Source organism: Leisingera aquaemixtae, from assembly GCF_019801145.1.
Taxonomy (GTDB): Bacteria; Pseudomonadota; Alphaproteobacteria; order Rhodobacterales; family Rhodobacteraceae; genus Leisingera; species Leisingera aquaemixtae_A.
Genome location: NZ_JAHVJQ010000004.1, coordinates 1 through 224,677, shown reverse-complemented (window position 1 = coordinate 224,677; position 224,677 = coordinate 1). Strand labels below are relative to the sequence as shown.

The 224,677-nt window shown below is 64.0% G+C and carries 212 protein-coding genes, 2 tRNA genes and 1 riboswitch (1 of these 215 cut by a window edge); of the genes, 92 read left to right on the top strand and 122 right to left on the bottom strand.

Going from position 1 to position 224,677, the window contains the following annotated elements; translation table 11 throughout:
- Both KUW17_RS11400 and KUW17_RS11395 read right to left on the bottom strand, forming a co-directional pair.
- On the bottom strand, positions 1-36 hold the beginning of the coding sequence (locus tag KUW17_RS11400) for an NIPSNAP family protein (protein ID WP_222479106.1). It extends 285 nt beyond the left edge of the window; only the first 36 of its 321 coding nucleotides appear in the window; its start codon is at positions 34-36; the stop codon falls past the left edge of the window.
- Between the two features lie 76 nt (positions 37-112).
- Entirely contained in the window at positions 113-553 is a 441-nt protein-coding gene (locus KUW17_RS11395) for a DUF4399 domain-containing protein (RefSeq protein WP_222479104.1), read from the bottom strand.
- A 196-nt stretch (positions 554-749) separates the two neighbouring features.
- Here KUW17_RS11395 and KUW17_RS11390 point away from each other — a divergent pair, with 196 nt between their 5' ends.
- Together KUW17_RS11390 and KUW17_RS11385 are read left to right on the top strand one after the other, a co-directional pair.
- A complete protein-coding gene (locus KUW17_RS11390; RefSeq protein ID WP_261397164.1) occupies positions 750-1,661 on the top strand; it encodes an AEC family transporter in 912 nt (303 codons plus the stop codon).
- 163 nt (positions 1,662-1,824) lie between these two features.
- Positions 1,825-2,736, top strand: coding sequence for a LysR family transcriptional regulator (locus tag KUW17_RS11385; RefSeq protein WP_222479101.1), 912 nt, complete (start codon positions 1,825-1,827; stop codon positions 2,734-2,736).
- A gap of 284 nt (positions 2,737-3,020) precedes the next feature.
- On the opposite strand, the gene KUW17_RS11380 is transcribed toward KUW17_RS11385, so the two are convergent.
- Positions 3,021-3,812, bottom strand: a complete 792-nt coding sequence (locus KUW17_RS11380) for a class II aldolase/adducin family protein (protein WP_222479099.1) — start codon at positions 3,810-3,812, stop codon at positions 3,021-3,023.
- A gap of 95 nt (positions 3,813-3,907) precedes the next feature.
- Between KUW17_RS11380 and KUW17_RS11375 the strand changes: the two genes are divergently transcribed.
- Positions 3,908-4,831 carry a GlxA family transcriptional regulator gene (locus KUW17_RS11375; RefSeq protein WP_222479097.1) on the top strand — a complete coding sequence of 308 codons (924 nt, stop codon included), beginning with the start codon at positions 3,908-3,910 and terminating at the stop codon, positions 4,829-4,831.
- A 29-nt stretch (positions 4,832-4,860) separates the two neighbouring features.
- Here the strand turns inward: KUW17_RS11375 and KUW17_RS11370 are convergent, their stop codons facing one another.
- The 4 genes from KUW17_RS11370 to KUW17_RS11355 are packed head-to-tail and all read right to left on the bottom strand — an operon-like array spanning position 4,861 to position 7,791.
- Entirely contained in the window at positions 4,861-5,778 is a 918-nt protein-coding gene (locus KUW17_RS11370) for an OmpA family protein (protein WP_315899395.1), read from the bottom strand.
- Positions 5,769-6,341, bottom strand: coding sequence for a peroxidase-related enzyme (locus KUW17_RS11365; protein ID WP_222479095.1), 573 nt, complete (start codon positions 6,339-6,341; stop codon positions 5,769-5,771). The genes KUW17_RS11370 and KUW17_RS11365 overlap by 10 nt, the downstream gene beginning before the upstream one ends.
- Positions 6,342-6,346: 5 nt before the next feature.
- A complete protein-coding gene (locus KUW17_RS11360; RefSeq protein ID WP_222479093.1) occupies positions 6,347-7,072 on the bottom strand; it encodes a GNAT family N-acetyltransferase in 726 nt (241 codons plus the stop codon).
- The gene (locus KUW17_RS11355; RefSeq protein WP_222479091.1) at positions 7,069-7,791 is read right to left on the bottom strand and encodes a competence/damage-inducible protein A; all 723 of its coding nucleotides are present in this window, start codon (positions 7,789-7,791) and stop codon (positions 7,069-7,071) included. Before KUW17_RS11355 ends, KUW17_RS11360 begins: the two co-directional genes overlap by 4 nt.
- Before the next feature lie 48 nt (positions 7,792-7,839).
- Here KUW17_RS11355 and sfsA point away from each other — a divergent pair, with 48 nt between their 5' ends.
- Positions 7,840-8,541, top strand: a complete 702-nt coding sequence (gene sfsA / locus KUW17_RS11350; protein ID WP_222479089.1) for a DNA/RNA nuclease SfsA — start codon at positions 7,840-7,842, stop codon at positions 8,539-8,541.
- Positions 8,542-8,562: 21 nt separating this feature from the next.
- Here the strand turns inward: sfsA and KUW17_RS11345 are convergent, their stop codons facing one another.
- Positions 8,563-9,462 (bottom strand): mechanosensitive ion channel family protein, encoded by a 900-nt coding sequence (locus KUW17_RS11345; RefSeq protein ID WP_222479087.1) that lies wholly within the window; start codon positions 9,460-9,462, stop codon positions 8,563-8,565.
- Between the two features lie 155 nt (positions 9,463-9,617).
- Here KUW17_RS11345 and map point away from each other — a divergent pair, with 155 nt between their 5' ends.
- Positions 9,618-10,427 carry a type I methionyl aminopeptidase gene (gene map, locus KUW17_RS11340; protein ID WP_222479085.1) on the top strand — a complete coding sequence of 270 codons (810 nt, stop codon included), beginning with the start codon at positions 9,618-9,620 and terminating at the stop codon, positions 10,425-10,427.
- Between the two features lie 80 nt (positions 10,428-10,507).
- Here the strand turns inward: map and KUW17_RS11335 are convergent, their stop codons facing one another.
- The 4 genes from KUW17_RS11335 to KUW17_RS11320 form a co-directional block, all read right to left on the bottom strand.
- On the bottom strand, positions 10,508-10,690 hold the full coding sequence (locus KUW17_RS11335) for a hypothetical protein (RefSeq protein ID WP_222479083.1): 183 nt from the start codon (positions 10,688-10,690) through the stop codon (positions 10,508-10,510).
- Between the two features lie 24 nt (positions 10,691-10,714).
- Complete coding sequence (locus tag KUW17_RS11330) at positions 10,715-11,377, bottom strand: HAD family hydrolase (RefSeq protein ID WP_222479081.1); 663 nt, start codon at positions 11,375-11,377, stop codon at positions 10,715-10,717.
- 122 nt (positions 11,378-11,499) lie between these two features.
- Positions 11,500-12,060 (bottom strand): 16S rRNA (guanine(966)-N(2))-methyltransferase RsmD, encoded by a 561-nt coding sequence (gene rsmD, locus KUW17_RS11325; RefSeq protein WP_222479079.1) that lies wholly within the window; start codon positions 12,058-12,060, stop codon positions 11,500-11,502.
- Positions 12,057-13,268 carry an NAD(P)/FAD-dependent oxidoreductase gene (locus KUW17_RS11320; protein ID WP_222479075.1) on the bottom strand — a complete coding sequence of 404 codons (1,212 nt, stop codon included), beginning with the start codon at positions 13,266-13,268 and terminating at the stop codon, positions 12,057-12,059. Before KUW17_RS11320 ends, rsmD begins: the two co-directional genes overlap by 4 nt.
- 95 nt (positions 13,269-13,363) lie before the next feature.
- On the opposite strand from KUW17_RS11320, the gene KUW17_RS11315 reads away from it, so the two are divergent.
- The gene (locus KUW17_RS11315) at positions 13,364-13,852 is read left to right on the top strand and encodes a peroxiredoxin (protein WP_222479074.1); all 489 of its coding nucleotides are present in this window, start codon (positions 13,364-13,366) and stop codon (positions 13,850-13,852) included.
- 148 nt (positions 13,853-14,000) lie between these two features.
- Here the strand turns inward: KUW17_RS11315 and KUW17_RS11310 are convergent, their stop codons facing one another.
- The 6 genes from KUW17_RS11310 to KUW17_RS11285 all read right to left on the bottom strand — a co-directional run bounded on the left by KUW17_RS11310 (position 14,001) and on the right by KUW17_RS11285 (position 19,952).
- On the bottom strand, positions 14,001-14,309 hold the full coding sequence (locus KUW17_RS11310; protein WP_222479072.1) for a 4a-hydroxytetrahydrobiopterin dehydratase: 309 nt from the start codon (positions 14,307-14,309) through the stop codon (positions 14,001-14,003).
- The gene (locus KUW17_RS11305; RefSeq protein WP_222479070.1) at positions 14,306-15,493 is read right to left on the bottom strand and encodes a GNAT family N-acetyltransferase; all 1,188 of its coding nucleotides are present in this window, start codon (positions 15,491-15,493) and stop codon (positions 14,306-14,308) included. The genes KUW17_RS11310 and KUW17_RS11305 overlap by 4 nt, the downstream gene beginning before the upstream one ends.
- Positions 15,494-15,541: 48 nt before the next feature.
- Positions 15,542-16,315, bottom strand: coding sequence for a glycerophosphodiester phosphodiesterase family protein (locus KUW17_RS11300; RefSeq protein ID WP_222479068.1), 774 nt, complete (start codon positions 16,313-16,315; stop codon positions 15,542-15,544).
- Positions 16,312-16,770: a RidA family protein gene (locus KUW17_RS11295; RefSeq protein ID WP_222479067.1), complete on the bottom strand. Its 459-nt coding sequence runs from the start codon at positions 16,768-16,770 to the stop codon at positions 16,312-16,314. The genes KUW17_RS11300 and KUW17_RS11295 overlap by 4 nt, the downstream gene beginning before the upstream one ends.
- Before the next feature lie 147 nt (positions 16,771-16,917).
- Complete coding sequence (locus KUW17_RS11290) at positions 16,918-18,222, bottom strand: HlyD family type I secretion periplasmic adaptor subunit (protein WP_222479065.1); 1,305 nt, start codon at positions 18,220-18,222, stop codon at positions 16,918-16,920.
- Positions 18,219-19,952 carry a type I secretion system permease/ATPase gene (locus KUW17_RS11285; RefSeq protein ID WP_222479063.1) on the bottom strand — a complete coding sequence of 578 codons (1,734 nt, stop codon included), beginning with the start codon at positions 19,950-19,952 and terminating at the stop codon, positions 18,219-18,221. The genes KUW17_RS11290 and KUW17_RS11285 overlap by 4 nt, the downstream gene beginning before the upstream one ends.
- A 162-nt stretch (positions 19,953-20,114) precedes the next feature.
- On the opposite strand from KUW17_RS11285, the gene KUW17_RS11280 reads away from it, so the two are divergent.
- Together KUW17_RS11280 and KUW17_RS11275 are read left to right on the top strand one after the other, a co-directional pair.
- Positions 20,115-20,876, top strand: coding sequence for a VacJ family lipoprotein (locus KUW17_RS11280; protein ID WP_222479061.1), 762 nt, complete (start codon positions 20,115-20,117; stop codon positions 20,874-20,876).
- A 2-nt stretch (positions 20,877-20,878) separates the two neighbouring features.
- Positions 20,879-21,475: a phospholipid-binding protein MlaC gene (locus KUW17_RS11275; protein WP_222479060.1), complete on the top strand. Its 597-nt coding sequence runs from the start codon at positions 20,879-20,881 to the stop codon at positions 21,473-21,475.
- 189 nt (positions 21,476-21,664) lie between these two features.
- Here KUW17_RS11275 and KUW17_RS11270 read toward each other — a convergent pair whose 3' ends face one another.
- Positions 21,665-23,881 carry a transglycosylase domain-containing protein gene (locus KUW17_RS11270; protein WP_222479059.1) on the bottom strand — a complete coding sequence of 739 codons (2,217 nt, stop codon included), beginning with the start codon at positions 23,879-23,881 and terminating at the stop codon, positions 21,665-21,667.
- Positions 23,882-24,150: 269 nt separating this feature from the next.
- On the opposite strand from KUW17_RS11270, the gene KUW17_RS11265 reads away from it, so the two are divergent.
- Positions 24,151-24,489: a P-II family nitrogen regulator gene (locus KUW17_RS11265; RefSeq protein ID WP_027257453.1), complete on the top strand. Its 339-nt coding sequence runs from the start codon at positions 24,151-24,153 to the stop codon at positions 24,487-24,489.
- 26 nt (positions 24,490-24,515) lie between these two features.
- On the top strand, positions 24,516-25,850 hold the full coding sequence (locus KUW17_RS11260; protein ID WP_222479058.1) for an ammonium transporter: 1,335 nt from the start codon (positions 24,516-24,518) through the stop codon (positions 25,848-25,850).
- Positions 25,851-25,993: 143 nt separating this feature from the next.
- Here KUW17_RS11260 and KUW17_RS11255 read toward each other — a convergent pair whose 3' ends face one another.
- The 3 genes from KUW17_RS11255 to sseA all read right to left on the bottom strand — a co-directional run bounded on the left by KUW17_RS11255 (position 25,994) and on the right by sseA (position 28,555).
- Positions 25,994-26,251, bottom strand: a complete 258-nt coding sequence (locus KUW17_RS11255; RefSeq protein WP_019297310.1) for a hypothetical protein — start codon at positions 26,249-26,251, stop codon at positions 25,994-25,996.
- A 265-nt stretch (positions 26,252-26,516) separates the two neighbouring features.
- A complete protein-coding gene (locus KUW17_RS11250; protein WP_222479057.1) occupies positions 26,517-27,701 on the bottom strand; it encodes an aromatic amino acid transaminase in 1,185 nt (394 codons plus the stop codon).
- Entirely contained in the window at positions 27,701-28,555 is an 855-nt protein-coding gene (gene sseA, locus KUW17_RS11245; protein ID WP_222479056.1) for a 3-mercaptopyruvate sulfurtransferase, read from the bottom strand. The genes KUW17_RS11250 and sseA overlap by 1 nt, the downstream gene beginning before the upstream one ends.
- Before the next feature lie 104 nt (positions 28,556-28,659).
- Between sseA and KUW17_RS11240 the strand changes: the two genes are divergently transcribed.
- Positions 28,660-29,949 carry a leucine-rich repeat domain-containing protein gene (locus KUW17_RS11240; protein ID WP_261397163.1) on the top strand — a complete coding sequence of 430 codons (1,290 nt, stop codon included), beginning with the start codon at positions 28,660-28,662 and terminating at the stop codon, positions 29,947-29,949.
- A gap of 2 nt (positions 29,950-29,951) precedes the next feature.
- Here KUW17_RS11240 and smpB read toward each other — a convergent pair whose 3' ends face one another.
- The 3 genes from smpB to KUW17_RS11225 all read right to left on the bottom strand — a co-directional run bounded on the left by smpB (position 29,952) and on the right by KUW17_RS11225 (position 31,973).
- Positions 29,952-30,434: an SsrA-binding protein SmpB gene (gene smpB, locus KUW17_RS11235; RefSeq protein WP_222479055.1), complete on the bottom strand. Its 483-nt coding sequence runs from the start codon at positions 30,432-30,434 to the stop codon at positions 29,952-29,954.
- Positions 30,435-30,479: 45 nt separating this feature from the next.
- On the bottom strand, positions 30,480-31,334 hold the full coding sequence (locus tag KUW17_RS11230) for a DMT family transporter (RefSeq protein WP_222479054.1): 855 nt from the start codon (positions 31,332-31,334) through the stop codon (positions 30,480-30,482).
- Between the two features lie 78 nt (positions 31,335-31,412).
- Entirely contained in the window at positions 31,413-31,973 is a 561-nt protein-coding gene (locus tag KUW17_RS11225; protein ID WP_222479053.1) for a helix-turn-helix domain-containing protein, read from the bottom strand.
- 104 nt (positions 31,974-32,077) lie between these two features.
- Here KUW17_RS11225 and KUW17_RS11220 point away from each other — a divergent pair, with 104 nt between their 5' ends.
- Positions 32,078-33,256: a benzoate/H(+) symporter BenE family transporter gene (locus tag KUW17_RS11220; RefSeq protein WP_222479052.1), complete on the top strand. Its 1,179-nt coding sequence runs from the start codon at positions 32,078-32,080 to the stop codon at positions 33,254-33,256.
- 133 nt (positions 33,257-33,389) lie between these two features.
- Complete coding sequence (gene ilvD, locus KUW17_RS11215; RefSeq protein ID WP_222479051.1) at positions 33,390-35,234, top strand: dihydroxy-acid dehydratase; 1,845 nt, start codon at positions 33,390-33,392, stop codon at positions 35,232-35,234.
- 437 nt (positions 35,235-35,671) lie between these two features.
- Here the strand turns inward: ilvD and KUW17_RS11210 are convergent, their stop codons facing one another.
- On the bottom strand, positions 35,672-36,490 hold the full coding sequence (locus tag KUW17_RS11210) for a sulfotransferase family protein (RefSeq protein WP_222479050.1): 819 nt from the start codon (positions 36,488-36,490) through the stop codon (positions 35,672-35,674).
- Positions 36,491-36,633: 143 nt separating this feature from the next.
- Between KUW17_RS11210 and KUW17_RS11205 the strand changes: the two genes are divergently transcribed.
- On the top strand, positions 36,634-38,211 hold the full coding sequence (locus KUW17_RS11205; protein ID WP_222479049.1) for a DUF5928 domain-containing protein: 1,578 nt from the start codon (positions 36,634-36,636) through the stop codon (positions 38,209-38,211).
- Between the two features lie 42 nt (positions 38,212-38,253).
- On the opposite strand, the gene rpiB is transcribed toward KUW17_RS11205, so the two are convergent.
- The 3 genes from rpiB to KUW17_RS11190 form a co-directional block, all read right to left on the bottom strand.
- Positions 38,254-38,703, bottom strand: coding sequence for a ribose 5-phosphate isomerase B (gene rpiB / locus KUW17_RS11200; protein WP_222479048.1), 450 nt, complete (start codon positions 38,701-38,703; stop codon positions 38,254-38,256).
- A 141-nt stretch (positions 38,704-38,844) separates the two neighbouring features.
- Positions 38,845-39,930 (bottom strand): hybrid-cluster NAD(P)-dependent oxidoreductase, encoded by a 1,086-nt coding sequence (locus tag KUW17_RS11195; RefSeq protein ID WP_222479047.1) that lies wholly within the window; start codon positions 39,928-39,930, stop codon positions 38,845-38,847.
- A 4-nt stretch (positions 39,931-39,934) separates the two neighbouring features.
- A complete protein-coding gene (locus tag KUW17_RS11190; protein ID WP_222479046.1) occupies positions 39,935-41,170 on the bottom strand; it encodes an aromatic ring-hydroxylating oxygenase subunit alpha in 1,236 nt (411 codons plus the stop codon).
- Positions 41,171-41,276: 106 nt separating this feature from the next.
- A riboswitch (cobalamin riboswitch) is annotated at positions 41,277-41,477 on the bottom strand.
- A 271-nt stretch (positions 41,478-41,748) separates the two neighbouring features.
- Here KUW17_RS11190 and KUW17_RS11185 point away from each other — a divergent pair.
- Together KUW17_RS11185 and KUW17_RS11180 are read left to right on the top strand one after the other, a co-directional pair.
- Complete coding sequence (locus tag KUW17_RS11185; RefSeq protein WP_222479045.1) at positions 41,749-42,285, top strand: dihydrofolate reductase family protein; 537 nt, start codon at positions 41,749-41,751, stop codon at positions 42,283-42,285.
- A gap of 15 nt (positions 42,286-42,300) precedes the next feature.
- Positions 42,301-42,840, top strand: coding sequence for a TetR/AcrR family transcriptional regulator (locus KUW17_RS11180; protein WP_222479044.1), 540 nt, complete (start codon positions 42,301-42,303; stop codon positions 42,838-42,840).
- Between the two features lie 71 nt (positions 42,841-42,911).
- On the opposite strand, the gene KUW17_RS11175 is transcribed toward KUW17_RS11180, so the two are convergent.
- From KUW17_RS11175 to pssA, 9 genes are all read right to left on the bottom strand, one after another.
- A complete protein-coding gene (locus KUW17_RS11175) occupies positions 42,912-43,556 on the bottom strand; it encodes a DUF1523 family protein (protein ID WP_222479042.1) in 645 nt (214 codons plus the stop codon).
- Positions 43,557-43,567: 11 nt separating this feature from the next.
- The gene (locus KUW17_RS11170; RefSeq protein WP_222479040.1) at positions 43,568-43,834 is read right to left on the bottom strand and encodes a hypothetical protein; all 267 of its coding nucleotides are present in this window, start codon (positions 43,832-43,834) and stop codon (positions 43,568-43,570) included.
- 188 nt (positions 43,835-44,022) lie between these two features.
- Positions 44,023-45,384: a DUF6638 family protein gene (locus tag KUW17_RS11165; RefSeq protein ID WP_222479038.1), complete on the bottom strand. Its 1,362-nt coding sequence runs from the start codon at positions 45,382-45,384 to the stop codon at positions 44,023-44,025.
- On the bottom strand, positions 45,381-46,001 hold the full coding sequence (locus KUW17_RS11160) for a hypothetical protein (protein ID WP_222479036.1): 621 nt from the start codon (positions 45,999-46,001) through the stop codon (positions 45,381-45,383). The genes KUW17_RS11165 and KUW17_RS11160 overlap by 4 nt, the downstream gene beginning before the upstream one ends.
- Positions 45,998-47,935, bottom strand: coding sequence for an ATP-binding protein (locus KUW17_RS11155; RefSeq protein WP_222479034.1), 1,938 nt, complete (start codon positions 47,933-47,935; stop codon positions 45,998-46,000). The genes KUW17_RS11160 and KUW17_RS11155 overlap by 4 nt, the downstream gene beginning before the upstream one ends.
- A gap of 139 nt (positions 47,936-48,074) precedes the next feature.
- Positions 48,075-49,196, bottom strand: coding sequence for a hypothetical protein (locus KUW17_RS11150; RefSeq protein WP_222479032.1), 1,122 nt, complete (start codon positions 49,194-49,196; stop codon positions 48,075-48,077).
- Between the two features lie 383 nt (positions 49,197-49,579).
- Positions 49,580-50,662, bottom strand: coding sequence for a hypothetical protein (locus KUW17_RS11145; protein ID WP_222479030.1), 1,083 nt, complete (start codon positions 50,660-50,662; stop codon positions 49,580-49,582).
- Between the two features lie 172 nt (positions 50,663-50,834).
- Positions 50,835-51,458: a class I SAM-dependent methyltransferase gene (locus KUW17_RS11140; protein WP_222479028.1), complete on the bottom strand. Its 624-nt coding sequence runs from the start codon at positions 51,456-51,458 to the stop codon at positions 50,835-50,837.
- Positions 51,459-51,483: 25 nt separating this feature from the next.
- The gene (pssA, locus tag KUW17_RS11135; RefSeq protein ID WP_222479026.1) at positions 51,484-52,230 is read right to left on the bottom strand and encodes a CDP-diacylglycerol--serine O-phosphatidyltransferase; all 747 of its coding nucleotides are present in this window, start codon (positions 52,228-52,230) and stop codon (positions 51,484-51,486) included.
- A 314-nt stretch (positions 52,231-52,544) separates the two neighbouring features.
- Between pssA and KUW17_RS11130 the strand changes: the two genes are divergently transcribed.
- On the top strand, positions 52,545-53,777 hold the full coding sequence (locus KUW17_RS11130; protein ID WP_222479024.1) for a 50S ribosomal protein L11 methyltransferase: 1,233 nt from the start codon (positions 52,545-52,547) through the stop codon (positions 53,775-53,777).
- A 90-nt stretch (positions 53,778-53,867) separates the two neighbouring features.
- Here the strand turns inward: KUW17_RS11130 and KUW17_RS11125 are convergent, their stop codons facing one another.
- Together KUW17_RS11125 and KUW17_RS11120 are read right to left on the bottom strand one after the other, a co-directional pair.
- Positions 53,868-55,076 carry an aminopeptidase P family protein gene (locus KUW17_RS11125; RefSeq protein WP_222479022.1) on the bottom strand — a complete coding sequence of 403 codons (1,209 nt, stop codon included), beginning with the start codon at positions 55,074-55,076 and terminating at the stop codon, positions 53,868-53,870.
- A 212-nt stretch (positions 55,077-55,288) separates the two neighbouring features.
- A complete protein-coding gene (locus KUW17_RS11120; protein WP_222479020.1) occupies positions 55,289-56,074 on the bottom strand; it encodes an alpha/beta hydrolase in 786 nt (261 codons plus the stop codon).
- 183 nt (positions 56,075-56,257) lie between these two features.
- On the opposite strand from KUW17_RS11120, the gene KUW17_RS11115 reads away from it, so the two are divergent.
- Entirely contained in the window at positions 56,258-57,730 is a 1,473-nt protein-coding gene (locus KUW17_RS11115; RefSeq protein ID WP_222479018.1) for an NAD-dependent succinate-semialdehyde dehydrogenase, read from the top strand.
- A gap of 7 nt (positions 57,731-57,737) precedes the next feature.
- Here KUW17_RS11115 and KUW17_RS11110 read toward each other — a convergent pair whose 3' ends face one another.
- The 7 genes from KUW17_RS11110 to KUW17_RS11080 form a co-directional block, all read right to left on the bottom strand.
- A complete protein-coding gene (locus tag KUW17_RS11110) occupies positions 57,738-58,136 on the bottom strand; it encodes a globin domain-containing protein (RefSeq protein WP_222479016.1) in 399 nt (132 codons plus the stop codon).
- Positions 58,137-58,342: 206 nt separating this feature from the next.
- Entirely contained in the window at positions 58,343-58,807 is a 465-nt protein-coding gene (locus KUW17_RS11105; RefSeq protein ID WP_222479014.1) for an Hsp20 family protein, read from the bottom strand.
- A gap of 133 nt (positions 58,808-58,940) precedes the next feature.
- Entirely contained in the window at positions 58,941-59,756 is an 816-nt protein-coding gene (locus tag KUW17_RS11100) for a trypsin-like serine peptidase (RefSeq protein ID WP_222479012.1), read from the bottom strand.
- Positions 59,753-60,544 carry a trypsin-like serine peptidase gene (locus KUW17_RS11095; protein ID WP_222479731.1) on the bottom strand — a complete coding sequence of 264 codons (792 nt, stop codon included), beginning with the start codon at positions 60,542-60,544 and terminating at the stop codon, positions 59,753-59,755. Before KUW17_RS11095 ends, KUW17_RS11100 begins: the two co-directional genes overlap by 4 nt.
- 118 nt (positions 60,545-60,662) lie before the next feature.
- Entirely contained in the window at positions 60,663-61,985 is a 1,323-nt protein-coding gene (glcF, locus tag KUW17_RS11090; protein WP_222479010.1) for a glycolate oxidase subunit GlcF, read from the bottom strand.
- A 3-nt stretch (positions 61,986-61,988) separates the two neighbouring features.
- Positions 61,989-63,086 (bottom strand): FAD-binding protein, encoded by a 1,098-nt coding sequence (locus KUW17_RS11085; protein WP_222479729.1) that lies wholly within the window; start codon positions 63,084-63,086, stop codon positions 61,989-61,991.
- Between the two features lie 55 nt (positions 63,087-63,141).
- On the bottom strand, positions 63,142-64,590 hold the full coding sequence (locus KUW17_RS11080) for an FAD-linked oxidase C-terminal domain-containing protein (RefSeq protein WP_222479008.1): 1,449 nt from the start codon (positions 64,588-64,590) through the stop codon (positions 63,142-63,144).
- 80 nt (positions 64,591-64,670) lie between these two features.
- On the opposite strand from KUW17_RS11080, the gene KUW17_RS11075 reads away from it, so the two are divergent.
- The gene (locus KUW17_RS11075) at positions 64,671-65,393 is read left to right on the top strand and encodes a DUF599 domain-containing protein (protein WP_222479006.1); all 723 of its coding nucleotides are present in this window, start codon (positions 64,671-64,673) and stop codon (positions 65,391-65,393) included.
- Positions 65,394-65,428: 35 nt separating this feature from the next.
- The gene (locus KUW17_RS11070) at positions 65,429-65,785 is read left to right on the top strand and encodes a hypothetical protein (protein ID WP_222479003.1); all 357 of its coding nucleotides are present in this window, start codon (positions 65,429-65,431) and stop codon (positions 65,783-65,785) included.
- A 52-nt stretch (positions 65,786-65,837) separates the two neighbouring features.
- Here KUW17_RS11070 and rlmH read toward each other — a convergent pair whose 3' ends face one another.
- The 3 genes from rlmH to KUW17_RS11055 form a co-directional block, all read right to left on the bottom strand.
- Positions 65,838-66,308 (bottom strand): 23S rRNA (pseudouridine(1915)-N(3))-methyltransferase RlmH, encoded by a 471-nt coding sequence (gene rlmH / locus KUW17_RS11065; protein ID WP_222479001.1) that lies wholly within the window; start codon positions 66,306-66,308, stop codon positions 65,838-65,840.
- A 60-nt stretch (positions 66,309-66,368) separates the two neighbouring features.
- Positions 66,369-66,740 carry a ribosome silencing factor gene (gene rsfS, locus KUW17_RS11060; RefSeq protein ID WP_222478999.1) on the bottom strand — a complete coding sequence of 124 codons (372 nt, stop codon included), beginning with the start codon at positions 66,738-66,740 and terminating at the stop codon, positions 66,369-66,371.
- Positions 66,741-66,907: 167 nt separating this feature from the next.
- A complete protein-coding gene (locus KUW17_RS11055; protein ID WP_222478997.1) occupies positions 66,908-68,284 on the bottom strand; it encodes a mechanosensitive ion channel family protein in 1,377 nt (458 codons plus the stop codon).
- A 116-nt stretch (positions 68,285-68,400) separates the two neighbouring features.
- Here KUW17_RS11055 and KUW17_RS11050 point away from each other — a divergent pair, with 116 nt between their 5' ends.
- From KUW17_RS11050 to KUW17_RS11010, 9 genes are all read left to right on the top strand, one after another.
- On the top strand, positions 68,401-68,895 hold the full coding sequence (locus KUW17_RS11050; protein WP_222478995.1) for a DUF3592 domain-containing protein: 495 nt from the start codon (positions 68,401-68,403) through the stop codon (positions 68,893-68,895).
- Positions 68,896-69,003: 108 nt separating this feature from the next.
- A complete protein-coding gene (locus KUW17_RS11045) occupies positions 69,004-69,102 on the top strand; it encodes an isopropylmalate isomerase (RefSeq protein ID WP_226429013.1) in 99 nt (32 codons plus the stop codon).
- A 53-nt stretch (positions 69,103-69,155) separates the two neighbouring features.
- Positions 69,156-70,559, top strand: coding sequence for a 3-isopropylmalate dehydratase large subunit (gene leuC / locus KUW17_RS11040; RefSeq protein ID WP_222478993.1), 1,404 nt, complete (start codon positions 69,156-69,158; stop codon positions 70,557-70,559).
- A gap of 16 nt (positions 70,560-70,575) precedes the next feature.
- Positions 70,576-71,400, top strand: a complete 825-nt coding sequence (locus tag KUW17_RS11035; RefSeq protein ID WP_222478991.1) for a hypothetical protein — start codon at positions 70,576-70,578, stop codon at positions 71,398-71,400.
- Between the two features lie 2 nt (positions 71,401-71,402).
- A complete protein-coding gene (leuD, locus tag KUW17_RS11030) occupies positions 71,403-72,008 on the top strand; it encodes a 3-isopropylmalate dehydratase small subunit (protein ID WP_222478989.1) in 606 nt (201 codons plus the stop codon).
- A 377-nt stretch (positions 72,009-72,385) separates the two neighbouring features.
- Positions 72,386-73,222, top strand: coding sequence for a hypothetical protein (locus KUW17_RS11025; protein ID WP_222478987.1), 837 nt, complete (start codon positions 72,386-72,388; stop codon positions 73,220-73,222).
- Positions 73,219-74,262, top strand: a complete 1,044-nt coding sequence (locus KUW17_RS11020; protein ID WP_222478984.1) for an endonuclease/exonuclease/phosphatase family protein — start codon at positions 73,219-73,221, stop codon at positions 74,260-74,262. The genes KUW17_RS11025 and KUW17_RS11020 overlap by 4 nt, the downstream gene beginning before the upstream one ends.
- A gap of 125 nt (positions 74,263-74,387) precedes the next feature.
- Positions 74,388-75,491: a 3-isopropylmalate dehydrogenase gene (leuB, locus tag KUW17_RS11015; RefSeq protein WP_222478982.1), complete on the top strand. Its 1,104-nt coding sequence runs from the start codon at positions 74,388-74,390 to the stop codon at positions 75,489-75,491.
- A 174-nt stretch (positions 75,492-75,665) separates the two neighbouring features.
- Positions 75,666-75,742 (top strand) — tRNA-Pro (locus tag KUW17_RS11010).
- Positions 75,743-75,835: 93 nt separating this feature from the next.
- Here KUW17_RS11010 and KUW17_RS11005 read toward each other — a convergent pair.
- From KUW17_RS11005 to KUW17_RS10975, 7 genes are all read right to left on the bottom strand, one after another.
- Entirely contained in the window at positions 75,836-77,035 is a 1,200-nt protein-coding gene (locus tag KUW17_RS11005; RefSeq protein WP_222478980.1) for a PAS domain-containing hybrid sensor histidine kinase/response regulator, read from the bottom strand.
- 124 nt (positions 77,036-77,159) lie between these two features.
- Positions 77,160-78,080 (bottom strand): LysR family transcriptional regulator, encoded by a 921-nt coding sequence (locus KUW17_RS11000; RefSeq protein ID WP_222478978.1) that lies wholly within the window; start codon positions 78,078-78,080, stop codon positions 77,160-77,162.
- A 14-nt stretch (positions 78,081-78,094) separates the two neighbouring features.
- Positions 78,095-79,138, bottom strand: coding sequence for an ABC transporter ATP-binding protein (locus KUW17_RS10995; protein ID WP_222478976.1), 1,044 nt, complete (start codon positions 79,136-79,138; stop codon positions 78,095-78,097).
- Positions 79,135-80,130, bottom strand: coding sequence for an ABC transporter ATP-binding protein (locus KUW17_RS10990; protein ID WP_222478974.1), 996 nt, complete (start codon positions 80,128-80,130; stop codon positions 79,135-79,137). The genes KUW17_RS10995 and KUW17_RS10990 overlap by 4 nt, the downstream gene beginning before the upstream one ends.
- Before the next feature lie 4 nt (positions 80,131-80,134).
- Positions 80,135-81,085, bottom strand: coding sequence for an ABC transporter permease (locus KUW17_RS10985; RefSeq protein WP_222478972.1), 951 nt, complete (start codon positions 81,083-81,085; stop codon positions 80,135-80,137).
- Positions 81,082-82,062 (bottom strand): ABC transporter permease, encoded by a 981-nt coding sequence (locus KUW17_RS10980; RefSeq protein WP_222478968.1) that lies wholly within the window; start codon positions 82,060-82,062, stop codon positions 81,082-81,084. Before KUW17_RS10980 ends, KUW17_RS10985 begins: the two co-directional genes overlap by 4 nt.
- A 145-nt stretch (positions 82,063-82,207) precedes the next feature.
- On the bottom strand, positions 82,208-83,767 hold the full coding sequence (locus KUW17_RS10975) for an ABC transporter substrate-binding protein (protein WP_222478965.1): 1,560 nt from the start codon (positions 83,765-83,767) through the stop codon (positions 82,208-82,210).
- A 632-nt stretch (positions 83,768-84,399) separates the two neighbouring features.
- Here KUW17_RS10975 and KUW17_RS10970 point away from each other — a divergent pair.
- The 3 genes from KUW17_RS10970 (at position 84,400) to KUW17_RS10960 (ending at position 90,108) form a co-directional block, all read left to right on the top strand.
- Entirely contained in the window at positions 84,400-86,712 is a 2,313-nt protein-coding gene (locus KUW17_RS10970) for an alginate lyase family protein (protein ID WP_261397162.1), read from the top strand.
- A gap of 22 nt (positions 86,713-86,734) precedes the next feature.
- A complete protein-coding gene (locus KUW17_RS10965) occupies positions 86,735-87,922 on the top strand; it encodes a hypothetical protein (RefSeq protein WP_222478963.1) in 1,188 nt (395 codons plus the stop codon).
- A 386-nt stretch (positions 87,923-88,308) separates the two neighbouring features.
- A complete protein-coding gene (locus tag KUW17_RS10960; RefSeq protein WP_222478961.1) occupies positions 88,309-90,108 on the top strand; it encodes an ABC transporter ATP-binding protein in 1,800 nt (599 codons plus the stop codon).
- 524 nt (positions 90,109-90,632) lie between these two features.
- Here the strand turns inward: KUW17_RS10960 and KUW17_RS10955 are convergent.
- A tRNA-Ser gene (locus KUW17_RS10955) sits at positions 90,633-90,722 on the bottom strand.
- 358 nt (positions 90,723-91,080) lie between these two features.
- On the opposite strand from KUW17_RS10955, the gene KUW17_RS10950 reads away from it, so the two are divergent.
- Positions 91,081-91,638 carry a PAS domain-containing protein gene (locus KUW17_RS10950; protein WP_222478959.1) on the top strand — a complete coding sequence of 186 codons (558 nt, stop codon included), beginning with the start codon at positions 91,081-91,083 and terminating at the stop codon, positions 91,636-91,638.
- Between the two features lie 253 nt (positions 91,639-91,891).
- Positions 91,892-92,752: a DMT family transporter gene (locus KUW17_RS10945; RefSeq protein WP_261397161.1), complete on the top strand. Its 861-nt coding sequence runs from the start codon at positions 91,892-91,894 to the stop codon at positions 92,750-92,752.
- Between the two features lie 23 nt (positions 92,753-92,775).
- Here KUW17_RS10945 and KUW17_RS10940 read toward each other — a convergent pair whose 3' ends face one another.
- The 7 genes from KUW17_RS10940 to KUW17_RS10910 all read right to left on the bottom strand — a co-directional run bounded on the left by KUW17_RS10940 (position 92,776) and on the right by KUW17_RS10910 (position 99,313).
- On the bottom strand, positions 92,776-93,696 hold the full coding sequence (locus KUW17_RS10940; RefSeq protein WP_222478955.1) for a nucleoside hydrolase: 921 nt from the start codon (positions 93,694-93,696) through the stop codon (positions 92,776-92,778).
- Between the two features lie 16 nt (positions 93,697-93,712).
- Positions 93,713-94,396, bottom strand: a complete 684-nt coding sequence (pth, locus tag KUW17_RS10935; RefSeq protein WP_222478953.1) for an aminoacyl-tRNA hydrolase — start codon at positions 94,394-94,396, stop codon at positions 93,713-93,715.
- A gap of 78 nt (positions 94,397-94,474) precedes the next feature.
- Positions 94,475-95,716, bottom strand: coding sequence for an NAD(P)/FAD-dependent oxidoreductase (locus KUW17_RS10930; protein ID WP_222478951.1), 1,242 nt, complete (start codon positions 95,714-95,716; stop codon positions 94,475-94,477).
- Between the two features lie 138 nt (positions 95,717-95,854).
- Positions 95,855-96,490 carry a 50S ribosomal protein L25/general stress protein Ctc gene (locus tag KUW17_RS10925; protein WP_222478949.1) on the bottom strand — a complete coding sequence of 212 codons (636 nt, stop codon included), beginning with the start codon at positions 96,488-96,490 and terminating at the stop codon, positions 95,855-95,857.
- Between the two features lie 135 nt (positions 96,491-96,625).
- On the bottom strand, positions 96,626-97,792 hold the full coding sequence (locus tag KUW17_RS10920; RefSeq protein ID WP_222479725.1) for an alpha-hydroxy acid oxidase: 1,167 nt from the start codon (positions 97,790-97,792) through the stop codon (positions 96,626-96,628).
- 139 nt (positions 97,793-97,931) lie between these two features.
- A complete protein-coding gene (trpA, locus tag KUW17_RS10915) occupies positions 97,932-98,723 on the bottom strand; it encodes a tryptophan synthase subunit alpha (RefSeq protein WP_222478947.1) in 792 nt (263 codons plus the stop codon).
- Positions 98,724-98,815: 92 nt separating this feature from the next.
- A complete protein-coding gene (locus tag KUW17_RS10910) occupies positions 98,816-99,313 on the bottom strand; it encodes an acyloxyacyl hydrolase (RefSeq protein WP_222478945.1) in 498 nt (165 codons plus the stop codon).
- Between the two features lie 222 nt (positions 99,314-99,535).
- On the opposite strand from KUW17_RS10910, the gene ychF reads away from it, so the two are divergent.
- The 3 genes from ychF to KUW17_RS10895 all read left to right on the top strand — a co-directional run bounded on the left by ychF (position 99,536) and on the right by KUW17_RS10895 (position 101,570).
- Positions 99,536-100,633, top strand: coding sequence for a redox-regulated ATPase YchF (gene ychF / locus KUW17_RS10905; protein WP_222478943.1), 1,098 nt, complete (start codon positions 99,536-99,538; stop codon positions 100,631-100,633).
- 185 nt (positions 100,634-100,818) lie between these two features.
- Positions 100,819-101,196: a DUF2237 family protein gene (locus KUW17_RS10900; protein ID WP_222478941.1), complete on the top strand. Its 378-nt coding sequence runs from the start codon at positions 100,819-100,821 to the stop codon at positions 101,194-101,196.
- A gap of 29 nt (positions 101,197-101,225) precedes the next feature.
- Positions 101,226-101,570: a lysozyme inhibitor LprI family protein gene (locus tag KUW17_RS10895; protein WP_222478939.1), complete on the top strand. Its 345-nt coding sequence runs from the start codon at positions 101,226-101,228 to the stop codon at positions 101,568-101,570.
- Between the two features lie 69 nt (positions 101,571-101,639).
- Here the strand turns inward: KUW17_RS10895 and trpB are convergent, their stop codons facing one another.
- The 4 genes from trpB to ihfB all read right to left on the bottom strand — a co-directional run bounded on the left by trpB (position 101,640) and on the right by ihfB (position 104,738).
- Positions 101,640-102,899, bottom strand: coding sequence for a tryptophan synthase subunit beta (trpB, locus tag KUW17_RS10890; RefSeq protein WP_222478937.1), 1,260 nt, complete (start codon positions 102,897-102,899; stop codon positions 101,640-101,642).
- A gap of 504 nt (positions 102,900-103,403) precedes the next feature.
- A complete protein-coding gene (locus tag KUW17_RS10885) occupies positions 103,404-104,057 on the bottom strand; it encodes a phosphoribosylanthranilate isomerase (RefSeq protein ID WP_222478935.1) in 654 nt (217 codons plus the stop codon).
- 7 nt (positions 104,058-104,064) lie between these two features.
- The gene (locus KUW17_RS10880; RefSeq protein ID WP_222478934.1) at positions 104,065-104,415 is read right to left on the bottom strand and encodes a lipopolysaccharide assembly protein LapA domain-containing protein; all 351 of its coding nucleotides are present in this window, start codon (positions 104,413-104,415) and stop codon (positions 104,065-104,067) included.
- Positions 104,415-104,738, bottom strand: a complete 324-nt coding sequence (ihfB, locus tag KUW17_RS10875) for an integration host factor subunit beta (protein WP_226430217.1) — start codon at positions 104,736-104,738, stop codon at positions 104,415-104,417. Before ihfB ends, KUW17_RS10880 begins: the two co-directional genes overlap by 1 nt.
- Before the next feature lie 494 nt (positions 104,739-105,232).
- Here ihfB and KUW17_RS10870 point away from each other — a divergent pair, with 494 nt between their 5' ends.
- The 3 genes from KUW17_RS10870 to KUW17_RS10860 all read left to right on the top strand — a co-directional run bounded on the left by KUW17_RS10870 (position 105,233) and on the right by KUW17_RS10860 (position 108,250).
- On the top strand, positions 105,233-106,594 hold the full coding sequence (locus KUW17_RS10870; RefSeq protein ID WP_261397159.1) for an ammonium transporter: 1,362 nt from the start codon (positions 105,233-105,235) through the stop codon (positions 106,592-106,594).
- 150 nt (positions 106,595-106,744) lie between these two features.
- The gene (locus tag KUW17_RS10865) at positions 106,745-106,966 is read left to right on the top strand and encodes a hypothetical protein (RefSeq protein ID WP_315899394.1); all 222 of its coding nucleotides are present in this window, start codon (positions 106,745-106,747) and stop codon (positions 106,964-106,966) included.
- Positions 106,967-107,401: 435 nt separating this feature from the next.
- A complete protein-coding gene (locus tag KUW17_RS10860; protein ID WP_222478928.1) occupies positions 107,402-108,250 on the top strand; it encodes a hypothetical protein in 849 nt (282 codons plus the stop codon).
- A gap of 143 nt (positions 108,251-108,393) precedes the next feature.
- On the opposite strand, the gene rpsA is transcribed toward KUW17_RS10860, so the two are convergent.
- The 3 genes from rpsA to KUW17_RS10845 all read right to left on the bottom strand — a co-directional run bounded on the left by rpsA (position 108,394) and on the right by KUW17_RS10845 (position 111,704).
- A complete protein-coding gene (gene rpsA / locus KUW17_RS10855) occupies positions 108,394-110,073 on the bottom strand; it encodes a 30S ribosomal protein S1 (RefSeq protein ID WP_065269590.1) in 1,680 nt (559 codons plus the stop codon).
- A 271-nt stretch (positions 110,074-110,344) separates the two neighbouring features.
- A complete protein-coding gene (locus KUW17_RS10850; RefSeq protein ID WP_222478926.1) occupies positions 110,345-110,857 on the bottom strand; it encodes a hypothetical protein in 513 nt (170 codons plus the stop codon).
- A 205-nt stretch (positions 110,858-111,062) separates the two neighbouring features.
- Complete coding sequence (locus KUW17_RS10845) at positions 111,063-111,704, bottom strand: NAD(P)H-dependent oxidoreductase (protein WP_222478924.1); 642 nt, start codon at positions 111,702-111,704, stop codon at positions 111,063-111,065.
- 124 nt (positions 111,705-111,828) lie between these two features.
- Between KUW17_RS10845 and KUW17_RS10840 the strand changes: the two genes are divergently transcribed.
- Positions 111,829-112,206, top strand: a complete 378-nt coding sequence (locus KUW17_RS10840; RefSeq protein ID WP_222478922.1) for a winged helix-turn-helix transcriptional regulator — start codon at positions 111,829-111,831, stop codon at positions 112,204-112,206.
- Between the two features lie 52 nt (positions 112,207-112,258).
- Here KUW17_RS10840 and KUW17_RS10835 read toward each other — a convergent pair whose 3' ends face one another.
- The gene (locus KUW17_RS10835) at positions 112,259-112,528 is read right to left on the bottom strand and encodes a DUF6525 family protein (RefSeq protein ID WP_222478920.1); all 270 of its coding nucleotides are present in this window, start codon (positions 112,526-112,528) and stop codon (positions 112,259-112,261) included.
- Positions 112,529-112,771: 243 nt separating this feature from the next.
- Between KUW17_RS10835 and KUW17_RS23515 the strand changes: the two genes are divergently transcribed.
- Genes KUW17_RS23515 through KUW17_RS10825 form a run of 3 tightly spaced genes read left to right on the top strand, consistent with a single transcriptional unit; the run spans position 112,772 to position 114,683 of the window.
- Positions 112,772-113,356 (top strand): sulfatase-like hydrolase/transferase, encoded by a 585-nt coding sequence (locus KUW17_RS23515; RefSeq protein WP_409996776.1) that lies wholly within the window; start codon positions 112,772-112,774, stop codon positions 113,354-113,356.
- Complete coding sequence (locus KUW17_RS10830; protein WP_409996778.1) at positions 113,254-114,237, top strand: sulfatase-like hydrolase/transferase; 984 nt, start codon at positions 113,254-113,256, stop codon at positions 114,235-114,237. Before KUW17_RS23515 ends, KUW17_RS10830 begins: the two co-directional genes overlap by 103 nt.
- A 53-nt stretch (positions 114,238-114,290) precedes the next feature.
- Entirely contained in the window at positions 114,291-114,683 is a 393-nt protein-coding gene (locus tag KUW17_RS10825) for a hypothetical protein (RefSeq protein ID WP_222478917.1), read from the top strand.
- Positions 114,684-114,722: 39 nt separating this feature from the next.
- On the opposite strand, the gene KUW17_RS10820 is transcribed toward KUW17_RS10825, so the two are convergent.
- Complete coding sequence (locus KUW17_RS10820) at positions 114,723-117,920, bottom strand: 2Fe-2S iron-sulfur cluster-binding protein (protein ID WP_222478915.1); 3,198 nt, start codon at positions 117,918-117,920, stop codon at positions 114,723-114,725.
- A 16-nt stretch (positions 117,921-117,936) separates the two neighbouring features.
- A complete protein-coding gene (locus KUW17_RS10815) occupies positions 117,937-118,389 on the bottom strand; it encodes a MarR family winged helix-turn-helix transcriptional regulator (protein ID WP_222478912.1) in 453 nt (150 codons plus the stop codon).
- Positions 118,390-118,563: 174 nt separating this feature from the next.
- Here KUW17_RS10815 and KUW17_RS10810 point away from each other — a divergent pair, with 174 nt between their 5' ends.
- Positions 118,564-120,852: an arginine/lysine/ornithine decarboxylase gene (locus tag KUW17_RS10810; RefSeq protein ID WP_222478910.1), complete on the top strand. Its 2,289-nt coding sequence runs from the start codon at positions 118,564-118,566 to the stop codon at positions 120,850-120,852.
- Positions 120,853-120,925: 73 nt separating this feature from the next.
- On the opposite strand, the gene KUW17_RS10805 is transcribed toward KUW17_RS10810, so the two are convergent.
- Positions 120,926-123,310: a transketolase gene (locus tag KUW17_RS10805; protein WP_222478908.1), complete on the bottom strand. Its 2,385-nt coding sequence runs from the start codon at positions 123,308-123,310 to the stop codon at positions 120,926-120,928.
- Positions 123,311-123,320: 10 nt separating this feature from the next.
- Positions 123,321-124,523, bottom strand: coding sequence for a methionine gamma-lyase (locus tag KUW17_RS10800; protein WP_222478906.1), 1,203 nt, complete (start codon positions 124,521-124,523; stop codon positions 123,321-123,323).
- A 115-nt stretch (positions 124,524-124,638) separates the two neighbouring features.
- Here KUW17_RS10800 and KUW17_RS10795 point away from each other — a divergent pair, with 115 nt between their 5' ends.
- Positions 124,639-125,097, top strand: a complete 459-nt coding sequence (locus KUW17_RS10795) for an Lrp/AsnC family transcriptional regulator (protein WP_222478904.1) — start codon at positions 124,639-124,641, stop codon at positions 125,095-125,097.
- 21 nt (positions 125,098-125,118) lie between these two features.
- Here KUW17_RS10795 and KUW17_RS10790 read toward each other — a convergent pair whose 3' ends face one another.
- The 12 genes from KUW17_RS10790 to KUW17_RS10735 form a co-directional block, all read right to left on the bottom strand.
- Positions 125,119-125,601, bottom strand: a complete 483-nt coding sequence (locus KUW17_RS10790) for a prepilin peptidase (protein ID WP_222478902.1) — start codon at positions 125,599-125,601, stop codon at positions 125,119-125,121.
- Positions 125,598-126,170: a helix-turn-helix transcriptional regulator gene (locus KUW17_RS10785; RefSeq protein WP_222478900.1), complete on the bottom strand. Its 573-nt coding sequence runs from the start codon at positions 126,168-126,170 to the stop codon at positions 125,598-125,600. Before KUW17_RS10785 ends, KUW17_RS10790 begins: the two co-directional genes overlap by 4 nt.
- Before the next feature lie 518 nt (positions 126,171-126,688).
- The gene (locus KUW17_RS10780) at positions 126,689-127,690 is read right to left on the bottom strand and encodes a type II secretion system F family protein (protein ID WP_222478898.1); all 1,002 of its coding nucleotides are present in this window, start codon (positions 127,688-127,690) and stop codon (positions 126,689-126,691) included.
- Positions 127,691-127,705: 15 nt separating this feature from the next.
- Positions 127,706-128,698, bottom strand: a complete 993-nt coding sequence (locus KUW17_RS10775; protein ID WP_222478896.1) for a type II secretion system F family protein — start codon at positions 128,696-128,698, stop codon at positions 127,706-127,708.
- Positions 128,698-130,092, bottom strand: a complete 1,395-nt coding sequence (locus KUW17_RS10770) for a CpaF family protein (protein ID WP_226430143.1) — start codon at positions 130,090-130,092, stop codon at positions 128,698-128,700. The genes KUW17_RS10775 and KUW17_RS10770 overlap by 1 nt, the downstream gene beginning before the upstream one ends.
- Position 130,093: 1 nt before the next feature.
- A complete protein-coding gene (locus KUW17_RS10765) occupies positions 130,094-131,323 on the bottom strand; it encodes a CpaE family protein (RefSeq protein ID WP_222478892.1) in 1,230 nt (409 codons plus the stop codon).
- A 23-nt stretch (positions 131,324-131,346) separates the two neighbouring features.
- A complete protein-coding gene (locus KUW17_RS10760) occupies positions 131,347-131,991 on the bottom strand; it encodes a TadE/TadG family type IV pilus assembly protein (protein ID WP_222478890.1) in 645 nt (214 codons plus the stop codon).
- Entirely contained in the window at positions 131,988-132,491 is a 504-nt protein-coding gene (locus KUW17_RS10755) for a TadE/TadG family type IV pilus assembly protein (protein WP_222478888.1), read from the bottom strand. Before KUW17_RS10755 ends, KUW17_RS10760 begins: the two co-directional genes overlap by 4 nt.
- A 5-nt stretch (positions 132,492-132,496) precedes the next feature.
- Positions 132,497-133,954, bottom strand: a complete 1,458-nt coding sequence (locus KUW17_RS10750) for a TadE/TadG family type IV pilus assembly protein (protein WP_222478886.1) — start codon at positions 133,952-133,954, stop codon at positions 132,497-132,499.
- A gap of 30 nt (positions 133,955-133,984) precedes the next feature.
- Entirely contained in the window at positions 133,985-134,797 is an 813-nt protein-coding gene (gene cpaB, locus KUW17_RS10745) for a Flp pilus assembly protein CpaB (protein ID WP_261397157.1), read from the bottom strand.
- Between the two features lie 191 nt (positions 134,798-134,988).
- Positions 134,989-135,168: a Flp family type IVb pilin gene (locus KUW17_RS10740; protein WP_222478884.1), complete on the bottom strand. Its 180-nt coding sequence runs from the start codon at positions 135,166-135,168 to the stop codon at positions 134,989-134,991.
- A gap of 245 nt (positions 135,169-135,413) precedes the next feature.
- On the bottom strand, positions 135,414-136,109 hold the full coding sequence (locus tag KUW17_RS10735; RefSeq protein ID WP_222478882.1) for a GntR family transcriptional regulator: 696 nt from the start codon (positions 136,107-136,109) through the stop codon (positions 135,414-135,416).
- A gap of 134 nt (positions 136,110-136,243) precedes the next feature.
- On the opposite strand from KUW17_RS10735, the gene KUW17_RS10730 reads away from it, so the two are divergent.
- Both KUW17_RS10730 and KUW17_RS10725 read left to right on the top strand, forming a co-directional pair.
- Positions 136,244-136,942 carry an aspartate/glutamate racemase family protein gene (locus KUW17_RS10730; RefSeq protein WP_222478880.1) on the top strand — a complete coding sequence of 233 codons (699 nt, stop codon included), beginning with the start codon at positions 136,244-136,246 and terminating at the stop codon, positions 136,940-136,942.
- 22 nt (positions 136,943-136,964) lie between these two features.
- The gene (locus tag KUW17_RS10725) at positions 136,965-138,332 is read left to right on the top strand and encodes an NCS1 family transporter (protein ID WP_261397156.1); all 1,368 of its coding nucleotides are present in this window, start codon (positions 136,965-136,967) and stop codon (positions 138,330-138,332) included.
- Positions 138,333-138,404: 72 nt separating this feature from the next.
- Here the strand turns inward: KUW17_RS10725 and KUW17_RS10720 are convergent, their stop codons facing one another.
- From KUW17_RS10720 to KUW17_RS10705, 4 genes are all read right to left on the bottom strand, one after another.
- Positions 138,405-139,751, bottom strand: coding sequence for an aspartate aminotransferase family protein (locus KUW17_RS10720; RefSeq protein ID WP_222478878.1), 1,347 nt, complete (start codon positions 139,749-139,751; stop codon positions 138,405-138,407).
- A 78-nt stretch (positions 139,752-139,829) separates the two neighbouring features.
- Positions 139,830-141,278, bottom strand: a complete 1,449-nt coding sequence (gene phnY, locus KUW17_RS10715; protein ID WP_222478876.1) for a phosphonoacetaldehyde dehydrogenase — start codon at positions 141,276-141,278, stop codon at positions 139,830-139,832.
- 17 nt (positions 141,279-141,295) lie between these two features.
- On the bottom strand, positions 141,296-142,540 hold the full coding sequence (gene phnA, locus KUW17_RS10710; RefSeq protein WP_222478874.1) for a phosphonoacetate hydrolase: 1,245 nt from the start codon (positions 142,538-142,540) through the stop codon (positions 141,296-141,298).
- Between the two features lie 20 nt (positions 142,541-142,560).
- A complete protein-coding gene (locus KUW17_RS10705) occupies positions 142,561-143,748 on the bottom strand; it encodes a 2-aminoethylphosphonate--pyruvate transaminase (protein WP_222478872.1) in 1,188 nt (395 codons plus the stop codon).
- Positions 143,749-143,864: 116 nt separating this feature from the next.
- On the opposite strand from KUW17_RS10705, the gene KUW17_RS10700 reads away from it, so the two are divergent.
- The 8 genes from KUW17_RS10700 (at position 143,865) to KUW17_RS10665 (ending at position 151,771) form a co-directional block, all read left to right on the top strand.
- Positions 143,865-144,770, top strand: a complete 906-nt coding sequence (locus KUW17_RS10700; protein WP_222478870.1) for a LysR substrate-binding domain-containing protein — start codon at positions 143,865-143,867, stop codon at positions 144,768-144,770.
- A 193-nt stretch (positions 144,771-144,963) separates the two neighbouring features.
- The gene (locus KUW17_RS10695) at positions 144,964-147,678 is read left to right on the top strand and encodes an EAL domain-containing protein (protein WP_222478868.1); all 2,715 of its coding nucleotides are present in this window, start codon (positions 144,964-144,966) and stop codon (positions 147,676-147,678) included.
- A gap of 146 nt (positions 147,679-147,824) precedes the next feature.
- Positions 147,825-148,718 (top strand): protoglobin domain-containing protein, encoded by an 894-nt coding sequence (locus tag KUW17_RS10690; RefSeq protein WP_222478866.1) that lies wholly within the window; start codon positions 147,825-147,827, stop codon positions 148,716-148,718.
- Position 148,719: 1 nt separating this feature from the next.
- Positions 148,720-149,076, top strand: a complete 357-nt coding sequence (locus KUW17_RS10685) for an STAS domain-containing protein (RefSeq protein WP_222478864.1) — start codon at positions 148,720-148,722, stop codon at positions 149,074-149,076.
- A gap of 74 nt (positions 149,077-149,150) precedes the next feature.
- Positions 149,151-149,489: an anti-sigma regulatory factor gene (locus tag KUW17_RS10680; protein ID WP_261397155.1), complete on the top strand. Its 339-nt coding sequence runs from the start codon at positions 149,151-149,153 to the stop codon at positions 149,487-149,489.
- On the top strand, positions 149,480-150,127 hold the full coding sequence (locus KUW17_RS10675) for a SpoIIE family protein phosphatase (RefSeq protein ID WP_222478860.1): 648 nt from the start codon (positions 149,480-149,482) through the stop codon (positions 150,125-150,127). Before KUW17_RS10680 ends, KUW17_RS10675 begins: the two co-directional genes overlap by 10 nt.
- Positions 150,124-151,368, top strand: a complete 1,245-nt coding sequence (locus KUW17_RS10670) for a sensor histidine kinase (RefSeq protein ID WP_222478858.1) — start codon at positions 150,124-150,126, stop codon at positions 151,366-151,368. Before KUW17_RS10675 ends, KUW17_RS10670 begins: the two co-directional genes overlap by 4 nt.
- Position 151,369: 1 nt before the next feature.
- Entirely contained in the window at positions 151,370-151,771 is a 402-nt protein-coding gene (locus tag KUW17_RS10665) for a response regulator (RefSeq protein ID WP_222478856.1), read from the top strand.
- A gap of 133 nt (positions 151,772-151,904) precedes the next feature.
- Here KUW17_RS10665 and KUW17_RS10660 read toward each other — a convergent pair whose 3' ends face one another.
- From KUW17_RS10660 to KUW17_RS10650, 3 genes are all read right to left on the bottom strand, one after another.
- Complete coding sequence (locus tag KUW17_RS10660) at positions 151,905-152,870, bottom strand: methylenetetrahydrofolate reductase (RefSeq protein WP_222478854.1); 966 nt, start codon at positions 152,868-152,870, stop codon at positions 151,905-151,907.
- Positions 152,867-153,439 (bottom strand): methylenetetrahydrofolate reductase C-terminal domain-containing protein, encoded by a 573-nt coding sequence (locus KUW17_RS10655; protein ID WP_222478852.1) that lies wholly within the window; start codon positions 153,437-153,439, stop codon positions 152,867-152,869. The genes KUW17_RS10660 and KUW17_RS10655 overlap by 4 nt, the downstream gene beginning before the upstream one ends.
- Positions 153,440-153,902: 463 nt before the next feature.
- Entirely contained in the window at positions 153,903-156,200 is a 2,298-nt protein-coding gene (locus KUW17_RS10650) for an adenosylcobalamin-dependent ribonucleoside-diphosphate reductase (RefSeq protein ID WP_222478850.1), read from the bottom strand.
- A 194-nt stretch (positions 156,201-156,394) separates the two neighbouring features.
- Between KUW17_RS10650 and KUW17_RS10645 the strand changes: the two genes are divergently transcribed.
- A complete protein-coding gene (locus KUW17_RS10645; protein WP_222478848.1) occupies positions 156,395-156,826 on the top strand; it encodes a DUF1489 family protein in 432 nt (143 codons plus the stop codon).
- Between the two features lie 228 nt (positions 156,827-157,054).
- Here KUW17_RS10645 and hisG read toward each other — a convergent pair whose 3' ends face one another.
- From hisG to hisS, 3 genes are read right to left on the bottom strand one after another with little or no spacing between them, the layout of a single operon-like run.
- A complete protein-coding gene (gene hisG / locus KUW17_RS10640; RefSeq protein WP_222478846.1) occupies positions 157,055-157,753 on the bottom strand; it encodes an ATP phosphoribosyltransferase in 699 nt (232 codons plus the stop codon).
- Positions 157,753-158,838: an ATP phosphoribosyltransferase regulatory subunit gene (locus KUW17_RS10635; protein ID WP_222478844.1), complete on the bottom strand. Its 1,086-nt coding sequence runs from the start codon at positions 158,836-158,838 to the stop codon at positions 157,753-157,755. Before KUW17_RS10635 ends, hisG begins: the two co-directional genes overlap by 1 nt.
- 2 nt (positions 158,839-158,840) lie before the next feature.
- Positions 158,841-160,328 (bottom strand): histidine--tRNA ligase, encoded by a 1,488-nt coding sequence (gene hisS / locus KUW17_RS10630; RefSeq protein WP_222478842.1) that lies wholly within the window; start codon positions 160,326-160,328, stop codon positions 158,841-158,843.
- A 197-nt stretch (positions 160,329-160,525) separates the two neighbouring features.
- Here hisS and KUW17_RS10625 point away from each other — a divergent pair, with 197 nt between their 5' ends.
- On the top strand, positions 160,526-160,720 hold the full coding sequence (locus KUW17_RS10625; protein WP_222478840.1) for a SlyX family protein: 195 nt from the start codon (positions 160,526-160,528) through the stop codon (positions 160,718-160,720).
- 215 nt (positions 160,721-160,935) lie between these two features.
- On the opposite strand, the gene dnaE is transcribed toward KUW17_RS10625, so the two are convergent.
- A complete protein-coding gene (dnaE, locus tag KUW17_RS10620) occupies positions 160,936-164,448 on the bottom strand; it encodes a DNA polymerase III subunit alpha (RefSeq protein ID WP_222478838.1) in 3,513 nt (1,170 codons plus the stop codon).
- A gap of 361 nt (positions 164,449-164,809) precedes the next feature.
- On the opposite strand from dnaE, the gene KUW17_RS10615 reads away from it, so the two are divergent.
- The 8 genes from KUW17_RS10615 (at position 164,810) to KUW17_RS10580 (ending at position 174,694) form a co-directional block, all read left to right on the top strand.
- On the top strand, positions 164,810-166,171 hold the full coding sequence (locus tag KUW17_RS10615; RefSeq protein ID WP_222478836.1) for a xanthine dehydrogenase small subunit: 1,362 nt from the start codon (positions 164,810-164,812) through the stop codon (positions 166,169-166,171).
- Positions 166,168-168,462: a xanthine dehydrogenase molybdopterin binding subunit gene (gene xdhB / locus KUW17_RS10610; protein ID WP_222478834.1), complete on the top strand. Its 2,295-nt coding sequence runs from the start codon at positions 166,168-166,170 to the stop codon at positions 168,460-168,462. Before KUW17_RS10615 ends, xdhB begins: the two co-directional genes overlap by 4 nt.
- Complete coding sequence (xdhC, locus tag KUW17_RS10605; RefSeq protein WP_222478832.1) at positions 168,452-169,387, top strand: xanthine dehydrogenase accessory protein XdhC; 936 nt, start codon at positions 168,452-168,454, stop codon at positions 169,385-169,387. Before xdhB ends, xdhC begins: the two co-directional genes overlap by 11 nt.
- Positions 169,384-170,901: an ABC transporter ATP-binding protein gene (locus KUW17_RS10600; RefSeq protein ID WP_222478830.1), complete on the top strand. Its 1,518-nt coding sequence runs from the start codon at positions 169,384-169,386 to the stop codon at positions 170,899-170,901. The genes xdhC and KUW17_RS10600 overlap by 4 nt, the downstream gene beginning before the upstream one ends.
- A 99-nt stretch (positions 170,902-171,000) precedes the next feature.
- Positions 171,001-172,083 carry an ABC transporter permease gene (locus KUW17_RS10595; RefSeq protein ID WP_222478828.1) on the top strand — a complete coding sequence of 361 codons (1,083 nt, stop codon included), beginning with the start codon at positions 171,001-171,003 and terminating at the stop codon, positions 172,081-172,083.
- Between the two features lies 1 nt (position 172,084).
- Positions 172,085-173,005, top strand: coding sequence for an ABC transporter permease (locus tag KUW17_RS10590; RefSeq protein WP_222478826.1), 921 nt, complete (start codon positions 172,085-172,087; stop codon positions 173,003-173,005).
- A gap of 60 nt (positions 173,006-173,065) precedes the next feature.
- On the top strand, positions 173,066-174,139 hold the full coding sequence (locus KUW17_RS10585; RefSeq protein WP_222478824.1) for a BMP family ABC transporter substrate-binding protein: 1,074 nt from the start codon (positions 173,066-173,068) through the stop codon (positions 174,137-174,139).
- 192 nt (positions 174,140-174,331) lie between these two features.
- On the top strand, positions 174,332-174,694 hold the full coding sequence (locus tag KUW17_RS10580) for a VOC family protein (protein WP_409996775.1): 363 nt from the start codon (positions 174,332-174,334) through the stop codon (positions 174,692-174,694).
- Between the two features lie 189 nt (positions 174,695-174,883).
- Here the strand turns inward: KUW17_RS10580 and KUW17_RS10575 are convergent, their stop codons facing one another.
- The 3 genes from KUW17_RS10575 to KUW17_RS10565 form a co-directional block, all read right to left on the bottom strand.
- Positions 174,884-175,468 (bottom strand): hypothetical protein, encoded by a 585-nt coding sequence (locus KUW17_RS10575; protein WP_222478820.1) that lies wholly within the window; start codon positions 175,466-175,468, stop codon positions 174,884-174,886.
- Positions 175,469-175,560: 92 nt separating this feature from the next.
- Complete coding sequence (locus KUW17_RS10570) at positions 175,561-176,799, bottom strand: HlyD family secretion protein (protein WP_222478818.1); 1,239 nt, start codon at positions 176,797-176,799, stop codon at positions 175,561-175,563.
- Positions 176,800-176,802: 3 nt separating this feature from the next.
- Positions 176,803-177,162 (bottom strand): hypothetical protein, encoded by a 360-nt coding sequence (locus tag KUW17_RS10565; RefSeq protein WP_222478816.1) that lies wholly within the window; start codon positions 177,160-177,162, stop codon positions 176,803-176,805.
- Positions 177,163-177,298: 136 nt separating this feature from the next.
- Here KUW17_RS10565 and KUW17_RS10560 point away from each other — a divergent pair, with 136 nt between their 5' ends.
- The 5 genes from KUW17_RS10560 (at position 177,299) to KUW17_RS10540 (ending at position 180,863) form a co-directional block, all read left to right on the top strand.
- On the top strand, positions 177,299-178,261 hold the full coding sequence (locus KUW17_RS10560; protein ID WP_222478814.1) for an aldo/keto reductase: 963 nt from the start codon (positions 177,299-177,301) through the stop codon (positions 178,259-178,261).
- A 4-nt stretch (positions 178,262-178,265) separates the two neighbouring features.
- Positions 178,266-179,336 carry an NAD(P)/FAD-dependent oxidoreductase gene (locus KUW17_RS10555; RefSeq protein ID WP_222478812.1) on the top strand — a complete coding sequence of 357 codons (1,071 nt, stop codon included), beginning with the start codon at positions 178,266-178,268 and terminating at the stop codon, positions 179,334-179,336.
- Positions 179,336-179,992, top strand: coding sequence for a DUF938 domain-containing protein (locus KUW17_RS10550; RefSeq protein WP_222478810.1), 657 nt, complete (start codon positions 179,336-179,338; stop codon positions 179,990-179,992). Before KUW17_RS10555 ends, KUW17_RS10550 begins: the two co-directional genes overlap by 1 nt.
- A 73-nt stretch (positions 179,993-180,065) precedes the next feature.
- Positions 180,066-180,401 (top strand): carboxymuconolactone decarboxylase family protein, encoded by a 336-nt coding sequence (locus tag KUW17_RS10545; RefSeq protein WP_222478808.1) that lies wholly within the window; start codon positions 180,066-180,068, stop codon positions 180,399-180,401.
- A gap of 207 nt (positions 180,402-180,608) precedes the next feature.
- A complete protein-coding gene (locus KUW17_RS10540) occupies positions 180,609-180,863 on the top strand; it encodes a hypothetical protein (protein WP_222478806.1) in 255 nt (84 codons plus the stop codon).
- Between the two features lie 28 nt (positions 180,864-180,891).
- Here KUW17_RS10540 and KUW17_RS10535 read toward each other — a convergent pair whose 3' ends face one another.
- Complete coding sequence (locus tag KUW17_RS10535) at positions 180,892-181,740, bottom strand: LysR family transcriptional regulator (RefSeq protein WP_261397153.1); 849 nt, start codon at positions 181,738-181,740, stop codon at positions 180,892-180,894.
- A gap of 99 nt (positions 181,741-181,839) precedes the next feature.
- On the opposite strand from KUW17_RS10535, the gene KUW17_RS10530 reads away from it, so the two are divergent.
- Complete coding sequence (locus KUW17_RS10530) at positions 181,840-182,442, top strand: HD domain-containing protein (RefSeq protein ID WP_222478804.1); 603 nt, start codon at positions 181,840-181,842, stop codon at positions 182,440-182,442.
- A gap of 80 nt (positions 182,443-182,522) precedes the next feature.
- Here the strand turns inward: KUW17_RS10530 and KUW17_RS10525 are convergent, their stop codons facing one another.
- Positions 182,523-183,416, bottom strand: a complete 894-nt coding sequence (locus tag KUW17_RS10525) for a LytTR family DNA-binding domain-containing protein (protein ID WP_222478802.1) — start codon at positions 183,414-183,416, stop codon at positions 182,523-182,525.
- 181 nt (positions 183,417-183,597) lie between these two features.
- Between KUW17_RS10525 and KUW17_RS10520 the strand changes: the two genes are divergently transcribed.
- On the top strand, positions 183,598-183,786 hold the full coding sequence (locus KUW17_RS10520; RefSeq protein ID WP_222478800.1) for a hypothetical protein: 189 nt from the start codon (positions 183,598-183,600) through the stop codon (positions 183,784-183,786).
- Positions 183,787-184,090: 304 nt separating this feature from the next.
- Here the strand turns inward: KUW17_RS10520 and KUW17_RS10515 are convergent, their stop codons facing one another.
- A complete protein-coding gene (locus KUW17_RS10515) occupies positions 184,091-185,008 on the bottom strand; it encodes a LysR family transcriptional regulator (RefSeq protein ID WP_222478798.1) in 918 nt (305 codons plus the stop codon).
- A 112-nt stretch (positions 185,009-185,120) separates the two neighbouring features.
- On the opposite strand from KUW17_RS10515, the gene KUW17_RS10510 reads away from it, so the two are divergent.
- Positions 185,121-185,744 (top strand): FMN-dependent NADH-azoreductase, encoded by a 624-nt coding sequence (locus tag KUW17_RS10510; protein ID WP_222478797.1) that lies wholly within the window; start codon positions 185,121-185,123, stop codon positions 185,742-185,744.
- A gap of 163 nt (positions 185,745-185,907) precedes the next feature.
- Here the strand turns inward: KUW17_RS10510 and KUW17_RS10505 are convergent, their stop codons facing one another.
- Positions 185,908-186,510 carry a class I SAM-dependent DNA methyltransferase gene (locus KUW17_RS10505; protein ID WP_222478795.1) on the bottom strand — a complete coding sequence of 201 codons (603 nt, stop codon included), beginning with the start codon at positions 186,508-186,510 and terminating at the stop codon, positions 185,908-185,910.
- Positions 186,511-186,624: 114 nt separating this feature from the next.
- A complete protein-coding gene (locus tag KUW17_RS10500) occupies positions 186,625-187,140 on the bottom strand; it encodes a GNAT family N-acetyltransferase (protein WP_222478793.1) in 516 nt (171 codons plus the stop codon).
- Positions 187,141-187,356: 216 nt separating this feature from the next.
- Between KUW17_RS10500 and KUW17_RS10495 the strand changes: the two genes are divergently transcribed.
- Together KUW17_RS10495 and KUW17_RS10490 are read left to right on the top strand one after the other, a co-directional pair.
- Positions 187,357-187,773, top strand: coding sequence for a VOC family protein (locus KUW17_RS10495; protein ID WP_222478791.1), 417 nt, complete (start codon positions 187,357-187,359; stop codon positions 187,771-187,773).
- Positions 187,774-187,917: 144 nt separating this feature from the next.
- The gene (locus tag KUW17_RS10490) at positions 187,918-188,487 is read left to right on the top strand and encodes a carboxymuconolactone decarboxylase family protein (protein ID WP_222478789.1); all 570 of its coding nucleotides are present in this window, start codon (positions 187,918-187,920) and stop codon (positions 188,485-188,487) included.
- A gap of 135 nt (positions 188,488-188,622) precedes the next feature.
- On the opposite strand, the gene KUW17_RS10485 is transcribed toward KUW17_RS10490, so the two are convergent.
- The 7 genes from KUW17_RS10485 to KUW17_RS10455 all read right to left on the bottom strand — a co-directional run bounded on the left by KUW17_RS10485 (position 188,623) and on the right by KUW17_RS10455 (position 198,892).
- A complete protein-coding gene (locus tag KUW17_RS10485; RefSeq protein WP_222478787.1) occupies positions 188,623-191,130 on the bottom strand; it encodes an FAD-dependent oxidoreductase in 2,508 nt (835 codons plus the stop codon).
- 257 nt (positions 191,131-191,387) lie between these two features.
- Complete coding sequence (locus tag KUW17_RS10480; protein ID WP_222478785.1) at positions 191,388-191,642, bottom strand: hypothetical protein; 255 nt, start codon at positions 191,640-191,642, stop codon at positions 191,388-191,390.
- A gap of 133 nt (positions 191,643-191,775) precedes the next feature.
- On the bottom strand, positions 191,776-193,056 hold the full coding sequence (locus KUW17_RS10475) for a hypothetical protein (RefSeq protein WP_222478783.1): 1,281 nt from the start codon (positions 193,054-193,056) through the stop codon (positions 191,776-191,778).
- 506 nt (positions 193,057-193,562) lie between these two features.
- Complete coding sequence (locus KUW17_RS10470; protein ID WP_222478781.1) at positions 193,563-194,966, bottom strand: FAD-binding oxidoreductase; 1,404 nt, start codon at positions 194,964-194,966, stop codon at positions 193,563-193,565.
- Between the two features lie 121 nt (positions 194,967-195,087).
- Entirely contained in the window at positions 195,088-196,866 is a 1,779-nt protein-coding gene (gene ggt, locus KUW17_RS10465) for a gamma-glutamyltransferase (protein WP_222478779.1), read from the bottom strand.
- 82 nt (positions 196,867-196,948) lie between these two features.
- Positions 196,949-197,857: a hypothetical protein gene (locus KUW17_RS10460; protein ID WP_222478777.1), complete on the bottom strand. Its 909-nt coding sequence runs from the start codon at positions 197,855-197,857 to the stop codon at positions 196,949-196,951.
- 48 nt (positions 197,858-197,905) lie between these two features.
- Positions 197,906-198,892: a 2-hydroxyacid dehydrogenase gene (locus tag KUW17_RS10455; RefSeq protein WP_222478775.1), complete on the bottom strand. Its 987-nt coding sequence runs from the start codon at positions 198,890-198,892 to the stop codon at positions 197,906-197,908.
- A gap of 217 nt (positions 198,893-199,109) precedes the next feature.
- Here KUW17_RS10455 and KUW17_RS10450 point away from each other — a divergent pair, with 217 nt between their 5' ends.
- Together KUW17_RS10450 and KUW17_RS10445 are read left to right on the top strand one after the other, a co-directional pair.
- On the top strand, positions 199,110-199,607 hold the full coding sequence (locus KUW17_RS10450; protein WP_222479715.1) for an SH3 domain-containing protein: 498 nt from the start codon (positions 199,110-199,112) through the stop codon (positions 199,605-199,607).
- A gap of 321 nt (positions 199,608-199,928) precedes the next feature.
- Positions 199,929-202,142 carry an NADP-dependent isocitrate dehydrogenase gene (locus tag KUW17_RS10445; RefSeq protein WP_222478773.1) on the top strand — a complete coding sequence of 738 codons (2,214 nt, stop codon included), beginning with the start codon at positions 199,929-199,931 and terminating at the stop codon, positions 202,140-202,142.
- Positions 202,143-202,225: 83 nt separating this feature from the next.
- Here the strand turns inward: KUW17_RS10445 and KUW17_RS10440 are convergent, their stop codons facing one another.
- On the bottom strand, positions 202,226-204,118 hold the full coding sequence (locus tag KUW17_RS10440) for a methyl-accepting chemotaxis protein (RefSeq protein WP_222478771.1): 1,893 nt from the start codon (positions 204,116-204,118) through the stop codon (positions 202,226-202,228).
- Positions 204,119-204,511: 393 nt separating this feature from the next.
- Here KUW17_RS10440 and KUW17_RS10435 point away from each other — a divergent pair, with 393 nt between their 5' ends.
- The 14 genes from KUW17_RS10435 (at position 204,512) to KUW17_RS10370 (ending at position 218,344) form a co-directional block, all read left to right on the top strand.
- Positions 204,512-205,312: a transporter substrate-binding domain-containing protein gene (locus tag KUW17_RS10435; RefSeq protein WP_222478769.1), complete on the top strand. Its 801-nt coding sequence runs from the start codon at positions 204,512-204,514 to the stop codon at positions 205,310-205,312.
- Between the two features lie 73 nt (positions 205,313-205,385).
- Positions 205,386-206,048, top strand: a complete 663-nt coding sequence (locus KUW17_RS10430) for an amino acid ABC transporter permease (protein ID WP_222478767.1) — start codon at positions 205,386-205,388, stop codon at positions 206,046-206,048.
- 11 nt (positions 206,049-206,059) lie between these two features.
- Positions 206,060-206,722, top strand: a complete 663-nt coding sequence (locus tag KUW17_RS10425) for an amino acid ABC transporter permease (RefSeq protein ID WP_222478765.1) — start codon at positions 206,060-206,062, stop codon at positions 206,720-206,722.
- Entirely contained in the window at positions 206,719-207,441 is a 723-nt protein-coding gene (locus tag KUW17_RS10420; RefSeq protein WP_222478763.1) for an amino acid ABC transporter ATP-binding protein, read from the top strand. The genes KUW17_RS10425 and KUW17_RS10420 overlap by 4 nt, the downstream gene beginning before the upstream one ends.
- 65 nt (positions 207,442-207,506) lie before the next feature.
- Complete coding sequence (locus KUW17_RS10415; protein WP_222478761.1) at positions 207,507-208,466, top strand: dihydrodipicolinate synthase family protein; 960 nt, start codon at positions 207,507-207,509, stop codon at positions 208,464-208,466.
- On the top strand, positions 208,457-209,407 hold the full coding sequence (locus tag KUW17_RS10410) for a proline racemase family protein (protein ID WP_222478759.1): 951 nt from the start codon (positions 208,457-208,459) through the stop codon (positions 209,405-209,407). The genes KUW17_RS10415 and KUW17_RS10410 overlap by 10 nt, the downstream gene beginning before the upstream one ends.
- A 65-nt stretch (positions 209,408-209,472) precedes the next feature.
- On the top strand, positions 209,473-210,534 hold the full coding sequence (gene dctP / locus KUW17_RS10405; protein WP_222478757.1) for a TRAP transporter substrate-binding protein DctP: 1,062 nt from the start codon (positions 209,473-209,475) through the stop codon (positions 210,532-210,534).
- 53 nt (positions 210,535-210,587) lie between these two features.
- Positions 210,588-211,124: a TRAP transporter small permease subunit gene (locus tag KUW17_RS10400; protein WP_222478755.1), complete on the top strand. Its 537-nt coding sequence runs from the start codon at positions 210,588-210,590 to the stop codon at positions 211,122-211,124.
- A 3-nt stretch (positions 211,125-211,127) separates the two neighbouring features.
- On the top strand, positions 211,128-212,438 hold the full coding sequence (locus tag KUW17_RS10395) for a TRAP transporter large permease subunit (RefSeq protein ID WP_222478752.1): 1,311 nt from the start codon (positions 211,128-211,130) through the stop codon (positions 212,436-212,438).
- 11 nt (positions 212,439-212,449) lie between these two features.
- On the top strand, positions 212,450-213,700 hold the full coding sequence (locus KUW17_RS10390; protein ID WP_222478750.1) for an NAD(P)/FAD-dependent oxidoreductase: 1,251 nt from the start codon (positions 212,450-212,452) through the stop codon (positions 213,698-213,700).
- A gap of 24 nt (positions 213,701-213,724) precedes the next feature.
- The gene (locus tag KUW17_RS10385; RefSeq protein WP_222478748.1) at positions 213,725-214,828 is read left to right on the top strand and encodes a cis-3-hydroxy-L-proline dehydratase; all 1,104 of its coding nucleotides are present in this window, start codon (positions 213,725-213,727) and stop codon (positions 214,826-214,828) included.
- Between the two features lie 12 nt (positions 214,829-214,840).
- The gene (locus KUW17_RS10380; RefSeq protein WP_222478746.1) at positions 214,841-215,866 is read left to right on the top strand and encodes a trans-3-hydroxy-L-proline dehydratase; all 1,026 of its coding nucleotides are present in this window, start codon (positions 214,841-214,843) and stop codon (positions 215,864-215,866) included.
- A 139-nt stretch (positions 215,867-216,005) separates the two neighbouring features.
- Positions 216,006-216,686 (top strand): GntR family transcriptional regulator, encoded by a 681-nt coding sequence (locus tag KUW17_RS10375; protein WP_222478744.1) that lies wholly within the window; start codon positions 216,006-216,008, stop codon positions 216,684-216,686.
- A gap of 137 nt (positions 216,687-216,823) precedes the next feature.
- On the top strand, positions 216,824-218,344 hold the full coding sequence (locus tag KUW17_RS10370) for an aldehyde dehydrogenase (NADP(+)) (protein ID WP_222478742.1): 1,521 nt from the start codon (positions 216,824-216,826) through the stop codon (positions 218,342-218,344).
- A 94-nt stretch (positions 218,345-218,438) separates the two neighbouring features.
- On the opposite strand, the gene KUW17_RS10365 is transcribed toward KUW17_RS10370, so the two are convergent.
- From KUW17_RS10365 to KUW17_RS10340, 6 genes are all read right to left on the bottom strand, one after another.
- Positions 218,439-218,732: a DUF1330 domain-containing protein gene (locus KUW17_RS10365; RefSeq protein ID WP_222478740.1), complete on the bottom strand. Its 294-nt coding sequence runs from the start codon at positions 218,730-218,732 to the stop codon at positions 218,439-218,441.
- A gap of 67 nt (positions 218,733-218,799) precedes the next feature.
- Positions 218,800-220,290 carry an NCS1 family nucleobase:cation symporter-1 gene (locus KUW17_RS10360; protein WP_222478738.1) on the bottom strand — a complete coding sequence of 497 codons (1,491 nt, stop codon included), beginning with the start codon at positions 220,288-220,290 and terminating at the stop codon, positions 218,800-218,802.
- 90 nt (positions 220,291-220,380) lie between these two features.
- Entirely contained in the window at positions 220,381-221,841 is a 1,461-nt protein-coding gene (gene hydA / locus KUW17_RS10355; RefSeq protein WP_222478736.1) for a dihydropyrimidinase, read from the bottom strand.
- Positions 221,842-221,846: 5 nt separating this feature from the next.
- Positions 221,847-223,097 (bottom strand): Zn-dependent hydrolase, encoded by a 1,251-nt coding sequence (locus KUW17_RS10350; protein WP_222478734.1) that lies wholly within the window; start codon positions 223,095-223,097, stop codon positions 221,847-221,849.
- A gap of 65 nt (positions 223,098-223,162) precedes the next feature.
- On the bottom strand, positions 223,163-224,482 hold the full coding sequence (locus KUW17_RS10345) for an aspartate aminotransferase family protein (protein ID WP_222478731.1): 1,320 nt from the start codon (positions 224,480-224,482) through the stop codon (positions 223,163-223,165).
- Between the two features lie 33 nt (positions 224,483-224,515).
- Positions 224,516-224,677, bottom strand: a 162-nt coding sequence (locus tag KUW17_RS10340) for an NAD(P)(+) transhydrogenase (Re/Si-specific) subunit beta (RefSeq protein ID WP_222479713.1), incomplete at its 5' end; no start/stop codon positions are given.

The window sequence follows — 224,677 nt, the reverse complement described above, 5'->3', positions numbered from 1 at the left end:
GGGATCTATGTGATAGCGGATGATGCAGGTCAGCATGACAGGTCCTTTGTCTGTTCAGGACGTTCTGCCTAACCCGCCTCAGCTGCCGGATGCTTCGCTGCACACCGAAGCGTCACTCCACGTTGATGGTAATGACCTCGGACACCACGGGCGAGTCATGCGGCACGTGGCTGGCATCGCCAAGCACCAGTTGCAAGGTGTGGCGGCCTGGCGACAGCTCCAGTGTGGTCTCCGTCTGCCCGCCGCCGAAATGCACATGATGCTCATCCGCCGGCAGCCCGTTCAGTAGCTCATCCGCGCCGTCTTCGCCTTCTCCGATCGCCGGGCGGTCGATCAGAAGATGGTGATGGCCCGAGTGCTCTTTTTCCGTCCCGGCAGGCGCAACCTCCATGCCGGACAGACCAAACACCACCGTCACCGGCGAGGAAACCGTGTCTCCGTCCTTGAGGTTGACGAAAAAGACCTTCGCATCCGGATGCGACGGCGTGCGCTCTTGCGCCCCAAGCGGCGCGGCAAAGCTCAATACCGCGGCAGCAGCCAGCAGAAATTTCATGTCCAGTCCTCCGGCAATTCTCTCAACCAACAGGTTAGATCTAGCAGCGGGCCTGGCAACGGCAAATCCGGCATAGTGAGCAGTTGCACAAAAAGGCAGCACCGGCAGCCGACCGCGGCAATACCTTGTCCGTCCCGCTTGCCTGGCCCGCCCGGCGGAGGCAGTGTCTCCAGCGATATACAGGCAGGAGCCAGCCATGGTATTTGCAGTCATTCTGATGGGGCTGACCCCCAGCTTCCTGATGGTCGGGCTCGGCGGCATGGTACGCAAGCGTCTGGCTCCGCAAGCCTGGCAAGGCCTCGACAAGCTGAATTTCGAAGTGCTGTTTCCCGCGCTGCTGTTCTTTGCCGCCAGCGGCCGCCCCATTGCCGTCTCCGATCTGGGCCGTATCGGCCCCGCGGTCTGGAGCATTCTGGCCCTGGCGTTTGGCCTCGGCTGGCTGGCGCGCCGGTTCGGGCCCGAGAAGATTCTCGACTTCGCCGGCGCCTGGCAGACCGCCTGGCGCTTCAATACCGCCATTGCTTTTGTTGCGCTGCCTTCGGTCGGTGTAGAACTGACCGGTCAGATGGCAGTTGCAATCGGCATGGCGGTGCCGGTGGCCAATGTGATGGCGGTCACGGCACTGTCACGCGGCGGCAGCCTTTCGCTGCGCGAAACGGCCATCAAAATCGCGCTCAATCCATTCCTGCTGGCCTCCATCGCCGGCGTCGCAGTGGGGCTTTCGGGCTACAGGATCCCCGCCCCGGTTCTGGCCCCGGCCGAAATGCTGGCCCATGCGGCGATCCCCATTGCGCTGCTGTCGATCGGCGCCACCATGAACTGGCGGGCGCTGGCCCGGCTCGACCTGTTCAACGGTTATCTCTGCCTGGTCCGGCTGGTGCTGGTGCCGGCCATCGTGCTGGCGGCCTGCCTGCTGCTGGGAACCGAGCCCGGCTTTGCCGCGGTGCTGGTTCTGTTCGCTGCACTGCCCACCGCATCCGCGGCGCATGTGCTGGCCTCGGCCTTTGGCGCGGACCGAACGCTTGCTGCCACACTTATTGCGCAATCCACCCTGCTCAGCGCGGTAACACTGCCCCTGTGGATCCTGACCATCAAGCTTGCGCTTTAAGGTTTCGTTAGGACCTCTTAGGCCCGCCACCCCCTTCCAGACGCCGCCGTTTCCACAGCGCAAACGATCCCGGCGAAACCTCGCAATTATCCCACCTCCGCCCCGATCTTGCCCGATTTGCCCGTCAGCTTCAGGGCAACAGGATATGCGAGGACGGGTGCACATGGACCGACTGATGGAAATGGAGGCCTTTGCCAATGTGGTGGACCAGGGCGGTTTCACCGATGCGGCGCGGAAGATGGGAATATCGAAGTCGGCCGTCTCCAAACATGTCTCCAGCCTTGAAGCCCGCCTCGGCGCAAGGCTGCTGAACCGCACCACCCGCCGGGTGTCCCCGACCGAGATCGGCCTGGCCTATTACGACCGCGCCCGCCGGGTGCTGAATGACGCAGGTGAAGCGGATGCGCTGGTCACCTCGATGCAATCGGCGCCTTCGGGCCTGTTGCGGATTTCGGTTGCCACCGACTTCGGCGTCAACCATCTGTCGCCGGTGCTGTCGGACTTCCTGCGCGACTTCCCGGACATCACCGTCAACATGGTGCTGAACAACCGCTATGTGGAGCTGATCTCCGAAGGCTTCGACATGGCGGTCCGCATCGGCGAGCTGGAGGACAGCAGCTTGCGCGCCCGCAAGCTGACCGAGACCACCAAGCGTATGATCGCCTCTCCGGAATATCTGGAGAAATTCGGCCGCCCGCAGAAAATCGACGAGCTTAACACCCACAAACTGCTGCACTACTCCAGCCAGTCCAGCGGCAACGTCTGGAAGATCACCGCGCCCTCGGGTGAAAAGCGTCAGGTGCGCACCTCCGGCTGGCTGTCCGTCAATGACGGGCAATCGCTGCTGAACGCCGCGATTTCCGGCCTCGGCATCGCCTACCTGCCCAGCTACCTCTACTCCGCAGCGATGGAGGAGGGGCTGGTCGAGGACGTGATGCCCAGCCTGCCGGTGGAAACCCAAGGCATTTATGCCGTCTACCCGCCCGGCAAGTTCACCCAGCCCAAGGTGCGGGCCTTTATCGATTTCCTGGTTGCGGCCTTTGCCGACCGCGACCCGTCCGAATGGAAAACCTGAACCGGTTCAACGGAAAACCGGAACAAGACTTCCCTCGAAGACCTGCCCCCGCGCCACTCGCGGGGGCTTTTTTTGCAGAGGTTGCAGCAGAGAAACGCACGGGCGGACCGCAAGGCTCCCGCCCGTCCCGGGCCAATCGCAGATTGACCCGCTTCCGTTGGGCCAGGCGCCGCTTCGTGGCGCGCGCCGTGCGCCAGCACGGGGCCGGGCCCAAGGCTTGCTGCGGCATCTGCGATGCTGCGGCCAAGGCGCGGGGGCACCCTGCCGCTGAAATGGCGGCTTGGTCAGCTTTTGTAGTGCGGCGCCTCTGCATCCAGTCGGCGGCGGATGGCATGCCACTCCAGCTCGCCCTCGTAGCCGTACCAGTCGCTGACGGCCATGTCGCGCAGATGGCGCTTCTGCTCCGCCTCGGGAATGGTGCGGATCTCCACCCCCGGGCAGGCCGCGGCCTTCTGCACCTCCAGCTGCACCGCACAGGCCTGATCCAGGTAGAAGGAGCGGAAGAACGCCTCGCCCGCGGTCGCCCCGAACACAAAGGCACCGTGCCAGGCTTCCACCACCGCCTTCCTGCCGCGGCCGGCGTCCAGCAATCCGTTCAGAAAATCTTCGGTGCATTCGAACTCGTAATCCGTATACCCCAGCACATCGCCGCCGCCGATCATCAGATAGGCCTGGCTGTAGGGGCCCACCCCGCCGGTCTGGGCCGACACCCCCATGATTGCCTTGGTGTGGATATGCATGATGCAGTTCTTCTCCGGCTCCGCCTCGAAAAACAGCTTGCCGATTTCGGTGGCCGAGGGGTTCGGCTCGCCGTTTTCCGGATTGTGGTTCACCCGGTCGAAACCGACTTTGATCAGGTTGGAGGCGGTCACCTCCTCATGCATCCAGCCATAGTGATGGGTGATCAGCGCGTCCTCGCCCGGCACCCGGATCGCGTGCCACTGGTTGGTCTGATCGGTCAGCCGGTATTTCACCAGCGCATTGTAAATCGCAGCCAGCTCGCAGCGGGCCTCCCATTCGGCGTCCGAACAATTGGCCGGGCGGCCCTGCAGCGGGGTCGGGGTCATGACGGTCATTGGCGTTTCCTTTCCTGTGACTGGAGGAACCCTAGCTGCCGTGTGCCCGCATTATTTGCATGGAAACGCCCGTAACTTGTACGTAACGTCCTGTCATGCCGAAGGTGAGCTTCATCCTGTTTCCTGAGTTCCAGATGCTGGCCTATGTGCTGGCCTCCGAAACCCTGCGCATCGCCAACAAAAATGCCGGCCGTCCGCTGTACACATGGGAGACGCTCAGCGTCACCCAGGCGCCGGTGCCTGCCTCCAGTGGACGGCTGGCCGCGCCGGACCGCAGCGGCTGGGAGCTCGGTGAACCGCCCGGCCTGGTGCTGCTTTGCGCCGGCTACGATCCGTTGCGCCACCTGCCGCAGGGGCTGCGCGCCTATCTGGCACGTGCCGGGCGCGCAGGCGCGACGCTGGGCGGCATCGACACCGGCACCGTGGTGCTGGCCCAGCTTGGCTATCTGGACGGGCATGAAGCGGTGCTGCACCACGAAGCCGAGGCGGGATTCCGCGAGCGCTGGCCCGATATTGCGGTGAGCGACCGGATTTACTGTTTCGGCCGCGGCAGGCTGACGGCCGTAGGCGGCACCGCCACCGGCGACGCTATGCTCGCCTGGGTCGCGGCCACCGGCCCGGACGGGCTGGCGGCGGCCACCTCCGAAGACATGGCGCATGGCTCGATCCGGCCTCCGGAAGTGCGCCAGCGGCTGCAGCCATCAGCTGATCCGGTGCTGGGCCGGATGCAGCAGCTGATGCTGGACAACCTGCCGGAGCCCCTGGCGCTCACAGACATTGCCGGGCGGCTCGGCCTCAGCCTCAAAGCGCTGCGCCTGCGCTGTAAACGCGGATTGGGCATGACACCGCAGGCGGCCTATCTTCAGATGCGCCTGCAGCGGGCGCGCGAGCTGCTTCAAAGCACCGCCATGCCGGTCACCGAGGTGGCCCTGGCAACGGGATTTGCCTCGCTGCCGGGGTTTTCCCGCCAGTTCAAGGCCATGTACCAGCGCAGCCCGCGCGACATGCGCCGCCGCTGACGGCACACCGGGCCAAGTTTTGTCTGCCGTCAGTTTCCGAGCAGCACAGCCTCCACCCGCCGGTTGGCCTCGCGGCCCTCGGGGATCTGGTTGCTGGCAATCGGCGCCAGATAGCCGGCCCCGGCCACGTCGATACGGGCCTCCTCGGCACCATAGGCCCCGGCCAGCCGCTCCTTCACCGATTGCGCCCGGCGTTCAGAGATCGCGACGTTCTGCTCCTGGGAACCAACCGTGTCTGTGTGGCCGACCAGCAGCAGCCTGTATTGCGGGTTTGCCGCCAGGAATGCGGCCAGCGCGCGCAGGCTGGCGTAGCTGCCGTCCTGAAGCCGCGTGGAGCCGCTGTCAAACACCAGATCAGTCAGCACCGCATGGCCGCGCACCTCCAGCACCTTGGCCAGTTCCACCGGCCGCTCCGGGTCTGTTGGCTGCTGCACTGCAGGTTTCACTACCGCCGGCGCGGCCTCCGGCGGCTGCACGCTGATCACCTGCACATAGGCCGCGCCGCCCGCCCGCGACACCAGCACAGAGACCGCCGCCTCGCCCTTGGCAGCCGACAGGAAGTGATAGCGGGAGATATCCACCATCATGTCTGGCGCCGGCACCACTTCGATCCCGAAGCGAAAGCCGAAACCGCCGCAATCCCGCGCCGCGCAGTCCAGCAGCACCTCATAACCCTGCCCTGTCAGCTGCTCCCGCAAGGGCGCCAGGATCTGCAGCACGGTGCCGGCCTTTTCGACCCGCCAGGTGCGGCGCGAGATCTGCCCCTCGAACCGCTGCGAGGGCACCTTGTCGGCCGTTTCCGGGCCAACGGGCAACTGGTAGACGCCCAGCGCCGTTGCCCGTTCGGAAACCGCTGCCGCAGTTGGCGGAAGGGTGAGCTCTGCCGCGGCCGCCACCCCCGGCAGCAGGGCAGCGGCTGCACATGCAATGAAGCGTCTTAGCGGCACTGGCTGTGATATTCCGGATTGGGCACCATCGCGGTTGCGCTGGCCACCCGGTTCGACATGTTGAAGAAGCCCGCGACATTGGCGATGTCCCAGATGTCCCGGTCGCTAAAGCCCGCATCCCGCAGGATCTGGCGATCCGCCTCCTCGATCTCCGCGCTGGCGGTGGTCATCTTGGCGGAGAAGTCCAGCATCGCCCGCTGACGCGCGTCCAGCGGCGCCACCCGGTAGTTCATCACCAGCATCTCGCCCAGCTGCGGGTCGCCCGACAGCTGCCGCACGGCCGCGCCATGCGCCACCAGGCAATAGAAGCAGCGGTTGATCGCAGAGACCACCACCGCAATCATCTCCCGCTCCAACTTGCTCAGGCCGCTGTCCGCCAGCATCAGATCGTTGTACATGGCGGTGAATGCGTTGAGCTTGGCGATGTCAAAGGCATTGGCCTTCAGCACATTCGGCACAAAGCCCAGTTTCTCGACGCAGATATCGAAATACTTCTGCGTCTCCGGCGGCAGCGGGTCCACCATCGGCAGGTCGAGGGCTGTGGGCTGGGTCTGGTCACTCATCGCATTCAATCGCCTTGTTGCAAAATCCGGTAGTGGTACTGTCCGACACAGTCCATGCCGAGGGAAGCATAAAGCCCGTTGGCGCCCTCGTTACGTTTCGTGCAAAGAACTGCCAATTCACTGGCGCCGTTCTCCAGCGCCCAGAATGCCGCCTGGCGCATCATCCAGGCGCCCATGCCGGCCCGGCGCTGATGCGGCAGGATCTCCAGCGCATGCACCATCGCCACTCCGTCATGCACCGCCACGAAACCAGCACCAGCCGGTTTGTCCCTGTGGCGGGCCAGCAGCCCCGTCTTGGGCCCCTGCACCCGGCTCATCACCGCCAGCCGCTCCGGCCCGATGCCGCCCTGTTCCCAGATCTCGCGCTGGATCGCCAGCGGCTCCCAGACGCAAAAGGCGGTGACACGCGGCACCGGAACATCCGTCAGCCGCGCTGCCGGGCAGGTCCAAAGGTTGACCGGATCCTTCACGGCATAACCGCGCGCTTCCAGTTGCGCGTCCAGCTCTGCCTCGCCGTCGCGGATCATGAACAGGCAGTCCTGGCCCATGGCGCGCATCGCGTCCTCAGCCGCTGCAATCTCCGCCTCCGTGACGGCGCCACTCACTGTCGCCGCCGACACCCGGCTGCCGCCGCCCTGCCCTTCGCGCAGGGTGACAGGCCCAAGTTCGCGCAGCGATGCCGGCGGCCAGGTCGCCTCGGTCACGGCATAGTAACGGGGATCGGTGGTCACTGCTCCAGCTCCTTTGCCAGTTCGGTCATCGCCGCATCGATGCGCGCGCCATCGGTGCCGCGGATCACGATATTGGCGCCGAACGCGCCGTCTTTCTGAAACGGGTAGCAGCCCACCGACAGATCGGCATAAGCCTCTGCCAGAGCGCGCAACGGGGCCGCGATTTCACCTTCGCCTCGTTGGACCCGCAGGGTCTGCGACAGCATCGGGCGGCCGCCGGTCAGGGTCGGCATCACGCTCGCCACCATGGCTTGAAAGATCATCGGCACCCCAGCCATCACATGCACATTGCCGATGGTAAACCCGGGCGCCGCCGAGACCGGGTTGTCGATCAGCGCGGCCCCGTCCGGAATACGCGCCATCCGCAGCCGCGCCTCGTTCATTTCCAAACCTTGGGTGTCATAGTGCGCCTGCAGGATGGCCCGGGCGTCGTCCCGCACCCCCAGATGCGCCTCAAACGCCTTGGCGATGCAATCGGCGGTGATATCGTCATGCGTCGGCCCGATGCCGCCGCTGGTGAACACATGGTCATAAGCGCCTGACAGCGCCCGCACCGCGGCAATGATCGCCGCTTCGTCGTCGCTCACCACCCGCACTTCCTTCAGGTCGATGCCGTGTTTGGTCAGCTCCCCCGCCAGATAGTGCATATTGGCATCCCGGGTGCGGCCCGACAGGATCTCGTCTCCGATCACAAGCATGGCAGCTGTCGGATTGGCCATGTTCTTCCTCCCTTGATACCTCGTCTCCGCAGGTATAGGCCCGTTGCCATGCGCTTTGAAACCCCTCTGATCCCCGCCGTGCTAATCCGCCGCTACAAACGTTTTCTCGCCGATTGCCGGTTGCAAGACGGTCAAGAGATCACCGCCCATTGCGCCAACCCCGGCAGCATGATGGGACTGGCAGAACCGGGCATGACGGTCTGGCTGGAGCCCAACGACGATCCGAAGAAGAAGCTGAAATACGGCTGGCGGCTGGTGGAACATGCGGATGGCCACTTCACCGGCGTCGACACTTCAGTTCCGAACCGCGCCCTGCGGGCCGCGCTGGAAACTGGCGAAATTGCGGAGCTCGCCACCTACAAGACTGTGCGGGCCGAGGTGAAATACGGCGCAAACAGCCGCATCGATTTCCTGCTGCAGCAGGACGGCCTGCCGGACTGCTATGTCGAGGTGAAAAGCGTGACCCTGTCGCGCCAGCCGGGCCTGGCCGAGTTTCCCGACAGCGTTACCGCCCGAGGCACCAAGCATTTAGGGGAGCTGGCAAACATGGTGGCGCAGGGCCACCGCGCAATCATGCTCTACCTTGTGCAGCGCAGCGACTGCCGCCGCTTCCAGCTTGCCGCGGATATAGACCCGGCCTATGCCGATGCCTTTGCCAGCGCGCAGGCAGCCGGGGTGGAACGGCTGGTGCTCGGAACGCGGATCACACCGCAAGGTGTCGAGGTTGCCGGGCCGCTCGCGGCAGGCTAACAACCCCTGCCACGCATCGGATCAGGCCGCCTGATCCACCTGACCCTTAGCGTCCCCCTCCTCGCGCTTCGGCTCGGCCCGGATCAGTGTGCGGGTTGGGAACGGAATTTCGACCCCGGCGGCATCCAGCGCTTCCTTCACCTTGCGCTTCATGTCGGCCTGGTACTGGAAGTATTCCGCGGCATCGACCCAGACCCGCACCAGGAAATCAACCGAACTGCTGTTCAGCTCATTCACCTGAAGGAACGGCTCCGGATCGCTGTGCGACCGGCTGTCGCCCATGATCGTGTCACGGATCACCTTTTCGGCAGTGGCAAGGTTGGCGCCGTAGCCGACGCCGAATGTCCACTCGGCCCGGCGTGTGTCGAAGGAGGAGTAATTGGTGATCGTGTTGCCCCAGACCTCGGAGTTGGGAATGATCACCTTGAGGTTCGACAGGCTGGCAATCACCGTGTTGTTCAAGGTGATTTCATGCACCGTGCCCATCTCATCGTTCACTTCGATGAAATCACCCAGCTTGAACGGGCGGAACAGGATGATCATCACACCTGCCGCAACATTGGACAGCGCCCCCTGCATGGCAAGGCCGATGGCCAGGCCCGCCGCACCGATGGCCGCCACGATAGACGTGGTCTTCACGCCAAAGGTGTTCAGCACAAACAGCGCCGCAAAGGCCAGAATGACATAACGCGCCAGGTTGCCGAGGAAGTGGAACAGCGTGACGTCCAGCTTGGCATGCGTATCACCCAAGCGCACGATGCGGCGCTTGACCCAGCCTGCCACGATGAATCCGGCCAGCAGGATGACAACGGCTGCAACAACGCTTCCCAGGGCCTGCGCCAGGAACTCAAGCGTGACAAGATCCGCCAGGGATTTGCCATCGTAGATTTCGGTCCGCATCAGGTCGCTAACGCTGTCCATGCCGCTGTGTCCCTCCGTGTTGCCGCAATAGTTCTTCAGCCAGCCCAACGCGGAACGGCAGCAAAAGTTCCCGGATGCGGCGCCAGCTGCCTCTGGCCCTTTTGGCCCGGACCCCTTACATAGCTACGCAAAGATACGCGATGGAGCACCGCCTGATGAGATCGAAAGACGGCCGCACAACCAAGGACGGCATCCGCATTCATGAAGCCGGCGACTATGCCGGTATGCACAAGGCGGGGGCGCTTGCCGCGCGCATTCTGGATGATATCGCTGCCCATGTGTTCCCCGGCCAGACCACCGGTGAAATCGACCGCATCATCACCCAAATGGTCGAGGACGCGGGCGCAAAGTCCGCCACCATCGGCTACAAGGGCTATCAGCACGCCAGCTGCATCTCGGTGAACCACGTGGTTTGCCACGGCATCCCCGGCGACAAGAAGCTGAAGGACGGCGACATCCTGAACATCGACGTGACCGTGATCGTCGATGGCTGGTTTGGCGACACTTCGCGCATGTTCGTCGCAGGCAAGCTCAGCCGCAAAGCGGAGCGGCTGATCCAGGTCACCCATGATTCGCTGATGATGGGCATCGAGGCGGTGAAACCCGGCAACACCTTCGGCGATATCGGCCATGCGATCCAGACCTATGCCGAAAGCCAGCGGATGAGCGTGGTCCGCGACTTCTGCGGCCACGGCCTGGGCCAGGTGTTCCACGCGCCGCCGAACGTGCTGCACTACGGCCGCCCCGGCACCGGCCCGGTGCTGGAAGAAGGCATGTTCTTCACCATCGAGCCGATGATCAACCTGGGCCGGCCGGAAACCAAGATCCTGGCGGACGAGTGGACCGCCGTCACCCGCGACAAGTCGCTGTCGGCGCAGTTCGAGCATTCGATCGGGGTAACTTCCGGCGGGGCTGACATTTTCACCCTGTCGCCGGCCGGGAAATTCCACCCGACCTACGGGTAAGCCAAAACGGCTGAAGCGGGGGCGCCCCCCGCACCCCCAGGCCATTTCCGGCAAGAGAAAAGGCAGCCGCGGCCCTTCGTTCAGCCGGTCTCGTCTTTTGCCTCCTGCAAACGCCACAGCGCCAGCAGCAGGGTATCATCTCCAAACGGCGTCACAGCATCCTGAATGAACAGCGGCGCCCGCGCCGGTTTCGGCTTGGGCTTCGTCCGGGCTTCGGCCTTGTTCACGGGCGGCAGGAACGGCGGGTGCAATGTCTGTTCCATCTCCGGAACAGTACCACAACAGCCTCAGATCGACAAAAGCGCGGGCACCTCTGCCATGTCGCTGAACACCTCTGCGCCCAAGGCCGCTAGCTTTCTGCCGCCGCCCTGCGGCACGAAGGCGAGGCAGCGCATGCCCGCGCGCACAGCTGCGGTCACCCCGCTGCCGCTGTCCTCGATCACCAGGCAATCGCGGGCCTGCACCCCGAAATGGCTGGCCGCCGCTAGAAACAGCCCCGGTTCCGGCTTGGAAACGCCCAGCGAATGGGCCGAGAACATCGCATTGGGGTGGAACCGCTCCCACAACCCGTTCTGGCCCAGGGTGATCCGCATCTTGTCCACGCTGCCGTTGGAGGCAACGCACACCGGAATGCCCTGCGCGTCCAGCCGCGCCAGCAACTCGGAAACACCGGGCGTCAGCGGCACGCCCTGCCTCAGCCGGGCAAAGGTTTCGGCGTAGATTTCGTCAATCCAATTATCCGGCAGATTTGCCCCCAGGCCACGGGCCTTCTGCATCACCCCGGCCATGGTGCCGCCGACGAAATGCTGCATCGACTGCTCGGCTGTCAGCGGCAGCCCGTGGCGGGTCAGATTGTCCGCCATAGCCTGATTCGAGGCCGGTTCGCTGTCGACGAGCACGCCGTCGCAGTCAAAGATCACCAGTTTCGGGGTCGGGAATGTTTTGGGCATAAAACTCACTTCGTAGCGGAACAGACAGCGCTTGCACCGCGCCGACGAACGTCCTGTCCTGTAGTAAAGCAGCGCCGGCAATGCGGCAAACCGGTGCTAAGCAATCCGCCGCCAGACCTGTTTCAGCCTGAAACATCCCGCCACATCAGAGTGACGTGCGTATCGCCGTACTTGCGGCTGTCATGCAGCTCAAACCCCTCCGGCGCAGCCATCGGGGTGTTTTCCTCCCAGACCACCAGCGCATCATCCGCCACCCAGCCGCCTGCCGCGGCTGCCGCCAGCGCCTTCTCTCCCAGCCCCTTGCCGTAAGGCGGATCAAGAAAGATCAGATCATATGGCGCATCCGGGTTCTGCCCCAGCTTCAGCGCATCGCGCCGCGCGAGCGTGCAGCGGTCCTCTGCCCGGCAGATGGCGATGTTCTTGCGGATCAGGCCGGTGGATACACGGCCGTCATCGACGAACACCGCTTCCGCCGCACCGCGCGACAGCGCCTCCAGCCCCAGCGCGCCGGTGCCTGCGAACAGGTCCAGCACCCGGGCGCCGGGAATGGCGCCCGTGTGCATCAGCACGCTGAACAGGCTTTCGCGCACCCGGTCGGTGGTGGGGCGCAGGTGGGCGCCCGCATCCCCCTTGCCCACCGCGGCCAAGGCCCGGCCGCGGAAGTCTCCGGCAATGATCCTCACGCCTTCAAGAGCGGCTTCAGGTCCGCGGCAGGATCACCGGCAACCGCCTTGTCCGCGGTCTTGCCCGCGTCAATCAGCCGTTTTGCCACCATATAGGCGCGCGGGTCGTTCATCGCGTCCACCGCCACCAGTTGGTCGCCCTTGTAGTACCAGAAGGAGACCTGCCCCCCCTCGCCCTGGCGGGTGACGACGTTGTCATACCCGGTGTTGAGACCCGCGATCTGCAGCTTGACGTCATACTGATCCGACCAGAACCACGGCGTCGCGACGTAATCCTTGTCCGCGCCCAGCATGTTCTGCGCCACCACCTCAGCCTGATCGATGGCATTGGGCACGCTTTCCAGACGGATACGGTTGCCCTGGAACGGGAAGGAGGCGCAATCGCCCGCCGCCCAGACCGACGGGTCGGAGGTGCGGCCCTTGGCATCCACCTTGATGCCGTTGTCCAGCTCCAGCCCGGCCATCTCCGCCAGCTGCGACGACGGGGTAATGCCCACGCCTACCACGACGAAATCCACGTCCAGCGCCTCGCCGCCGCTCAGCACAGCGCGGGTCACCTTGCCGCCTTCGCCTTCCAGCCGCTCCAGGCCGACACCTTCGCGGATGTCCACGCCGTGGCCGGTGTGCAGGCTGCGGAAGAAATCCGAGGTCTCCGGCGCTGCAACCCGCTGCAGAATGCGGTCGGCCATCTCGACCAGCGTCACCTGCACGCCGCGTTTGGCGCAGACTGCTGCCGCTTCCAGCCCGATGTAGCCGCCGCCGACGATCAAGGCGCGCTTGCCCTCTGTCACGTTGGGCGCCATCGCGTCCACATCACTCAGGCCGCGCACCACGTAAACGCCTTCCAGGTCGCCGCCGATCGCCGCCGGCAGGCGGCGCGGGTCGGAACCGGTGGTCAGCGCCAGCTGATCGTAGGAGATCACCTCATCCCCCAGCGATACCGTCTTGGCTGCCGTATCAATCCCGGTGACACGCTGGCCCAGCTTCAGGGTGATGTTGTTTTCCGAATAGAAGCTCTCAGGCCGCAGGAACAGCCGCTCCAGCTCCATCTCCCCCAACAGGTAAGCCTTGGACAAAGGCGGGCGCTGATAGGGCAGCACCTCTTCCGCGCCGATCAGGGTTATCTCCCCGTCAAACCCGTCCTTGCGCAGTTTTGCCACCAGCGAGGACCCAGCCTGCCCCGCTCCAATCACGACGATGTGGGACATCTCCCCTTGCCTCCCGCAATAGTTCCCGTCACGCTTTCACCGGACCCTATATACCCGGGGCCCCAAAACGCAATCAGGAGAAAGAGGAACGTGCGATGATTTCTGTTGGAGACCAACTGCCGGACGCGACACTGACACGGATTGGCGAGAACGGCCCTGAACAGGTGCAGCTGGCGGACAAGCTGAAGGGGCGGAAGGTTGTGCTGTTCGCGGTGCCCGGCGCCTTCACCAGCACCTGCCATTCCGCCCATGTGCCCAGCTTCATTCGCACCAAGGACCAGTTCGCCGCCAAGGGCGTCGATGAAATCATCTGCCTGGCCGGCAACGACCCCTTTGTCATGTCGATCTGGGGCGACAACACCGGCGCCAACGAGGCCGGGATCACCATGCTGTCGGATGCCGAATGCACCTTTACCGAGGCGATCGGCATGCGCCTGGACGCCCCAGCCGCGGGCCTGATCGGCCGCTCCCTGCGCTATGCGATGCTGGTGGAGGACGGCGAGGTGAAGATCCTCAACAAGGAGGAAAACCCCGGCCAGTGCGAACTGTCGGCCGGCGAGGGCCTGCTGGACTCCATGGGGTGAATAAGAAAGCATGGCAGCCGCCGAAACCGGCGGCCGCCTTCTCAACCCCTTAATATTTTGTGAAAAGTAGGGTCAGCCCCGCTGTTGGAATATTTTGCGCACGAAACATTTGGACAGAACCGCTGACCCATCGCGCGGGCCGCGAAGGTCAGTCCTGCGGCTCGCCGTACAGGCCGTCCATCTTGCGCGCCAGCTTTGCGTCCTGTGAACTGATTCCGTCCACGTCATGAGTGGTCAGCACCACCGTCACCCTGTTGTAGACATTGCTCCATTCGGGATGGTGGTTCCATTTCTCGGCCCAGATCGCTGCGCGGGTCATCCAGCCAAAGGCATCGGCGAAGTTTTTGAACTTGAAGGTCTTGGTGATGGCATCACGGCCCTCCGCCATTTCCCAGCCGGTGGCAAAAAGCGGCTCCAGCAGCGGGCCGCGGGTGGCTTCGGAAAGTTTCTCCGTCATTCTTGCTCCTCCACATGGGCTTTGCGGAACGGGCCGTATTCGGTCAGGATTTCGATCTCTTCCTCGGTGGCGGCCCGTTCAGCCTCGAGGAAACGTCCGACGGCCCCGGCGAACCCGGGATCGCCGATCCAGTGCAGGCTATGGGTCTGGCATGGCATGTAGCCGCGCGCAAGCTTGTGTTCACCCTGTGCGCCAGCCTCCGCCCGGTCAAGCCCCTGAGCAATGGCCAGCTCTATGGCCTGATAATAGCACAGCTCAAAGTGCAGGCAGGGGTGCTGTTCGACGCACCCCCAATACCGCCCGTACAGCGTCTTGCGGCCAATGAAATTCAACGCTCCGGCGACATAGCGCCCGTTGCGCTCAGCCAGAACCAGCGCGATGTCGTGCGCCATGGTCCGGTGCGCAATGTCAAAGAACTGCCGGGTCAGATAGGGCGATCCCCATTTGCGCGCGCCGGTGTCCTGGTAGAATGCCCAGAACGCATCCCAGTGTTCAGGGCGCAGATCATCGCCCTGAAAGACACGGATATCACCACCGAAACACTGCGCCTGCATCCGCTCCTTGCGGATATTCTTGCGCTTGCGCGACGACAGTGCCCGCATAAAGGCTTCGAAATCGGCATACCCGTCATTCTGCCAATGGAACTGCTGCGTGGCCCGGGACATCAGCCCCATCTCCTCGCCCATCCGGGCCTCGTCCTGGGTGCAAAAGGTTATGTGCAGCGACGACAGGTTGTTGTTCGCCGCCAGCTGCACCGCCCCCTGCAAAAGCGCCGAATGGCCGATGCCGTCATAACCCGGGCGCACCAGAAACCGGCGCCCGGTGGCCGGGGTGAACGGCACCGCGATCTGAAGCTTGGGGTAATAGTGGCCGCCCGCCTGTTCATAGGCATGCGCCCAGTTATGGTCGAAGATATATTCGCCCTGACTGTGCCCCTTGGCGTAAAGCGGCGCGCAGGCGATCAGGCGGCCCTCCTGATAGGCGGTCAGATACTGCGGCTGCCAGCCGGTGCCCGGCCCGACAGACCCGCTGTCCTCCAGCGCGCTCAGAAACCGGTAGGTGGTGAACGGATCCAGCGGGCGCCCGCCATCCGCCGCCTCCGGGCAGGCACAGGCGTCCCACGCGTCTGCCGTGATCTGCGACAGCGACGCCAGCACCCTGACTTCGATTTGCGCCTGAGACATGCAATTCCTCCGCACCGCTTCAAAGATGTGGGGTGCGGTCCAGCGCGATCAAGATGTTAGCGGCGAAAGGTACCGTTCAAATGTAACATTGTCGGCAAAGGCTCGCGCCGCGGCTTCCTCAGCTGCCGACCTGATTGTCCAGCACAGCACCGGCACACCTGCGCTGCGCAGCGCCTGCACCCGCGGCCGGGCCAGGTCTCCGGCCTCATGGCTGATGAAGCTGGAACCGCTCCGCTCAAAGTCCGGAATGCCGCGCAGATCATCGCAGACTGCCTTGGGCAGCTCCGCCCATTCCGACGGGTCATAGGCACTGGTGGTGATGCCCCGCGCAATTTCCGGCGCTTGCTGCGCCAGTTCCGCGACCGAGTTCGGATTGAAGGACATCAGCGCCACCGGGCCGCTGTAGCCCTTTAGCGCCTCTGCCGTTGCCCGTTCCAGCGCGCCGTCGGTAACGCCCATTTCGCCCTGCTGATCCTTCAGTTCGATCAGCAGCGGCACCTGGCCATCCACCAGCTCCAGCACCTCCGTCAGGTCCGGAATGCCCTCGCCGTCACCGCCCTTCAGCGGGATGGCGCGCAGCTCCTCGCGGGTCCGGGCGCGGACTGGCCCAGTGCCTTCGGCGAGCCGGTCCAGATGATAATCGTGAAAGACCATGGCGCAGCCGTCCTGGGACAGCTGCAGGTCGATCTCGATCCCGTAGCCCGCCGCCAAGGCCGCCCTGATGGCAGCAAGGCTGTTCTCCGGGCGCCCGTCCGCAACATCATGCAGCGCGCGGTGGGCCAGCGGGACAGTCAGAAAGGCGGCAGGCAGGGACGGCGTCATTTGATCTGGAATACGCCGTCGATTTCCACTGCAACGCCCAGCGGCAGCGAGGGCGAGCTGACGGCAGAACGCGCATGGCGCCCGATGTCGCCCAGCGCTTCGACCAGGAAGTCGGAGGCGCCGTTCACCACCTGCGGCTGCTGGGTGAAATCAGCGGTCGAATTGACAAAGGCGCCCAGTTTCACGACGCGGACCAGGCGGTCCAGATCGCCGCCGCAAGCGGCCTTCAGCTGTGCCAGCAGTGCAATCGCGCAGCGTTTGGCAGCAGCCTGGCCTGCGTCGACATCCATGTCCGCCCCCAAAGTGCCAGTGATCAGCCCGTTCTCGTCCGCCGAAATCTGGCCGGAGATATAGACCATGTCGCCTGCCACAACATAGGGCACATAGTTTGCCGCCGGTGCCGGCGCGTCGGGCAGGGTCACACCCAGCTCTTTCAGTTTTGCTTCGATGCTCATGGCGCATTCCTCCGAGTCTTTGCTGGCCGGGACGCTACCCGGCGCGGCAGATTTCGGAAAGAGAAAATGCGAAGCCCAGGCACGCCTTTCCGCCCTTGGGCCCCGCAGTTTGCACAAGGCTGTTTTCCAGCAAGGAAAAAAGCCCCCTCAGCTTTCGCGGAAAGCCTTGTTGAAATAGTCCGCCAGCGGCTTGACCAGATAAGCCAGCGGAGAACGGTCGGCGGTGCGGATATAGCTTTCCACCGGCATCCCCGGAATCAGGACCGTGCCTTCAGGCAGCCGGCCCTGCTCTCCGGGATTGAGCTCGATTTCGGCCCGGTAATAGGAAATCCCGCTGCCCTCATCCTCAAACGCATCTGCCGAGACCTGGGTCACATGGCCGAACAGTTCCGGCGTGCTGCGCTGATCCAGTGCTGAGAAGCGAACGGTTACTTCCTGCCCCGTGAAAAGTTGATCAATATCCGTCGGCGCCACCTGCGCGGCAATCACCAGCGGCCGGTCCTGCGGCACCAGATACAGCACCGGGTCGGCCGGCCGGATCACTGAGCGCGGCGTCTGCACCTGCAACCCGTAGACGACACCGGAAACCGGCGCGGTAATATCCAGCCGCGCCAGCCGCTGCCGCAGCGAGCGGCGGGTCTCGGCCAGTTCCAGCTCCTGGTAGCGCAAGTCGCGCAGCCGCGTGATCGCCTCCTCACGCTGGCCGGTGCCGAGTTTCAGGATCTCGATGTCGATCTCGGTGATGCGGCCCTCAGCCTGCGCCTCCGCGGCCACCAGTTCCCCAAGCTGACCATCCAGACTGGCTTGCGTGCGGCGCAGATTCAGCACCGTTGCCGCCTGCGCCAGGCCGCGGTCCAGGAGCGACTGCTGGTTGCCCAGTTCTTCGCCGATCAGTTCCAGTTGCACTTTCAATGACTTCTGCTGCGCCTGGATGCCGCGGATTTGCTCCTCGATCTGCACCCGGCGCTTCTCCAGCTGCTCAATCTCGCGCTCGGTAGTTTCCTTGCGGGCTTGGAACAGGCGGCGCTGGCCCTGCACTAGGTCCTTGACCTCCGGCTGGGTTTCAGTCGCTTCCAGCAGTTCCGGCTCAAAGGTGATTTCCACCGCTTCGTCCCGTTCCGCTTCCAGCCGGCCGCGCCGCGCCATCATCTCGAACAGCTGGCCTTCGGTGATCACCAATTGCGAGGTCAGCTCATTGGCGTCCAGCCTGATCAGCGTCGCGCCCTCCGCCACCGTGTCGCCCTCATCCACCAGGATTTCGTCAACTATGCCGCCGTCCAGATGCTGCACCACCTGGCGATTACGGTCCACTTCGATCCGCCCCGTGGCCACCACCGCGCCGGAAATCGACGACAGCACCGACCAGGTGCCAAAGCCGCCGACCAGCACCGCAAGGGCAATCAGGCCGATGGTCAGCGGCCGCCGTGCAGGCCACTTGCTTTCCACACTCATCTCACACCTCCTGTGCCAGTGGCCTGGCGGATGTTCTGATGGTTGGCGACCATTTCCTGCAGCACCTTGTCTTTCGGCCCAAAGGCGGTCTGGGTGCCCTTGTCGATCACCAGCAGCATATCGCATTCCTGGATCGCAGCCGGGCGGTGCGCCATGATCAGCACTGACCGCCCTTCCGCCTTGATCTGCTTGATCGCCTTGTTGAGCGCAATCGAGCCTTCGTTGTCGAGGTTGGAGTTCGGTTCATCAAGGATCACGATCACCGGATCGTCAAACAGCGCCCGTGCCAGCCCGACCCGCTGCATCTGGCCGCCCGACAGCCGCCCGCCGGTGGCGTTGACGCGCGTGTCATAGCCTTCGGGCAGTTTCAGGATCATCTCATGCGCGGCGGCCTTGCGGGCAGATGCCACCACCTTTTCCGCTTCAGGTGCCTGATTAAGACGGGCGATGTTCTGGGCGATGGTGCCGTCGAACACCTGCACCCGCTGCGGCAGGTATCCGATATGGCCGCCCAGCACATCAGGCGCGTACTGGTCCAGCGTCGCGCCATCCAGCCGGACAGAACCGGCCGCCGGCCGCCAGACACCGGTGAGCGCCCGTGCCAGCGTTGACTTTCCGGACCCCGACGGCCCGATCACCCCGATTGCCTGTCCCGGCTGAACCCGGAAATTCACGTTGCGCAGCAGCGGCGTGGTGCTGCCCGGCGGCACAATGGCCAGCCCCTGCACCTCCAAGAGCGCCTTCGGTTTGGGCAACTCGGTGCGCGCAACTTCCTCCGGCACCTTGTCCAGAAGTTCGGCCAGGCTGTGCCAGCCTTTCAGCGCCCGCTGCACCAGCGCCCATTGGCCCAGCCCCAGCTCAATCGGCGCCAGCGCCCGTCCCATCAGGATGGACCCCGCGATCATCGCCCCCGGCGTGAGTTCGCCCTGAAGAACCAGATAAGCACCCAGGCCGAGCATCGCCGACTGCAGGAACAGCCGCAGCGTCTTGGTCAGCGTGGTGAAGCCGCCGCCAGTGTCATTGGCGGTCACATTTTCGGTCAGCGCCTCATCGCGGGCCCGTTTCCAGCGCTCGAACGAAGCCCCGCGCATGCCCATCGACTGGATCATTTCCGCCTCGTTGCGGATCTCCTCGGACATCAGGCTGGCCTTGTGGCTGGTCATGTTGGCCTTCTGCACCGGCAGCCGGGTGAACATCTGGTTCAGGACCGCAATCAGCACCAGCACCGCGCCGCCGCCAAGCGCCAGGAGGCCGAGCCAGGGGTGGAACAGGGCGATGCCCGCCAGGAACACCGGCGTCCAGGGCAGATCGAAGGCCGCAGTCAGAACCGGAGAGGCAATCAGACGCTGCACTGCCTCCAGATCGGAAAGGCCGGTCTGCGCCACCGGGTCCTGCGCCACCGCCGAACGGCGGATCGCCGCGTCAAACACCCGCCGGTCGAGGGCTGATTGAAACCGCGCGCCCACCCGCGCCATGATCCGGCCGCGGGCGTAATCCAGAAGACCCATCATGCCATAGAGAAACACCACCAGCAGCGACAGCGCCAGCAGCGTCGCTTCCGACCGGCTGCCCAGCACCCGGTCATAAACCTGCAACATATACAAAGGCCCGGTCAGCATCAGCAGGTTGACGAAGAAGCTGAAAATCCCCGTGAACCAGTACAGGCCGCGGCTCTGCCGCCGCACCTGGCGCAGTTCCTCATAGCCGTTCTTATAAAAGCTTTTATTCATCGTCAGACTGCAATAGTGGTTCGTTGGCTTCAGGTCAGGGCTGGGATTTTACCAGCTGTGGCACAAGCAGGTAAAAAAATGTAATCAGACTGGAAATCGGCTTGAGAACCCATATCTGCTCTCCGACGCGCCTGTTCCAGTACCAATTGGACTATTACCCGAATGCCCTTCATGTTGCGACCGTTTAAATTTTTACCCGCGCTGCTGCTGGCGGTTTTCGCCGCAGGCTGCGCCACTCAGGATCCGGTTGCGCGCGCTTCTGGCGAAGTCTTTGACCCTTATGAACGGACCAACCGCACCATTCACGCCTTCAACCGCGGTGTCGACCGGATCGCCTTCCGCCCTGCCTCCAAAGGCTATGTGGCGATTGTGCCCGCACCGATGGTCACCAGCTTCTCGTATTTTGCCGAAAACCTGTCAATGCCGGGGCAGATGGTCAACGCATTGCTGCAAGGCGATCTGAAAACGGCAGGCAACGCGTTTTCGCGCTTTGTGATCAACTCGACCGTGGGCTTTGCCGGACTTGCCGACCCGGCCAGCGAATTCAAAATCCCGGCCGTCGATACCGATTTCGGTGAAACGCTGCACACATGGGGGGTCGGTGAAGGCGCCTATGTGGAACTGCCCCTGCTCGGCCCCTCCACCAGCCGCGATGCGGTGGGTGTCGCCGTTGACTTCTTCACCAATCCGCTGGGATATGCCCAGCAGAATACAGCCGATAACATTACCATCTACGCCGAGATCGTGCGCCGCATGGGTGATCGTGGCAACTTTTCCGACACGATCGACTCGATTCTGTACGAGAGCGCCGACAGCTACGCGCAATCGCGGCTGATCTACCTGCAGAACCGCCGGTTCGAGCTGGGTGACGGCGCAGAAATCCAGGAAATCGACCCGTTCGAACTGAACACGGAAGGATTCTAAACATGGACCGCCGCAAATTCCTGACCAGGCTCGCCGCTGGCGGTGCTGCGCTGGCCGCTGCGCCGCAGGCACTGTGGGCGCTGACCGAGAACAGCGCAAGCACGCTGATCAACAGCCTGGTCGGCGACATCAACCGGGTGATCGCCTCCGGCAAGAGCGAGAGCGCGATGTTCCGCGACTTCGAGCGGATCTTCCAGCGCTACAGCGACACCTCCTATATCGCAGCCTACGCGCTGGGAGCGGACGGCCGCCGGGCGTCTCCGGCCCAGAAGAAGGCCTTCTCCAAGGCGTTCCAGGGCTACATCTCGCGCAAGTACGGAAAACGCTTCCGCGAATTCATCGGCGGCAAGCTGGAAGTGACCGGCGTTAAGCGGGTGAAGAAGTGGTATGAGGTGAGCACCATCGCCTACCTCAAGGGCCAGTCGCCGTTCGAAGTGACCTTCCTGGTCTCCGACCGCTCCGGCCGGGACCTGTTCTTCAACATGTTCATCGAGGGTGTGAACCTGCTGCTGACTGAACGCACCGAGATCGGCGCGATCCTGGACCGCAACAAGGGCGACATCAACGCGCTGATCGCGGAGCTGGAGCGGCTGAGCTGAACAGATCCTTCAAGGCATGATCCGGAAAGGCTTCCTTCGGGAAGCCTTTTTTGTTTGACCGCCCCTCCGGCCCTTGCAGCCCGGCGGGCTCCCGCCCGCCGCGGCAGCATAGCCAATGCTGCGCTCCCGTTGGGCCAGGCGCACCGCCGGGTGCGGCGCCGGGCGGGAGCCCGCCGGGATGCAGGCCGGTCAGTTGCCCAGAATATCGCGCAGGATATTGTCCACCGCGCGGCCCAGTTCCTTGCCAAGCTGCGGCCCCTGGCGTCGGCGGCGTTCGCGGCGGGTCTGCTGCGGCGGCGGTGCGATCGGTGCGGGCTCCAGCATCGGCAGCGGCTTCGGCTCCAGTCCGTCATGCACCCTCACCATGGTTTCGCGCCAGATCTCGGCGGGCAGGCCGCCGCCGGTCACGCCGGAGAGCGGCGTGTTGTCGTCATAGCCCATCCAGACACCCGCCACGTAATCGGCGGTGAAGCCGATGAACCAGGCATCCTTGGCGGCCGAAGTGGTGCCGGATTTGCCAGCCGCCTGCCAGCCCGGGATCTGCGCCCGCTGGCCGGTGCCGCCGGCAATCACCTTCTCCATCATCCAGACCAGCTGCTGCGCTGCTTCTGTGCGGATCACCCGCTCGCCGATGCCGCCGCTGGCGCCCATCAGCGCCTCGTTGTCCTCCACAAGCTTCAGCTCGGTCACCCCGTAAGGCGTCACCGACGAGCCGCCGTTGAGGATGCCGGCATAGGCGCCGGTCATTTCCAGAAGCGAGCTCTCGGACGCGCCCAGCGCCAGCGCCGGACCGGCAGCCAGGTCGCTGTCGATGCCGAAATCCCGGGCCACGCGGCTCACCTTGTCGCGCCCGACCGCCTCCGAAATCTTCACCGCCGGGACGTTCAGCGAATCCCTGAGCGCCCGCGCCAAGGTCACCTCGCCATAGAACTTGCGGGTATAGTTGTCGGGGCACCACTGGCCGGAGCCGGGTATGTTCAGGCAGTATTTCGCATCCAGCACCCGGTCGTAAGGCGAATAGCCCAGCTCCAGCGCGGTGGCATAGACAAAGGGCTTGAAGGCCGACCCGGTTTGCCGCTTGGCCTGGGTGGCGCGGTTGAACACACCGGAGACGCGGGTCTTGCGCCCGCCCACCATGGCGCGCACAGCGCCGTCTGCGCTCATCACCACAATCGCCGCCTGCGCCTTGGACCCCTCGCGGACCTTGTTCTCGAACACGTACTTCAGCGCGTCTTCCGCAGCGGCCTGCAGCCGCTGGTCCATGGTGGAGCGGATCACCACATCCTCAGTGGTCTGGTCGCCCAGGAAGTCCGGAATGCTGTCCATCACCCAGTCGGCGAAGTAGCCGCCCGCCCGCGCGGCCGCGGCCTCGCTCAGCACTGCCGGGTTGTCCTGGTATTTCTGCATCTCCGCCGTGGTCAGGTAGCCCTGTTCCTGCATCAGCCGCAGCACGGTGGCGGCCCGGTCCTGCGAGCGCTGCAGATTGTTTGTGGGCGCCAGCGTCGAGGGCGCGGTCAGCAGACCCGCCAGCATTGCGCCCTCTGCCGGGTTCAGCTGGTTTGCTGACTTGCCGAAATACCGCTGCGCTGCGGCCTCCGCCCCATAGGCGCCGCCGCCCATATAGGCGCGGTTCATGTAGATCGAGAGGATTTCGTCCTTGGTGTATTTGGCTTCCATCGCCAGGGCAAAGATCGCCTCGGTCCCCTTGCGCCAGAGCGAACCCTTGCGGCAGTCGGCCTCATAGGCGCTTTCGCTCTTCCACTCAGCCGGGTCATAGATCTTGCCGAGGCAAAGCAGCTTTGCCGCCTGCTGGGTGATGGTGGAACCGCCGTGGCCCGACAGCGGCCCGCGCCCTTCGCTCAGGTTGATGCGCACGGCGCTGGCGATACCGCGCGGCGACAGGCCGAGGTGGCGGTAGAACCGCTTGTCTTCGGTCGCCACAATCGCGTTTTTCAGATGCGGCGAGACCGTGTCCGCCGTCACCACGCCGCCGAACTGGTCGCCGCGCCAGGCAAAGACCTCGCCCTCGCGGTCCAGAATGGTGACAGAGCCGCGGGCACGGCCGTCCAGATAGGCGGAAACCTCCGGCAGCCGGGCATATTGGAAAGCCACGGCCAGGCCCACCAGCGCACAGGCCACCATGCCGACACGCCAGGTAAAGCCCCAGACCAGCCGGAAGGCAAAGGCAAACGGCGCCAGCAGCCAGCCGATGAGGCCGCGTTTTTTCGCTGCAGGCCTGGCGCGCGTCTTCTTGCGGGTGAACAGCCGCCCCAGCAGACCGGGCTTCTTTGCCTTGCGCGCGGGCTTCTTGCGCGCAGGCTTCTTGGCAGCAGAGGCCTTGCCCTTGCCGCTTGCGGAATAGCGTTTCTCAGCCACCAAAGGCTTGCGCCCGGATCCTTGTGCCATCGTCTGTTCCTGCCCGGTTTGCCCGTTATCCGGCGACAATACCCTGACCGCGCCGGATTGTAGAGGGGGCAGAATCCGGACCTTTCCCCTTTTCCAGATGGCCGGTTTTTAAGCGAACCCGGCGAAAGGCGCAAAATTATTGTGCGCTCGCAGAAAGACGCGCGGAAACTTGCTGCCCTTGGCTTTGCACGACTCGGAGCGCCGGTTTTGCTGCAGGTGCGAAATGCATCGGCATGGGGCCGGCGTAAGCAAATGCAGGGGATGCTGCGATGAAAATGATCATAGCCGCCATCAAGCCCTTCAAGCTGGACGAGGTCCGCGAGGCGCTGACCGGTCTTGGCGTGAGCGGGCTGATGGTCACTGAAATCAAGGGCTTTGGCGCGCAGGCGGGCCATACCGAAATTTACCGCGGCGCGGAATACGAAGTGAATTTCGTGCCGAAACTGAAGCTGGAGCTGGTGGTGCCCGCCGATCAGGCCGAACAGGCCGTCAGCGCGATCTCCGAAACCGCCCGCACCGGCAAGATCGGCGACGGCAAGATATTCGTCCTGGATGTTGAACAGGCCCTGCGGGTGCGCACCGGCGAAACCAATCTCGAGGCGCTGTGAGCGCGCCCGGCATGGAGGAAAGACTAATGAAGACCCTGAAACTCCCCCTTGCGGCCCTGGCGCTGAGCGCGCTTCCGGGCCTGGCGCTGGCCCAGGACGGCCCGGCGCCGGGCGTGAACCCCGCAACCGACACCGTGTTCATCCTGAACTCGCTCCTGTTCCTGATCGGTGGCTGCCTGGTGTTCTGGATGGCAGCGGGCTTTGCCATGCTCGAGGCCGGCCTGGTGCGCTCCAAGAACGTGACCATGCAGCTGACCAAGAACATGGCGCTGTTTTCACTGGCGGCGCTGTTCTACTGGCTGATTGGCTACAACCTGATGTACCCGCTGGGCAACTGGGCCGTCGACGGCGTCCTGTCCGGTGTCTTTGGCCCCGGCGTGCTGGAGGCGGTGGGGATCACCGCGGAAGGTGCGGATGATTATTCCTATGCCTCCACCGGGTCGGATTTCTTCTTTCAGCTGATGTTCTGCGCCGCCACTGCCTCGATCGTGTCGGGCACCCTGGCGGAACGCATCAAGCTGTGGCCGTTCCTGATCTTCACCATCATCCTGACCGCCGTGATCTATCCGTTCCAGGCCAGCTGGAAATGGGGCGGCGGCTTCCTGGAGGAAATGGGCTTCCTGGATTTCGCAGGTTCCACCGTGGTGCATTCGGTGGGCGGCTGGGCCGCACTGACCGGCGCGCTAATCCTCGGCCCCCGCATCGGCAAGTACAAGGACGGCAAGACCATTCCGATGCCCGGCTCCAACCTGGCGCTGGCCACGCTTGGCACCTTCATCCTGTGGATGGGCTGGTTCGGCTTCAACGGCGGCTCGCAGCTGGCCATGGGCTCGATCGGCGACGTGGCAGACATCAGCCGCATCTTCGCCAACACCAATGCCGCAGCAGCTGGCGGCGCCGTGGCTGCGCTGGTGCTGACCCAGCTTCTGTTCAAGAAACCGGACCTGACCATGATCCTGAACGGCGCGCTGGCCGGCCTGGTGGCAATCACTGCTGAACCGCTGACCCCGGGCCTGGGCCTGTCCACCCTGATCGGTGCCATCGGCGGCGTGATCGTAGTGTTTGCGGTGCCGATGCTGGACAAGCTGCGCATCGACGACGTGGTCGGCGCCATCCCGGTGCACCTTTTCTGCGGCATCTGGGGCACCGTTGCGGTGGTGCTGTCGAACCCCGATGCCACCCTGCTGAAGCAGCTGACCGGGATTGCCGTAGTGGGTGTGTTCACCGTTGCAGCCTCTGCCGTCGTGTGGATGGTGCTGCGCGCCACCACCGGCATCCGGGTTGAGGAAGAGGACGAGGTCAACGGGCTGGACATGGCGGAGCTGGGCATGGAAGCCTATCCCGAGTTCTCTCTGAGCTGACCTTGCAGCCTGGAATCAAAAGCGCGGCGCCTGTTTCAGGCGCCGCGTTTGCGTTCCGGCGGGGCTCCCGCCAGGTGCAGGATCATCAAGAGTTGATCCCTCCCTGTTGGGCCGGGCGCCGCTGCCGCGGCGCGGTTCCGGGCTCAGCCCTGGGGGACAACAATCACCTTGGGCGCCTTCTGGTCGCGGTAGTCGCGGCGGTCTTCGGCGCGGTCCAGATGGTCCTCCACCACATCCCAGACGCCGGTATCGACAGCTTCATCCCGGCGGTTCTCCCGGCGGTCGGCGCGGTTCTCCACCCGGTCGATGACCTCGCCGTTTGCAGCAAAGGCGGGGGCGGCCAGCGGCAGGGCAACGGCGGCGGACAGGATCACGGCGAGGGCGGATTTTGCGAGGGTCATTTCGATCTCCTAGGCTGTGTTGCTATGTGACTTCCGCAAGCACAAACGCGGGGCTTTGGCGCTTCCGTCGCCCTTGCGCACATGACCTAGCGTCAAGCGGCATCTCGCACCGCGCCGGCGGTGCCACACCCAAGCCTGCAAAGAGCTTGGCGCAGCCAGGGTGCACAGCAGGCGCGGGAGCCCTGCCCTCGCAATGCCGCAAGCCACCGCGCCAAAAAAACGCGCCCGCAAGGGGCGCGTTCCTGGATTTCAAAGTGACAGAGGCTCAGACGCCGGCGTCGACAATCGCCTTGGCCAGCACCGGCACGGTATTTGCGTTGAGGCCCGCGATATTCAGGCGGCTGTCGCCGACCATGTAGATGCCGTTGTCGACCCGCATCTTCTCGACCAGCTCCGGCGTGGTGCCGAGGAGCGAGAACATGCCGCGGTGCTGGGCGATGAAGCTGAACCGGTCGGAGCCGGTCAGGCGCTGCAACTCATCCGCCAGCTGCTGGCGCAGGCCCAGCATGCCGAGGCGCACTTCCTCCAGCTCTGCCGCCCAGTCGGTTCGAAGGGCATCGTCGTTCAGGATCATGGTCACCAGCCGGGCGCCATGATCCGGCGGAAAGGAGTAGTTCTGCCGGTTCAGGAACGCCAGGGTGCCCTGGTTCAGCGCCTGAGCCGAGGCATCGTTGGACACCGCCATCAGCAGGCCGGTGCGCTCGCGGTAGATGCCGAAGTTTTTGGAGCAGCTGGCCGCAATCAGCACCTCGGGGCAGCTGGAGGCCACCAGGCGCACGCCCAGCGCGTCTTCTTCCAGACCGTCGCCAAAGCCCTGATAGGCGATGTCGATCATCGGGATCAGGCCGCGCTCGTTCAACAGCGCGATGACCTCTTTCCACTGCACCTCGTTGAGGTTGGCGCCGGTCGGGTTGTGGCAGCAGCCGTGCAGCAGCACCACGTCGCCCTTCTGCGCGCCTTTCAGGTCTTCCATCATGCCGTCGAAGTTCACACCGCGGGTGTCGCGGTCGAAATAGCGGTAGACGACGGTCTCGATGCCGACATAGTTCAGGATCGACACATGGTTCGGCCAGGTCGGATCCGACACAAAGACGCGCGCCTTGGGGTTGGCCATCTTGATCAGCTCAAACGCCTGGCGCACTGCACCGGTGCCGCCGGGGGTCGCAGCAGCCGCGATGTTTTCACGCGCAACCGCATCGCCCAGGATCAGCTTGATCATCGCATCCGCATAGGCCGGGTCGCCAGCCAGGCCGACATAGGACTTGCTGGTCTGCTCTTCCCACAGCTTGTGCTCGGCCGCCTTGATGGCACGCATCACCGGGGTGACGCCCTCGGCGTTCTTATAGACGCCGACGCCAAGGTCGATCTTGTCCGCGCGCGGGTCGTCGCGGAACATCTGCATCAGCGCCAGGATCTTGTCGGCGGGCTGGGGTTTCAGGGTCTCGAACATCAGTTCTCTCCGGTAGCAACGGGAAGGGTCGGGAAGGCACCCCACTCCACCCAGGACCCGTCATAAAGCGAATGATCGGTCTTGCCGAGACGCTCCAGGGCGAGGCTGAGGATGGCGGCGGTAACGCCCGATCCGCAGGAAGTAATCGCAGGTTTGCTCAGATCGACGCCGGCGGCCTCAAAGGCGGCGCGGATGCCATCGGCGTCCTTCATGGTGCCATCCGCGTTCAGCACCTGGCCGAAAGGCACATTGCGGGAGCCGGGAATATGGCCCGCCCGCAGCCCCTCGCGCGGCTCCGGCGCGTCACCGCGGTATCGCTCGGCGGAGCGGGCATCGATGATTTCGTGGTCGCCCAGCTTGGCGGCGGCAGAGACCTGGGTCACATCGCGCACCATGTGGTTCTGCACCCGCACGGTCATATGGCGGTCGCGGATCACCGGCGGCAGATCCTCGACCGGATGGCCTTCGGCCTGCCATTTCGGAAAGCCGCCGTCCAGCACCGCAACATTGGTCTGCCCCATCAGCCGGAACAGCCACCAGACACGGGCCGCCGAGAACAGGCCGGCACCGTCGTAGACCACCACCTGGTGGCCGTCGCCGACGCCCATGGCGCGCAGCTTGGACATGAATTTTTCAACCGGCGGCACCATATGCGGCAAGTCGGAGCGGTTGTCGGAAATCTCGTCGATATCAAAGAACCGCGCGCCGGGGATATGGGCGGCCTCATACTCCGCCTTGGCGTCGCGCTCCTGCTGCGGCAGATACCATGATGCGTCCAGCACCCGAAGATCCGGGTCCTTCAGATGGGCCGCAAGCCATTCTGTAGAAACGAGTGTCTTCGGATCGTCCAGCATCAAAGTACCTCCCTGACTGCACATGGCCATGGGTACATCCCGCGGCTGAGCGGTGCAAGCAATCCCGTTCCGTTACCAGCCGAGGTGCGCATCCTGCGCGTGTTTTGCGGAGCGGCAACGCATGTTTTACGGAGCAGCAACATGTTGCCTGCATTATTCCGGCACATTCCAGAATAGGTAATCGCATGTCAGGTTTACGCATTTTTCTTGCTTTCGTTCTTTTGACCGCCAGGCTGACAGCCCCCCTTCCCGCGCATGCGAGCTGTGTAGAGATCGGGGAAACATGCATAGAAAGCAGCGACTTAAAGGCAAATCTGCGGATAGGCGCGGGTCTGTCCGGCATACAGGATCTGATACAGTTTCAGCAATTGACCGAGCTGTCGCTGATGGCGGAACCGGGGTTTGAGGACCCGGTGGACTTGTCGCCGCTGGCTCAGCTTCCCAAATTGGAGAAACTGGCGCTGGTGGGGCTCACCGTTCCCGATCTGGCGCCTCTCACCCGGTTGCCGGAGCTGACACGGCTGAGCCTTGATTCTGTCCGGACCCGCGATTTCACTCCGCTGGCGCAAATGACCGGGCTGGAGCACCTGTCGGTCTGGGGTATCAGGGAGGTGACTGACCTCTCTCTCCTGCGCGGCTATACGCGCTTGCAAAGCCTGAATATTGCCGGCTCCGGCGTAACCGACCTGACCCCCTTGGAAGGGATCGAAACGCTGGAGGTTCTCCTGGCTTTCCAAACCGGGATTTCGGATCTGGCACCGCTCGCCGCGGCGAACCTGCGCGTGGTCTGGATTTCCGGATGCCCGGTCCGCAGCCTGGCCCCGCTGGCAGCCTCCGGCAGACTGGAAATGCTGCGTGCCGACGGCAGCCGCCTGCAAAACCTGGACGGGCTTCAGAACAAGCCGCTCCTTCACACCGTGATCCTGACAGCCAGCCGCGTTGCCGACCTGACCCCCTTATCGGGTGCAGCCAGCCTGGCCGAACTGAACTTGGCAGACACCCAGGTTCGCGATCTCGCTCCGCTGGCAGGCCTGACGGCGCTTCGCAGACTGGTATTGGACAGGACCCCCGTCGACAGCCTTCAGCCGCTGGCTGGGACCAGCCTGCAGGAACTCTCCGCCGCCGGAACTGCGGTGACCAGCCTGGCACCCGTCCGGCATATGCAGGAACTCAAGCAACTTGGCATTTCAGGGACAGGCATCCGCGACCTGGAACCGCTCAGAGAACTGAAGAAACTTTCCATCCTAAGAGCCATTGGCCTGCCGCAAGAGAACCTGCGCCCGCTCTTGCAGGCTGAAAACCTCCGGATCCTCTTTGCCGGGCCGGACACCGGTCCGCAAAGGCGGCTGCTGGGGAAGGACCAGATTGCCGGTTACATCGGCGATGCCCCCTAGGGTCAGCGCGCGTCCTTCAGCAGCCGCTGCTTCTGGCGGCCCCAATCGCGCTTGGCCTGGGTCTCGCGCTTGTCGTGCAGCTTCTTGCCCTTTGCGATGCCCAGTTTGATCTTGGCGCGGCCCTTGTGGTTGAAATAGATCACCAGCGGCACCAGGGTCATGCCCTTGCGCTGGGTCAGGTTCCACAGATCCGACAGTTCCTTGCGCGACACCAGCAGCTTGCGGCGGCGGCGCTCCTCGTGCTTGAACACCTTGGCCTGCTCATAGGGCGGGATGTAGGAGTTCACCAGCCACAGTTCGCCATTCTCCACCGCGGCGTAGCTGTCCGCGATATTGGTGCCATTGCCGCGCAGCGCCTTGACCTCGGACCCTTCCAGCACGATGCCGCATTCGATATCGCTTTCGATTGCGTAATCGAAGCGTGCCCGCCGGTTCTCGGCGATCACCTTGTAATTCGGGTCAGATGTCTGCTTCTTCTTGGCCATGGGCGGCAGATGTAAGGCCGGGCGGCGGCGGGCGCAAGATGGCGCTTACGCCTTGCGGCTGCGCAGCAGCGTGAAAACACCACTGCCGACGATCACCGCGCTGCCGATAAGGGTCAGCGCGTCCGGGCTTTCGCCGAACACCAGCACCCCCAGCACCATGGCAAAGACCAGCCGGGTATAGCGGAACGGCGCAATGACGGAGATCTCTCCTGCGCGCATGGCCCCCGACAAAGCATTATAGGCAATCACCCCGATCACCGTGGCGGCGGCAATGTCCAGCCAGTTGCGCGGGGCCGGCCAGACCGCGCCGCCGGTCCAGCCCAGTGCAATGATCCCCGCGACCACCAGCATGGCAAAGCCCAGGAACCCCAGTTGGTTGTTGCTCATATCTTTGGGTGCCGCGCGGGTGGCCAGATCACGGCCCGCAAACCCCAAAGTGCCCGCCACCGCAAACAGCGAGGCCGGTTCAAAACCGCTCAAGCCAGGCCGCAGGATCAGCAGAACCCCGGCAAATCCCAGGCCAATCGCCAGCCAGCGCCGCCAGCCGACGGTCTCGCCAAAAAACACCACCGCGCCGGCCGCCACCACCAACGGTGTCGCCTGCAGAATGGCCGAGGCCGAGGACAAGGGCGTCAGCGCAATCGCCAGGGTGAAGCACAGCCGCCCGACCACCTCCGCCAGAGAGCGCAGCACCATCGGCCGCGTGCCAAACCCCCGGTGCCACGCAGCGTGCCCTTGCGCACGCGCCATCGCGGCAAAGATCGCCATGCCGCCAAGCCCGAACAGGATCAAGATCTGCCCCACCGGCAGGCTGGCGGCGGCGGATTTGATGAACATGTCCTCCAGCGCAAAGGCCGCCATGGCCAACACCATCAGAAGGCTTCCGCGCAGCGTGTCCATTCCCGGCTCCAAATCCTGCAAACTCAATCACTTGCGCAAGTGGTAGGCAGTCCAGAGAAAATACACAAGTGAAGCACATCAATCCCGCTGCGTCAGAACCGCCTGCCGGTAATGATGCATGTTGAGGAAAGCCGCGCCGGTCTCCCGGCTGCGGTAGCCATGCGGCTGATCGGCGGCAAAACGCAGGCCCTGGCCCGGCTCCAGCGCCACCCATTCGCCATCCCGAAGCACCTCCATGGAACCCTGCAGCACATAGACTTCCTCGGTCACACCGGTGTCATGCGGCTGCGACTGGTGGCTCTGCCCCGGCTTCAGAGTCACCTGAAAGGTCTCTGCCCCCAGCAGCGGATCAAACGGAAAGACGATCTTCACCCCAATGCTGCCCGGAAACTGCACCGTCTCATAGACACCGGTCGCAGCACTCACGGGCCGTGCGGCCTCTCCTAGCAGGGCGGTCAGCGGCAAGTGGAATCCCTTCGCGATCTTCCAAAGGGTGGCAATTGTCGGGCTTGATTCGCCGCGCTCGATCTGCCCCAGCATCGCCTTGCTGACCCCTGTGATCTCCGCCGCCTTGCTGAGGCTAAGCCCCGCTGCCGCGCGGATTTCCCGCAGGTTCAGGGTGATGCCGTCATCGCTCATTGTCTCTGCCCGTCAGAAAAGTCTTGTGCGCTATAACGCACGGACTGTAGTGTGCGCTATAACGCACGCCACCCTACCCTGCCCGGCCGCCAAGGAAAACCCGCATGCTCAAGGACCTGAAGCTTTCGCATATCGTTTCCGGCGCGGTGGCCGTCCTGGTCGGCTACACAGGCTCGGTTGCCATCATCTTTCAGGCGATCGAGGCCGTCGGCGCCACCCAGGCCCAGGCCAACAGCTGGATGCTGGTGCTGGGGCTCGGCATGGGCGTAACCTGCCTGATCCTGTCGCTGATCTACCGGATGCCGATCCTGACCGCCTGGTCGACGCCGGGCGCAGCGCTGCTGGCAGTCAGCCTCAACGGCGTGCCGCTGGCAGAGGCGGTGGGCGCCTTCCTTCTCTGCGCGGTGCTCCTGACCCTCACCGGCCTCACCGGCTGGTTCGCCGCCCTCTCCCGCCTGATACCGGACAGCCTGGCCAGCGCCATGCTCGCGGGCATTCTGTTCCAGTTCGGGCTGTCCGCCTTCACCTCGCTGCAGACCGACACTGCACTGGTGGCGGTGATGGGCCTCGCCTTCCTGGCCGGGCGCAAGCTGTTCCCCCGCTATTGTATTCCCGCGGTGCTGGCCGCCGGTGTGGCCTGGTGCGCAGCCACCGGCGCCTTCGGCAGCCTGGCGGCACTGGACATGACGCTCGCCCGCCCGGAATTCGTGATGCCCGCCTTCTCGCTGCCGGTGCTGATCGGCATCGGCCTGCCGCTCTACATCGTCACCATGTCCTCGCAGAACATGCCCGGCGTGGTGGCGCTGCGGGCCTGCGGCTACGAAACACCTGTCTCTGCCAGCCTGACTGTCACCGGCCTGGCCTCACTGCTGCTCGCGCCCTTCGGCGGCTTTGCCTTCAACCTCGCCGCCATCACCGCTGCCATCTGCGCCGGGCCGGAAGCGGACGAGAACCCGGACACCCGCTATTTGGCGGGCGTGATGACGGGTCTGCTCTACATCCTGGTGGGGCTGGGCGGCGCCACCGTGATCAGCCTGTTCCTGATCGCCCCCAAGGCGCTGGTCGCGACCGTCGCAGGCCTGGCGCTGCTGGCAACCATCGGCAACAGCCTCTCAGCCGCGCTGACAGAACCGCAGCGGCGCGAGGCCGCGCTCATTACCTTCATGACCACGGTCTCCGGCATCAGTTTCTATGGAATCGGCGCGCCGTTCTGGGCGCTGGTGCTGGGCCTTCTGGTGAATCACTGGCTGAAAAGCCCCGAACCTGCCCCCGCCCGCGCCTGAGAAACAGCCCGAGAGACATTTCGCCACTGAAATCCGGCGCAATCTGCGCCAAAATTACCGAACAGCCCCCCGGCCGGTTGCCTTTGTTGCGCAAATCGTGTCCCTGAGGGTAAAGACTAAGGGAACCAGCCTGATGCCAAAGTACCGATCCAGAACCTCCACCCATGGCCGCAACATGGCGGGCGCGCGCGGACTGTGGCGCGCCACCGGCATGAAGGACGATGATTTCGGCAAGCCGATCATCGCCATCGTCAACTCCTTCACCCAATTCGTGCCCGGCCACGTGCATCTCAAGGACCTGGGCCAGATGGTCGCCCGCGAGGTCGAGGCGGCCGGCGGCGTCGCCAAGGAGTTCAACACCATCGCGGTGGATGACGGCATCGCCATGGGCCATGACGGCATGCTCTACTCGCTGCCCTCGCGCGAGGTGATCGCCGACAGCGTCGAATACATGGTCAACGCGCACTGTGCGGACGCCATGGTCTGCATCTCCAACTGCGACAAGATCACTCCGGGGATGCTGATGGCCGCCATGCGCCTCAACATCCCGGCGATCTTCGTCTCCGGCGGCCCGATGGAAGCAGGCAAGATCGACATCGCCGATCTGGACATGAAAAAGATCGACCTGGTGGATGCCATGGTTGCCGCCGCGGATGACAAGTTCACCGACGAGCAGGTGAAGCATATCGAGGAAAACGCCTGCCCGACCTGCGGCTCCTGCTCCGGCATGTTCACCGCCAACTCGATGAACTGCCTGGCCGAGGCCCTGGGCCTGGCGCTGCCGGGCAACGGCTCGACGCTCGCCACCCACGCCGACCGCAAGGGCCTGTTCCTTGAAGCGGGGCGCAAGATCGTCGAGATCACCAAGCGCCACTACCAGGACGAGGAAAAGGGCCTGCTGCCGCGCGAGATCGCTACTTTCGAAGCTTTCGAAAACGCGATGAGCCTCGATATCGCCATGGGCGGCTCCACCAACACCGTGCTGCACCTCCTGGCCATCGCCAATGAGGGCGAGGTGGACTTTACCATGTCCGACATGGACCGCCTCAGCCGCCGGGTACCCTGCCTGTGCAAGGTCGCTCCGAACATCCACAACGTCCACATGGAGGACGTGCACCGTGCCGGCGGCATCTTCTCGATCCTGGGCGAGCTGAGCCGCGCAGGGCTCTTGCACAACGACTGCCACACCGTGCACTCCTCGACCATGGGCGAGGCGATTGCCAAATGGGACATCAAGGTCGCCAACAACCCGGAGGCCGAGGAGCTGTTCAAGGCCGCCCCCGGCGGCGTCCGCACCACGCAAGCCTTCTCTCAGGCCAACCGCTACAAAGAGCTGGACACCGACCGTGAAAACGGTGTGATCCGCGCCAAGGAGCACGCCTTCAGCCAGGACGGCGGCCTGGCGGTGCTGTTCGGCAACATCGCCCGCGAAGGCTGCATCGTGAAGACCGCGGGCGTCGATGAACACATCCTCAAGTTCACCGGCTCGGCTTATGTCTGCGAAAGCCAGGATGCGGCGGTGAACGACATCCTGACCGGCAAGGTCAAGGAAGGCGACGTGGTGGTGATCCGCTACGAAGGCCCGCGTGGCGGTCCGGGCATGCAGGAAATGCTCTACCCGACCTCCTACCTGAAGTCGAAGGGCCTGGGCAAAGCCTGCGCGCTGCTGACTGACGGTCGTTTCTCCGGCGGCACCTCCGGCCTGTCGATCGGCCATGTCTCCCCCGAGGCGGCCGAAGGCGGCACCATCGGCTTGGTGCGCCAGGGCGACACCATCGAGATCGACATCCCCAACCGCACGATCCATCTGGCTGTCTCCGACGAGGACCTGGCGGCACGCCGCGAGGAACAGGACGCCAAGGGCTGGAAACCCGCCGAGCCGCGCAAGCGCAAGGTCTCCAAGGCGCTGAAGGCCTATGCGCTGCTCGCCACCTCCGCCGCCAAGGGCGCCGTGCGTGCGCTGCCGGACGAAGACTGAGGCGCAATAGCCTGACTTTGGTTTCAAACCCGCCGCCTCAACGCGGCGGGTTTTCTTTTGCCCTCCGCGACTGAGGCCGGGTCAAGGGCCGCGCAAAGCGCGGCGGCGCAGCCGCTTGCCCTTGAGGCGGTTTCAGGTGCTTTAACATGGACAAGGCGCGTTCAGGGCAAACCTGCCCTGAACCGCTTCTCAGCAAATTCTGCGCCAGCAAAGACCTCCCGCCCCCGCTATGGCCCGCTGGCTGATGCCAGCACGCCACGCGGCGTTGTGCGCGGCCCCGTGCTGGCGCACGGCGCGCCTCCGGCGGGAGTATTTTCGGCAAAGAAGAAACTGCACGGAATTTGCTGCGCCGCACCAGCGGCGCCCGGCCCAAGGCTTGGTGCTGCGTCCCTGATGCAGCGCCAAGGCGCGGGAGCTTCTCTTGGGTCTGGACCCGCCTACTCCCCCAACTTGGCGTGGACCTCGTCCAGGTCGATTTCCCCCACCGGCATTTTGTTGCCCGGGTTCTCGAAATCGTATTTGAACAGCTCGAAATCGCGCTTGTAGATCTCGTAGACCAAATGCATCGACAGGTCGTCGAAATAGTCCTCGACCGGATGGGCGCGCTTGGGGCCGTGGCCTTCGCTTTCGTTGAAACGCGGGATTGCCTTCAGGTCCACGGGATGCGGCGTCTCGATCGCGTCCAGCACCCCTTGCATCCCGTCATTGAAGGCCTCGGTCCAGAAGATCCTGTTGTAACGTCCGCCGTTCAGGATGAAGGTCGACACATGCCCCGACATCGCCGACCAGTGGATGTCCGGCTCCATCGGGCGGCGCCAGCGGATGGTGTCGCGGGCAAACAGCAGGAAACGGCGAAAGCTCTTGATCTGGTCGAACTCCTGCTTGCCGTCGTCGCCGCCGACCTCGATCCCGTATTCATAGGCGAGCTTGGGCACCAGGTTGCCGCGGTAGCGCCGCCCGTTGCGCTGGATGCCGCAGATCTTGTCGAAAAACGAACTGAGGATGCGGGTATAGGGGTTGCGCACGCAGGTGAAGGCATAGGACCGCTGCCCTTGCACATTGCGGGTGATCACCTCCTGGCTGTGCTCCAGCGCCCATTTGTGCAGGCCGTCCTTGGCATCATGGATGTCGCCGTCATAGAACCGCCCGTGATCGGAGTAATAGAGGATCTGCCCGATCGTCGAGCAGGCGCATTTCGGCACCACCCGGTAGACCACACTTTCACTTTCCGTCATCCAGGTGCCGGGAAACCCCATCCGCTGCCCTCATTTGCTTCTTGCGCTGTGTACCAGCACTAATTGCATATGTTTACCGAAACGGGAACTATCTGGTTTATTCGTGCCCTTGGCGCGCTTATCAAGGTAAACAATCAGGCAGAACAAGGCAGTCCGTCCTCCCCATGGCAAAAATCGCATATATCTTGCTGTGCCATAAAGACCCTGAGGCGATCATCCAGCAGGCAGAGCAGCTGACTGCGGCCGGCGACTGCATGGCGATCCATTTTGACGGGCGGGCGCCTGACGAGGACTACCGGAAGATCCGTGAGGACCTGGCAGGCAATCCGAATGTGGCCTTTGCCGACAAGCGGATCAAATGCGGCTGGGGCGAATGGTCCCTGGTGCAGGCGACGCTGCAGGCACTGCAGCGCGCGGTGGAGGAGTTTCCCCGCGCCACCCATTTCTACATGCTGTCGGGCGACTGCATGGCGGTGAAGACGGCGGAATATGCCCACCGTTTCCTGGACCAGAACGACAAGGATTTCATCGAAAGCTTCGATTTCTTCGAAAGCGACTGGATCAAGACCGGCATGAAGGAGGACCGGCTGATCTACCGGCACTTCTTCAACGAGCGCAAGCACAAGCAGCTGTTTTACTGGAGCCACGGGCTGCAGAAGCGGCTGGGGCTGCAGCGCGAAATCCCCTCCGACATCCAGGTGCAGATCGGCAGCCAATGGTGGTGCCTACGCCGCCGCACGGTGGAGTGGATCCTGGACTTCACCGCCAAGCGCCGCGACGTTGTGCGGTTCTTCCGCTCCACCTGGATTCCGGATGAAACCTTCTTTCAAACCCTTGTGCGCCACCTCATCCCGGAGGCGGAGATCGAGCCCCGGACCCTCACCTTTCTGATGTTCACCGACTACGGGATTCCGGTGAATTTCTACAACGACCACTATGACCTGCTGCTCAGCCAGGACTTTCTGTTCGCCCGCAAGATCAGCCCGGGCGCCAAGGAGCTGAAGTCGCGGCTGGGGCGGCTCTACGCGGCGCGCGGCGTGGACTTCCAGATATCCAACGAGGGGCGCAGCCTGTATCAGTTCCTGTCCCAGCGCGGCCGCATCGGGCGCCGCTTTGCGCCGCGGTTCTGGGAAACCGAAAGCACCCTGGGCCGCGAGCGCGAGCTGCTGATCGTGATCTGCAAGAAATGGCATGTCGCCAAGCGGCTGCTGGAGAAGGTCCGCCACGCAACCAATATCCCGGCCATCGAATACCTGTTCAACGAGGAAGACACCCCGCTGCCCGATCTCGGCGGCATCCAGGCTGCGCTGATGAAACGCACCCGCCACCGCCGCGCGCTGGTGCGGATGCTGTTTGAATACTACGGATCCGATCAGCTGATCATCTGCCTGGACCCTGCCGACATCGACCTGATGAACGATTTCCACTCGGACCGGTCCACAACCCGCTTCCTGCTGATCGAATGCGACTTCAGCGAGGACTACCTGACCGGACACGCGCACCGGGTCGGGCTTGCGGGGGAGCGCACACCGCAGCTGGCGCTGGAACGGCTGCTGCCGTCCATCCGCAATGACATCCACCATGAGGCGGACCGCATCCGGGATGCCGGGTTCAGCCAGCTCCACCAGATGCGCGAAAGCAGCAGCCCGGAGGAAAACGCAGGCCAGCTCAGCGGTTTTCTGGGCCTGTCCGCGGAACAGGCCCGGCAGATTGCCGGAACCCGCTATCTGTTTGCGGACTGACCTGGGGCCTGCGCCCGGCCGGCACAGCCGGGTCTGAACCTATCAGTCTTCCAGCGCCTTGATCATGTCAACGCGGGTGCCGTGGCGGCCGCCTTCGAACTCTGTGCCCAGGAAGGCATCGACGATCTCCAGCGCCAGGCCTTCACCGACCACGCGGGCGCCGATCGACAGCATGTTGGCGTCGTTGTGGGCGCGGATCATCTTGGCCGAGAACGTGTCGGAGCAGACACCGCAGCGGATGCCCTTTACCTTGTTCGCCGCCATCATGATGCCCTGGCCGGTGCCGCACAGAACGATGCCCAGCGCGCACTCGCCAGAGGCCACCAGCTCCGCCACGGCGGCACCATGCTTGGGGTAATGGGTGCTCTCAGGGGTCTGCGGGCCGATGTCCTCAACCTCCCAGCCCTGTGCTTGGATATGGGCGGCAACGGCCTTGCGCAGCTCGATGGCGGCGTGGTCGCTGGAAAGGGCAATGCGTTTGCTGGCAGTCATGGTTTCGGGGTCCTGTGTCGCAACGGGGGATATGAGGGTTGGCCCCGTGTTGACCAAGGGACGGGCGCGGCGTCAATCACTTTGTTGCCGCAAGCCCGGACCGGCAGGAAAAGGAGGGCCCGCGACAGGCCCTCCCTTGGCTTAGATCGCGACCTCGACGCGGCCAATCGGGTTGGAGCAGCAGGCCAGGATGTACCCCGCCTCGATGTCCTCTTCCGAGATACCGCCGTTGTGGACCATATGCACATCGCCTGCGGTCTTCTTGACCTTGCAGGTGCCGCAGATGCCGAAGGTGCAGCCCGACGGGATGTTGAGGCCCGACGCCTTGGCCACCGCCAGCACCGTGTCGGTCTCGGTGCAGTTTGCGGTCACGCCCGACGCGGCAAAGGTGATCTCGGCGGCAGCGGTCTCTTCCGGAACCACATCGTCCAGCTCCGGCGCATCGGCCTCGGTCTCCACCGGCGCGCCAAAGCTTTCCTGGTTGTAGTTCTCCATGTCGAAGCCCAGGCCGTTCAGCATGTCGCGCACCGCCTGCATGAACGGATCCGGCCCGCAGCAGTAGACCTCGCGCTCCAGGTAGTCGCCGGCAATGATCCCCAGCATGATCTGGTTCAGCTGGCCGCGGTAGCCGGTCCAGACCTGATAGGGATCGTCCTCTTCCACCACGAAGTGCAGCTTGATGCCGGGCACCCGCGCCGCCATGCCTTCCAGCTGGCGCCGCGCGATAATCTCGCTGGGGCGCTTGGCGCAGTTGATGAAACAGACGTCGGGCGATTGGCCGCGGTCGAACAGGTACTGTGTCATCGACAGGCTCGGCGTGATGCCGGAACCTGCGGAGATGAACAGGAACTTGCCGTTCGGGCGTTTCGGCAGGGTGAACACGCCTGCCGGGCCGGAAGCCTTGAGGAACATCCCCGGTTTCAGGTGGTCCAGCATCCAGCGGGTGCCGATGCTGTCCGCCTGCGCCTTCACCGTCACCGAGATCGACAGCGGCCGTGACGGCGAGGAGCTGATGGTGTAGGTCCGCCAGACGGTGCCGCCCGGCACCGGCAGCTCCAGCGTCAGGAACTGGCCTGGCTGGTACTTGAACCACGCGCCCGAAGGCGCGCGGAAACTGAAGGTGGCGGTGTTCGGCGCTTCCGGCACGACCGAGACGCATTCCAGCATCTCGTCGTCTTTCCACGCCAGCGTCTCGTCCAGCGTCTCGAAGTTGGCCTGCAGTCCCATGCGCTTACTCCGCCGCGATCAGGTGGCGGCCGGTCAGCGCGCGGGTCAGATGCTCGGCATACCAGTTGGAGAACTGGATGACGCCGCTTTCCTGCACTTCCGAATAGGGGCCGGGCTCATAGGCGGGCGAGTTGATGCCCTTCTGGTTGTCCTCCACCACGATGCGGTCCTCGTCGTTGGTGGCGATCCACACCTCGGTCAGCCGCTTCAGGTCGTAATCCTGGCCCTCGACCGCATCCTTGTGCACCAGCCATTTGGTGGTAACTTCGGTTTCGGTCGGGCTGATCGGCGTCACCCGGAACACGATGGAATGATCCGGCAGGAAGTGGTTCCAGGTAGTCGGATAGTGGAACTTCAGCAGCGTGCCCGCATCGGCAAACGGCACTCGGCCCAGCTTCTTGGCGACAGCCGCCTTGCCGTCCATGGTATAGCTCTCGGCGCCCTCATTCAGCGGCATCCGCGCCACCCGGTACTGGCCGCGCGCGTCGATCTGGAACTGGGCCGGCACGCCCGCCGCCTCGATCCGGTCGAAATGCTTCTGCAGGTGCGGCGGGGTCTCACCGCCCTCGACACCAGTGACGGACGGATCTTCCGGGAAGGTCCGGCACAGCGACGGGTGGTTGCCGCCGCAGTGATAGCACTCGCGGTTGTTCTCCCAGACCAGCTTCCAGTTGCCGTTCTCGATGATCGAGCTTTCATAGGCGACCTTGGCGTTGCCCAGGTCGTGCGGCTCCAGATAGGGGCGCGCCACCGCGGCAAAAGCGTCGAAGTCCGGCGCCTCATCCGCCAGGCAGATGTAGATCAGACCGGCCAGGTCGCGGCAATGCACCGGCTTCAGCCCATGTTTGGAGGCATCGAATTCCGGCCCCATGTCGCGCGCCCACAACAGCGAGCCGTCCAGCTCATAGGTCCACTGGTGGTAGGGGCAGACCAGCTTGGGCGAGTTGCCCTTCTTGGCCTTGCACACAACAGAACCGCGGTGGCGGCAGGCATTGTGGAACGCACGCACCTCGCCATCGGTGCCGCGCACGATGATGACGTTGTAAGCGCCGACCTGATGGGTCACGAAATTGCCCGCCTTCGGGATCTCGCAGGCGGGAATGGCAAACAGCCACTCGCGGTAGAAAATCTGGCGCATGTCCAGATCCAGCACGCCCGGATCGGTGTAAAACGCCTGCTCCAGGGAATAGTTTTTCTGACGGGCCACCAGTTTGGCCAGAATTTCGCTGTCGTGAAGCATCTGCTTCTCTCCTTTGCCGCATCCCCGCGGCAGGTTGGCTTGGCTGCGGGCATGGATGGAGAGATCGCAGGCCACGCGCCTGCAACCGCCCCGCCGCCGCCCGCGGTTGACGTTTTCGGGGCAAGGCTGGTTTCCGGACTGTCCCGGGGCCATTCGGCGGCGGGGCCTGGCACCTTCCCGAAACCATTGGCCTCAGTGGTTTTTGCCATGCCTTGCCCGGGGTCACCGTTGCGGGGGCAGTGCCGGAATTTCACCAGCTTCCCAATTCTCCGCCCCAAGGGGCGGCACCTTGCTGAGGCGCAAATTGCCCTAATCCCGGCCCTCAAGCGGAGACAAATCCGACCCGCGAAAACCGGAAAAAGACATGCATGTTTGCCGTGCCAGGAGGGACAGGGATGTCCAGAATCTCAAACCGGCATCCGCCAGCCTGTTTGCGGCAAGCGCTTATCTTTCATGCGGTTACCAGCTGCTAGGCACACCGAATCGATTCGCACGCAGGGAGTCTTGCGCCGGCGCCTTGGATGGTGAAATGCATTTAACTATATGTCATATAGTTTAATGGTCCCCAGGAGAATCCTATGACCACAGGCCACGTCTTCATCGCCACCAGCCTCGACGGCTTCGTGGCCCGCCAGGACCATTCACTGGATTGGCTGCACAAACAGCCCGTTGCCGAAGATGACGATGGCGGCTTTGCGGCCTTCATGGACAGCGTCGACGGGCTGGTCATGGGAACAGGATCATTCCGCACTCTGCTGGGGTTCGGCCATTGGCCCTACACCAAGCCGGTTGTGGTCCTCAGCAGCAGCCTGACCGAACAGGACATTCCCGAAGAGCTGAAGGACAAAGTACGCCTCAGCACCGCAGCACCCGCAAAGCTGATGAAGGAACTGCAACAGCAGGGCTGGACCCGCGCCTATATCGACGGCGGCCGGATGGTGCAGTCCTTCCTGCGCCAGGGGCTGATCGCCGATCTGACCATCACAACGGTTCCGATCCTGATCGGCAGCGGCATCCCCCTGTTCGGCAGTCTGGACAAGGACATCGACCTCCAGGTGGCAAGCTCCCGTATTCTGCCCACCGGCATGGTCCAAACCACGTTCCGGGTGGCCTGACCAATGCCCCCGCGCATGGGGCGCCCTCCCAAGGGCAGCCGCACCCTCAGCAAGAATGATGTGCTGGAAAAAGCCCTGCAGCTGCTCGACGAGGGCGGCAGCAAGGCCCTCACCTTCAAAGCACTGGCAGCGGCGCTTGGCGTCACCCCGATGGCCGTTGCCCATCACGCCGGCACCAGAGACGAGATGATTACATCCCTTGTCGCCATTGCGTTTGAAGGTGCGGATGCACCATCAGAAGCGTCAACACCCAAACTGCGGCTGCGCGGCCTGATGACCCGCTATTGCGCCCAGGTGACCCGGCACCCGGAGCTGGCGAAATGCATCCTGGAAAACCCGTCCTTGATTGGCCCCTCCCTGACAAGGCTGACGCAGCTCATCGAGGCGGAAATTGCAGCCGCAGGCGTGACCGGCGCAAAGGCCCGCACCCTACTCTGCCTGCTGGTGGATTACACACACGGCTTTGCCTTTGCCGCCGCTGCGGCACCACGCGGGGCGCTTTCGGATGACGACTTCACCCCGGCACTGGACTGGGTGCTCGACCGTATCGAATAAAAACGCGGACCCGTTCAGGCCCGCGCATCCGCTTGTGTCTTTCAGAGCCGCCGATCCGGCGGCCCCTCTCGTCACTTCGATTTCCAGGTATCCAGCCAGCGGCGGAACCGGCCCTTGCGCTCGGCAATGGCATCGCCCGCCGCATAGAGGCTGTCCTCGGCACTTTCGATCATCGGATCGATCCGCGCCTGCCGGAACCGGCGCCAGCGCACATAAATCGCCCACAGAAGCGCCGCCAGCAGCACCAGGAAGATGATCGAGAACCAGTTCGTTGGCTTGTCCTCCGGCCCCGCCACCGGCTTGATCGTCACCGCATTGGGGAAGATCGACAGGAACTCGTTGCGCCAGCCGTAATGCAGCACCGCCACCCACTCTGGGTTTGCCTTGGTCGAGATGCTGTCATTGGCGTCCGTGTATAGGTTCGCGGTGTCGAACTTGAAATAGGGCGGCCAGTTCCAGCCGGTATCCTCGTTGCGGTAGACCATGTTGCGGCCGTTGCCGCGCACCGCCTGGATGAACTGGACATCGCGGTTGATCAGCTCTGCCGACTGGTCGTCCGGCTTGGACCAGAAGATCCGGGTCCAGTCGTTCAGCTCCTGCCGCTCCTCATAGGTGTTGACGATCCGCACCACGTCGTACTGCGGCAGCGTGTAATGCAGGAAGGCGCCGAACAGCACCCAGAAGGTAATCAGGAAAGCCCATTTGATGAAACGCATTGGGGTGGACCTCACATGAAGTTAATGACGTAGATCAGGAGCGCCAGCGCCCCCAGCGGGATGATATAGACCAAGAGGATCAGCTTGCGCCGGAACGAATTGTCGTATTGCTTCAGCCCCCGCTGGATGAAGGCCGCACGGTCGCCGGTCAACCCCTTCTCTTTCCAGCGCCGCTTCAGCTTCAGCCGCCGCATCTCGCGCGAGTACAGCGAAACCGCAGCGTAGACCACGGTCAGCACCACCAGAAGGATCAAGGCAAGGCGGATAAAGCCGAACATTCAGCAAGCCTCCTGCGGTGCAGGCCAAGCATCCCATAACGGAGGTTCGCGCCCGTCTCCGAGGGGGGGCGCAATTCGCGCCCGCCGTCGTGCTGAAAGCACGCCTCCGGCATGACGGGGGCGGGGACGGGCGCGAACCGGGCTGCAAGCAACCCGGGAAGAAAGATGCTTCTTACACAGTGTCATCTCTAACGCCCCCTCACCCGGTCCACAGCCCCCCAGGGGCCGACCCGGTCAACCACCGCCTTGCGCCGGTTCCGCGGCAGCTTCGGCATCCGCCCCTCCATATCCGGCTCATGCCCGAAAAGTGCGGCGCGCGCGCCGGCCTTGTCCACCGCATACTCCCGCGCCAGAAACTCCGCTGCATAGGCCTTCTTGGTTTCCGGCCAACCGCGGTACTGGCGGTAGAATTCCTCCTTGTGGCAGATGAACATCTGGCGGAAGTCATGCGGGCTCAACTCTGCCAGCAGCATGTTGACCAGATCGCGGCAAGGCGTGTCCGACGCCCTGAGGCTATAGAAATAGGCCGGATGGTCCGAGGTGATCCGCGGCCACTTGCCGCCGCCCTCGGCCCAGCGCACCAGCGCCGCCAGCCCTTCGAATTCTTCGGGCAGCTCCTCTGCATGCCGCGCCGCCATCCGCCGCAGGTCCGACCGCGACAGGCCGGTCAGGTCCCGGCCCTTCTCCGTCAGCACGGACACCGCCAGGAACCCCATCTTCTGCCGCAGGATCGCCGCGCCATCGACGCCGCGCGCGCGGATCACCGGCTCTGCCAGCCCGTTCAGCTCCAGGAACTTGGCAATGGCATTGCGCTGGGTCAGGTCAAACACATGGCGCAGCGGCACGCCCTCGGGCTTTGCCCCGCTGGCAATCACCGCCGGGTGCTCCACGTCCTGAAACAGGTACAGCCCGCCAAAATGCGCAGTCCAGAAATTGCCCTGCTCAAAGACCTCATGCTCCAGATGCACCGGATTGCGGGTCACATCGCCGGTCTGTTCCGCCGTCCGGATCATCTTTTCGATCAGACCGTCGTCAAACCAGGCATCCTCCCCGGTCTTGAACCGCTCCACCAGCTCCGCCAATTGGTCCGCATGGCGCAGCGTGCCGCGGGTGGTATCCGCCTCGATCCGCACCTGCCGGATGTCGAACAGGCGCGCGGGCGAGGACACCTCAAACACCGAATTCACCAGTTCCCCCGCAACGGCATCGGTCGCGGTCAGCGCAAACAGCTGGCGTTCATTCACTTCGATGAACCGGCGCAGGATGTCCCGGCTGGTGGAGAATTTCACGTGAAGCAGCGGGCAGCGCTTCTGCTCGGTACTGAGCAATATGAACTGCCGGTTCACGCCTGCATGGTTCAGATAGTGATCATCCCCCAGCTCATCCCCGATCTCCGGCGAAAAGCCCGAGATATCGACGTGGAAATCCGTGAGTTGCGTGGTCTTGCCGGTCAGATGCTTCAGCGCGCGGTTATACCGCTCCACCAGCGCGGGCGAGGCCACATGGAAGAGATTGCCGAACATCAGGCCATGCTGGATGAGGCGTTTCATGCAGCTTCTTTCAATTTCTGACGCAGGTAGTCTTCTACCAGTGCAAAGTGCTTTTCGTATTTGGAGTAGAAGACATCCTCCTCATCTCCGTCACCGAAAATCACTTCCAGAGTTTCTTCATGCTTGGCTGCCGCCTCCCGTTGAGCGTGCGACAAATGCGGATTCAGAGACCGAATATGCCTCCTCAAGTTCAGAATGAGCTTCTGTTCCAGAGCAAAAACTTGCTCCAGAAGTTCATTCAGTTTTTCTCCCCAAATTACCGTTGCACGTAGACGCTTAGCATAAATTTCAGACCTTATTTGATCCAGTTTGTTTACTCGCGATTGAAAGTAGTCGACCTGGCCTTTGAACTGCGCGTGCTCTTGGTCAACTATCTCTTTTCCACTTTCATCATGAGTGGCGGGACGGAATGACACGTACGGTTGACGGATGTCCCGTATGGCATCCCGCCTTTGGTACATTAAAACTAAAAGATCCTCGCTTAATTCAACATCTTTTTGCCATTTTTTTTCGTATTTCCAGGACTCTAACCCCTTCCATGCAATGAATGCGGCGGTTGGGGCCGATAACGCCAACGAGAGATTCCGTAGAATTTCAACACAGTCTTGAAAGTTCACCCCTGCCCCTCCAGATACCGCCGCTTGGCCTCTTCCTGACGCCCGAAATCGCGCACCATGTTCTCAATCGCCACCTCATCTGACTTGTCGGCATAGCGGAACTCGCTGTCGGCGTAGCGGTTGATCTCCTGCACCACCATGTCGACCGTGATCGGCACCCGCAGCTCCGCAATCATCGCGGATTTGGTCTCGTAGTCCTTGAACAGGAACAGCTCCGGGTTCTCCATCCATTCATCCGGCAGCTCGAAATCCATCGCCCGGACCTTGACTGCATCGGTGATGTTCTTGATGGCGCGGCCGGTAAAGCGCTCATCCGCCTGCTGGATCGCCTTGAGGTACGTGCCCAGCTTGGCCAGATCATCCAGCGCGCCAATCTGGTCATGCACCCGGCCAAAGACCTCCATCAGCCCCGGCTCCTGCGGGCGGTTGTGCGCCTCAAACGACCGCGCAACCGCCTTCTTGATCTCCTGCGCGCCATAGAGGTCATGCTCGCCCAGCGGGATCGCATGGTTCTTGCCCATCAAGAGCGTCAGGATGTCGATGTAATCCTCCCGCGTCTGCGGCCCGTCCACCAGGAACCGCGCGCCGGCCCGCTGGCGCAGGGCGTCGTCCACATTCTCCGGGTAGTTGGAGAACATGCCAAAGGTGCAGTTGCCGCGCACCACGGTATTGGCGCCGGCAAAGGCCTCCATGAACACAGCGGTCACCTCCTGCTGGCCGGCGCTGGACTGCCGGTCGCCGCGCTTGCCCGCGATCTGGTCGATGTCGTCGATGGTGCCGAAGCCGATGACACCCGGGTCAATCACGTTCTGGATGAAAGACTTGGCGTTCTGCCCCGACTTGCCCTGATAGCTGTCGATATTGTCGATGCCGAAGTTCTGATAGCGGAAGGCGTAGCCCGCATTCTGGCAATAATCATGGATCAGCCCCGCCATCATCTGAATGAGCGTCGTCTTGCCGGTGCCCGGCTTGCCATCGCCCATGAAGGTGAAGATAAAGCCGCCCATCTCCGCAAACGGGTTCAGACGGCGGTCGAAATCATAGGCCATCAGCATCTTGGAGAGTCTTAAGGCCTGGTACTTGGCGATATGGTTGCCAACCACCTCATGCGGTTTCTTGAACGCCATGGTGAGCGTTGTGGACTTTGCCTTGGCCGCCGGTTCAAAGCCGCTGATGGTGAGGTCATCCGCCTCCACCCGCCAGGCGGCAGCAGTGAACGCTTCCAGCCGCGGCGCAGTCTGGGCGCGCAAGGCCGCCTTTTCCATCAGCTGCTCGGCATAGGCCGCCGTGGCCGCAATCAGATGCGCATCATCGGGGGCATGCAGCGCCAGCTTCTGGTCCAGCTCCCACAGCGCCCCGTGCAGGGCCAGCGGCGCGTTATCCGTCAGCAGCTCCTCCGCCTCGCCCACCTCGGCCTGCGTCTCGCTGCCGTGCGGTGCCAGCAGATAGGCCGCGGCATTGGCAAACACATGCGCCGCAATCAGCGCCTCGGCGGCCAGCAGTTCGGTGAACTCCCCCTTGCGCGCCGCATCCAGGGACCCGGCCAAATTGGCCCGCTTCAGATCCGCCAGGCCGGACACATCCGCATAAGCCTCCCCCATCGCCAAGGAGACCGCCAGCGCCCGGCGCAAGGCGTGCTGCAAGGTCGCCTGCAGGGGCGAGGTCAGCGGATCATCTTCATCCGAGGCCTCGATACGGGCAATCAGATGCACCCCTTCGGGCCGCGCGGTGGAGCGTGTGACCAGCCCGGGCGTGGTGGAGCGGAAGCGGCGGGTGCGGGCAATCCCGGGCGAGCGTTCCGGCGCCTTGCCCTCCACCTTCGGCTTGGCAATGCGCGGGGTGTGGTCAAACCCCTCCAGCATCGCCGCCGCAGCCGCGTAATGCTTGCGGATGTCCTCTTCCCGCAGCTCCATCTGATTGCCTGAAATGCTCATCTCTTCCTCTCAATCCGTCGCTTGCGGGCCTAAAATCCAACCCGCTTTCATCTTTCCAAAAATACTCCCGGCCCGCTGCCCGGCAGGCGGCTTTGCCGCCGAGAGGGGGGCTTCTGCAGCCGGCAACACGCGCCGGCGCTCAATACCGCAGCACCTGCCCGGCGTCGCTGACCACGAACTTCTGCACATCGCCGAACCCCGGCGGGTCCAGCTCTGCCAGCACCTGGAACGGGCGCTGCGGCAGGATGATCGCGCGCTGGGTCCGGGTCGCTCCGGTATCAGCGCCGCGCCCGCCAAAGGGGTCGAGCGCAAAGATCTCCCGCTCCACGGTGCCGAACCAGCCCGCGCGCTCCTCGCGCACATCTTCGCTTTCCAGCTCCTCCAGCGTCCAGGCCAGCGCCCAGTCCTGGCCCGCGGGCGCCTCCGCCTCCTCCAGCACCCGGTGCAGCGGGCCGGACTGCTCGGTATAGGCAGAGGAATACATCGGCCCGACGTGGTAGCGGCGCAGATGCTTGGGATGGAGGTCGCCGAAATCCTCGTCAAACCCCTTGGCAATCGTCACCAGCTTCAGCCCCGCCAAGGCCTGCGCCATCAGATGCGCCTGCACTTCCGGCCAGCGCCGCTCGTCCTTGGGCAGCGCCACCTTGCCGCTGTCCTCCAGCTCCATCAGGTAGATCACCGGCAGATTCACCTGGCTGTCATAGGCCGCCCAATGCAGCAGGAAGCGCCGCCGCCGCTCGCCGATGTTTTCCAGCCATTCGCAAACCGGATCGTTCTGGACCCAGAACAGCTGCCCCTTCAGCAGCTCCTGATAGTAAAGCCGCTGCGACAGGGCGAACTGCAGCTTTGCCGGCACCGCCCGGTCCGAGATGATGGTGCGCACCATATCGTCCTTCAACTGCGCCTCGCTGGCCATATTGGCCAGATGCCGTTCCGCCTGCTGGGCGTCGTTGGCCATGGTCATGAGTTCGGCGGCGACTGGAAAGCCGCTGTCGCGCTTGTCCATCGCCAGGCTGCCGAAAAACCGCCCGGTATCGCGCCCCGCCATCAGGTATTTCATGGAGAGCGCGCGGAAGGTGAAATTGAGCCGCATCAGGTAGGCGGTCAGCACCTTCACATCAGATTTCGACAGCCGCCCCTCCGCCTGCATCGCCGCCGCCACCCGGGTCAGATGCCGGATGATGGTCTCGAACTTCTTGAAATACCGGCGCGAGGCGAAGGTATCGCTGAGGCCTGCGTGGTCGTGGGAGGGATCGGTCATACAGCTCCCCTTTCCGGACGTGCCGCTTGCGGCACGGACAGCGCCCGGCCGCCCCCACGGGCGGGCGCTACACCCCCACCCGCGGCCGGGAACTGTCCTGTGTTCCGCACACTCAATTTCCAGCGTGGGCAAATGCAAGTTGTAAGAACAGCATAGTCTTGACTGGTCTTAGTCATTTCGACCGCCTTCTTTGTCCTTTCCTTTCCTTGCATAGCTTCCCCACGAAGCAACCGCCCCACCTGCGAAAATTGCCCACTTGGTATTGCTTTCAGACGGGATGAAATAAATGGCAACTGCCATAAGCGCTATCTGCAGATAGAAATCACTTAAGGTGCTGGCCCTGTAGAGAAAAGACCCGTTGACTTCGGAGAGCCTAAACACACTCACCCCCCATACAGGTTCTTGTCGTGCTTCTCGACAATTGCCGCAAACCGGCGGGCAAAGCGTTCATCCGCCTTGGCCTTCTTCTCCAGCACGTCGCGGGCGAACACCATGTTGCCCTCATGCGCTTCCAGCATGTCGGCCATCTTCTGGTTGGTCGCGGTGCCGATCGCCGCCATTGCGGTCTGGGCTTCCTTGTCGGTCTGCACCCCGATCTCGTTGATCCGGTGCGCCACATCCTGCTGCTGCGCGGTCTTCAGCGATTTGGTCAGCGCGTCATACAGCACCACCCGCTGCTGGGTGTCCGTCTGCAGCTTGTTGATCAGCACCATCTGCGTCGCCGCCTGGTTCTGCAGGCTGTCGACCCAGGTCTTGCCCTTCTCGATATAGCGCTCCAGCGTCTGGGATTTCGCAAGCTTCACCTGCTCCTCCTGCACCAGCGCGTTGTACTTGGCGTTGATCTCGGCCAGCTCGGTCTCCAGCTTGGTGCGCGCGGCGGCGTCCTGCTCGACCGAGATCTTGTTCTCCAGCTCAATGATCTGCGGGTCCAGCGCCACGATCTGCGCACGCACGCCCTCCAGCTCCTGCACGGTGAACTCGCGGTCGTCCAGAGTGGCCGACAGGTTCACCTGCACCTTCTCGCGCTGCTCTTCCAAGGTGGCCAGCTGGCCTTCCAGCAGCTTCACGATCACGTCCGACTTGGCGATCAGGTCCTGCAGCTTGTCGTCGATATTGGCAGTGCGCATCCGCTCCTGGCGCATCGAGTCCGACTTGCCCTTGGAGAAGAAGCCGACAAAGCTCTCCCAGCCGGTCTTGGACCGCATCTCGTCAAAATCCTTGGAGAACGCCGCCGTCACATCATCCAGCCCCATGATCAGCTCGGCGATATTGGCGTTCATCACCTCGGTATGCGCGTGCACGTCTTCCAGCGTCGCGTTCTCGATGTCGATGCTGGCATCCTCGCCCGCCTCGATCTTGCTGCGCGCGGCCTCGATCCGCGCCGTCAGCGCCTCAATCTTGGATTGCGACTCGCGGACCTTGTCCTGGCTTTCCGACACCATCTTTTCAAATTGGGACACACTCATCGCATCCGCTCCTTCCCTGTAAATAACTGAGCCTGATATGGGGATGTAAATTGATTTTACATCCCCTGGGGCGGTGCAATTCCACCCGTTTCAGACGCACTGTTGCAGACAGGCCGCACAAAGAAAAGCCCCGGAGGATCCCCCCGGGGCTGCATTGCGGAAACAGGGTGTTTCACATCGTCTGCTGCTTGCCCAGCACCAGGAATGTCATCATCCCGAAGGGCGGGATGCTTTCCTGAACCTCGACCTGCAGCCGGTCCTCCTGCAGCACCGTTTCCAGCGCGAAATCCGAATGCCAGCCGATCACATTGGCCAGCGGCGCAGACAGCTTTTCGAGCGAGGCCCGAACCCCCTTGCCGCTCTTGAAATGGTTGGTGACCACCAGCTTGCCGCCGGGTTTCAGCACCCGCGCAATCTCATGCATCACCTTGTCAGGGTCCGGCACCACCGACAGCACATGCATTGCCGCCACCGTGTCGAATGAATTGTCCGGAAAATCCAGCTGCCGGGCATCCATCTGCCGCAGCGCCTCGACCTGTTTCAGCCCCTGCTCCTGCACCTTTCCCCGCGCCTTTTTCAGCATGTCGTGGCTGAAGTCGATGCCGGTCACCTGCAGATGCGGCGCGTAATGCTGCAAGGAAAGGCCAGTGCCGACCCCAACCTCCAGAACCTTGCCCTCTCGGGAATTGATGTAACGGGTCGCCCTGCGGCGGCCAGAGCGCGTCACCGCGCCGAACGTCCTGTCATAAACCGGCGCCCAGCGCGCATAGGATTCTTCAACTGCCTTGATATCCAATTCGTCCCTCCCCGGACGTCTTGGGCTAGTCTTTTGGCTTGGAAACCAGCCCCCAAATCACCATCGCAACGTAACCGAGGCATAGCACAACCAGCACCGTCCATGCATAGGTCAGTAATGCCGCAGCCATGAAGGCAAAGCCCACAAGCAGGTACTTAACATTCTCGCGGGAGATTTTAACTGCTTTCGGCGACCAGGTCGGAATGTGGCTGATCATTGCCAGCCCCACCAGCACCATGGTGAGGCAGATCAGCAGCTCATGCAGCACCGGTTCGCGGCTGCCATAGGCATAGGAGGCAAACATCGGCAGCAGCGCCAGCAGCGCCCCCGCGGGCGAGGGAATGCCTTCGAAATAACCCTTGCGAAGCTTCGGCGCTTCCTCCTCCGACTTGCTGCTGACATTGAACCGTGCCAGCCGCACCACGCAGCAAACCGAGAACACCAGCACTGAGATCCAGCCGATGCCCCGCATGTCCTGCAGCGCCCACAGATAGATCACCATCGGTGTCGCCACCCCGAAGTTCAGAAAATCGGCCAGCGAATCCAGCTCCGCCCCCATCTTGCTGACACTGCGCAGCGCCCGCGCCAGCCGCCCGTCCAGCCCGTCCAGCACCGCCGCCAGCAGGATCAGCATCACAGCCAGCTTGAAGTTGCCGGAGATGGCAAAGCGGATCGCCGACAGCCCGGCGCAGATCGCACCGATTGTCATCAGGTTCGGCATCAGCTGAATCAGCGCAAATTCGGATTTCTTCTTTTCCGGGGCATCATACATGGCGGTGGCTCTTTCTTCCTCGCGGCGGCACATACGCGCGCTGCTGCGAGAGGATAACATATCGGCAGGCTGTGCCGTGGCGCACATATGCCCCAAGACCCACCCCGGCGCAACGCTTGTGCCCGCCCGCGCTGAATTGCCTCCGTTCAGTTGGCTGGCCCGCGGATCGGGCTCTCAGGCCGCTTTAGCACCGGCACCACCCAAGGGTGCCGGCGGACATTCTCGCAGCCCGGGCCTTTCCTTCATCATTTGTTAGATGCGCGTGACGATTATGCAGGTCAGTGGCATTTGCTTCAAATGAGGAAAAATAAAAATTGCTTGAGAGACAGACACCCGTTCCGGCACAGGAATTCGGCCATTCGGGACCGCAGAAGGCGGAAGACCTCGTCCAAACCGCTAAATCCGCCCCCCTGAGTGATGGCGGTATCCGAACTTCGCAGCTGCTCTCTGAGGCGCTCAGCTTGGATCCCAGCCACCACGAAGCGCAGATCCTGCAGGAACGGCTGCACCAGACCTTTGTCCCCCGCTGGCATTTTCCGATGCTGTCGGACACGGCACGCAACAGCGCCTACGCCAAGGCCATCGCGGCCAAGGTGAAGCCCGGCGATGTGGTGCTTGATATCGGCTGCGGCGCCGGCCTGACCGCCATGCTGGCGGCGCGTGCGGGCGCGAAACATGTCTACACCTGCGAGCAGCAGCCGCTGATCGCCCAGGCCGCCACGCAGGTCATTGCGGCAAACGGCCTGAGCGACCGCATCACCGTCATCCCGAAATGGTCGCATGAGATCGTCGTCGGCGCGGACATTCCGGAGCAGGCAGATGTGGTGATCTCGGAAATCGTCGATACCGTTCTGCTGGGCGAAGGCGCCCTTGCGACCCTTACCCATGCCATGTCTGCGCTGGCCAAACCGGACGCCCGCGCGATCCCGGAGCGCGGAACCTTGCTGGCCCGGCCGGTGGAAAGCCCCGGCCTCCTGAACCTCTGGCGGCCGCATGAGGCCGAGGGCTTCGACCTCAGCGCCTTCCACCATTTTGCCCGCGTTGCGCAGCTCACCCCGAACGATTTCGAGGCTTGCAAGCTTCGCCCCTTGGGCCCGGCGGCAGAGCTGTTCGCGTTTGACTTCACCCGGCCAAACATCAATCCGGGGCGCACCACAGCGGATCTCGCCTGTGCAGCCGCAGGCACCATCCATGCGGTCCTTGTCAGTTTCGAAATGGACCTGGCCCCCGGCATCCAGGTGTCGAACGGAGTGAACTCCGGCGGCCATTGGGGGCGGACCGCCTACCTGCTGGATCATCCGCATCTGGCGGCACCCGGGGACCGCCTGCGCGTGACAGCGCAGCACGATGCCTCCCAGCTCAGCCTGTCCGTGCAGGATGCTCTGCCCCGCGCCGCGGAACAGCCTTCCGCCACCCTGTGGATGACCCGCGGATGGAACGCGCACCGCCAGCTTCTGGCCGACGGCGGCCCGGCGGCTCCGCAGGCTCCGGTTTGCCCGCCGTCAGAGGCCGCGCTTGCTCGCCCCCAAGGCCAAGCCTTTCACTAGCCCCGGACCCGCAGGGCGCCTGCCCGGTGCACAAGGGGTGTACAGGGGGTGCACGCATGGCACCCCCTGCATTTTCGTGTTCAGCCGGCCTCAGCCGACAACGTTGAACTCCGGCCCGTAGGGGTACTTGGTGATGTTCTCGTTGCCGTCCTCATGGATGATCAGAATGTCATGCTCACGGTAGCCGCCGGCGCCCGGCTGGCCGTCGGCGATCGTCAGCATCGGCTCCATCGAGATCACCATGCCGGGCTCCAGCACCGTGTCGATGTCCTCGCGCAGCTCCAGCCCGGCCTCGCGGCCATAGTAGTGGGACAGCACGCCAAAGGAGTGGCCATAGCCGAAGGTGCGGTACTGCAGCAGATCGCGCTCTTCGAAGAAGGCGTTGATCTTATGAGTGATTTCCGCGCAGCTTGCACCCGGTTTCAAGAGCGAGATGCCGTATTCATGGGCGGCAACGTTGGCCTCCCAGATCTTCAGGCTCTCGGCATCCACTTCCTTCACGAACATGGTGCGCTCCAGCGCGGTGTAATAGCCGGAGATCATCGGGAAGGTGTTCAAGGACAGGATGTCGCCGCGCTGCAGGGTGCGCCCCGTCACCGGGTTGTGGGCACCGTCGGTGTTGATGCCGGACTGGAACCACACCCAGGTGTCGCGGTATTCCGCATCCGGGAAGCGCTTGGCAATCTCGAGCTCCATCGCGTCGCGGCCAGCCATCGCCACGTCGATCTCCCGCGCGCCTTCCTTGACCGCCTCGCGGATCGCAAAGCCGCCGACGTCGGCCACCGCGGCACCAGCCCGGATCATGTCCAGCTCGGCTGCGGATTTGCCCATCCGCTGGCGCATGGTCGGCTCGTAGAGGTCAACCAGCTTGGACGGCGCCAGGAAGGCTTCCAGCTTGCCCTTCTGCAGCAGGGTCAGGTGATCGCTTTCGTAGCCAACCACAACTCCTTCGCCGCTTACAGACTTGATTGCGCGCCAGAAATTGTCGCGCTGCCAGTCGGTGTAGGTGATGTTGTCGCAGAACGAGCGGCGCCAGGGCTGGCCCGCGTCGATGCCGGCCGAGATGGTCACAGCCTCGGACGCTGTCACTACCAGGCCGTAGGGGCGGCCAAAGGCGCAATAGGTGAACCCAGAGTAGTAGGAGATGTTGTGCATCGAGGTGAAGACAGCAGCGCTCACCCCTGTGTCGGCCATGATCTTGCGCAGGCCCGCGATCCGCGCCTCGTATTCGGAGACGGCGAATTGCAGCGGCGCCTTTTCACCATTGTGAAAACGGTACATTTCAGGACGTGCAGTCATATCAGACCCTTCCTTCTTACAAGAAAGGTCCCGGCGTTCAGGACAGTTTTGGAATGTGGGGGCACCATGTATCCCATGCGGCGACGCCATCGCCTGGCCCTTGCGCTGAAGATGCGGCGGAAACGGGATTCTGGCAAGAAGTTTTTGCGGCCCGGTCTTGCGCTGGGGCCGGGACCCCTGGGCGGGCGTTTTCCGCCCGCCGCCGCCCGCGGTCAATTCACGATCAGCGCCACCAGGTCGCTTTCCGGATCCGCCAGCGGATCGATCACGTTGAAATGGTGCTTGCCAAAGGCGATCACATGGTCCGCACCCCAAGCCTCCACCAGCCAGATCGCCTGATCCAGAAACGCCGGGCGCTCCTCGCCGCCGACCCAGACCGTCACCTCCGCCGGATAGCGGTCCTGCATCTCAACCGGGCTTTCAGCCACCGCAGCAGCCGAATCCATCTTGAACTTCTGGTTCATGGAGGTGCGCAGCAGCGGCAGCAGATCCGCCAGCGGCGAGATCGGGATCACCGTCTTGATCCGCTCGCCCACCTCCGCGGGCAACAGCGCCCGGTCCAGCATCCGCGCCACCAGATGGCCGCCAGCCGAATGGCCCGCCAGTGCAATCGGGCCGTCCACTTCCGCTGCAATCCGCGTCACCGCGGCCGCGATCTGACGGGTGATATCGGCAATCCGCACCTCCGGGCACAGGTCATAAGACGGCATCGCCACCGCCCAGCCATGCGCCATCGCCCCGCGCGCCAGATGCGACCAAGAGCTTTTGTCGAAGGCCAGCCAATAGCCGCCGTGGACAAAGACAAACAGGCCCTTAGGCGTGCCTTCCGGCAGGAACAGGTCGAATGACTGCCGCGCCCCTTCGCCATAGGGGATATCCAGCCGGGCGCGCTCATGCAGGCTGTTGCGGAAATCCTCCGCCGAGGCCGCCCAGCGCGGCGGGTACTTGTCTGCATTCTCGATATAGGCCCCGTTGGCATAGGCATCATCCAATTCCATGCCCAATCTCCCCTGTTCTTATTCTTTGCGGCTACCAGACAGTCTGGCACAGCACATGTCAAATTGCTTGACCCAAAATTCTTTGCCGGAAATTTGATCAAATTCTGGACTCATCAATCCTTCTGGACATATCAATGCGCAGCTGATTTCCATTCCAGCAACAGAACACCCGGGAGGCCCGCAATGCTCGACGCAATCACAGACCTGAAATCCCTGCTCAAAGACCCCAGCCTGCTGGAAACCCGCGCCTATATCGGCGGCAAGTTTGCCGATGGCGAAGGCACCTTTGACGTATCCAACCCGGCCCGCGGCGACGTGATCGCCCAGGTGGCCGACACCAGCCGCGCCCAAGTGGCAGGCGCCATCGCCCAGGCCGAAGCCGCGCAAAAGGACTGGGCCAAATGGACCGGCAAGGAGCGCGCCAACGTGCTGCGCAAGTGGTACGACCTGATGATGGAGAACCAGGAAGACCTGGCGGTGATCCTGACCGCCGAAATGGGCAAGCCGCTGGCGGAATCCCGCGGCGAGATCGCCTATGGCGCCTCCTTCATCGAGTTCTTTGCGGAGGAGGCCAAACGGATTTACGGCGAGACCATCCCCGGCCATCAGCGCGACAAGCGCATCACCGTGCTGAAGCAGCCGATCGGTGTTGCCGCTTCGATCACGCCGTGGAACTTCCCCAACGCGATGATCACCCGCAAGGCAGGCCCTGCACTGGCCGCAGGCTGTTCGTTCATCGCCCGCCCCGCGGCCGAAACCCCGCTGTCGGCCATCGTGCTGGCGGTGCTGGCAGACCGGGCCGGCATCCCGGCGGGCGTGTTCAACGTGGTGCCGTCCTCGCGCGCTTCCGACATCGGCAAGGAGTTCTGCGAGAACGACGCGGTGCGCAAGCTGACCTTCACCGGCTCCACCGAGGTGGGCCGCATCCTGCTGCGCCAAGCGGCAGACACGGTGATGAAATGCTCGATGGAGCTGGGCGGCAACGCACCGTTCATCGTCTTTGACGACGCCGATCTGGATGCCGCCGTCGAAGGCGCCATCATGTGCAAGTTCCGCAACAACGGCCAGACCTGCGTCTGCGCCAACCGGATCTATGTGCAGGCCGACGTTTACGATGCCTTTGCGGAAAAGCTGAAAGCCGCGGTCGAGAAGATGAACGTCGGCGACGGCCTCAAGGAAGACATCCACTTCGGCCCGCTGATTAACATGGAAGCGGTGGATAAAATTCAGGAGCATATTGCCGACGCCACTTCCAAGGGCGGCGAGGTGATCTTGGGCGGCAACCCGTCAGAACTGGGCGGCAGTTTCTTCCAGCCGACCATCGTCACCGGCGCGACCCAGGACATGGCCTTTGCTACGGACGAAACCTTCGGCCCGCTGGCGCCGCTGTTCAAGTTCGAGGACGAGGACGAGGTGATCGCGATGGCCAATGACACCATCTTTGGCCTGGCGTCCTATTTCTACGCCAAGGACCTCAGCCGCGTGTACAAGGTGGCCGAGGCGCTGGAATACGGGATTGTCGGTGTGAACACTGGCATCATCTCCACCGAGGTGGCACCGTTCGGCGGCGTCAAGCAGTCGGGCCTGGGCCGCGAAGGCAGCCACCACGGCATCGAGGATTACCTGGAGATGAAATACATCTGCATGTCGGTCTGATCCGGCCTCAGTGCCGCGCCATCGCCGCCGTTACAAGGCTGATGGCGCGGTTCCAGGCGGCCTCGGATTCAAGATCCAGGTCTGCCCCTAGAACATCCCGCAAAGCCGCCATCAGCGCCCGCCTTGCCGCGTCGGTTTCCCTTGCCCCCAAATCAAGATGGGCGTGGGCCTGAAGCAGCTGCCCGCTGAGTGCTGCAAGCGCCTGCGGATCATCCAGCTTGCGCACGCAGGCTGCAATCATGCCCATCAGCATCGCCTTCTGCTTCACGAAATTTCCGCGGAACATCGCACGGGCTTCCGGCAGCCGCGTGAACAGATGCACGTAAAACCGTTCCGCCAGATCGGCCTTGCGGGCAAAGATGGCCGCCAGGCCTTTCTGCACATGCTGAATATCCTGAGGTTGCATAAAACCGCCTTTGCACTGCACTCATCCACGGCACCGGACACGCCGGCGCAGGGGTACATCCCCGGCAACCCTGCGCCCGAAATCCTAAGATTTCATTGCCCGGCGGACGGATCCGGGCAGCTGTTTCCGCGCAGGCACAGCCGCAAACGGAAAAAGCCCCCCGGCAGTGCCGGAGGGCGGGTACGCGCGAACCGGGATCCGCAGGATCAGTTGACCGCTTTGGCCTCGATCTCCGGGCGGTTCGGGCGGGAGGAGGAGATTTCGATCCGGCGCGGTTTCAGCGCCTCCGGCACCTCGCGGTGCAGATCGATATGCAGCATGCCGTTTTCATGGCTGGCACCGGTCACATGGACGTGGTCGGCCAGGGTGAAACGGCGTTCAAAGGCGCGGGTGGCAATGCCGCGGTGCAGGAAGGTGCGGCCTTCGCCGTCCTCTGCCTTCTTGGCGGACACAACCAGCGCGTTTTCCTTCACCTCGACGTTGAGGTCGTCGTCGGAGAAGCCGGCAACAGCAATCGAGATGCGGTAGCTGTCGGCATCGGTTTTCTCGATGTTGTAGGGCGGGTAGCTGGACTGAGCGGCATCGGCGCTCAGGGCGCGGTCCATCAGGCTGGCGATCTGGTCAAAGCCGATGGTGGCACGGTGCAGCGGTGCAAAGTCAAAAGTACGCATTTTCCATCCTCATTCATGAGCGATTTCAGAGTGCCTTCCCCGCAGGGACAGGCTGGTTTTGCCCCGGGCCCCAATCAGCGGCTGCCCGGACAATCCTGAGATAGTAAGGGAAAATGCGGCTTCAAGAGGGGTTTTAGTCACCGACGCTGACAAATTTCGCACCGCCCGCGGAACCGCCGCCGCCAACCCGGATCCGCTTGATCCGCCGGTCCGGTGCCGCCACCGGATTGCGGCGCAGCTGCGCTTTCAGCTCCGCCACCCGCTCAGGCAGCTTCATGCCGAATGCCACCTGCTTGCCCCGGTAATTGCCACCGCCGGACACCAGCGCCAGGATGCGCCCGCGCCCGCCGACCTGGGAAAACACCGGCGCCCCGGAAGACCCGAAGGTAACGTTGCAGTCGATCATCAGCACGTCGTCATGCTCTCCCATCAGGTTGCATTGACGCTGCCGCGACAGCGCCTCGGCGCGGCCCATGCCATATGAGGTAACAGAGATATCACTGCCGTAATCCCGGCCTGAGTGCAGCGCAAAGGCATCCGCCTGGCCGCTGAGGATCGGCTCCGACAGCCGGATCAGCGCCACGTCGTGGCGTATGTTGTCGATCCCCAGCCGCCGCTGCGGGCTGTAGCCGGGATGCGCCGCGATCTGCAGCGCCTGGCGTTCGGCAATCGCGACCCCGTCGCGCAGCCCGGCGCGGAACTTGATCTGCTCCGCCGGGCGCACCGCCCCGGCCTCATCATAAACGCAATGCGCCGCGGTCAGCACCAGATCCGGCGCAATCAGCGAGCCGGTGCAGAACCCCTGCCCGTTCAGCTCCAGCCGCCCCACCGCCTCCCAGCCCAGGAGGTCATCCCGGTCGGTCAGGCGGCGCAATCCGGTGCCCTGAGCCATTGCGCCGGCGGCATAGGCCAGGGTGGCCGCTCCCAGTATCAGCGCACGCCAGATCATTGTTTCAAAAACTTGGCACCGGAGGAGCTGCGCCCCTCGCCCACCTTCACCCGGCCGACACCGGGCGGCAGCCGCCCGCCGGTGGCGACCCCGGTCAGCTGTGCCTGCAGCAGGGTCAGTTCCTCTGCCAGCGCGGATCCCAGCGAAACCCGCTCGCCGCTGACCTCAGCCTTGGCGGAGATCACCGAGACAATGCGCGGGGTCCCCTCCTCGAAGGAAAACACGGGCGCCCCGGACGAGCCGAAATCCACGTCGCAGGACATCACCAGCACGCCCCGCTGCCGCGCCATGACCGCGCAGACTTCCTGCAGCGAAGGCGCCTCGGAGCGGTCATGGGCATAGGAAACAACCCCGATCTTAGCGCCCTTGCGGGGGCGCTCGTCGGTCTCAAAGGGGGTTACTGTGGTATTGCGGATGGGGCGCTGCAATTGCAGCAGGGCAATATCATTGCGCACCCGGTCGGTCGACAGCTCGCCGTCATAGACATAGGACGGATGCTGCACCGCCCGGCGCACACTGCGGTAGGCCGAGGCGCGCCCGTTACGCCAGCCGGCCAGGAATTCAATTGTGGTGGGGTCGATCGGCGCCTTGGTACGGCTGTCATAGAGGCAATGGGCAGCGGTCAGAACCAGGTCAGGGGCAATAAGCGCGCCGGTGCAGAAACCCTCGCCGTTCACGTCGAGCCGCCCCACGGCCTCCCATTTGCGTCCCGCATCCAGGGTATCCATCCGCTGCAAACGGCTGTCCTGCGCCATCGCCGCGGCCGGCAGGAGCGCTGCCAGAGCCATCAGTACCCACTGCCTCACATGCGTCTCCTCTTATCCACCGGCTGGGAGATTAACTGTCTGTTCAGGCAAAATTACGGCAAGCCCGCAAAATGTGCAGCCGATTCTTTCCGGATGGGTGTCAGCGCAGGATGGGAACCTCCGGCGGGCGATTCCCCGGCGCCGTCAGCGCAGGCGGCTGCGGGCCGCCGGTGGCCCAATCCAGCAGTTCCACCGTGTGCACAACCGGCAGCTCAGTGCCGGAGCCGATCTGCATCATGCAGCCGATATTGCCCGCCGCAATCAGGTCGGGCTGTCTGGCCTCCAGCGTCTTCACCTTGCGCGCTTTCAGCTCGGCAGAGATTTCCGGCTGCATCAGGTTATAGGTGCCGGCCGACCCGCAGCACAAATGGCTGTCGGCGGGCTCAACCACCTTGAAGCCGGCCCGTTTCAGCAATGTCTTCGGGTGGGTCTTGATCTGCTGCCCGTGCTGCAAGGAGCAGGCGGCGTGATAGGCCACCGTCAGCCCCTTGTCCGCGCCCTCCGGCAGATCCAGCTGCATCAGCAGCTCAGAGACGTCCATGGCGATCTCTGACACCCGAGCAGCCTCTGCCGCCAGTGCATCATTGCGGAACATGTATCCGTAGTCCTTGACCGTGGTGCCGCAGCCGGAGGTGTTGATGACGATTGCGTCCAGCCCCTGCCCGTCGATTTCCGCCGCCCAGGCGCGGATGTTCCTAGCCGCGGCTGCGTGGCTTTCCGCCTCGCGCCCCATGTGGTGGGTCAGCGCGCCGCAGCAGCCCGCACCTTCTGCCACCACCACCTCGCAGCCCAGCCGGGTCAGCAGCCGGATTGTGGCGTCGTTGATATCCGTGTTCAGCGCTTTCTGGGCGCAACCGGTCATCAGCGCCACGCGTTTCTTCCGCGGCACGGCAGCGGCAAAGCTCTGCGGGTCGTCATTGCGGCTGACTGGCGGGATGGTCCTTGGCGCCATCTCAAGCATTGCCCGCAGCCGCGCGTCCGGCAGCAGGCCCTTGAACGGTCTTGCCAGCTTCGCCCCGATCAGCGCCAGCCGGAACCGGGCTGGATAGGGCAGTATCCGCGCCAACAGCCAGCGCAGGGCCTTATCGCTCCAGGGACGGTCGTAGTGCTTCTCGATATAGGCGCGGGCATGGTCCACCAGATGCATGTAGTGCACACCCGACGGGCAGGTGGTCATGCAGGCCAGGCAGGACAGGCAGCGGTCGATATGCTTGACCGTCTTTTCGTCCGGCACCCGCTCGTTTTCCAGCATGTCCTTGATCAGGTAAATCCGCCCGCGGGGGCTGTCGAGCTCATCCCCCAGCACTTGGTAGGTCGGGCATGTGGCGGTGCAGAATCCGCAATGGACACAAGAGCGCAGGATCTCGTTGGCGCGTTTGGTGCCGGGGTCCTGCAGCTGCTTTTCGGTGAATGTAGTCTGCATGTGTTACCCCATCAGTCCCGGATTGAGGATGCCACGCGGGTCGAACTGCCGCCGCAGCCCTTCGGAAAGTGCGGCTAAGGGCGCGGGCTGCGGCTGGAACACGCCAAGCTGCGCCCGGACCTCCTGAGCGGCGCGCACCAGAGTGGCATGGCCCGGCACATTGATCCGGCTTCGCAGCTCCGTCCCTGCGGGGACAAGCGCCCAGATCAGCCCGCCGCCCCAGTCGAACTGCAGCGCCTTTGCCTCCAGGTGCGGCACCAGCTCCACCGCATCCGTGGGCTTCACCGAAATCCGCCAGACATCGCCTTCCCGTTCGTGAAAAGCAGCCACGTCGCGGATGCCCCGCCACAAGTTCTCTGCATCCTCCTGCACCTCGGCCATGGCAAAGGGCGACAGCAGCTCAACCAGCTCCGCGCTGCGGTAAGCGGCAGACTCACGGAACCCCTCCACCCGGATATGCGCCTGATAAGTCTCTGCATCATAGGCCGCACCGGTCACGTCAAAAGGGGAGCCCAGCGCCGCCGACATTGCCCGCACCGCGCCGGGCAGGTCAACGCCGGTCAGGGTCACGGTCGCGGCAGCCTCGGCCCGCGGCAGCACCTTCAGCGACACTTCCGTCAGCACCCCCAGGGTGCCGTGGGCGCCGCACATCAGCTTGACCAGGTCATAGCCGGTCACATTCTTCATCACCCGGCCGCCGTTCTTCACCACCTGGCCGCTGCCATCCGCGAACCGCACTCCCAGCAGGTGATCCCGCGCCGCGCCCGCCTGGATGCGGCGGGGGCCAGAGATGTTTGCCGCAATGACACCGCCGATGGTTGGCTCGCCGTCCGTGCCCAGCAGCCCGCGGTGATCCATCGGTTCAAACGCCAGCCGCTGGTTCTCCGCCGCCAGCAGCGTCTCCACCTCCGCCACTGGCGTTCCCGCCTTGACCACCAGCGTCAGCGCGCCGGGTTCATAGAGTTCAATACCGGACAAACCCCGGGTGCTCAGGGCCTCGCCCTCCACAGCCAGCCCGCGGGTGCCGCCGCCCTGAATGCACAAGGGGCCGTTTGCACCTGCAATCATCTCGGCCAGCTCTGCCTCGCTCCCTGGTGTCATCATATTCATCTTTCCCGAAAATACTCTGGGGGTTTGCGGGCAAGGCCCCCAAAGATCATTCAGCTGCCAGCGCCACCATCCGGCGGCTCGCGGTCACCGAAAGCGGAAACACCTTGGCCGGATTGAGCAGCCACTTGGGGTCAAACACATCCTTGACCTTCAGCTGCGCCTCCAGATCGGCTTCGCTGTACTGATACAGCATCAGGTCGCGTTTCTCGATCCCCACTCCGTGCTCGCCGGTCAGACAGCCGCCCGCCTCGACACAGAGCTTCAGGATCTCGGCGCCAAAGGCCTCGCAGGTTTCCAGGTCGCCCGGTTTGTTGGCATCGAACAGGATCAAAGGGTGCATGTTGCCGTCGCCTGCGTGGAACACATTGGCCACGTCCAGCCCGAACTCCTGGCTCATTTCGCCGATCCGGCGCAGCACATAAGGCAGAGAGGACACTGGGATCGTCCCGTCCAGACACATGTAATCGTTGATCTGCCCCATGGCGCCAAAAGCCGACTTGCGGCCCAGCCAGATGCGGGCGGCCTCATCGGCATCCCCCGCCTCGCGCAGCTCCACCGGGTTGTGGGAGCGGGCAATCTCCGTGATCAGCCCCAGCTGGTGCTCGATCTCGGCCTCGCTGCCCTCGACCTCGATGATCAGCAGCGCCTCGCACATCGGATAACCCGCCTTGGCAAATGCCTCGCAAGCCTCGATGCAGGGGCGATCCATGAATTCGATGGCCACCGGCAGCACACCCGCCTTGATGATGTCGCTGACACAGGCACCGGCCACTTCGTTGCTGTCAAAACCGATCAGCACCGGGCGTGCGCCCTCGGGCTTGCGCAGGATGCGCAGGGTGGCCTCGGTCACCACCCCCAGCTGCCCCTCACTGCCGCAGATCACACCCAAGAGATCCAGCCCGCCGGCGTCCAGATGCGCGCCGCCGATTTCCACCACGGTGCCATCCATCATCACCATGGTGACACCCAGCAGGTTGTTGGTGGTCACCCCGTATTTCAAACAATGCGCACCGCCGGAATTCATCGCGATATTCCCGGCAATGGCGCAGGCCAGTTGCGAGGATGGATCGGGGGCGTAGAAAAAATCCTCTTCCTCCACCGCGCCGGAGACGCTCAGGTTGGTGCGCCCGGTCTGCACCCGGATGATGCGGTTCTCAAAATCGGTCTCCAGCACCTCGTTCATCCGCGCCACACCCAGTATGACGCAATCCGCCGTCGGCAGCGCGCCGCCCGCCAGCGAGGTGCCGGCGCCGCGCGGCACAACCGGCACGCTTTCCTCGTGGCAGATCCGCAGCACATCGGAGACCTCCTGCGTGCTCCGCGGCAGTACTGCCAGCAAGGGCGGGCATCTGTAGGCAGTGAGCGCATCGCATTCATAGGCGCGGGTTTCCGCCTCGTCCTGGATCACCGCATCCGCGGGAAGCACAGTCAGAAGCCGCTCGGCAAGCCGCGCCTTGCGTGCCAGAATGGCGGGGTTCGGGGATGGCATTTCCATTTGGGCCTCCTCTTTGGTAAGATAATATTACCAATTTTGCATGTCTGGCAAGTGCCGGATCGCCGCGTTAGGGTCAGGCCATGATCTGGACCGCCCGCCTTGCGCAGTTTTCCCTCCTTGACCTTACCGCGCTGACCCTGCTGATCGCAGGCTGGCTGTGGATCGGCTGGCGGATCGAGACCCCGCCCGCCGGGCGGCCCTCTGTCTCTCTGCTGATGGAGGACTTCCGGCGCGACTGGATGAAGCGGATGGTGGAGCGCGACCCGCGGATCTTCGACGCGCAGCTGGCCGGCAACCTGCGCCAGGCCACCGCCTTCTTTGCCTCCGCCGCGATGATTGCCATCGGCGGCGGGCTGGCGCTGATCGGCAATACCGAACAGCTGGCGGGCGTCGCAGAGGACCTGATCCAGGACAGCGCCCCCGCCTTTGTCTGGGAGGTGAAAATCCTGGTGGTGCTGCTGCTTCTGTCCAATGCGTTTCTGAAATTTGTCTGGTCGCACCGGCTGTTCGGCTATTGCGCGGTGCTGATGGCAGCAGTGCCGAATAATCCCGCCCATGAGCTCGCCTATCCCCGCGCCGCGCAGGCGGCCGAAATCAGCATCACCGCCGCGCGCAGTTTCAACCGCGGCATGCGCTCGACCTATTTCGCGCTGGCTGCCGTGGCTTGGCTGGCGGGCGCCCTGCCGCTGGGCGGGGCTGCGCTGGTCACTGTTGCTGTGCTGTACCGGCGCGAATTCGTCTCGCACTCCCGCCGGATCCTGCTGCGCATCCCTCCTGAAAGCAAAGGGGACACGGTTTCGTGACTGCACTGCGGCTTCCCCACAGCTAAGGTGCGGGCATGAAACACTTGCTTCTGACCTGCGCGCTCAGCACCGCGGCCCTGCCCGCCCTTGCAGATGAACCGGTGATCGAGAACGCCACCGCCCGTGCCTCTGGCGGCAGCTGGTCCTTCAGCGTCACCCTGTCCCACCCGGACACCGGATGGGAACATTACGCCGATGGCTGGCGGGTGCTGGACATGGACGGCAACGAGCTGGGCCTGCGGGTGCTGGCGCATCCGCACGAACAGGAACAGCCCTTCACCCGGTCCCTGAGCGGCGTGCAGATGCCGGAGGGAATAACCCGGGTGCAGATCCAGGCCCGCTGCCTAGTGGACGGATGGGGCCAGGACACCTACGTTCTCACCCTGCCCTGATCTTCTTCTGGCGAAAAAATCCCCCGCGGGAGGCATGCGCCATAAGGCGTATTCAGACCCGGTGATAGGGGCTGCCCGCCAGGATGGTCGCGGCGCGGTAGATCTGCTCCGCCAGCATCACCCGCACCAGCATATGCGGCCAGACCATCTTGCCGAAGGAGATCGAGAAATCGGCCTCGGCCCGCAAGGAAGGGTCGATCCCGTCCGCGCCGCCGATGATCAGCGCCAGGTCCTGGCGGCCGCTGTCACGCCATCCGGCCAGCTTGCCGGCGAAATCAGGGGAAGACAGCACCTTGCCGCGCTCATCCAGGGTGCAGATCACCGCGCCCTTGGGCAGCGCCTTGCGCAGGAGCGCAGCCTCTGCCGCCATGCCTGCATTCTTCTTGTCCTCGATTTCCACCACTCGCGCAGGCCCCAGGCCCAGCGCGCGGCCGGTCCGGTCGAACCGGCTGAGGTAATCGTCGATGAGGGATTTTTCCGGGCCAGACCGCAGACGGCCGGCCGCACAGATATGCAGACGCATGAAATTCCTGAAGCAATCCGGCCCGCACCGCGCGCGGGCCTGCATCAAATCAGCCTTGGATCAGCCTTCAACAGCCGGAGCTGCCGCGGTGCCTGCGGGCATCCACATCTTCTCGAGCTGGTAGAACTCGCGCACTTCCGGGCGGAAGATATGGACGATCACATCACCGGAATCGATCAGCACCCAGTCGCCGGCATCCTTGCCTTCGACCTTGCAGGTGATCCGGTACTCCTGCTTGAGCCGGTCGGTCAGCTTTTCCGCCATCGCAGCGACCTGGCGGGTGGAGCGGCCGGAGGCCAGCACCATGTAATCGCCGATCGAAGTCTTGCCGCGCAGGTCGATCTGCACAACATCTTCGGCTTTGTCATCGCTGAGTGAGGAAAGAATCCGCTCCAGCAGCTGTTCGCTGGTGGGCTGGGACTGGGCGGCCATCACGGCTGCCCCATTAACAGCGGCATCCGCCGCTTGAGGTACGGGTGACAGGACATAGTCCTCCTTGCAACGCGCCGCCTAGCCCCGGCGCCGGGCCTGTTAATAATGTAGCAACCGGATGGTGAACTTTCAATGAAACCCCGCCCCGGCAGCGCAAGCCATGTGCTTTATCCGTCATTGCTGCCAGGTGCAACCCTGACCGGCAGCGGGTCGTTCAGCATCCGAACTTCGCGCTGCGGGAACGGGATCGAGATGCCCTCTTCCTGGAACGCATCCCACAGCGCCAGATAGACATTGCCGCGGATATTGGTAAGGCCGCCGGTGGGGTCGTCGATCCAGAACCTGAGCACGTAATCGACGCTGCTGTCGCCGAAACCGGTGATGTGGCACACAGGCTTCTTGCTGCCGTACTGCAGCACCCGTTTGACGCCGGAAGCCGCCTCGATCGCAATCTTGCGGACCTTGTGGGGGTCATCGCCATAGCCGGTGCCAAAGGTCAGGTCCAGCCGGACGTATTTATCCGAATGCGACCAGTTCACCACCTGTGTGGTGATCAGATCCTCGTTCGGGATCAGGTATTCGCGCCCGTCGCGGGTGACCACAGAGACATAGCGGGCGCCCAGCGCGTTGATCCAGCCGAAGGTGTCGCCCAGCGAGATCACGTCGCCCGGCTTGATCGACTTGTCCAGGAGGATGATCAGGCCCGACACCAGGTTCGACACCACCTTCTGCAAGCCGAAGCCCAGGCCGACGCCGATGGCGCCGGACAGCACTGCCAGGCCGGTCAGGTCGATGCCGATGGCCCTCAGCCCGATGAAGAAGGCGCCGCCGAACAACAGGATCTGCGCCAGCTTGGCCGCCAGCACTTGCATCGAGGGCGAAATGTCGGAATTGGCGCGGATCCGGTTTGCCGTCACCTGGGATATCACCCGCGCCAGGGTCAGCATCACGCCCAGGATCACAACTGCCTGAACCACCAGATAGAGCGAGATCCTGAGATCGCCGAAATCGATGGCGACACCGTCCAGCAGGTGTATCGCGTCTTCGGTGATGCCGAGGATGCGCAGGGTGATCCAGGTCCAGGCGCCGTATTTCACCAGGTTGCGCAGCAGCGGATTGCCCACCAGCCGGGTGGCCAGCGCCACAATCAGCCAGGCCAGCGACAGGTTGGCGAACACCGTCAGCAGCCGCGACCGGCTGGGCCAGGTGGCTTCCTGCATGATTAGAACAACCATCCAGATCAGCAATACAAACAGGATGCCGCGGATCCGCTTGTGCAGCACCAGCCCCGCCCGCATCCGCCAGCGCGGCCAGCCTTCCCGCGTCCGCAACCAGTCATGGAAGGCGCTCTTTAGCGGCCGGGCGATCAGGGTTGCCAGCACAAAGACCGCCAGCGCGATCCCCGCCTGATATGCGTTCCACGGCCTGAGCAGCAGCTCGATGCCCTCAGCCGCCAGTTCCCACAGCTGCTGGCCAAACTCCAGCGCCTCGGCGGTGCTTTCCGCAATCGCGTCCCTGGGTGGTGTCTGCTCTTCCGGCTCCATCGCGCGCCCCTTTTTTCAGGCCAGTGTGCCGCCCTGCCCGGTTTCGATCAAGCCGGAGCGAACATATCGCCAGCACCCGGGCAGTTTGCTAGGCTGCCGGAAAACCGGAGGGGCAAATGGCAGACACCGTCACGCAACCGCTGTGGATGCGCATCCTGATGTATCTGATACCGGGGATCTTCGTCCTGTTCGGCGCACTGGCGTTCCTCGACAGCTGGCGCTTCGTGCGCAATGCGCAACCCGCAGAGGCAGAGATCCTGTCGGTGCGCTATGTCTACAAGAGCCGCACCGACACCACGACCAAGCGCACGGTGGAAAACGGCGACTACTACCCGACTGTCCGGTATCAGGATGCTGCCGGCGACTGGTGGCAGGCCGAAACGCATCTGCCGGTGTTCTTCGAACCCAAGGCCGGGCAGACGTTCGAAATCCTCTACCATGAGGAAAACCGCGGCTGGGTGCAGGAGCGGCACGGGTTCTTCACCACCTGGATGGTGCCGCTGATCATGTTCGGCCTTGGCATTGCCGGCGCCCTGGGCATCCGGCTTGTGCTGCAGTCGATGTCGCGCGCGGATGCCAAGCGGCTGGCGGCCGAACGCGGCTCTGGCTGACCGGCTCCCCATTCAACGCGGACCAAGTCCATGCCGCCGCCGCGCATCGCCGGCGCTTGCCTGCGAACGAATCTTGATTGCCGGCCCGCCGGGATGTATCTGACAGCCATGACCCTCGTATTGGCGCAAAAGATCGAACTGCAAGACCGCGCACGGCTGCGCGAACGGTTCTTTGGCGCCGCCCGCACGGTCCTGGCGCGCCTATAAGGCGGTTGCCCAGCCCAAAGCCAGCATACCCAATACATCACGGGAGAGGACCCATGTCCCCCAAGACACTCTATGACAAGATCTGGGATGCGCATGTTGCGCATGAAGCAGAGGACGGCACCAGCCTGCTCTATATCGACCGCCACCTGGTCCACGAAGTGACCAGCCCGCAGGCGTTCGAAGGCCTGCGCATGGCCGGCCGCAAGGTGCACGCGCCCGAAAAAACCATCGCGGTGCCGGACCACAACGTGCCCACCACGCTCGACCGCGCCAAAGGCATCGAGAACGAGGAAAGCCGCATCCAGGTCGAGGCGCTCGACAAGAACGCCAAGGAATTCGGCGTGCATTACTACCCGGTGGATGACGTCCGCCAGGGCATCGTGCACATCGTCGGCCCGGAACAGGGCTGGACCCTGCCCGGCATGACCGTGGTCTGCGGCGACAGCCACACCGCCACCCACGGCGCCTTTGGCGCGCTGGCGCATGGCATCGGCACTTCTGAGGTGGAGCACGTGCTGGCCACCCAGACGCTGATCCAGAAGAAGTCCAAGAACATGAAGGTGGAGATCACCGGCAAGCTGAAGCCGGGCGTGACCGCCAAGGACATCACCCTCGCCGTGATCGGTGAGACCGGCACCGCCGGCGGCACCGGCTATGTCATCGAATACTGCGGCGAAGCGATCCGCGATCTGTCGATGGAAGGCCGCATGACCGTCTGCAACATGGCGATCGAAGGCGGCGCCCGCGCAGGCCTGATCGCGCCGGACGAGACCACCTTTGAATACGTCAAAGGCCGCCCGCACGCGCCCAAGGGCGCCCAGTGGGAAGCCGCGCTGAACTGGTGGAAGACGCTCTACACCGACGAGGGCGCCCATTTCGACAAGGTCGTCACCCTGAAGGGCGAAGACATCCAGCCGGTCGTGACCTGGGGCACCAGCCCCGAGGACGTGCTGCCGATCACCGGCGTGGTGCCGCACCCGGAGGACTTCACCGGCGGCAAGGTCGAGGCGGCGCGCCGCTCGATCGAGTACATGGGCCTGACTCCCGGCCAGAAGCTGACCGATATCGAGATTGACACAGTGTTCATCGGCTCCTGCACCAACGGCCGCATCGAGGACCTGCGCGCCGTGGCCGAGGTCGTGAAAGGCAAGAAGATCAAGGACGGCATGCGCGCCATGATCGTTCCGGGCTCCGGCCTGGTCCGCGCCCAGGCCGAGGAAGAAGGCCTGGCCGAGATCTTTGAGGCCGCCGGTTTCGAGTGGCGCCTTGCGGGCTGCTCCATGTGCCTGGCGATGAACCCCGACCAGCTGGCACCGGAAGAGCGCTGCGCCGCAACCTCGAACCGCAATTTCGAGGGCCGCCAGGGCTACAAGGGCCGCACCCACCTGGTGTCGCCCGCCATGGCAGCCGCCGCGGCGCTGACCGGCCGGCTGACGGATGTGCGTGAGCTGATCTGAGCCTGAGGGGCCACCGATGCCGTCCAGCCCTTCCCTTCCAGCGGTCGCAAGCCTGTGGATCGGCGACAGCCTGAACTGGCTGCACGAATTGTCTTTGGCAAGTTTCGTGCAGCGCGGCCACGAGGTTGTGCTGTTCCACACCGGGCCTGCGGCACCGCCGGTCCCGGCAGGTGTCCGCACCTGCCCGGCGGCGGAAATCTGGGCTCCTGCCGCGGCAGGGCACGGGGAGGCGCCGGCCTCGATGCTGTCGGATCTGTTCCGTCTCTATCTGCTGAAACAGACGGACATGATCTGGATCGACACCGATATGCTCTGCTGCCGGCCGCTGCCGGACGCGGACTATCACGTCGGCTATGAGCCGACACGGTCGATCAACGGCGCAGTGCTGCGGCTGCCGAAAAGCTCCGCAACGCTGAACCACCTGCTGGACTGGTTCGAGGACCCCGAGTTCGTGCCGCCCTGGCTCAGCCGCAGAATCCGCAAGGAAGTGGAAGCCGCACCGCCCGGCAAGCGGCTGCTGACAGCGTTTGAGCTGCAGCGCCCGTCGCTTGGCCCCCGGGCGCTGGACTACACGCTGAACCTGACCGGAGAGATCGAACATGTCCGTGAACCGGACGTGTTCTACCCGATCCGCGGCGTTCTGACCGACGTGCTGTTCAGCGGCAGCTGCCAGCAAGACGGCTGGCTGACGGAAAACACGCTGGCCGTTCATCTCTATGCATCCATGGTGCGCCGCTACCACAAGGCGCACCGGCCCGAAAAACACAGCTTCATCGCACGCCACGCGCAGGAGATCGGCTTTGATCTCAGCGGCTTGAAGCACCAGAAACAAGGAAACTAGTAATGGAAAAGTTCCAGAAACTGCAGGGTATCGCAGCCCCGATGCCGCTGGTGAACATCGACACCGACATGATCATCCCCAAGGTGTTCCTGAAATCCATCCAGCGCACCGGCTTCGGCAAGAACCTGTTCGACGAGATGCGCTATAACCGCGACGGCACCGAGATCGAGGATTTCGTGCTGAACAAGCCGCAGTACCGCAACGCCGAGATCCTGGTGGCGGGCGACAACTTCGGCTGCGGCTCCTCGCGCGAGCACGCGCCCTGGGCAATTGCCGACTTCGGCATCAAGTGCATCATCTCCACTTCTTTCGCCGACATCTTCTTCAACAACAGCTTCAAGAACGGCATCCTGCCGATCGTGCTGCCGCAGGAGCAGGTCGATGTGCTGATGGCCGACGCGGAGAAGGGCGAAAATGCCCGCATGACCGTGGACCTGGAAGCGCAGGAAATCACCACCTCCGACGGCGAAGTGATCAAGTTCGAAGTGGACGCGTTCAAGAAGCACTGCCTGCTGAACGGCCTCGATGACATCGGCCTGACGATGGAGAAAGCCGACTCGATCAAGTCCTTCGAGGACAAGGCTGCGCAAGAACGCCCTTGGGTCTGATCCCGGCCTGACCGCTGAAACACCCGGAAGCCGCCCTGCCCTGGGGCGGTTTTCTTTTTGGCCTGCCAGATTCGCGCCGCATTTCCGCCGCAATTGTATCGCCCCGGCTACCTTGTGCGCTCGGCGCACCGGCACACAGCATCTGGTAGCAAGTCGGCCAACACCCTCAAATTCAACCAAAACGATGATGCAATCCGGCACCAGTCCGGCGGCGAAAGTGGCCCCGCACCTGCCGCGGCCCCTTGAGCGGAAAGCTGCCTGCCGGCCACAATGGGGCAAAAATGAGGCAGAGCACCCCGGACCATTCTCCCCGGGGGGCTTCAAGTCCGGCCCCAGAGGCAAACAATGCCCGCGCCGGTTTGAAGGGAAACAAAGACGTGTTTGCACGCATCACAGGCGCGGCGTTCCGCGGCATACTGGTGGCCATGCTGTTTGCGATGCCGACGCTGATTCTGCCGGCGTCCGCCACCGAGTCGCCGGAAATCATCCTGTTCATCGCGCTCCTGGGCTCTGCTCTGGCCTTCACCGAGTATTACTCGCATTTCCCCAGCTTCGTGGAATTCCGCAACGCGCCGCCGATCAACCGGATGCGCTTTGCCGCGGCCGCCGCCACCGTCGGCGCGCTGAGCCTGCTGGCGGCACATCCGCTGGCGCCGACCGGGCTGACCGCACTGGTGCAGCGCCTGGGCGGCTGGCTGGGCGGCCAGCTCGACTTTGCCTATTCGCCGGTGAAGCTGACGGTGCTGATGATGCCGACGCAGGTGCCAGAGGCGGTGGTTCTGATGGTGCGCGATGCCGCGGGGCTCGCCTGCGCGGTTGCCGGGACCGCCATCTTTTTCTTTGGCCTTGTGATCCGGGTGGGCCATTGGCCGGTGGGCAGCGGCGCCTTCAACGTCTGGGTCAATCTGCCCTTGTTCGACCCCACAACCGGCGGCGACGTGGTGCAGCGGCTGCAACGCGACGGGCGCGTCAACATCACCGCCGGGGTGCTTTTGCCCTTTGCCCTGCCTGCCACCGTCCAGCTGGCCTCCGGCCTGGTGGATCCCGGCCTGCTGGCGGCTCCGCACATGCTGATCTGGGTAATCAGCGCCTGGGCGCTGGTGCCGGCTTCGATGATCATGCGCGGCATGGCGATGCTGCGCATCGCCGGGCTGATCGCGCAGAAGCGGCGCGCCGCCTGCATTGATGCCGACGAGGCAATGCAGACCGCATGAAGCGGCTGGCGGCGGGGCTCCTCCTCATCCTTGCTGCCGGGGCGGGCTGGGCAGAAAGCCTCCGCATCGCAACCTTCAACACAGAGCTGTCGCGCGCCGGGCCGGGCCAGATGCTGCGGGACCTGACCCGCGGCGGGGACACGCAAGTTGCTGCCGCGGTGGACGTTATCGCCGCTGCACAGGCTGACGTGCTGGCGCTCCAGGGGATCGACTGGGACCTTGAGGGCCGTGCGCTGGCGGCGCTGGCCGCACGGCTGGCAGAACGCGGGCTGGACTATCCCTATCACGTTGCACTGCAGCCCAACTCCGGCCGGCCGCCGCCAACTCCGCTGGATCTGGACGGGGACGGCAAGGCCGGCGGGCCGCGCGACAACCAGGGTTATGGCCGGTTCCGCGGCCAAGGCGGCATCGCGCTGCTGTCGCGGCTGCCGGTTGACCGCGAGGGCATCCGGGACTTTTCTGCACTCTTGTGGCAGGACTTGCCCGGCGCCCTGCTGCCGCAGCGCAATGATGGAAGCCCTTTCCCTTCTGCGGAAGCGCAGAGTGTGCAACGCCTGTCTGCAACAGCACACTGGCTGGTGCCGCTGATGCTGCCGGATGGCAGCCGCCTGAGCGTAATGACCTTCCATGCAACTCCGCCGCTGTTCGACGGGCCGGAAGACCGCAACGGCAGGCGCAACCACGATGAAATCCGCCTGTGGCAGCTGCTGCTGGACGGCCGGCTGGGGCCAGTGCCCGGTGGGCCCTTTGTCATCACAGGCGACGCCAATCTCGACCCGGACTGCGGTGAGGGACGCACGGAAGCAATCCGCAGCCTGCTGTCGGATCCGCGCCTGCAGGACCCCCGCCCGGAGAGCGCCGAGGGCGGCACCGCCACCGTGGACTGGCAAAGCGCAGGGCGGATGCGGGTGGACTATGTGCTGCCGTCTGCCGGTCTGACCGTGACCGCCAGCGGTGTGGTGTGGCCAGACGGTCCGGATGCCCCCGCAGCAGCCGCCAGCCGCCACCGGCTGGTCTGGGTCGATTTACTGCTGGACTGATCCGCCCGCCACAACTTCGTTGCGCGGGCAAATCCCCATCTTTCCCCTTTATTTCCAAGGGCCGTTATTGACCCTGCCCCGCGGTCCCGCTACGCCCTTGCCAGCTGTTTTTTTGGAGGATCCCCATGCCCAACCCATCGATTCTGATTCTGCCCGGCGACGGGATCGGCCCCGAAGTCATGGCCGAGGTGCGCAAGATCATCACCTGGTTCGGCGACAAGCGCGGCCTGCAGTTCGATGTGAGCGAGGATCTGGTCGGCGGCGCAGCCTATGACAAGCACGGCAAGCCGCTGGCGGATGAGACCATGGCTAAGGCCCAGGAAGTCGACGCCGTTCTTCTGGGCGCCGTTGGCGGCCCGGCCTATGACAACCTGGATTTCTCCGTGAAGCCCGAGCGCGGCCTCCTGCGCCTGCGCAAGGAGATGGACCTCTACTCCAACCTGCGCCCGGCGCAGTGCTTTGACGCGCTGGCGGATTTCTCCTCGCTGAAGAAGGACATCGTCGCGGGCCTCGACATCATGATCGTGCGCGAGCTGACCTCCGGCGTCTACTTCGGCGAGCCGCGCGGCATTTTCGAGGAAGGCAACGAGCGCGTCGGCATCAACACCCAGCGCTATACCGAGAGCGAGATCGAGCGCGCCGCCCGCTCCGCCTTCGAGCTGGCAATGCGCCGCAACAAGAAGGTCTGCTCGATGGAGAAGGCCAACGTGATGGAATCCGGCATCCTGTGGCGCGAAGTGGTGACCCGCGTGGCAGCAGATTACCCGGAAGTTGAGCTGAGCCACATGTACGCCGACAACGGTGCCATGCAGCTGGTGCGCGCGCCCAAGCAGTTCGACGTCATCCTGACCGACAACCTGTTCGGCGACATCCTGTCCGACTGCGCGGCAATGCTGACCGGCTCGCTTGGCATGCTGCCCTCCGCCTCGCTCGGCGCGCCGATGGACAACGGCCGCCCCAAGGCGCTCTATGAACCCGTGCACGGCTCCGCCCCCGACATCGCGGGACAGGGCAAGGCCAACCCGATCGCCTGCATCCTGAGCTTTGCGATGGCGCTGCGCTACAGCTTCGACCAGGGCGCCGAGGCCGACCGCCTGGAAGCCGCGGTCGAGAAGGTGCTGGCCGACGGCGTGCGCACTGCGGACCTGCTGGCGAGCGAAGGCGTGGAGCCTGTCTCCACCAGCCAGATGGGCGACGCGGTGGTTGCCGCCCTGGACGCAAGCCTTTGATTTCAGGCCGCAAATCTGGGTAATCGCAAAGCCCCGCCCGGTCTCCGGCGCGGGGCTTTTTCATGGCGCCCGGATACCGGCTTGCACAGCAAAAAAGAATTCTCAAAAACCGCATCTTTCTGTGGAATCGCCCTTGTCAAACCCCGCGCCCTGGGCTATTTCGCCCTCCACGGTCGGAGTGTAGCTCAGCCTGGTAGAGCACTGTCTTCGGGAGGCAGGGGTCGGAGGTTCGAATCCTCTCACTCCGACCAATAAAACAAGGCGCCTTCGGGCGCCTTTTTTGTTGGCCGGGGCACTTGTTCGCAAGGGACAATCAGGTTCAGGCCGGGTTCCGGCCCAAGCAGTCAGCCTGCTGCCATACCGCTGTCCGGTTCCGGCAGTTGCAAACGGATCCCCAGATTGAACCCCTCCGGCGGATTGTCCAGAATGGACATACCGCCGCCCATAAGCTCCGCCAGTTCGTCGCAGATCGACAGGCCCAGGCCGGAACCGCCCTTGTGCTGGGAAACGGCGTTTTCGAGCTGAGTGAACCGTTCGAAAGCCTTGCCGCTGTCCTCTTCTGCTATGCCGGGACCAGTGTCGAGAACAGTGATGCTGATCGGACAGGCCGCCGCTTTGTCATGCTCCAGTGCTATGGAGACGCTCCCCTTGGGAGTGAATTTCACCGCATTGTCGATCAGGTTGTTCACGATCTGGGTGACCTTCGGGAGATCAAGAACCAGCTGTTCCGGCACATTAGCTGCCGTAGACACCCAGGTTCGCAGCGGCTTGCCGTAACGGCTGGCGCTGGCCTCAAGCGCGTCCTGCCATTGTACGGCCAGGCCTGCGGTTTCCACAGGTTTGGGGCTGAACTCCACCGCATCGGAATCAATCCGTGCGGCTTCCAGCACGTTGACCAGCTGGGTCATCAGCATTTCGGCGGCCCGGTGCCCGACATCCGCCCGCTCCCGGGTTTTCTCTGAGGCGGTTTCATCGCTTTTGATCAGATGCAGCAAGCCAAGGATCACATTCAAAGGCGTGCGGATTTCGTGGCTCATCGTTGCCAGGAAGGCGGTGCGGGCCTCTACGGCAGAGTTGGCCCGCGTCACCTCCGCAGCCAGTCCGGTAATTGCTGCGGCCAGTTCCGCCTCGCGGGTCTTCAGCTCCGTCAGATCGTTATGCGCCCCCAGCATCCGCACCGGTTTGCCCGTCTCATCCCGGATCGCCAAGCCGCGGCAGCGCACCGTGACCATATGGCCATCGGCATGGCGGTAGCGGACGATCTGGTCATAGGGGTGTTCCGGGTCCTCCAGGTGCTTGTGGAAATTCTCAAGCGCCAGCGCCAGATCGTCGGGGTGAATCAGATCCTGCCACTCGGAAGCAAAGTGCTGCTTTGTCTCCGGGTCCAGCCCGAACAGGCGCCAGAATTCCGGGCTCATCCATTCGTGTTCCGGCTTTTCCAGGTCCCAGTACCACAGGCCGTCCAGCGAGCCGATCTGCAGAAAGTCGAAGATGGCGTCATCATGCTTGACCAGATCATACAACTCGCGTTTGAGATAATGCATTTCCGCCTGCCCTTCCGGCCATGAAGCACTGCAGCGCCAATATGCGCCCTCCCCTAAGCATTGGCAGATTTATGGAAAGCGCGCCAGTTCAATCAGCGGGCGACTACCAGGCAGGATGCCCGCTTCAGGCCGCTTTCATCGCCGAGCGCTTAAGCTGCTTCCACAGCACATCCAGCGTCTGCTTGGTGCTGCGCGGGTCGCGGTACAGGCGGATTTCGAGGTCGGTGCCCAGCCGCTCGTCCACAATTGCGAACCGGCCGGAGGCGATTTCCTGGCGGCACAGGCTTAGCGGCAGCCAGCCCATGCCAAAACCCTCCTGGATCATTGCCTTGACGCTGTTGGCCAGCGCGTTCTGATTGACGACAAACACCTTTTGCCCGGGCAAGAGCTGGGTCAGGGCAAACTCCTGCACCGAGCGCAGCGCCGACACCGCGCCATAAGACAAGAGCGGCACCGCCTCCTTGCCGCCCGTCCTAAAGCCGAACTCAGCCGTGCCGTCCGGGGTGGTGCGAGACACCGGCACATACCGGTCGGTGGACAGCGTCAGATACTCGAAATTGGCGACCTCCAAAGGCCCCAGAAAGTCCATCGACGGGTGCCAGTAGGTCAGGATCACGTCGCAATAGCCCTGCTGCAGCGCGCTGACGAACTGGTCGGCGGCCCAAGAGGTGGAGTTGAGATCGGTATCCACCCCGCCTTCGCTGGCCAAGGGCGCAATCAGGGCCTTGTAATGGGTCATGTAGAGCGACTGCGAGGCGGCGAAGCGGATCACGTTCTCGCCTGCCGCATCGATGGTCTGGCAGCGCTCGATGGTTTCCTCGTAGGTGCGCAGCATGATACGCGACTGCGACAGGAACACCTCGCCCGCCGGGGTCAGTGTCAGCGGCAGCGTCTCGCGGTTGATCAGCCGCACGCCGATCTCATTCTCCAGCGCCCGGATCCGGCGCGAAAAGGCCGGCTGGCTGACATTGCGCTCTTCGGCCGCGCGCGAGAAATTCTTGCACGCGACCAAAGCCTCGAAATCCTTGAGCCAGATGATATCCAACTGGGCGTCCCGTCCTAGCCGGCGGCCACCGCATCCAGCCTGTCTTCTTCGACGGCGTGGCACGCAACGGTGCTTCCGTCTGGCTGGTGAATGGCCTTGGGCTTTTCACTCTTGCATCGTGCGTCCGCAAAGGCGCAGCGGCTTTGGAACGGGCAGCCTGTGGGCAGATTGATCGGCGTCGGAATCTCGCCCTTGAGGCGGATATGGTTCGGCCGGTCGTCCTTCAGCTGCGGCACCGCGGACAGCAAGGCCCGAGTATAGGGGTGTTTGGGGCTGGAGAACAATGTCCGGGTGTCCGCAACCTCGCAGACCGACCCAAGGTAAAGAACCGCAACCCGGGTGCCGAAGTGCTCCACCACGCTCAGATCGTGGGTGATGAACAGATAGGTGAGGCCGCGGCTTTCCTTGGCTTCCAGCATCAGGTTCAGCACCTGCGCCTGAATCGACACGTCCAGCGCGCTGATCGGCTCGTCGGCGATGATGAATTCCGGGTCCACCGTCAGGGCGCGGGCAATGGCGATCCGCTGTCGCTGGCCGCCGGAAAACTCGTGCGGATAGCGTTTGGCCCAGCTGGGGTCGACACCCACCGACAGCATCACCTCGGTCACCTTGTCGCGCACTTCTGCTGCCGACGCACTCGGGTAATGGTGGCGCACCGGCTCCTCCAGCGCCTGCCGGATGGTCATGCGCGGGTTGAGCGAGGCATAGGGGTTCTGGAAGATCATCTGGATCTTCTTGCGCAGGGGCTGCATGTCGCCGCGCGACAGGTTGTCGATGCGCTGGCCGCCATAGTGGATTTCGCCCGCGGTCGGGGTCAGCAGGCCCGCCACCAGGCGGGCGACAGTGGATTTGCCGCAGCCCGATTCACCCACCACGCACAGCGCCTCGCCGCGGTTGGCCTCCAGCGAGATGTTGTTCACCGCATGGACAGACCGGCTTTCGCGCACGAATTTGCCCTGCTTGAACTTGAGCGTTTCCAGGAAGCCCTGATCAAGATCGAACCGTTTTTCCAGGTTCTTGATCTCCAAGAGCGGGCGGTCTGTCTTTGCGTCACTCATGCCCGTGCCTCCTGACGGTCTTCATCGCTGTTCAGGCGCTGCACCTCGTGGCAGGCCACCTCGACCTCGCCGTAGTGCACGGTTTCCGGCACCCGGCTGCGGCACAGGTCGGTGGCGTATTTGCAGCGCGGGTTGAAGGCGCAGCCTGCGGGAATGCTGGCCAGCCCCGGCATGTTGCCCGGAATCTGCTTCAGCCGCTGGCCCGGCACCGTCTGCTGCGGCAGTGCGTTGATCAGACCCTGGGTATAGGGGTGCTGCGGGTCGTTGATGATCTCGCGGGTGCGCCCGGATTCGATGATCCGGCCCGCATACATCACCAGCGTGCGCTCGGTCATCTGGCTGACGACGCCCAGGTCGTGGGTGATCAGGATCAGCCCCACTTGATTGGATTGGCACAGCTCCAGCATCAGCTCCATGATGTCGGCCTGGATGGTCACGTCCAGCGCGGTGGTCGGTTCATCCGCGATGATCAGCTGCGGATCAAGCAGCAGCGCAATCGCGATGATGATCCGCTGCCGCATGCCGCCCGACAGCTCGTGCGGGTATTGTTCCAGCCGCTCCTCCGGCGACGGAATATAGACCTCACGCAGCTTGACGATGGCGATCTGGCGCGCCTCCTCGCGGCTCAGCTTGCGGTGCGCCATCAGCGTCTCGATCATCTGCTGGCCGATGGTCAGCACCGGATTCAGGGTCACCATCGGATCCTGAAAGATCATCGCCATCCGGTTGCCGCGCAGATTGCGCAGGCGCTTGTCGTTCATCTGAACGACATCCTCGCCGTTGAACAGGATCTGGCCGCTGTCGATATAACCCGGACGGCTCAGCAGGTTCATCAGCGAGAACCCGGTGATCGACTTGCCGGCGCCGCTTTCGCCGACGATGCCCAGGCGCTCACCCTTGGCCAGGTCAAAGGAAATGCCGTTGAGGGCGGTGACCGTCTGGTCGCGCATGGCGAATTTGACGGTGAGGTCGCGAACGGAAAGAAGGCTCATCGCGTTACCCCTTGTAAAGTTTCGGGTTCAGGACGTCGCGCATCCAGTCGCCCAGCAGGTTGATGACAAGGACCAGCACCACCAGCACCACGCCGGGAATGGCGGTGATCCACCAGCTGCCGGAAAAGATGTAGTCGAAGCCGGAGGAGATCAGCGAGCCCAGCGACGGCTGGCTCGGCGGCATGCCCAGGCCCAGGAAGCTGAGCGAAGCCTCCGAGATGATCGCATTAGCGACCTGCACGGTAGAGATCACGAAGATCGGCGACAGCGAGTTCGGCAGGATGTGCCGCACCATGATCCGCATCGGGCCAAAGCCCAGCACCCGGGCGCTGTCGACATATTCCTTCTTCTTCTCGGCCAGAACGGTGGCGCGCACGGTGCGGGCGTATTGCGGCCATTCCGCCACCCCGATCACCGCGATCAGGAAGATCACCGCATACTGGTTGAAGGTGTCGGAGCCGAACATCGCCTGCGTCACCGCCAGGAAGATGATTGCCACCATCAGAGTCGAGAACGACAGCTGGATGTCCGCCAGCCGCATCAGCAGGCTGTCCAGGCGGCCGCCGACATAGCCCGCGATCAGGCCGATGGAGATGCCGAGGAAGGCCTGCAGCGCCACAGCGCAGATGCCGATCAGCAGCGACAGCCGGGTGCCATAGAGGATGGTGGACCACAGGTCGCGGCCCTGATCGTCGGTGCCCAGCACGAACTCCGGCAGCGATCCGCTGACCCAGGCCGGCGGGTATTCCGAGTTCATGATGTCGATCTGTGCCGGATCGTACGGGTTATAGGGGGCAATCACCGGCGCAAGGAAGGACGCGGCCGCAATCACCAGGAAGACGATCATGCTGACCACCGCCACCGGGTTGCGGCGGAAGCTGTAGCCCATGTTGGAGTTCCAGGCCTTGGACCAGCGCGTCGGTTCGGATTTCGGGGAAAGCGTTTCGGTGCTCATGCGCCCATCCTCGCAATATTCACGGTCGGGTTCACCAGGCCATAGATCAGGTCGACGATGGTGTTGGTGACGACAAAGATGAAGCCGACAACAATCAGGTAGGCCACGATCAGCGGCGTGTCGACGCGGTTCACCGCCTCAAGGAACATGAAGCCCATGCCCGGCCACTGGAACACCGTCTCGGTCAGGATGGTGTAGGCTACCATGGTGCCGATCTGAACGCCGCCCACGGTGATCACCGGCAGGAGCGTGTTCTTCAGCGCGTGCACGAAGTAGATGCGCCACGGGTTGATGCCCTTGGCCTTGGCGTATTTGACGTATTCGGACTGCAGAACTTCCATCATCTCGGCCCGGATCAGGCGGACGAACAGGGGCAGCATGATGGAGGCCAGCGCAATCGAGGGCAGGATGATGTGCATCCAGCCGTCAGCGGTGGCAAAGTTGGTCTCCCAATAGCCCCAGACATGCACGGTGTCGCCGCGCCCGTAGGAGGGGAACCAGCCGTATTCCACCGAAAACACAAAGATCATCAGGATGGCGGTCAGGAACACCGGGATCGAGATGCCGACGATCGACAGGCCCATGATGATGCGGCTCAGGATGCTGTCCGGCTTGATCGCGGTATAGACGCCCAGCGGCACCGAGAAGCCGACGATGATCAGCGTGGCGCCGAATACCAGCTCCAGCGTCGCGGGCAGCTTCTTCAGGATCACGTCCAGCGCCGGTTCCTTGAAGAAATAGGAGGTGCCCAGGTCGCCCTGCAGCGCATTGCCCGCAAACCGCAGGTATTGCGTCAAGAAGCTGTCGTTCAGCCCCAGCTCATCGCGCAGCTGCTGGCGCACTTCTTCCGAAACCGACTGCCCGACCAGCTCGCGCAGCGGATCGCCCAGGTTGCCCTGGATGGCAAAGGCAATCAGCGAGATGACGAACATCACCGCAACCGCCTGAATGACTCGCTTCGCGAGATAGGCAAACATCGTCCTGACCTTTGTAGAGTTTAATGACAGAGCAGGCTCGGGCATCCCGGCGGGGCGCGGATCCTGCAGGTGCAGCCTTGGCGGCCGCTTGTTATTCGAAAGGTCCGGGCCGGCCGGGGGGGACCGGCCCGGAAGTATTCAGTGCTTAGCTGCCGGTCTCGACAACCAGGTCACCGAAGTAGGGGAAGTTCAACGCGTTCACGATCTCCGCCGCGTTCATGCCGGACTTGGCGCCCCAGGCCAGGTTCTGCCAGTGCAGCGGGATGAAGGCCGCTTCTTCGTACAGGATGCCTTCCAGCTTCTGCAGCAGCTCCGCACGCTTGGCCGGATCGGTTTCCGCGTTGGCCTGGTTCATCAGCTTGTCGGCTTCCTCGTTGCAGTAGTTGCCGGAGTTGTACTGGCCGTTGCCGGTTGCTTCATCCGGGCAGGCGGTCAGGAACTGGTGGAAGTTGGCGGAGTCTTCGGTATCCGCGTGCCAGCCGATCATCATCATGTCCGCTGCGCGCTCGTCGAAGGTCGGCCAGTACTGCGCCTTGGGCATGGTCTGCAGGTCAACCTTGATGTTGATCTGAGCCAGCATCGAAGCCACCGCCTGGGCGATCTTGTCGTCGTTCACATAGCGGTTGTTCGGCGCCATCATGGTGATCGAGAAACCGTCGGCATAGCCTGCTTCGGCCATCAGCGCCTTGGCTTTTTCCAGATCGTAGCGCGGGGCCAGATCTTCGCTGTAGCCCAGGTAGCCGGCCGGGCTGGCCTGGCCGCCCACGGTGCCGAAGCCGCGCATGATGCGGTCAACGATGCCTGCGTTGTTCACGGCATAGTCGATGGCCTGGCGGACACGGGCGTCCTTGAAGGCCTCGACGCGGTTCTGGTTCATCTGGAAAGTGATGATGCGGGTGCCGGGCATGGTGATCAGATCAACGCCATCGGCCTCTTCCACGCGCTTCAGGTCGGTCGGCGGAACCGGCGCGATGAAGTCCACATCGCCGGACAGCAGGGCCGCCACGCGTGTCGGGTCTTCCTTGATCGGGGTCAGCACGATCTTGTCGACGTTGCCTGCGTCAGCGTCCCAGTAGCCGTCAAAGCGGTCGAACACCACGCGCACGCCCTGCTCGCGCTCAGAGACGACAAACGGGCCGGTGCCGGAGACGTTGCGGGAGGCAAAGCTGTCGCCGTGCTTGACGATCTCGGACTTGTCTTTGCCGCCATCGGTGGTGCCGGTGTAGAATGCGCTGTCCATCGGGAAGATGTAGGTCGCGGTGTGCAGAACCAGCGGATAGGGCTCGGAAGTCTTCAGGTCGAAGGTCATGTCGTCGATGACTTCGATATCGGTGAACGGTGCGAAAATCGCCTTGAAGTCGTCGCTTTCCTTCAGCCGGTCAAAGGTCCAGTCCACGTCATTGGCGGTCAGCGCATTGCCGCTGTGGAAGGTGACGCCGCTGCGCAGCTTGAAGCGCATGGTGGTTTCATCGATCTGCTCCCAGCTTTCGGCCAGGCGCGCTTCGAACTGCAGGTCCTGGGTCCAGCGCACCAGCGGGTCAAAGACCATGTGCGACAGCTGCAGCGTGCCGCCGGACAGCTGCTCGTGCGGATCCAGCGAGACCGGGTCAGCGTCATAGGCGACGCGCACGGTGGTTTCGGCATAGGCAACCGGTGCCATCGCCACCACCGCAGCAGCCGCCAGGCTTCTGACAAATTTCGTCATTAGGCATACTCCCCTGTGATTATGCCGCAAACGCTAGCCTGCGGCGCCGGAACTGTGAAATGCCGATATCGCATAGGGTATGCAGGTTGCACATCGGGGCTATGCACTCCGGGAATATCTGTTTCCCTTCAGTGGCTTATCGTGCACCCACGCATCTTTGCAGCGGCCGCGCCCTTCACTTGCCGCAATCAAAGAGGCCCTGAGCAGCGGCTCAGCGCTGCTACGGAATCGGACTGAAACCGCCCGCGAAGGGTTCCGTCCTTCCGGTTGGACCGAGGCCGGGGCGGGTGGCAGAAGCCGTTGAAAGAGCCGGGACCAGCGGACACGGCAAACCGGCTGTTCGGCCCACGCCGCCGGGCCCCGGTTTGTGGTCCAAAGCACGAAAAGGGCGTCCCGTTACCGACCACCCCAGGCAGACTGCGTGTCACGATTGCAACCTCTGGCAATAAAGCGGCCATTGCTCGGTTTGTTGCCGGTCAAGACCTGACCGAGGGCTGTTCAGCAAAGCCGGTTGTCTTTATAGGCCTGCCTTAGGAATCCATGCGGGCATTCCTTGAACGGAACACTGCGCCGCCAGCAAGTGTTTTCGAAGCAAGCGCTACCAAAGGGGTAATTCAGTGGCAGGCATACGATTGGCCGAAGCAGAGAAGCAAATCACGCAAGCTGAGCGCCGACGGCGGAGGAAAATCTGGCGCCGCCGGATTTTGATTCTGCTGTCTCCGCTGCTGCTGCTTCTGTCTCCCATTCTGTTGCCGGTCTATTTCTTCTGGCGCAAGCACCGCGACAAGAAGAGATTCAAGCCGGGGCCTTCTCTAGGCTCGGTTTCCGGCTCGCTTTCGGCTGTGCCGAGGCCGGAGACCGATACTGCCGCCGAGGCCAAGATGGATGCCATGCCGGACCGCTTTGCCCTGTGCCGGATTATCGGCAACGACCTGGTTCCGCGCCACCGGGCCGGGCAGTCCCTTGAGAACGTGAAGTTCATTCTTGAAAATGAGCCGGAGTTCGAGGGCTGCACGAAACTCTGGCTGCTCAACCGGATTTTCGATCCGGAAAACGAAGCGCGCTTGATTGAGCTGCTCGAAAGCCATGGCCAGAAATACGAGCGCCTGCCGTATGATCATGACGTGTTTATGCGCACCGGCTATGATTTCGGAACTTTCGATGCGCCAATGGCATTTGCCGACGGCAACCTGGACAGCTTAGAAGAAACACAACGTATTTCGGCGCAGGTCCAGGCTTACAGGGCCAAGAACAACTACGTCATGCACAACAACGGCGCCCGCAACGCCGCGCTTGAGATGTGTATCCGCAGCGGAGACAAGTGGGCTCTGCCTTTTGACGGCAATTGCTACTTTACTAAATCCGCGTTCAATGCCTTGAAAAGCGATATTCTGGAAAACCGTGACAAGCGGTATTTCGTCGTTCCGATGGCACGGATGACCGATAACGCCGACCTGCTGAACCCGGACCACGTTCCGAACGCCGTGGAAGAGCCGCAGATTGCCTTCCGCTGCGATGCGCCGCTGCGGTTTGATGAGGCGCATCCCTACGGCCGCCGCCCCAAAGTTGAAATGCTTCTGCATCTGGGGGTCACCGGACCCTGGGAGAGATGGCCTCTGGAGTCTTTCGACACGCCGCCTCGCCCGGTTCACCCCGAAGGGCACCGGGCTGGACAGGCTGGATGGGTAGCACGGTTGTTTTCGGGGCAGGCGAAATTGGAAACAGAAGGCTGGAAAAGCCTGAAGAACCGCGGGCTGGCCCGGTCGGAGGCCATTCAGGCGACGCTGGATATGCTGGAAGCCCGGTCGATGACCCCGCAATTGTCATCCGGAGAGCCTGTCTTCTTCGATGCCGGCCGGATTGAGGCGCTGTCCGGGATAGCCGCGGACCCGCTGCATGCCGCCATCACCTCCGCCGCGGAAGAGGCCCTGACGCGCGGGCCGTTTTCGGTCACTGACAAGCCGGAGCCAGGCCCCAGCGGCGACCTGCATGACTATTTCCACCCGGCGCCCTATTGGTGGCCGGACCCCAAAAAGAAGGACGGGCTGCCCTACATCAAGCGCGACGGCGAACGCGTGCCCGGCACCCTGCTCTACGAGGCTGAAAGCGACCGCTATGACCGGACCAGGCTGCAGCGCCTGTTCGATGACACAACCGCGCTGGCGCTGGCCGGGCGCATCACTGGCGAGGACCGCTACCGCGAGCACGCAGAGCGTCAGGTGCGAACCTGGTTTGTCGATCCCGGCACCGGAATGAACCCCAACCTGACCTATGCCCAGGTTTGCCTCGGCAGGAACGGAAACAAGGGACAGACGCACGGCCTGATCGAAACCAAGGATTTCTATTTCTTCCTCGATGCACTGCGCCTGCTGGACAATCCAAAGCTTACGGACGCTGTGAAACCCTGGTTCCGGGAATTCCATCAGTGGTTCGCCACGAGCGAGCAAGGCATTGGCGAGCGGAAAGCCGCCAACAATCATGGCACCTGCTTTGACTTGCAGGACGCAGCGCTGTCAGCCTTCCTGGGCGACACAGCGAACCTGCAGGCAATCAACCTGCGGGCTCAGGCCAGACTGCTTGGCTCAATTACGCCGGACGGTGTCCAGCCGCACGAAATGGATCGCACGCTGACCCAGCATTACTGCGCCTTCAACCTGCAAAGCTGGGTAAACTTGTTCACGCTGCTTGAAGGGACCGGATTGCGGCCCTGGGACAGCGCGGCCGGGGAGCGCCTGGTTACCGGGCTGCGCCGCACGCTGAAGGAGTCCATTGACGGCTGGACCGCTCCGCAGATCAGCCCGTTTGAAGCAGCCCGTCTCGTCCCGCTTGACGCAGCTTTGAAGCAACGGACCGGAGAAAGCATGCTGGCGGAAGATACCGCGCCTGCCTGCTTCTTCCCTCACGACGGCATAGCGCCTTTCTGGCGCTTGACTGAAAATTCGTGAATAGTGCATTCGGAGGAATGCAATGAAAACGATTGTTCACATCGGCATGCCGAAGGCCGGCAGTACCGTGCTGCAAGATACATTGTTCCTGGAACGGGATACTTTGCTTGCTAACGGGGCTCTCTACCCGGACCCCGGTTTGAACAAGATATACAATCACGGCCTCCTCGCGGGGGCCGTGCTGCCGTATGAAGACGGCCCCCGAGTGTATCGCCGTGTTTCAGAACAGGAGCACGCGGAGCGCGTCGAAGGCTTCTTGGAGAGGCTGCAGAGGCAGGTAAAGGAAGTCCGGCCCGCCGTCCTGATACTGTCGTCAGAATATCTTTGGCGGCTGGATGAGCCGCAGATGCTGGCAAAACTGCAGAGCCTGCTTGCCAGGCTTGGCGCTGGAGACATCGAATTCCTGGCCTATGTGCGGCGCCCGTCAGCATTTTTCCTGTCAGCGGCCCAGCAGAGCCTCCGCGCGTCAACTCACTTGTATCCCGCTGAATCTCTTGATTTCAGCCATGTTCTTGATGCGTATGCAAAGGCCTTCCCCAAAGCCCGGATCACGGTGCGCCTTTTCGACCGGGCAAGTCTGGCCGGGGGCGACGTCGTGACAGACTTTGCGTCGCTTTATTTTCCGGAATGCCTTGAAGCAGTGCAGCAGGCAGCGCGGAAGGTTTCGGGAAATGAAACGCTTTCGGCGGAAGGCATGGCGCTGCTGCAGGCCTTCAGGCACAACTTCTTTGCCGACCGCAATGATGTGTTCACCAAGGAAACCGCGCGCTTCAGGGAACGCCTCTGCCAGCTGGACGAAGACCATGCCGCTCCCCGCCCTGTATTGCGCCCGGAACTTCGCGATTATTTCGACTTTGGCAACGCGATGGCGCTGACATTGCGTGACCAGTACGGAGTGACTTTTCCTGATTTCGATTATCCCAGGCTGGAGCGCGGGGATTTTGCGCCGCCCCCCGAATTGGGCAGCGCGGTTCGCGATGTGGTGACGATTGATGACGACCGGCTTTACCGAATGATCGTCGCATTGCGCGAAGAACCTCTCCTCGGCAATCTTGGATTGGCCAGATGGCTTATTTCCCTGCCGCATGAGCTGAAATTGCCCCAGGAACGCGGCCTGTTGGGCTGGGTCTCGCGCTGCCTGTGGCAAGCAAAGGCGGTACGGTTTAAGCGCGCCAAACATTCACGAAAGCAAACTGGAAAACAGCAGTGAGGCAAGTTTTTGCCCATTGCCGACGGTATTGGAATTGCCGAAGGCGATGCCCATATCCAGGCGGTTGCTGAGCACCGCTTGTCATTGCACCGAAAGGCCGGGCCCCGATTTTTAAGCGTGCAGGCAAGCAAGCGGCCTGTCCTGTCACCGGATAAAGGATAATTGCTTGATTCCGGCTGCGCGGCCCATGGCCTGCAGCCCCGTCGGAGCGCTGGAATTGTTGCGGGCAGGAAAGTGCCGTCGCGCCGCCCGGCGGGCACGCTGACGGCAACCGGGCCGGTGTACTTGCCCATTGGGGAGCCGACGACTATCAAGCAAGCAAGGTTGCATCGCGGCTTGAAATCGAGCACGGCATGTTGCAGCGCCGCCAAATGTAGGAATTTGCTTTGCAAAAACTGAAGAAAAACTTTGCCGCAAATCTGGACGAGTCAATCCTGTGGCGCCTGATCAGGGAAAACATCCGGTCCCAGGCCACGCCGTATATGATCGCCATCGTCGCAATGGTCTTTGTCGCGGGCACCACCGCGGCCATCGCTTGGATCATGCGGGACGTCGTGGATTCCCTGTTTGAGGCTGAAAACTCCGCTCAGGTCATGGGCGTTTCCATCGCCGTGTTTGTCATCTTTCTGGTCAAGGGGATCGCCACCTATGTTCAGGTCGTCGCGCTGACCCGTGCCGGAAACCGGATCGTTTCGCATCAGCAAATCAAGCTCTACGACAAGCTTCTGCGGCAGGGCGTCTCCTTCTTCAACTTTACCGAAAGCTCTGACCTGCTGATGAAGGTCACGCAGTCGGCGCAGGCTGCCCGCACCGTGATCGAACTTATCGTGACAACCGCCGTCAGGGATACGTTGTCCTTGGTCGGCCTGCTGGCGGTTATGTTTTATCAGCAGCCCATGCTGTCGCTATTCACGCTGGTGATTGGCCCGCTAGCCATTTGGGGTGTCAGGACCCTTCTGCGGAAAGTCCGCCAAATCGCGGATATGGAGACAAAGTCTCTTAGCGCGATCATGCAGGTCATTCAGGAAACCTCTGCCGGGATCCGGGTCATCAAGTCGTTCGGACTGGAAGAACGGATGGCAGAGCGCATGTCCGCCTCCGTGAAGTCTGTCGAAAAGCGGCGCAACAAGCTGGAGCGCCTCAAGGCCGCAACCAGCCCGCTGATGGATATCCTTGCCGGTTTTGCCATTGCCTCCGTCATCGGGCTGAGCGCCGCAAACCTGTTCGGCTCCGACGGGTCGACACCAGGTGAACTGATGTCCTTCGTGACCGCGATGATGATGGCCTATGAGCCTGCCAAGCGCCTCTCCCGTGTGCGGGTGGGCCTTGAGATCGGCCTGCGCCGCGTCAGGATGCTGTTCAGGCTTCTGGACCAGCCCGAAGTTCTGGTGGAAGGCGAAAACCCGCAAAGCCTGCCGTATGGTCCGGCAAACGTCACCTTCGAAAACGTTACCTTCGGCTACCGCCTCAAGGAGCCGATCCTGAGGGATTTGTCGCTGACGTTCGAAGCCGGCAAGACAACGGCGCTCGTGGGCCAGTCTGGCGGCGGAAAATCAACCATACTGAACCTGGCTTTGCGGTTGTATGACCCGCAGTCAGGCAAGGTTATGATCGGCGATCAGGACATCAAATACGCCTCCTTCGAAACCCTGCGCAAAAACATGTCCTTTGTCGGCCAGGAGACATTCCTGTTCTCCGCTTCGATCGCCCAGAATATCCAGCTGGGCCGCGAAGGCGCATCGCGGCAAGAGGTGATCGAAGCGGCCAAGGCGGCCAACGCCTATGACTTCATCATGAACCTGGAAAACGGCTTCGACACGATGGTGGGGGAGAATGGCGCCTTCCTGTCCGGCGGCCAGAAGCAGCGCCTGGCGATTGCCCGCGCGCTGCTGCGGGACAGCCCGATTCTGCTGCTGGATGAGCCGACAAGCGCCCTCGATTCAAACTCCGAGCATCTGGTTCAGGAAGCGCTGCGGCGGCTGACCGCCGGCCGGACGACCATCATTGTTGCACACCGCTTGTCCACCATCCTGCACGCGGAGCAGATCGTGGTGATCGAAAACGGGCAGGTTGCCGAGAAGGGCAGCGCAAGCGAGCTCCTCGAGAACAACGGCCCGTTCAAGGCCTTGTACGACCACCAGTTTGCAAGTGCCGAGAAACCGGCTGAAGCACGGTCAGAGAATTGAACCCTAGCGGCTGTTTCCGCCGGAAATGGCAGGGCCTGCCGGAGAAAGCCGCCCTGCAGGGCACAGCTTTGCTGTGAGCGCGGCGCGCAGCTGGAACACATATCACGTCCAGCCCGGCTCCTTCGGGCCAGCCCTAATGAAGCACCAGGCACCCGCGGTCGCACTCCGGGTGCCTGGCAAGAACCGGACCGCCGCCCTTGCGGTCAAATGCAGAGGCGTATCCGGCACCTTTGACCGGAAAGGTTCCGAAGGCCGGAAAAGCCAGAACCTGGATGTCCGCTTGATCCCCGGCATTTGGCATTGCCGGCGCCTTACGAGGTAATCCCCTGCCAGTTGCACGAGTTGACCGGCAAGCCGCGGCAGTGATGCAGACGGGCCTCGTCCTCCTGACCGCGTTTCCTGGACTGCCGTTTTTACTGAGCTTAGGCTTCTGCTGGATTTGCCGCCGACAATTGTGCCGCTTCGAAAAACTTCTTAAGCGCCCCAAAGCGCTTTAGAAATTCCGCATAATTTTCAGTGATTTATGGCGGAGACGATGGGATTCGAACCCACGAGACGGTTTCCCGCCTACTCCCTTAGCAGGGGAGCGCCTTCGACCACTCGGCCACGTCTCCGCTGACCCGTATATTTGCCGCAACTCAGAGAAACAAGGCGTTTTTTCAAAAATCTTCCCCCACCGGCAAAATAGGGATTCTCGGCCAAATCCAGGGCAATTCCGCTGAACTGCCGGAGATCCGGGCGCCGGCTGCCGCCCGGCATGAGCCCTTCCCGCTCAAGGCATCCGCCCGCGCAAACGGCGTCTGGAAGAGCCGTCTCGGCCGGGAGAGCCGCGGCGTGTTGCGGCGACCATTGGCGCCGGAAGCGCCTGCTCCGGCAGGCAGCTTGTCCACAGCCGGGGCGCTTCCCTATCCCCGGAAAACGCGCATTCATATTTCTGTTGAAAGAGGAAACCGCCGGCACCAATTTTCGGCAATGGCGGCATTTTTCACCGGCCAGAGCCCATTCGGCGCCCTCTTCAGCGCCTTCGAATTGAGCAGCGTCGCGCTGTGCCTTGCGGATACTACCAAGCCCGACAGCCCGATCGCCGGCGTCAATGCCCCCTTCTGCAGCCTTACCGGCTACGATGCAGAAGATGTGCTGGGGCGGAACTGCCGGTTTCTTCCTCCCAAGGAAGGCGCCGGACCGGTGCGTGAGCGCATGCGCGCCTTTCTTGCGAATCCCGCCGCCGGCCAGTCCCGGTTTCTGCTTGCGAACATCCGCAAGGACGGCACCAGGTTCCTCAATCTGGTCTTCATGGCAAAGCTGATGCGCAGGGGCAGGCAGGTGGCCGTTCTGGGATCCCAGTTCGAGGTCAGGAGCCGCAACAACACGCTGGCATATCTGTACGACCGCGCCCTGACAGAGGATTTGGAGCGGATCAAGCAGGACACCATGGAACACGATCTGGTTTTCCTCGAAAACTTCAAGACGCGTGCCTCAGCGCAGGCGGTCATTGCGCAGCCCAGGCTTGATACCAGCGGGTTTCATTGACGGCCAAGCCGGGCAGTTGGCACGCTCGGTCCAGACCCGCCAGCCGCAGCCCCATCAGGCAGCGAGACAGTCAGCCAGCGCCCCGCCCGCATGCAGCCGCGCCGTGCCTTGCTGTGCTGTCCTGTCCTGTCCCGTGGGATAGCGCGCTGTATTGCTCCGAGAACCAGTACAGTTTTGCAAAACTGTACTCCTCTGTACCTGTCTCCTGCACCGCCGCAGCCGTAGAAAATCCCAAAGGCAGAGGAGAGAGATGATGCAGGCTTCGTTTTCAGGCTGGGGCAGCGGGCTGCTGGGTGTTGTGATTTTCAGCGGATCGCTGCCCGCCACCCGCGTCGCCGTGGGCATGCTGGACCCGGTGTTCCTGACCTCGGCCCGCGCCGTCATTGCGGCCCTCCTCGGCGCCGCGCTGCTGCTCCTGCTGCGCCAGCCCTGGCCGCACCGGCAGGACCTGGCGTCGATTGCCGTGATTGCAGCGGGAGTTGTTATCGGTTTCCCGCTGCTCACCGCAATGGCGCTCCAGCACATCACCGCCGCGCATTCGACCGTGTTCATCGGCCTGCTGCCGCTGGCGACAGCGATCTTCGGCGTTATCCGCGGCGGCGAGCGGCCCGCCCGCCTGTTCTGGCTGTTTTCCATCCTTGGCAGCCTGGCTGTGGCGGGCTTTGCCCTGTCGCAGAGCGCCGATGTGTCGCTGACCGGCGACGCGCTGATGCTGGCTGCAATCACCTTGTGCGGGCTGGGTTATGCCGAGGGCGCGCAGCTGTCGCGGCGGCTCGGCGGCTGGCAGGTGATCTCCTGGGCGCTGGCGCTGGCGCTGCCGGTCATGGCGGTAACCGCCTTCGCCGTCCGGCCTGGGACCCTTGCGGATCTGACGCTGCCGGTCTGGATCAGCCTGGGATATGTCTCGATGTTCTCGATGCTGATCGGCTTTGTGTTCTGGTACCGCGGCCTGGCACTTGGCGGCACCGCGGGCGTCGGGCAGCTGCAGCTGCTGCAGCCGTTCTTCGGGCTGATCCTCGCGGCCGTTCTGCTGTCGGAGCAGATCGCGCCGGCCATGCTCGGCGCCACGGTGTTTGTGGTGCTCTGCGTGGCCGGGGCCAAGCGGTATGCGTGACGGCCCGCAGGCCGCCAGGCTGGTTACGGCAGCAGCGCCAGGCGCTTGAGGAACAGCGCCTTCACCGCATCCGCCTCGACCGTCATGCACACCTTGACCGGCTCCCGCCCGCTGTCAGGAGCGGCCAGGATGGCACCGGAGGTTTCGCCCTCGCAGGACACCTCAAGCGCCACATCACGCATCCCGAACAGTTCCGGGTTGGTGCAGGCGATCACCGCCGCCGGGTCATGCAGCGAGCAGCCGTTCTTGCCCGCGACCTCCTGATAGAACTTGAGGTAGAAGTACGACATCTCCTGCAGCATGCCGCCCAGGTCCGGCGACTTGGCGGCAATCGTCTCGAAATCCTCAGCCATGCAGAGGATGCGGTGGGTGACATCCAGGCCGACAAACACCACCTTGGCACCGCCCTGGCAGACCACATCCGCCGCATGCGGGTCGTGGTAGATATTGGCCTCCGCATGCGGCGTGATATTGCCGCCCTCCTCCAGAGAGCCGCCCATCACCACGATGGATTTGACGTTCTTGATGAACTCCGGGTCGCGCTGCATCGCCAGCGCGATGTTGGTCAGCGGGCCGATCGGGCAGACTACCAGCTCGCCCTTGTGCTCGCGCGCCATGCGGCAGAGGAAACCGACGGCGTCCTCCTCCAGCGCTTTGCCCTTGGGCTCTGCCGCCGGGATGTCGCCAAAGCCCTCGTCCCCGTGCACATGGGAGGAGGGCTTGAACGGCGGCAGCACCAGGGGCGCGGTGGCGCCTGCGGCCACCGGCACATCTAGCTCCGCGGCTTCCAGCAGGCGCAGCGCGTTGCGGGTGGCCGTTGCGGTTGTCACATTGCCGAAGATCGTCGTCAGGCCCAAGAGGTCGATGTCCGGGGCTGCCGCGGCATAGAAGATCGCCATCGCATCGTCGATGCCCGGATCGGTGTCGATAATCAGTTTCACCATCTGCCTGTCTCCCGGCTTACTTGAACTTGTCCATCAGTTTTTCTAGCGGCGAGCGGGTGTCCGGCGCCGGCTCCTCCTTGGCAGCTTTGTCCGCCTTGGCCTCCGCCTTGGGCGTGCTGTTGGAGCTGCGCGGCGGTGCGACCCTCAAGGCGACGGCATTCATGAACTTGCCGCCGTCCCCCTTGGCCAGCTCTGCCGCGCCGTCGGAAATTCCGCGCATCAGGTCGTCCAGCCAGCCCTCATCCGCCTTGGGAAAGTCGCGCAGCACATAGCCCGCCACCGCGTCTTTGTGGCCCGGATGGCCGATCCCCAGCCGCACCCGGCCGTAGTCCGCCCCGATATGCGAATGGATCGAACGCAGCCCGTTGTGGCCGGCATGGCCGCCGCCCTGCTTGATGCGCGCCTTGCCCGGCGCCAGGTCCAGCTCGTCATGCAGCACCACCACATCACCGGGCGTCAGCTTGTAGAACCGCATCGCCTCACCCACCGACTGGCCGGAGAGGTTCATGAAGGTCTGCGGCTTAAGAAGCAGAACCTTCTCGCCGCCCAAGACCCCTTCGCAAATCAGCGCCTGGAACTTGGACTTCCAGGGGGAAAACCCGTGATCGCCGGCAATCTGGTCCAGCGCCATGAAGCCGATGTTATGGCGGTTGCGCTCATATTTCGGGCCGGGATTGCCAAGGCCGACAAAGAGTTTCATGGGGGTCCTGCCCGATCTGCGTTTCAAGGAAACCGAGTGATGCCCTATTTGGGCAGCGGAATCCAGAGCCGCGCGGTGTCAGGCAAAGGACCGGTCCGGCGCATAGGGCGCCAGATCCACATTCGGCTGGCGGCCTTCCGCCAGATCGGTGATCAACCGCCCGGTGATGCCGCCCAGGGTCAGCCCGATATGCTGGTGGCCAAAGGCGTAAAGCACCCGGTCCGACTGCGGGCTGCGGCCGATGACCGGCAGTGAATCCGGCATCGTCGGGCGGTAGCCCAGCCATTCGCTGCTGGGCGCGGGCAGCGGCCCCAGCATCTCTGCCCCCTTGCGGGCGATATAGGCCAGCCGGTGCTTGTTCACGGGCGCATCCAGCGCCGCGATCTCTACCGTGCCGGTGAGGCGCAGGCCCTTGGCATGGGGCACCGCATAAAACCCGGCCTCACCCCAGCCCACCGGCCGCGTCACCCGGTGCGCCTCGCCTTCGTACATCACGTGATAGCCGCGCTCAGTGCCAAGCGGCAGCTTCTTTGCCCCCGCGCCGTCTATGCGTTTGGAAAACGCGCCGCTAGCAATCACCGCGCGGCCTGCGGTGACACTCTGCCCGCCGGCCTGCAGCGCCACGCCAGTGTCCGAGGCCCTGACCGCCTCTGCCCTGGCGCGCAAGGTGGTGCCACCGAGATCCGTGAAGGCGTGGTGCATCCGGGTGATGAACTCCAGCGGATCGCGCAAGCTGCGGGCGGCATGAAAATGCACCGCGCGCTTGATGGGCAGATGCAGCCCCGGCTCCATCTCCTGCGCTTCCTCCGGCTCCACCTCGCGCCACGGAACGCCCAAGGCGCGGCGGCGTTCAAGCCCATCAGTTGCAGACTTTGCCGCCTTCTCCGTCGACCAGACCGACAGCTGGCCGCGCTCCACCACCAAATCCTGCGCGCCTGCCGCCTCGATCAGCGGATTGATCCCGGCATCGGCGTGCGAGAGCAGATCTGCCAGATGGCCCGCGATCCGCCGCGACGGACCGGGGCGGCAGTTTGCAAGGAAGGACAGCATCCAGCGCGGATTGCGCAGCGCATGGGCATAAGACAGCGACAGCGGGCTGTCCTTGGAAAACATCAGGCTGGGCAGCGAGGTCAGCACCGAAGGGTCATTCACCGGCAGGCAGGCATAGGTCGCCAGCGTGCAGGCGTTGCCATAGCTGGTCCCCGATCCCGGCTCCTCCGGGTCGATCAGCAATACCTTGTGGCCGCGCATCTGCGCCCACAGCGCGCAGCTCATCCCCACGATGCCCGCGCCCGCAACGGCGATATCGTAGTCCGCCATCCCCGGTCCTCCCTGTCCTCAGGCGGAACTGGGACAGCGGCACGGGCAAAAGTCAATCACCTGCAGACAGCCAGCGCTCAAAAGAAAACGGGCCCCCGATTAGGAGCCCGTGAAACCGTTGCCCGATGGGCGCGGTTCTTATTCTTCAGCAGCTGCTTCTGCTTCTTCGCCTTCTTCGCCTTCTTCATCGTCGGAAGAGGACAGGCCGGCCGGTGCTGCGATGTTCGCAATCACGAAGTCGCGGTCGATGGTCGGCTTGGCGCCTGCGGGCAGGTCCACGGACGAGATGGTGACCACGTCGCCGATGTTCAGGCCTTCCAAGTCCACAACGATCTTCTCCGGGATGTCGCCGGCGGTCACGCTCAGCTCGACTTCCGGACGCACGACGGTCAGCATGCCGCCTTTTTTGATGCCGGGGGCCTTGTCCTCGTTGATGAATTCAACGTGGATGTACAGGTTGATCTTCGAGGTGCGGCGCAGGCGCATCAGGTCGAGGTGGGTCGGCAGATCCTTCACCACGTCACGCTGAACGTCGCGGCAGATCACGCGCACGTCGTCGTGGCCTTCCACTTTCAGGTTCCACAGAGTGGACTTGAACTGGCCGGCTTTCAGCTTTTTCAGCAGCTCGTTGAACGGAACCTGGATTGCCAGCGGCTCTGCATCGCCGCCGTAAACCACACCCGGAACCATGCCTGCGCGGCGCGCAGCGCGAGCGGCGCCCTTGCCCGTCCCCGCACGTTCCTGGACTACGAGATCAGGAATCTCTTTTGCCATCTTAATTCTCCAATATGACTACCGGGGTGCCTCCAAGGCTGTCACCCCGCGTGAAGCCGTGCCTATAGACCGGTTGCCGCGGTTTGGGAAGGGGCAAAGCCCCCCGAAAGCCCCCTGCCCGCCCTGCCGGGCGCACTATTCCTGCCAGCGGCCGCCGAAATCCTCGGGGATCAGCAGATTGTGGCGCCCCAGCGCCTCCACCGAGCGTTCGCCGCAGAGCGCCATGGTGGTGTCCAGCTCCTTGCGAATCACCTCCAGAGCCGCGGTGACGCCCTTCTGTCCCATGGCGCCCAGGCCATAGACAAAGGCGCGTCCGATCATGGTGCCCTTGGCGCCCAGCGCCAGCGCCTTCAGAACGTCCTGGCCGGACCGGATGCCGCTGTCCAGATGCACCTCGACGTCGCTGCCCACGGCATCCATGATCTCCGGCAGCATCCGGATCGAGCTGAGCGCGCCATCCAGCTGCCGCCCGCCGTGGTTCGACACCACGATGGCATCGGCACCCAGCTTGGCGGCCATGCGGGCATCCTCTGCATCCAGGATCCCTTTCAGGATCACCTTGCCGCCCCACATCTCCATCAGCTTCTCGATCTTGCCCCAGTCGAGCGAGGGGTCGAACTGCTCCGCTGTCCAGGCGCCCAGCTGCGAAGTGTCGGAGACGCCCTGCACATGGCCCACGATATTGCCGAAGTTGCGCCGCTTGGCGCCCAGCATCTGCAGGCCCCAGGTCCATTTGGTCATCAGGTTGGCGATGGTGGCCGGCGTCAGCTTCGGCGGGGCGGACAGGCCGTTCTTCAGATCCTTGTGGCGCTGCCCCAGGATCTGCAGATCCAGCGTGATCACCAGCGCCGAACACTTGGCGTCCTTGGCGCGCTGGATCAGGCGGCGGATATAGTCCTCATCCTTCATGGTGTAGAGCTGGAACCAGAACGGCTTGGAGGTCGCCTCCGCCACCTCCTCGATCGAGTTGATCGACATAGTCGACAGCGTGAACGGCACCCCGAACTCTTCCGCCGCGCGGGCCGCCTTGATCTCGCCGTCGGCGTGCTGCATCCCCGTCAGCCCCACCGGCGCCAGGGCCACCGGCATCGCCACGTCCTGACCGATCATCCGGCTGGCGGTGGTCCGCCCCGCCATGTCCACCGCCACCCGCTGGCGCAGGCGGATTTGCTCGAAATCCGAGGTGTTCTCGCGGAAGGTCTGCTCCGTCCAGCTGCCGCTCTCCGCATAGTCATAGAACATCCGCGGCACGCGGCGTTCATAGATGCGCTTCAGGTCGTTGATATTGGTGATCACCGGCACTGGCTTCTCTCCCGATCTCATTTGGTAAAATTTCTTTACCAATTCAAGCCAGCAAAAGCAACGCCCCGTTTGCCGCACCCCTGAAACGCAAAAAGCCGCCCTGATAGAGCGGCTTTTCAGATCTGATTGTGTCAGAGCGTCACCCCATGTGGGCACCGTCCGCCAGCGACTTCACAAAGGCCAGCACCTCGGCCGGGGATTTGCCCGCGCCGATCTGGCTGACGATGGCGCTGCCCACCACCGCGCCATCCGAAATAGACGCGATGTTCTGCGCCTTCTCCGGCGTGTTGATGCCAAAGCCCACGATGATCGGCAGATCGGTCGCGGCCTTGATGCGTGCAACCTCGGGGCCAACGTCGCCGGCCTCGGCTTCTGCGGCGCCGGTGATGCCGGTGATCGAAACGTAGTAGACAAAGCCGGAGGTGTTCTGCAGCACCTTGGGCAGGCGCGCGTCGTCGGTGGTGGGGGTCGCCAGACGGATGAAGTTCAACCCCGCCTTCTGCGCCGGGATGCACAGTTCGTCATCCTCTTCCGGCGGCAGGTCCACCACGATCAGCCCGTCGATGCCGGCGGCCTTGGCATCCTCCAGGAAGGTGTCCACGCCGCGGCTGTAGATCGGGTTGTAGTAGCCCATCAGCACGATCGGGGTAGTGTCGTCGCCCTTGCGGAAATCCGCGGCCAGCTGCAGCGTCTTTTCCAGCGTCATGCCGCCGTCGAGCGCCCGCTGTCCCGCCAGCTGGATGGTCGGCCCGTCGGCCATCGGATCGGTGAATGGCAGGCCCAGCTCGATAATGTCGACACCGGCGCCCGGCAGCCCCTTCACCACCTCCAGCGAGGTGTCGTAGTCCGGGTCGCCCGCCATCACATAGGTGACAAAGGCTTTCTTGCCGGCGGCATTCAGTTCGGCGAATTTGGCATCGATACGGGTCATGGGCGGGCCTTTTGAAATCTGTCCGCCCCGGTGTGCCGAATGTTGCGCGGGAAATCAATCCCGCGCAGGCGGGCCGCCTGCCGCGGCCCGGCTCAGCCGCCCAGCGGAATGTGCCAGCGCAGCGTCAGCGAGTTCACGCCCGGGTTCTCATCCGCGGTCGAGGCGTTGGACTTGTGGCTGAACGCCAGCGACACCGCCTTGCCGTTCTGGAACCGCTTGCCCACCGCCAGCAGGCTGCGGATTTCAAAGGCGGATCCCAGGTCGTTGCCCGGCTCGTTGTCGTGATAGGCGCCGGGCATCACGCTGGTTTCGAGGAACCAGTCGTTGTTCAGGTCCAGCACGCCGCTGATGCCGACACCGGCAAAGATATCGCCGGTCTCCTGCACCTCCAGCGTGGCGCCGAAACGCGCCGACAGCCGGCCGCGCTCGTGAAACGGCGCGTGCAAGTAGTCCACCGCAAACATGGCGCCGTCTTCCGCCCCTTCGCGATGGTAATCGGAGTACCCCAGTCCCAGAGTCACTTCCTGCGCAGCCGCAGGCAGCGCCATCGACGCCGAAACTGCGGCCGCCAGTATTGTTGTCTTTTTCATTTCCAGCCCCTCGGAAAAATAATGACTTTTGGCCAAGCTTTTTTCAGCACTCTTCTAAAACTCCCTAAATTTTTTCCAAGGGCCTTATGAAAAATCAGTGTGCATACTGTCTGTGAAGCGGAACACAGATGGCGACTGTGGCAGTTCTGCCAGCCATACATGGCTTGCGCGGGCCTTCAATGCTGCCTAGAAGCAGCTCCCAAATGGCATCAGGAGGCCGCAATGGGCTTTAAAATGGGAATCGTCGGCCTGCCCAACGTGGGCAAATCGACGCTGTTCAACGCGCTGACCAAAACCGCCTCGGCGCAGGCGGCCAACTTTCCGTTCTGCACCATCGAACCCAACGTGGGTGAGGTCGGCGTGCCGGACGCGCGGCTGGACAAGCTGGCGGCGATTGCCGGCTCCAAGCAGATCATCCCGACCCGGATGACCTTTGTCGACATCGCGGGCCTTGTCAAAGGCGCCTCCAAGGGCGAGGGCCTGGGCAACCAGTTCCTGGCCAACATCCGCGAAACCGACGCCATCGCCCATGTGCTGCGCTGCTTTGAAGACGGCGACGTGACCCATGTGGACGGCCGCGTCGACCCGGTGGCCGATGCCGAGGTGATCGAGACCGAGCTGATGCTGGCGGACCTCGAAAGCATCGAGAAGCGCCGCGCCAACCTGGTGCGCAAGCTGAAGGGCAACGACAAGGAAGCCCAGCAGCAGGACCGCCTGCTGGCTGCCGCCCAGGCGATGCTGGAAGACGGCAAGCCCGCCCGCCTGGTCGAGGTCGATGCCGAAGACGCCAGGGCCTGGAAGATGCTGCAGCTCTTGACCACCAAGCCGGTTCTGTACGTCTGCAACGTGGGCGAGTCGGAATCGGTCGAGGGCAATGCCCATTCCGCCAAGGTCGCGGAAATGGCCGCGGCGCAGGGCAACAGCCATGTGATCATCTCCGCCCAGATCGAGGAAGAGATCAGCCAGCTGGAAGCCGATGAAGCCCAGATGTTCCTGGAGGAAATGGGCCTGGAAGAAGCCGGCCTCGACCGTCTGATCCGCGCAGGCTACGAGCTTCTGCACCTGGAAACCTATTTCACCGTCGGCCCCAAGGAGGCCCGCGCCTGGACCATCCGTTCCGGTACCGCGGCGCCGCAGGCGGCGGGCGTCATCCACGGCGATTTCGAGAAGGGCTTCATCCGGGCCGAAACCATCGCCTACGGCGACTTCATCGCCCATAACGGCGAACAGGGCGCCAAGGAAGCCGGCAAGATGCGCGCGGAAGGCAAGAGCTACATCGTCAAGGACGGCGACGTGCTGCACTTCCTGTTCAACACCTGATCCGCATTTCGGAAAAGATCCAATCCGCCCGCCGGCCCCGCTGCTGGCGGGCGGATTTGTTTCCGCAAGGGCGGGACTGACCGGCGGCATCCCGTCAGGGAGAACGCCGCCCCGGGGCGGAAATCCGGGACGGGACGCGAATTTGCACTACTCTTACCCGGGCACGTACAGAAAGCAGGGCTTTCATGGAGAAAGATGACAGTATCAACGTTCTGGGCGGGCCGCTGGAGCCTTGCTCGAACGCACCGGTGACCGGATTCTTCCGGGACGGCCATTGCAACACCTGCGATCAGGACCACGGCAGCCACACCGTCTGCGTGGTGACCACGGCCGAATTCCTGGCCTTTTCCAAGTATGTCGGCAACGACCTGTCGACGCCGCTGCCGGGCCTGAATTTCCCCGGCCTCAAACCCGGCGACCGCTGGTGCCTGTGCGCCGCGCGGTTCCTGCAGGCCGCCGACGAGGGCTGCGCCCCCAAGGTGCAGCTGGAGGCGACCCACATACGGGCGCTGGACGTGGTTCCGCTGAGCGTGCTGCAAAGCTACGCCGCCGATCCGGCCTGAAGAAACACCCGCGGAGAAGGAGACCGGACATGATGCGGATCCTCTTCCTCTTGGCCGCGTTCTGCCCCGCTGCGGCATCCGCGCAATCCAGCTGCAATGGCCAGACCCAGATCGACGCCAATTTCTGCGCCAAGGAAAAATGGCAGATTGCCGACAATGAGCTGAACCGCCTGTGGAAGCAGGTAAAGCCGGCGGCGGATGCCCGCGGCACTGGCCAGGCCTTGCTGGCAGAGCAGCGCGCCTGGCTGAAACGGCGCGACGCCACCTGCCTGCCGGAGCGATCCTCGGGCGGCAGCGCGGCGGCGATGTTCTACTGGGCCTGCATGGAGGAGGAGACCCTGCAACGCAACCAGGTGCTGCGGTCGCTGCGGTAACCTGGACAAAGAAAAGCCCCGGAATTCCCGGGGCTTTCTTTATTGATGCAGATGCGGAACCCGCCTGCCTTATTCCTCGAATGTGCGGCCTTCCTCGGTGTCGGACATGTCGAACCCCAGGTGCTTGGCAACGGTGAACACGTCCTTGTCGCCGCGGCCGCACATGTTCATCACGATGATGTGGTCCTTGGGCAGGTCCGGCGCGATCTTGGTCACATGGGCCAGCGCGTGGGAAGGCTCCAGCGCCGGGATGATGCCCTCGGTGCGGCAGCTGAGCTGGAACGCCTCAAGCGCTTCCTTGTCGGTGATCGAAACATACTGTGCGCGGCCCGTTTCATGCAGCCAGGAATGCTCCGGCCCGATGCCCGGGTAATCGAGGCCTGCAGAAATCGAGAAGCCTTCCTGGATCTGGCCGTCCTCGTCCTGCAGCAGATAGGTGCGGTTGCCGTGCAGCACACCGGGGCGGCCGCCGGTGAGCGACGCGCAGTGCTGCATCCGGTCATCCACGCCCTTGCCGCCGGCCTCAACGCCGATGATGTTGACCGAGGGGTCGTCCAGGAACGGGTAGAACAGGCCGATGGCGTTGGAGCCGCCGCCGATTGCGGCGATCACGGTGTCCGGCAGGCGGCCTTCGCCTTCCTGCTCCGCCAGCTGCCAGCGGACTTCCTTGCCGATGATCGACTGGAAGTCGCGCACCATCGCCGGATAGGGGTGCGGGCCGGCCGCAGTGCCGATGCAGTAGAAGGTGTCGCGCACATTGGTCACCCAGTCGCGCAGCGCGTCGTTCATCGCATCCTTCAGGGTGCCGCGGCCGGAGGTGACGGGGATCACCTCGGCGCCCAGGAGGCGCATGCGGAACACGTTCGGCGCCTGGCGTTTCACGTCATGAGCACCCATATACACGATGCATTTGAGTCCGAACTTGGCGCAGACGGTCGCGGTGGCCACACCGTGCTGGCCGGCGCCGGTCTCGGCGATGATGCGGGTCTTGCCCATGCGCCGTGCCAGCAGGATCTGGCCCAGCACGTTGTTCACCTTGTGCGCCCCGGTGTGGTTCAGCTCGTCGCGCTTCATGTAGATCTTGGCGCCGCCCAGCTCAGCGCTCAGGCGCTCGGCGTGGTACAGCGGGCTGGGACGGCCGACGTAGTGTTTCCACAAGGCGTCCATCTCGGCCCAGAAGGCGGGGTCGTCCTTGGCCTTGTTGTATTCTTCCTCGAGGCTCAGGATCAGCGGCATCAGGGTTTCCGACACGAAACGCCCGCCAAAGATGCCGAAACGGCCGTTTTCATCCGGACCGTTCATGAAGCTGTTGAAAAGATCGTCGGCCATGGTTCTTCCCTCACTTTCGCAGCGCCCGCCATGACTATAGCGCGGCAGCGCCTTGGTAAAGGGAGATTGCGCAACCGGTTCGATCCGGCCAGGGCCCCTGCCCTGCCGGTGTGTTCCTTTATTGCTATGGTCTGCTGCCTGTCCTTCAGGCTGGAAGGTGTAGATTGGCGGCGCCGCCAAGGGGCGGAGGCGGGACGGGAGGTTCCTCCCGCACGCTGAACGTTGTCTCTGCGCGCCCTTGCCAAAGGGCCCTGTTCCAAGGTGCCGGGGGTGTCAGGCCCGGCGGTGACCGCGATCAGCGGAGAGTGTGGCATTGGCCGCTTAAGATCAGGTGAGGCCAGCGCACGCAGGGTGCGCAACACCTCGGGCACTGCGCCTTGGGACAACCGCTAGACAGTGAGTATTTTTGGAAAGATGAAGGCGCAAGCCTGGTATTTTCATCTTTAAAAATCTCTCAAATCCCGCCCTCAGCGGCATAGCAGAAGGCCGCAGCGGTGCGAGCCCTCAGCCGCGGGCGACGTGGGCCGCCTTGGTAAAGGCCTCGATCAGGTCCGCATCTTTTTCACCCGGCGCGCTTTCGACGCCGGAGGAGACATCGACCTGGCGGGCGCCGGTCATGCGGATGGCCTCGGCGACGTTCTCCGGCGTCAGCCCGCCGGCCAGCATCCAGGGCTTCTGCCAGTATTTGCGCGCCGCCAGCAGCCGCCAGTCGAAAGCGAGGCCGTTGCCGCCGGGCAGTTCTGCCTCCTTCGGCGGTTTGGCGTCGATCAACAGCTGGTCGGCCACCTGTTCATAAAGCGCAATCTGGGGAATGTCGGCGGCATCGGCGATGCCCACCGCCTTCATCACCGGCAGGCCGTAGCGGGCGCGCACCTCGGCCACACGCTCCGGGCTTTCACGCCCATGGAGCTGCAGCATGTCGAGCGGCACCGCGCCGGTGATGGCATCCAGCTCCGCGTCCGAGGCATTCACCGTCAGCGCCACCTTGCACAGGCCCATGGGCGCCTCGATGGCCAGCGCGGCGGCCTGGGCGATGGAGACATTGCGCGGCGATTTCGGAAAGAACACAAATCCCGCATAGGCCGCCCCCGCTGCGGCAACGGCAGCCACATCCTGCGGGGTGCTGAGCCCGCAGATCTTGACCCGGATGTCCGTCATGACAGGCTCAGTTCGCGTCTTCGAGAAGTGCCAGGACCTCGTCCTTGCCTTCGTTCTTCTGCTTCTTGAGACGGGTTACTTCGCGGTTCAGCTTGCGCGCCTCGCGCGCTTTCTGGGCGGCCTCGCTGCGGTGCTTGTGCTCGCGGATCCATTCCCAAAGGAAACCGATCACCAGCCCGGCGCCAACCCCGCCCAGCACCACCACAAACAGCGGCAGCGCAATGCTGTAGTTGAAGCCGAAAAGTTCCGCCAAGGCCGCAGGCATCAGTTTCAGCTCGACCACCGTGCTGTTGGCCAGACAAACGGACACCAGCACGATGGCCAGCGCCCCAAGAACCGCGTAGCGAATGTAACGCATCAGGCTTTCCCGTTCAGGCGGTCCCTCAAGAGCTTGCCAGTCTTGAAGAACGGCACATGTTTTTCCTCGACATTGACCGTCTCGCCGGTGCGGGGATTGCGGCCGACCCGCGCGTCCCGCTTCTTGACCGAAAAGGCGCCGAAGCCGCGCAGTTCGACCCGGTCGCCGCGGGCCATGGCATCGGTCACTTCCTCGAACACCGTGTTCACGATCCTCTCTACATCCCGCTGATACAGGTGCGGGTTTTCATCTGCAATCTTCTGAATCAACTCAGAGCGGATCATGTTCTTTTTCCTCCCAGGATGCCGGTATGTTTTGGCTATTATTCTGAGAGTATAGGAAAAATTCGTGCATGGGGGAACAAAATGCCGCGGGTTTGACGGGCAAATCGGCGGCTCTTCACCACCTTTTCATCCCGTAAGCGCCCAATCCAGGGCGGCAAAGCGCCGCCGCGGCGCGGCATCCGCCCCCCTCCGGCGGCTGGCCCGCATTTTGATTCGGGAGTTGCGAGCCGCCTGCGGCTGTGCCCGGAATGCGGCAGTTCACCTGTTCAGCAGCGCGAGATGCGTCATCTGCCGGCCTCAGATGCCGCATATGAAACTTTATTTCCGTAAAGTAAAATTTTTCATTGTAAAGCGCCCCGCATCGCCCATGCTTTTCTAAACCAGGCGCGTCACATCAGCTGGCTGGACCTGGTGCCTATCGAACCGGCACGCCCTGCCCTTCCGGCGCAGCGCAGGCCGGCCTGTCAAAGCCGGTGGCCAACAACCGGCAAGAAGACAAACCAACATGGAGAAAACTGGAAATGCCATTGGACATGAGCGCGATACATGTAGAGCAAGTCACCCTGAACTCATTGGTGCAGAACATCCTTTATGCATCGGGAATCGTCGGGGCCATCCTGGTCGTTGTCGGCCTGCTGCTGATTGACGCGGGCACCGCGCGGCGGCGGAACCTGTTCAACTCGACCATCGAAAAGACGCTGGGGTTCTTCCTCGGCTTTGCCACATATTACTTCATCGGCTTTGGCCTGTGGGCCGGGCAGTATTACATCATGGAAGGCGCGACCATGATGGATTCCATCAATGACTGGTGGCTTGGCGGCGCCATGACCAATGCGCTGGCGCATCACACCAACCCGGCCACCTTTCCGGGGCTGAATACTTTCCAGATCTTCATCTTCTTCCTGGCGGTGTTTGCCGGGATCATCAACATCCTGCTGCATTTCGCGGTGTCCGAGCGGATGAAGGCCGCGGCCTATTTCATCACCTGCATCGTGGCCGCGGTGGTGTCCTCGGCGCTCAGCTGGGCGACCTGGGGCTCGGTCGGGCCGCTGACCAATGCGGGCTTTCACGACTTCTTCGGCGTCGGCTTTGTCTATTTGTTCCCGGCCGGCATGGCGCTGGTGTTTACCCCGAAACTGGGCGCGCGGCCCGGCATGATGGCGCCGCATCCGCGGATCTCTGCCTATCTGGCCCCCAGCATCGGTCTGTGCGCGCCGGGTCTGCTGCTGATCTTTGCGGGCCTGCCGATGGTGATCCTGTCCTGCCTGTTCTTCTTTGACCCCGAAGCGCTGGCGGTCAGCGTCACCATGGCCGACACCAGCGTCGGCATCGCCATCAACAACTACGCCATGGTCTGGGCCGGCGGCGCCATCACCGGGCTGCTGATCGCCTATAGCACCGGCAAATACGCCTATACCCTGCTGGGGCCGCTGGCGGGCTATGTGGCTGGCGCGTCCGGCTTTGATGTCTACCTGCCCTGGCAGGCCTTCATCGTTGGCCTGGTGGCACCTTTCGCGGCCTACGCCGTCTATGAGTTCACCCTGAAGCGCGGCATCGACGAGCACAAGCTGTTCCCGCTATTCCTGGGCTGCGGCACCCTGGGCATGGTGATGCTGGGCCTGTTCAAGGCCGGAACCCCGCGCGGCGGCTATTTCGGGATCGAGGAAGGCGCCTATGCGTTCCAGCACGGCGAGATCTCGCTGGTGATGCAGCTGATCGGCACCGCCGCCTGCATCGGCACCGGTGTGGTGACGGCGCTTGTGCTGTCCTTCATCCTGGAGCGGACCGTCGGCCTGAAAGTGTCCGAGGACGACCAGATCGACGGGCTGGACGGCAAGATCTGGGATCTGGAGCCGGATGTCGTCACCCATGCGGACAACGCGCAGAACGCCTGAACCGGCGTGTAACACGGAAGGCCCCGGCATCTGCCGGGGCTTTTTTCGTTTTGGCGGACGGGAATGGCCTTGCCGTATCCGGTCGGCATTGCTGCTTCTGCGGCCCTTCAATCAACCGGCCCCGAAACGGAAAAATCGGCTATACTTGCCGTGACCGACAAAGAGGAGACCACCATGCTGTACCCGCTTGCCACGCTTGAGGCCGATAAACTCGACGCGATCAAGAGCTTGGAAAAGGATATCGGCAGCCCGGTGGTGGCGCTTGCCGGGGTTGAAGCCGACACTGCAACGCTACCGGAGGATCAGTTGAAGAAGCTGCAGGAGCTGGAAGAGGAGCTGGGCGTCGTGCTGGTGGCGGTTCGGCCGAACTAGGCGGCCGGAACGGGTCCGCCGGTTCTCCGGCCAGAGATTTTACTTGGGCCATGCCGCGGCCGGGCTGGGACAAACGGGCACAGCACTGCGCGGCACAAGGTGATACTATCGGCGAATGCCGGGCAGGCTCTGCGGCTGCTGCCAACCGCTGGCAACTGACACACGCATTGCGGGTCAAAAATGCATTTGCCGTTTTCCGGCAATTTGGAGTTTCGCCCGGTTTTGGTATTTTATTGAGCTGAACGGCAGAATTTTAGGCAGATTTCCCCCGGATTTGAGCCTGAATTTCTCCGCCAAACCGTCTACTGGGACTATGGCAAGAATGTGTCACTGACTCGCAAACAACGTCCGAAACTTCCAAAAACTTGGCAACAACCCCAACATGTTGAAGGCTGAACCACACAGGTAATCAATATCTTGAGGACTGGAGGCAGCATGACCAAACAAGAGGCTTCACCTTTCGGATTTCACGGAAATGAAAGGCCGCTTGCTCCGGCGAAGCTAGCGCTTTTAGCTGCGATTGCCGCCATCGGCAGCACCGCAAATGGTGAGGAATACATAGAGCCGGAGATGCCCGGCGTTCAGGTTGCAAACGCATTCGAAGAAGGCGCCCGCGCAATGATGTGCGAAAAGGTTGGCTTCTTGTCTTTTGTCTGGGCAATTGATCAGGAATTGAAATCGCCCCAATTTCCGGATGCCAGCGTCCAGTACAGCGACAGCTTGATCGCCGTGACCCGCGACCGCAGCATCAACGGCATTTCGGTTCCCCAATCCGAATTCCTGTGGCGCGAAGCCCCGCGGAAATGGAAATACTCCGGCTTCGACGGCATAGAGCCGGTGACCGATTCCTGCACCGACATCACCGCGGAGATCGCAGCCTCTTTCATGGATTTCGCCGAGGCCGCCTCTTGGGGCTTGCCCGATTTGGAACAGCGCGCCGTATTGTTTGATGCGCTGGAGGACGACCTGCGCACCAGGCTGGAGCTGGCCCAGATCGAGCGCGACGAGGCCAAACAGGAACTGGTTGCCCTGCGCGATGAAAACTCAGGATTGGAAACAGAGCTTTCACTGGCCAGATTGGCAGTGTGCGAGATCAGCAGCCGCACACAGGAAATGCTGGTGAATGCATCGGCCGTCAGCGCGCCGGCAGGCCTTGCGGAATTCTCGCACAATGCCGCAAGGCTCTTCGGCGGCGAGGATTGCAATGGGACGATCGAAGAGAACATCGAAGAAAAAATCGAGAACGCGGTGTTTGTCAGTACCAGGATGGCACCCCCGAAATAGGCCGGTTTCTGCGGCTCAGGCACGGCGGCGCACCCCGCCCCTGCACCTCACCGGATCGCCCGGGGACTTACCCGCCAGACAAACGAAAAGCCCCGCAGAGATCTGCGGGGCTTTCCGTTTTCGAGCCGTGAGGCCGGGTACTATTAGTCGCCCGACTTCAGTGCGGCGCCCAGGATGTCGCCCAGCGATGCGCCGGAGTCCGAGGAGCCATACTGTTCCACTGCTTCTTTCTCTTCCGCGATCTCGCGCGCCTTGATGGACAGGCCCAGGCGGCGGGTCTTGGAGTCGACGTTGGTGACGCGCACGTCGACCTTGTCGCCAACCGAGAAACGCTCGGGGCGCTGGTCGGCACGGTCGCGGGACAGGTCGGAGCGGCGGATGAAGGACTTCATGCCTTCGTATTCCACTTCGATGCCGCCGTCTTCGATGGCAGTCACTTCGACGGTCACGATCGAGCCGCGCTTCACGCCGCCCACGGCTTCAGCGAACTTGTCGCCGCCCAGGGCTTTGATCGACAGCGAGATGCGCTCTTTCTCGACGTCCACTTCGGAGACAACGGCCGAAACCATGTCGCCTTTGCGGTAGTTCTGGATCGCGTCTTCGCCGCGCTCGTCCCAGGACAGGTCGGACAGGTGAACCATGCCGTCGATGTCGCCGTCGAGGCCGATGAACAGACCGAATTCGGTGATGTTCTTGACTTCGCCTTCGACCTGGGTGCCTTCCGGGTGGGTCTCAGCAAAGACTTCCCACGGGTTGCGCATGGTCTGCTTGAGGCCCAGGGACACGCGGCGCTTGGCGCCGTCGATTTCCAGAACCATGACGTCGACTTCCTGGGAAGTGGAGACGATTTTGCCCGGGTGGACGTTTTTCTTGGTCCAGGACATTTCGGACACGTGAACCAGACCTTCGACGCCCGGCTCCAGCTCAACAAATGCACCGTAATCGGTGATGTTGGTGACGCGGCCCTTGTGCACGGAGGACAGCGGGTACTTGGCGCCAACCAGATCCCACGGGTCTTCCTGCAGCTGCTTCATGCCCAGGGAGATGCGGTGGGTCTCTTTGTTGATCTTGATGACCTGAACCTTGACGGTTTCGCCGATCGACAGGATCTCGGACGGGTGGTTCACACGGCGCCATGCCATGTCGGTGACGTGCAGCAGGCCGTCAACGCCGCCCAGGTCAACAAACGCACCGTATTCGGTGATGTTCTTGACGACACCGTCGACTGCCTGGCCTTCGGACAGGTTGCCGATAACCTCGGCGCGCTGTTCGGCGCGGGACTCTTCGAGGATCGCGCGGCGGGACACAACGATGTTGCCGCGGCGGCGGTCCATCTTCAGGATCTGGAACGGCTGCTTCAGACCCATCAGCGGGCCGGCGTCGCGCACGGGGCGCACGTCAACCTGCGAGCCGGGCAGGAACGCAACAGCGCCGCCCAGGTCGACGGTGAAGCCGCCCTTGACGCGGCCGAAGATCGCGCCTTCGACGCGCTGATCGTCTGCGTAGGCTTTTTCCAGGCGGTCCCAGGCTTCTTCGCGGCGGGCCATCTCGCGGGAGATGACAGCTTCGCCACGGGCGTTTTCAGCGGCGCGCAGGAAGACTTCCACTTCGTCGCCGACTGCGATTTCAGCCGCTTCGCCGGGGTTTGCGAATTCTTTCAGATCAACGCGGCCTTCCATTTTGTAGCCGACGTCGATGATGGCCTGGCCGGCTTCGATTGCCAGCACTTTGCCTTTGACAACCGAACCTTCGTCCGGGGTGTCCATTTCGAAGCTTTCGTTCAGGAGGGCTTCGAATTCCTCCATCGATGCGTTTTGAGCCATGAGGTCTCAGGTTTCCTTTACTAGTGTTTCTGGCCGGGCGGTTGTCTCCGCCGGTCTTGGTTAAGCCAGTCTAGAACGTGGCCCGGAGCACATCTGATCAAACAAACACAAAGGGCCGAGGTAGTCCCCAGCCCTGCTCAGATATGCCGCCCGGACGTTCGCCGCCCATGTTCTGACAGCGCGCGATATAGGCGGATTCCCAAGGTTGCGCAAGGGAAAAGCCCTGCATGGCAAGGCGGAACCGCATTTACACCGCCTGGAGCGGAAGGCCTTAGCGCCGGTCAGGGCCGCGCCCGGCCGGCCTCCGGTGCTGGTATTCCTGTTCCAACAGGACAACGGCAATCAGCAGGTATTCGACTTCAGCGCCTTCCCCGAGCAGCGGAAGATAGATTTCGGACGTGCTCCGGTAGGCTGGCAGCGGGCCGACATAGGGCAGCGACGCAAGCAATGGCTGGCGGGAGGAAGCGGCTTCTGCAAAGCCGGTCCAGATCATCGAGCCGGGGCCGAACCCCGGATGTTCGGAGAGCCGGGTGCCAACGAATTTGTCGCGCAGCGTGTTGCTGAGCCTGCTGCGCACATAAAGTGCCTTGAAATCGGACAGTATCCCGCTTGCAGTGCGTTCGATCTCGAAAATAGACAGGATGCTTGGCGCGTTTTCAGCATTGGGCAACCCGAGCTCTGTCAGCCTTGGAAAAGCACCGTCCAGCATGGCGCTCTTCCAAGTGAAGAAGATGCTCTTCAGCTCCGGCTGCAAATCACCTGCGGAGAAATCAGAACTGAACATCGCTTAGGCTGCCCCTGGCAAAATCACTCCACTCTGCGGCCCTCAGAATGCGGCAAGAGCCGTGCTATAGAATAGCGCCCAGCTGTTAATGTAGCCTGAAATCAGTCTATTAAAGGTTTCGTCCTCAAATCGGCCGCCTTTTGCGGCAGATCATCGGCACAGGCAGGCGGCCCCAAATGCCACCCGCCTTCTTTATTGACCGCTCTCAGGCGATCTCAGTCACGATGGTTTCGCGGGACTTGCGCACCTTTTTCATCGGCAAGAGCCAGTCGCCCTCTTCGGCGCGGTAGCCGAGCGGCAGCAGCAGGACCGAGCGCAGGCCCTTGTCCTTGAGGCCCAGGATTTCGTCGATCTTCTCCGGCGTGAAGCCTTCCATCGGGGTGCTGTCTACTTCCAGCTCGGCGGCGGCGGCCAGCGCGAATCCCAGCGCGATATAGGCTTGGCGGGCTGCGTGGTCATGATTGGTGCGCGCCTCGCGCGGCAGGTAGGTCGCCTTGAGGTTCTCGTAGTACTGGTTCAGCATCGGGATCTCGCCGCGCTCCTCGGTCATCTGGCGGGTGACGGCGTCGATGCGGTCCTCGGAGTAGTTGTCCCAGGCGGCAAAGACGATGAGATGCGAGCCGTCGGTGATCTGGGCCTGGTCCCAGGCATGGGGACGGATCTGCGCGCGGATCTCCGGGTTGGTGATGACAAACACCTCAAACGGCTGGGTGCCGGATGAGGTCGGCGCCATGCGGATCGCCTCGATGATCTGGTCGACCTTCTCTTGCGGGACCGCTTTGGAGGGGTCCATCTTCTTGGTGGCATAACGCCAGTTCAGCTTCTCGATCAGGGTGCTCTTGCTCATGTCTCGGGTCCTTTCGGGGCCTTACGGGAAGGGTGGTATAAATTTGTAACCGGCTATATAAGCGGTACCAGACAGGGCACAAGAAGGCACATTCCTGAGCCCCGGTTACACGGAGGGAACCACCATGGCGCAGGGTCAATGCCCGGAATGCGGCCGCATCAACGAAGTACTGTCGCGGGTCGGCGACCGCTGGAGCGTGCTGATCGTGATCTCATTGGCGCAATACGGCGTGCTGCGGTTCAATGAGCTGAAGCGGCATCTGGGCATTTCCCAGCGGATGCTGAGCCTTACCCTGCGCGAGCTGGAGCGCGACGGGCTGGTCAGCCGCACCTATCACCCGACGATCCCGCCCAAGGTGGAGTATGCGCTGACGCCGCTGGGTGAATCGTTCCGTGAGCCAGTCAAGGCGCTGGGGCTGTGGGCGCTGGAGCATCTGCCGGTGATTGATGCTGCGCGGGCGGAATTTGATGCTACGGCGGAAGCGGAGAAGAAGACCGCCTGAGGGATTGACCTGGCAGGAGGCCCGCCCCCCCCTGCCAGGCACGATGAAGCCTTCACCTGCGCAAATCCCAGATGCCTGCGTCGCGCCGCAGCATGGCCTGTTCGGCGGCGTCCAGCCGGGCCGCTGCCGCGCCGGGATCGCGGCTGCCGCCCGCCTTGTTCCAGATCTTCAGGGCTGAGGCCGGGCTCCAGGGCAGGCAGGCGGTGGCCAGCCATCGCCGCAACCCCGGGGGCAAGGCATCATAGGCCTGCATCGGATCCCCTGCCCGGCGCCTGCGTTTGAGCCGGGACACCAGGTTGCGGCGCGGCCTGCGGTCAGCCATTGCGGCCGCACTCCTCAGCAGAAGCCCGGAAACCCGCCGCTTCACTGTCACCCGTCGTCGCCATGATCACTCTGCCTCGTGTTGCCTCCGCGAGTCGCATTGTTATGTCATAACATTGCAAATCTCAAGCGGATGCTTCTGGCTGGAAAAAGAAAGCATTCCGCCGCCCGGATGCCGCAAACTGGAAATCACACGCCGTCTTTTGCCGTCAGTCTGGGAGCAGCAGCCGAAAGGGAGGCATAGATGGGCCAGCAGCCGAATTTCCTTGTCATCATCTCGGACGAACACCGCAAGGATGCGATGGGCTGTGCGGGCCACCCGATTGTGAAGACGCCGAACCTGGACGCGCTGGCGGCGCGCGGAACGATGTTCACCGCGGCCTATACGCCCTCGCCCATGTGCGTGCCCACCCGCGCGGCGCTGGCTACTGGCAACTGGGTGCATAAGTCAGGGCATTGGGACAGCGCGACCCCCTACGCTGGCAGCCCGCGCAGCTGGATGCATACGCTGCGCGACGCGGGCCGCGAGGTGGTGTCGATCGGCAAACTGCTTTCCGCTCTGCCGAGGATGACAACGGGTTCTCCGAGGAAATCCTGCCGATGCATGTGGTCGGCGGTATCGGCTGGGCCGTCGGGCTACTGCGGGAGAACCCGCCGCCTTATGACTCGGCGGCGGAACTGGCCGGCGATGTGGGCGCGGGCAGCAGCAGCTATACCGACTACGACCTGGCGATCACGGAAGCGGCAGAGGCCTGGCTGGTCGATCCCAGGCGGCAGAGGCAGCCGTGGGCGGCGTTTGTGTCGCTGGTCAGCCCGCATTATCCCCTGACTTGCCCCGAGGAGTGGCACAGTATGTACGACCCGGCAGAGATGGACCTGCCGGTGGGCTATGGCGCGGGCCTGCCGGGTCACGAGGAGCTGCGCAATATCGCCGCCTTCTTCAACTACGATGATTACTTCGACGAACAGAAGATGCGCGAGGCCAAGGCGGCCTATTACGGGCTCACGTCCTTCATGGATCATTGCACCGGCCGGGTGATCCAAGCGCTGGAGGCAAGCGGCCAGCTGGAGAACACGGTGATCCTCTATGTGTCGGATCACGGCGACATGATGGGGGACCAGGGGTTCTGGACCAAGCAGGTGATGTACGAGCAATCCGCAGGCGTGCCGATGATTGCCGCCGGGCCGGGCATTCCGGCGGGGCAATGCGTGGCGACCTGCACCAGCCTGACCGACATCGCCGCCACCGCGCGGGAGGTGTGCGGCGTGGCGGAGGATGCGGAGCTGCCGGGCGTCTCGCTGCGCCGGATTGCCAATGCGCCCTATGACGAGAGCCGCACCGGGTTCAGCGAATACCACGACGGCGGTTCGAGAACCGGCGCCTTCATGGTGCGCTGGGGCAAGTGGAAATACGTTCATTATGCCGGGATGCAGCCGCAGCTGTTCGACCTGGAAGGCGACCCGCATGAGCAGGTGAACCGGGCAAAGGACGGGATGCATAACCCGGAGATCAGGGCGGCTCTGGCGGAAGGCGAGCAGCGGCTGCGGGCAATCTGCGATCCGGATGAAGTGAACGCCCGTGCCTTTGCGGACCAGCGCCGCAGGATCGTGGAACTGGGTGGCGAGGAGGCCTGCCGCACGGCCTATGTTTTCAACCACACGCCGACGCCGGAAGAGCAGGACAAGATGCGCGAAGGCCCGGCACTGTAGCGCTTGCCGTGCGGACGGCCCTTACCTAGGGTCGCAAGCGGGAGGGCCGTGCGATGACATTGGAAGAGGCAATTGCAACCCAGCCGCAGTGGGTGCAGGTCTGGGTCAACATCCTGTTTCTGGGCGCCTTTGTGCTGCCGCTGGCGCTGCTGATCTGGAAGCCCAGCCGGATCGCCGGACTGGTGACGGTGGCAGCGAGCCTGCTGGCGGGCGGCGGAGTTTACTGGATTTACGGGCAGCTGGGATATGTGCGGCTTCTGGGGCTGCCGCATGTGATCCTGTGGACACCGCTGGCGGTCTGGCTGTGGCGGCAGCGGGCGCGGCCGGACATGCCTGCCTGGCCGCAGCGGATCATCCTGATGGTCTGCGCGGTGATCGCGGTGTCGCTGGCGTTTGATTACGTGGACTTGGCCCGCTACCTGCTGGGAGAGCGGCAGCCGTTCTGAGCCGCCGCCTGCCGCCAGGTTTGCTGTCAGGCCGACCGCCTAGAGGTCGATTTCCAGCACGCCTTCCGGCGCCTGCGCGCGGGACTGGCAGAGAATGATGGCGCCCTCGCGCTGCTTGTTCGAGAGCACGAAATCGCGGTGCTCGGCATCACCGGAAATCAGCCCGCACTTGCAGACGCCGCAGATGCCATCGGAACATTTCACATCCACGTGGATGCCGCTTTCGGCCAGCGCCTCGGCGGCGGTCTTTTCCGCCGGCACCAGGATTTTGCGGCCCGATTTCGCCAGCTTCAGGGTGAAGGGATGGTTTTCGTATTCGGGCTGTTCGGGAACCGAGAAGTATTCCATGTGGCGGGCCTCTTCCGGGAAGCCATTGGCTTCTGCCGCCTCCAGCACGGCCTGCATATAGACCTCCGGCCCGCAGGTATAGACGTGGCTGCCGGGCGTATACTGCAACACCTGCTTAAGGTCCGCGCGGGTACCCAGATCGGAGAAATGCAGATGAACTTTGTCTGCCCATGGGACGTTCCGGAAGTCATCCAGAAACCCGGCATTTGCCATTTTCGAGCATGAATAGCGGAACTCGAAATCCCGGCCCAGCGCGTGCAGCCGGTGGGCCATCGCGATCATCGGCGTCACCCCGATACCGCCCCCCATCAGGTAGGACTTGGCGGCATCCTCCACCAGCCGGAAGTGGTTGATCGGCTTAGAGATGAACACCATCCGGCCTTCTTCAAAGATCCGGTGCATCAGTCTGGAACCGCCGCGGCCCGCGTCCTCACGCAGCACTGCGATCTGGTATTTCGAGCGGTCCGCCGGATCGCCCGACAGCGAGTACTGGCGGAAGAACTCCGGCGCGACGACCACGTCGATATGGGCACCTGCAGTGGCCGGAGGCAGCGAGGCGCCGTCCGGCAGCGAGAACTCGTACTTGGTGACGGCCTCCGTCATGTGCTCGACCTTCGACAGACGCACGCGCATCACAGGCGCATCACCCTGGTCTGCGGTATAGACATGCTCCGGCGGCAGGCCCTGCGCGCGGCGGCGCTTGTGCTCCGCTGCGGGGATCATCGCCTGATAGGCGGCGATCCCGACCTCGCGGTCCATCGGCGCGGGCCAGGCATAAGGCGGCGGGGCCAGCGGTGCGGGGTAGACCGCCAGGGTCTGATCCTCGAATTTCAGGTTAAGGTCCTTGGACAGCTTGCGGGCGTTCACGGGATGCTGCGAGGGGGCATAGGGCCCATCCTCCACCATCTCCAGATCCCACCACCATTTCTTGGTGCCGTTCACCTCGCCATTGCCCAGCGCGTCATCGAGCTTGGCCAAGAGCGGCGCACTGCCGGGCACATTCATCGCGGCCCAGCGGAACGGCGCCTCGGCAAACAGGCCCTCCAGGTTCCAGGGGCAGGTCTTCATGCAGCGGCCGCACATTGCGCCGCCGGGCACGGTGACTCGGTAAGTGGTGCATTTCTGGCTGTCGGACTTCCAGATCTCGTAACCGTTGAACATCAGCTTCGGCCCGGCGGTGATAGCGCCGGAGGGGCATTCGCGGGCACATTTATTGCAGGCCTCGCAGAACCGCTGCAGGCCGAAGTCTACCGGCTTGTCATGGGTCATTGGCAGGTTGGTGGTCACGGCACCGGATTTCAGGCGAGGGCCGAGGAAGGGGTTCAGGATCACCTCACCAATGCGAGAGACCTCGCCGAGGCCGGAGAGCAGCAACAGCGGCGGCTGCAGCACCTCGCCGTCCATCACCGAATGCACCCGGGCGGTATAACCGAGGTTGCGGATCTGCTGCGCGATCACGCCGCCCAGCAGCGAGAACCGCAGATAGGCGCGCATCGACTGGGCGCAGGCAATCCAATCGTCGCCGGAGGCGCCCTCCATCGTCTCATGGCCCTGGTCGATGATGATGCTGATGGCGTTTTCGTGGTAGGGCGCCAGGGGTTCGCCTGCGGCGTCGTGGGAGTAGTAGGTCCAGTCCGGGCAGCGCGAGATGCCCACCGCGTCGCAGCCAAGGAAATAGGCCGCGGCCTTGATACTGGCAGCATTGCGGGCGGCATCGGCGGCGCTGGGGTCAACCTGCGGCGCAGCCTCGCCGTCCTGCAGCAGCACGAAGGCCGCAAGCGAAGAGCGAAAGGCAAAGGCAGAGGAGGACTTGCGGACATAGTTGCCGTTCTTCGCCGCCTCCTGCGGGCCTTTGCCAAGGTCGCCGAACAGGGAGCGTGCAAACATGTCAGCACGTTTCGGGACCCGCGCGACGTTCACCTCGTCTATGTAGGTAGTGGGGTCTGCCACCCGTTTCAGGGTATCGAACGGGTGCGGGCCGTCCATGAAGCGGCGCTTGGTGTAGGGGTCGCGGGTGGCGGCGCTCTTGGCGTGGGCGCCAAGGCCCAGCCGGTATGTGAGCCCCGGCGCCTGCCCCAGAACCAGCGGCAAATCGGGAGCCAGTTCCAGCGTCGTGGTAACGGCAGAGATACCGAAACGGCTGCCCAGAAACGGGTTTGTCAGCATGCCGTTCTCATAGGTGGCAAGCCCCGCCTGTACCGCCAGCTTGCCCAGGTGCACATCACTGGCGGCACCGCTATGCGCGCGCGCCTCCCACCCCAGAAGGCGGATGTAGTTGGCCAAGGTCACCACGGTTTCCGCCGCCCGCAGGCAGGCACGCTGGTCCTGTGCATCCGGCAGCCAGTCAGTGCCATCTTCCCCGGCCCCGGGGTCGCGGGGGAATTCATAGACATAGACCAGCGCGTGCGTGTGGTGGCGGCAGTCCGCGGGCGGGGCCCGCATCGCCTCACGCAAGTTCGCCATCACCACGTCGATGCCGGAGGCGAAGGTCTTGGTCTGCTTCGTGCGCAGGGTTTCCGCCAGCGCCGACACATCCGGGTTTACCAGCGGCGCGTCCAGCCAGGTGCAGGAGGGCACCGCGCAGGCACCTGCAAGCGAGGCGTCGCAGAAGTATCCGAAGGCCTTCAGGTGATCGCTACGCTCCTGCGGGTCCGCAGGGATTTCGGCGCGTTCCTTTTTCACCAGCCCCTCGCGCGTGGCATCCAGCATCGCCTGATAATCGCGCATCGCGTTGACGAGGGAGAGCGGTGCATCGGGGCGGCGGAAACTGACCTGCTCCTGTGGCGGCAGCGCGTCCAGCCCTTCCGGCTGGGCCTGCCGTGTCAGGGCCTCCATCGGGTAGGGCCCCAGGTGCACGGGCCGGTTGCGGTAGGAAAACAATTTGCCCATGGATGGCCCCTTTGAGTTACAGCTTGGCGACGATGCGCGGCTCGTCCTGCAGCAGCTTGGCGGCGGAGTGGCGCAGCGCGGACAGTTCTGCGCCGCTCAGTTTGGCCTCGAAATACGCCGCGTTCTCCTGCGCGATGGGCAGCACCGCCTGCAGCGCCGCCTGGCCCGCGGCGGTCAGCGCCACCCGGATTGAGCGCCCGTCGCCCTCTCCGCTGCGGCGGGTGATCAACCCGCCGGCCTCCATCTGACGCAAGGCGCGGGAGGTGGCGGTGCGGTCGATGCCGATAAAGTCCGCGATCCCGGACGGGGTCGCCAGCCCTTCCTCCCCTGCGGCCAGCAGCACGCACCAGGTGACACGGGTCAGCCCGTATTCGGCGATGCGCTGTTCAAAACGGCGTTCGATCACACGCGCCAGCATGGTGATCTGGTAGCCGAGGGATTGGTGCAGGTGGAAGCGTGTCTGAGTCATGATAATTGACAATGTCAATTATTTGCCCGTCAAAAGCCAGCGAATTCTGCACGTGCCCTCTTGGCGGCCTTTACGGATAGGCGTAACGCGAACTGCGCCCTGCCGCGGGCGTTGCATCATTGCGGGCAGCCTGTATCCTCAAAAACAGGGCTGGATACCCGCTAGGAGAACAGCATGAAATTCCGCTTTCCCATTGTCATCATTGACGAAGATTTCCGCTCCGAAAACTCCTCAGGCTCCGGCATCCGTGCCTTGGCACAGGCCATTGAGGATGAAGGGTTCGAGGTGCAGGGCGTGACCGGATACGGCGACCTTTCGCAATATGCGCAGCAGCAGTCCCGCGCCAGCGCCTTTGTGCTGTCGATCGATGACGAAGAGTTCACCCCCGGCCCCGATCTGGACCCCGCGGTAGTCGCCCTGCGCACGTTTATCGAGGAAGTGCGCTGGAAGAACGCTGATGTGCCGATTTACATCTACGGCGAGACCAAGACCAGCCGCCACCTGCCCAATGACATCCTGCGGGAGCTGCACGGCTTCATCCATATGTTCGAGGACACGCCGGAGTTTGTAGCGCGCCACATCATCCGCGAGGCGAAGAGTTACCTGGAGAGCATCCAGCCGCCGTTCTTCAAGAAGCTGTTGGATTATGCCGAGGACGGCTCCTACTCCTGGCACTGCCCTGGGCACTCCGGCGGCGTGGCCTTCCTGAAAAGCCCGGTCGGGCAGATGTACCACCAGTTCTACGGCGAAAACATGCTGCGCGCGGACGTCTGCAACGCGGTGGAGGAGCTGGGGCAGCTCTTGGACCACAACGGCGCGATCGGAGCGTCAGAGCGCAATGCGGCGCGGATCTTCAACGCCGACCACTGCTATTTCGTGACCAATGGCACCTCGACCTCCAACAAGATGGTCTGGCATCACACGGTGGCGCCGGGCGATGTGGTGGTGGTGGACCGAAACTGCCACAAGTCGATCCTGCATTCGATCATCATGACCGGCGCCATCCCGGTGTTCCTGAAACCGACCCGCAACCACTGGGGCATCATCGGCCCGATCCCGCATTCAGAGTTCGAAATCGAGAGCATCAAGGCCAAGATCCGCGCCAATCCGCTGCTGGAGGATGTGGATGCCGATGCGGTGAAGCCGCGGATCCTGACGCTGACTCAGTCCACCTATGACGGGGTGCTCTACAACACCGAGGTGATCAAGGGGCAGCTGGACGGCTATACCGAGAACCTGCATTTCGACGAGGCCTGGCTGCCGCATGCGGCCTTCCACCCGTTCTACGGCAGCTATCACGCGATGGGCCGCAAGCGGGCGCGCACCAAGCATTCGGTGACCTATGCCACCCAGTCCATTCACAAGCTGCTGGCGGGGATCAGCCAGGCCAGCCACGTGCTGGTGCAGGACAGCGAGGAAACCAAACTGGACCGGCATCTGTTCAACGAGGCCTACCTCATGCACACCTCCACCAGCCCGCAGTATTCGATCATCGCCAGCTGCGATGTGGCGGCGGCGATGATGGAGCCGCCGGGCGGCACCGCGCTGGTCGAGGAAAGCATCATGGAGGCGCTGGATTTCCGCCGCGCCATGCGCAAGGTCGACGAAGAATACGGCGCCGATGACTGGTGGTTCCAGGTCTGGGGCCCGGAGGATCTGGCCGAGGACGGTATCGGCAGCACAAAAGACTGGGTTCTGAGGAAAACCGATGCCGACGGCGTGCAGGCGGGCGGCGAGGACAGCTGGCACGGCTTTGGCGACATGGCGCCGGGCTTCAACATGCTGGACCCGATCAAGGCCACCATCATCACCCCGGGCCTCAACCTGGACGGCCGGTTCGAGGACTGGGGCATCCCGGCCTCGATCGTGACCAAATACCTGGCCGAGCACGGCGTGGTGGTGGAAAAGACCGGGCTTTATTCCTTCTTCATCATGTTCACCATCGGCATCACCAAGGGCCGCTGGAATTCACTGCTGAGCGCGCTGCAGCAATTCAAAGACGACTTTGCCCGCAACCTGGCCGTGCCGCGGGCGATGCCGGAGTTCTGCGCCAGCCAGCCGCGGTATGAGCAGATGGGCCTGCGCGACCTCTGCGAGCATGTGCATGCGCTTTATGCCCGCAATAACGTGGCACGGCTGTCAACCGAGATGTACCTGAGCGACCTGACCCCGGCGATGAAGCCAAGCGATGCCTTCAGCCATATCGCCCGGCGCACCACCCAGCGGGTGCCGATCGACGATCTGGAGGGGCGCATCACCACCAGCCTGGTGACCCCCTACCCGCCCGGTATTCCGCTGCTGATCCCGGGCGAGGTGTTCAACAAGAAGATCGTGGAATACCTGAAGTTCAACCGCGCCTTCGGGCGGGAATGCCCGGGGTTCGAGACCGACATCCACGGGCTGGTGCAGGAGACCGGCCCCGACGGGCTGACCCACTACTTCGCCGACTGCGTGGCGGAATAATGCAAAAGGGCGGCCGAGTTTCCGCGCGGCCGCCCCTGTACTTCAGTCTGATCTAGCAAGCTTAGAAGGGTGTTTACCCGACCGGCACCGCGTTGCTGACCCGTTTGCCAGCGGTCAGCCCGTTCACCTTGGCAACGATGGCCGCGGCATCCAGCCCGTGGTGGCGGTAGAGATCGCCGATGGTGCCGGTCTGGCCGAAATGCTCCACCCCCAGCGGGATGGTCTGGTGGCCTGCAACCCCGCCCAGCCAGGCAAGCGTCGCAGGGTGGCCGTCGATCACAGTGATCACCTTGCAATGCGGCGGCAGGTCCTGCATCAGCGTTTCGATAGGGGACTTGGCGGCGGTATTGCCGCGCGAGCGCGCCCGCTGCGCCGCGGTCCAGCCCGCGTTCAACCGGTCGGCAGAGGTCACCGCCAGCACGCCCACGTCGCGGCGGCTTTCGCCGATGATGCCCGCGGCCTTGATCGCCTCCGGTGCCACCGCGCCCTGGTAGGCGATCACCACATCACAGTTCGGCCCCGGCTTTCGCAGCCAGTAACCGCCGTCGATGGCCCCCTGGCGGAAGTCCTCATCGGCGCGCTTGCCGGGCTGCTCCATCGGGCTGGTGGTGAGGCGCAGATAGACCGAGCCACCGATCTCATCGCGCAGCCAAGTGCGCTCATCCGGGTCGCCCTCGCCGTCGCGCTGCAGGTAGTCGAAGGCCCATTCCATGATCACTGCCAGCTCATCGGCAAAGGCAGGCTCAAACGCCGCCAGCCCGTCCTGCGACATGCCGATGAGCGGCGTGCCGATGGACTGATGCGCGCCGCCTTCAGGCGCCAGCGTCACCCCGGAGGGGGTGCCGACGATCATGAAACGCGCGTCCTGGTAGCAGGCATAGTTCAGCGCATCGAGACCGCGGCAGACAAAGGGGTCGTAGACGGTGCCGATGGGGATCACCCGCTTGCCGAACAGCGAATGCGACAGCCCGGCGGCGCCCAGCAGCAGGAACAGATTCATCTCCGCGATGCCCAGTTCCAGATGCTGGCCCTCTGGGGCGAAGTTCCATTTTGCGGTGGAAGGGATGCGGTGCTCGATAAAGGCATCCTTTTGCACCTCACGCGCAAACAGCTTGCGCCGGTTGACCCACGGCCCCAGCCCGGTGGTGCCGGTCACATCGGGCGAAGTGGTCAGGATCCGCGCCGCCAGTTCGCTGTCCCCCTTGGACAGATCATCGAGGATCTTGCCAAAGGCCATCTGGGTGGAGATTTCGCGGGAGGTGTCGATGGCAATCGCGGGCACCGGCAGCGTCGCGTCGAAATGGCGGCGCGGGCCTTCGGCAAAGAACGGCACCTGGCGAAGAAAACCTTGCAGCGCGGCGGGGTCAGAAACGGTGGCGAAGGGCTCCCACTCCTCCCCAGCGGCAACGCCCATATGGGCCTGCCATTCCGCCATCTGCGCCTTAGTCATCAGACCGCCGTGGTTGTCCTTGTGGCCGGCAATCGGCGTGCCCCAGCCCTTGACCGTATAGGCCAGGAAACAGACCGGGCGGTCGTGGTCGATGGATGCGAACACATCCGCCATCGTCTCCACGCAGTTGCCGCCGAGGTTTTCCATCAGATTCGCAAGTTCCTCGTCGCTGCGCCTGGCGATCAGCGCACTGACATCGCCCTGATCGCCCAAGTCATTCATCAGGTGCTGCCGCCATACCGCGCCGCCCATGTAGGTGAGCGCGGAATACTGCTGGTTCGGGCAGGCGTCGATCCAGGCGCGCAAAGCTTCGCCGCCCGGCTCCTTAAACGCGGCACGCTGCAGGGCGCCGTATTTCACCCGCACCACGTCCCAGCCGAAGGCGTCAAAGATCTTCTCGATCCGCTCGAACAGACCTTCGCGAACGATGCCGTCCAGCGACTGGCGGTTGTAGTCGATGATCCACCAGGTGTTGCGCAGATCGTTCTTCCAGCCTTCCTGCAGCACCTCGTAGATGTTGCCCTCGTCCAGTTCGGCGTCACCCGCCAGCGCCACCATGCGGCCGGTGCGGGCGTCCTGCCCCCAATCCTTGGCGGTGATGAAATCCTGCACCATCGAGGCCAGCGCGGTGATCCCGACGCCAAGGCCGACCGAGCCGGTGGAGAAATCCACGTCATCCACGTCCTTGGTGCGGCTGGGATAGCTCTGCACCCCTCCGAAGCCGCGGAAGTTCTCCATCTTCTCGCGCGTCTGATTACCCATCAGGTACTGCATCGCGTGAAAGACGGGCGAGGCATGCGGTTTCACCGCCACACGGTCGCCGGGCTTCAGTGCAGAAAAATACAGCGCCGTCATGATCGACACCATCGACGCCGAAGAGGCCTGATGCCCCCCGATCTTGATCCCGTCCGCCTTGGGGCGGATGTGGTTCGCGTTGTGGATCATCCAATGCGACAGCCACAACAGCCGCTGTTCGATGGTCTTGAGGTGGGTCAGATCGGGGTGCATGGCTCTCTCCTTACTCGGCGGCGTGCTGCACAGGGGCGGGCAAGGCCTGTTCCAAGTCGGCCAGGATGTCGGCCACATCCTCCAGCCCCACCGACAGGCGGATCAGCCCGTCGCTGATGCCGTGCTCGGCGCGCTCTTCCGGAGTATAGGTCGAATGGGTCATTGAGGCCGGATGCTGAATCAGGGTTTCGGCATCGCCCAGCGACACCGCCCGCTGGATCATCTGCAAGCCGTTCATAAAGGCGATGCCGCCGTGCAGGCCGCCCTCGACCTCAAAGGCGATCATGGCACCGGGCTGCGCCATCTGGCGCTTGGCGACATCGGCCTGGGCAAAGCTGTCATGGCCCGGGAAGGAAACCGATTTCACCGCGGGGTGAGCGGCCAGATAATCCGCCACGGTTACAGCAGAAGCGCAGTGGCGGTCCATCCGCAGCGCCAGGGTCTTGAGGCCGCGCAGGATCAGCATAGCGTTGAAGGGCGCCATCACTGCGCCGGTCATGTCCTTCATGCCGACCAGGCGGATTTCACCGATTTGCTCGGCGGTGCCGACGACCAGACCCGCCACCACATCGCCGTGGCCGCCCAGGTACTTAGTGGCCGAGTGCAGCACGATATCGGCGCCCAGTTCGATCGGGCGGGTCAGGTAGGGGGTGGCATAGGTGTTGTCGACCACCACCTGCGCGCCTGCGGCATGGGCAATCTCCGCCGCCGCGGCAATGTCGACCAGCCGCATATTCGGGTTGGCCGGGGTCTCGAAATACACAACGCGGGTCTTGTCCGAGACAGCGGCGCGCAGATTTTCCATGTCGGTCATGTCGACATGGGTGATGGTGACGCCCCATTTCGCCAGCCCGTGGCGCATGAAGGCAAAGGTGCAGCCATAAAGCGTCTTGTCCACAATCACCTCGTCACCGGGGCTGAGCAGCGTCCACAGAACCGCGGTGATGGCGCCCATGCCGCTGCTGAGAGCCAGACCCGCCTCGGCGCCTTCCAGCGTTGCGATCCGCTGCTCCAGCAGGTCGCAGGTCGGATTGGATATCCGGCTGTAGATATGGCCCTGCCGCTCGCCTGCGAACATCTCGCCGCCGGCCTCGGCGGTCTCAAATGTGAAGGTCGAGGTCAGGTGCAGCGGCGGCGTCAGCGCGCCTTCGTTGTCCTGCGGATCATAGGCGTGGTGGATGGCACGGGTGGCAAAGCCGCCGGAGGTTTTCATGGGATGCTCCTGTCTGATGTTACAGGCATCATCCGCCTGTTTCAGCGGCAATGGATTGCGAATTATTTCTAGACAGATATAAATATTGGCAGATTCTGCCAAACAGGACCTCAAAATGGACAGCAAGGACCGCCAGATCATCCGCGCCCTGCAGCGCGACGGCCGGATGACCAACCAAGACCTGGCGGAGGCGGTAAACCTCTCCCCCTCCCCGTGCCTGCGGCGGGTGCGCAATCTGGAAGCCCAAGGCGTTATCCAGGGCTACAGCGCGGTGGTTGATGCCAAATCCTACGGACTGCCGATCACCGTCTTTGTCCGCATCAAGCTGGAGCGGCACGGCGAGGCGGACGTGAAGAATTTCGAGCGCAAGATGCAGCTGATCGACGAGGTGCTGGAATGCCACGTGCTAACCGGTGCAATGGATTACCAGTTGCGAGTGCTGGTGCCGGATCTGGAGGCCTACGAGGAATTCATCCGCAACCGCATCCATCCGGTTGGCGGCATTGCCTCCATCGACACCAGTTTTGTCTATGGAACGGTCAAGCGGACGGCTGTGTTCCCGCCCGCCCGCTGAAGGCCGGGGCAGGCCGCGCTGTCAGGCTCCGGCGGCTAAAACAGTCAGCAAAAACAGCAGCGCCAGGGAAATTGCCGCCCCCATAGGCATTTTCCCTGGCGTCTGAAGCGAGGCCCAGTGCCGCCAGCCGGCGGCGGCCTCCATCCGGCCCAGCAGCATGAGCGCAAAGGGCACGGCCAGCATGGCCGCGCTGAAGCTCCAGGCAAAAGTTGCCAGCGCGGAAGACGGCACGAAAAGCAGCGCCAGCGCCATCATCTTGACGTCGCCGCCCGCCAGCACCCGCCCGCAGAACAGCGCAAAGCACAACGCGAAGACGACCCCCGCAGCCAGCACGCGCAGCCCGGTTTCCGCCAGCGGCAGCAGCGGCGCGGTCAGCAGGAAAACAGCAGCCAGCCCCAGCATTGTCCTGTTGGACAGCCGCAGGTAGCGCAGGTCGCCCAGCCCGGCATAGATCAGCACCGGGCTGGCCGCGGCCAGCGGCAGCAGTTCCGCGAAGCCCGTCATGCGGCTGAGTTGCGCCGCGGCGTCTGCCCGGCGAAGGTGTCAACCGAGACCAGCTGATAGACCAGTTCGCTCATGTTGCGGGTCTGCGTCTTGGCATAGATGTTGCGCAGATGCGTGCGCAGGGTCGATTTCGAGATCCCCAGGTCCGACTGCACCCGCTTGGCCGGCTGGCCCTTGCTCAGCAGAACGCAGACCCGGTATTCGGCACGGCTCAGCTGGGCCGGATTGTCCATGCTCAGCAAATGCGCCTGGACCTCCGCGGAGCGGCCGGTGCGCTGCTCCTTCAGGCAGGCCTCTGCGTAGAGCCCGGGCGACCGGTTGGTCCAGGTCCTCACCAGAGTGCCGGAAATGATGTTCAGAAGCGCCTGCTGCACCGCCCCGGGCCGGGTTGCAAAATGCAGCTCCAAGAAATCCGTGTGCTGCTTGCCGGAGGACAGCGGGATCACCGCCAGTTCCACCAGTTTGCGGGCGCTGTGGAACCGGTCCAGCATCGGATCCGCCTCCTCATCGCTCATGGATTTATACCAGATCAGCCCCGGCTTGGCCTTGTCCAGATAACTGCCCAGCACTGAGCGGGCAAAGGACCGCTCCAGTTGCGGGCCGTTTCTGCCGCCTGCACCCTTGTCAAAGAAAATCGAACCTGAAGCCCGCCCCTTGCCGGTTGATACCCTGCAAATTGCAGCTGCTTCCCCATTAATGGCCGCCGCCAGTCCGCTCAACGCGTCCCTGAAAGGCGCACAGCCGTGCAAACACTCACACCATCGCGCAACAGGCGCAATCATTCCGGCCTCAGCAGCCCGAACGGTGTGGGTGTCAAAAAGCGCATTGGTCCCCATAACGCGCATCCCCCCACAGCAATACTAACTATTAACTTAGCGCTTTTAGTGACTTAGCAAGCGCTCATACAAAACGACTCCTTATTGCGTCCCTTCATGCTGGCGAGTCCGCTCAATTACGTCAAGAATTTGGCAAAAATTGCAGCTACCAGCTCAATTTTACAACTTTTAGCTGATTTTTTCGGTATTCCGGCATCATACGCCGGAACCAATTGCGGCCAAACGGCAGCAATTGTCCAACTGCATGCGAATCAGCTTGCGACGAAACGGATGTAGCGGATCACAACCGGGCCGATGGTGATCACGACCAGCGCAGGCAGCATCAGCGAGGCCAGAACAGCCGACATCTTGACTGGCAGCTTGCTGGCCATTTCCTGCGCCCGCATTTCCCGCTGGCTGCGCAGATCATCGGAATAGGTGGCTAGCGCCGAGGCCATGCTGGTGCCGAACTGCATCGACTGCAGGGCAACATTGGCAAAGGAGCGGACAGTCTCCACCCCGGTGCGGCTGGCCATATCCAGAAGCGCGTCGCTGCGCGCGCGCCCGGCCTGGATCTGCCGCTGCACGCTGAGCAGCTCAAAAGCCAGATCCGGCGAGACCTGGGCCAGTTCGTTGCCCACGCGGGTCATCGCTGCATCAAACCCGAGCCCGGAATCGACGGATATCCGCATCAGGTCCAGTGCGTTGGGAAAGGCGTCCTCGATCCGGCGGCGGCGGGCGGCGGCACGGGCGTTCAGCACATAAACCGGGCCGAAGAAGCCGGCCCCCACCAGCCCGCTGAGCGTCTGAAATACCTGCATGTTGGTCCAGCCCGCCACTTGCGCGGTAACCGGGTTGGGCGGCAGCAGGCCCGGTGTCTTGGCGGCGGCAATGACCAGCAGCAGCAGCCCCGGCACGGCCAGTCCCAGCAGGACCCGGATCAGAGTGAAATTGCGCAGTGCACCGGCCTGGGAAAACCCCGCCTGGGACAGCTTGTTCGCCAGTTCCGACCGCTCCGTCAGGCTGGCAGGCACAAAGGCCTTCATCAGCCCGCCCGGTTTTTCCGCCGGCGCCTTGAGCAGCGCCAGATCGCCGGACCCACGGTGGCGGGCCGCGCTCAGCGATGACAGCCGCACCGCGGCCGGGGATTTCCGGGCCAGGCTGGCAGCAGCGCCGAAATAGAGCAGCAGCACCGCGGCTGCAGCACCGGCCGCAGCCAGCCCGCTGGCTGTCAGACCGGTTCGGTTCAAGAAGCCGGTAAGGAACTCTTCCATGGCTAACCTCCCTGATCAGATCCGGAAATTGACAAGTTTGCGCAGAACGAGCGCATTCAACAGGGTCAGGACGATGATCCCGCCCATCATCGGCCGGAAAAGCGGATCATCCGCCACGCCCGCGTAATAATCCGGCGTCATCACCGAGACCGATCCAAAAATCATCAGCGGCAGCGCCGACAGCATCCAGGCGGTCAGCCGCCCTTCGGAGGCCAGCGCGTGCACCTTGCGGCGCAGCGCAATCCGGTTGCGGATAACCCGCGACAGGGTTTCCAGCATCACCGACAGGTCGCTGCCGGTGCCGTGCTGGATGCTGACACTGGCCGCCAGGTACCGGGTGTCCTCCAGGCCGGTCCGCTCGGCAAACTCCTGAACCGCGTCCGGCAGATCGTCACCATAGGTCACCTGGTCGTAGATGATCCCCAGTTCGGTGCCCGCCGGGTCCGGCATCTCGCGCGCTGCAATGCCGATGGAATTGTTGAGCGGATGGCCAACCTTGAGGCCGCGCGCCAGCATCTCCAGCGCATCCGGCAGCTGGTGCATCAGCTTGTCCATCTTCTTGCGCTGCTGGCTGATCAGCAGGGCAAAGGGCACACCGACACCGCCGAGCACCCCGATCACGGTGCCATGCAGCCAGCCGGCATAGCCCGCCGCCAACACAGAGATCAAAACCGTCAGCGCACAGCACCCGGCCCAAAACATCCCCGCGCTCAGCGGCACGTCCGCCTGCCGCAGGATCTGCGGCAGAGCACCCGCGACGGGAATGCGCTGCCAGCCGGTCCGGCGCGGCGGCGGTTTCAGAATGGCCAGCCGTTCCGCGCCGCTCCGCCCTTCGGCAATCAGCCTCATCCGGCGGCCGCGCATGGCCTCGGACCGCCCCTTGCGGCCCATCAGCTGCCGCAGGCCGGTGAACAGAAGCAGCACCCCCACAGCGACACCGCAAAAAACCGCGTATCCGCCCAGCTGTCCGTTCCAGCCATGCAATTGGTCGAGAAGATCATTCAGCATCAGGCATCCTCCGGCTGGAAAAGTGTCTGGTCAAACGCCACGCCCGCCGCTTCCAGCAGGGCCGTGCATTGCGGCCGGATACCGGTCGGAATGAACTCGCCCGCGATACCGCCGGATGCGGTCTTGCCCATCCGCCGGAACACGAAGATGTCCTGCATGGTGATCACCTCACCCTCCAGACCGGTGAGTTCCGAGATGCTCATCACCCGCCGCTGGCCGTCCGACAGCCGGGCCAGCTGCACGATGATCTGCAGGCCCGAGGCAATCTGCGCCCGGATCGCCGCCAGCGGCAGCTCCATCCCCATCATCGAGACCATCTGCTCGATCCGGCCCAGCGCATCGCGGGCGGAATTGGCGTGCACCGTTGTCATCGAGCCGTCGTGGCCGGTGTTCATCGCCTGCAGCATGTCAAAGGTCTCAGCGCCGCGCACCTCACCGACGATGATCCGGTCCGGGCGCATCCGCAGCGCGTTGCGCACCAGGTCGCGCTGGCTGACGGCGCCGCTGCCGGACGGATTGGGCGGACGGGTCTCCAGCCGCACCACATGGGCCTGCTGCAATTGCAGCTCTGCCGCGTCCTCGATGGTGACGATCCGCGAGCGCGGGTCGATCCCGGCCGAAATTGCGTTCAGCATGGTTGTCTTGCCGGAGCCGGTGCCGCCGGAGATCAGGATGTTGATCCGCGCCTCGACCAGCGCCTGCAGGAAAGCAGCGGCGCGCCCGTTCAGTGCCTGGCCTGCCACCAGTTTCTCCAGTGTCAGCGGATCGCGGGCAAACTTTCGGATCGACAGCGACGGGCCGTCGATGGCGCAGGGGCGGATGATGGCGTTGACCCGGCTGCCGTCCTCCAGCCGTGCGTCCACCCAGGGGTTGCTCTCATCCACCCGGCGCCCGACGCGCGAGACCACCTTGTCAATGATCCGCAACAGGTGCTTTTCATCGCGGAAGCGCACGCCGGTCTGTTCCAGAACACCGCTGCGTTCGACAAAGACCGTCTGGTGGCCGTTGACCAGAATATCGTTGATACCCGGATCTGCCAGCAAAGGCTCCAGCGGGCCCAGGCCCAGAACCTCGTCGATCAGCTCATCCACCAAGCGGCGGAATTCATCGGCGCGCATCGGGTTGTTTTCCTCAGCCAGCACATCGCTGACCAGCGCCGCCACCTCGCGGCGCAGCTCCTCCGGCTCCACCTTGTCGATCACAGCCAGGTTCAGCCGGTCGATCACCGCCTCGTGCATCCGGCTCTTCAGCTCCAGAAAGGCGGTCAGCCTGCGGGTTTCCTCGCTGGTGTCCGGCTCAGCCGCGGCAACATCTCCGGCGGCGTCCGGCCACAGGGGCACAACCGTTTCCGCAACACTGGCGTCTTCGGCCCGCTTGCCAAAATTCCTGAACATCTCAAACCGCCTTTCCGTGCTGGGGCTGCGCCGCTGCGGCGCGGGCATTGCGTGTCTCGATCAGATCCTTGGACAGGCGGCGGACCGCCTTGGCCAGGGCAGAGCGCCCGGCCGCCGCCGACAGCGGCACCCCCTGGTCCGCCGCCGCTGCCGCCGCCGAGGGGTCATCGGGCAACCAGTATTTGAACGGCTTTTGCAGCAGCTTGGCGGCTTCCTTGTGATGGCTGGCTGCCAGCAAGGGCTTGCGCTCGCGGCTGATGACGATGTCGGCCTGCAGCCGCATGCTGTTCTCGGCGTAGAAATCAAGCAGCCGCCGCGCCTGGCAAACCGCAGGCACTGAACTGCCGGTCACCATCAGCAGCCGCTCGCTGGCCTCCAGCACCGGGGTCAGCCATTCGGCCAGCGCCCGCGGCAGGCCGATCACCACGAAGTCGTACTGCAAGCGCAGATGGGCGATCAGTGCCTCCACCTGCTCCGGCTTCAGCGCATGCAGCGGCGCGATTTCGGCAGGCGAAGCCAGCACCCAGAGCCCAGGCGCGGTCTCTGTCAGCGACTGTTCAGCAAAGACCTGGTCGGGCACGAACCCCTCGCTCGCCAACTCATAGAGACAGCGGTTGGCCGGCAGGTCCAGAAAATTGCCGATGGTGCCGAACTGCAGATCGAAATCCACCAGCGCCACCTTGAACTCCGCTTCCTTCCGGCGCAGCCCGCGGCGCCGGGTCAGGCAATCGGCCAGGTTCACGGCCAGCGTTGTGGCCCCGGCCCCGCCGCACGACTGGCTGACCGCAATCACCATTCCCTCGCGTCCGCCGCGCGCTCCGGACAGGGCTTGCTGCGGTTCCTGCCCCTTCAGGCAGGTGCGGATGGCCGCCGACAGCTCATCCGCCGATACCGTGTCGGGCAGCACTTCGTGGACCCCGGCATCGGTCAACTGCCTGAGTTCGGCAAAGGGCATCGCGGCATCCGCCAGCGCCAGGATCCGCGCCGCACCGCCGGTGTGGCGCAGGATTTCCCTTACCGCCGCGGCATCACGGGCGGCCTCTCCTTCGGCCCGGAAAATGATAAGGTCATTGGTCTCGGCCAGCTGCAGCGCAGTGCCGTTGATCTCGGATAAGGCCGCGTCGCAGTTCCGGACCCCAGTGCCGGGGCTGAACTGCGCCACGCTGGCCACCAGCGCACTGACCGCCGGATCCTTGGAGACCACTACGATAGATTGTGTTTCAGCCTGCATCGCTTTCTCCTTTCTTCTCCGCTTCAGCCGCTTTGGCCCAGCGCCAGGTCCTCGCCCGGCAGTGAAACGCTCATTGAGGGGAACGGCACCGAGGCGCCCAGGGCCGATCCCGCCGGCGCGCCAGCCAGCGCTGCCAGCCGCCCGAGCGGCGAAACGAATTCAAATGTCTGGTTCTGCAACTCCACCGTGACCACGGGCACGTAAGGCCCACCCAAGAAGCCCAGGTTGCTGTCATAGCTGTAGCTGAACGACAGCGCAGAGATGGTGGCACCCGGCGGCATCGCGCCGCGTACCAGGCCCCAGATTTCGTCGGCCGTCGCATTGGCTGCCGAACCGTCGCAAGTCACGGTGCCCGCATCGAGGCAGATGTCGGGCCCGGCCCGGCAGGAGGTGCCGAAATTGGGCAGGGTGCCGGTGGCGGAAGGGTCGCGCTGGTGGATTTCCGGCACCCCGGGGCAGGCTGGAGGACGCACAGCCGCCACACGCGCGGCCACATTCATCGCCCGCTCTGCCACCACATAGTGAAAGGCCATCCGGCCGAAATCGATGAGGCCCATGAACAGGAACAGGAACAAGGGAATCGCGATGCCCAGCTCCACCAGCGTGGCGCCATCCTGCTCGCGGCGGAACCGGCGCAAGGCCGCATATGCCCGACCCAGCCCTCTCATGTCCCGAACACCCGGCTTTGGTCCGTGATGACGGTATTGATTGTGCCCAGGCTGCCGCCGTTCAGGGCAAAGATCCCGGCAAAGGGAAAGGTCATGGTCAGATTGGCCCGCACCGCCACCACCGGCGCCGGCGAGACCCGGTAGCTGCCCGGATGGCAGGCCAGGCTTGGGGTGACCGAGGCCACGTTCAGGCTGGCGGGAAACAGCGCGTCGCCATCGATGCTTTCGCGCACAATTGCCAGAAGCTGCGGCTGATAACTTGCCACCGAGCCGCCGGCGGAGCAGATATCCTGCGGCGCCACCCGGGCCAGATAGCGGGCCGCGTCGCGCACGCCGGAGATCGCCGCCTGATAGGACCACATCATCCGCCCGCCTTCGATGATCACCGCGAAAATCAGCAGCATCACCGGCAGCATCAGGGCAAATTCGACCAGCGCCGCGCCGCTTTCGTCTTTGCGGAAAGCGCGCCAGCCGGTTCTGATTTGTCTTCTCTCAGCCATTTCGATCACCGGTACAATTGAACAACGTCGCGGAAGATGCCGCTGTCGCCAGTGCCCGCGGCACCGCCGCCGGCGCTGCCAATGACCTCGCCCCAGATATCCAGGGTCGGCGGCGAGGCGCCGTCATCCCCCGCAGGTTCGGTCAGGAACACCTTCACGAATTCCTCGACCGGCACATCTGTGGTGGAGCCGCTGACCGGGTTGGCGACGCAGTCGATCGCGGCCACGACAATCACCCGGCGCTCAGGATCCACGCTCTGGTTCGGGGCGCAAACCGGGCGGCCGGTCTCAGCCAGGCCGGACAGGATGGCGCCGTTGCTGCCCGGGCCGCCTGCGGCATTGATTTCCGCCAAGTAGTATTCGTAGCGGGTGGAGGCACCGGGATGCGGGTCCACGCCGCCGTAGTTGGTATCGACATAGTTGATCCGGCCCGCAGTCCAGTTGCCGTCGCCAAAGCGGGAGCAGCCGCCGGTGTTGAAGCAATCGTCGCGCGGCAGCCCCACGGTGTCGGGCGAGGGGTCCTCGTTATTGCCAATGCAGCTGCCGGCGCCATTCGGCACGATGCCCTTGATGACATTGGGGGCCGGGCGGTAGTTAGGATTGTTGCGCTTGCCGTTCATGATCGCGTTGTAGATGTCAAAGCGGACATTGAAGATGGCGTCGCGGATGCCGACCTTCTGGCCCGGTTCGGTGTCAACGCCGCGCTGGTTGAAGCATTGGGTGATGCTGCCCTCGGCCCCCAGCAGGCAGGCGTCCAGCTGCGCGCCGTTTAAACCGGCGCAAGGGCCTTCGTCATCGACCAGCACCTTGGCCGGGTCGAGAAAGCCGAAGTCCCCCGGCCCCCAGCCGGCCCCGTTGCCGCCGGAGCGCAGCAGGATCATCTCGCCGACGCTGGCATCTGCTGAAAATCCCGGCGGGATGCAGAACATCATCGGGGTGATGTCGCAGGCATACTGGGTGAAGCCGGCCACTGATGAGGCGCGCGCCTGTTCATTCGGGCGGGCGTTTCCGGTCAGCGCCGCAAAGGCGGCACCATAGGTGGCGCCGACTGTGCTGGGGGTGGCCACCGCCCGGACAAACGCCGCCTCTTCCGGGTCGGTCGTGGACGCCGTCAGGGCTGCAGTGTCATCATCGGGCAGTTCGGAATAGAAAGTCAGGGTGTAATCTGTATCCCCGCTGAGCAGGCTTCCACCCGTCCCGAAGGTTTTGCGGTCGCTGATCAGATTGGCCGCCGCCGCGCGGGCCCGGGTGATGGCATCGTCCTTGCCGTCCAGCTCCCCCGCTGCCGCCAGCGCCACATTGTCGGTGAACACCTGCAGCTCGCTGCGGGTGATGCCGGTGCGGCCCAGGTCAAACGACATCGCCGCGATTCCCAGAAAGACCACAAAGGTCAGCCCCCAGATGACCAGCATGGTGCCGCGGTCATCCTTTGCGAACTGTTTTATCCGGGTGTTCAGGCGCATGGCTTGACTAAGCTCCAAAGGCGGTTGCGGTCAGCGGATTTCGGTTTCGGACACTTCGGTGCCGCGGCGGATCAGCACGGTCTTGCGCACCCGCTCCGGGGCCGCTTCCGTTTCGGGCCGCAGTGTGCGCAGCACGTCCCGCAGGCCAATTGAATCCAGCGGCACTTCCTCTTCCGGTGCGTCCAGATTGCGCAGCGTCAGGCTGAGCGTGCCTGCCCGCTGTGCCAGCGCCAGGCGCTGGCCTTCTTCCGGCGTGACTTCCACCGTCACGGTGCGGGCCACCCCGGGCTTGTCGGTTTCCTGATTGGCATCCTGGTCCACACCGATAACCCGGGCGTTCTGCAGGATGGTCACGGTCTTCAGATCGGCACCGCGACCCTGGGTCAGCAGAACGTCGACGCTGTCGCCTGGTGTCACAAAGCCGCCCACTGCGGTTTCCGCACTGACTTTGATAGCCATTGCCCGGTGATCCGGGCTGAGCGTCTGCACGATCGTGACCTTTTCGCCGAAGTTGGAAATCTTCGAGGCACGGATCGGCTCCCCCTGCGCAATGGCGCGGCGGGCGCGGCGCGGCGGCTTGCCGGCATCCGGCAGCAGAGCCCCGTAGTCGGTGAATGTGTCTGCAGGCCGTGCGTCCGCCGGCCAGGAAATGGTGGTCAGCGATTGCGCCGTCAGCGCTGTTCCGAAGGAGATATCCTGCGACGCGACCACGACCTCGACCAGCGCCGGCCCTTCTGGGCTGTTCGCCACGGTCTGGCCGTCAAGGTAATCCTTGGCGACATAGGCAGAGCCGCCGGCCAGTGCCAGCCCGGAAATCATGCTGAGTAGTGATGAAATGTTCATGCCAGATATCCTTTCGTCGCTGGCTTGTGCCGCAGAAAGACGGTCCCGGCTGTTCTTTGACTAAAGAGTCCGCAGGCTTCTGCTTCCTGCTCAGCTTGTTGCCGCCACGTAACAATGCAGCGTTGGGTGTGCAGGTTCCGCTCCCCCTAGCGGAACCTGCACCGCAGGCTTCCCTGCGAGCCCAACCGAAATCAGTTTGGCATCGCAGTGCCAGCCACACCCATGGCAGTCGTAATTTCGACACCGAGGGCGGCCAATGCACCAGTGCCGACAGCCACGGCAAGCGCAATGGCAATGCCGTATTCCACCAGTGTCACGCCGCGCTCGTCGCGGCGCAGCTTAGCCAGCATCATGTTCAGATATGCAGTCATGTCAGTCTCCCATCAGATAAGTGCCGGCAGTCCGGCGGTTCAGGCGGTCGCGGCGCCGATTGGCACCGGCCTGCATTGACTCTACCGGGCGCCGGAAGTGCGGCGCATCGGCCTAGGAGGCCAGAAACACACGTTAAGGATGTAATATTTCCCGCTGACCGGCCGTTCGTGGGTCCGTCGGCACGCGCTGGTGCGTGCGGCATCAGGGAGAAGATTGGGCCGCACCCGCGGCCTGGGCGCCCGGCTTACTTGGCCGGCGGTGTGCGGCGCGGCACCATCAGCTGTTCCTGCAGGCTCATCGGCGCGGCGGGCGGCTCGTCGAAGTTCAGACCCGCCTCCAGATGGCGCAGGTGCTCGTCGGCCAGTTGCACGAGATTTTCGGTATCGCCGGCCTCCAGCGCATCGACGATCCGGTCATGCTCATCCTCGGCGCAGGAGGAGCTGCCGGTGGGCGAATAAAGCCCCAGGATCAGCGTGCTGCGCATGGTCAGCTCCGACAGGAAACGCTCCAGCACCAGATTGCCGGCGATTTGCGCAATCCGCATGTGGAACTGGCGCGAGGCGCGCAGCTCCGCCGGTTTGTCGCCCGCCTTGCGGGCCTCGGCTTCCTCCAGGATGTTGTCCCGCAGAAAGGCGATGTCGTCCGCCGAGGCCTGCCCCGAGGCATGGCGCGCAATGGTGCGCTCAATCGCGCGGCGGGCCTGGAAGATGTCGCGCGCCTCCTTGGGCGAGGGCGTCATCACAAAGGCGCCGCGGTTCGGACGCAGCTCCACCACCTGCTGCGCTGCCAGCGAGGCCAGCGCCCGGCGCACATTGGCGCGGTTGCAGGAAAACAGATCGCTCAGCGCCTGCTCGCCCAGCTTGGTGCCCGCCGGCAGCCGCTGTTCGGCAATCGCATCGAGAATCGCATTCACGATCTGATCTTCGGGAGAATCCTTCATGGAGCCTCAAAAAAGTTTTCCTGCGCCGCCGCAACTTAAGGGCCGTCAAGGCGCTTGGCAATGGCGCCGCGGCCCGTTCGGCTTGACGTGTTATCAAATATTGTTAACAATAAATGACAACAAAGGAGGAGCGCATGAAAATCCTGGTCGTCAATCCCAACTCGACCGAGTCGATGACGCGGAAGATCGTCGCGGCAGCGGAAGCCGCAGCCAGCCCCGGTGTCACCATCCTGGGCGCAACGGCAGCGGGTGCGCCTGTCAGTATCGAGGGCCATTTCGACGAGGCGATGTCGCTGCCCGGCCTGCTGGCGCAGGTCGCCGCGGGTGAGGAGCAGGGCGTGGACGGCATCGTCGTCGCCTGTTTCGACGATCCCGGCATCGGCGCCTGCCGCGAGCTGGCGACCGGCCCGGTGCTGGGCATCTGCGAAGCGGCGGTGAAGGCGGCCAGCATGCTGGCAACCTCCTTCACCGTGGTCACCACCCTGCCCCGCGCAGTGCCGGTGATCGAGCATCTGGTCCACGGCTACGGCCTCAGCCGCCAGTGCCGCCGGGTGCGCTCTGCCGCGATCCCGGTGCTGGCTCTGGAGGAAGAAGGGCCGGACGCGCGCCAGAAGATCCGCGCCGAGATCCTGCGCGCCATCGAGGAGGACCATTGCGAGGCAGTGGTGCTGGGCTGTGCCGGAATGGCCGATCTCACCCAATGGCTCAGCCGGGAGACAGGCATTCCCGTCATCGACGGGGTCAGCGCGGCAACGCGGATGATCGAAGCACTGGCGGGCTGCGGCCTGAAGACCAGCAAGATCAACGCCTATGCACGCCCCAACCGGAAATAATGGTATCGTCAGGGAGGACAACATGACCATGAACGCAGAACTGGAAGCCGCCGCAACCGGCGGCGTCATAGAGGACCACAGCAGCAAGGGGATCGGGGAGGAGAGCCTTGCACCGCAGGAAACCCGGATCATGGATCCGTGGTCCTACCTGTTTGCCTGGCTGGGCGGCTGCGTGTCGATCGGCACCTTCACCATCGGCTCCGGCCTGGTGGGCACGCTGAACCTGCTGCAGACCTTTGTTGCCATCGCCATCGGCTGCACCGTGATCGGCCTTGCGTTGATGATCAACGGCCAGGCCGGCCACAAATACGGCATCCCCTTCATGGTGCAGGCGCGCTCCGCTTTCGGCTTTGCCGGCACCCGCCTGCCCGCGCTGGTGCGGTCTGTTCCGGCTATCGTCTGGTTCGGCTTCCAGAGTTGGATCGGCGCCGGGGCGCTGAACCTCGTCTCCGACACGCTGTTTGGCTACGACAACATCGTGGTGTTCTTCATCGGCTTCCAGCTCTTGCAGATCGGCCTGTCGGTGCTGGGCTTCCACGGCATCAAATGGCTGGAGAACATCGGCTCCGTCTTCATCATCGGCTCGCTGGTCTACATGTTCTTCAGCGTGATCAGCAAATACGGCGATGAGATTTCGGCCAATCTGGTCAATGTCGAAGGCACCTGGGGCGCACCTTTCTGGGGAGCCACCATGCTGTTCCTGGGCATCTACAGCACCATGATGCTGAACGTGTCGGACTACTCGCGCGAGCTGCGCCATAACGTCGGTCCGTTCCGCCAGGTGGCAATCTATGCCAACTCGATCCTGCCCGCGACACTGTTCATGGGGCTGATCGGCCTGATGGTCTCCGGCGCCACTGGCGAGGTCGACCCGATCAAGGTGTTCTCCAGCGCCGTCGACAACAAGCCGCTGCTGGTCATCACCCTGCTGTTCATCGCCTTTGCCCAGGTCACCACCAACATCCTGAACAACGTGGTGCCGCCAGCCTATGCGTTGATGGATATCTTCAAGATCAAGTTCAGGACCTCTGCGGTGATCGTCGGCCTGCTGGCCTTCGCCACCTTCCCCTGGGAGCTGGTCAAGGATGAATCCGCCGCCGGCCTCAGCCTGTTCATCCAGACCTATTCCGCCTTCCTGGGCCCGATCTTTGCGATCCTGGTGGTGGACTACTTTGTCCTGCGCAGGCAGGAGCTGGACCTAGACAAGCTTTATGACGAGACCGGCCCCTACCAAGGTGTGAACTGGGCCGCGGTGATTGCCATGGGCATCGGGGTTGCAGCGGCGCTGATCTTCTCCGGCATCTCCTGGTACGCCAGCCTGCTGCCCGCCGGTGTGTCCTACTACCTGCTGATGCAGCACCTGCCGGCCGCCAAGAGGTTCCTGGACTGACAGCAGGGCGACATCACCAGAGAAAAGCCCCGCCATCGGCGGGGCTTTATTAATTTGCGGCGGAGTGCCGGATCAGGCAGCCGCTTTCACTGCGGCAATCACGATATCCAGTGCCCGGTCCAGATCTTCGCGGGAAATGGTCAGAGGCGGCGACAGGGTCAGGACACTGCCCTGGCTGATCTTGTAGCTGAGGCCGGCCTCAAGGCAGGCATAATAGATCTGCTCTGCCTTGGCGATGCCGGGCGCCATGGTCTGGCGGTCCTCGACAATCTCCACCCCGAACATCAGCCCGCGGCCGCGGATGTCACCCACAACCGGTACCTGGCCCAGTGCGTCGCGCAACCGCTCCAGCGCGTGGCGGCCCATTTCGGCAGAGCGTTCCACCAGCCCTTCTTCTTCGAGGATCTGCAGCGTGGTCAGGGCGGCACGGGCCGTGACCGGGTTTTTTTCATGCGTGTAGTGTCCGATGGCAAAGTCGCCGCAGACATCCAGATCGCGCCGCGCCACGCAGGCGGCGATGGGCAGGATGCCGCCGCCCAGAGATTTGCCGAGTGTCACGATGTCCGGCACGATCCCGTCATGCTGGAAGGAGAACATCTGCCCGGTCTTGCCCAGCCCGGTGGGGATCTCATCCAGGATCAGCAGCACCCCGTGGCGGTCGCAGATCTCGCGCACCGATTTCCAGAACCCCGGCGGCGGCACATTGGGGACCGCGCGCATCGCCTCTGCGATAAAGGCGCAATAGTCGCCGTCACGGCCCAGCACATAGTCGATCATCCGGGCGCAGGCTTCGGCGCTGGCCTCCAGCGACTTGTGGCCATAGGCGCAGTTCGACGGGCTGAACGGGGCCACATGCTCCGTCCCCGGCAGCAAGGGGCCTGCGATATGGCTGCGGAAGGTGGCCTCGCCCCCGACCGAAGCGGCGCCGAAACCCGCGCCGTGAAACGCATCCCAGAAACTGAGTGTCTTGAACCGCCCGGTGGCGGCGCGGGCGATCTTCAGCGCCACCTCATTGGCGTCGGAACCGCCGGTGGTGAACAGGGTCTTGCCAAGATCACCGGGGGTGATCGCCGCCAGTTTCTCTGCCAGTTCCACTGCCGGTTCATTGGTGAAGCGGCGCGGCGCAAACGGCAGATCATCCAGCTGCTGCTTGATCGCGGCGACCAGCTTGGGGTGGCCATAACCCAGATGATGCACCGAGTTGCCGTGGAAATCCATGTAGCGGCGGCCATCCATGTCCTCGATCCAGATGCCTTCGGCCTTGGCGATGGTGCTGACGCAGGGGCTGGACAGGCTCTGGTGCAGGAAGGCGTCCGCGTCCCGTTCCAGCAGCGGCGCGGAATTGGGGCCGATGGATGTCTTCAGCCAGGCCTTGCGGGCCTCGGATGTGTTGGATTCACCTTCCGTATGGACGAGCATGTGCCGCCTCCGTTCAAGGGTCAAAGAAGAAAGCAAAAAAGGCCGGGGCCAGGTGGAGCCAGCCCCGGCGGGCCGGAGTTATTCCGGCCAGGGGAGTGAGTAGGTCTTCACGTTGGTGAAGAATTTCATCGCCTCGATCACACCTTCCTTGACCCCGTTTCCGCTGTCCTTGATGCCGCCGAAGGGGGACATCTCGATCCGGTAGCCAGGCTGCTCCCAGATGTTGCATGTGCCCACGTCCAGCCCGTTGATATAGGCAATTGCCCGGTTCAGGTCGTTGGTGCAGACGCCGGAGGACAGACCGAACTCAGTGGAATTGGAGATCTTCATCACCTCCGCATCATCATCCGGCACCCGGACGATGGGCACGATCGGGCCAAAGGTCTCCTCCATCACCAGCTCGCTGTTGTGCGGCACCTTGTCGACCACGATGGGCGGCAGCAGCGCCCCTTGGCGGCCAGGGTGATAAAGGATCTCGGCACCCTCGGCCTCAGCCATGTAGACACGCTTCTCGAACAGCTCCGCCGCCTTGTCGTGGATGACGCAGCCCAACTCGGTTTCCGGGTCCTGCGGGTCGCCGAATTTGATCGCTCGGGCCTTCTCCAGCACCATCGGCACGAAGCGCTCCGCGACGCTTTCCTGCACCAAGATGCGCTTGATCGCGGTGCAGCGCTGGCCGGAGTTGCCGGTGGCGCCCGCAACCGCAATGGCGGCCGCCTTTTCCAGATCGGCATCCGAAAGATCATTCAGCACGATCAGCGGATCGTTACCGCCCAGTTCCAGCGCCTGCCGCTTGTAGACGCCCTTCTCGGCAATCATCTTGCCCACCGGCACGCCGCCGGTGAAGGTGATGATGTCGATGTTTTCATTGGTGATCATCTCGTCGCCAATGTCCTTGGGCCAGCCGGTCACCACCTGGAACATCTCCGGCGGCAGGCCTGCCTCATACAGAATGTCGGCCAGCGCGATGCAGGTCAGCGGCGTCAGTTCCGTCGGCTTGCAGACCATGCAGTTGTTGGTGGCAATCGCGGGCGCGATCTTGTGGCTAACCATGTTCAAAGGATGATTGAACGGGGTGATCGCCGAGATCGCCTTAACCGGCTCGCGCTTGGTGAAGATCTTGCGCGCCTTGCCGTTGTGCGTCAGGTCGCAGGAGAAGATCTCGCCATCGTCCTTCAGCGCCTCGGCAGCGGCAAATTGATAGACGTCCTGGGCGCGCTTGGTCTCATAGATCGCGTGCTGGTGGCAGATGCCCAGCTCCAGCGTCAGCCATTTGGCCAGCCACTCGCGCTTCTCGCCGATCAGTTCCCCTGCCCGCTGCAGGATCTGGCTGCGTTCATAGCGGGTGAGCTTGGGCGTGTAGTTCGCGGCAATCTCAAACGCCTTGCGGGCGTGTTCTGCCTGGCCTGCCGGCACATGGCCCACCACCTCGTTGGTGTAGGGGTAGAGAACCGGCACGGTCTCCTCGGTAAAGACTACCTCGCCGCCGATGCGCATGCCCTCGTTGCGGATTTCGATATCGCTCATCACCTGATCCTTCATGGTTACAGCGCCGCCGCCTGCGCCGCATAGAAAAACGCATCGAAATTGCGCAGCACCGGGCGCTCCGGCAGCGGCAGGACGCGGTTGCAGATGAAGGGTACCTCCTGTTCGGTCAGCCCGCCATGGCTGCGCAGCGGTTCGTTCAACGCAGCCAGGTCATGGCGGTGCTCCGAGGTGCCGATGCAGATGTTCTCGCTGGAAACCATGATGATGTCGCCGATGCGGTCGGCAGGCAGTTCGAACCTGGCCACCGCCTCCTCGCGGGTCAGCACATCGGTGATCGCGTCATAACCCGCCAGCTTCTCCATGATTTCAGCCCGGTCCGCGCCTTCGGGCAGATAGCAGGTGGCAAAGGAGCCGAGCGCGCCGTGGTGCACCACATAGGGGTCAGTGATCGGCAGGATCACCCGCACCTGGCCCTCGCCCAGCCATTCATCCATCAGGTCCTGAACATAGATCACGCTGGGGGAGCCGTCGGCATGGTGCTTGGGCTTCATGCCGTGGTCGGCAGTCACCACGATGGCGGCGCCCAGAGCATCCAGCTCCGTCAGGTACTTGTCGAACATCTCATAGAAGGCCTTGGCCTCCGCCTGATCAGGGCTGTACTTGTGCTGCACATAGTCGGTGGTGGTCAGATACATCACATCCGGCGCCCATTCCTTCAGCAACTTCACCCCGGCGGCAAAGACAAATTCGCTCAGCTCTGCCGAATAGACCTCGGGCTGCGCCATGCCCAGCCACTCAGATGCCTTCTCCTGTCCGTGCTCGGCGGCTGTCGAGGTATCCGATTTTTCGGCAGAGAAGCATTTGGCGCGGTCGTCGCCAAACTTCAGGCCTGCGCCCAAGAGCGCCCGCAGCTTGTCCTTGGCGGTGACCACGGCCACCCGCGCGCCGGCGTCATAGAAGGCCTTGAACACAGTCGGCGCGCGCAGGAAGCGCACGTCGTTCATCATCACCTCTTCGCCGGTGTCCGGGTCGATCAGATAGTTGCCGCAGATCCCGTGCACCACCGGCGGGCGGCCGGTAGCAATCGACAGGTTGTTAGGGTTGGTGAAGGAGGGCACCACCGAATGCGCCAGCCGGTCGGTGCCTTCCGCGCGCATCCGCTTGAGCGTGGGCATCAGACCGTCGGCAATTGCCTTGTCCAGATACTCCGGCTCGCAGCCGTCCAGGCAAATGGCAATCGCGCAGGTCTTGGGCACCTCATAGGCGCGGCCGTTTGCAACGACGGGGGATTGAATGGTCATATCTTAAAGTCCTCTATGTCTCAGGCGGCCAGTTTGGCGCGTTCTTCCAGCGCCGCAGCGGGCGGGGCCGCACTGGCGACGCCCATTTCGGCAAGCGTTTCGCTGGCGGCAGTCACAACCTGCCGCATCACATGTTCATCCATCTGCCCGATGCAGCCGACACGGAAACTGTCCACAACGGTCAGCTTGCCCGGGTAGATGATAAAGCCCTTCTCCTTCATCAGGTCGTAGAAGCGGCCGAACACAAAGTTCCTGTCAGCAGGGCAAAAGAATGTGACAATGATGGGCGACAGCCAGCGGTTCTGCAGCAGGGTCTCGAACCCCAGCTCGCGCATGCCAGCAACCATCACGTCACGGTTGCGGGTGTAGCGGGCGCCGCGCCCCTCGACGCCGCCTTCAGCCTCATGCGCCTTCAACGCTTCCAGGAAGGCCGCAACCACATGGGTCGGCGGGGTGAACCGCCATTGCCCGGTCTTTTCCATATGCGCCCATTGCGCATGCACATCCAGGGACAGCGAATGGCTGTTGCCCTTGGCTGCTTCAAGTTCCTCTTTGCGGGCGATGACAAAGCCAAAGCCCGGCACCCCTTCGATGCATTTGTTGGCCGAGGAAACCATAGCCTCGTAGCGGATCTGCGAGGGTTTCAGTTCAATGGCGCCAAACGCTGACATCGAGTCGATCAGGAGCTTGCGGTCCGCGGCGTAAACAGCCTCGGAAATCTCCTCCACCGGGTTCAGGATGCCCGAAGAGGTCTCGCAGTGAATGGCGACCACATGGGTGATCGCAGGATCGTCTGCCAGGATCTGCGCCACCTCTTGCCCGCGCGGCGGCAGGTAGTCGCCCTTGTCCAGCAGCCGATAGGCACGGCCCAGGTATTGCAGCGTCTGCGCCGAGCGCAGGCCATAGGCGCCGTTGGCCAGCACCAGCGCCTTGCCGTCGCGCGGAATGAAAGACGCCAGCATCGCCTCCACCGCAAAGCTGCCGGAGCCCTGCATCGGCACGCAGTCGAACTCTGCGGCGCCTTCGCCCAGCAGCGCCAGCAAGCGGCAGCGCATGTCGCTGGTCATGGCACGGAAGTCGTCGTCCCAGCTGCCCCAGTCCCGCAGCATCGCCTGTTTGACCTCGTACGAGGTGGTCAGCGGCCCGGGGGTCAGAAGGTAAGGTTCGCCCAGAAAAGGCGGGTCAATCTGCGGTGCGGAAGCGGTCATTGCCTGTCTCCAATGCATGGTTCGAGAGCATGATTGCGCCAGCCCCGTTCATATGTAAAATTGCAAAAAACAATTCAGTAATAGGTGCAGCCTATACAAAACCGCAGGGACGGATTATGCGCCATTCACAGCTAAAGGCTTTTCACCATGTGGCCCTTCTGGGCGGATTTTCCCGCGCCGCCGAGGCGCTGCACCTGACCCAGCCTGCGGTTTCGGAACAGGTGCGCAAACTGGAACAGGACCACGACGTTCTGCTGTTCCGGCGCGAGAAGAAACGGGTGTTCCTGACCAGCGCGGGCGAGGAACTGCTGCAGTTCACCAAGCAGTATTTCGAAGTGGAAACGCAGATCGAGGACTACCTGACGGCGACCCGCGCCGCGGTTGAGGGTGAACTGCGGATCATCGCGGATTCGGCCCAGCACATGACCGGCTTCCTGGGGCCGTTCCAGAAACGCTACCCGAATGTCGTGATTTCACTGCGCGCCGGCAATACCGGCGAAATCATCGACGAGCTGCGTGCCTACAACGCGGAAATCGGTGTTGCCGGCAGCCTGTCCCCGGGCAAAGATATGAGCGTTCTGAACCTGGGCGCCACCGGCATCGTCGCCTTTGCGGCCCGCGGCCTGCTGATGGCCTCTCAGAAAACCCTGTCGTTCCAGGAACTGGCGCAGCTGCCGCTGGTGTTCCGCGAGGAAGGCTCCAAGACCCGAGAAAAGGTGGAGATGGCCGCCCGCGAGCAGGGCGTCCGGCTGAAGCCCGCGATTGTCGCCGAAGGCCGGGAAGCGGTGCGCGAGCTTGTCGCCTCGGGCGCGGGCATCGGCTTCGTTTCGCAGGCCGAGTTCGGCCACGATGACCGCCTTGTCAAATACAGCCTGCGCGATGCCAGCCTGACGATGAGCGAAAGCATCATCTACCTCACCCAGCGCCGCGACGTCCGGGTGATCCGCGCCTTCATGGACTTTGCCAGGGGCATTCAGGCGGAGAAAGACGCCGCCAGGGATGCTGTGCAGGCGGGGAAATAGCCAAAATTTCAACGCGGTCCTTGCGGCGTCCGGGGCGTTCAGCAGCGCCGGTGGACAAGTGATCATCGGCACAGCAAGTCCGCGTGCCGGAGTATGACCAGCGGACACACCTGCCCGGTGGAAACGAAATTTTGACGTTTGCAATTAATTATACCACCTGTGGCTGCAATTTTTGCAATTTATGAGTGATTACATGTCTCAGATCGATGCTGCCTGGGTGCTCCTTTCCGCGCTTCTGGTCCTTGTGCTCCAGTCCGGCTTCCTGTGCCTGGAATCCGGCACGGTGCGTGCCAAGAACGCGGCCAACGTCGCACTGAAAAACCTGTCTGATGTCTGCGTCGTCAGCACCGCCTTCTGGCTGACCGGTTTCGGTCTGATGTTCGGGCCAAGCGCAGGCGGCCTGTTCGGCTCGGCCGGCTTCTTTCCCCCGCTGGACAATTCCGCGGGCCATTCGGCGGCCATCTTCCTGTTCCAGATGGCTTTTGCCTCCACCGCGGCAACCATTGTCTCCGGCGCCGTTGCAGAGCGGGAAAGGTTTCTGGGTTATATGGCCATGTCGGTCATGCTCGGCGCATTCATTTACCCGGTTGCCGGACATTGGATCTGGAACGAGGCCGGATGGCTGCGGCAGCTGGGCTTCATCGACTTCGCCGGCGCAACCGTGGTGCACAGCGTCGGCGGCTGGACGGCGCTTGTGGCGGTCCTCTTTCTGGGACCGCGGCTTGGCCGCTACGGGCCGAAGAAACGGTTCTTTGAAGAAAACTCTATCTCCCTGTCTGCGCTTGGCGGCCTGTTGCTGTGGGTTGGCTGGGGAGCCTTCAACGGCGGCTCGGCGCTGGCTTTCAATGCTGAAGCCGGCCCGATCATTGCCCGCACCATGCTGTCGGCAGCCGGTGCCGGCATCACCAGCATTTCCATTGGCCTGCTGCTGTTCGGCCATGTCCGGGCGGAAATTCTGATCAACGGCTTCCTGGGCGGGCTGGTCGCGGGAACAGCCGGGATTCACCTGGTGACCGGTCCCGCCGCATTTCTGATCGGCGTTGCGGGCTCGCTCACGGTCATCATCTCGCGCGACATTCTGGATGCGCTGAAGATCGACGATGTTGTCGGTGCTATACCGGTCCATCTGGCAGCCGGGTTGCTCGGCACGCTGGCTGTGGCCTTCAGCGTGCCGTTTGATGCGCTGCCTGCCGGGGACCGCCTGGCGCAGCTGGGCGTTCAGGCGCTCGGCGCATTTGCAGTCGGCGCATGGGTGATTGCGTGCACGGTTCCCCTGGCTCTTGTTCTGAAAGCCTCCGGGCTGCTGCGCGCGCGCCCCAGGGATGAGGTCAGAGGGCTGAACCTTGCCGAAAACAACCAGCGCAACGCGCTTCTGGAATTGCTCGAGGAGATGAAGCGGCATCAAAGGTCGGGCCTGTTCAGCAACCGGGTGCGGGTAGAACGGTCCACCGATCTGGGCGCCCTTGCCTTCCGCTACAACCGGGTTCTCGACCGGGTAGAGGACGAGATTGCCCTGCGCATGGACGCGATCCGCAAGGAGCGGATGAGCCGCGAACTGGCCGAGGAGGCCTTTGAAGCCATGCGCGAAGCGCAGGAGGAAAGCGCCTGGTCTGCCCGGCACGACAAGCTCACCGGACTCGGCAACCGCAAGTACCTAGAGGAAATCGCCTCTGCCCCCGCTGAGGAAATGCGGCCCTGCACGCTGGTGATCGCCCTGGATCTGGACCGTTTCAAAGACGTCAACGATACCTATGGCCACGAGGCCGGGGATCTCATCCTGGTTGCAGCTGCGCAGCGCCTGGAGGAAAGGATCCGCGCGGGGCGGGACTTTGCGTTCCGGATCGGCGGCGATGAGTTCATTGTGCTGCTGGAGTTTTCAGAGGGAGAAGCCGCGGCGCAGGAATACTGCTCGGACATGCTGTTCCACTTGCTGCAGCCGGTGAGCTACAAGGATGTGGAACTGCAAGTCGGCGCCTCCATAGGTTTTGCCCTTGCAGAGGAAGGCGAACCGCTGGCCGACACCCTGCGCCGGGCCGATTTGGCGCTTTATGCCTCCAAGGATGACGGGCGCTCCTGCGTCAGCGCCTACTCCCCTACCATCGGGTCCGCGCATGACGAGAAGATGGACCTGATCCGCGACTTCAAATCAGCCTTGGCAAACGATGAGATCGAAGTGCTGTTCCAGCCGCAGATCGACGGCAGAACGGGCGCGCTGGCAGGCTGCGAGGCGCTGGCGCGCTGGAACCATCCGGACCGCGGCATTCTCCGCCCCGATCTGTTTTTGCCGATCGCAATCGAGGTGAACCTGCTGGCGGATCTCGACCGGCGGGTGCTGGACCTGGCGCTGGCAGCCTATTGGGAATTCGCCCGCAACGGCATCGGCTTGCCCAGCATCTCGGTAAATGTCTCGGCGGCGCGGCTGTCTCACCCCAGCCTGATCGAAGAACTGAAACTGCGCCAGGACATCCCGCAGCAGGGCCTGGCCTTCGAGCTTCTGGAAACAGTGTTCCTCGACCATGTCAGCGAGGACTACGGCAAGCAGATCCAGGCGCTGAAGGAGTTGGGGATCAGCATTGAAATCGATGACTTCGGCACCGGGCACGCCAGCATCGCAGGCGTGCTGGCCCTGAAACCGGACCGGCTGAAGATCGACCGCATGTTCACATCAAAGATCGACCAGAAACCGGCCCGCCGCGACCTCATGCGCGGGCTGATCGAAATGGCGGCAAGCGCGGGCGCCAAGGCGGTTGTGGAAGGGGTGGAAACCGCGGCGGAGGCGGAGGTCCTGGCCGAGCTAGGCGCGGATTTCCTGCAAGGATACGCCTTTGGCCACCCGATGGACCAGGAGGCGTTTCAGGTCTGGGCCCTGGCCTGGCAGAAAGAGCACCGGCCGCTGCGGGCCGGGTAGCCCGGGCGGCCCGGACGCTTCCGGCGTCGAAACCTGTTCAAGCTTATGATTTTACGGCAGTTTATCGGTTCAGCATGAAACATTTAACAATTCGTTAATCGTCCCGGCAGACACTTTCTGCAAACGTATACAGGCAAGAGGGCACCATGAACGAGGTCATTTCTTCGACGATCCAGTCACCGGGCGAAGGCTTGCGAGAGGTCTGGGGCTGGTTCGACGTCAGCCAGGATGACCGCGCGCGGGTGGCTGACCTCTCTCCGCTGATGGAGCAGAACATCGACGGTATTCTGCAGGACTACTACAGCCGCGACGGCGGCTACGACCACCCCAGCGACGAGAATACCTCGGGCAGCATGCAGGAGGTCCGCGCGCAGCAGCGGCGCCACCTCCTCGAACTGTTCGATGCCGGTCTTGATCAGAAATACTTCGAAGGCCGCGAAGCCGCGGGCATCTTCAACGAAAGCTACGGCATCTCTCCCAGCTTTTACATGGGACTTTATACCTATGCCATCAACCGGGTCTGCGAGCTGGTGCAGGACAGCTGCGAGGACGCAGCGGAGGCCCAGACGGTGCAGCGATCGCTGCGCAAGACGGCGGCCTGCCACCAGGCCCTGACGATGGAGGCGTTTTCCACCGCCCGCACCGAAGCCATCGAGCAGCGCGAGCGGCAGCTGAGCGAATTGCCGACACCGGTGCTGCGGCTGCAGGAGGGCCTGCTGCTGGTTCCGGTTGTCGGCACCCTAGACAGCCACCGCTCCCGGCTGCTGACCATTCAGATCCTCGATGCCATCCGGGATCAGAGCGCACGGGCGGTCGTGCTCGACATCACCGGCGTTGCCGCGGTGGACAGCATGGTGGCAAACCACCTGATCCAGACCATGACCGCAACCCGGTTGATGGGCGCCTATTCGGTTCTGACCGGCATCAGTTCCGAGGTGGCCCAGGCGCTGGTCAAAATCGGCGTGACCGGCGAGGCGCTGAACCCCGCGGGCGATCTGGAACGCGGTGTCGCCACCGCGCGCAAGCTGCTGGAGACCTGACGTGGGCCGCCGTGTGCCCATCGTCAGCCAGGGCGACCTGCTGATCGCATCCGTTCAGGAGGAGCTGTCGGACAGCGACATTCTGGACATGCAGACCCGCATCCTGGAGGAAGTCTCCCGCCTGTCGGCGACCCGGGTCATTCTGGATGTCAGCCTGCTGGATGTCATCGACAGCTTCGGCACCCGGATGCTCTGCGATATCGCGGCATCGGTATCCCTGCGCGGCGCCAGAATGGCGATTGTCGGCATCCAGCCCGAAATCGCCATGGCCATGGTGCTTCTTGGATTGACGCTGGAAGACGTCCCCACAGCCCAAAATCTCGATCACGGTATCGCCCTCCTGCGTGAACGCGCATGAACCAGCTGGCCCCCAATCCCGCCGCGCTTCTCCAGCGGGTAAAGCTTGACAGTGATGTCGTCGCTGCGCGCCAGATGGCCCGCCAGTTGGCCGTCGAGCTGGAATTCTCCAGGCCGGATCAGGCGCTGGTGGCAACGGCTGTCTCCGAACTGGCCCGCAATATCGTGAAATACGCGCAAGACGGGGACATCGAAATCTGCGCAGTGACCAGCGGGCCCCGGGTCGGGATCAGGGTCACCGCGCGTGATCAGGGCCCCGGGCTGGAGGACATCGACCTGGCGATGCAGGACGGGTTCTCCACCGGCAACAGCCTGGGCCTCGGCCTGCCGGGGACGCGGCGGATTGTGGATGAATTCGATATCAGTTCAGCCCCCGGCAAGGGGCTGACAGTAACGGTGACGAAATGGCGGTAAGAACGGATTGCGGCAGCATATCCCTTGGTGCGGAGGGGGCATGGCTGGACTGGAGCGCCGCGCAGGCTGCAAAGACGGCCGGCGCCAAATGCGGCGACGGGTATCTTTTCCGGATAGTTGACGGCAAGCTGCTGGTGGCGCTGGCAGACGGCACCGGCAGCGGGGCGGAAGCGCATGAAACGGCGAACGCCTGCCTGCACGTGCTGTCGGTGGCGCAAGCGGCCCCTCTGCCGGAGCTTTTTGAAGCCGCCGGCCAAAGCCTGCGCGGCACCCGCGGCGCCGCCCTGGCTCTGGCGCTGATAGATCCCAGTGACGGCACTGTAGACTGGGCGGCGCTGGGGGATGTTGACGGAGTCATCCGGCCGCTGCCGCCGTGCCAGGACCAAAGCACCGGCATCCTGCAAACCGGCGGCATGCTCGGGATGAAGGTTTCCCGTATCTACACGCAGCGGCAGGCGTTCCCCCCGGGTCACCTGATAGTGCTGGCCTCAGACGGTATCTCACGCCGCTTCCGAGAAATGCCGCCCCCTGCGCAGATGCCGCTGCAGGAATATGTCGCCGCCTGCATGGAGGCTTACGGCAAGCCCCACGACGACCGCACGGTGCTGGCCATCGCACACCGGCAGAGGCGCCAGTGACCGGCGTGGCCCGGGATACCTCCAGGGACGCAATGGTGCAGGCGGCGCAGCGGTACCAGGAGGCGTTGCTGACGTACATCAACAGCGGCGAGGCGGACCAGGGCGGCGAAGCCTACGACGTCACCCGGCTCCAGGCCGCCCTCATGGCCTATGCCGGCAGCGGCGACGTAACGCAGCTGGGCGAAGCCTATGAGACCGCGCGCCTGGCCCTTCAGGCCAAGGTGCCGCTGTCGGATTTCAGCCTGTTCCACTTCGCGGTCTTGCGCGACTGCCTGGACGCGGACGGCAGGGCCGCCGAAAGCCTGGACAGGGTGGAGGATTTCTTTCTGCAGGGGATGGCCGTTTATGACATGGCGCTGCGTGGCTATGTCAGCAGCATGAGCAATCTGACCAAGGAAATCGCCGAGCGCCGCCGGGTCGAGCAGGAGCTGCGCGACATCACCTTCGAACTGGCGCGCCAGCGCGACGAGCTGGATCAGAAGGTGAAGAAGCGCACGGCGGAGATCCGCACCCGCGCCGAGGAACTGGAGATCAAGAACCGCCAGCTGACACAGACCAACCAGGAGCAGTCCAACTTCAGCTATGCGCTGTCCCATGACCTCAAGACACCGATAAACACCATCCACTGCTTTCTGGAGGTTCTGCTGGAAGATCACGGCACCGGTCTGAAACCGGAGGCCCGGGAGCTGATCGGCGACCTGATCGGCACCGCCGGGCGGATGCGCCAGCTTGTCGATGACGTGCTGGACTATTCCAAAGTGGTCAAGCACCAGTTCACCCCGGAACCGGTCGATCTGGACGACATGGTCCGCCTGATCCTCAAGGATATGGGACCGCTCGTCACCAGCAGCGGCGCCAGGATTGTTGTGGGCCCCATGCCGGTCATCCGCGGCAGCCCGTTCCAGATGCGGGTGCTGCTGACCAATCTGCTGTCCAACGCGCTGAAATACATCCCCGGGGGCAAGGCGGCACAAGTGCGTGTCGCCTGCGGTCCGGCCGCGCAGCCGGGCAAGGTGCGCATTTCGGTGACCGACAACGGGCTGGGAATACCGGATGCGATGCAATCCAGGGTTTTCGACCTGTTCAAACGCCTGCACCGCCACGACGAATTCCCCGGCTCCGGCATCGGGCTGGCGTTGTGCAAGCGGGTGGCCGAAAACCACGGTGCTTCGATCAGCCTCACGTCCGAGCCCGGCAAGGGTACCACGTTCAGCGTCGATCTCGAATTGCAGGAGACCTAGCATGGCCAGCAGCAAAACCGTCTACGTCATTGATGACGAACGGATGGACCGGAAATATGCCAAGCGGATCATCGACAAGTCGCAGCTGTTCGGCGGGGTGGAGCTATTCGAAGGCCCTGAAGCCGCGCTGGCGCATATTCAGGACGGCGGCCCGAAACCGGATCTGATTTTTCTCGACATCAATATGCCGCCGATCACCGGCTTCGAGTTCCTCGAGATGTACGGACGCGAGATCCAGCAGCTGGACCCGGTGCCCGCTGTGGTGATCGTCAGCACCACAGTCAATCCTGCGGATCTGGAACGCGCAGAAAACTTCCCGCTGATACGGGACTTTCTCTGCAAGCCGCTGACGCTGGAGCACGTCGCAGACTCGGCGGCGCTGCTTGATGGACGGGCTGGCTGACGCAGAAAGACCGGCCGGCAAATCATGGAAAGCCCCAAATTCAACAAGCAGAACTGCGGTCCGGCCTCTCCCGTCAGCGGGGCCGCCTTAAACAGCCACCCTTCGCCTGCAGAGTGGTTCAGCTCTGCTACAATTATCTCTTGCGGGCCGCCAGAATCCCCGACTCCCGTATGATCTCAGAGACCTCGTGCTCCTTCCGGTAGGCCATTACATGCACCCCGGACACACCGGCGATCTCGCGCATCTGCTGGATCAGCTCGATACAGATTCTCTTGCCTTCCTGTCCGGGTTTTTCAGCTTTCTCCATACGGTCGATGACCGCATCGGGAATATGGATTCCCGGCACATTCGAGCGCATCCACCGCGCCGCCCGTGCCGACGCCAGCGGGCCGACACCGGCAAGGATGTAAACCTTCTCGTCCAGTCCCAGGTCCCGCACCCGTGCCATGAACTTTTCGAACAGGGGAACGTCGTAGATGTAGTTGGTCTGGATGTATTCAGCCCCCGCCTCCACTTTCTTGGCCAGCCGTTCCGGGCGCCATTCATGGGGCGGAATGCAGGGGTTCTCAGCCGCCCCCAGAAACAGCAGCGGCGGGTTATTGATGGTGCGGCCGGACAGGAACTTGCGCTCATCCCGCATTGTCCTGATGGTCCGCAGCAACGACAGTGAATCGAAATCGAAGACCGGCTTTGCCCCCGGCTGGTCCCCCACTCCGACCCCATCCCCGGTCAGGCACAGAACATTGCTAACCCCCATGGCCGCCGCCCCCAGCACGTCGCCCTGAATGGCGATGCGGTTCCGGTCCCGGCAGGAGATCTGGTAGACAGGGGAATACCCCGCCCGGGTCAGCAGCGCGCTGATTCCGATTGAGGACATATGGCAGTTGGCGCCCGAGGCATCCGTCGCATTGATTGCGTCGGCAACCTCGCCGAGCGGGCGCGCGGCATCATAGACATCCGCAGGGTCGGCGCTGTCGGGCGGGTTCAGCTCCGCAGTGATGGCAAAGCGGCCGGAGCGCAGCACCCGTTCCAGCCGGCTGTGCGAAACATGGCCTTCGGGCGGCGCCGAGTAGGGCTGGGGCAAAGCATGATCCATCATTTATTACCCTTCTGGGCCTGGGCGGGCTCTTCTGCCAGCGGCGCGGCAGAAGGTTCGTTCTTGCGCGCGTCAGGAAAGGCATCCGCGATTGCCGTACGGCGTTTCTCCCGGGCTTCACGCAGATGGGCCGCTTTCTCGCGGCTCACCCGCAGCCAGGAAGAGGACCCTTCGAGGTTGCGCTCTACCGGCGGCAGCACCGTTGAAATCTGCCCGCCCCCTTTCATCCGCGAGGCACCATCCCAGGCCAGCGCCCAGACACATTTCATTTCCGGTTTGACTTCGCAAAATCCGCCCGGCCTCACCCCGCCGCAGGGGCCGTTGCGCAGCTGCTTGGGGCAGTTCATCGGGCAGGACATGCCGGTCGATGACAGCACGCACTGCCCGCACATCTTGCAGTCGAACAGCACGGTCTTGACGCATTTCTCCACAAAGGCGATGGGGCGTTCGACCCGGTCATACCCGATCCTTGCCAGAACCGGATCCAGCGCGATCATGGCCTTCTCCACGCGTTTGTAGATCCACTCAAAGCTGCGCGAATGGCGAATAGCAAACAGGCGAATCCTGTACAACGTGCCCCCCTTTCTCCATCCACTTACAAGGTATTATTCTACGGCTGCGTTGATCTTGAAATAGTCTTCGCGCCCCCGGTCTCCATGTTTTCGGCTGCATGCGGTTTCCGGGCACCCACCGAACAGTTCGGTTGCGGCCTGGATGCGCCGTCAATCCAGCCTGGGCCGTGGCAACGGCCCTCGAACTGACTTAGCCCAGTCTGAATCAGCAGATTGCGCCCGGCCCGAGTGGAGACCATGAGAGTGGTTCATCTAATTGTTAGCGCATGACCAGCCTTGGGTCCATCATGCCGGTGGCAAACGGTTCCGGCGGGCGGCAGCTCCCTGCCGGAACCACCTGAACTACATAAAGAACAGGCCACCGGGGCTACTCCCGATGGCCCGCATTTGTTTTCACAATGGCCAGAAAACTATAGGCAATGGACTGGATTAGCTTTCACACACAGCCTGCCCGCCTGGCCTCTCAGCCGCACTTGGAATGGCCGCAGCTGCGGCAGGTCATGCAGCCTTCGACCATCTGCATGTCGAACTGGCCGCAGCTCGGGCAGGCTTTGCCGCGGGGCTGGTTCAGGTTCACCACCTGCGCCTGCGGGTCGGACTTCAGCCCCATGCCCTCGCCTTCCAGGAAACCGGTCTTGACCATATGGGTCTCGATCACGCCGCCGATCGCCGCCAGGATCGAGGGGATGTACTTGCCCTGCACCCAGGCGCCGCCGCGCGGATCGAACACCGCCTTCAGCTCCTCGACCACAAAGGACACATCGCCGCCGCGGCGGAACACGGCCGAGATCATCCGGGTCAGTGCCAGCGTCCAGGCGTAATGCTCCATGTTCTTGGAGTTGATGAACACCTCGAACGGACGGCGGTGGCCGTTGATGATGATGTCGTTGATGGTGAGGTAGATCGCGTGCTCGCTGTCCGGCCACTTCAGCTTGTAGGTATGGCCCTCCAGCGACTGCGGGCGGTCCAGCGGCTCGGACATATAGACGACTTCCGCCCCGTTCTCACCCACGTCGCTCTCGTGCGGCGCCTTGGCGGTCTCGCCCGGGGCGGTGTCGGCGCTCTCGCTCACCGACAGGACCGATCCGGTCACGTCGTTCGGCCGGTAGGTGGTGCAGCCCTTGCAGCCCTGATCCCAGGCCTGCATGTAGACGTCCTTGAAGTCGTCAAAGGAGATATCTTCCGGGCAGTTGATGGTCTTGGAGATCGAGGAGTCGATCCACTTCTGCGCCGCCGCCTGCATCTTGACGTGGGCCGCGGGGCTCAGCGTCTGGGCATTGACGAAGTAGTCAGGCAGCTTGGCGTCGGCGCCGAATTTCTCGCGGAACATCTGCACCGCGTAGTCGACCACCTCCTCCTCGGTGCGGCTGCCGTCCTTCTGCAGCACCTTGCGGGTGTAGGCATAGGCAAACACCGGCTCGATGCCCGAGGACACGTTGCCTGCATAGAGCGAGATGGTGCCGGTCGGCGCGATGGAGGTCAGCAGCGCGTTGCGGATGCCGTGCTCGCGGATGGCGTCGCGCACGTCCTCGTCCATGTTCAGCATGTTGCCGGAGTTCAGGTACTTCTCGGCGTCAAACAGCGGGAAGGCGCCTTTTTCCTTGGCCAGGTCCACCGACGCCAGATAGGCGGCGCGGGCGATCGCGTGCAGCCATTCGTCGGTTTGACGCGCCGCCTCGTCGGAGCCGTATTCCAACCCAAGCATCAGCAGAGCATCGGCGAGGCCGGTGACGCCCAGGCCGATCCGGCGCTTGTTCCTGGCTTCTTCCGCCTGCGCGGCCAGCGGAAACTTGGAGACATCAACCACGTTGTCCATCATCCGGACCGCGGTGGCGACCAGCTCCTGCATCGCGGACTGGTCCAGATGGGCGTCCTTCTCAAACGGGTTGGCCACCAGCCGCGCCATGTTGACCGAACCCAGCAGGCAGGCGCCGTAGGGCGGCAGCGGCTGCTCGCCGCAGGGGTTGGTGGCGCAGATGTTCTCAACGTAGTTGAGGTTGTTGGCCTTGTTGATGCGGTCGATGAAGATCACGCCCGGCTCGGCATAGTCATAGGTCGCCTGCATGATCTTGTTCCACAGGTCGCGCGCCTCGACGGTGTGATAGACCTTGCCGTCGAACTGCAGCTCCCAGGAGCCGTCGGATTTCACCGCTTCCATGAAGTCGTCGGTGACCAGCACCGACATGTTGAACATGCGCAGACGCGCCGGGTCGGATTTGGCGGTGATGAACTGCTCGATATCCGGATGGTCGCAGCGCATGGTCGCCATCATCGCGCCGCGGCGGGAGCCTGCGGACATGATGGTGCGGCACATCGCGTCCCACACATCCATGAAGCTGAGCGGGCCGGAGGCATCCGCCGCCACGCCTTTCACATCGGCGCCGCGCGGCCGGATGGTGGAGAAGTCATAACCGATGCCGCCGCCCTGCTGCATGGTCAGCGCCGCCTCTTTCAGCATGTCGAAGATGCCCGACATGCTGTCCGGCACGGTGCCCATCACAAAGCAGTTGAACAGGGTCACCTGGCGTGCGGTGCCGGCGCCAGCGGTGATGCGGCCCGCAGGCAGGTACTTGAAGTCCTCCAGCGCGCTGTAAAACTTCTCTTCCCACACTTCCGGCTTCTTTTCCGCCCGCGCCAGGTCGCGCGCGATGCGCCGCCAGGTGTCCTCGACGGTCACGTCGATCGGCGCGCCATCGGCCTGCTTGAAACGGTATTTCATATCCCAGATCTGCTCGGCGATTGGGGCGGCAAAGCGGCTCATGTGTCGGTCCTTTGAGTCGTTCGGGCTTCATGAAAACGGCTCCGCTGCGGCTGCTTTTTCAGGGCACCGTGGCGAATCCATTTTTTGTTCAGGCTTACTTGCAGCAAATGCGTGGAGAAACACAATACCTTGAAGTCAGCGATACGTAAACTACTATATACTGTCAAAGCTCTGGACGACTCTGTGGGGAAACTGTGGATAAGTGCGTGAATCTTGTGAAGCTTTCGGTCGGTACCGAAAGCGTCGACAGCCTGATGGCCTGGCAGGAGATGCGTCGCCGCGAGCTGCCCGAAGGCCTGCCCCGCCACGTCACCCGCATGTGGCCCAAGCGCGAGGCGGAGATTCTGAACGGCGGCTCGATCTACTGGGTGATCAAAGGGCTGATCCAATGCCGCCAGCGGGTGCTGCGGCTGGATGAGGTGACCGGAGAGGACGGCATTCGCCGCTGCGCCATCGTGCTGGACCCGGAACTGCACCGCACCCACACCGCGCCGAAACGCCCGTTCCAGGGCTGGCGCTACCTGAAGCCGGAGGAATCGCCCGCCGACCTGCCCGAAGGCAAGAGCCAGGAAGAACCGCTGCCGCCGGAGCTGTCGCAGGCGCTGGCCGAAATCGGAGTGATCTGAGGCTGACCGCACTCCCCCCGCGGCTAGCCTCGCCAGCGCCGGGCGTCAGCCCGGCGCCCGGCCCTACCAGGCTGGAGGCATCTGTGATGGCTCCAGCCCCGGGACGGGAGCACCCCGGCAGACGGTATGCATCCAGATAGAAGTGACGCTCTCCCGCCCTCTTTGCAGGCATCAAAGATGCCTCGAAGGCGTTCGGCCAAGCCCGCGCTGACGCGCGGGCAGCAGCGCTTACTTGCGGTGTTCCAGCAGGTCCAGCAGCGTGTTCAGCGCTGCCTTCTCGTTGGTGCCGTATTTCGCCACCCGGCTGCGCCACAGGGTGGCCTGCGACTTCAGCACCAGTCCGTCCCCCAGCAGCTTCAGGTGGTTGGCCCGCAGCGTTTCGCCGGTGGAGGTGATGTCGGCCACCATTTCGGCGGTCTCGTTCTTCACCGTGCCTTCGGTGGCGCCCTGGCTGTCGACCAGCTGGTAATCCGCAACCCCGGCATCGGTCAGGAACTCGCGCACCAGCCGGTGGTACTTGGTGGCGATCCGCAGCCGGTGCCCGTGCACCGCGCGAAAGGCCGAGGCCGCCGCATCCAGATCATCCAGCGTATCCACGTCGATCCAGCATTGCGGTACCGCCAGAACCAAGTCGGCATGGCCAAAGCCCAGCTCCGCCAGTTCCTCCACCTGCTGCTCGAACCGCGGCAGCTTCTCCTGCACCAGATCGGTGCCCGTGACACCCAGGTGAATGCGCCCCGCCGCCAGCTCGCGCGGGATCTCGCCCGCCGAAAGCAGCACCAGCTCCATGTTCGACACGCCTTCGACCGCGCCGGCATATTCCCGGTCGGAGCCCGTGCGCGACAGCGTCACGCCGCGCTTGGCGAACCAGTCAAAGGTCTTTTCCATCAGCCGCCCCTTGGACGGCACCCCCAGCTTCAAGGTCATCAGCGCACCTCCTCAAGCTGCAGCATCAGGTCCGGGCGCAGCACGCCGCCGACTGCCGGGATCTCCTCGCCCTCGCCCAGACGCCGGGTCAGCGCGTCATAGCGCCCGCCGCTGGCCACCGGCGGCAGATCGGGCCGTGCTTCGGCGTAGAAGCCAAAGACAAAGCCGTCGTAATACTCCATCGAGGTGCGCCCGTAGGCGGCCTCAAAATCGAGGTTCTCGACATCCACGCCGCGCGCCTTCATCGCCGCGGTGCGGGCATCCAGCCGGTCCAGCGCCGGGTTGATCTGCGGCAGGTCCACCGCGATGTCGCGCATCTGTTCGGTAGCAAATGGCACGGTTTCCCGCACCGCCATCAGCGCTTCCAGCGCCAGCAGCTCGTTTTCGGAAATCGGCGGTGCCTTCGCATCCTCGCGCAGCGCTTCAACCCGCGCCTGAACCTCTGCCGCGCGGCGCTTGCCGACCTCCACCGCCGAACCGGTCAGGTCACCCTCGGTTGACAGCAGCTTCTTGCGGCTCTCCGGCACCGGGGTGCGGCCGGCAAAGCGGTCCAGCAGGGAGCGGAAACGGCGCGGCCGCCAGATGTGGCGCATCAGCGCCGCCTTGCGCTTCTCGGTGGTGTTCAGCCCCTCGACCGCCGCCATCAGGATGCCGATGTCCCCGGTTGCCGCCCGCAGCGGCAGTCCGCGCACCTGCAGCGCAAACAGCGAAAACACTTCTGCGTCCGCGGCAGCGGCATCGTCGCGCTCGAACACCTCATAGCCGACCTGCAGGTATTCATTGGGCCGGTCCGGGTCCATCTCCTGACGCCGGAACACTTCGCCGGAGTAGGTATAGCGCGCAGGCTCGGCGCCGTGGCGCATATGCGCCTCCACCACCGGCACGGTAAAGTCCGGGCGCAGCATCTGCTCGCCGCGCAGCGCATCCGTGGTCACATAGGCGCGGGCGCGGATGTCCTCGCCGTAAAGATCCAGCAGAATGCCGGCTGGCTGCAGCAACGGCGTGTCCACCACCTGCGCACCCGCGGCCTCGAAGCGGACCCGAAGCTGTGCGGCGCGGGCCTGAATGTCAGAACGGAGCGCCATGATCAGCCCTGCCCGTCCAGGATTTCACGCACCTTGGCGACCAGCTCGCTGCGCGGCACTTCAAACTGGCTGGGGCGTTCCTTCCACTCTTCCAGGGTGGCGCTTTCAGCGATCTTGGCGCCCAGGATCAGATCCTTGATCTGCACCACGCCATTGGCTTTCTCGTCGCCGCCTTCAATCACCGCCACCGGCGAGTTCCGCTTGTCCGCGTATTTCAGCTGGTTGCCGAAGTTCTTGGGGTTGCCCAGATAGACCTCGGCCCGGATGCCCGCATTGCGCAGCTCCGCCACCATCGCCTGGTAATCCGCCATCCGGTCGCGGTCCATCACGGTAACGACCACCGGCCCGGTGGCCTCCGCCGACAGCCGCCCCTTGGCGTGCAGCGCCGCAAGCAGCCGGTCGACACCGACCGATACGCCCACCGCAGGCACTTCCTGTCCGGTGAAGCGCTTGACCAGCCCGTCATATCGGCCGCCGCCCGAGACCGAGCCGAACTGCCGCTTGCGGCCCTTCTCGTCCAGGATCTCAAAAGTCAGCTCTGCCTCGAACACCGGGCCGGTGTAATAGCCCAGCCCGCGCACCACTGAAGGGTCGATCTCGATCCGGTCCTTGCCATAACCGCCCGCGGCCAGCAGTTCGCCGATCTGCTCCAGCTCGGCAATGCCGTCCTGACCCACCTTGCTGTCGCCCACCGCAGCGCGCAGGTTGGCAATAGTGCCAGCCGCATCCGCCGCCTTGGAAGTCAGGAACGCCAGCACCGGCGCTGCCTGATCATCGCTGAGGCCCACACCGTCAATGAAAGCGCCGGAGGCATCCAGCCGCCCCTTGGTCAGCAGTTCGCGCACGCCGGCCTCGCCGACCTTGTCGAACTTGTCGATGGTGCGCAGCACGTCGTCGCGCTTGGCATCGCCGTCGCCCAGGCCCATCGCCTCCAGCACGCCGTTCAGCACCTTGCGGTTATTGACCCGCACCAGATAATCGCCGCGCGGAATGCCGACGGTCTCCAGCGTATCGGACAGCATCGCGCAGATCTCGGCGTCGGCGGCCATCGAGGCGGTGCCGACGGTGTCCGCATCGCACTGGTAGAACTGGCGGAACCGGCCCGGCCCCGGCTTCTCGTTGCGCCAGACCGGCCCCATCGCGTAGCGGCGGTAGGGGGTCGGCAGGTCATTGCGGTGCTGGGCATAGACCCGCGCCAGCGGCGCCGTCAGGTCATAACGCAGCGCCATCCACTCGCCGTTGCCGTCGTCCTCGGTCTCCTGCCAGGCGAACACGCCCTCGTTCGGGCGGTCCACGTCGGGCAGGAATTTGCCCAGCGCCTCAACGGTTTCCACCGCCGAACTCTCCAGCGCCTCGAACCCGTAATGATGATACACACCCGCGATGGCCCGCAGCATCTCGCTGCGCTGGGTCACCTCCGCACCGAAATAGTCACGGAACCCCTTCGGCGTCTGCGCCTTGGGGCGGGGCTGCTTCTTCACTTTGGCCATATCCGGCCTCCTCACGGGTAGCGGTTTCACTCGCCCGGCGGTCTAGCGGATGCCGCCCCGCGCGGCAAGGCTGCGCAGGGACATGCGCCTGCTTCCTTTTGCCCGAAATTCTCATCTTCAATATGCGCAAGGCTTGATGATGGACGCGCCGCGCCAAAGCGCCTATCTAAGCGCATCCGCAATCAAAGGTCTGAGCCATGCAGCATCTGGAAGAGCAAATCGCCCATCTGACCCGCAGCGTGGAGGAGATGAGCGACGTGATCGCCCGCCAGCAGCAGGAGATCGACCTGCTGACCCGCCGCGTCGCCATGCTGATGCAGCGCGAAGCTGAGCGCGAACAGGACGGCGGCGGCGGCGTTGTCTTGGGCGACGAACGCCCGCCGCATTACTGAAACCAGTTGCGAACGGGCCTGCGGCAGCCCGTGGGATGGCGCCTCAGCGGTTGTGCGGGGCGTTTATCCCAACCAAGTCCGTACGAGTTCTCCAGCGAAGCGCCTAGTCCACGAATGCGCCAGCCCGCCGGTACGGGCTGCCGCAGGCCCGGGGCGCTCCGCGCCGTTGTTCCGGGCTGGGGAGCCTGATTCAGACCGGGATCTATAGCATCCTCTCAAATCTCCTCCACATCCATCACCCCATCGAGCGACTTCAGCGCGCCCTTGATCTGCGGGTTGATCGGGAACGGCTGGCCCAGATCCATCTCCACATCGCCGGGCAGACCGGGGTCCTGCAGATACATATAGACCTCACCACGCGAGGCATTGCGGGCTGCGGCCTTGGCATCCTCCAGCACCTGCGCCACGGTGCCCACCGCCGCCGCATCATTCAGGTAAACCCGCAAGGAACTGCGTCCGGCGTCGGCAATGGCGCTGTCCACCGGTCCGACCGAACGCACCAGCAGCTTCAGCTGGTCGCTCTCCATCGTTGCCTCGGCGGTGATCACCACCTTGGCACCGGTCTCCAGATACTCTCGGGATTTCTCCAGCACCTCTGAAAACAGCGTCACCTCGAAGGCGCCGGAGGGGTCAGACAACTGGGCAAAGGCAAAGCGGTTGCCGCGCGCCGACTTGCGCTCCTGCCGCCCGGCCACGACCCCGGCCATCTTGGCCATGAACGGGCCGCGCTCTGCCTTCGCCGTCACCTCGTCCAGCGTCATCACGTCCTTGCGCTTCAGCGCGGGCATGTAGTCGTCCAGCGGGTGGCCCGACAGGTAAAAGCCGATCGCCTTGAATTCCTCAGACAGGCGCTCCGCGGGCAGCCAGTCCGGCACATTGGGCAACCGCGGCTCCGGCAGGTCTTCGCCCGCCTCGCCGAACAGCGACACCTGGCTGGAATTCCGCTGGTCGTGCACCGCAGCAGAGTAATCCACCAGCGCGCCCAGGCTCTCGAACACCCGGCGGCGGTTCTGGTCGAGCTGGTCAAAGGCACCGGCCCGCGCCAGCATTTCCAGCGGCCGCTTGCCGACCTTCTTCAGGTTCACCCGGCGGGCAAAGTCAAACACATTGACAAACGGCTTTTCATATCCGCCCTCCTTGCGCGCCTCCGCCACCAGCCGCATGACGTCCAGACCGACGTTCTTCAGCGCGCCCAGCGCATAGACCAGCTCACCGTTCACCACGTTGAAGGTCGCCAGCGAACGGTTGATGCAGGGCGGCACGTATTTCAGCCCCAGCCCCTTCTTCACTTCCTCGAAGTAGATCGCCAGCTTGTCGGTCAGATGGATATCGCAGTTCATGACGCCAGCCATGAACTCCACCGGGTGGTTCGCCTTCAGCCAGCCGGTCTGATAGCTGACCACCGCATAGGCCGCGGCGTGGGATTTGTTGAAGCCGTAGTTGGCGAATTTCTCCAGAAGGTCAAAAACCTCGCTGGCCTTCTTCTTGTCGACCCCGTTCTCCGCCGCGCCCTTCTCGAACTTCGGGCGCTCGGCGTCCATCGCCTCCTTGATCTTCTTACCCATCGCCCGGCGCAGCAGGTCGGCGCCGCCAAGCGTGTAATTCGCCATCACCTGGGCGATCTGCATCACCTGCTCCTGATAGACGATGATGCCCTGGGTCTCCTCCAGGATATGGTCGATCAGCGGGTGGACCGAGGTGATCTCGCGCTGGCCGTTCTTCACCTCGCAATAGACCGGGATGTTTTCCATCGGGCCGGGACGGTACAGCGCCACCAGCGCCACGATGTCCTCGATACAGTTGGGCTTCATGCGCTTCAGCGCATCCATCATGCCGGTGGATTCCACCTGGAACACCGCCACCGTCTTGGCGCGGGAGTAGAGGTCATAAGTGACCTTGTCATCCAGCGGAATGGCGTTGATCTGGTTCTCCGCCCCCTCCGGCGGCTCATAGAGCTGGGTGCCATCGGCGGCGATATGCAGGTCGCGGCCCGACTGAAAAATCAGATCCATTGCGTTCTGAATGACGGTCAGAGTCTTGAGGCCAAGGAAGTCGAACTTCACCAGGCCGGCCTGCTCCACCCATTTCATGTTGAATTGGGTGGCGGGCATGTCGGAACGCGGATCGCGGTAGAGCGGCACCAGCGCATCCAGCGGCCGGTCGCCGATCACCACGCCCGCCGCGTGGGTGCCGGCCGAGCGCAACAGCCCCTCGACCTGCTGGCCATAGGTCAAAAGCCGGTCCACCACCGGCTCGTTGCGGGCCTCCTCGCTCAGCCGCGGCTCTTCCTTCAGCGCGTCGGCGATGGACATCGGCTTCACGCCCTCGACCGGGATCAGCTTCGACAGCCGGTCCACCTGGCCATAGGGCATCTGCAAGACCCGCCCCATGTCGCGCACCGCCGCCTTGGACAGAAGCGCGCCGAAGGTGATGATCTGCCCCACCTTGTCGCGGCCATACTTCTCCTGCACGTATTTGATCACCTCCTCGCGGCGGTCCATGCAGAAGTCGATGTCGAAGTCGGGCATCGACACCCGTTCCGGGTTCAGGAAGCGTTCGAACAGCAAACTGTAGCGCAAGGGGTCAAGGTCGGTGATGGTCAGCGCATAGGCCACCAGGGAGCCCGCACCGGAGCCCCGCCCCGGCCCCACCGGAATGTCGTGGTCCTTGGCCCATTGGATAAAGTCGGCAACGATCAGGAAGTAGCCGGGGAACCCCATCCCCTCGATGATGCCCAGCTCGAAATCGAGCCGCTCCTGATACTCCTCCACGCTCACCGCATGGGGGATCACCGCCAGGCGCTGCTGCAGGCCCTCGTTGGCGATGCGGCGCAACTCGGCCACCTCGTCATCGGCAAACTTTGGCAGAATCGGGTCGCGCCGGTAGGCCATGAAAGCGCAGCGCCTGGCGATCTCCACCGTGTTTTCAATCGCCTCGGGCAGGTCGGCAAACAGCGCAACCATCTCCTCCTGGCTCTTGAAGTAATGCTGCGCGGTCAGCCGCCGGCGTGGCTCTACCTGATCGACATAGGCGCCCTCGGCGATACAGATCATCGCGTCATGCGCCTCGAACATTTCCGTGTTGGGAAAATAGACGTCATTGGTGGCGACCAGCGGCAGTTCCATGGCATAGGCCATCTCCACATGGCCGCGCTCGGTCTGCTTCTCCGCCTCTGGCTGGCCGTGTTCCCCCGGGTGGCGCTGCAATTCAACATACAGGCGGTTCGGGAAGATGCCTTTGAGCCGCTGCATCAGCGCTTCTGCCGCCGGGCGCTGGCCCATCTGCAGCAGCCGCCCGACCGGCCCGTCCGGCCCGCCGCTGAGGCAGATCACGTCGCCCGCGTTGGCTTCCAGCTCTTCCAGCGTTACATGCGGCAGCTCGCCCCCCTGCCGCAGATACAGGCAGGAGTTCAACTTCATCAGATGCTCATAGCCCGCCTCGCTCTGCGCCAGCAGCACCAGCGGCGCGGGCGGTTTGGGCCGCTCCCCCGGTGCCGGCTCCGTGAACCGCAGGTCCACCTGGCAGCCGATGATCGGCTGTACCCCGGCGCCGCTTGCCGACACCGAAAACTCCAGCGCCGAGAACAGGTTGTTGGTATCCGTCACCGCAATCGCGGGCATCTCGTGCTTCTTGCACAGGTCCGGCAGCTTCTTCAGCCGCACGGCGCCTTCCAGCAGCGAGTATTCGGTATGGGTGCGCAGGTGAATGAATCGGGGAGAGCTTGTCATGCCGCCACGCTATCTTATTGACGCGGCGGGGCGAAAGGGCGATCTGTGCGCGAACTGCCCGTCGAAACCGGTGCGGTGAACCCTGCATTTTATCCATTTTGTTGAAACTCTTTCGCGGCTGGCGCGCAAAGCGCCAGCAAAGATGCGGATAAAACGCATAAATATTAATGCCCTACCGCAAATCCCGGCAACATTCTTGCGTCGCGGTATACTGCACCGCAGCACCGGTTTTCCTTGCTTTGGCAACGGGCTGCTCCCTAGGCTGTTGTCAGCAAGCAAAAAATCAGCCCGTCCAGCCCTCTGCGCCGCATCGAGGGCAAGGCACACAGGGTCAACAGGGTAAAGCGGCGGTATCGGGAAGATGGCACTCACCTTTCGTCTGAATGGTGAAGAGGTCCGCATTCCGGACGCAGACCCGTCCACAACTTTGCTGGACTGGCTGCGCGGGGAAAGGGGCCTCACCGGCACCAAGGAAGGCTGCAACGAGGGCGATTGCGGCGCCTGCACCGTCATGGTCACCGACGGGCGCGGCTCCAAGGCCCTGAACGCCTGCATCCTGTTCCTGCCGCAGCTCAACGGCAAATCCGTCCGCACTGTCGAGGGCGCCGCAGGCCCGGACGGCAGCCTGCACCCCGTGCAGCAGGCAATGATTGACCACCACGGCAGCCAATGCGGGTTCTGCACCCCGGGCTTCATCATGTCGATGGTGACTGCGCACGCCAACGGCGCCGCCGATTTCGACGACCAGCTGGCGGGCAATCTCTGCCGCTGCACCGGCTACGCCCCGATCATCCGCGCGGCCGAGGCCGCCAAGGATGCCCCGGTGCCGGACTGGATCACCCGCGACCGCCCGGTGGCCCCCGGTACCCAGCCGCTGATGCCGCGATCGGCGGATGAACTGGCGGAACTTTATGCCGCTAGCCCGGACGCCACCCTGATCGCCGGCGCCACCGATGTCGGCCTCTGGGTGACCAAGCAGCTCCGCCACCTGCCGCAGATGATTTTCCTCGACGGCTGCGCAGACCTCAAGGACATTGAGGTGACAGACACCGCCGTCCGCATCGGCGCGATGGCTGATTTGAACGCCCTGCGCGCCGCGATGGAACCGCTGCATCCCTCCTTTGCCGAAATGCTGCGCCGCTTCGCCTCCCAGCAGGTGCGCGCCGCGGCCACCGTCGGCGGCAACATCGCCAACGGCTCGCCCATCGGCGACACCCCGCCCGCGCTGATTGCCCTTGGCGCCATCCTGCATCTGCGCAAGGGCGATACCAGCCGCGAACTGCCGCTGGAGGATTTCTTCCTAGATTACGGCAAGCAGGACCGCCAGCCCGGCGAGTTTGTCAAGGCGGTCAGCTTCCCCCGCCAGCCCGACGCGCTGAAGGTCTACAAGCTGTCGAAACGCTTTGACCAGGACATCTCCGCCGTGCTCGGCGCCTTCAACGTGACGGTGGAGAATGGCCGGATCACCGCCGCACGCATCGCCTTTGGCGGCATGGCCGGCATCCCCAAACGCGCCGCCAACGTCGAGGCCGCCCTCACCGGCCAGCCCTGGGATGAAACGACGATCAATGCCGCCGCCGCGGGTTTCGATCAGGACTTCACCCCGATGACCGACATGCGCGCCTCCGCCGTCTACCGGCTGGAAACCGCGCGCAGCATGCTCTCCCGCTATTTCGCCGAGCTGAACGGCAAGGCGGTTTCGGTGCTGGAGGTGAAGCCATGAGCGTCTCCAAACCCCTTCCCCATGATGCTGCCGAACTGCATGTAACCGGCACCGCCCGTTATGTCGATGACATCCCCTCCCCCGCCGGCACCCTGCATCTGGCCTTCGGCCTCTCGCCGATCGCCCGCGGCCATATCACCGGCATGCACCTGGGCGAGGTGCAGCACAGCCCCGGCGTGGCGGCGGTGATGACCGCCAAGGGGCTGCCGTTCTCCAACGACGTCTCCCCCTCAATCCATGACGAGCCGCTGCTGGCGGCGGGCACCGTCAACTATGTCGGCCAGCCGGTGTTTCTGGTGGTCGCCGACAGCCACCGCAACGCCCGGATCGCTGCCCGCAAGGGCAAGGTCGACTACAAGGAGGAACCCGCGCTCCTGACCTTGGACGCGGCGCTGGCCGCCGACAGCCGGTTCGAGGAAGGCCCGCGCATTTATCAGAAGGGCGATGCCGCCGCCGCCATTGACGCTGCCCCGCGCACCGTCGAAGGCACGTTTGAGCTGGGCGGCCAGGAGCATTTCTACCTCGAAGGCCAGGCGGCAATGGCCTGGCCGCAGGAAGACGGCGGCATGCACGTCTTTTCCTCCACCCAGCATCCGACCGAAATCCAGCACAAGGTTGCCGACGCCATCGGCCTGCCGATGCACGCCGTCCGCGTCGAGACCCGCCGCATGGGCGGCGGTTTTGGCGGCAAGGAAAGCCAGGGCAACGCGCTTGCCGTTGCCTGCGCTGTCGCCGCGCGGCTGACCGGCAAACCCTGCAAGATGCGCTACGACCGCGACGACGACATGGTGATCACCGGCAAGCGCCACGCCTTCCGCATCTCCTACCGCGCCGGGTTTGATGACGATGGGCAGCTGCAGGGGGTGGAGTTCCTGCACCTGGCCGACTGCGGCTGGGCGCAGGACCTGTCGCTGCCGGTCGCCGACCGCGCCATGCTGCACGCCGACAACGCCTATCTGATCCCCAACATCCGCATCGAAAGCCACCGCCTGCGCACCAACCGGCAAAGCGCCACCGCCTACCGCGGCTTTGGCGGACCGCAGGGCATGGTGGGGATCGAGCGGGTGATGGACCACATCGCCCATGACCTCGGGATCGACCCGGCGGAACTGCGGCAGCGGAACTATTATGCGGCACCGGCGGAGGCGAAGCCGGACAACACCACGCCCTACGGCATGGAAGTCACGGATTTCGAGCTGCACGGGATGACGGCGGATCTGCTGCGCTCCTCCGGCTACGCTGCCCGCAAGACGGCGATTGCCGAATGGAACAAGACCCAGACCCACCTGAAGCGCGGCATCGCGTTTTCGCCAGTGAAGTTCGGCATTTCCTTCACCCTCACCCACCTCAACCAGGCCGGCGCCCTGGTGCATGTCTATCAGGACGGCTCCGTGCATCTGAACCACGGCGGCACCGAGATGGGCCAGGGGTTGTTCCAGAAGGTGGCGCAGGTCGCCGCCAGTCGCTTTGGCATCCCGCCGGAGAAGATCAAGATCACCGCCACCGACACCGGCAAGGTGCCCAATACCTCGGCCACCGCCGCCTCCTCCGGCTCCGACCTCAACGGCATGGCGGTGAAGGCCGCCTGCGACACCATCCGCGCCCGCATGGCGGAGCATCTGGCGCTGCAGCATCAGGCGAGGCCCGGCGATGTGGTGTTCGAAAACGGCCAGGTGCGCATCGGCCAGGATGTGATGAGCTTCGACAAGGCTGCGGCCTTCTGCTACCAGGGCCGCGTCAGCCTCTCCGCCACCGGCTTCTACAAGACGCCCAAGGTCGAATGGGACCGGATCAAGGGCCAGGGCCGCCCCTTCTACTATTTCGCCTATGGCGCCGCGGTGACCGAAGTGGCAGTGGACGCCCTGACTGGCGAAAACCGCATCCTGCGCGCCGACATCCTGCATGACGCCGGCGCCTCGCTGAACCCCGGCATCGACATCGGCCAGATCGAGGGCGGCTACGTCCAGGGTGCGGGCTGGCTCACGACCGAGGAACTGGTCTGGGACGACGGCGGCCGTCTGCGCACCCATGCGCCGTCCACCTACAAGATCCCCGCCTGCTCCGACCGGCCCGACGTGTTCAACGTGAAACTCTGGGACGGCCAGAACCGCGAGGACACCATCTACCGTTCCAAGGCGGTGGGGGAGCCGCCCTTCATGCTGGGCATCTCCGCCTGGCTGGCGCTCAGCGATGCGGTCGCCGCCTTTGGCGACAGCTACCCGGCGCTGAACGCCCCGGCGACGGCAGAGGAAGTCTGGCGCGCAATCCGGAGGGTGCGCGATGGGATTTGACCTTCAGGCATTGCGCGAGGCGGTTGCCTCACACGGCCGCGTGGTGCGGGTGGTGATTGCCGCGGTCCGCGGCTCCTCCCCGCGCGAACCAGGCGCCGCCATGCTGGTCTGGGACGGCGGCCAGAGCGGCACCATCGGCGGCGGCACCCTGGAATTCGAGGCCGCCGAAGCCGCCCGAGAACAGGTTGTTCCCAAACGTTTCAGCAGCCACGCGCTGGGGCCGGATCTGGGCCAGTGCTGCGGCGGCGCCGTCACCCTGCTGAGCGAGGTTTACGAGGCCGCGGATCTGAACAGGCTGGACGGCGAAATCATCGCCCGCCCGGCCGCCCCCGCGCCGATGCCGATGGCGGTAAAGCGCATCCTCGCCGCCGCCCGCAGCCAGGGGCTGGCGCCAGAGGTGCAGCTGGTGGACGGCTGGATGATCGAACCGGTCCACCGGGCCAGCCGGCCGGTCTGGATCTGGGGCGCAGGCCATGTCGGCCGCGCGCTGGCGGACGTGCTGGCACCGCTGCCGGACATGGAGATCACCTGGGTGGACACCGCGCCGGAGCGCTTCCCGGCAGAAATCCCGTCCGGCGTTACCGCTGTCCCGGCGGCTGATCCCGCGCTTCTGGTGCCGCATGCACCTGAAAACGCTGCGCATTTGGTGCTGACCTATTCCCATGCGCTGGATCTGGCGCTATGCCACGCATTGTTGGGCCAAGGCTTTGCCTTTGCCGGGCTGATCGGCTCCAGAACCAAATGGGCGCGGTTCCGCTCGCGCCTTGCGGCCCTGGGCCACGCCCCCGGGCAGATTGCGCGGATCACCTGCCCGATTGGCGATCCGCAACTTGGAAAACATCCGCAGATGATTGCGGTCGGCGTCGCGGCCCAGCTGCTGCGGCAAGGTGCAGAAAACGAACTGAGAGAGGGCGCAAGCGCGTGACCGTACCACTGTTGAGCCTTCAGGGCCTGACCAAGGCCTACCCCGGGGTTGTGGCCAATGACTCCGTTTCCTTTGACATCGGCGAGGGCGAAGTGCACGCCCTGCTCGGCGAAAACGGCGCCGGCAAGTCGACCCTGGTCAAGATGATTTATGGCCTGGTGAAGCCCGACAGCGGCAAGATGCTGCTGCGCGGCCAGCCCTATGAGCCGGCTGAGCCGCGCCAAGCGCGGGCCGACGGCATCGCCATGGTGTTCCAGCACTTCTCGCTGTTCGACGCGCTCAACGTGGCCGAGAACATCGCCCTCGGCATGGAAAACCCGCCGGAGATGCGCGACCTCGCTGCCCGCATCCGCGAGGTGTCGGAAACCTACGGCCTGCCGCTCGACCCCTTCCGCACCGTTGGGGACCTGTCCGCGGGCGAGCGCCAGCGGGTCGAAATCATCCGCTGCCTGCTGCAGGACCCGAAGCTCTTGATCATGGATGAGCCGACCTCTGTGCTGACCCCGCAGGAGGTGGAGATCCTGTTCAAGACCCTGCAGAAACTGCAGTCCGAGGGCACCTCGATCCTCTATATCTCCCACAAGCTGGAGGAAATCCGCACGCTGTGCGACCACGCCACCATCCTGCGCCTGGGCAAGAACGTCGGCGAATGCACGCCTGCCGACACCTCGGCCCGCGACATGGCGGAAATGATGGTCGGCAGCTCGCTGCAGACGCCCCAGCGCGAGACGCGCGAGTTCGGCCCTGTCGCAATGGACATCTCCGGCCTGTCGGTGCCCGCGCCCTCAGCCTTCGGCACCGCGCTCAAGAACGTGCATCTGACCGTGCGCAAGGGCGAGATCCTCGGCATCGGCGGCGTTGCCGGCAACGGCCAGGATGAATTGCTCGGCGTCCTGTCCGGCGAAACCCTGACCGAGGCGGATGCGGTGAAGCTGCATGGCGATCCGATCGGCCGCCTTGGCCCCACCGCCCGCCGCAAGCTTGGCGTGCTGGCCGCGCCCGAGGAACGCCTCGGCCACGCCGCCGCCCCGGACATGAGCCTGACCGAGAACGCCATGCTCACCGGTTCGGTGCGCGAGGGGCTGGAGAAGAACGGATTTCTGGATTGGGGCGCCACCAAGGACTTTGCCGAGCGCATCATCAAGGCGTTCGACGTCCGCACGCCGGGCCCCGGCAACGCGGCACGCTCGCTGTCCGGCGGCAACCTGCAGAAATTCGTGATCGGCCGCGAGGTGCTGCAAAAACCCGAGGTGCTGGTGGTGAACCAGCCGACATGGGGCGTCGATGCCGCCGCTGCCGCGGCCATCCGCCAGTCGCTGCTGGATCTGGCCGCCAAGGGCGCCGCGGTGATCTGTATCAGCCAGGACCTGGATGAGCTGATGGAAATCTCCGACAGTTTTGCTGCCCTGAACGAAGGCCGCCTCAGCGCCCCGCGGGAGGCGGCGGGCCTGACGGTGGACGAGATCGGCCTGATGATGGGCGGCGCCCACGGCATGGAGGTGGCGCATGTTTGACGCCACCCGCAGAATTTTCGCCTCCCCTATCGGCGGCAAAGCCGCCTGCCGGGCAGAGGGCGTGAGTATTTTTGGAAAGATGAAACAGGGAGCCGCTACATGATCCGGCTTGAGAAACGGCCGCAGCCGTCACGCGCCTGGTCGATGGCAACGCCGCTGGTGGCGGTGCTGGCGACGATGTTCTTTGGCGGCCTGCTGTTTGCCGTGCTTGGCAAACCGCCGGTGGAGGCGATCCGCACCATTTTCTGGGAGCCGCTGTTTGGCGAGTTCTCATTCTACTACCGCCCGCAGCTGCTGGTGAAAGGCGCGCCGCTGGTGCTGATCGCCATCGGCCTGTCGCTGGGTTTCCGCGCGGGCATCTGGAACATCGGCGCCGAGGGCCAGTACATCATGGGCGCCATCTGCGGCGCCGGTGCCGGCCTCGCCTTCTACCCCGCCGACAGCTTTCTGATCTTCCCGCTGATGGTTGTCGCGGGCGCGCTTGGCGGCTGGGCCTGGGCGATGATCCCGGCGGTCCTCAAGACCCGCTTCGGCACCAATGAAATCCTTGTGTCGCTGATGCTGGTCTATGTGGCCGAGCAGTTCCTCGCCTCGGTCTCATTGGGCCTCCTGAAGAACCCGGAGGGCTTCGGCTTCCCCGGCTCCCGCAACCTGCAGTCCTGGGACAGCGCCCATAATGCCGAGCTGATTGCAGGCACCGGCATGCACTGGGGCGTGGTCGCGGCGCTGATTGCGGTGATCTTTGCCTATGTGCTGTTGAACCGCCACATGACCGGCTACCACATCCGCCTCACCGGCGAGGCGCCGCGGGCCGCGAAATTCGCAGGCGTGAACCCCACCCGCCTGGTGCTGTTCTGCCTCGGCACATCCGGTGCGCTGGCAGGGCTTGCCGGACTGTTCGAGGTTTCCGGCCCCTCGGGCCAGATCAGCATCGACTTCAACGTCGGCTATGGCTTCACCGCGATCATCGTCGCCTTCCTGGGCCGCCTGCATCCGGTGGGCATCCTGCTGGCAGGCGGGCTGATGGCGCTGACCTATATCGGCGGCGACATCGCGCAATCGAACCTGCAGCTGCCCGCCGCGGCCATCCAGGTCTTCCAGGGGATGCTGCTGTTCTTCCTGCTGGCCTTCGACCTGCTCACCAATTTCCGCATCGCAATCGGCAAGCCGGAGGTGGCGTAACATGGATCTTTCTGCAATCAACCCGGTCCTGCTCATCGCCTCGCTGATGGTCGCGGCAACCCCGCTCCTGCTGGCAGCCATCGGAGAACTGGTGGTCGAAAAGGCAGGCGTTCTGAACCTCGGGGTCGAGGGGATGATGATCGTCGGCGCCATCGCGGGCTTTGCCACCGCAGTGGAAAGCGGCTCGCCGCTCCTCGGCTTCGTCGCCGCCGCCTTTGCCGGCGCAGCCCTGTCGATCCTGTTTGCGATCCTCACCCAGTTCGCCCAGGCAAACCAGGTCGCCTCCGGCCTGTCGCTGACGCTGTTCGGGCTGGGCCTGTCGGCGCTGATGGGGCAGACCTATGTCGGCATCAAGCCGCCGCGCATGGGCGACATCCATCTCCCCGTGCTCAGCGACCTGCCCGTCGTTGGCCCAATCCTGTTCGGCCACGACATCATCCTTTACTTCGGCATCGCGCTGACCGCCGCGGTCTGGTGGGTGCTGAAATACTCCCGGCTCGGCCTGGTGCTGCGCGCGGTTGGCGAAAACCACGACGCTGCCCATGCGCTGGGATACAAGGTGCTGAAGATCCGCCTGCTGGCGATCATGTTCGGCGGCGCCTGTGCCGGCCTGGGTGGTGCCTACATCAGCCTGATCCGCGTGCCGCAATGGACCGAGGGCATGACCGCCGGCATCGGCTGGATTGCCCTGGCGCTGGTGGTGTTTGCCAGCTGGAAACCCTGGCGCGCGCTGCTTGGTGCCTATCTGTTCGGCGGCGTCACTGTGGTGCAGCTCAATCTGCAGGCGGCAGGCGTTGCCATCCCGGTCGAGTATCTGGCAATGTCGCCCTATCTGATTACAATTCTTGTGCTTGTTATTCTTTCGGCGGACAAAAGCAGCGCACCCGCCTCGCTTGGCCGCAACTTCCATGCCTCCCGCTAGACGGGGGGCTTTTCACTGCCCTGCAACCGGGGCCAAAAGATCCAAACTGGGGAGCTATTGATGAAACTGACCAACCTCCTGACCAGCGCCGCCGTGGCGCTTGGCCTGGCCGCAGGCGCGGCGATGGCCGACACCACCAAGGTGGGCTTTGTCTATGTCGGCCCCGTCGGCGACGGCGGCTGGACCTATGAGCACGACCAGGGCCGCAAGGCGGTTGAAGCCGAGTTCGGCGACCAGGTCGAAACCGTCTATGTGGAAAACGTCGCCGAAGGCCCGGACGCAGAGCGGGTGATGACCCAGATGGCGCTGGAAGGCGCCGACCTGATCTTCACCACCTCCTTCGGCTACATGGACCCGACCATCAACGTCGCCAAGAAGTTCCCGAACGTGAAGTTCGAGCACGCCACCGGCTACAAGCGCGCCGACAACGTCTCGACCTATTCCGCCCGCTTCTATGAAGGCCGTGCGGTGCAGGGCACCATCGCGGGCCACATGACCGAGAGCAACATCGTCGGCTACATCGGCTCCTACCCGATCCCGGAAGTGATCCGCGGCATCAACTCGGCCTATATCCACGCCAAGAAGGTGAACCCGGACGTCCAGTTCAAGGTGGTCTGGGCCTTCACCTGGTTCGACCCGGCCAAGGAAGCGGACGCCGCCAAGGTGCTGATCGAGCAGGGCGCCGACGTGATCCTGCAGCACACCGACTCCACCGCACCGCAAGCGGCTGCGCAGAACGCCGGCAACGTGATCACCTTCGGCCAGGCTTCGGACATGTCCGAGTACGCGCCGAAACCGCGCGTTTCCTCGATCATCGACAACTGGGCACCCTACTACGTCGCCCGCACCAAGGCCGTGATCGACGGCACCTGGGAGTCGGTTGACACCTGGGACGGCATCGGCGCCGGCATGGTCGAAATCGGCGAAATCACCGACGCGGTTCCGGCAGAAGTCAAGGAAGCGGCACTGGCGATCAAGGACTCGATCGCAAACGGCACCTACCACCCGTTCACCGGCCCGCTGAAGAAGCAGGACGGCTCCGACTGGCTGGCCGAGGGCGAAGTGGCCGATGACGGCACCCTGGCCGGCATGAACTTCTATGTCGAAGGTATCGAAGGCGACATCCCGCAGTAAGCGGCACAGTCCCGGAACACGGAAAGGCCCGCCAACCGGCGGGCCTTTTCTGTTGAGGCAGAACCCTGATTTTCCAGAAGCCTGCTGACACGTCCTGTCACTGCCTTAATGTAAACCCCGCTTGATGAACCGGCCGGCAGCATCTTTGCATCGCCGGACTTTTGACCGGGAACCTGTCAAGCGCATAGGAGATTGACTTTGAAAATAAATTACTTCGTTGTTGGAACCAACAACATGGAAGCGTCAATACAGTTCTATGACGCGCTTTTTGAGAACTCGGGACTGACGCAGGTCCGGCCAAACGAAAGAATGACCTACTGGCTGCGGGACGAATTTGCCTTTGCGGCCGCCCTGCCCTTTGACGGCGAACCGGCCACCAATGGCAACGGAACCATGGTGGGGTTCAGCCTCGGGTCCGCAAGCGAAGTCGCCAGGATGTACAGCAAGGCCATTGAGCTGGGCGGCACATGCGAGGGCGAACCGCAGCAACGCGGGCCGCGTTTTTCTGCCTATGTGCGGGATCTGGACAGAAACAAACTCTGTTTCGCCGACTGACCGAGCCGCCGGCAGCAGGAATAGGCTGGCGCTCCCCCCCGAAGCTGCCTTGCGTTGCCCCATTACTCCGGGTCACGGGGCGTATCTTAGCGTCAGCCAGTCCTGCACCAGTCGGCTTTGAAAACGGGCGTGGCGAGTGGGCCTGCCAACCGGCAGCGCCGAACCGTGCCGAGGTCAAGCCCCGTCAGCTCAGGAGCAGACAACCGGCGCCGCAAGCTTCTCGGCGGTGCCGTCGACGCGCCGGATCAGCGCCGGACCGGTGACCGTGCAGCCGGACAGCTGCGCCGCGTGCCCGTACAGCTGTTTCAGGGCCTCCCCGTCGGACACGAAGAGATGCTTCAGCGGCAGCCGGATCCGGTTCAGCACTGCAAAACTGCGGCCATCCACGGTCACGATGCGGAACCGGGCATTTGCATCCCCGTGGCGCGCCTTCGCAGCATAGGGCGCCTTCCATTTCGAGCTCATATAGGCCATCGCCGACCGGGCGGCGGCAGGCGCGGATTCAGGCGTGCCGCTGCTGCGGTAGCGGGAGGAGTGAACAACCAGCCAGGGCGCACCGGTGCGGGTCTTGTGCAGGCCGGGGCGCATCACGCTGGTATACTGCCCCGCTTCCGCCAGCGCCGCGGTGCGGTAGTCCGGTCCGCCTGCAGACGTAGATGCCGCCGCAGGCTGCGCCCCGTGCCCGGTCCTTGTCGCTGTCCAATAATCCGGCTGTTCAGGCGCCGCGCAGGCTGCCAGCAGGGCCGCGGCCCCGATCATCAGAAACTGTTTCACTCCGGCCCTCCATTCGGCTTTGGAGCGTGTTAACAAGCAAACGGGGCGGCAATATGGCACCTGCCGCCCCGCTGGCTGAAGCCCGCGGCCCCTTAATGCCCGCCGGCGAAGACCAGCGTCTGTACCGGCAGCAGCAGCATCTGGATGCGCAGCAGCAGGGCATGCACCAGCCCGACCGTATCCACCGCGTGCAGGAACAGCCACCTGCCAAAGCCGAGATCGGGATCATCCAGCAAGTCATGGTTGCTGGTGTAGGCATTGGCGACGCAATTGCTGCCCGGCGGGATATCATTCGCCTGGCCTTCGTAGAGCGGCTCCATGAAAACTGTCAGGGTGCCGGGGCGCCTGTTGTCCTGCGGGTCGCGCAAGTTGTCGCTGGGCCGCACCTGTCCCGAGGGGATTACGTCCTGAACCTCCACGACGACCATCGGAATGACGGTGAAAGGTTTCGACAGGCAGCCCATCTCGGCAAACATCCCGGGCTTTATCACCCCCGCGGTCAGCTGCCCGAATCCGGCGACAAAGCGGTCGCGCTCAACAAATTCCGTGGGCACCAGAATGCCCGCCGGGCGCAGGATCGGGTTCACGTAATCCCCCGCCTGCAGGGCGAATTGCTCAACCCGCCCGCTGACACCGGCCACGACTACGGTCTTTGCCAGTTCCACCTCTGCCTGCTCCAGTGCCGCCCGGGCGCTGGCCCGCTGGGCCGGGATCAGAACGCCGATGTTCTCTTCTACTGACGCCTTGCCCGCTTCCGCAGCACCCAGCTCCCCTTCGCGGCGGGCGACCAGGTTCTGCAGCCGCTCAATTTCCGCCTCGCGCACAGCCGCCGATCCGCGTTCTCGCAGTTCCAGATTGCGGTCCAGGTCATCCTGCGCCTGGGCCAGGGCTGCGGTGGCCTGTTCAATGCCCGCTTCGGCAGCCGCCAGCTCCGCGCCGGCAACGGCCAGAGACGCTTCAATTTCGGCAATGCGTTTGCTTGCGGTCTCCACCGCGGCCTGCTGGCTGGAGTCATCCAAACGGAACAGGATGTCGCCGGCCTCCACTTTCTGATTGTTCTCGACGAGCACCTCCGCCACCCGCCCGCCGGTCTCGGGCAGGATCGTAACGGTGCGGAAATAAGAGGCCACACTGGTGGTGGCCGGATGATAGTAGAAAATTGCCGTGATCAGAGAGATGGTCAGCACCGCACAGGCGGTGATCCCCCAGCGCAATTCATACCAGACAGAGAAGAAATTGATTTCCTTGCCAAGGCGCTTGCCCTGGACAAACCGGCGGAACAGGAAATCCGGCAGCACCGTCAGCAAGGAGCAGATCAACAGTTCCAGCATGGATCACTCCTCCTTGGCGCGCTGCTTCAGCTCTTCCAGCGAAGCCGCGATCGACTGTAAAGGTGTCAGGAAATCCGGCATCCGGAAGGCCGCCAGCAGCAGCGCGGCGACCCAGAAGAGGTTGTTGTGGGTGAACAGGGCCAGCAGGGCCAGAATGCCGATCACCTGGAATTGCGCGTGATTGTCGGTATGCGCCATCTTCTCGGGAATGGCGTGCAGGGTCAGATACAGCGCACCGATGCCAAGGATCAGCAGAATTGTCGTAACCGCCATGAAGGTGAACAGCGGGTCGCTGCCGTCGGGCCCTGGCAGATAGGCGGGCACATGCCCGGAAGCCATCGGATGGGCGTTGGATGCCGACATTGTCTTTCCCCCGTCATCAGTGAACTTGTTATCTGCAGCCGATAGTTGCACTGCCCGGCTGTTTGACCAAGCATTTTGTCAGGCCGGCGCAGGAATTGCCCTTTGCCTGCCCTGCCTTGCGTGCCACTCTCCCCGCATGACCAAGAAACCTCATACGCCTCTCTGCAGCCCTGACGGCAGCCCTGCCAGCCGCTTTGCCTTTGGCTGCATGCAGTTCGGCGGCCGCGCCTCCGAAGCGCAGTCGGCGGAGATGTACGCCGCCTGCCGCGCCGCCGGCATCACCCATTTCGACACCGCCTGGGTCTATACCGATGGCAACTCGGAACAGATCCTGGGCCGCCTGATCAGGGCAGAGCGCGAGCAGCTGCTGATCGCAACCAAAGCTGGCTACGAGGGCGGCGCCGGGGCCGCCAACCTGCGCGCCCAGCTGGACGAAAGCCGCCGCAGACTGGACTTGGATATGGTCGACGTTTTCTATCTGCACCGCTTCGACCCGGACACCGACCTGCGCGAAACCATGGACTGCTTTGCAGCACTGAAGGACGAAGGCGTGATCCGCTATGCGGCGCTGTCCAACTTTGCCGCCTGGCAGGTGATGAAGGCGCAGATGGCAGGCCTCGCCTCCGGCATTTCCGTGGACGTGCTACAGCCGATGTACTCGCTGGTGAAACGCCAGGCAGAGGTCGAGATCCTGCCAATGTGCGCCGACCAGGGCATCACCGCGGTGCCCTACTCGCCCCTTGGCGGCGGCCTCCTCACCGGCAAATACGCCGCCGGCGGCAGCGGCCGCATCACCGAGGACAAGGGCTACAGCATCCGCTACAGCCCTGCCGCCATGCACCAGACAGCCGCGGCGCTGGCAGAGCTTGCCGCTCAGCGCGGCACCCATCCCGCCAGCCTTGCCGTGGCCTGGGCCGCCGCCCACGCGTCCGCACCGGTGCCGATCATCTCCGCCCGCAACGCAACGCAGCTGCAGCCCTCGCTGGCGGCATTGGATTTTCCGATGGACGCAGACCTCTACCGCGCGATCGAGGCGCTCAGCCCGCGGCCTGCCCCCGCCACCGACCGGCTGGAAGAACAAGAAGACGACAAGGACTAGACCCATGCAGGATTTCATTGTCATCGGCGGCGGCATGGCCGGCACCAGCGCCGCCGCCCGGCTTGCGCAGCTGGGCAGCGTCACCCTGCTCGAGATGGAGGATTCGCTTGGCTACCATTCCTCCGGCCGCTCCGCCGCACTGTTCGAGGAAAACTACGGCCACGGCCCCACCGTCGACCTGAACCGCGCCAGCGCTCCTTACCTGCGCGAAAACGGCTACCTGTCGCCGCGCGGTCTGATGCTGGTCGGGGCCAAGGGTGATGCCGAAGGCTTTACCCGCGACGTGGATGAGCTGGGCATGGCCACGCTGGAGCTGGACGAGGCCCGCGCCATGGTGCCGATCCTGAACCCGGAGACAGTCGGCTACACCGCCATCAGCGGCGCCGCAGAGGATATCGACACCGACCGGATGCTGCAGGACTTTGCCAAGGCCTTGCGCGCCGCGGGCGGCCGGATTGTGACCAGGGCGCCGGTGACCGCGATCACCCGCATCAGCGGCGGCTGGCAGGTCACCGCCGGCGGCGAGGCTTACGAGGCGCGCACTCTGGTCAACGCGGCCGGCGCCTGGGCCGATCAGCTCGCGGCACTGGCCGGGGTCGCCGCCATCGGCCTGCAGCCCAAGCGCCGCTCGATGGCGCGGCTGCCCGCCCCCGGCGGCCATGATGTCAGCGGCTGGCCGATGCTGCTCGGCGTGGGTGAGACCTGGTACGCCAAACCCGATGCCGGCAAGCTCTTGGTTTCCCCCGCCGATGCCGACCCGGTGGAGCCGCATGACGCCTATGCCGACGACATGGTGCTGGCCGAGGGGCTGGCGCGCTACGAGGAAATGGTGACTGAGCCGGTGACGCGGGTGGAAAGCAACTTTGCCGGGCTGCGCAGCTTTGTTGCTGACGGCACCCTGGTGCTCGGGCCGGACCCGGATCAGCCGGATTTCATCTGGTGCGCGGGCCAGGGCGGCTACGGCATCATGACCGCGCCCTCCGCTTCGCAGCTGATCGCCGACCTTGTGGCAGGCCGCACGCCTGTGCTGGACGCCACCGCGGTCACCGCCCTCTCGCCCGCGCGGCTGCGCTGATGCCGGTGCGTTCAGTTCCCGGGGCGGCCTCGGCCGCAGAACCGCAGGGCGGCAAGCTGTTTGCCCCCTCTGCCGCCCGCAACAGCGGCGCGATCTGCGATTTTCTGGCCCAGATCGCCCCGAAGGCGGGGTGCGCCCTGGAACTCGCCAGCGGCACCGGCCAGCATGTGGTGGACTTTGCCGCCCGCCTGCCCGGCCTGATCTGGCAGCCGTCCGAGGTGGACGCCGCCCGCCGCGCCAGTATCCGGGCTTATGCGGGTGAGGCAGGCCTGGCCAACATCACCTTGCCGGTTGAACTGGACGCCACCGCCCCCGGCTGGGGCGCGAATCATGCAGGCCAGGACATGATCGTGCTGGTGAACCTCCTGCATCTGATCAGCGAAGAGGAAGCCCGCACCCTGATCCGCGAGGCCGCCGCCGCCCTCGCTCCCGGCGGGTGGTTCGTGATCTACGGCCCCTTCATGCGCGCTGGTGAATTGACCAGTGACGGCGACCGCGCCTTCCATGCCGCCATCACCGCCCACGACCCGGAAACCGGCTACAAGGACGATGGCCAAGTGACCGCCTGGCTGCAGGCCGAAGGGCTGAAGCTGGTTCAAGCCGCAGAGATGCCCGCCAACAACCTGGCGCTGGCGGCAGAAAAACCAACTGCCTGACCTGGATCAAAGCCGCTGCGGGATGCCGTCCATACACCTTCAGCAAACCGAATGTGTATAGATGGAGCAGTTCATGGACTGGCATGAAAAACTAGACGAAACCCGCAAGGGCCTACGCAACCTGAACGGCGCGATCCCGGAAACCGCCCAGGCGTTCGGCGCCCTTGGCAAGGCGGTGAAACAGGGCGGCGTGCTGGAGTTCAAGCAAAAGGAATTCGTTGCCCTCGGCATCGCGGTGGCGCTGCGCTGCGAGGATTGCATCGGGTTGCATGTGGAGGCGCTGGTCCGATCCGGCGCCACCCGCGCCGAGGTAGGCGACGTGCTGGCGATGTCGATCCAGATGGGCGGCGGCCCGGCAATGATGTATGCCACCAAGGCGATGGAGTGCTTTGGCCAGCTGACCCGCTGATCTTCCGCCGCCCTTCTCTACAGCACAGCAGCCAGCCGCAAACTGGCACCGGTTGCATACAAAATGCAGCGGCCTGACGTGGATCAAGGCCGCCGCATCCGGCTTCGCTACAGCTCATGCTGACCTTACGTAAAGCAGGACACGCATGTGATGTTTCATGGTGAACCCGAGGCGCCTGGCGCCAGCCGCCCATTCCCAGCCGGCACAATGCCGGACGCAGGGCCGGACGCAGCGCCGGACAGCAGTACCGCATCCAAGCCGGTGGAGCTGGCGGTGCTGGAACTGGCTGTCATCCTGGGCTGCCCCGGTTGCATCAGCACCCAAGCGGAAAAGCTGGCGGCAGGCGGGACCACCCGCGCCGAGTTCTGCGCGGCGCTGCAGAAATCGATCGATGCCGCCGGGCCGCTGGCAATGATGTGCGCCGCCCAGGCGATGGACCGGTTTGATGAACCGACAGGCTGAAGCGCCGGCGGCAGCGCAAAGCTCTGCCCTATCCGCCCCGTACATCCTGCAGGCCCCGCACCACCTGGCGGATATGCTCGAGCGCCGGATTGTCGGGCAGATACAGCGCCCGGCAGCCGAGGCTGATATCCGGCGCCCCCTCCACCGCGTGCAGTGACCCCGCTGCCAGCGCCTCTGCCGCCATGTAAGCCGGAAAATAGCCCATGCCGCCGCGCCTTTGCAGATAGCGCAGCCCCATCAGCGCATTGCCCAGCACGATATGCTGGCGGCTGCGGGCGGGTAGCACATCGTGCAACTGCGCGTCATACTCGGCGCCGAATTCCAGGTTGATGAACAAGGGCAGCGCATCCTGCCCCAGCCGCAAGGGATGATCTGCCACCAGCACCAGCCGCTCCGGCGGCAGCTCCTCCGCCGCCAGCCGGGTGCCCGCCGGAACCTCGTTCACGATCGCCACGTCCAGCAGACGGCGCGCAACCGCCTCGCCCATGTTCATCGCATGGTCGTAGTTCAGCGTGAAGGGCACCGTGCCCTGCACCTCCTCCAGCCAGACCGCCACATCGACCAAGAGCGGATCCCAGACTGACAGCTGCGCCCCCAGCCGCAGCGGCACCCGCCCCGCCAGGCTTGCCTTGAGATCGCCGGAGACAAACTCCCACGTCCGCATCATCTGCTCGGCATAAGGCATGAACTGCCGCCCCGCCTCGCTCAGCCGTGTGCCGCCGGGGCCGCGTTCGAACAGCGGCGTGCCCAGCGCCTCCTCCAGCGCCTTGATCCGGGCGCTGACCGCGGTCTGCGTCACGTTCAAGGCCCGCGCCGCACCGTGAAAGCTGCCTGCTGCCTCAATCGCCAGAAAGGTTTTGAACGCGCTGATCTGCATGGTGATCAGTATTTCCTTTCAGCTTGAGCAAATCAATTCGTTTTCCTGCTCAGCGGGGATTCGCTACCCTGAAAACAGATCAACCAAAGGACACGCGCCATGCTGGACAAAAGCCACAAGCCAACCTGGACCAGCTTCACCGAAGCCACCCCCGAGGACTGGGCCGCGGTGGAGAAATACGAAGAGGAATACAACGCCGCCCTGCCGGAGCGGATTCTCGACGCGATCCGCTCGCTGGACGAGGACTGGACCCCCTATCCGGTGAACCGCTACCAGCACAGCCTGCAGGCTGCGACCCGCGCGTGGGAGGACGGGGCCGATGACGAGATCATCGTGGCAGCCCTGGTGCATGACGTCGGCGACATCCTGTCTCCCTACAACCACGGCGAGCTGTCAGCGGCGATGATGAAGCCCTATGTCAGCGAGAAGACCTACTGGATCCTCAAACATCACTGCGTGTTCCAGGGCTTCTACTACAACCACCATTTCGGCGGCGACCGCAACGCGCGCGACAAATACCGCGATAGCCCCTATTGGGAGGATTGCCGCTATTTCTGCGAAAAATACGACCAATGCGCCTTTGACCCGGACTATCCGACGAAGCCCTTGGAGTTCTTCGAGCCGATCCTGCGCAGGGTGCTGTCGCGCGGCTGGGGCCATATGGAACTGGCCGAGACCGCTGAGGAGCAGCCCGCGGAGTAAAGCCGCACTCAAGGCCAGGCCCGAAGAGACAGACACCCCGCCGGGCCGGTCCCGGGCGGGGTGTTTCCGTCAGCACAGTTTCATTCCGTGCCGGCCTGCCAGCCCTCCACGGTCTCCCGCACATGCGTGCGCCGCCCGCGGGCCACAGGAACCTCGCAGCCGTCCGCCAGCAGCAGCAAATCGCTCTGGCCGCCCCGCTTCAGCCCCGCAACCGCATCACGTGCCACCCACCAGGAGCGGTGCGGCTGCAGACCCGCCTCCTGCGGCACCTGGGCCAGCAGATCGGCCAGCCGCCCGCGCAGCGTCAGTTCGCTGTCCCCGGCAGAGATCCGCAGGTAGTGCTCCTCCGACTTCACATAGCGCAGTCGATCCAGCTTGAACGCCTGCCCGCCCAGCACGACGACGGCGGTGCCATTCGGCCCCTCAGCCTGCGGCAATGCCGCTTCCTGCCCAGGCGGCCCTTCCGCGGGCGCCGCTCGGTTTGCAATCTGCTGCCGGTACAGGCCCAGCCCCAGCGCCGCATCGGCTTGCGGCAGGATGAACACGAACATCAGGGTCTCGAAAGTGTAACTGAGAACCATGTTGTAAGGCAGACGCTGCAATACCACCCGCCAGCCGAACTCTTGTCCGGTAAAGAAGGCGGCGATGGCGACAACCACAAGCGAAACAGTGGCCATGGCAGTCACGTTCGGCACGAGCCGCAGCATCCGCACCTGCTGGCCGCCCGGCGCCAGCGCAAACCAGCCCAGCAGCACCGCAACATAAACAGCGACGAACCCTGCAACGCAGACCGCCCAAAGCAGCATGTTGGCGGTCAGCGGCATCCCCGCCTCCCGGTAACCATGCGTGTCGAACGCCGTCAGCAGAACGGCCACCGCTGCAGCGTATTTCAGAAACACTCCGCTGCGTAAAACCAGCGTCATTTCATGTATCGTGAACTGCGGCGGCTCACCGAACATGTCAAACAGCTGCATTTCGCGGCTTTGCAGGTTGTCCCGGATATTCCCCAAACCTATCAGCCCCTCGTTATCAGGTTATCTGTTGATGAGTGGCCGGAGACGGCTTCTTTCCTTGTTTTGCCGCACAAAGGAAGCTGTCTCCGCGCTCACCCGTTCGCCTTCGTCACTTCCTTTCCCTATCAATGGCAGATGCAGAATGCGCCAGTTCGTACCCGCAGATTTCGAGAAGGCCGCCACCGACCTTGACCGCCTCAAGGAGGCTTACTTTGCCGCCGGCTGCGACCCCGCGGTGCGGGAGACGGCAGAGGCTGCGCTGGCCGCAGCGATGCGCTGGATCAGCGTTGCCCTGGACAGCTATGACCGCCAGCAGCACAGCCGCAAGTGACCCGCCCCCGGGCCGGCACCGCAGCTGCGCCCCGGAAGCCGCTCCGCAGCGGTCCCATCCCGCATCTGCATTCTGACAACCGCCTAGACCATGACTGTCAGAGTAGCCGGATGCATTCCAAGATGAGAATAGGTAAACGCCTGTTCCGGCAGGGAAACTTGCGGGATTTTCCCTCTGGCGGATTTCCCGTTTTTTGGTAGAATCCGGCCAAATTCCTCCATCAGAAACGGACTGGCTGGACGGCCTCACACGCCCTGCGTGCGGGGCGTACGGAAGGACGCACGGCAACGCCAAGCTGTGATTGCTACCCGCTGCCGAGCTGCCCGGCCCGCCTGCCGGACATCTCATTGGCCAGATGGCCGGCAAAGGCCCGGGTCTTCGGCTCCAGATGGCGCCGCGCGGAATAAACCGCAAAAACCGGCGTGGATGCCGGGATGGCAGCAAAGCCCGCCAGCACCGGAACCAGCATGCGGCTGCGAAGCTCCTGGGCAACGGCCCATTCGGGGATCATCACAATGCCGCAGCCGGAAACAGCCAGGCTTTTCAGGAAGGCCAGCCCGTTCGCCTGAACCCTCCCTGCAACCGGCACAGCGCATTCCCCCTGCTGCGTTTGAAACCGCCACACCACCTTTTGCGCGTCCGGACGGAAAGAGAGGCACTGGTGGCCGGCAAGCTCCGCGGGATGGGACGGGGCGCCATGAGCCTCCAGGTACCCGGGGCTGGCATAGAGCTGCGAGCGGCTGTCGAAGATCTTGCGGGCAATCAGGCTGGAATCCTTCAGCTGCCCCATGCGGATGGCCACATCGATCCTTCCTTCCACTAGATCCTCAAGCGCTGAGGAAAACTGCAGCTTCACCTTGATGTCCGGATGGTCTGCAAGGAAGCCGGGCAGCAGCGGCGCGATCAGCGCCGTGGCCAGATCTGGCTCCGCCGTGACCGTCAGCACGCCGGAGGGCGTTCCGGACAGGCGGGAAATGGCCGCGCGGGCCGCCTCCAGCTCTTCCACTGCGCGTTTTGCGTGCTGGTAGTAAAGCTCGCCGGCCTCGGACAGGCTCTGCTTGCGGGTGGTGCGCTGGAACAGCCGGGTGCCCAGCCCGTCCTCCAGCTGCCTGATCTGGCGCGCCACCGATGACGGTGCCACGCCCAGCACGCGGGCCGCTGCCGAGAAGCTGCCCTCCTCGACCACCTGGACAAACAGACTGGCGCTTGACCCTTGGATCATCTTTGCACTGTGCGCACAAATCCTTTGCGTTTCAAACTATTTTCGCCAAGGCCAGGCATCCTCATGTTGCTCCTGCGAGACCACGCATCTTTTCAGACAGGAGATCCTGAAAATGACCAAACTGCTGTTTATCAAGGCATCGCCCCGCGGCGGCCAGTCAAAATCCAGCGCGCTGGCCAGCGCCTATCTTGCCAGGCTGCAGGCAACCGACAGCCGGATCGAGGTTGACGAACTGGACTTGGCCACCGCGGCGCTGCCGGACTTTGACGGGGACAAGGTTGCCGCCAAGATGAATGTCATCACCGGCCAGGACAATGACGCACCTCAAAGGACGGCCTGGGACGAAATCACCAGCCTGGCCAGCCGGTTCACCGCCGCCGACATCTATCTGATCGCAGCGCCGATGTGGAACGGCAGCATCCCCTACAAGCTCAAGCAGTATATTGACCTGATCCATCAGCCCGGCCTGCTGTGGGGGCTTGATCCTGAAACAGGCTATTTCGGCCTGCTGGAGGGCAAGAAGGCGGTGCTGGCGCTGACCAGCGGCGCCTATGGGCCGGACAAGCCGTCGCCCGCCTTCGGCGTCGACCACCAGTCAGCCTATCTGAAGTTCTGGCTGAACCAGGCCGGTGTGGAGGACATCGCGGAACTCCGCTTTCAGCCGACGCTGCTGACGGCAGATCCGGAAGCCGGTTTCCAGGCCGCTGCCGCCGAAGCGGAAAAGCTGGCCTCCTGAGGGTTGCGCCGCGCGCTGCGCGCCGCCACGGGGCCAGGCAGGCCGCGCCTGCGGCGCGGCCTGCCTGGCCCAACCGGACCCTTCGGATTTCAGATCCGCAATGGGACGGGCGGGAGCGGTCCGGCTGCTTGCTCCGGGGTATTCCTTTATCCCGCGCTGCGGCTTAATCCGGGGCGCGGATCCCCGATCCCATCAGCACCGGCATCCCCTGGCCGCCGCTGCCCATCTCAAAGGCCTGTTCGGCACGGATCGAGCCGAGGCCCGCAGCCCGCAGCGCATCCCGAACTTGCTGCAGCGTCAGCCCGGAGGCACCTTCGCCGGAGGCCAGCCAGTCCCACTGCACGAACATGCCGCCGCTGTTCAGAAGCCCCGCCAGCACCGCCGCGGCACCGCGGTAGTCCGGCAGGAAACTGCAGACGGAGGAGGCGCAGATCAGGTCAAAGCCGGCGAGCCCGCCCGCGGCCTCCCTTGCGCCGCTGTCCAGAACATCCGTGCAAAGAGCCCTGACATTGGGCAGTGCCTTCTCCTCCAGCACCGCGATCATCCGCTCCGAGGTGTCAACGGCCGCCACCTCCCGCACATGCGGCGCCAGCTTTTCGCTCAACAGCCCGGTGCCGCAACCGAAATCGAGCACCCGCTTGTCCTGCCAGCCGCCGCCGGTGACGCCGGCCAAACCATCCAGCGCGGCAAAGGCCCGCGTGGCATAATGCCGGACATCGCTGTTGCCGTCCCATCCGTCCGCGTAGTCGTCCCAGTCGTCGCTCATTTGCCTGCGTGCCCTGTTTCGGTGTCTCAAGCCCGGGACAGTGAAGCGGCGGGCAGGCGCCGTCAACAGGGGCTGCGGATCACTTGGCACAACCGGCGGACCGAACTGCCGGGGTCATTCGCTTTCCGTGCCCAGATCAATTGCCATGAGCACCGCATTGTCAGAGTTTCCCGCATCGCGCTTACGGTCATCCGGCTTGAATCCGCAGGACCGGTACAGGGACAAGGCCTCGTGGTGGCGCGGTAACGCGCTCAGCGTCATTGTCCGGAACCCCATGTCCCGGGCGCGCCGCTTCAGCTCTTCGACGAGCGCCCGGCCCGCTCCCAGGCCCCGGGCGCTTGGGCGCACAAACATCCTGTTCATCTCGCAAACGCCCCCGCCCAGATCCTTGAGCATGAGGATACCGATCGGCCGCCCGTCCTGACGCGCCAGCAGGCACTCGCCTTTGGGCGGGGTGAAGTGGATGAGGACCTCGCGGATTTGCTCGTCGAACTTCTGGTGCCTTAGATAGACGTCGATCTCCTTCGCCATCTCCGGGTAGCGCCCGCGCAGCCAATCGGTAAATTCATAGGCCAGCTCATAAACCTCATCTGCCTGCGCCTTGCTGCGGACCGGATCGATATCAAGCATTGGACATCTCCTTCACAACTCCCTGCAGGATACTGCAGCCCCGGCGAATCAGAAACCGGCCCGCAGGCTGGCCATCCGGTTCCATAAGGTTATGCGCACGCCTCTGCGGGTTGCCGCTTTCGAAAGGGCAGCACCGGATGAAGTGAGCAGTTGTTGGCCGTCCGCAATTCAGTAAGCTTGCAGCTATATCCAAACTGCCAAAGTGGAACACGCAGCATGATTGCCTATGTCACCGTCGGTGCTGATGACATTGCGCGCGCGAAACGGTTCTATTCCGCGCTTCTGCCGGCCCTTGGCTACGAGCTGGAGGAAGGGCCGGCGGGGCTGAGTTACGCGCTGCCCGTTGCGCCGGGCCAGTCTCCCGTTCTGCCTGATTTCTACGTCAAGCCAACCTTCGACGGGCGCCCGGCCTCGGCTGGAAACGGGTCTATGGTTGCATTTCAGGCGCGCAATCAAAAACAGGTGCGCGACCTGCACGCCGCCGCCCTTGCCGCAGGCGGCTCTGACGAGGGCCAGCCGGGCTTCCGCGCCTCCTACGGGCCCCGCTTCTATGTCGGCTACCTGCGCGACCCGCAGGGCAACAAGATCGCGCTGTTCTCCAGCGATCCGAACGAACCGGGGCGGGACGGATAGCGCTGCTGCACCCGGCACCTGAATACATTTCACGCCAAACTGGGAACCGGTGCGCAATCTCCGCGCAGGTGTCTGCGGCTTGTTCAGGCTTCCATCAACAGGCAGACTGGGCTGTAGTCCTGGCTGCCCTTTGGAGGTCCGAAGATGAAGCGCTTGTTCCCGTCCCTGCCCGAAGACGCCACGTTAGGCAGTGTCTACCGCGCCTTCCCGGAGAAGCTTGCACCGCTGGCGGAATATACCAACCAAGTGATGCGGGGGAATAGCGATCTCTCCGTTGCAGAGCGGGAATTGATCGGGGCCTATGTTTCGGGGCTGAACGCCTGTGCGTTCTGCCATGGTGCGCACATGATCTTTGCAAGGGCCTATGGGGTGGCGCCGGAAACCATTGACACCCTGATGAAGGATCTGGAAACGGCGCCGGTTGAGTCGAAACTTAAGCCTGTCCTTGCCTATGTCCGCAAGCTCACCCTGACGCCGTCCCGCATGACCGAAGGGGATGCCAATGCGGTTTATGCGGCAGGCTGGAGCGAAAGCGCGCTGTTTGATGCGATCCAGGTCTGCGGGGTCTTCAGCCTGGCAAACCGCTTTGTGGAGGGAACCGGCATCACTGAATACCACATGGACCCCAAGGCCGTGGACGAAGATATGCTGGAGGAGTGCCGCAGCGACACAAGTTACAGTGATTTCGGCCGGGAGAATGGCCTGGACATGTAACCGGCATTGGCTGCCCTCCATGAAAAAAGCCCCGGCGCATCGGCCGGGGCTTTCCTGTCATCCTTCCGGCGGATTTTCTAAAAAATCCGCATTCAGCGCTGACGGGTGTCCACTGGACACCCGTCCGGGCGCGCCTCACCCGTCCTTGCGGATGGTCTCGTTCTTCGGGTCGTAGGGGCTGTCGCAGGTGACGACTGCATCCCACAGCTTGTCCTGGATCTTGACCTTCAGCTTGGTGCCTTCCACCGCCAGCTCGGGCTTAACGTAGCCCATGCCGATGGATTTCTCGAAGGCCACCGAGTAGCCGCCGGAGGTCAGGCGGCCGACGCGGGTGCCGTCTTCGGCATAGAGCGCCTCGCGGCCCCAGGGATCCGCGTCCGCCGGGCCGTCGATCAGCAGGGTGCAGCACTTCACGCGCACGCCGGTCTCTTCCAGCTTGGCCTTGCCGTGGAACTCCTTGCCGAGGTCGACAAAGCGCGGCAGGTCGGCTTCCAGCGGGGTCGCGTCGCGGCCCAGCTCGGTGCCGAAGGCACGGTAGGATTTCTCCTGGCGCAGCCAGTTCTGGGCACGGGCGCCGACCAGCTTCATGCCATGCTTCTCGCCCGCCTTCTCCAGCAGGTCGAACAGGTAGTTCTGCATCTCGATCGGGTGATGCAGTTCCCAGCCCAGTTCACCGGTGTAGGCAACGCGGATCGCATTGACCGGGCACATGCCCAGTTCGATCTGCTTGGCCGACAGCCAGGGGAAGCGCTTGTTCGACAGCGCGGTTTCCGGATCGGCGTCGACGATCACCTCTTTCAGCACATCGCGGGACTTGGGGCCTGCGATGGCGAAAACGCCCCACTGGGTGGTCACGTCCTGGATCTCGATGTAGCCGAACTCTTCCATCTTGTCTTCGGCGGCCTTGCGCAGGAAGTCCGCGTCATACTCGGACCAGGCGCCGGCAGAGACCAGGTAGTAGTTGTTCTCGCCGTTGCGGACGATGGTGTATTCGGTGCGGGTGGTGCCGGCAACGGTCAGCGCGTAGGTCAGGTTGATGCGGCCGACCTTCGGCAGTTTGTTGCAGGTGAACCAGTCCAGGAACTGGGTGGCGCCGGGGCCTTTGACGACATGCTTGGTAAAGGCCGTTGCGTCGATCAGGCCAACGCCTTCACGCACGGCTTTCGCCTCTTCCACGGCATACTGCCACCAGCCGCCGCGGCGGAAGGAGCGGGCGTCGTGGTCGAAGTTCGCCGGCGCGTCCAGCGGGCCGAAGTAGTTCGGGCGTTCCCAGCCGTTGACCCAGCCGAACTGTGCGCCGCGGGCCTTCTGGCGGTCGTAGGCCGGTGCGGTGCGCAGCGGGCGGCAGGCTTCGCGCTCTTCGTCCGGGTGGTGCAGGATGTAGACGTGCTCATAGCACTCTTCGTTCTTGCGGGCCGCGAACTCGGTGGTCATCCAGTTGGAGGAGTAGCGTTTCGGGTCGAGCGACGCCATGTCGATCTCGGCCTCGCCGTCCACCATCATCTGCGCCAGGTAGTAGCCGGTGCCGCCAGCGGCAGTGATGCCGAAGGAGAAGCCTTCTGCCAGCCACATGTTGCGCAGGCCCGGTGCCGGGCCGACCAGCGGGTTGCCGTCGGGGGTGTAGCAGATCGGGCCGTTGAAGTCGTCCTTGAGGCCGCTTTCGGCACAGGACGGCACGCGCTCAGCCATCGCCATGTACTGCTCGGCGATCCGGTCCAGATCCAGCGGGAACAGGTCGGCGCGGAAGCTGTCCGGCACGCCGTGCTCGAACTGTGCGGGCGCGCCGCGCTCGTAGATGCCCAGGATCCAGCCGCCGCGCTCTTCGCGGGCATAGGATTCGTTGTCGGCGTCGCGCACAACCGGGTGCTCGGGGTTGCCGGCTTCACGCCATTTGACCAGCTCGGGGTCCTTGTCCATGACGATGAAGGTGTGCTCCACCGGGATCGCCGGCATCTTGATGCCCAGCATCTTGGCGGTGCGCTGCGCGTGGTTGCCGGATGCGGTCACGACGTGCTCGGCGGTGATCACCACCTGCTCGTCGGAGGGCACCAGGTTGCCGCCTTTTTCGACCATCTTGGTGCAGGTGACTTCCCAGTGGGTGCCGTTCCAGTGGAACGCGTCGGCCTGCATCTTGCGGACGATCTCGACGCCGCGCTGACGGGCGCCCTTGGCCATCGCCTGGGTCACGTCTGCCGGGTTAATGTAGCCGTCCTCGGTGTGGTAGATCGCACCCTTCAGGTCGCCGGTCTCGATCAGCGGCCAGCGCTCCTTGATCTGCTCCGGGGTCAGCCACTCATAAGCCACGTCGCAGGTCTCCGCGGTGGAGGCATAGAGCATATATTCGTCCATGCGCTCCTGGGTCTGCGCCATGCGCAGGTTGCCCACCACGGCGAAACCTGCGTTCAGGCCGGTTTCCTCTTCCAGGGTCTTGTAGAAATCGACCGAGTACTTGTGGATGTGGGTGGTCGCATAGGACATGTTGAACAGCGGCAAGAGGCCGGCCGCGTGCCAGGTCGAGCCGGAGGTCAGCTCGTCACGCTCGATCAGCATGACGTCTTCCCAGCCGGCTTTGGCCAGGTGATAGGCAATCGAGGTGCCGACGGCGCCGCCGCCAACAACAAGTGCTTTGACTTGGGTTTTCATTCTCCCGCTCTCCAGCTTAATGAGATTCTTGGCAGTGGTTATGCCCGCGCATTGAAATCCGCGCAAAATCAGGCCGACGCAAAAACATCCAAAACCGACCTTGCGCGCCACAGCATACCGGATTCTGCGGGCCGCAGTGCCGGAAATGGCGTTTTTCTGCACAAGCAAAAGGGGGCCGCGGCCCCCTGCTGGTCTTCATTCTGCCGGTTGGCAAAATTATCAGATGCCTGCGCCAGGCGCGCGGCTGGTGCCGGTCTCTATTGATCCTGAGGCGCCGCGGCGCCACCCAGGGCTGCCAGCTTGTCCCAGGTGCCGGTGCTGTCCCCGGCCTGTGCAGCGCGCTCTTTGGCGGCGCGGGCGCGGGCAAAACGCTCCTGAACGATTGTGCCGTAATCGGTGGCGCTGAGATCGCCCCAGTTCAGCCCCGCGTCGCGCGTCTGGAAGTAGTAATCCGCACCGATCACCGCCTGGGTGCTGAACACCAGGATGCCCATCGCTTTCTTCAGTCCCATTTCTGCCCTCCGGTTCCGGTCTGCTGGTTTCGGCTTGGGTTTAGTCACGCACAGGAATGCGGCGTTTTTCCGGCAGAAAAGCGAAGAGAGGCGCAGGCGGGGTCAAAGCTGCCGCCTGGCCTCCCTGCCAGGATCAGTCGCAAGTCAGCGTGGTGCCGCGCCGGATGCAGCCGCTGGCCTGGCTGCTGTCACCCGCCAGCCCCTTGCTGACCGTGACCTGCGAGGTAGTTCCGGTGTCCTGCGGCGCCGGGGCCGGGCCGGCCGCCTGACTGCTGCCGCCCTTGAAGACGCCGAGCAGCGTACTGGTCAGCCCCGCAAGCTTGCCCAGGCCGCCGCGCGCAGAATCTTCGCCGTCTGCGCCTTCATCGGCTAAAGTCTGCTCTGCCTGCTGGAAGGCGGCACCGCCCTTGGCGGCCCCGGCTTCGGCCATGAGCTGGGTCAGGCGCTCGCGGAAGACGGTTTCGAGCGTCGCCGCGACATCCGGAACCCCGCCGCCGGTCACATCCATGTGGCCCACGGTGCCCGTCAGCGCCCCGGCAACCAGCTTGCCGGGGTCGATGTCCTCCATCTTGAGCTGCGCTGCCCGGGATTCAATCCTGCGCATCTCACCGCGCAGCCTGGTGATCGCTTCGGCCAGGTCCAGTTCGGCAGCAGACGGCACAGTCACGTCATTCCCAACTGTGGGAACCGGCTGCAGCAGCAGGCTGTTCAGCCCGTCGTAGTCGATGGCAGAAAGCACCGTCCGAATGGTGTGATCAGAGGCGTCGGCCCAGACCTGAATCGTGGCCCGTTCGCCAAGCCCGACGATCCCCTTGAAATCACGCAGCTTGCGGCCGTCCTTGCGGAAGCCCCCATCGCTGCCAAAGGCAACCCCGCCGATCACCGCATAGGGATCTTCAGGCAGGGTCATGCTGCTCATCGAAGATGCGACCATCCCTTGCAGGGTGTTCGGGTTCAGCTTGCCGCGCAGCCGGACGCTGACGACAACCACTTCTCCATCCTTGCTGTAGCCCCAGCTGTAAGGATGCTGATCGTTGGCCCAGTTCTGCTGGCGGGCGCTGTCCAGCGCTTGGTCCAGCTCTGCCAGCGGATCGGCCCCGTCCTCCGGCTTTGCCATTTCCGCGGTGAACATGCCCGGCCGGTCAGGCAGGCTGAAGCGTTCCATTCCGGCAGGCGCTTCGGGCAGATAAGGCTTGCCGCCCAGCTGCCAGCGGCGTCGGCGGTCCTGTTCCAGTTCCGCCTCGCGGCGTTCCGCCTTGAAACCCAGATAGCGGTCATTGATTGTGGCCGCGTAGCCCGACACGCCCAGTTCTGCGAAGCCAATCCCCGCCCGGCGGGCTTGCTGCTCATAGTCGACACCGAGAAAAACCAGCCCGCAGACAGCTGCAAAGCCTGCCAATTGCTTGACGCTCATAATGCCCTCATTGAAAAGTTTTCAAACCATTACCGCCCGGCTAAGGGCTGTTTCTGGCGGGATTGCGGCGCAGACGCGAAAAAACGGAGCCTGAACCCGGTCAGGTTGAACCTGCCAGGCTGCTGTTGGTGCCGGTGCTGCTGTTTGCCTGTTTCCTGGATGCTGTCTGCCAGCGGATAGGAGTGGCGGCGCCGCCAAGGGGCGGAGGCGGGACGGGAGAGGTTCTCCCGCACGCTGAACGTTGTCTCTGCGTGCCCTTGCCACAGGGCCCTGTTCCTGGGTGCCGGGGGTGTCAGGCCCGGCGGTGACCGCGATCAGGGAAGAGTGTGCCCTTGGCAGTTTAAGATCACGTGAGGCCAGCGTGCGCAGGGTGCGCAACACCCCGAGCGCTGCATTGTGCCGCTGCGCCGCGAGTATTTTTGCAGAGAAGATGAGACAGGCTGCGCTTCATCTTTGCCCCAACACTCAAGTCCCGCTGTCAGCCCGGAGCGGCGGCGGCGCGCCTCTCACATCTCGACGATCTTGCCCGGGTTCAGGATGTTCTCCGGGTCCAGCGCGGCCTTGATGGCGGCCATGTAGCGGGTCGCCTCGCCCAGTTCCTGCTGCAGGTAGGGACGCTTGCCCTGGCCGATGCCGTGCTCGCCGGTGCAAGTGCCATCCATCTCGATCGCCATCTCGTTTAGCCAGCCGATGTATTCGTCCGCCTTCTGCCGCTCCGTGCCGCTGTCCATGTCAATCAGCAGCAGAGCGTGGAAATTTCCGTCGCCCACATGGCCGACCATCGGCGCCAGCAGTCCCATGCTTTCGGCCTTTTCCCGCGCAGCGCCGACGCATTCCGCCAGCCGCGAAATCGGCACGCAGACATCGGTGGAGATCCCCTTGGCGCCGGGGCGCAGCTGCAGGCAGGCCCAGTACATGTCGTGGCGCGCCTGCCAGAGCTTGCTGCGTTCTTCCGGCGTGGAGGTCGCCGCGATGTCGAAGCCGCCGAATTCCTCCGCGATGGAAGCAAACATGTCCGACTGCTCCACCACGCCTGCCTCGGACCCGTGGAATTCCAGCAGCAGAAGCGGCGTTTCCGGCAGGTCGAGGCCGGAATAGGCGTTGGCGGCGCGCACGCTCATCTCGTCCAGCAGCTCAATGCGGGCAACGGGAATGCCGTACTGGATGGTCATCATCACCGCGCGGCAGGCCTCATCCACGGTGCGGAAGGAGCAGCGGGCAGAGCGGATCGCCTCCGGAATGCCCTGCAGTTTCAGGGTGAGTTCGGTGATCAGGCCCAATGTGCCCTCGCTGCCGACCAGAAGGCGTGTGAGGTCGTAGCCGGCGGAGGATTTCTTGGCACGCTGCGCGGTGCGGATCACGCCGCCGTCGGCCATCACCGCCTCAAGCGCCAGCACGTTGTCCTTCATGGTGCCGTAGCGCACCGCATTGGTGCCCGAGGCCCGCGTCGCCGCCATGCCGCCGAGCGAGGCATTGGCGCCGGGGTCGATGGGAAAAAACAGCCCCTGATCGCGCAGGTAGGTGTTGAGCTGCTCGCGGGTGACACCGGGCTGCACCACCACGTCGAGATCCTCGGCATTGACTGCCAGGATCTGGTCCATCCGCATCATGTCCACGCAGATACCGCCGGCGGGGGCGTTCACATGCCCCTCCAGCGAGGTGCCTGTGCCGAAGGGAATGACCGGCACGCCGTGTTCAGCGCAGACCTTGACGATGTCCGCGACCTCTTCGGTGGAGGTTGGAAAGACCACCGCATCCGGCGCCTGGTTGGTGATCCAGGTGGTGGTGTGGCCGTGCTGCTCGCAGATTGCTTGGCCGGTCTGCAGCCGGTCTCCGAACTGCTGCGAAAGCGCCTCGATGGCGGCGGCGATCCCGGCTTCGTTGCGCGGCAGTGATGTGGCTTGGACCATGGCGGCCTCCCCTGGCGGCGGGGCGCGGCGCCCCGGAACAATTCACCTGTTAACCTACGCATGGGGTTTGCGGGCAAGCAATACCCACTACCCGGTAGGCCCCGTGCTGCCCGGCCTGCCCTTAACCGCCCAGTGCAATTCCCTCGCGCCGCGGATCCGCTGCGCCTTTCAGCCCGTCACCGATCTCAATCGCATGCAAGCCGGAGGTCAGGTCGCGGGCATTGACCTCATACCCCATCATCGTCAGCGCCTCTGACAGCTCCTCTGCGCTGGTGCCTGCCTCAACATCATAGGTGCCGAAGCGGTTGACCAGATGCGGCAGCGCCAGCGCCTCTTGGATGTCCATGCCCCAGTCAGCCCAGGCAATGATCGACTTGGCCACATAGCCGATGATGCGGCTGCCGCCGGGGGAGCCGATGGCCAGCACCGGCTTGCCGTCCTTCAGCACAATCGTCGGCGCCATCGATGAGCGCGGCCGCTTGCCCGGTTCCAGCCGGTTGGCAATGGGCACCCCGTCCGCGTGGGTGCGGAAGGAAAAATCCGTCAGTTCGTTGTTCAACAGGAACCCGCCCGCCATCAGCCGCGCGCCAAAGGCGTTCTCGATGGTCGTGGTCATCGACAGGACGTTGCCGTACTGGTCCACAATCGAGATATGCGAAGTCGAGGGCAGCTCAATCGACTCGTCATCCGCCAGCAGGGCATGGTCGAACTCGGGCGAACCCGGTGCCACCTCGGGCAGCGCATCATCGCCCTTCAAGAGTTCCGCCCGGGCGGCCAGGTAATCCGCCGCCACCAGACCATGAGTGGGCACCGGCACATAGTCGCTGTCGGCCATGTAGCGGCCCCGGTCGGCAAAGGCGAGGCGCGAAGCGTCACCGATCAGCCGCCAGGCCTCGGCGCTGTCAGAACCCAGTTCCGCCAGATCATAGCCCTGCAGCATCCCCAGGATCTGCCCCACGGTCAGCGCGCCGGAGGACGGCGGCCCCATGCCGCAGGCCTCGAAATCGCGGTAAGCCACGCAAACAGCCGGGCGTTCCTTGACCTGATACAGCGCCAGATCGGTGGCGGAGAGCACGCCGGGGTTGCCCTCGGCTGTGGTCACGGCGCGGACGATCTCTGCCGCGACGGGGCCGGAATAGAACGCCCCCGCCCCGCCCTCAGCCAGCGCCCGCAGCGTGGCGGCATAGTCCGGGTTCAGCAGGGTTGCGCCTTCTGCGATGGGTTCCCCTTCCGGCAAGAAGTAGGCGGCTGTGGCCGGAAAGCGGGCCAGCCGCTCGGCGTCACCCGCCACCAGCGCGGCCAGCCGCGGAGAAACGGCAAAGCCCTGCTCCGCGAGTTTGATCGCGGGTTCAAACAGCGACGGCCAGTTGGCGCGGCCCCAGCGGCGGTGGACCTCTTCCAGCAGCGCTGGCGTGCCGGGAGTGCCGACGGAACGGCCGCCAACCACAGCATCGAAAAATTTCAGCGGTTCGCCGTTTTCATCCTGAAACAGGGTGGGCGTGGCCGCCAGCGGCGCGGTTTCGCGCCCGTCCAGCGTGGTCAGATCGCCGCTGGCGGCGTCATACCAGACCAGAAACGCACCGCCGCCAAGGCCCGAGGATTGCGGCTCGACCAGCCCCAGCACGGTTTGCACCGCGACCATTGCATCCGCCGCTGTGCCGCCTGCCCGCAGCACCGCCGCTCCGGCCTCCACCGCATGCGGGTTGGCGGCTGCCACCATCCAATTCTCAGCCTCGACCGCGTTGCCGGCAGCCTTGGCCTCCAGTGCGGCGGCCACCTCGGGGGAAATCGCCTCAAATGTGCCGGCTGTTGCTGCCTCGGGCGCGACCGCATCAGCGGCCTCCTGCGCCAGCGCGCTGCTGCCTGCCAGAAGACCAAGGATGAGTGCTGAATACCGCATGTGCCGTCCTTTCCTCATGTGTCGCCGCTCAGCCTAGACTAAGCGGAGCGGCGGCACACGGGAAAACAGCGGCAGCGCGGGATCAGTCAACCGCAGGGACCGCCCCCAGCCAGCGGCCGAATTCCGGCAGGCGCGGGGCAAAGCGGCGGCTGCGCTCGGCAGCGCCCTGCGCGCCGAAGGTGATGCGCAGGCCGACTCCGATGACCAGATCGGAAACCTCGTTCGCTGCGCCCGAACTACTGCCCTCGCGCACCTGAACCCAGTCGGCGCCGCCATAGAGCGACGCCTGATGGCCGCCGGCGATGGCGAAGCCGCGCTCAATCTCCAGCCCCAGGGCCAGCAGGTCCACATCGTCCGGGCCGCTGCCGGAATCGGTGTCCTGGTCGCCGCCGGCATAGGCAGCCCGCGCGCTGATCCAGGTGTGGTCCCGCAGCGCATAGCCTGCGCCCAGCGCCAGAAAGCTGGCGTCTGACAGTGTTTCCGGATTCTCTGCCTCGGAATCCAGGCGGCCGATCTGGCCGCTGAGGGTCAGGTTGCCGTTATGCCAGGCGCCTTCCAGGCCGTAGGCGCTGTAGTCTGCGTCCTGGTCGCTGTCATCCGGATTGAAGGCCACGTCACCGGTTGCGGCAAAACCGCCAAAGTAATGGCGTTCAGCGGCCAGGCCCATTTGCAGCGACAGCTGGCTGCTGCCGTCATAGGTGTCATCGCTGTCCTCGCCCTGCACCATGGTTTCGGCCCGGCCTTCGTCATGCAGCAGACTCAGTTGCAGCCGGAACGGGCCGCTGCCCTGCAGCGCCATCCGGGCGCTGATGCGCGCCATGGAGTAATCCTCGATCTCCTCCAGCGGGCCGCCGGAGCTGTTCAGGGCGCTGCCACTGCGGCTGTTGCGGGACAGGGAAAGGTCGAGCTCGGCCGCAGCCTGCCAGTCCTGCGCGGCAGCGGGCAGTGCTCCCAGCACGCACAGGAGGGCGGGAATCAGGGAATTGCGCATGTCTATTGTCTTCTTGCATTGAGGAACGGCGGTTTCCCGCCGATAGCCTCAAAGCATTGACGGCACAACCTGATCCGGCGGCCGGTGGCCATCTTCGAAGGTTTTGATGTTCAAAAGCACCTTTTCGCCCATCTCGATCCGGCCCTCGATCGTGGCCGAGCCCATGTGCGGCAACAGCACCACATTGGGCAGCTCGCGCAGGCGCGGGTTGATGTCGGTGCCGTGCTCATAGACGTCGAGTCCGGCGCCTGCGATCTCGCCCGCGCGCAGCATCCGGGTCAGCGCCATCTCGTCGATCACTTCGCCACGGGAGGTGTTCACGATCACCGCCGAGGGCTTCATCAGCTTCAGCCGCCGGGCGTTCATCAGGTGGAAGGTAGAGGGCGTCGAGGGGCAGTTCACCGAGATCACGTCCATCCGCGCCACCATCTGATCAAGGCTTTCCCAGTAGGTGGCCTCCAGTTTCTCCTCGACCTCAGGGCGCAGGCGGCGGCGGTTGTGGTAATGGATCTGCATGCCAAAGGCAGCGGCGCGCTTGGCCACCGCCTGGCCGATCCGGCCCATACCGAGGATGCCGAGCCGCCGCCCGGCAATCCGCCCGCCCAGGAACGCGGTCGGCGCCCAGCCCTGCCAGTCGCCCTTCTGCATCACCGCCAGCCCCTCGGGCATCCGGCGCACCACCGCCATGATCAGCGCCATGGCCATATCGGCGGTGTCATCGGTCAGCACGCCGGGGGTATTGGACACCAGGATGCCGCGCTGGCGGGCGGTCGCCACGTCGATGTGGTCAACGCCTGCGCCGTAGTTGGCGATCAGCTTCAGTCGGTCGCCGGCCTGGCCCAGCAGGCCCGCGTCGATGGTATCTGTCACCGTCGGCACCAGCACGTCGGCATCCTTTACCGCTGCCGCCAGCTCGCTCCGGGTCATCGGTGTGTCATCCTCGCGCAGGCGCACATCGAACAGCTCGCTCAGCCGGGTTTCCACAGGTTCCGGCAACCGTCGCGTAACGACAACACTCAGTCGGTCTCTTGGCACTTGTGCTCTCCCTTGGGCTTTTCATTCCGCACGCCTCCATGGCATCGTGGCGCAGGATGCGCAGAGGCACAAGAACCCAACCGCATTCCCTTGCCTGCCGGCCTGAAATTTTCCCGGCGCGGCGGGGATATAACAAGACGGGCAGAAGACCGGAACAAAAGGCTGGGCGCAACCCGGCTGGGCAAGAAGAGGCGAGCAGGCAGTGAGAAACGCGGCGTTGGCAATCCGCCATCTGGCAGCGGCAGCAGCAGTTGTGGTGCTGACCGGCACCTTCTGCGCGGCCGAATCCCGCGGCCCCGTCACCAACCTCCCCCTGCCCCGCTATGTTTCGATGAAGGCCGCCACCGGCAATGTGCGCCGCGGCCCGTCGCTCAGCCACAAGATCGACTGGGTGTTCAAGCGCCGCGGCATGCCGCTGGAGATCACCGCCGAATACGGCCACTGGCGCCGGGTGCAGGACCGCGACGGCGCCGGCGGCTGGGTGCATTATGCGCTGCTCTCGGGCGTACGCACCGTGCTGGTGGAAGAGGACATGCTGACCGTTCACGCCCGCCCGGACACCCGCGCGCCTGTGACTGCCGCCTTTGAACTGGGCGTGGTGGCCCGGCTTGGCGAATGCGAGGCTAGCTGGTGCGAAATCTCGGCCGGCGGCTACAGCGGCTGGGCGCCGAAGAAAAAGCTCTGGGGCGTCGCCCCGGACGAGCTGCGCGAGTAACCCCCTCCCGTTTTCATCTTTCCCGAAATACTCCGGGGTGAATTGGGCCGGCGGCCCAAGAGGGGCAGCGCCCTCTTAAATTCGAACCTGTGGGGCAGCGCCCCTTTCTCCGTTGCGGCAATCCGCGCGGGGGTACGGATGCGCCAAACCATTGCGCCCGCAGCAATCGTGTTCTACATGGGGGCCACACCCATGGCTGCCCAGGCCGGACCCGCCCGTTTTCCGGGCGCAGCCGCGGCAGCACCGGACTACCCGAACCCGGCGCGGCCTGTCCGCGCTGTCGCCCTATAAGCCTCCGAGATCGCTGAAAGGTTGTGGAACATGGCAGAAAATCAAACCCCGGACATATTGTATACCATTGTAGACGAAGCGCCCGAACTGGCCTCGGCATCCTTCCTGCCGATCATCCGCAAGTTCGCCGCCGCCGCCGGTGTCACTGTCGGCACCAAGGACATCTCGCTGGCCGGCCGCATCATCGCTGCCTTCCCGGAGAACCTGACCGAGGCACAGCACCAGAGCGATGACTTGGCCGAGCTGGGCCAGCTGGTGAAGACCCCGGACGCCAACGTGATCAAGCTGCCGAACATCTCCGCCTCGGTGCCGCAGCTGACCGCCGCCATCAAGGAACTGCAGGGCCAGGGCTACGACATCCCGGACTACCCGGAAGAACCCAAGACCGACGCCGAAAAAGAAGCGCGTGCGCGCTATGATGCGATCAAGGGCTCCGCGGTGAACCCGGTCCTGCGCGAAGGCAACTCCGACCGCCGTGCCGCCAAGGCGGTAAAGAACTTTGCCCAGAAGAACCCGCATTCGATGGGTGAATGGTCGGCCGACAGCAAGACCAAAGTGTCCTCGATGCCCGGCAACGATTTCTACGCCAACGAGAAATCCGCAACCATCACCGCCGCCCAGGCCGGTGCCGCGCGGATCGAGTTCGTGGCCAAAGACGGCGCCGTCACCGTGCTCAAGGACGGCTGGCCGCTGGAAGAAGGCACCGTGGCCGACGCCACTTTCATGTCGGTGAAGGCGCTGTCGTCCTTCCTGGCTGACGCCATTGCCGACACCAAGGCGGACGGCACCATGTTCTCGCTGCACATGAAGGCCACCATGATGAAGGTCTCCGACCCGATCATCTTCGGCCACGCCGTGAAGGCTTGGCTGGCCCCGGTGTTCGAGAAATATGGCGCCGAGCTGGAGGCGCTGGGGGTGAACCCGAACTCCGGAATGGGCGACCTGCTGGAACGCGTCAAAGGCAATGCGGAAATCACCTCCGCCATCGAAGCTGTACGCGCTGAGCGCCCGGACATGTACATGGTGGACAGCGACAAGGGCATCACCAACCTGCATGTGCCTTCTGACGTGATCATCGACGCCTCGATGCCCGCGGTGATCCGCGCCGGCGGCAAGGGCTGGGATCAGGACGGCAACAAGGGCGACACCAACTGCGTGATCCCGGACCGCTGCTATTCCACCGTCTATGACGAGACCATCAATTTCTTCAAAGCCAACGGCGCGCTGGACGTGACCACCGCAGGCGCGGTCGCCAACGTCGGCCTGATGGCGCAGAAGGCAGAGGAATACGGCTCCCACCCGACCACCTTTGAAGCACCCGCAGACGGCACCATCCGCATCGTGTTGGCAAACGGCGATACGCTGCATTCGCATGACGTGGAAACCGGCGACATCTGGCGCGCCTGCACCGTCAAGAAGGCGCCAATCGAGAACTGGATTCTATTGGCGATGGACCGTCAGCGGCTGACCGGCTCCGAGGCGATCTTCTGGCTGGACGCAAACCGCGCCCATGACGCAGAGCTGATCAAATACGTGAAGCCTGCGCTGGAGAAGGCCGGCGTTGCCGGCAAATTCCAGATCATGGCGCCGCGCGAAGCCACCCGCCAGTCGCTGGAGACCATCACCGCAGGCAAGGACAGCATCGCCATCACCGGCAACGTGCTGCGCGACTACCTGACCGACCTGTTCCCGATCCTGGAGCTGGGCACCTCGGCCAAGATGCTGTCGATCGTCAAGCTGATGCAGGGCGGCGGCCTGTTTGAAACCGGCGCCGGCGGCTCTGCTCCCAAGCACGTGCAGCAGCTGGTCGAGGAAAACCACCTGCGCTGGGATTCGATGGGTGAATTCTGCGCCCTTGGCGAGTCGCTGAACTTCCTGGCGGATGTGAAGAGCAACGCCAAGGCCGGCGTGCTGGGCCGCGCGGCTGAGGACGCAACCCAGGGCATTCTCGACCACAATCGCTCGCCCTCGCGCAAGGTCGGCCAGCCCGACAACCGCGACAGCCACTACTGGTTTGCCCGCTACTGGGCAGAGGCGCTGGCTGCGCAAACCGAAGACGCCGCGCTGGCGGCGCATTTCGCCCCCATCGCCGAAGAGCTGGGCGCCAAGGAAGAGCAGATCCTGTCCGAGCTGGCAGCCGCGCAGGGTGCGCCTGCCGACATCGGCGGCTACTACCGCCCGAGCGTGGAGCTGAAAGCCAAGGTGATGCGTCCCAGCGCGACGCTGAACGCCATCATCGGCTGATCCCAGCAGACAGCCTGAAACGGGAAACGCCCGGGGATTTCTCCCCGGGCGTTTTTTGTTGCTGCTGCGGTTGAGCGGGCGGATCAGAAGTCCTGCCACAGATCCCGTGCCGCATTGCCATCCGATGGAGCCACGGCGGCGGGCTGGGGGGCAGGCTGCACGTTCCAGTCATCGCTGCCATGGGCGGTCGGCATTGGCGCGGGGACGCTGGCGGCCCTTGCCGGGGCTGCCGCGTGGCCGCCGCCCGGGATCTTGAAGTGGGCGACCAGGTCGCTCAGCTTGGAGGCGTCGGTCTTCAGCATGTGGCCGGCTGCGGTGGCCTCTTCCACCATCGCCGCGTTCTGCTGCGTCACCTGATCCAGCTGGGTGACGCCGGTGTTAATCTCGTTGAGGCCGGTCGACTGCTCCGCGGCGCCTTCCGCGATGCCGGAAACCAGCTGCGAGATATGGGTGACCTGACTGACGATGCTTTGCAGCGCATCGCCGGCCTTGCCCACCAGATCGACGCCGCGGGCCACTTGTCCGGAGCTGTCGGAGATCAGCGTCTTGATCTCCATCGCCGCATCGGAGGAGCGCTGCGCCAGTGCCCGCACCTCGGAAGCCACCACCGCAAAGCCGCGCCCGGCCTCGCCTGCACGGGCGGCCTCGACACCTGCGTTCAGCGCCAGCAGGTTGGTCTGGAAGGCAATGTCGTCGATCACGCTGATGATCTGGCTGATCTGGTTCGAGGACTGTTCGATCTCTGTCATTGCAGCCACTGCGCTTTGCACCACTTCGCCGCTGCTGCGGGCCTCTTGCTTGGCTTCTTCCATGGTGGCCTCGACGCTGCGGGCGCCGTCGGCGGCGGATTTCACGCTGGCGGTCAGCTCATCCAGCGCCGCGGCGGTCTGTTCCAGCGTCGCGGCCTGGCTTTCGGTGCGGTGCGACAGGTCGTCGGAGGCCTGGCTGATCTCGGCGGCGCCGTTGCGAATGCTGCCGGCAGCGGCGATCACCTGCTCCACCGTGGCGCTGAGGTTCTGCGCGGTGGTGTTGAAGTCCCGGCGCAGCTGCTCGTAATCCTCGGGGAAGGTCTCATTGATCTGAGCGGTCAAGTCGCCTTGCGACAGCGCCGACAGCTTGCTGCTGAGCGAAGCCACCACCTTGCTGCGCTTCTCGTTCAGGGCCTGCTCGGCCTCTTCCATCTGCTGCTGGCGGATCAGCGCCTGGCGGAACACGTCAAGGCTGCGGGCGATCTCACCCAGTTCGCTGCGCGACTCCGACGACGGAATTTCGCTGTCGGTGTCGCCCTCTGCCATTTGCTGCATGCGGATCTTGAGCCCGTTCAGCGGGCCGGTGACGCCCCGGGTGATGAAGAAGGCGGCAATGCACAGCAGCAGAAGGCTGCCGCCGAAGACCACCAGCGCCTGATTGCGCATCCGCGCCACGTCGGCCTCGATGTCGGAGACATAGGCGCCGGTGCCAACGATCCAGCCCCAGGGCTTGTAGGCCTGCACATAGCCGATCTTGGCTTCGACAACATCGGAGTCCGGCTTCTTGAAGTAGTAGGTCAGCTCCCCCGCCCCTTTCGTGGCGGCGATCTTCTCCAGTTCCTGGAACACCTTGATGCCGGTTACATCCTCGTAACCGCCCTGATTGGTGCCGTTCCAGGCAGGCACCGTGGGGTGCGCTTGCACCACCAGGTCGTGGTCGAAGACGAAGACATACCCGGATTCACCAAACCGCAGCGCGGTCAGGCGTTCGCGGCCGATATCGCGGGCCTCTTCCACAGTGAAGCGGCCGGTCTTGACGCCTTCCTCTAGATCCTTCAGCAGGCTGACGGCCGCATCGGTGACGTTGTGCAGCTCCGAATAACGCATTTCATAGGCGTTCTTGACGGAGTGGGACAGCATCAGGAAGGTCAGCCCGGCAGTCAGGCTGAGCGCAAGCGCGGCAAGTGCGTAGATTCGCACCGGCAGTCGGTAGAGGAAGGCAGGCATATTTATTGGGTCCTTTGATTACGGGCCATCGTTCCCCCTTGCCTAAGGCGCTCTTCCTAAGATTTTCCTAGCCGGCCCTGAAACGGGCAATCCGCAGAGCCGCCGAACGCTGCCAGCCACGTGCTCAGAAGCCGCCGGAATCCATTATTTCCAAGGCATTACGCGCGAAATCCTGGAGGCCGGCAGAGGTCCAAAATGCCGCAGGAATATCCGTATGCGACGCCCGCAGCCCGATTCGCGTCACCGCCAATTTGCCGCAGAGGCCGCGGCACAGCCACTGTCACCGCAAGCGCCCTGAACTGAACGGGATTTTCCGGTCTCAATGTTTTTGTGGATTATGTATCCAATATCCTGTATCTGATTCTCCACAACAAATACCGACAGGAGGATCTCATGTTCAAATCGCTGGCCGCGGCTGCGGCGCTTGCCCTGGTGCCGCTGGCACCTGCCCTTGCGGATACGCTGGATGATGTGGTGGACCGCGGCACCCTGCGCTGCGGCGTGGTGCTGGATTTCCCGCCGATCGGCTACCGCGATGCCAACAACGAGCCCGCGGGTTTTGACGTCGATTACTGCAACGACCTGGCGGAAGCGCTAGAAGTCGATGCCGAGATCCTGCCGGTCACCTGGGCCGAGCGCCTGCCTGCCATCGTGACGGGCCGCGCCGATGTGGTGTTCGGCGCCACCTCCGACAGCCTGGCGCGGGCGCGCACCGTCGGCTTCACCATTCCTTACGCGATCTATTTCGCCCAGGGCGTCGTGAACACCGAAAGCGGCATCGAAAGCTTCGAGGACATCAAGGGCAAGCGGGTGGCCGGCGCCATCGGCACCGTGCCGGAGCAGGAATGGCTGAAAATCGCCGCCGAATGGGGCGAAGAGGGCAACTACCAGGGCTATCAGTCCGAGAACGAGGTGTTCCTGGCGGTGGCGCAGGGTAAGGCGGACATCGGCCTGACAACCAATACCGCGGTACTGCCGGTCACCCAGCAGTATGAGACCCTGGCGGCCGGCCCGCGGATGCCCTGGACCACCGATTACACCTCGGTCGTGGGCAAGCGCGAAGATGTCACCTGGATCAACTTCCTGAACCTGTTCGTCACCCACCAGGTGCGTTCGGGCCGCTATGCGGAACTGTGGGGCAAATACGTCGGCGGCGACGCGCCTGAACTGCGCATCCCCGGCGTGCTGTACTGACCCAACGGTGAAACCCGCCCCTGCCTGCCGCGCTCTCCCGGCGGCTGGCAGGGGCCAGGGAGCATAACCCCACATGTTCGACTATAATTTTCACTGGCGGCCGGTGATGAAAAGCCTGCCGGACCTGCTGGAGGCGGCCTCCCTGACGCTGCAGGTAGCGGTGCTGGCGATGGTGCTTGGCATCGTGATCGGCCTCTGCCTGGCGCTGGCGCGGCTGCATCTGAAGGGGCCGGTCTACTGGTTCGCCACCGCCTGGGTGGAGCTGGCCCGCAACACGCCTGCGCTGTTCCAGCTGTTCTTCTTCGGCTTCGGCCTCGGCGCCTTCGGCCTGCATCTGTCGCCATATCTGATCGTGCTGGCGGGGCTGACCTTCAACTGCGCAGGCTACCTGGCGGAGAACTTCCGAGGCGGCTTCAAGGCGGTGCCAGAGACCCAGATCCGCGCGTCCCGCAGCGTTGGCATGACGCCCTGGCAAGCCTACAGCCGCGTGGTGATCCCGCAGGTGTTCCGCATCGTCTATCACCCGATCACCAACCAGATGGTCTGGGCCGTGCTGATGTCCTCGCTGGGGATGCTGGTGGGGTTCCGCGAACTGTCGGGCGAAACGCAGTTCTTCGCCTCCCGCACCTTCCGCATCTTTGAATATTTCGCGGTCACGGCGGTGATCTACTACGCAATCGTCAAGGTGATCCTGCTCAGCTCGCGGCTGATGGCCGCCCGGCTGTTCCGGTACTGAAGGGGCACTTTATGGAACCGACACTTAAGTTTTTCAGCGGCTTTGCGCCTAATGACCTCTGGTTCATGGGCGAGGCGGCGCTGCGCACGCTGTGGATTTCCGTCCTGTCGATCTCGCTTGGCACGGTGCTGGGCGCCCTTTTCGGCTGGATGCTGTACGAGGGCCGGCGCGCAGCCACCCTGACGCTGGCGCCGGTGCTGGACGTGTTCCGCTCCGTGCCGCTGATCATCCAGTTGGTGCTGTTTTACAACTTCGCCCCGATCGTCGGGCTGAACCTGGATCCCTTTGCCTCCGGCACCGTGATCCTGACCGTCTATACCGCGGCGCTGGTGGCCAATGTGGCCCGTGGCGGCATAGAAGCCGTAGGCGCCCCGATGCGCCGCGCCGCACGCAGCCTCGGGCTTAGCTACTGGCAGGATCTGCGCCATGTGGTGCTGCCGATCGGCGGGCGGGCGGTGTTCCCCTCCTGGGTCGGCGTTGCGCTGGGGGTGATGAAGGACAGCGCGCTGGTCTCGGTGCTTGGCTATGTCGAGCTGCTGAAGGCCAGCCAGATCCTGATCACCCGCACCCAGGAACCTTTCTTGATCCTGGCCCTGGCCGGCGCCTTCTATTTCGCGCTGTCCTATCCGGTCTCCCGCTACGCCACACATCTCGAAAACAGGTGGGCCCAATGATTTCCATCCGCGACCTTCACAAGTATTTCGGCGCTCTGCACGTTCTGAAAGGCATCGACCTGGATGTGCAGAAGGGCGAGGTGCTCTCTGTCATCGGCGCCTCCGGCTCCGGCAAGTCGACGCTGCTTTACTGCATCAACGGGCTGGAGACGATCCAGGACGGCGCTGTCACCGTCGATGGCACCGATGTGCATGCCAAGGGCACCGACATCAACAAGCTGCGCCAGAAGCTGGGCATGGTTTTCCAGCAGTGGAATTCCTTCCCGCATCTGACGGCGCTGGAAAACGTGGCGCTGGCGCCGCGCATCGTCAAAGGCAAGTCCAAGGCCGAGGCCCGCGAAATTGCCGCCAAACAGCTGCAGCATGTGGGGCTGGGCGAGAAGCTGAATGTCTACCCCGGCGCCCTGTCCGGCGGCCAGCAGCAGCGGCTGGCGATTGCCCGCGCGCTGGCGATGGAGCCGGAGTACATGCTGTTTGACGAGGCGACCTCCGCCCTGGACCCGGAACTGGTGGGCGAGGTGCTGGATACCATGCGCCTGCTCGCCGACGAGGGCATGACGATGATCTGCGTCACCCATGAGATGGGCTTTGCCCGTGATGTCTCCGACCGGGTGGCCTTCTTCCATCAGGGCGTGATGGAGGAGATCGGCCCGCCCGCGCAGATCTTCGGCGACGCCCAGTCCGAACACACCCGCAAATTCCTCGCCAACGTGCGCTGACCCCTTCCCCCGCAGGCTGCCGTGCCTCCCAGCGGCGGCCTGCGCCTAACTGGAGAAATTGGATAATGTCTACAAATGTCTTCACCGGCACCATGCCGGCCCTGATGACCCCCTGCAACCCGGACCGTACGCCGAACTTCGACGCTCTGGTCAAAAAGGGCGAGGAGATGATCGCCGCGGGTATGTCGGCGGTGGTCTACTGCGGCTCGATGGGCGACTGGCCGCTGCTGACCGACGAACAGCGGATGGAGGGCGTCGCCCGCCTCGCCGCCGCCGGCCTGCCGGTTGTGGTCGGCACCGGTGCGATCAACACCAAATCCGCCGTCGATCACGCCCGCCACGCGCAAGAGGTCGGCGCGGCCGGCCTGATGGTGATCCCGCGCGTGTTGTCCCGCGGCACCTCTGTTGCGGCGCAGAAAAACCACTTCAAGGCCATTCTGGATGCGGCCCCGGACGTGCCGGCCATCATCTACAACAGCCCCTATTACGGCTTTGCCACCCGCGCCGACCTGTTCTTTGCCCTGCGCACGGAACACAAGAACCTGATCGGCTTCAAGGAGTTTGGCGGCAAGGACGACCTGCGCTATGCGGCGGAGCATATCACCAGCCAGGACGACCAGGTGACGCTGATGGTCGGCGTCGACACCGAGGTATACCATGGGTTTGTGAACTGCGGCGCCACCGGCTCGATCACCGGCATCGGCTGTGCCCTGCCGCGGGAAGCGCTGCTGCTGGCGCGCCTGTCAAAACTGGCCGCCGAGGGCAGCGCCGAGGCCCGTGTCCGCGCGCAGGAACTGACCGACGCAATCCACGTCCTTTCGACATTCGACGAAGGCCCGGACCTGATCCTCTACTACAAGCACCTCTTGGTGCTGAATGGCGAAGAAGACTACCGCCTGCATTTCAACGAGACAGACGAGCTGTCGGACGCCCAGCGCAACTATTGCGAACAGCAGTACACGCTGTTCCGCACCTGGTTCGCGGACTGGTCGGCGCAGGGCGGGATCATCACCGAATGCATGTAGTCGACAGCCACACCGGCGGCGAACCGACGCGCGTGATCCTGGAGGGCGGTCCCGATCTGGGGACCGGCCCGCTGGCAGAGCGCGCCCGGCGGCTGGCAGAGGACCACATGGGCTTCTGCCACGCCGTCATGCGCGAGCCGCGCGGCCAGCCCGCCATGGTCGGCGCGCTGCTGGTGCCGCCTACCGAACCTGCTTGCGCAACCGGCGTCATCTATTTTGACGCCGATGCGGTGCTGGGCATGTGCGGCCACGGCACCATCGGGCTGGCGGTGACGCTGGCCCATCTGGGCCTGATCACCCCCGGCAGCCACCGCATCGAGACCCCCGCGGGCGTGGTGACGGTGCTGCTGGAGGACGCCAATACTGTGACTGTCACCAACATCGAAAGCCGCCGCGTCATTGCGGGGGCCAGGGTCACCCTGCTGGACGGCAGCACCGTGACTGGCGATGTTGCCTATGGCGGCAACTGGTTTTTCATTGTCGAACCCAGCCCGCTGCCGCTGCGCAGGGAGAACATCCGCGCCCTGACCGATCACGCCATCGCCATCCGCACCGCCGCCAATGCCCAGGGCGTGGGCGGAGAGAAGGGCGAGCCGATCGACCATGTGATCTTCCAGGACCCCTCCCCGCACGACGGCATTCACAGCCGCAACTTCGTGCTGTGCCCGGACGACACCTATGACCGCTCCCCCTGCGGCACCGGCAGCTCTGCCCGGCTGGCCTGCCTGGCGGCAGCGGGGCGGCTGCAGCCGGGTGAGGAGATTGTCCAGGAAAGCATCATCGGCTCCCCCTACCGCTTGTCCTATCAGCCGGGGGTGAACGGCGGGGTGATCCCCACCCTCAGCGGCCAGGCCTTTGTGATGGGTGAGGGCAAGCTGTTCTTCAGCCCCGATGATCCCTTCCGCGGCGGCATTTCCAACAGCGCAGAGGCCGCCGCCTGAACCATTTCAACCAGGGCCTGGGACGAAAACCCGGGCCGCATTCCAGCAGAAGAGAGGTCCCTAACATGAAATTCACATCCGCAATCGCCGCAGGCTTCAGCCTAGCCCTGGCAACAGCCGCCGCCGCGGCAGAGGTCGAATGGAAGATGACCGCCGCCGTCGGCGAAGGCTCCTTCCTCTACCAGAACTTCATGGAGCGTTTTGCAGGCAACGTCGAAACCCTGACCCAAGGCCGGGTTGAGATCCAGCCGTTCGGCGCGGGCGTTCTAGTGCCTGCCTTCAAAGCGCATGAAGCGGTGCAGGAAGGCATTGTCGAGGCGGGCCATTCCACCCCGTCCTATCTGGTGAACCAGGACCCGACCAATGCGATCTTTGCCTCCTTCCCCGGCGGCATGTCGCCTGAGGCCACCCTGCACTGGATCTATGAAGGCGGCGGCGAGAAGATGCTGCAGGACTTCCGCCGCGAGGAGATGGGGCTGCACAGCCTGGTCGTCGGCATTGGCACCTCCGAGGTGATGGCGCATTCCAACGTCGAGATCAAAACCGTCGAGGACTTGAAGGGCGTGAAATACCGCACCTCCGGCGCCTTTGCCGCGGTGATGAAGGACGACTTCGGCGGCGTGCCCACCGTGGTACCCGGCAATGAGATCTACACACTGCTGCAGCGCAAGGGCGTTGACGCCATCGAATGGTCCACCCCCGGCGCCAACTTCTCCGAAGGCTTCCACGAGGTGGCACCCTACATGATCATGCCCGGCGTGCATCAGCCCTCCTTCCTGTGGGAAGTGTTCGTCAAGGCTGAAACCTGGGACGCGCTGCCCGCAGACTTGCAGGGGCTGATCGAAGCCTCCGCGCGCCTCTCCACTTATGAAGGCTACACCCGCTTTGGCGATGCCGACATCAAGGCGATGGCCGACTACCGCAAGACCAAGGTGCAGATGGTCCAGATGGAGCACGCCGAATCCGAGAAGCTGCGCGAGGCCGGCCGCAACTGGGCGCGCGCCCGTGCTGCGGAACTGTCCGAGGGCGGCAATGCCCGGATGCAGGAGATCCTGGACAGCTACCTGGCCTACCAGTCCAGCTGGGCCGAAAACTCCGTTTACCTGGTGCGTGACGCTGCTGAATGACCCTTTGCGCGGGCCGGGATCTCCGGTCCGCGCCTCCCTGCCCGGAGGTTTCCATGCATTTCTTCAGAACCGGCGTTGAAGGGCTGTCGGCCCTCTTGGGTGCGGTTGGCCAGCTGACCATCCTCGCCATGATCGCGGCCATGCTTTACGAGGTCGCCGCCCGCTACGTCTTTGGCGCACCGACCCTCTGGGCCTTTGACATTTCCTACATGCTGAACGGCTCAATCGTCTTCCTGGGCGCGGCTTATTCGCTGCGCAAGGAGGCGCATGTGCGGATAGATTTCCTGTCGCAGAAATTCCCCCTGCGCGTCCAGCAGGTCCTGAATGCGGCGGTCTATGCGCTGCTGATGGCGCCGATCACCGGCGCGCTGACCTGGGTGGCCGCGTCCAAGGCGCTGAAGGCGTTTCAGACCGGCGAGGTGGAAACCGTCAGCCCCTGGGCGCCGTTGATGTGGCCGTTTTATTCCGTGATTGCGCTCGGCCTCTTTGCCTTCTGCCTGCAGTTCCTGCTGGAGGCGCTCCTTTACTTGCGCGGCGAGAAAATCCCGGGGCAGACCCCCGATGACCCGCACGCTGCGCCGGAGAGCTGATTTATGATCCCCCTTCTGATGTTTGCCGCCCTGTTTGCGCTGGTCTTTGCCGGCATCCCGGTGGCGTTTTCGATGATGATCGTGGCCGTTGCCTTTGGCTATGCGGTCTTTGGCGACATGCTGTTCCTGCAGCTTTACGGCCCGCTCTTGCACACCGCCTCCAACTTCGTGCTGGCGGCAATCCCGCTGTTCATCTTCATGGGCGCTGTGCTGGAACGCTCCGGCATTGCCAAACGGCTGTTTTTTGCGCTGCAGATCTGGCTGGGCGGGCTGCCCGGCGGGCTGGCGCTCTCGACCATCGCCATGTGCGCGATTTTTGCCGCCGCCTCTGGCGTTGTCGGCGCGGTGGAGATCGTCGTCGGGCTGATGGCGATCCCGGCTATGCGCGCGGCAAGCTACAAAAACGACCTGATTGCCGGCACCATCTGCGCCGGCGGCTCGCTCGGCACCATCATCCCGCCTTCCGTGATCGTGGTGGTCTATGCCTCCATCGCCCAGCTGTCGATCGGCCAGCTGTTTGCAGCCTCGATCCTGCCCGGCGTGCTGATGGTCGTTTTCTTCGTGGGCTACGTGCTGCTGCGAAGCCTACGCCGCCCGCAGGACGCGCCGGTGCTGCCGCCTGAGGGCCGCGCCATGCCGGTGGGCCAGAAGCTGAAGATCACCGTCACCGCGCTGGTGCCGCCTTTGCTGCTGATTGCCATGGTGCTGGGTTCGCTGCTGGCAGGCGCTGCGTCTGCAACCGAGGCCGCCGCCGTGGGGGCTACCGGCACGCTGGTGCTGACGCTGATGTTCCGCGAACTCACCATCACCATGCTGCGTGAGGCGCTGGGGGTCACCCTGCGCATCACCGCGATGATCATGCTGATCGTGGCCGGCGGCACCATGTTCACCTCGATCTTTGCCGTCACCGGCGGCGGCGGGCTGGTGCGCGATACGGTGGAGGTCATCGGCTATGGCAACGCCGGCCTCATAACCTTCCTGCTGCTAGTAGTGTTCTTTGCAGGCTTCGTCCTGGACTGGGTGTCGATCGTGCTGATCTTCGTGCCGATCTTCGCGCCGCTTGTGCGCAGCGCGGGCATTGATCCCGTCTGGTTTGCCATGCTGGTGCTGGTGGTAATCCAGACCTCCTACCTGACCCCGCCGATGGCGCCCTCGATCTTCTACCTGCGCTCCATCGCGCCCAAGGACATGACCTACGGCCACATGTACCGCGGCGTGCTGCCATTTGTTGCCGCACAAGGCCTGGTGCTGGTGGCGCTCCTGCTGGTGCCGGAGCTGGCCACCTGGCTGCCTTCCCTGCTGGTCGGACTGTGATAGGACCTGACATGACCGCAAAAGACTCGGACGATATCCTCGTCATCGGCGCCGGCATCATCGGCCTCAGCGCCGCGCTGGAGCTGCAGAAACAGGGCCGCCGCGTGCGCATCCTCGACCGCACCGGTATCGCAGCAGAGGCTTCTGCGGCCAGCGCCGGCGCCTTTGCCTTTACCGACATTGTGCCGCTGGCCACGCCGGGCATCATGCGCAAGGCGCCGAAGTGGCTGCTGGACCCGCTGGGGCCGCTGTCGGTGCCGCCCGCCTATGCGCTGCAGATCGCCCCCTGGATGCTGCGGTTCTGGCGCGCCAGCTGGCGCAGCCGCTACCAGGCCGCGCTGCAGGCGCAGGTGCTGCTGATGGCGCACTCCCGCGCCGCGCTGGAACGCCAGATTGCCGATGTGGACGGCGAGCCGCTGATGCAGCGCGAGGGACAATTGCAGCTTTACGAGGGTGAGAGTGCCTTCCGCGCTGCCCTGCCCGATTGGCAGCTGCGGCGCGAACACGGCATCCGCTTCGACCTGCTGCGCAGCCCGGAGGCGATTGCCGAAATCCAGCCCGGTCTGGCGCCGCGCTTCACCCATGCTGCCTTCACCCCCGACTGGATGAACACGGTGAACCCCAAGACCTGGGCGGAGCATCTGGTGCAGGCCTTCCTCGCCCGGGGCGGCCGCATAGACACCGCTGAGGTGACGGCCCTGCGCAGCGAGGGCGGCAAGACCCTAGCCCAGACCAAGGACGGCCCGGTCCCTGCATCACAGATCGTGGTCGCCTGCGGGGCCTGGTCGCACCGCCTGGCACGCACCCTGGGCGAACACCTCCCGCTGGAGACCGAGCGCGGCTACAATACCACCCTGCCCCCCGGCGCCTTTGGTCTGAAGACCCACTTGACCTTTCCGGCGCACGGCTTTGTCATCACCCGGATCAGCGGCGGCGTGCGGGTCGGCGGCGCGGTGGAGCTGGGCGGGCTGAAACTGCCGCCGAACTACCGCCGCGCGGAAATCCTGCTGCATAAGGCCAAGCAATTCCTGCCGGATCTCGACACGGAGGGCGGCACCCAATGGATGGGATTCCGCCCCTCAATGCCTGACAGCCTGCCGGTGATCAGCCGTTCTGCCAGCACCCCCGGCGTGATCTATGCCTTCGGCCACGGCCACCTGGGGCTGACCCAGGCCGCTGGCACCGCCGAGCTGGTTGCCTCCCTCGCCGCAAACACCGCCGCCGCGCTGCCGATGCAGCCCTACGCCGCCACCAGGTTCTGACCCGCAGCTGAAAGGAGCCGCGCCATGAAAATCACCCAGCTCACCGTCTACCAGGTCGATCTGCCGCTGAAGGAAGGCCGCTACAGCTGGTCGAACGGCAATTATGTCGATGTCTTTGACAGCACAGTGCTGGAAATCAGCACCGACGAGGGGCTGACCGGCTACGCCGAATGCTGCCCGCTGGGCTCCGCCTATCTGCCCTCCTTCGCGCGCGGCGTGCGCGCCGGGCTGGCGGAACTGGCGCCGCATCTTATCGGGCAGGATCCGCTGAACCTGGGCCAGATAAACCGTACCATGGACGCGGCCCTGCGCGGCCACCCCTATGCCAAGGCGCCGGTCGACATTGCCTGCTGGGATATCTTGGGCAAGGCCACCGGCCAGCCGGTTTACACTCTGCTGGGCGGCGCCGCGCAGGACGATGTGGTGCTCTACCGCGCCATCAGCCAGGAGGACCCGGACACCATGGCCCGCAAGATCGAAGGCTACGCCGCCGAGGGCTACACCAAGTTCCAGCTGAAGGTCGGCGGCGAGGCCAATGACGATATCGACCGCATCCATGCCACCCGCGCGGTGCTGAAGAAGTCCGACCTGCTGGTGGCCGACGCCAACACCGGCTGGACCCGGCACGAGGCGGCGCGGGTGGTGGGCGCCATCGCTGGCCTCGACGTCTATGTGGAGCAACCCTGCCTGACTTACGAGGAAAGCGTCTCGATCCGCCGCCGCACCGCGCTGCCCTTTGTGATGGACGAGGTGATCGACACCCCCAACACGCTGGTGCGCGGCATTGCCGAGGACGCAATGGACGTGATCAACCTCAAAATCTCCAAGGTCGGCGGCCTGAGCCGCGCACGGCTGATGCGCGATCTCTGCGTGGCGCATGGCATCCCGATGACGATCGAGGACACCTGGGGCGGCGACATCACCACCGCCGCCATCGCCCATCTGGCCCGCTCCACCCCGGCGGAGTTCACCTTCTCTGCTACCGACTTCAACAGCTATGGCACCGTTGACATTGCCAGCGGCGCGCCCAAGCGTGTGAACGGGCGGATGACCGCCCCCGATGAACCCGGCCTGGGGATCACCCCGATCTTCGAAGCCCTGGGCGACCCGGTTGCCCGCTATTCCTGAGGAGGCCTGCGGATGCGCAGCAGCAAGACCATCCATGTGATTTCCGCCCATGCAGAGGGTGAGGTGGGCGACGTGATCGTTGGCGGCGTCGCACCGCCGCCGGGCGAAACCCTGTGGGAACAACGCGCCTTCATCGACAAGGACCAGACCCTGCGGAAATTCGTCCTGAATGAACCCCGCGGCGGCGTGTTCCGCCATGTAAACCTCCTTGTGCCGCCCAAGCACCCGGAGGCCGACATGGGCTTCATCATCATGGAGCCGGATTACACACCGCCGATGTCCGGCTCCAACTCGATCTGCGTCTCCACTGTTCTGCTGGACGGGGGCATCCTGCCGATGCAGGAGCCGGAAACCCATCTGGTGCTGGAGGCCCCCGGCGGGCTGGTGCGGGTGCGCGCCGAATGCCGGAACGGCAAGGCGGAGCGGATCTTTGTGCAGAACGTGCCAAGCTTCGCCGGTGAGATCGGCGCTTCCCTCGATGTGCCGGGCATTGGCACACTGACCGTCGACACCGCCTATGGCGGCGACAGTTTCGTCGTGGTGCAGGCCGCCGATCTGGGGCTGGAGATCACAGAGGCAAACGCCAAGCAGATCGCCCAGCTCGGAACCCGCATCCTGGAGGCTGCCAACGCGCAGCTCGGCTTCACCCACCCGGAGAACCCGGACTGGCGCCACATCTCCTTCTGCGCCTTCTGCGGCCCGCTGGAGCAGACGGAAACCGGCCTCACCAGCCGCTCCGCAGTTGCCATCCAGCCGGGCAAGGTGGACCGTTCCCCCACCGGCACCGCGGTTTCCGCCCGCATGGCGCTGATGCTGGCCAAGGGGCAGATGACTCCGGACCAGACGTTTGAGGCCGTGTCGATCATCGGCTCCCGCTTCACAGGACGGATCGTGGAGCAAACCACGGTGGGCGGACGCCCGGCGGTCGTGCCGGAACTCAGCGGGCGCGGCTGGATCACCGGCATCCATCAGCACATGCTGGACCCGGACGACCCCTGGCCCGACGGCTATCGCCTCAGCGACACCTGGGGCGCCTGACGGCCCGGGGTTTGGATACAAAAGCCGGTTGCGGGGCAGCAACCCCGCTGCCGGTGTAAAACTTGGCCAATTGCTTGAAGAAACGGGGCAGACCCACTAGCGTATCCAAAATACGAACAACAAATCTGACGAGGCCCCCATGGCAGGCAAACGCGCCGTTACCCGAAGCTCCCTCCCGGAAGTGATTGCCAACGACCTGCGCGAACGCATCCTGAGCGGTGAGCTGGCCGAGGGTGAAACCATCCGGCAAGAGGCCCTGGCAGAGGAATACGATGTCTCGCGCATGCCGATCCGCGAGGCGCTAAAACGGCTGGACGCCGAGGGCCTGGTGCAGTTCACCAACAACCGAGGCGCCTCTGTCACCAAGCACTCGCTGCGCGAGATTGCCGAGATCTTCGACCTGCGCATCCTGCTGGAGGTGGACCTGTTCCGCCGCGCGATCCCGGCGATGACGGCAGAGGACTTCACCCGCTGCACACATATCCTCAAGGACATGGACGCCTCTTATGACGCCAATGACGTCGCTAAGTGGGGCGCTCTCAACCACAAGTACCACTCGGCGCTATATGCCGCGGCGGACCGTAAGCTGACCAATGAGGTGCTGCAGGGCATCAGCCTGCATTGCGACCGTTTCGTGCGGATGCACCTCAGCGTGATGAAACAGCGCGAGCCCGCCAAGAAGGAGCATCACGACCTGCTGGAACTGGCCCAGGCCCGCGATGTGGAGGGCGCCTGCGCCGCGCTGGCGCATCACATCTCCCGCACCAAGGAGGAGCTGCTGTCGCTGGTCGCCGAACACCGTGCCACCACTGGCAGTTAATCCGCGCTTTTCCAGCCTCTGACACCTGAACCACCCGGTTTTTACCGGCCGGCATCTTGCAAGTCCCGTATTTTGTATCCATTATCCCGTATCAAGAATCCCCTGCTGCGCCGCAGCCACGATACAGAGGCCCACCCATGTTCACACCGCACGGAAACCACCTGATCGCAGGCGCTTGGACGCCCGGCGAAACCCGCTTCCCCTCCTCTCCGGCCACCGGCCCCAGCCATGATTTCTCCGTTGGCCGCGTCAGCGACGTGAATGCAGCGGTGGAGGCGGCAGAGGATGCCTTTGCCAGCTACGGCGCCACCAGCCGGGCGGAGCGCGCCGCCTTCCTCAACGCCATCGCGGATGAGATCGAGGCCCGCGCAGAAGACATCACCGCCATCGGCGCCCAGGAGACCGGCCTGCCGGAGGCCCGCCTGCAGGGCGAGCGCGGCCGCACCACGGGCCAGCTGCGCACCTTTGCCGATCATATCCTCAAGGGCAACTACCTCGACCGCCGCTATGACGCCGCGCTGCCGGACCGTGCACCCCTGCCCCGCCCCGAGCTGCGCATGATGCAGCGCCCGCTGGGGCCTGTCGCGGTCTTCGGTGCCTCCAATTTCCCGCTCGCCTTCTCCACCGCGGGCGGCGACACCGCGGCGGCGCTGGCGGCGGGCTGTCCGGTGGTGGTCAAAGGCCACAGCGCCCACCCCGGCACCGGCGAGATCGTCGCCGAAGCCGTGCTCGCCGCGATCACCAAATGCGGCCTCCACCCCGGCGTGTTCAGCCTGATCCAGGGCGGCAACCGCGAGGTCGGCGCAGCGCTGGTGCAGCACCCGCTGATCAAGGCGGTGGGCTTCACCGGCTCGCTGGCGGGCGGCCGCGCCCTCTTTGACCTCTGCGCCGCCCGCCCCGAGCCGATCCCCTTCTTCGGCGAACTGGGCTCGGTCAACCCGATGTTCATCCTCGACGCCGCTCTCTCCGCGCGCGGCACCGAGATCGCCACCGGCTGGGCCGCCTCGCTGACCATGGGCGCGGGCCAGTTCTGCACCAACCCCGGCATCGCCGTGCTGCGCGCAGGCGCCGAGGCCGAGCGTTTCATCGACACCGCCACCGCCGCCCTGTCAGAGGTCGCGCCGCAAACCATGCTGACCGAGGGCATCGCCAGCGCCTACCGCGAGGGCCAGCGCCGGGTTGCCGCCACCGCGGGCGTGCGCGAGCTGCTGACCACCAGCTGCGACACCCGCTCTGCCGCGCCCTACCTTTATGTGACCGAGGCGCGCACCTGGCTGGGCAACGAGATCCTGGCCGAGGAAGTCTTTGGTCCGCTGGGTCTGGTGATCACCGCCGAAAGCGACGCCGAAATGCTGGAGATCGCCCGCGCGTTGCAGGGCCAGCTGACCTGCACCCTGCATCTGGACGAGGCGGACACCGCACAGGGTCAGGCCCTGCTGCCGGTGCTGGAGCGCAAGGCCGGCCGGGTGCTGGCCAATGGCTTCCCCACCGGCGTCGAGGTCAGTGACACCATGGTGCATGGCGGCCCCTACCCGGCCTCGACCAATTTCGGCGCGACCTCGGTCGGCACCCTGTCGATCCGCCGCTTCCTGCGCCCGGTCTGCTATCAGAATATCCCCAAAGCGCTGCTGCCGGCGGATCTGCGCGGCGTCGGCTGATCGCCATTGGCGGCTGCCCGGCTAGCTTGCGCGATAGCCGGGCAGCTGAGTGCTGCAGGCACAGGGCCTGGCTTTTACTTGGGAACCTGATCGGTCAGGTCTCTGCGCCTTCGACAATCACGATGTTGGCGATACCTGCGCCAAGGCGGTGGTTCTTGGCCGCCTGGTACTCCGGCGAATTGTAGCAGGACAGGGCCGCATCCAGCGTGTCGAATTCGATGACCACATTGCGTGGATGGCCGTCGCCTTCAAGCTGTTCGCACTTTCCGCCGCGTGCCAGCACGCGCGCATTGAACTTGCGAAAGGCTTCAGTCGCGCCTGCGGCATACAGGGCATAGGGTTCGGGATCCGTCACCGTGACATGTGCGATCCAATAGGCTTTGGGCATCAGGCAACCCTTCTGTTTGATTTCTAAGGAAAGCCCCGGAGCGGATGCGCCGCTCCGGGGACTGGATTCACTTGTTCAGGACCTTCGACAGCACCAGATAGGCGGCACCGGCGACAAACAGGCCCACAAACCACGCATAGGTATAGATCGTGGCGAAGAAGTCCGACGTGCCGGCGGTGATGCCGACACCGGCCAGGAAACCCGGCAGGTTCGGCAGGATGCCGATCACGAGGGCCCAGACACCGGCCCAGTTGGTGCCGTTGCTGCCGGAATAGATGCCGTTCATCTTGAACAGGTCGGCCACTTCCAGCTTGGTCTTGCGCAGCAGGTAGTAGTCCGCCAGCATCACACCCGCAATCGGACCCAAGAGCGCCGAATAGGCGATCAGCCAGCCGATGATGTGGTTCACCAGGATCCAGGGGAACATGGCGATGCCGATGCCCGCGGTGATGTAGCCCCCGCGCTTGAGGTTGATCTTGCTCGGCGCCAGGTTCGAGAACCCGTGCGCAGGCGCCACGACGTTAGCCGCCAGGTTGGTGGTCAGCGTCGCCACGATCAGGGCAAACAGCGCGATGATCACCGAAAATCCGCCCATCTTCTCGGACAGCTGGATCGGATCCCAGATCGCCTCGCCATAGATCACCACGGTGGCCGAGGTCACGGCGGAGGCGATAAAGGCAAACAGCGCCATCGGGATCGGCAGGCCGACCATCTGGCCCAGAAGCTGGTCCTTCTGGCTCTTGGCGTGGCGGGTGAAGTCGGGGATGTTCAGCGCCAGGGTTGCCCAGAAGCCGATCATGCCGGTGAGGCTCGGCCAGAACACCACCCAGAACTGGCCTTCCTGCGGCTGGCCCGGATCAAAGGCGCTGGGGGTCGACAGCATCTCGCCGAAGCCGCCCGCGTTGACATAGGCCCAGGCCAGGAGCGCCAGCCCCATCGCCAGCAGGAACGGAGCCGCATAGGTCTCCAGCCAGCGGATCGACTCGGTGCCGTTCTTGATGAAGTAGAGATGCAGCGCCCAGAAGGCGAGGAAGCAGATGAACTCGCCCGCGCTGATGCCCAGCACCGGCAGCGCCTCACCCGCCAGCGCGCCGCCGGTAAGGGTGTTCAGGATCACGAAGATCGCCGAGCCGCCGACCCAGGTCTGGATGCCGAACCAGCCGCAGGCGACGATGCCGCGGGCCACCGCCGGGATCTTGGCGCCGGTGGGCCCGAAGGACGAGCGCAGCAGCACCGGGAAGGGGATGCCGTATTTGGTGCCGGCATGGCCCACCAGCACCATCGGGATCAGCACGATAGCATTGGCCGCCAGAATGGTTAGAACCGCCTGATCCCAGCTCATGCCGGAGCCGATCAGGTAAGAGGCAAGCAGATAGGTCGGGATACAGACCACCATGCCGACCCAAAGCGCGGCAATCGCCAGCCAGTCCCAGGTGCGTTCCGCCGCCGTGGTGGGCAGCTGGTCCTCGTTGTACAGCTCCGGGTCGATCCCCGTCAGGTCCACCCGCGGCGGCGCCTCGGCGCCGGATGCGGCAAACTCAGTGGTGATGTCAGCCATTGTTGGTTTCCTCCCTATTTGGCTTATCGCCGCCCCGTCCTCCACAGGGCGGCAAATACGAAGTTCCCCGGCTTGCGCCGGGGAGCATGATCAGACGCAGGCCGGCATGTTTTCAGCCGAGCGCACAACCTGGCGGGGTGCGGTCACCTCTTTCCACTTGGAGAGCGCCTTGTTCACTTCCGGGAACGCCGGCCGGTCCACAAACCGCCCGTGTCCCGGGGTGGCGCAGACGGTGCCGTCGTCCACCGCAACCTCGCCGCGGCTGAGTGTGTAGCGCGGCAGGCCTGTCACCTCGCGCCCCGAGAAGACGTTGTATTCCACAACAGACTGCTGGGTTTCCGGCGAAATCACCTTGGATTTCTTGGGGTCCCACACCACCAGGTCGGCGTCAGAACCTTCCAGGACCGCCCCCTTGCGCGGGTAGATGTTGAGAATGCGCGCGATATTGGTGGAGGTAACGGCGACAAACTCGTTCGGGGTCAGCCGGCCGGTGTTCACGCCCTCGCTCCACAGTACAGGCATCCGGTCCTCAAGGCCGCCGGTGCCGTTCGGGATTTTGGTGAAATCACCGAGGCCAAAGCGTTTCTGATCCACGGTAAAGGCGCAGTGGTCGGTTGCCACAACCTGCAAGGACCCCGCCTGCAGGCCTGCCCAGAGGCTGTCCTGGTGCGCCTTGTCCCGGAACGGCGGCGACATCACCCGCTGCGCGGCGTGGTCCCAGTTGGGATGGCGGTATTCGCTCTCATCCAGTACAAGATGCTGGATCAGCGGCTCGCCATAGACCCGCATGCCCTTCTGGCGCGCCCGGCGGATCGCCTCATGCGCCTGTTCGCAGGAGGTATGCACGACGTACAGCGGCACGCCCGCCATGTCGGCAATCATGATGGCGCGGTTGGTGGCCTCGCCCTCGACCTCCGGCGGGCGCGACAGCCCGTGGCCCTCCGGCCCGCGGATGCCGTCAGCCAAGAGCTTCTGCTGCATGGTGGCCACCACGTCGCCGTTTTCCGCATGCACCATCGGCAGCGCACCCAGCGCGGCGCAGCGGCGGAACGAGTCGAACAGCTCGTCGTCGTCCACCATCAGCGCGCCCTTGTAGGCCATGAAGTGCTTGAAGGAGTTGATGCCCAAGTCCACGACCTGCTGCATCTCGTTGAACACCTGCTCGCTCCACCAGGTCACTGCCATGTGGAAGGAGTAGTCGGCGCAGGCGCGTTTCGACTTGGCCTGCCAGGCCTCCAGCGCCTCCAGCATCGACTGGCCGGGGCTGGGCAGGCAGAAGTCCACCACCATGGTGGTGCCGCCCGCGAGGCCCGCGCGGGTGCCGGATTCGAAGTCATCCGCCGAATGGGTGCCCATGAAGGGCATCTCCAGATGCACATGCGGGTCAATGCCGCCCGGCATGACATAGCAGCCCCCGGCGTCCAGCACCTTGTCGCCGTTCAGGCCGGTGCCGATCTGCACGATCTTGCCGCCCTCGATGGCGACATCTGCCTCATAGCTGCGGTCGGCGGCAACAATGGTGCCGCCCTTGATCACGGTTCTCTGGCTCATGCCGCTCACTCCACGATCTCTGCGGTTTCCAGCACCGCATGCAGCAGCACGTCGGTGCCCGCCGCTGCCCATTCGCGGCTGATTTCCTCGTCCTCGTTGTGGCTGAGGCCGTCGACACAGGGGCACATCACCATGGCGGTCGGTGCCACCTTGTTGATCCAGCAGGCATCATGCCCCGCGCCGGAGATGATGTTGCGGTGCGAATAGCCCAGCTTCTCCGCCGCCCGGCGCACCGCATCAACGCAGCCCTCATCAAAGGTCACCGGGTCGAAATGCCCTGCCCGTTCGATCTCCAGCCCCAGTTCCAGTTCCTCGGCAATCTTGGCGGCCCCGTCGCGCAGGCGCTGTTCCATATCGGTCTGGGTGTCAAAGCTGGGCGAGCGGAAGTCGATGGTGAACACCACCTTGCCCGGCACGATATTGCGGCTGTTGGGGTAATAATCGCAGTGTCCGACGGCGCCCACGGCATCGGGCTGGTGGCTCATTGCGATCTCATGCACCAGATCGGTGATCCGCGCCGCGCCAAGACCCGCATTGCGGCGCATCGGCATCGGGGTGGAGCCGGTATGCGCCTCCTGACCCGTCAGCGTCACCTGCAGCCAGTTCAGGCCCTGACCGTGAGTGACAACGCCAATGTCCTTGCCCTCGGCTTCCAGAATGGGGCCCTGCTCGATATGCAGCTCGAACATCGCGTGCATCTTCCGGTTGCCCACCGGCTCATCGCCCTTGTAGCCGATACGGGCCAATTCCTCGCCGAACTTTTTGCCTTCCGCATCCTCCCGCGCATAGGCCCAGTCCTGGGTGTGGACGCCTGCAAAGACGCCGGAGGACAGCATCGCCGGGGCAAAGCGGGTGCCTTCCTCGTTGGTCCAGTTCACCACCACGATGGGGCGGCGGGTGCGCAGGCCCTGATCGCGGATCGAGCGCACCACCTCAAGCCCCGCCAGCACGCCCAGCACGCCGTCGTATTTGCCGCCCGTGGGCTGGGTGTCCAGATGGCTGCCCATCATCACCGGGTCCAGATCCGGCTCCGCGCCTTCGAGGCGGGCAAACATGTTGCCCATGCTGTCGACGCCCACCGTCATGCCGGCCTCCTCGCACCAGCGCTTGAACAGGTCGCGGCCTTCCTTGTCGGCATCGGTCAGCGTCTGGCGGTTGTTGCCGCCGCGCAGCCCGGGACCTTTCTGCGCCATCTCCATCAGCGAATCCCACAGGCGGCTGCCATTGATGCGGGCGTTGCTTTGCACGTCTTTCATGTCTTCTCTCCCTTGGCGGCGGCCGGCCCCGCGTGCTCCTCCGCGGCGGGCCGGCGGCCGGTTGGTCACGCGATAAGCGACTCGGCCAGAATGCCGACCAGCTCGTCGATTTCGGATTTTTCGATGATCAGCGGCGGCGACATGGCGATGATGTCGCCGGTGGTGCGCAGATGCGCGCCCTTGTCCCAGGCCCGAAGGTAGGTGTCGAACGCACGCTTGGTGGGTGCGCCCTCAACCGGCTCCAGTTCCACCGCGCCAACCAGGCCGGAGCAGCGTATGTCCATCACATGCGGCAGCCCTTTCAGGCTGAACAGCGCATCCGCCCAATAGCCCTCCAGCCCTGCAGCACGCTCAAACAGCTCTTCTTCGCGGTAAGTGTCCAACGCCGCCAGCGCCGCCGCGCAGGCCACCGGGTTGCCGGAATAGGTATAGCCGTGGAACAGCTCGATCAGGTTCTCCGGGCCGGTCATGAAGGCATCGTGGATTGCGCTGCTGATCATCACCGCGCCCATCGGAATGACCCCGTTGGTCAGCCCCTTGGCGGTGGTGATCATGTCCGGCTCCACACCGTAATAATCCGCGCCGAAGGCCCGGCCCAGGCGGCCATAAGCGGTGATCACCTCGTCAAAGATCAAAAGGATGCCATGTTCGCGGGTGATCTCTCGCAGCCGCTGCAGATATCCCTTGGGCGGCAGGATCACACCGGCGGAGCCGGCCATCGGCTCGACGATCACCGCGGCGATGGTCTCGGCGCCGTGCAGGTCGATGATCCGTTGCAGATCCTCGGCAAGCTCCGCGCCATGCTCCGGCTGGCCCTTGGTATTGGCGTTGCGCTCCGGGTCATGGGTGTGGCGCAAGTGGTCCACCCCGGTCAGCAGGGTGCCGAAATGACGGCGGTTGTTGACGATGCCGCCCACCGAGATGCCGCCGAAATTGACCCCGTGATAGCCCTTCTCGCGGCCAATCAGCCGGGTGCGGCCTTGCTCGCCCCTGGCCTTGTGATAGGCCAGCGCGATCTTCAGCGCGGTCTCCACCGACTCCGAGCCGGAATTGGTGAAGAACACATGGTTCAGATCCCCCGGTGCCAGATCCGCCAGCCGGTTTGCCAGTTCAAAGGCCTTGGGGTGGCCCATCTGGAAGGCCGGGGCATAGTCCAGCTCCGCCACCTGCTTCTGCACCGCCTCGGTGATCCGCGGCGCGGCGTGGCCTGCATTGACGCACCACAGGCCCGCGGTGCCATCCATCACCTTGCGCCCGTCGGTGGTGGTGTAATACATCCCTTCCGCCCCGGCGATCATCCGCGGGTTCTCCTTGAAATGCCGGTTGGCGGTGAAGGGCATCCAATAGGCGCCAAGGTCGTTCTTGGGGGCCGGGGCAGCAGTCATGACGGTTGTTCCTTCTTGATAAATCTGCGGGGGTCAGGCGGCGGAGAGGCTGAGCAAGGTATCCAAACTCTGCTTAGCGTCGCCGTAGAACATGCGGGTGTTTTCCTTGAAGAACAGGGGGTTCTCGATGCCGGAATAGCCCGTGCCCTGGCCGCGCTTGGAGACAAACACCTGTTTCGCCTTCCAGCACTCCAG

What these genes read in the sequence shown, in the direction of transcription:
- KUW17_RS11395 (WP_222479104.1), bottom strand. Translation starts at nt 553, where the DNA reads ATGAAATTTCTGCTGGCTGCTGCCGCGGTATTGAGCTTTGCCGCGCCG.
- KUW17_RS11390 (WP_261397164.1), top strand. Translation starts at nt 750, where the DNA reads ATGGTATTTGCAGTCATTCTGATGGGGCTGACCCCCAGCTTCCTGATG.
- KUW17_RS11385 (WP_222479101.1), top strand. Translation starts at nt 1,825, where the DNA reads ATGGACCGACTGATGGAAATGGAGGCCTTTGCCAATGTGGTGGACCAG.
- KUW17_RS11380 (WP_222479099.1), bottom strand. Translation starts at nt 3,812, where the DNA reads ATGACCGTCATGACCCCGACCCCGCTGCAGGGCCGCCCGGCCAATTGT.
- KUW17_RS11375 (WP_222479097.1), top strand. Translation starts at nt 3,908, where the DNA reads ATGCCGAAGGTGAGCTTCATCCTGTTTCCTGAGTTCCAGATGCTGGCC.
- KUW17_RS11365 (WP_222479095.1), bottom strand. Translation starts at nt 6,341, where the DNA reads ATGAGTGACCAGACCCAGCCCACAGCCCTCGACCTGCCGATGGTGGAC.
- KUW17_RS11355 (WP_222479091.1), bottom strand. Translation starts at nt 7,791, where the DNA reads ATGGCCAATCCGACAGCTGCCATGCTTGTGATCGGAGACGAGATCCTG.
- sfsA (WP_222479089.1), top strand. Translation starts at nt 7,840, where the DNA reads ATGCGCTTTGAAACCCCTCTGATCCCCGCCGTGCTAATCCGCCGCTAC.
- KUW17_RS11345 (WP_222479087.1), bottom strand. Translation starts at nt 9,462, where the DNA reads ATGGACAGCGTTAGCGACCTGATGCGGACCGAAATCTACGATGGCAAA.
- map (WP_222479085.1), top strand. Translation starts at nt 9,618, where the DNA reads ATGAGATCGAAAGACGGCCGCACAACCAAGGACGGCATCCGCATTCAT.
- KUW17_RS11335 (WP_222479083.1), bottom strand. Translation starts at nt 10,690, where the DNA reads ATGGAACAGACATTGCACCCGCCGTTCCTGCCGCCCGTGAACAAGGCC.
- KUW17_RS11330 (WP_222479081.1), bottom strand. Translation starts at nt 11,377, where the DNA reads ATGCCCAAAACATTCCCGACCCCGAAACTGGTGATCTTTGACTGCGAC.
- KUW17_RS11320 (WP_222479075.1), bottom strand. Translation starts at nt 13,268, where the DNA reads ATGTCCCACATCGTCGTGATTGGAGCGGGGCAGGCTGGGTCCTCGCTG.
- KUW17_RS11315 (WP_222479074.1), top strand. Translation starts at nt 13,364, where the DNA reads ATGATTTCTGTTGGAGACCAACTGCCGGACGCGACACTGACACGGATT.
- KUW17_RS11310 (WP_222479072.1), bottom strand. Translation starts at nt 14,309, where the DNA reads ATGACGGAGAAACTTTCCGAAGCCACCCGCGGCCCGCTGCTGGAGCCG.
- KUW17_RS11305 (WP_222479070.1), bottom strand. Translation starts at nt 15,493, where the DNA reads ATGTCTCAGGCGCAAATCGAAGTCAGGGTGCTGGCGTCGCTGTCGCAG.
- KUW17_RS11300 (WP_222479068.1), bottom strand. Translation starts at nt 16,315, where the DNA reads ATGACGCCGTCCCTGCCTGCCGCCTTTCTGACTGTCCCGCTGGCCCAC.
- KUW17_RS11295 (WP_222479067.1), bottom strand. Translation starts at nt 16,770, where the DNA reads ATGAGCATCGAAGCAAAACTGAAAGAGCTGGGTGTGACCCTGCCCGAC.
- KUW17_RS11290 (WP_222479065.1), bottom strand. Translation starts at nt 18,222, where the DNA reads ATGAGTGTGGAAAGCAAGTGGCCTGCACGGCGGCCGCTGACCATCGGC.
- KUW17_RS11285 (WP_222479063.1), bottom strand. Translation starts at nt 19,952, where the DNA reads ATGAATAAAAGCTTTTATAAGAACGGCTATGAGGAACTGCGCCAGGTG.
- KUW17_RS11280 (WP_222479061.1), top strand. Translation starts at nt 20,115, where the DNA reads ATGCCCTTCATGTTGCGACCGTTTAAATTTTTACCCGCGCTGCTGCTG.
- KUW17_RS11275 (WP_222479060.1), top strand. Translation starts at nt 20,879, where the DNA reads ATGGACCGCCGCAAATTCCTGACCAGGCTCGCCGCTGGCGGTGCTGCG.
- KUW17_RS11270 (WP_222479059.1), bottom strand. Translation starts at nt 23,881, where the DNA reads ATGGCACAAGGATCCGGGCGCAAGCCTTTGGTGGCTGAGAAACGCTAT.
- KUW17_RS11265 (WP_027257453.1), top strand. Translation starts at nt 24,151, where the DNA reads ATGAAAATGATCATAGCCGCCATCAAGCCCTTCAAGCTGGACGAGGTC.
- KUW17_RS11260 (WP_222479058.1), top strand. Translation starts at nt 24,516, where the DNA reads ATGAAGACCCTGAAACTCCCCCTTGCGGCCCTGGCGCTGAGCGCGCTT.
- KUW17_RS11255 (WP_019297310.1), bottom strand. Translation starts at nt 26,251, where the DNA reads ATGACCCTCGCAAAATCCGCCCTCGCCGTGATCCTGTCCGCCGCCGTT.
- KUW17_RS11250 (WP_222479057.1), bottom strand. Translation starts at nt 27,701, where the DNA reads ATGTTCGAGACCCTGAAACCCCAGCCCGCCGACAAGATCCTGGCGCTG.
- sseA (WP_222479056.1), bottom strand. Translation starts at nt 28,555, where the DNA reads ATGCTGGACGATCCGAAGACACTCGTTTCTACAGAATGGCTTGCGGCC.
- smpB (WP_222479055.1), bottom strand. Translation starts at nt 30,434, where the DNA reads ATGGCCAAGAAGAAGCAGACATCTGACCCGAATTACAAGGTGATCGCC.
- KUW17_RS11230 (WP_222479054.1), bottom strand. Translation starts at nt 31,334, where the DNA reads ATGGACACGCTGCGCGGAAGCCTTCTGATGGTGTTGGCCATGGCGGCC.
- KUW17_RS11225 (WP_222479053.1), bottom strand. Translation starts at nt 31,973, where the DNA reads ATGAGCGATGACGGCATCACCCTGAACCTGCGGGAAATCCGCGCGGCA.
- KUW17_RS11220 (WP_222479052.1), top strand. Translation starts at nt 32,078, where the DNA reads ATGCTCAAGGACCTGAAGCTTTCGCATATCGTTTCCGGCGCGGTGGCC.
- ilvD (WP_222479051.1), top strand. Translation starts at nt 33,390, where the DNA reads ATGCCAAAGTACCGATCCAGAACCTCCACCCATGGCCGCAACATGGCG.
- KUW17_RS11210 (WP_222479050.1), bottom strand. Translation starts at nt 36,490, where the DNA reads ATGGGGTTTCCCGGCACCTGGATGACGGAAAGTGAAAGTGTGGTCTAC.
- KUW17_RS11205 (WP_222479049.1), top strand. Translation starts at nt 36,634, where the DNA reads ATGGCAAAAATCGCATATATCTTGCTGTGCCATAAAGACCCTGAGGCG.
- rpiB (WP_222479048.1), bottom strand. Translation starts at nt 38,703, where the DNA reads ATGACTGCCAGCAAACGCATTGCCCTTTCCAGCGACCACGCCGCCATC.
- KUW17_RS11195 (WP_222479047.1), bottom strand. Translation starts at nt 39,930, where the DNA reads ATGGGACTGCAGGCCAACTTCGAGACGCTGGACGAGACGCTGGCGTGG.
- KUW17_RS11190 (WP_222479046.1), bottom strand. Translation starts at nt 41,170, where the DNA reads ATGCTTCACGACAGCGAAATTCTGGCCAAACTGGTGGCCCGTCAGAAA.
- KUW17_RS11185 (WP_222479045.1), top strand. Translation starts at nt 41,749, where the DNA reads ATGACCACAGGCCACGTCTTCATCGCCACCAGCCTCGACGGCTTCGTG.
- KUW17_RS11180 (WP_222479044.1), top strand. Translation starts at nt 42,301, where the DNA reads ATGGGGCGCCCTCCCAAGGGCAGCCGCACCCTCAGCAAGAATGATGTG.
- KUW17_RS11175 (WP_222479042.1), bottom strand. Translation starts at nt 43,556, where the DNA reads ATGCGTTTCATCAAATGGGCTTTCCTGATTACCTTCTGGGTGCTGTTC.
- KUW17_RS11170 (WP_222479040.1), bottom strand. Translation starts at nt 43,834, where the DNA reads ATGTTCGGCTTTATCCGCCTTGCCTTGATCCTTCTGGTGGTGCTGACC.
- KUW17_RS11165 (WP_222479038.1), bottom strand. Translation starts at nt 45,384, where the DNA reads ATGAAACGCCTCATCCAGCATGGCCTGATGTTCGGCAATCTCTTCCAT.
- KUW17_RS11155 (WP_222479034.1), bottom strand. Translation starts at nt 47,935, where the DNA reads ATGAGCATTTCAGGCAATCAGATGGAGCTGCGGGAAGAGGACATCCGC.
- KUW17_RS11150 (WP_222479032.1), bottom strand. Translation starts at nt 49,196, where the DNA reads ATGACCGATCCCTCCCACGACCACGCAGGCCTCAGCGATACCTTCGCC.
- KUW17_RS11145 (WP_222479030.1), bottom strand. Translation starts at nt 50,662, where the DNA reads ATGAGTGTGTCCCAATTTGAAAAGATGGTGTCGGAAAGCCAGGACAAG.
- pssA (WP_222479026.1), bottom strand. Translation starts at nt 52,230, where the DNA reads ATGTATGATGCCCCGGAAAAGAAGAAATCCGAATTTGCGCTGATTCAG.
- KUW17_RS11125 (WP_222479022.1), bottom strand. Translation starts at nt 55,076, where the DNA reads ATGACTGCACGTCCTGAAATGTACCGTTTTCACAATGGTGAAAAGGCG.
- KUW17_RS11120 (WP_222479020.1), bottom strand. Translation starts at nt 56,074, where the DNA reads ATGGAATTGGATGATGCCTATGCCAACGGGGCCTATATCGAGAATGCA.
- KUW17_RS11115 (WP_222479018.1), top strand. Translation starts at nt 56,258, where the DNA reads ATGCTCGACGCAATCACAGACCTGAAATCCCTGCTCAAAGACCCCAGC.
- KUW17_RS11110 (WP_222479016.1), bottom strand. Translation starts at nt 58,136, where the DNA reads ATGCAACCTCAGGATATTCAGCATGTGCAGAAAGGCCTGGCGGCCATC.
- KUW17_RS11105 (WP_222479014.1), bottom strand. Translation starts at nt 58,807, where the DNA reads ATGCGTACTTTTGACTTTGCACCGCTGCACCGTGCCACCATCGGCTTT.
- KUW17_RS11100 (WP_222479012.1), bottom strand. Translation starts at nt 59,756, where the DNA reads ATGATCTGGCGTGCGCTGATACTGGGAGCGGCCACCCTGGCCTATGCC.
- KUW17_RS11095 (WP_222479731.1), bottom strand. Translation starts at nt 60,544, where the DNA reads ATGGCTCTGGCAGCGCTCCTGCCGGCCGCGGCGATGGCGCAGGACAGC.
- glcF (WP_222479010.1), bottom strand. Translation starts at nt 61,985, where the DNA reads ATGCAGACTACATTCACCGAAAAGCAGCTGCAGGACCCCGGCACCAAA.
- KUW17_RS11085 (WP_222479729.1), bottom strand. Translation starts at nt 63,086, where the DNA reads ATGACACCAGGGAGCGAGGCAGAGCTGGCCGAGATGATTGCAGGTGCA.
- KUW17_RS11080 (WP_222479008.1), bottom strand. Translation starts at nt 64,590, where the DNA reads ATGGAAATGCCATCCCCGAACCCCGCCATTCTGGCACGCAAGGCGCGG.
- KUW17_RS11075 (WP_222479006.1), top strand. Translation starts at nt 64,671, where the DNA reads ATGATCTGGACCGCCCGCCTTGCGCAGTTTTCCCTCCTTGACCTTACC.
- KUW17_RS11070 (WP_222479003.1), top strand. Translation starts at nt 65,429, where the DNA reads ATGAAACACTTGCTTCTGACCTGCGCGCTCAGCACCGCGGCCCTGCCC.
- rlmH (WP_222479001.1), bottom strand. Translation starts at nt 66,308, where the DNA reads ATGCGTCTGCATATCTGTGCGGCCGGCCGTCTGCGGTCTGGCCCGGAA.
- rsfS (WP_222478999.1), bottom strand. Translation starts at nt 66,740, where the DNA reads ATGGCCGCCCAGTCCCAGCCCACCAGCGAACAGCTGCTGGAGCGGATT.
- KUW17_RS11055 (WP_222478997.1), bottom strand. Translation starts at nt 68,284, where the DNA reads ATGGAGCCGGAAGAGCAGACACCACCCAGGGACGCGATTGCGGAAAGC.
- KUW17_RS11050 (WP_222478995.1), top strand. Translation starts at nt 68,401, where the DNA reads ATGGCAGACACCGTCACGCAACCGCTGTGGATGCGCATCCTGATGTAT.
- KUW17_RS11045 (WP_226429013.1), top strand. Translation starts at nt 69,004, where the DNA reads ATGACCCTCGTATTGGCGCAAAAGATCGAACTGCAAGACCGCGCACGG.
- leuC (WP_222478993.1), top strand. Translation starts at nt 69,156, where the DNA reads ATGTCCCCCAAGACACTCTATGACAAGATCTGGGATGCGCATGTTGCG.
- KUW17_RS11035 (WP_222478991.1), top strand. Translation starts at nt 70,576, where the DNA reads ATGCCGTCCAGCCCTTCCCTTCCAGCGGTCGCAAGCCTGTGGATCGGC.
- leuD (WP_222478989.1), top strand. Translation starts at nt 71,403, where the DNA reads ATGGAAAAGTTCCAGAAACTGCAGGGTATCGCAGCCCCGATGCCGCTG.
- KUW17_RS11020 (WP_222478984.1), top strand. Translation starts at nt 73,219, where the DNA reads ATGAAGCGGCTGGCGGCGGGGCTCCTCCTCATCCTTGCTGCCGGGGCG.
- leuB (WP_222478982.1), top strand. Translation starts at nt 74,388, where the DNA reads ATGCCCAACCCATCGATTCTGATTCTGCCCGGCGACGGGATCGGCCCC.
- KUW17_RS11005 (WP_222478980.1), bottom strand. Translation starts at nt 77,035, where the DNA reads ATGCATTATCTCAAACGCGAGTTGTATGATCTGGTCAAGCATGATGAC.
- KUW17_RS10995 (WP_222478976.1), bottom strand. Translation starts at nt 79,138, where the DNA reads ATGAGTGACGCAAAGACAGACCGCCCGCTCTTGGAGATCAAGAACCTG.
- KUW17_RS10990 (WP_222478974.1), bottom strand. Translation starts at nt 80,130, where the DNA reads ATGAGCCTTCTTTCCGTTCGCGACCTCACCGTCAAATTCGCCATGCGC.
- KUW17_RS10985 (WP_222478972.1), bottom strand. Translation starts at nt 81,085, where the DNA reads ATGAGCACCGAAACGCTTTCCCCGAAATCCGAACCGACGCGCTGGTCC.
- KUW17_RS10980 (WP_222478968.1), bottom strand. Translation starts at nt 82,062, where the DNA reads ATGTTTGCCTATCTCGCGAAGCGAGTCATTCAGGCGGTTGCGGTGATG.
- KUW17_RS10975 (WP_222478965.1), bottom strand. Translation starts at nt 83,767, where the DNA reads ATGACGAAATTTGTCAGAAGCCTGGCGGCTGCTGCGGTGGTGGCGATG.
- KUW17_RS10965 (WP_222478963.1), top strand. Translation starts at nt 86,735, where the DNA reads ATGAAAACGATTGTTCACATCGGCATGCCGAAGGCCGGCAGTACCGTG.
- KUW17_RS10950 (WP_222478959.1), top strand. Translation starts at nt 91,081, where the DNA reads ATGGCGGCATTTTTCACCGGCCAGAGCCCATTCGGCGCCCTCTTCAGC.
- KUW17_RS10945 (WP_261397161.1), top strand. Translation starts at nt 91,892, where the DNA reads ATGCAGGCTTCGTTTTCAGGCTGGGGCAGCGGGCTGCTGGGTGTTGTG.
- KUW17_RS10940 (WP_222478955.1), bottom strand. Translation starts at nt 93,696, where the DNA reads ATGGTGAAACTGATTATCGACACCGATCCGGGCATCGACGATGCGATG.
- pth (WP_222478953.1), bottom strand. Translation starts at nt 94,396, where the DNA reads ATGAAACTCTTTGTCGGCCTTGGCAATCCCGGCCCGAAATATGAGCGC.
- KUW17_RS10930 (WP_222478951.1), bottom strand. Translation starts at nt 95,716, where the DNA reads ATGGCGGACTACGATATCGCCGTTGCGGGCGCGGGCATCGTGGGGATG.
- KUW17_RS10925 (WP_222478949.1), bottom strand. Translation starts at nt 96,490, where the DNA reads ATGGCAAAAGAGATTCCTGATCTCGTAGTCCAGGAACGTGCGGGGACG.
- trpA (WP_222478947.1), bottom strand. Translation starts at nt 98,723, where the DNA reads ATGACCCGTATCGATGCCAAATTCGCCGAACTGAATGCCGCCGGCAAG.
- KUW17_RS10910 (WP_222478945.1), bottom strand. Translation starts at nt 99,313, where the DNA reads ATGAAAAAGACAACAATACTGGCGGCCGCAGTTTCGGCGTCGATGGCG.
- ychF (WP_222478943.1), top strand. Translation starts at nt 99,536, where the DNA reads ATGGGCTTTAAAATGGGAATCGTCGGCCTGCCCAACGTGGGCAAATCG.
- KUW17_RS10900 (WP_222478941.1), top strand. Translation starts at nt 100,819, where the DNA reads ATGGAGAAAGATGACAGTATCAACGTTCTGGGCGGGCCGCTGGAGCCT.
- KUW17_RS10895 (WP_222478939.1), top strand. Translation starts at nt 101,226, where the DNA reads ATGATGCGGATCCTCTTCCTCTTGGCCGCGTTCTGCCCCGCTGCGGCA.
- trpB (WP_222478937.1), bottom strand. Translation starts at nt 102,899, where the DNA reads ATGGCCGACGATCTTTTCAACAGCTTCATGAACGGTCCGGATGAAAAC.
- KUW17_RS10885 (WP_222478935.1), bottom strand. Translation starts at nt 104,057, where the DNA reads ATGACGGACATCCGGGTCAAGATCTGCGGGCTCAGCACCCCGCAGGAT.
- KUW17_RS10880 (WP_222478934.1), bottom strand. Translation starts at nt 104,415, where the DNA reads ATGCGTTACATTCGCTACGCGGTTCTTGGGGCGCTGGCCATCGTGCTG.
- KUW17_RS10870 (WP_261397159.1), top strand. Translation starts at nt 105,233, where the DNA reads ATGAGCGCGATACATGTAGAGCAAGTCACCCTGAACTCATTGGTGCAG.
- KUW17_RS10860 (WP_222478928.1), top strand. Translation starts at nt 107,402, where the DNA reads ATGACCAAACAAGAGGCTTCACCTTTCGGATTTCACGGAAATGAAAGG.
- rpsA (WP_065269590.1), bottom strand. Translation starts at nt 110,073, where the DNA reads ATGGCTCAAAACGCATCGATGGAGGAATTCGAAGCCCTCCTGAACGAA.
- KUW17_RS10850 (WP_222478926.1), bottom strand. Translation starts at nt 110,857, where the DNA reads ATGTTCAGTTCTGATTTCTCCGCAGGTGATTTGCAGCCGGAGCTGAAG.
- KUW17_RS10845 (WP_222478924.1), bottom strand. Translation starts at nt 111,704, where the DNA reads ATGAGCAAGAGCACCCTGATCGAGAAGCTGAACTGGCGTTATGCCACC.
- KUW17_RS10840 (WP_222478922.1), top strand. Translation starts at nt 111,829, where the DNA reads ATGGCGCAGGGTCAATGCCCGGAATGCGGCCGCATCAACGAAGTACTG.
- KUW17_RS10835 (WP_222478920.1), bottom strand. Translation starts at nt 112,528, where the DNA reads ATGGCTGACCGCAGGCCGCGCCGCAACCTGGTGTCCCGGCTCAAACGC.
- KUW17_RS23515 (WP_409996776.1), top strand. Translation starts at nt 112,772, where the DNA reads ATGGGCCAGCAGCCGAATTTCCTTGTCATCATCTCGGACGAACACCGC.
- KUW17_RS10825 (WP_222478917.1), top strand. Translation starts at nt 114,291, where the DNA reads ATGACATTGGAAGAGGCAATTGCAACCCAGCCGCAGTGGGTGCAGGTC.
- KUW17_RS10820 (WP_222478915.1), bottom strand. Translation starts at nt 117,920, where the DNA reads ATGGGCAAATTGTTTTCCTACCGCAACCGGCCCGTGCACCTGGGGCCC.
- KUW17_RS10815 (WP_222478912.1), bottom strand. Translation starts at nt 118,389, where the DNA reads ATGACTCAGACACGCTTCCACCTGCACCAATCCCTCGGCTACCAGATC.
- KUW17_RS10810 (WP_222478910.1), top strand. Translation starts at nt 118,564, where the DNA reads ATGAAATTCCGCTTTCCCATTGTCATCATTGACGAAGATTTCCGCTCC.
- KUW17_RS10805 (WP_222478908.1), bottom strand. Translation starts at nt 123,310, where the DNA reads ATGCACCCCGATCTGACCCACCTCAAGACCATCGAACAGCGGCTGTTG.
- KUW17_RS10800 (WP_222478906.1), bottom strand. Translation starts at nt 124,523, where the DNA reads ATGAAAACCTCCGGCGGCTTTGCCACCCGTGCCATCCACCACGCCTAT.
- KUW17_RS10795 (WP_222478904.1), top strand. Translation starts at nt 124,639, where the DNA reads ATGGACAGCAAGGACCGCCAGATCATCCGCGCCCTGCAGCGCGACGGC.
- KUW17_RS10790 (WP_222478902.1), bottom strand. Translation starts at nt 125,601, where the DNA reads ATGACGGGCTTCGCGGAACTGCTGCCGCTGGCCGCGGCCAGCCCGGTG.
- KUW17_RS10780 (WP_222478898.1), bottom strand. Translation starts at nt 127,690, where the DNA reads ATGGAAGAGTTCCTTACCGGCTTCTTGAACCGAACCGGTCTGACAGCC.
- KUW17_RS10775 (WP_222478896.1), bottom strand. Translation starts at nt 128,698, where the DNA reads ATGCTGAATGATCTTCTCGACCAATTGCATGGCTGGAACGGACAGCTG.
- KUW17_RS10770 (WP_226430143.1), bottom strand. Translation starts at nt 130,092, where the DNA reads ATGTTCAGGAATTTTGGCAAGCGGGCCGAAGACGCCAGTGTTGCGGAA.
- KUW17_RS10765 (WP_222478892.1), bottom strand. Translation starts at nt 131,323, where the DNA reads ATGCAGGCTGAAACACAATCTATCGTAGTGGTCTCCAAGGATCCGGCG.
- KUW17_RS10760 (WP_222478890.1), bottom strand. Translation starts at nt 131,991, where the DNA reads ATGAGAGGGCTGGGTCGGGCATATGCGGCCTTGCGCCGGTTCCGCCGC.
- KUW17_RS10755 (WP_222478888.1), bottom strand. Translation starts at nt 132,491, where the DNA reads ATGGCTGAGAGAAGACAAATCAGAACCGGCTGGCGCGCTTTCCGCAAA.
- KUW17_RS10750 (WP_222478886.1), bottom strand. Translation starts at nt 133,954, where the DNA reads ATGCGCCTGAACACCCGGATAAAACAGTTCGCAAAGGATGACCGCGGC.
- cpaB (WP_261397157.1), bottom strand. Translation starts at nt 134,797, where the DNA reads ATGAACATTTCATCACTACTCAGCATGATTTCCGGGCTGGCACTGGCC.
- KUW17_RS10740 (WP_222478884.1), bottom strand. Translation starts at nt 135,168, where the DNA reads ATGACTGCATATCTGAACATGATGCTGGCTAAGCTGCGCCGCGACGAG.
- KUW17_RS10735 (WP_222478882.1), bottom strand. Translation starts at nt 136,109, where the DNA reads ATGAAGGATTCTCCCGAAGATCAGATCGTGAATGCGATTCTCGATGCG.
- KUW17_RS10730 (WP_222478880.1), top strand. Translation starts at nt 136,244, where the DNA reads ATGAAAATCCTGGTCGTCAATCCCAACTCGACCGAGTCGATGACGCGG.
- KUW17_RS10725 (WP_261397156.1), top strand. Translation starts at nt 136,965, where the DNA reads ATGACCATGAACGCAGAACTGGAAGCCGCCGCAACCGGCGGCGTCATA.
- KUW17_RS10720 (WP_222478878.1), bottom strand. Translation starts at nt 139,751, where the DNA reads ATGCTCGTCCATACGGAAGGTGAATCCAACACATCCGAGGCCCGCAAG.
- phnY (WP_222478876.1), bottom strand. Translation starts at nt 141,278, where the DNA reads ATGAGCGATATCGAAATCCGCAACGAGGGCATGCGCATCGGCGGCGAG.
- phnA (WP_222478874.1), bottom strand. Translation starts at nt 142,540, where the DNA reads ATGACCATTCAATCCCCCGTCGTTGCAAACGGCCGCGCCTATGAGGTG.
- KUW17_RS10705 (WP_222478872.1), bottom strand. Translation starts at nt 143,748, where the DNA reads ATGACCGCTTCCGCACCGCAGATTGACCCGCCTTTTCTGGGCGAACCT.
- KUW17_RS10700 (WP_222478870.1), top strand. Translation starts at nt 143,865, where the DNA reads ATGCGCCATTCACAGCTAAAGGCTTTTCACCATGTGGCCCTTCTGGGC.
- KUW17_RS10695 (WP_222478868.1), top strand. Translation starts at nt 144,964, where the DNA reads ATGTCTCAGATCGATGCTGCCTGGGTGCTCCTTTCCGCGCTTCTGGTC.
- KUW17_RS10690 (WP_222478866.1), top strand. Translation starts at nt 147,825, where the DNA reads ATGAACGAGGTCATTTCTTCGACGATCCAGTCACCGGGCGAAGGCTTG.
- KUW17_RS10680 (WP_261397155.1), top strand. Translation starts at nt 149,151, where the DNA reads ATGGCCCGCCAGTTGGCCGTCGAGCTGGAATTCTCCAGGCCGGATCAG.
- KUW17_RS10675 (WP_222478860.1), top strand. Translation starts at nt 149,480, where the DNA reads ATGGCGGTAAGAACGGATTGCGGCAGCATATCCCTTGGTGCGGAGGGG.
- KUW17_RS10665 (WP_222478856.1), top strand. Translation starts at nt 151,370, where the DNA reads ATGGCCAGCAGCAAAACCGTCTACGTCATTGATGACGAACGGATGGAC.
- KUW17_RS10660 (WP_222478854.1), bottom strand. Translation starts at nt 152,870, where the DNA reads ATGATGGATCATGCTTTGCCCCAGCCCTACTCGGCGCCGCCCGAAGGC.
- KUW17_RS10650 (WP_222478850.1), bottom strand. Translation starts at nt 156,200, where the DNA reads ATGAGCCGCTTTGCCGCCCCAATCGCCGAGCAGATCTGGGATATGAAA.
- hisG (WP_222478846.1), bottom strand. Translation starts at nt 157,753, where the DNA reads ATGACCTTGAAGCTGGGGGTGCCGTCCAAGGGGCGGCTGATGGAAAAG.
- KUW17_RS10635 (WP_222478844.1), bottom strand. Translation starts at nt 158,838, where the DNA reads ATGGCGCTCCGTTCTGACATTCAGGCCCGCGCCGCACAGCTTCGGGTC.
- hisS (WP_222478842.1), bottom strand. Translation starts at nt 160,328, where the DNA reads ATGGCCAAAGTGAAGAAGCAGCCCCGCCCCAAGGCGCAGACGCCGAAG.
- KUW17_RS10625 (WP_222478840.1), top strand. Translation starts at nt 160,526, where the DNA reads ATGCAGCATCTGGAAGAGCAAATCGCCCATCTGACCCGCAGCGTGGAG.
- dnaE (WP_222478838.1), bottom strand. Translation starts at nt 164,448, where the DNA reads ATGACAAGCTCTCCCCGATTCATTCACCTGCGCACCCATACCGAATAC.
- KUW17_RS10615 (WP_222478836.1), top strand. Translation starts at nt 164,810, where the DNA reads ATGGCACTCACCTTTCGTCTGAATGGTGAAGAGGTCCGCATTCCGGAC.
- xdhB (WP_222478834.1), top strand. Translation starts at nt 166,168, where the DNA reads ATGAGCGTCTCCAAACCCCTTCCCCATGATGCTGCCGAACTGCATGTA.
- xdhC (WP_222478832.1), top strand. Translation starts at nt 168,452, where the DNA reads ATGGGATTTGACCTTCAGGCATTGCGCGAGGCGGTTGCCTCACACGGC.
- KUW17_RS10595 (WP_222478828.1), top strand. Translation starts at nt 171,001, where the DNA reads ATGATCCGGCTTGAGAAACGGCCGCAGCCGTCACGCGCCTGGTCGATG.
- KUW17_RS10590 (WP_222478826.1), top strand. Translation starts at nt 172,085, where the DNA reads ATGGATCTTTCTGCAATCAACCCGGTCCTGCTCATCGCCTCGCTGATG.
- KUW17_RS10585 (WP_222478824.1), top strand. Translation starts at nt 173,066, where the DNA reads ATGAAACTGACCAACCTCCTGACCAGCGCCGCCGTGGCGCTTGGCCTG.
- KUW17_RS10570 (WP_222478818.1), bottom strand. Translation starts at nt 176,799, where the DNA reads ATGCTGGAACTGTTGATCTGCTCCTTGCTGACGGTGCTGCCGGATTTC.
- KUW17_RS10565 (WP_222478816.1), bottom strand. Translation starts at nt 177,162, where the DNA reads ATGTCGGCATCCAACGCCCATCCGATGGCTTCCGGGCATGTGCCCGCC.
- KUW17_RS10560 (WP_222478814.1), top strand. Translation starts at nt 177,299, where the DNA reads ATGACCAAGAAACCTCATACGCCTCTCTGCAGCCCTGACGGCAGCCCT.
- KUW17_RS10555 (WP_222478812.1), top strand. Translation starts at nt 178,266, where the DNA reads ATGCAGGATTTCATTGTCATCGGCGGCGGCATGGCCGGCACCAGCGCC.
- KUW17_RS10550 (WP_222478810.1), top strand. Translation starts at nt 179,336, where the DNA reads ATGCCGGTGCGTTCAGTTCCCGGGGCGGCCTCGGCCGCAGAACCGCAG.
- KUW17_RS10545 (WP_222478808.1), top strand. Translation starts at nt 180,066, where the DNA reads ATGGACTGGCATGAAAAACTAGACGAAACCCGCAAGGGCCTACGCAAC.
- KUW17_RS10540 (WP_222478806.1), top strand. Translation starts at nt 180,609, where the DNA reads ATGCCGGACGCAGGGCCGGACGCAGCGCCGGACAGCAGTACCGCATCC.
- KUW17_RS10535 (WP_261397153.1), bottom strand. Translation starts at nt 181,740, where the DNA reads ATGCAGATCAGCGCGTTCAAAACCTTTCTGGCGATTGAGGCAGCAGGC.
- KUW17_RS10530 (WP_222478804.1), top strand. Translation starts at nt 181,840, where the DNA reads ATGCTGGACAAAAGCCACAAGCCAACCTGGACCAGCTTCACCGAAGCC.
- KUW17_RS10525 (WP_222478802.1), bottom strand. Translation starts at nt 183,416, where the DNA reads ATGCAGCTGTTTGACATGTTCGGTGAGCCGCCGCAGTTCACGATACAT.
- KUW17_RS10520 (WP_222478800.1), top strand. Translation starts at nt 183,598, where the DNA reads ATGCGCCAGTTCGTACCCGCAGATTTCGAGAAGGCCGCCACCGACCTT.
- KUW17_RS10515 (WP_222478798.1), bottom strand. Translation starts at nt 185,008, where the DNA reads ATGATCCAAGGGTCAAGCGCCAGTCTGTTTGTCCAGGTGGTCGAGGAG.
- KUW17_RS10510 (WP_222478797.1), top strand. Translation starts at nt 185,121, where the DNA reads ATGACCAAACTGCTGTTTATCAAGGCATCGCCCCGCGGCGGCCAGTCA.
- KUW17_RS10505 (WP_222478795.1), bottom strand. Translation starts at nt 186,510, where the DNA reads ATGAGCGACGACTGGGACGACTACGCGGACGGATGGGACGGCAACAGC.
- KUW17_RS10500 (WP_222478793.1), bottom strand. Translation starts at nt 187,140, where the DNA reads ATGCTTGATATCGATCCGGTCCGCAGCAAGGCGCAGGCAGATGAGGTT.
- KUW17_RS10495 (WP_222478791.1), top strand. Translation starts at nt 187,357, where the DNA reads ATGATTGCCTATGTCACCGTCGGTGCTGATGACATTGCGCGCGCGAAA.
- KUW17_RS10490 (WP_222478789.1), top strand. Translation starts at nt 187,918, where the DNA reads ATGAAGCGCTTGTTCCCGTCCCTGCCCGAAGACGCCACGTTAGGCAGT.
- KUW17_RS10485 (WP_222478787.1), bottom strand. Translation starts at nt 191,130, where the DNA reads ATGAAAACCCAAGTCAAAGCACTTGTTGTTGGCGGCGGCGCCGTCGGC.
- KUW17_RS10480 (WP_222478785.1), bottom strand. Translation starts at nt 191,642, where the DNA reads ATGGGACTGAAGAAAGCGATGGGCATCCTGGTGTTCAGCACCCAGGCG.
- KUW17_RS10475 (WP_222478783.1), bottom strand. Translation starts at nt 193,056, where the DNA reads ATGAGCGTCAAGCAATTGGCAGGCTTTGCAGCTGTCTGCGGGCTGGTT.
- KUW17_RS10470 (WP_222478781.1), bottom strand. Translation starts at nt 194,966, where the DNA reads ATGGTCCAAGCCACATCACTGCCGCGCAACGAAGCCGGGATCGCCGCC.
- ggt (WP_222478779.1), bottom strand. Translation starts at nt 196,866, where the DNA reads ATGCGGTATTCAGCACTCATCCTTGGTCTTCTGGCAGGCAGCAGCGCG.
- KUW17_RS10460 (WP_222478777.1), bottom strand. Translation starts at nt 197,857, where the DNA reads ATGCGCAATTCCCTGATTCCCGCCCTCCTGTGCGTGCTGGGAGCACTG.
- KUW17_RS10445 (WP_222478773.1), top strand. Translation starts at nt 199,929, where the DNA reads ATGGCAGAAAATCAAACCCCGGACATATTGTATACCATTGTAGACGAA.
- KUW17_RS10440 (WP_222478771.1), bottom strand. Translation starts at nt 204,118, where the DNA reads ATGCCTGCCTTCCTCTACCGACTGCCGGTGCGAATCTACGCACTTGCC.
- KUW17_RS10435 (WP_222478769.1), top strand. Translation starts at nt 204,512, where the DNA reads ATGTTCAAATCGCTGGCCGCGGCTGCGGCGCTTGCCCTGGTGCCGCTG.
- KUW17_RS10430 (WP_222478767.1), top strand. Translation starts at nt 205,386, where the DNA reads ATGTTCGACTATAATTTTCACTGGCGGCCGGTGATGAAAAGCCTGCCG.
- KUW17_RS10425 (WP_222478765.1), top strand. Translation starts at nt 206,060, where the DNA reads ATGGAACCGACACTTAAGTTTTTCAGCGGCTTTGCGCCTAATGACCTC.
- KUW17_RS10420 (WP_222478763.1), top strand. Translation starts at nt 206,719, where the DNA reads ATGATTTCCATCCGCGACCTTCACAAGTATTTCGGCGCTCTGCACGTT.
- KUW17_RS10415 (WP_222478761.1), top strand. Translation starts at nt 207,507, where the DNA reads ATGTCTACAAATGTCTTCACCGGCACCATGCCGGCCCTGATGACCCCC.
- KUW17_RS10410 (WP_222478759.1), top strand. Translation starts at nt 208,457, where the DNA reads ATGCATGTAGTCGACAGCCACACCGGCGGCGAACCGACGCGCGTGATC.
- dctP (WP_222478757.1), top strand. Translation starts at nt 209,473, where the DNA reads ATGAAATTCACATCCGCAATCGCCGCAGGCTTCAGCCTAGCCCTGGCA.
- KUW17_RS10400 (WP_222478755.1), top strand. Translation starts at nt 210,588, where the DNA reads ATGCATTTCTTCAGAACCGGCGTTGAAGGGCTGTCGGCCCTCTTGGGT.
- KUW17_RS10395 (WP_222478752.1), top strand. Translation starts at nt 211,128, where the DNA reads ATGATCCCCCTTCTGATGTTTGCCGCCCTGTTTGCGCTGGTCTTTGCC.
- KUW17_RS10390 (WP_222478750.1), top strand. Translation starts at nt 212,450, where the DNA reads ATGACCGCAAAAGACTCGGACGATATCCTCGTCATCGGCGCCGGCATC.
- KUW17_RS10385 (WP_222478748.1), top strand. Translation starts at nt 213,725, where the DNA reads ATGAAAATCACCCAGCTCACCGTCTACCAGGTCGATCTGCCGCTGAAG.
- KUW17_RS10380 (WP_222478746.1), top strand. Translation starts at nt 214,841, where the DNA reads ATGCGCAGCAGCAAGACCATCCATGTGATTTCCGCCCATGCAGAGGGT.
- KUW17_RS10375 (WP_222478744.1), top strand. Translation starts at nt 216,006, where the DNA reads ATGGCAGGCAAACGCGCCGTTACCCGAAGCTCCCTCCCGGAAGTGATT.
- KUW17_RS10370 (WP_222478742.1), top strand. Translation starts at nt 216,824, where the DNA reads ATGTTCACACCGCACGGAAACCACCTGATCGCAGGCGCTTGGACGCCC.
- KUW17_RS10365 (WP_222478740.1), bottom strand. Translation starts at nt 218,732, where the DNA reads ATGCCCAAAGCCTATTGGATCGCACATGTCACGGTGACGGATCCCGAA.
- KUW17_RS10360 (WP_222478738.1), bottom strand. Translation starts at nt 220,290, where the DNA reads ATGGCTGACATCACCACTGAGTTTGCCGCATCCGGCGCCGAGGCGCCG.
- hydA (WP_222478736.1), bottom strand. Translation starts at nt 221,841, where the DNA reads ATGAGCCAGAGAACCGTGATCAAGGGCGGCACCATTGTTGCCGCCGAC.
- KUW17_RS10350 (WP_222478734.1), bottom strand. Translation starts at nt 223,097, where the DNA reads ATGAAAGACGTGCAAAGCAACGCCCGCATCAATGGCAGCCGCCTGTGG.
- KUW17_RS10345 (WP_222478731.1), bottom strand. Translation starts at nt 224,482, where the DNA reads ATGACTGCTGCCCCGGCCCCCAAGAACGACCTTGGCGCCTATTGGATG.